We start from the raw sequence: 192969 nt of genomic DNA, 5'->3' as shown, positions 1-192969 counted from the left end.
CTACGAGATCCGCGAGCGCCGCGAGACCGAACCGGCCACGGCGGACTCCAGCTAGTCCCAGCCCTCAGCCTCCGCCCCCGCCCCAGTCCCTCTCCCAGTCCTTCCCCCGCGGGGGAGGTGGCCCGAAGGGTCGGCGGGGTCCGCCAGACGCTAGGTTCAGCCCCCTCCGTCGGCTCCGCCGACAGCTCCCCCGACGGGGGAGCGACTTTGGCGCGTCCCCCTCCGCGCCTTCCGCGTGTTCCGAGGTTCCTCGCCGTCCCGGCCGCCCGCCGTACGCCCCGCCGTTTGACATGCGCCCGCCGAACCCCGACCTATCCGCCCATGATCGACGACCTCTACTCGGCGAAGCTGCTCAGGCTCGCGGCCAACCTGCCGCGGGTGGGCCGGCTCGACGCGCCCGACGCCAGCGTCGAGAAGGTGGCCAAGCTGTGCGGCAGCCGGGTGCTGGTGGACGTGAAGGTCGAGGACGGCGCGGTCGCCGACTTCGCCCAGGAGGTGAAGGCCTGCGCGCTTGGCCAGGCGGCGGCCTCGGTGCTCGGCGCCCATGTGGTCGGCGCCACCCTGCCCGAACTGGAAATGGCCCGCGACCAATTCCGTGCTATGCTGAAAGACGGTGGTTCGCCGCCCGTTGGACGCTTTTCGGATCTTGAGATGCTCGCGCCCGTGAAGGACTACCCGGCCCGTCACGCCTCGACGCTGCTGGCGTTCGAGGCGACCTGCGAGGCCGTCCGCCAGGCGACGGCGCGAACTAGCCCCGCCGGCGCGGCTTGATCCTCTCGTGAGCGGGGCGTAGACCCCGCGCGACGCCAAGTCCTCCATCCCGTAGCCGGCATGACTTTCTACGAGAGGTGCGTCAGGGGCGCGCTGCGCGCCTACAAGCTGACGCTTTCGCCGCTGATCGGGCGGCAGTGCCGGTTCCTTCCGACCTGTTCGGAATACACGGCGCAGGCCCTGATCAGCCACGGCCCCTGGCGCGGCGCCTGGCTGGGCGCGCGCCGGGTCTGCCGCTGTCATCCCTGGGGCCCGGCGGGCTACGACCCGCCGCCGCCCCCGACCCGGAACACGTTGAAGACATGATCGACCTGATTTTCCCCGACGGCTCCCAGCGCCAGTTCGAAGACGGCGTCACGGGGCGGTCCATCGCCGCCGGCATCTCCAAGTCGCTGGAGAAGAAGGCGGTGCTGGTGAAGCTCGACGGCGAGCTGCTCGACCTCGACCGCCCGCTCGAGAAGGGCGGCCGCTTCGAGATCGTCACGCGCGAGAACCCCGAGGCCCTGGAGACGATCCGCCACGACGTCAGCCACATCCTGGCCGAGGCGGTGCAGGAGCTGTTCCCCGGCACCCAGGTGACCATCGGCCCGGCGATCGAGGACGGCTTCTACTACGACTTCGCCCGGGAGGAGCCGTTCAGCCTCGACGATCTCGCCAGGATCGAGCAGCGGATGAAGGAGATCGTCGACCGCGACGAGCCGATCCGCCGCGAGGAGTGGGACCGCGACGAGGCGATCCGGCACTTCCGCGAGATCGGCGAGGAGTACAAGGCCCAGATCATCGAGAGCATCCCGGCGGGCGAGAAGATCACGATCTACAAGCAGGGCCAGTGGAAGGACCTCTGCCGCGGCCCCCACCTGCCGTCCACCAAGGCGGCCGGCAAGGCCTTCAAGCTGACCAAGCTGGCGGGCGCCTACTGGCGCGGCGACCACCGCAACCCGATGCTGCAGCGGATCTACGGCACGGCCTGGGCCACCGAGGCCGAGCTCGAGGCCTACATCACGCGCATCGAGGAGGCCGAGAAGCGCGACCACCGCAAGATCGGCCGGGCCATGGACCTCTTCCACATGCAGGAAGAGGCCAAGGGGATGATCTTCTGGCACCCCAAGGGCTGGACGCTCTACCGGACGGTGGAGTCCTACATGCGCCGGATGCTCGACGCCGACGGCTACGTGGAGGTCAAGGCGCCCCAGATCATGGACCGGGTCCTGTGGGAGAAGTCCGGCCACTGGGAGAAGTTCGGCAAGAACATGTTCACGTGCGAGACGGAGGAAGGCGAGGTCCTGGCCGTCAAGCCGATGAACTGCCCGGGCCACGTGCAGATCTTCAACCACGGCCAGAAGAGCTACCGCGACCTGCCGCTGCGCATGGCCGAGTTCGGCTCCTGCCATCGCTACGAGCCGTCGGGCGCCCTGCACGGCATCTTCCGCGTGCGCGCCTTCACCCAGGACGACGCGCACATCTTCTGCCGCGAGGACCAGATCGAGGAAGAGTCCACGAAGTTCATCCGGCTGCTGGAGCAGGTCTACCGCGACTGCGGCCTCGAGCTGCACGCGGTGAAGCTCGCGCTCCGGCCCGAGCTGCGCTTCGGCACGGACGAGGTCTGGGACGAGGCCGAGGCCAAGCTGGAGCGCGCGGCCAAGGCGGCCGGCATCCCGGAGGTGGAGCTGCTTCCGAACGAGGGCGCCTTCTACGGTCCGAAGCTCGAGTTCCACCTGAAGGACGCCATCGGCCGCACCTGGCAGTGCGGCACGCTGCAGCTCGACTACGTGCTTCCCGAGCGGCTGGACGCCGAGTACGTGGCCGAGGACGGCTCCAAGCAGCGGCCGGTGATGCTCCACCGCGCCATCTGCGGCTCCATGGAGCGGTTCATCGGGGTGATGATCGAGAACTACGCGGGGGCCTTCCCGCTGTGGCTCGCCCCGACCCAGGTGGTGGTGGCGACGATCACCTCCGACGCCGACGACTTCGCGCTGAAGGCCGCCGAGCAGCTCCGCGCGCGCGGCCTGCGGGTCGAGACGGACCTGCGGAACGAGAAGATCAACTACAAGGTTCGGGAGCACAGCCTCGCCAAGGTGCCGGTGATCGCCGTGGTTGGCCGGCGCGAGGCGGAGGAGGGCAAGGTGGCCCTGCGGCGCCTCGGTTCGGACCGTCAGGAGATTCTCGCTCTGGATGAGGCGGCGAACATGCTTGCCTTGCAGGCGAGTCCGCCCGATCTTGGCCGGGGCTTCGGGGGGCAGTCCGCGCCCGGGGAAATCGGGGCGAAGGAGGCTGGATGAACGGCGTCGCCGCACCGATCGTCGCTGTAGAGCCTGCGCCCGTGCCGACCGACCTGCGGCCCGCCCGCAGCGTCGCGGTGGTGATGGTCGTCTACATGACCGGTGAGGCGCTCGAGGAGAGCCTGGCCTGCGTGCTCGCCGACCCCCAGGTCGGCGAGTTCGTCATCGTGGACAACGGCTCCACCGGCGACGAGTCGGCGAGGCTCCGCGCCGTGGCCGCCCGCGACCGGCGCGTGCGCCTCATCTCGGGTCACGGCAACGTCGGCTTCGCCCGCGGCGCCAACCTGGGCGCGCGGGCCGCCAAGGGCGAGGTGCTGGTCTTCCTCAATCCCGACGCCTTTCTGCAGCCGGGCTGCATCGGCGAGCTGGTCCGCGAGATCGAGGGCCGGCCGGTGCCCTGCATTGTCGGCGGCCGGGTCCTGAACGCCGACCGCACCGAGCAGCGCGGCGCGCGGCGCGGCGACATCACGCCGGTCAGCGCGCTGATGTCGCTGTCGAGGCTGGCCCAGCGCGTGCCGGCCTTCCGGCGCTACGAGGTCCACTGGGAGGGCGACGCCGCCCCCGACCAGATCACCCCCGTGCCGACCATCTCCGGCGCCTGCTTCTGCATGCGCCGCGAGGACTTCGACGCCGTCGGCGGCTTCGACGAGAAGTACTTCCTGCACGTGGAGGACGTGGACCTCTGCTGGCGGGTCCGCGAGCAGGGCGGCCTCGTGCTGTTCCACCCCAGGGCCGAGGTGGTCCACCTGGGCCACACCAGCCAGACCAGCCCATTGAAGGTCGAGTTCCACAAGGGCGTCGGCCTCGCCCGCTACTTCCACAAGCGGGCCCAGGGCCTCGGCGAGCGCGCGCTCGCCTTCGCCCTCACCCCCCTGGTCATCGTCGCCGCCCTGGCCCGGCCCCTCATGTGGCGCCTGAAGGGCCGGGCCTAGGCCGCGTCCTCGCGCTTGAACGGGAAGCCGCCGGCGCGGCCGACCGACGAGGCCACCGACTTGCCGAGCAGGTCCGAGACCCAGGCGCCGATGCCGATCAGCCGGTCGAGGTCGTAGCCGGTCTCGAAGCCGGCGCGCTCCAGCATGTAGACCAGGTCCTCGGTGCCGATGTTGCCCGTGGCGTTCGGCGCGAACGGACAGCCGCCCAGCCCGCCGACGCTGGCGTCCAGCACGTCCACGCCCGCCTCGACGCTGGCGAAGGCGTTGGCCAGGCCCGTGTTGCGGGTGTCGTGGAAGTGCATCCGGAGCCTGGCGTTCGGCGCCGCCTTGCGGGCGGCCTCGATCCGGCGCCGCACGGTCCAGGGGTCGGCCACCCCGATGGTGTCGGCGAGCGCGATCTCGGGCACGCGCAGGTCGGCGGCGGCCGAGACGATCTCGACGACCCGGTCCTCGGGCACCTCGCCGTCGAACGGACAACCGAAGGCCACCGAAATGGTCACCGTGACCGGCGGCTCTTCCTTCTTGCGCACCGCCATGATGGCCCTGAGCGTCTCGACCTGCTCGGCCACCGAGGCGCCCTGGTTGCGGATGCCGAAGCCGTCGCTGGCGCAGACCACCACATTGGCCTCGTCGCAGCCGGCCGCCACGCAGCGCTCCCAGCCCTTCTGGTTGAGGACGAGGCCGATGCGGCTCCTGCCCGGCTCGCGGGGCAGGGCGGCCATGATCTCCTCGGCGCCCGCCATCTGCGGCACCCGCCTCGGATTGACGAACGAGACCACCTCCATCCGCCGGGCGCCCGCGGCCTCCAGACGGCGGATCAGCTCCAGCTTCTGGTCGACGTCCAGAATGGTCTTCTCGTTCTGCAGGCCGTCGCGCGGGCCCACTTCCACGATCTCGATGCGGCGGCTCATCGCGGGCTCCTCCCGGCGGACTGGTAGACGCGCAAGGTCATCTCATCGCCGTTGGAATAGTCCAAGCCCCGGATCTCGCGGACCAGCCGGGCCTGCACGCCGTGGCCGGCCAGCGCCCGGCGGAAGGCGGCCTCCTGCCGGGCCTCGACGACGGCCGGCCGCCCCTCGGCGATGGCGACGGCGGCCTCCTCGGCGTCGTCGAGCTCGGTGGGCGTGCCGAGCGCGAACACCAGGCTGGGCTCGGCGTAGCCGGCCACCGCCACCGGCGCCTCGGCGATCCCCTGGCGCGGCAGCAGGCGCGCGGCGGCCAGCGCGTGCTCGGTCCGGTCCGACAGCCACAGCGGGTCGAGCCGCGGCGCAAGCCCGGCCGCCAGGGCGGCGTGGCCGAGCACCCCCAGTCCCGCCGCGGCGACCCAGGCGCCCCTCGGCGCCTGGCGCACCAGCATGTAGCCGCCGACGAGGCCCGCCGCTGCGAGCAGCACGGCCGTCAGGGCTCCGGCGGTGAGGTCCGAGGGATCGCCGTACTCCGACAGCAGATAGACGGCGCCGCCGGCCAGGGCGAGGCCGGCGAACACCGCGAGCGCCGCGCCGGCCCAGCGGACCCGCGCCCCCAGCGGCTCCATCAGCGCGGCCGCCGCCAGCCAGGCCAGCGCGCCGTAGGTCAGCAGCGGATAGTGGACGAGCTTGGTGGGCAGCAGTTCGAAGAACAGGAAGCCGGGTACGAACCAGGCCACCGCGAACTTCACCCCGGGTTCTCGCCGCCGGCGCCAGGCGACCACGGCGGCCGCTGGCAGCAGCAGGGTCATGGGGAAGGTGAGCAGCGGGGCGAGCAGGGTGTGGTAGCCGGGCGGCGCGCCGTGGGTCTCCTGGCCGCCGGCCAGCTTCGGCGCGAGGTCGCCGGCCAGCGCGGTGACCCAGAAGCCGCCGTCGGTGGCGACCGTCACCGCCCCCGCCCAGGGCCCGACGATCAGCAGGACGAGCAGCAGGCCCCAGTACCAGTTGAGCCTTGCGAGCCACGCCGGCCGCCGGTCCAGCAGCACCAGGGCCAGGATGGTCAGGCCGACGATCAGCGGCCCCACCGGGCCCTTGATCAGGGTGGCGAAGGCGACGCCCAGCCAGAACAGCAGGGTCGCGCGCTTGCCGGCCGGCGGCCCATCCCTGGCCTCTGCGTAGAGCCTGGCCAGCGCCGCCAGCGCCAGCACGGTCATGCCGCACAGCATGGCGTCGGTCTTGGCGATGAAGGCCTCGGTGGAGAGCAGGAACGTCGTGCCCAGCATGGCCCCGGCCAGCAGCCCGGCTGGCGAGCCGAAGAACGCCGCCGCGCCCCAGGCGCAGGCCGCCGCCGCCAGCATCGCGCCCAGCAGCGAGGGGATCCGGTAGGCCCAGATCTGCCGCGCCTCGGGACTTGAGAACAGGGACACGCTGGCAGCCTGCATCCAGTGGATGCCCACCGGCTTCTTGAACCGAGGCTGGTCCTGGAAGCGGATGACCACGTAGTCGCCGGTCTCCAGCATCTGGGCGGTGGCCTGGGCGAAACGCGACTCGTCGCGGTCCAGCGGCGGCATGGCGAAGACGCCGGGCAGGCCGGCCAGGAAGGCGATCAGGGCGGCCACGGCCGGCGCGCGCCAGCCGCGGCTCCAGCGCGCCAGTTCACCTTCGAGCGTCATTTGGCCCTGATAGCATGATCCTTACGAAGCGCCCCTTTTCGGCTAAGGGAGGGCCATGGCTCAAGCGCCCCAGATCTCCGTGGTGGTCCCCGTCTTCGACGAGGAGGGCGCGGCGCCGGCCCTGGCCCGCGAGATCGCCGCCGCCTTCGCGGGCCGCGACTACGAGATGATCTTCGTCGACGACGCCAGCCGCGACGGCACCCGGGCGGCGCTGGCGGCGCTGCGGGCCGAGATCCCGCAGTTGCGCGTCCTGGCCCACCGCAAGAACTCGGGCCAGAGCCGCTCGATCCGCACCGGCATCCTGGCGGCCCGTGGCGAGGTGATCGTCACCCTGGACGGCGACGGCCAGAACGATCCGGCAGACGCGCCGAAGCTGGCGGACGCCCTGCTGGCGGGTCCGCCGGAACTCGCCCTGGTCGGCGGCGAGCGGGTGAAGCGCCAGGACAGCCGCGCCAAGAAGGTCGCCTCGAAGGTCGGCAACGGCGTGCGCAAGCGGCTGCTCAAGGACACCGCCAACGACACCGGCTGCGGGCTGAAGGCCTTCCGGCGCGAGGCCTTCCTGCGGCTTCCCTACTTCGACCACATCCACCGCTACCTGCCGGCCCTCATGCTGCGCGAGGGCTACCGGACCGCCTTCCAGCCGGTCCACCACAGGAACCGCGAGACGGGCGTCTCCAAGTACACCAACCTCGGCCGGCTGTGGGTCTCGGTCTCCGACCTGCTGGGCGTGATGTGGCTGCAGTCGCGCTCGCGCAACCCGGGCGGCGTCGACGAGGTCTGATCAGCCGCCGATCAGGACGGTGAAGATCATGGCGACCACGGTCACGTCGATGAAGCGGAAGGCGAGCTGAGCCATGTGACCCCGTGGTCGGAAGTTGCGATCACGGTTAAGCAAGACCCGCGCCAGACGTTCCGGGACCTGCGATGGCTCTCTTCTTCGACGCCGAATGGTTCGACGCCCGGCTCGCCGAGCGAGGGCTCTCGCGGCAGGTGCTGGCCGCCGCCGCCGGGATGAGCGCGGCCGACCTGGCGCTGGCCTTCAAGGACCAGCGGGAGCTTTCTGCCGGGGAGGTGGCGGCCTTCGCCGAGTTGCTGGGCGTCGAGGCCCGCGAGGTGGCGGACCGCGCCGGCGTCTCCACGCCTGCGCCCGGCCACCCCTCGCCCACCGAGGCCCGGCTGGCCGCCCTGGAGCGCCGGGTGGCGGCGCTCGAGGCCGAGATCGCACGGCTGCGGCGGAGCTAGGCGCGGCGACGCCGGAGGCGGCCGGCGGCCGGGGTCAGCACCCCGTGCAGGGCCACGACGCAGAGCATCAGCAGCAGCGGCACCGCCGGCAAGGCGTAGACGTTGTTGGCCGCCGGGAACGACAGGGCGTCGATCAGCGCCAGGATCAGGATGCGCGCCGCCACGGCGCCGGCGAGCGCCACGCAGAGGATCGCGGCCGGCGTGATCCGCCGCCGGATGGCCGCCAGGGCCACCACCACGAGCGCGGCGGCGACGCCCAGGACGGCGAGCGCCCGGAACAGCGGGCTCAGCCGGATGACGAGGTCCAGCCACGCCTGCGAGAAGCGGGTCTTCAGGAGCGGCTGCGCCGGCTGCGGCCCGATGGCGTCGACGAAGAGAGTGGCGCCGCCGAACGCGTGCGGCCCGGGGCCCAGGGCGTTGAGGTCCACCGGATGACTGGTCCCGTCGGCCAGCCGCAGCACGGCCGGGCAGGGTCCGTTCGGGCAGTCCGCGGCAAGCGCGAACCGCTGCTGGCCGAGCGCCGGGTCGGAGAAGTGGGCGACGAGATCGGGGCTCGACGAGCGGAGGGCGCTCTCCAGCCGCACGCCCACGCCGGGCGTGATGTCGAACCACTCGGCGCCGCGGCGGACGAACCAGCCGGACACCTGCCGCGGCGTTCGGCTGGGCGCGTAGCGGGGGCGGTTCAGGAAGTCGTACTGCGCCTCGGCGTCCGGCGCGCCGAAGTCGGAGGGCAGGGGCTGGGTCCACACGCCGTCCGGGAAGAAGATCACCTTGGTGGTGTTCCAGGCCGACCGGGCTACGTCGTCCGCCTGGCTGGGCTGCATCGGCGGGACGAGCGGCACGCGCCAGGCCTTGCAGCGGAGCTGGCCGCGGTCGCAGGCGGTCTCCACCTCCCGCTCGAGCTGGTTGTAGAAGGCGGCCGCCTCGTCGGGGCTGTCGTGGCGGCCGCTCGCCGCGGCGGCCTGGCGGACCGCCCAGAAGAACCAGCCGCCGCCGATGTCGCCGCAGATCCGCCGGTCGATGTCGCAGCCGACGGTCTTCCAGCCTGCGGAGGCCGGCGCGTCCATCCCCCGCAGCGAGGCGAAGGCGGGGCTGACGCGGTAGAGCTGCTCGCGCGCGGCGGCCGGCACCGGCACGCGCTCGCGGCCGTAGGGCGCCCCCACCTCGTGCAGGGCGGATAGCGCGCCCTCGAAGGCGTCGTCCTTGATCTCGTTGATCACGAAGCGGCCGTAGACGGCTGCGTTGACCGCGCCGACGCCGGCCACCAGCGCCACCGCGACGAGGGCCGCCGCCGCGGAGGGGGCGAGGGCGGTCAGCGCCGGGCGCCAGCCCTTGGCCCGCGAAGCGCCCGCGACGAGCGGCAGGAGCGCGATCAGCGCGAGCGTCGGCACGAGCCAGACGCCCTCCTCCCTGGTCAGCCACCACCAGGCGCCGAGGACGCCGGTCAGCGCCACGGCGGCCGGGCGGGGCAGGGCGCGCCCGGTGGCGAGCGCCATCGCGGAGGCGACCAGCGCCAGGCTGAGGGATGCGTAGAAGACGTCGCGGATCACCCGCAGTTGGTCGCCCATGTAGAGCGTCGGGAAGAGCAGCAGGAGCGCCAGCAGGGCGAGCCCCGCGAGCCGGGAGTCCAGCACGCGCGCGACCACGAAGGCGGCGAAGCTGGCGCAGGCGGCGTGGAAAGCGGCCAGCGCAAGCACGAAGGGCAGGCCGGTCAGGTTGGCGATGGCCAGGAAGACCGGAAAGCCCATGCCCTTCACGAGGGTGCTCTGGGTGTAGGGTCCGAGCCAGCGGCCCTCGGCCAGCGACTGGCCGAGGCGGATGAACAGGGCGTCGTCCAGTTCGGCGGTGCTGAAGAACACCACCGGCCGCGCCCCGAAGGCGATCAGGAAGCCCACGACCAGCGCCGCCGCCAGGAGCGGCACGAGGCGGCCGGGGAGCCTGCGCCGGCGGCGCGCCCCCTGCTCCGCCGTGCTCAAGGCCGCAACCCTCCCACTTTCGGGATGGCCAGGGTCCCCAGCAGGAAGGCGGAGAAGAAGGTCTGCAGCGCGACGGCCACGAGAGCGAGCCCGGAGATCACCAGCCGCGGGATGAGCGGATCGGTCAGCGAGCCGAACCCGCGATGCGCCCAGGTTCCGAGCGCCGAGCCGAAGGCGGCGAGGCCGACGATCGCGAGCAGCAGGCTGAACAGCGCCAGCCGGTCCGTGCTGGCGTGGCGGGCGAGCGCGTTGGACCGCGGGCTCGCCGGCAGGAAGCCCGTCATGGCTGCGTAGACCCGCGACAGCACCCCGAAGGTGATCATCTGAACGCCGGCGACGATCATGAAGCAGGCGGCGACGAAGGCGTTGAGGTCCATGGTCACCGCACCCAGGCGGATCGGCCCCGGGAACAGGGCGACGCCGAGCAGGACGCCGAGGCCTGTCATCAGGAAGCCCGGGTAGAAGAACAACCAGCGCGGGCTGTACATCAGCAGGAACTTGAGATGCCGCCACCCGTCGCGCCAGGTCTTCAGGTGCGGCGGGCGGCTGCGGCCGTCCTTCTGCAGTGTGGTGGGCGTCTCCTCGATCCGCAGGCCGGCCAGGGCGGCGCGGACCACCATCTCGCTGGCGAACTCCATGCCCGTGGTCTGCAGGCCGAGGCTGCGGACGGCGCCGGCGTCGAAGGCGCGCAGGCCGCAGTGGAAGTCGCCCACCGGAATGCGGAAGAACAGGCGCCCGATGAAGCTCAGCACCGGATTGCCCAGGTACTTGTGCAGGGGCGGCATGGCGCCCGGGCCGATCCCGCCCTGGAAGCGATTGCCCATGACGAGCTGGGCGCCGGCGCGCAGCCGTTCCAGGTAGCTGTCGAGCCGGCTGAAGTCGTAGCTGTCGTCCGCGTCGCCCATGACGATGTAGCGGCCGCGCGCCGCGGCGATGCCGCCCAGCAGCGCCGCGCCATAGCCCTTCTCGCAGACCGGAGTGACCCGGGCGCCGAGCCGGCGGGCGATGTTCTGGGAGCCGTCCGTGCTGCCGTTGTCGGCGATCAGCACCTCGCCGCGGACACCGGCGCGGGCCAGGAAGCCCTGGGCCTTCTCGATGCAGACCGCCAGGGTTTCGGCCTCGTTGAGGCACGGCATGAGTATGGTGAGCTCGACCTCGTCGCCGAGGGCGTCCGCCGCCTTGCCGTCCATGCGCCTCCGTCCCGGCGCGTTCTCAGCCGAAAGCACGGACCACCACGCCAACCCATGTTTCGAATAAACTGTACCACAGGTTGCGCGCTGCGCCAGCGCGGGCGGTCAGACCTCGGTGCGAGCGATCTTCCCCTTGCGGGCGCGGCGGTCGTAGGAGCCCGACCATTCCGTGCTGACGTAGGTGGTCTTGGCGTGGTCGATCAGCTCGGCCCCGGCCCGCAGGCCCCGCTTCTGGCCGTCCTGGCCCAGCAGTTGGGCCGCGAACACCGCAGCGCCCTCCGGCCGGGCGTCCCGCGGCGGGACAGGGCGCGCCGAGTCTACCGGCACGGGCAGGTTGGCCGAGTAGGCTTCGCGCGTGTCGTCGACGTCCTGGTTGTCGGGCCGCGCGGCGCGGCGGACGAGGGCGGCCCTGCGGATCGGATCAATTCGGGACATCATGCTTACCGAACTGCAAACCATACGCCAGGTTCAACGCTTGGCGAGCTTCTCGATCTGGGCCTGCATCTCTTCCATCCGCTTGCGCAGCTCGGTCAGCGCGTCGTCCTGCGCCGGCGCCTCGGGCTCGGCCTTCGCCGCGGGCGGCGGCGGCTCCTCCGGCTTGGCGTAGGCGAAGGGCGAGAACATCTTCATCGCCCGGTCGAAGAGCTGCATGTTCTGGCGGATCTGCTCTTCGTAGCCGGGCAGCCCCGCGCCCTGGCCCAGCGCCTGGAACTGCTGGCGCATGCGCTCCTGCTGCTGGGCGAAGCTCGCCAGCGAGAGCTCCAGGTAGCTCGGCAGGAAGGCCTGCATGGAGTTGCCGTAGAAGCCGATTAACTGCCGCAGGAACTGGATCGGCAGCAGCGACTGCCCCTGCGCCTCCTCCTCGAAGATGATCTGCGTGAGGACGGTGCGGGTGATGTCCTCGTTGGTCTTGGCGTCGTAGACCACGAAGTCGACGCCCTTCTTCACCATCTCGGCCAGATGCTCGAGCGTGACGTAGCTGGAGGAGGCTGTGTTGTAGAGCCGCCGGTTGGCGTACTTCTTGATGACGACGCGCTCGCCCTGGCCCGCGGCGCCGGTCCCTTCGGTGTCGGCCATCCCTGATCCTTTTCGGGCCCCGCCGGGCGTCGGCGGGGTCCATGTTCTGCACCGCAGTATCGCGGATGCGAGCTTAATGGCAATTGTCGTCGCCGCAGCTTGCACTTGCCCAAGCTTCATACCGGCCTGATATGGAATTCCAGGGCCGCCACTCGCGTATCAGGAGCCGCTTCCATGAGCGACGTCGTCATCGTTTCCGCCGCCCGCACCCCGGTGGGGTCGTTCAACGGGGCGCTCTCCAGCCTGCCGGCCCACGAACTGGGCAAGGTGGCGATCCAGGCCGCCGTCGAGCGGGCCGGCATCGCCGCCGCCGACGTGCAGGAAGTCATCATGGGTCAGGTGCTGCAGGCCGGGGCCGGCCAGGGTCCGGCGCGCCAAGCCTCGATCAACGCGGGCATCCCGGTGGAGGCGCCGGCGTGGAGCCTGAACCAGCTCTGCGGCTCGGGCCTGCGCGCGGTGGCGCTCGCCGCCCAGCAGATCAAGGACGGCTCGGCCGACATCGTCGTCGCCGGCGGCCAGGAGAGCATGAGCCAGTCGCCGCATGCCGCGAACCTGCGCAACGGCCAGAAGATGGGCGACCTGGGCTTCGTCGACACCATGATCAAGGACGGCCTGTGGGACGCCTTCCACGGCTACCACATGGGCCAGACCGCGGAGAACATCGCCGCGCGGTGGCAGATCACCCGTGAGGACCAGGACAAGTTCGCCGTCGCCTCCCAGAACCGCGCCGAGGCCGCCCAGAAGGCCGGCAAGTTCTCCGAGGAGATCGCGCCCGTCACCATCAAGGGCCGCAAGGGCGACACGGTGGTCGACCAGGACGAGTACATCCGCCACGGCGTGACCCTGGACAGCGTCTCGGGCCTGCGCCCGGCCTTCACCAAGGAGGGCTCGGTCACCGCGGCCAACGCTTCGGGCATCAACGACGGCGCTGCCGCCCTGGTGCTGATGAGCGCCGAGGAGGCGCAGAAGCGCGGTCTGAAGCCGCTCGCCCGCATCGCGTCCTGGGCGCACGCCGGCGTCGAGCCCGAGATCATGGGCACCGGCCCGATCCCGGCCAGCCGCAAGGCCCTGGAGAAGGCCGGCTGGAGCGTCGGCGATCTCGATCTCGTCGAGTCCAACGAAGCCTTCGCCGCCCAGTCGATCTGCGTGGTCCGAGACCTCGGCCTCGACCCGGCGAAGGTGAACGTCAACGGCGGCGCCATCGCCATCGGGCACCCGATCGGCGCGTCCGGCGCCCGGATCCTGACCACCCTGCTGCACGAGATGAAGCGCTCCGGCGCGTCCAAGGGCCTGGCGACGCTCTGCGTCGGCGGCGGGATGGGCGTCGCCATGTGCGTTGAGCAAGTCTGAGCGTTCTGACCAGGGAGCGCCGGATCAACCGGCGCCCCACACACATAGGGAGATGCGGATGGCCAGGGTTGCGCTGGTCACGGGCGGGACCCGTGGCATCGGTCGGGCGATCGTCGAGCGGCTGAAGGCCGACGGGATGAAGGTCGCCGCCGGCTACTCCGGCAACGACTCGGCGGCCGAGGCCTGCGCGCGCGAGCTGGGCGTGATGGTGGTGAAGGGCAATGTGGGCGTCTTCGACGACTGCCGACGGGCGGCCGAGGCGGTGGCCGCGGAACTCGGCCCCATCGACGTGCTGGTGAACAACGCCGGCATCACCCGCGACGGGGTCTTCCACCGGATGGACCCCGAGCAGTGGGGCGAGGTCATCCGCGTGAACATGGACTCGCTCTACAACATGACCCGGCAGGTCATCGAAGGGATGCGGGAACGCGAGTGGGGACGGATCATCAACATCTCCTCGATCAATGGCCAGAAGGGGCAGGTGGGGCAGACCAACTACTCCGCCGCCAAGGCCGGCATGATCGGGTTCACCAAGGCGCTGGCGCTGGAGAACGCCAAGAAGGGCATCACGGTGAACTGCATCGCGCCCGGCTACATCGACACCGAGATGGTGCAGGCGGTTCCGCCCAAGGTGCTGGAGGGCATCGTCGCCCAGATCCCGGTGGGGCGGCTGGGCCGCGGCGAGGAGATCGCCGACATGGTGTCGTTCCTGGCCGGCGAGCGGGCGGGCTATGTGACCGGATCCACGCTCACGCTGAACGGCGGCCAGTATATGGCTTGACGGCAGCGGGCGGCGTCCAAAAAGCGCCCTGATCCCGAGGCATCCCACTGGCGATCATGACGGGCGAGCCAACGGCGTTTCGGGGGGCGGTCATCGCGTTGGCGCTCGGCGCCGGCGCGCTCGCCTTCGCGCAGCCGGCCGACGCCGCGGGCCCCAAGTTGAGGGATGGCCTCTTCGGCCGCAGGGCGCCGGACGGGCGCCAGTTCACCGCCCCACCAGTCGCCCGCTACGTCTCCGAGGACGGTGTCGGCTTCACCCTGGACCGCACCCAGCCGCGGCCGCTGCTGAAGTTCGACAACAGCCCCGAGGTGTGGGCGCTGAGCCCGCATCCCGCCCCCCGCGGCGACGTCATCTACAAGAACGACCTTGGCCACCCCGTGGTCCGCGCCACGCGCCTGGGCGGGCTGACGGTGTTCACGCCCGGCCGGCCCGCCGGGTCGGCGGCGGCCCTGATCGGCGGCGGGCCGCCGCTCCGGCTGGCCCAGCTCGGCCCCCAGGCGCTGCTCGAGAAGCTCGCCCAGTCGAGCGCCCGCGCCAGCCGGGCGGCGCGGCGCCTGATCCCATTCGACGCCGAGGCCTCGCCGGCCTCCTCGGCCCTGATCGCCGACGCCGCCGTGGTGACCAGCGAGGCCATGGTCCGGATGACCCGGACCCCGCGCACACGCGCCCTCCTGGACCGCATCCGCCGGGTCCGCCTGGTGGAGGGCCGCCGCGCCGGCGCCGAAATCAGCCAGGGCACGCTGATCGTGATGGTCGCGCCGCAGCAGGGCCTGGCCGGCCGGCCCTCGTCGGAGCGTATCGTCGCCGTCGCGAACACCCCCGGCGACGACTAGGGGGTCAGCCCTTGAACAGGTCCTTGGCCGAGCGCACGGCGGCGAAGGCCTCGTGATCCGGCCGCCCGGCCGCGCCCACCCGCTCGGCCAGCAGCGGCGCGCGCAGGAACGGGTTGGTGGCCTTCTCCAGCCCGATCGTGGTGGGCACGGTGGGCTCGCCGCGCTCGCGCGCCGCGAACACCTGCTCGGCCCGGGCCTTCAGGGCCGGAGCGTCGTCCACCGACAGCGCGAAGCGGGCGTTCGACGCGGTGTACTCGTGGGCGCAGTAGACGGTGGTCTCGTCGGGCAGGGCGGCCAGCCGCTGCAGGCTCGCCCACATCTGGTCCGGCTTGCCCTCGAACAGGCGGCCGCACCCCAGGGCGAAGAGGGTGTCGCCGACGAAGGCCACGGCGTCGTCGGCGTCGTAGTAGGCGAGGTGGCCCAGGGTGTGTCCCCCGGACTCGATCACCTCGAAGCGCGTCTCACCCAGCATCACGTGGTCGCCGCCCCGGACCTCGCGGTCGAGGGGCGAGATGCGGGTGACCTCAGCCGGGCCGACCACCGAGGCGCCGGTGGCCGCCTTGATGTCGGCGTTGCCGCCGGCGTGGTCGGGATGCCAGTGGGTGTTGAGGATCAGCGCCAGCTTCCAGCCCAGGCGGTCCAGCTCGCGCAGGATCGCGCCCGCCTCGGGCGTGTCGATGCAGGCGGCCAGGCCCGAGGCCTCGTCGCGGGCCAGGAAGCCGTAGTTGTCCGAGAGGCACGGGAACTGGTGGACGGTGAGCGGCATCGGACCCTCCTTGGCGGCGCGCGGGCGGGCGCCGATTTAAGGTCGACGGAAACCGCAAGTCGAGCATAGCTCTGCCCCGAATGCGTCGCGACGTCCTCGAACTCCGCCAGTTCTATGCCTCCGCCCTCGGCCAGGCCGCCCGGGCCATGGTCACCCGCAAGGTGCTGGAGGCCTGGGGCGACGCCCACGGGCAGGACGTGCTCGCCCTGGGCTACGCCACCCCGTTCGTCGGCCACCTGCACGGGGCGGCGCGGCGGGTGGTGGCGGCCATGCCCGCCCAGCAGGGAGTCGAGGTCTGGCCGGGGGGTCACAACCGCGCGACCCTGGCGGCGGAGGACGCCCTGCCGTTCCCCAACGCCCTCTTCGACCGGATCCTGCTCGCCCACGCCATCGAGGAGAGCCCCGACCCGGTGGCCATGCTGCGCGAGGTGTGGCGGGTGCTCGCGCCGTCGGGTCGGGTGATCGTCGCCGTCGCCGCCCGCAACGGCCTGTGGGCCGACGCCGAGAAGACGCCATTCGGCCACGGCCGGCCCTACAGCCGCAGCCAGCTTGCCGAGCTGCTCCGCGACGCCGAGCTGGAGCCCTCCGGCTGGACGCGCGCCCTCTACGTGCCGCCGTTCGGCTGGCTGGCCGGCTGGGCGGAGGGCTTCGAGCAGGTGGGGTCGCGGCTCTGGCCGGGGTTCGCCGGCCTCGTCCTCATGGAGGCGGTCAAGCAGACCTTCGCGGTGAAGCCCAGAGGGGTCAGGGCTCGGGTGGCCCGGCCGGTGCTGCTGCCGGCGTCCGGCGTCGCGCCTGCGTCCCGCACCCGTCGCATCGGGCTGGAACGGCCGACGTGAGCTGAGGGTTTGCCTGGGACTGGCAGCAGGGAGCGTCCCATGCGACCCAAGGAACCGCGCAGCTTCGACGGCCCGGGCGATATCGACCTCGAGGATCCCGACGAAGTCCGCTACTGGGCCGAACGGCTGGAGGCGACCCCCGAGGAGATCGCCGAGGCCGTGCAGAAGGTGGGTCCCAACCGCACGGCCGTCGGCCTCTATCTGGGCGCTCAGGCCTGATCAGTCCGCGGCGTCGCCCGCAGTGGGCGCGCCGTTGGCCATCGGCGGGGCGGCGCAGTTCCCGGCCCGGCCCTGCACCACGTAGAACAGCGCGCGGCTCTCGGCGTAGCGGTACCGCTCCGCCATGGCGTTGGTGTCCTCGCCGGTGACCAGGCTCTGCGCCTGAGCCGGCGGCGCCCCGTCCACGGGCCCGGGCGACGGGGCGAGCGCCTGCTGGTTCCAGCGGGCGAGCGCCGGCATGCAGGCGGCCAGCACCGCGCCCGCCACCTGGTCGGCCGGGTCGGAGGACTTGGCAAGCGCGTAGCCCCAGCGGTGGAGGCAGTCGTCCATGGCCGCCGAGGGGCCGGCGGGCGCGGCGGCCGGAGCCGCAGCCGCGCCCTCACCGGCCTGCGCGCCGGCGAACGGGATGCAGAGGCGGCTGTCCGCCCCTGCCGCCCCGCGCCGCTCGTTTTCGCTGCAGGCGGTCAACGCCAGTCCGGCGACGACGAGGGCGGCGGTCAGCTTGGATCCCGCCATGGGCGCCTACCGGCAGACCTGGGTGGGCGCGTACACGAGCTCGCCCCACTGGTTGTAGTAGGCCCGCGTCTCGGTGCGGCAGCGCGGGGCGTAGCTGGCGTAGCGGGCCTGGCGGGCCGGCCCGGCGCGGTAGTAGCCGCGCGAGCTGCTGCGATAGGCGCGGCGGTTGTTGTTGCAGTTGCTCTTGGCCACCTCGCGGCCCAGCAGGGCCCCGACCCCGGCGCCAAGCAGGGTGCCTTCGGTGCGCGAGCCGCGGCCGGCGACGGCGTTGCCGAGCACGCCGCCTGCAACGCCGCCGACGACGGCTCCGGTCGTCTTGCAGCCCGCATAGGCGGGGGTGGCGGCGGGGGCGGCGATCAGGGCCGCGGCGCCCGCGGCGATCAGGATACGGCGCATGTCTCTCTCCTCTGTTGGAGCCTCGCGCCTTGAGGCTCAGCGGGGAGAAACGACTCTGCCGCCCGTTTGGTGCCGCCGCCTACGTCAGCCAGTCGACAATGCCGTGCTTGGCCATCCAGACCAGAGCCATGTGCAGCGCGCGGCGCCGCTCCGCCGGGAAGGCCACGAGCAGGTCGCGGACGGTGGCCGCTTCGCCGGCGACCAGCAGCTCCAGCGCGCGGCGGCACTCCTCGGGTCCCGCACGCCAGCCGGCGAACGCCCGGTCCAGGCGGACGCCCTGCGCCGCCTCCAGGAACCGCGCCGCCTCCGCCGTGGGGAACAGCGCCGCGTCCAGCTCGAGCTGGCCGGTGGCGAAGCCGCGGAAGGCCTGGAAGGGATCGCCCTTCACCGGGTTCATCCGATGGCGGGCCGGCGGGTCCGGCGCGGCCCGGCGGACGGCCGCGAGCTCGCCGATCAGGGCGCGGTAGGCGCCTGCGATCACCGGCCAGTCGAAGCTCGCCCGCACCCGCGCCCGGCCGGCCGCGCCCATCCGGCGGCGCAGCTCGGGGCTTGCGATCAGCTCGGCCAGCGCCCCGGCCGCGCGGCCCACATGGACGGCGGTGTGCTGGGCGACGGAGCCCACGTAGGCCTGGTAGCTGTCGGCCTCCATGGTGTGGCCGAGCACCATGGAATCGCCGATCCCCACGGGCGGTGGGAGCAGGGTGGGGACGAGGAAGCCCTCCACGCCGTCGCGCACGGTGGACCGGTAGCCGTCCCAGTCGCTGGCCACCACCGGCAGCCCGGCCGCCATGGCTTCCAGCGGCGTGATCCCGAAGGTCTCCTGGATGTTGTCCACCAGCGAGAGGAAGACGTCCGCGGCGGCCCACAGCTCGCCCACCAGCGTCCGATCATTGCCGTCGAGGAAGCTGACCGCCACGTCCGGCGCATGGACGGCGGCGGCCTCGGCGAACATCTCGCGGTCCAGATCGGCCGGGAACCAGCCGGCGAGCGCGAACGCCACCTTCACCCCCGATGCGCGGGCGGCCGCCTGCACGGCCTTGAACATCGGCTGCGGGAACGCCTTCTCGAAGTAGGACAGCCGCCCGACCCAGAGGATCAGGACGTCGGCGTCCGCGAGCCCGAGCTCGGCGCGACGACGGGCGCGCACGTCCGGCCGGTCCGCCAGCGCCGCGAATCGATCGGCGTCGATGCCGAGCGGTACGATCGGCAGCGCCGGCAGCGGCGGCGGGGCGCCGCCGGTGCGTTCCGCCAGGTGCTCGCCCCAGCCGGCGAACATCTCGGCCAGCGCGTCGCGAACGCTGGGAGAGGTGCAGACGATGGCGTCCCAGGGATGCACCGGGCCGACCGAGGCCATGGCCATGGTGTGGCGAGTGGCCGGCGGGGCCAGGGTGTGCACCAGGCCGAGCAGGCTGTAGGCCCGGTCGCCCACCGTGCGGCGGCGGAGCCAGGCGAGATCGTAGAGGTTGGGCTGGCCGCGCAGCAGGGCGCCGGCCGCGGCGGCGCGCGACTGGTCTAGGATCGACCGGGCCTCCAGGCGCGTGGCGGCCGCCTGGCCCTCGAGCAGGTCCTCGGCCAGTTGGGCGTCGGCGCCGGGCCGCACGCTCAGCACCGAAAGCGTCTCGAACCCGCCGTGCACGGCGAGCGCCCGATAGAGCTCCAGGTTGGCGACATCCTTGCCGAACGGATTGTTCTTCAGGCCCAGGCGGCCGGGCGGATGGTAGATGGCGAGCCGTTCGGTCATCGACCCCTCCTATGCCGGCCCGCAGGCGCGGCGAGAAGGCTTTTACGCGCCGCCGCGACCCGCTAGGCAGGGCCATCGCCAAAACGGGGGATGCGAGTTGAGCCTGGCGTCGCTGACGCGCACGGACTTCCAGAGCGAGCTGGGTGTGACGCCGCTCTGGCACGCGGCGGGCGCGTTCGAGTCCGCCAAGCCGGTGATCGTCACCGTGACCGGCGCCTTCGCCGGCCCGGACACCATGAGCCGGCTGCCGCAGGTGATGGGCGAGGCCTGCGACTGCTTCCTGATGCACCTGCCGGGCAACCACACCCCGGCCCTGCGCGAAACGGGCGTGCGGCCTTACGCCCGGGCGCTGGAGGCGGTGATCGCCCAGGCCTTCCCGGATCGGCCGGTGATCCTGCTGGGTGTCTCGATCGGCGCGCTGGTGACACTCGCGGTCCGCGCGCCGAACGTGCGCCGGGTCGTCGCGGTGGAGCCGCCGCTGGTGATGAGCAAGCTCTGGCCCATGCGCGGGCCGCTGGCGGAGAAGGTGGCCGCGGCGCCCGACGACCCGAACCTGCGCGCCTTCGCCGACCGGGTGTTCGGGGTGACGCCGGAGGCCGCGCGCGAGGTCACCTACTTCGACCTTTTCGAGGGACTGGAGCCGCCGGTGGACGTGGTCGTCGGCGACCGGCCGCTGATGCCGCCGCGCACCGAGGAGACCTATCCCAGCTTCGTGGACACGGCGGAGCGGGACTGGCTGGGCCGCCAGCCGAACGTGGTGGTCCATGTGGCGCCCGCCGCGGGCCACAACGTGCCCTTCCAGGCGCCGCTGTTCCTGAAGGCGATCCTGGTGGAGGCGGTGGCGCGGCTCGGCCCCGTGCGGCCGCTGTCGGCCAACGACGCGGCCCTGCTCGGCCGAGCGCCCGTGGCGGCCGAGCGGGTGCTCTATGTGGGCGCGGCCCAGGCCGCGTTCGCCGCCGCCTACCGGCGCCGGAACCCGCTGGCCAGGCTGGAGGTGGCCGAGGCGCTCGACGCGGCGCCGGCGGGGCCCTTCGACCTGGTGCTGGCGGAGTCCTTCCGCGCGGCCGACGCCGGCCGGCTCGCCGCCCTCGCCGCCGGCGGCGGGACGGTGCTCGCCTGCGCCGCCCCGGTCGACGCCGCCGCCCTGGCGCGGCCGCCGTTCTCCATGGTGCGGCTAACCCCGCCCGCGCCCGACGCCGAGGCCTTCGACGACCGGCCGGTGGACCTCTGGCCCGTCCTCGGCCCGACGCCGGACCAGGCCTCGCCACAGCTCCTGGCGCTGGCCCGCAAGGCGCCGGCCGCCACGCCGCTCTTCCTGCGGCTCGCCACCTTCGCGCCCAGGCTGATGGACGTGCGCACCCGCCTGCCCGCCGAGGGGCTGCGCACCGATCCGGCCCTGCGCGTGGCGCTCTGCGGGCCGACCTTCCGCGTGGACGACATCGAGCCCGAGGCGCCCAAGGTGCTCGTCCTCCAGCGTCCGGCGCTGGTGGGCGCCGACGACTGGCGCAAGGGCATGGCCGAGACGATCCGGCGCGGCTGGCTGACCGTCATGGAGGCCGACGACCATCCCGAGCTGATCGCCCAGGTCACCGGCCGTCCGGCCGAGCCGGGAAGCTGGGAGCGGTTCGCCTATGTGCATGCCGTGCAGACCTCCACGCCGGCGCTCGCGGAGGCCTTCGGCCGGTACAATCCCGAGGTGAAGATCTTCCCGAACTGCGCGTTCGAGCTGGCGCCGATGCCCGAAGCGCCGGCGCCGCGGCGGGTGTTCTACGGGGCCGTGACCCGCGGGCCCTTCGCGGTCGCGGTTGCGCGCACCCTCGGTCCCGTGGCCGAGGCCTTCCCGGAGGTAGAGTGGGTGGTGATCGGGGACCGTGGCGTCTTCGAGGCCCTTCCGGCCGCCAACAAGCGGTTCCTCGACTACATGTCCTACCCCGACTACCTGGCGCAGATGTCCGCCTGCGCGGTGTCGCTCTCGCCGGTGGACGACAACCCCCTGCAGGACACCAAGAGCGACCTGAAGTTCGTCGAGGCCTCCGCGCGTGGCGTCGTCACCCTGGCCTCGCCGGCCATCTACGCCGCGACCGTGCGGCATCGGGAGACCGGCATGATCGCCCGGCGGTTGGAGGAGTGGGCGCCGCTGCTCACCGAGCTCCTGGCCGACGAGCCGGCGCGGCTGGCGATGGCCCGGCGGGCCTGGCGGTACGTCCGCGCCGAGCGGATGTTCGCCGGCCAGCTTCCGGAGCGCCGCCGCTGGTATCAGGACCTCTGGGCCCGGCGCGAGGCGCTCACCGCCGGCGTGCTGGACCGCCTCCCTGGCCTGCGCGAGGCGCTGGCGCGCTAGCCGGCGCGCACGGCGCGCGCCACCTCCTTCACCGCTTCGAGCGGCATCTCCGGCCACAGCGGCAGCGACAGGACTTCGGACGCCAGGCGTTCGGCGAGCGGGAAATCCCCGGCCCTGAAGCCGAGATGCGCGAAAGCCGGTTGGAGGTGGCAAGGCCTAGGGTAGTGAACGAGCGTCTCGATCCCGCTCGCCGACAAATTTGCCTGCAGCGCATCTCGGTGCTGCGACCTGATCACATAGAGATGATAAACGTGCGTGGCCCAGTTCGCCTCGCGCGGCGCTACGACTGGAAGGTCGCGCAGGTGCTCGGTGTACACGGCGGCACGCTCCCGCCGTCGCGCGTTCGCCTCGGCTAGGTGGCGCAGCCGGACACGGAGGAAGGCCGCCTGAAGCTCGTCCAGCCGCGAATTCACGCCGGAGACCTCGTGAAGGTATTTTTGGCGTGAACCGTAGTTCCGAAGCAGACGAAGTCGGTCAGCGAAAGCTGCATCGGACGTAGTTACGGCGCCGGCATCGCCTAACGCGCCCAAGTTCTTGGTCGGATAGAAGCTGAACGCCGTCGCGTGCGCTAGGGAGCCAACGGGTCGTCCGTGGTATGCGGCTCCGTGGGCTTGCGCCGCATCCTCGAGGACAAAGAGCCCATATCGCTCCGCTACCGCCATTAGCGGCTCGATGTCGACGGGGTGGCCATATAGGGAGACCGGCAGAATCGCCGCCGTGCGATCGTTCACCGCTGCAGCCACCGCTGCAGGGTCGATGGTCAGCGTGAGAGGATCGGGTTCGACCGGCCTCACCCGCGCCCCGACCGCCTCAACGGCCAGCCAAGTAGCGACGAACGTGTGGGATGGAGCGATCACTTCGCTCCCCGGCCCGACGCCGGCGGCTCTGAGGGCGAGAGTGAGTGCGTCCAGGCCGTTGCCAACGCCGATCGCGTGCTCGACGCCGCAAACGGCCGCGAACTCGGCCTCGAAGGCTTCAACTTCCGGCCCCAGAATGACCCAACCGGAGTCGAGCACCCGCTCGAAAGCTTCTCTCAACTCAAGCCGGAGGCTCCTGCCCTCCAGGCCCAGGTCGAAGAACCTCATGCCCGCGCCTGCGTTAGAAACTCATCGAAGTCGCGGATGTAGTCGGCTTCTTCGTAGTGGGTGGACGCAAGCACAAGGCAAACAGACCCGGACGAGAAGTTCTCGATCTCGCGCCACAGCATCGGACCGATGTGCAGCCCTCGGTTGGGGCGGTTCAACGTGACGGTCTGTTCCAGCCGGCCGTCGTGCAGACGAACATCGAAGCTTCCCGAGACGGGGACAAGCAACTGGTGGAGCGCCTTGTGGGCATGGCCAGCGCGGATTGATCCGCTCGGAACGTCATAGAGATAATACACTCGCTCGATCGGGAACGGCACGTGTCGGTTTGACTCTACGAAGCACAGGTTGCCTCGCGGATCGGAAACGACCGGCAGATCGATGAACTTGCTGAGCTCGGCTGACATTAGCACTCCACCAGAGGCGCCCAGTGTCGCCAGTCGGGCTGGTATGAACGACGACAACGCGGCCTGACAAGCGGCGGCCGCTGATCCTTGCGCCCGCTCAGCTGAGCTCCTCGTCGCCGGGTGGCGCGGCCGCCGGATAGCCCCTTCGGAACCGCAGAGGCCACGGATAGGCGGGCTGCCCCGACCCATCCCGCATCTTCACCTCCGAAGCAGGCTTGATGAACCGCGCAGGATTCCCGAGAACCAGGGCTCCGGGCTCGACGTCCCGGGTGACGGACGAATGGGCGCCCACCACAGCGTGCGCGCCTATTTTCACCCCGGGCAGCACCACCGACATGGTCGCTATGACGGCATAGTCGCCGATCTCGCAGCCCTCGCATAGGTCGCTGGGAGGGTTGGGGTCGTTGGTCAGCACCACATAGGGGAAGATCCAGACGTAAGCGCCGATGATGGAGGCTTTCCCGATGTGCACGTTGCTGTGGCTGCGGAAATGCTCGCCGATATGGCAGTCGCCCTGGATGTCGGTCAGCGTACCCAGTTGGCAATCCGCACCGATCTTTGCGCCCTCCCGGATCGTCACGTGGTGCCCCGTCCGGAGTCCCTCTCCGATCCGCGATCCCTCGTAGAGCACGCTGTGCGAGCGGATCAGGGCGCGGCGCTCCAGTACGAGCGCGCGCCCGCCCGAGAGTGGAGTTGGGTGGCCGATCTCGCAGTGGCTGCCGATCGAGCAACCATCGCCGATCTCCACGTTACCATGGATAATGGTGTACGGCCCAACGGTGGTATGGGAGCCGAGGCGTGCGTTCGGATCGACATGCGCTGTGGGGTGGATCACTGGTCGTCGCTTGGCCTTGTTTGCCGCCACGATCCGCCGGCGTTCGGGCGGGCTCGGCGGCGCCGGTGTATGTTGACGAATGTTCGCGCGTCTGCGACGGCGCAGTCAATCAGCCGGGCGAACGCTCCGCACTGGCCGGCGTAAAGGAGCACGGACGTTGGATCTGGAGCAGCTCAGCCCCGAATTGGCGGAGGCAGTCCAGAACGCGGGGTCACCGAAGGACCTGGATTCTATTCTCAAGAAGATCTTGCTGCTCTACAATCCTGTCCTGGCCCCGGGCGCACAGGGCTACAAGCTCTTCACCCCAGACCTGGACAAAGCGATCCCTCACGTCGGCGAGGTGCTTCGGCTGCACGACCGGCCGGGCGCCAAGAGCAACGAGAATGTCTGCATCGTCGCAAGCCAGTTCTTCCAGGTCGGAGGACATACCCGCATCGCAGCCGACATTAGTCGCCTCATCGGGGGCGCCCGCGTCACAATCATCCTGACGGAGACCTACCTCAACACCCCATACGGCGCTCTGTTGCAGGGAAGGATGGACGGCATCGGGCTCGAGCACCGAGCGTTCATCCTGCTAAAAGCCCCAACGATGTCGGAACGCACGATGGAGCTCTACAGCATCCTCTGCGCGATCCAGCCGACGCGGATCTTCCTTCTCAACAATCACCTGGATTCTTGCGCCGTGGCCGCGACCTACCCATTCCGCAGCATCACGGATTTCATCCACCACTGCGACCATGAACCCTGCCTCGGAGCGACCCTGCCGTACGCGACGCACGCCGATCCCACCTACGGTGTTCATCACCATTGCGGGGTCTACGGCGTATCGGCGATCTACTCCTCGATGACGGTCCCGGGCTTGGACATCACCATGCCGCCGCTGCGCGACTCAACCGGGCCACTGCGGCTCGCCACGTGCGGGCACCTCAAGAAGTACCGCTACCCTGGACATTTTCGCTGGGCCGACTGGGCGGTGGCCTGCCTGCAGGGCCATGACGCGGTCATGACTCATATGGGGCCGGTGGACGAGGCCTTCGCCAATGAAATCCGTGGGAGCCTCACCGAAGCCGGGATCGACCCGACGCGCTACAGCTTTGTCGGCCCTGTGGCCAGTCTTCGCGCTGAACTCCTGAGGCGCGGGATCGATGTCTACATTTCGAGCGCTCCCGAGACCGGGGGGAGGGCGAACCTCGAGGCCCTCTCGGCCCGCATTCCCCTTCTGGTGCCGCTGGATCCCAATCTGCCGCCGCTCTACCGCTTCGACCTGCCGCTCTCCGGCTGGCGCTCGGTCGAGCGTCCCGATCAGATGCAGTGCGCGATCGTCGAATGTGCCGGGCTAAGCGTCGGATTGCGCTCCGACACCTATACGGCCGAGCTGAGAAGCGAACTAGGGCGGTTCGAGGCATTCGTGCTGGACGCGGGCTGATGGGTGAGGCGCCGGTGGTCGGTATGGCCGTGACCAGCCTGGAGCGATCGGCCGTTCACAAGTTCCAGGACGCCACCTTGGTAGCGGGCTCCTCTATGGTGTTTTCTTCCGACCTGGCCCGGGGGAGCCTCCTGCATCCTTTCAATCCGACTAGAGAATATCTGCAGGAAGAGGTGATGGGGCGAATCACCCGGAGCGATGGCGGGGCGAGGTTTGTCTTCGCGCAGCCGCCGCGTCGCGTTGCTCGCCTAGAGGGGGATGCGGTGCCCCTCAACCTGATCCACCCGAACAACTACTACCACTTCCTCATTGAGGCCCTGCCATCCATCGTCGCTCTCAACGAGAGCGGACACATAACCCCTGACACCACTCTGGTGACCGGCATCCTCCATCCTAACATGTGGTGGGCGCTGCAGTACTGTCTCGGGCGCGCACGGCCGACGTTCCTCCAGCTCAGGCTGAATCAGAGCGTAATGTGCACCCGTGTCGTAGCGGCGCCGCCCGCGGCTCATGCCGCGGAGCTGACCGACGGGAGCGTTTCCAGCTACGAATATGATTGGCCTGCGATCCGACGCCTTCGGGAAGTTTTGGCGCCCCTGGTTGCCAGACTGGCTGGCGATCAGCGGCGGAAGCTGTTCATTCGCAGGCGCTCGCCTGTCCGGGACCTCGTGAACAGCGAGCAGTTGGAACAACTCGCCACCGCCGCCGGGTACCAAGTGATTGATCCGGGGGGGCTCAGCTTCGTCGATCAAGTCAGGATATTCAGCTCCGCCTCGCGCGTGATCGGTCCGACGGGGGCCTGGGCGGCCAACCTGCTGCTTGTCCCGCAAGACGCCCAGGTCACGGTGCTCTATCCTGAGCCATGCCGGACGGGCACTTCAGCCTGGCGCGGACTGGGCGCGGCAGTCGGCGTCGAGGTCCGCGACCTGTACTGCGAAGTGGCTGTCCGCAATGAGAGGCAGCCGATCCATTCCCACTTCGTCTGCGAACCCGAGCGGCTCGCGGAGGTTCTCTGAGTCCGGTTCAACCCGAGCGGGCTCAGCCCGGGTGCGCCGCCTTTCGGCTTGCCACCAGTTCCTCGGCCCACTTGAGATCAGACAAGAAGTCGTGCGTCAGCAACTGCGTCTCGCCGCCGGCGAGGGCGGTGCGCAACTCCGGAAGCTTCGCGCGACGCCGGGCGAGTTCGGGGAAACCGCGTTCGAAGCTTCGGTAGAGCTGGTCCATGCGCGGCATGGCGGCAAGCGCCTCTTGTGGTGTGACGAGCGCGGCTTCGACCGCGCCACGAAGGAAGAGCTCCCATTCGAGCAGGCCGAAAGAGAACCCGGGAGCCGTCTGGGATGATGTGACCTGAGCGGCGTGCCGCCGGAACGCCGCGTGAAACGCCGGTACGCCCACGCAGCCACCCTCACGCGATGCGTTCAGATAGAAGCAGACATCGATGAGGTGGCGGACCCGCTGGCCAGCGAAGCTGTCTAGGCATCGGGCGCTGGCGAACGCTGAACGGCGAATGAGCAGGTTCGTCGGTTCGCCAAGAGGATTCATCAGGTGCCGCGTGATCCAACGCGCGACGACGCCACGGTCGAATGCCCGAAGCTGATCGCCGGCGAACGCGCGCGGCGAAGCGGTTACCAAGCCGGCGTCGTCTACGATGTGCCGGAAACAGAAGGCGAAGTTCGCGTCCGAAGCCTGGCTGAGCGCCGTCGTGAGTTCGGCGAGGCAGAAGGGGAGGAGGAAGTCGTCATCGTAGACGTACTTCAGCATGTCGCCAGCGGCATTCTCCCACAGATGCACGCTGTTCGGCACTAGGCCTTGGCGCGGCCCTTCAATCAGGCGTATCCGCGGGTCGCGAAAGCCGCCCACGACCGTCTTCACCTCATCACCAGCGCAATCGTCAGAAATCAGGAGCTCGAAATCTCCGAAGCTCTGCGCGAGAACGCTCGCGATCGCCTGTGAGAGGTACGCTGGTTTGAAGGCGGGAATGGCGACCGTGACGGCGGGCACGATAGGCCTCAGGCGGACGGGTGCGTCAGGATGAACCGCTCGGCGCTCTCCCAAAGCACCAGCGCCGGACGCTGCGCAGCGACAGTGTCCCACTGGACATCCTTTGACCACGTGAAGGTGACCTTCTGGAACACGGATGAGAGCGCGGGTGAGAATCCCGCATCGAAGGCGAAGCTGTCCCCAAAGATGAGCGCATGACCTGGGTGAGGGGCACGCGCATTCTCCAGTACGTAGCGGCTCCCGACATGCCGTCGTGTGAGTTCGTACAGGCGATTATCCTCGGTCATCACGCCGGCGGGAACCAGCGTGAGCGCGGGCTCGAGCGGCGCTGGGTCGAAGAAGTGCACCGGCAGATCGTGCGACGTGATTACCCGCTCCACTGAGAAGGCTAGGTCATCCAGTGCCATGCCCGGCAAGGCACGCCTGAGGACCGCCTCCAGAGCGGCTATCGCGCCCGAGGCGGTCCAGTGGGAATTGCGCCGCGAGAAGACCGGCGCAAGAGATTTGCAGTCGAGCAACTCCTGTTCTGGATAAATGAGGCGGTCCTCTGGGGTGATGGTGGCAAGCAACTGCCGTACTGGCCGCGAGGCCCCGTCCGGGCCACCGGTGGGCCAACGCTTCTCCGGGTAGATGACCTGTTTCTCCGGAATGATGAGATTCCAGAGCCGCGTCTCCTGCCTTGCCGCGTTTATCTGGCGCTGCGCCAGGAGCGATCGCCACGACGAGATCCAAGCCTCTGGTGCCGGCCTTTCATGCGAGAACTGTGTCTCCCAGCGATTAGAGCCATCGGCAATGAACAGGTAACCCTCGTGGCCAGCCACCGCGACGCCGCCCGCAGAAAGTACCCCAGGCTTGAGATAAGCCGCAGGCGTATCGCGGCCAGCTTCGGCGTCCAGTCGAAGATCCAGTTCGTGGACGTCCCCACGCCGGAGGCCGCCGCGACGAGTCTGATAGCCTGAAACTTGCAAGCTCGCTTCCGTCATCTCGCCCGGGATGCCAGCCTTTAGCAGCCCTCACCTCGCGCGCGAAAGCAACTGTCCGGTCGGGAACCTCAGGCCACGCTCGCCGCGACCTGGCGCAGGCCGGTGAGCACCTGGGCGCGGTGCGCTTCCGCGTGGGATTCGGGCTGGCGCAGGAGCTTGAGGCCGTCCAGATGCACCTCGATCATCGGCCGGCTGTATCGGCCGCCCGCCTGGAAGCGGCTGATCAGCTCGCAAAGGCTATAGGCGGCCTCGCCAAGCTGGCCCAGGCCGAACACGCCGGCCACGGCGACGATCCGGTTGGCTTCCACGTACATCCGCTGCAGGGCGCGGGGCTCGGGCTCGCGCAGCCCCTCGCCAAGGGCGAGGATCTCGGCCATGGCGCGGTCGATGTCGTCCAGCGTCGGCTGGCGGACCTCTTCCACGCGCTCCTCGGCGGCGGCAATCGCCTGCTCCGCAGACAGGCCGCCCTTCTTGACCACGGTCTTCGCCAGCCGGTTCTCGTACTTGAAAATGTTGGCCGGTTTCACGCCACGGCTCTCCTGGGATTCATCAACATGTCGATCTCGTCCTGGCCGAGATCGGGCCCGATGGGCAGGCCCACCTCCGTGCCCAGGTCGTCGTGCCGGCGACCCTTCTCCCCGGCCGGCGGGCCGAAGGCTTTGTGGCGGCGGTCCGGGCCGACGTAGCCCTCCGCCTCGACGAACTGGCGCTGCTCCTTCGCGAGCCACATCAGCCGGTCGTACATCACGGGCGGGGTGAGCGGCTTGGCCACCACGAAGTTGCCGCCGCAGTCGCGGCCCCGGACGACGTTGCTGGGCGCGGTGTGCCCGCAGATCAGCATGATCGGCGCCAGGCGGTTGGGATTGTCCTCCAGGCGCCGCAGCCGGGTGACGAAGTCGTAGCCGCCGCCGTCGGGCAGGTCGCAGTCGACCACCAGCAGGTCGAAGGCGGCGCTCGCCACCACGCTCTCGGCGTCCTCGACGGTGGTGCACTTGCGGATGCCCTTCACGCCGAAGCCGATGAACATCTGGCCCAGGATATCGAGCTCGGTGCCGCTCGCCTGCAGGAGCAGCACCGTGGCCTTGCCGAGGTTGAGGCGCGGCTCGGCCACGGTTCAGGTCCCGAAGAAGTCCAGCTCGCCCGGGTCCGCGGCGGTGCGCGCGCGGCCGGTCAGGGCGGCGGCGAGGTCGCCAAGGGTGAGCTTGCGGGCCGCCGCGTCGGCGTCGACGCGCCAGTCCGCGGGCAGCGCGCCGGCGACGTTCTCCAGGAAGTCGGCCAGTCCAGCCGTGCGTTGGGTGATCAGGTCGAGCGCCTGCGCGTCGGCCGCGCCCTGCGACAGGGCGCGCGACAGCGCCGCCTGCAGGGCCTCGCAGCGGCCGGAAAGCTCCTCGAGCTCGGCGGCGCAGGCGGTGAGCACCGCCTCGAGCGGCTGGGTGGTGTCGGGCATCAGAACAGCTCCAAGGCCCCGGTCTGGGGCGCCGGCGCGGGCGGGGCGACGGTTTCGGCCTCGAAGGCCGCACGGTCGCCGAGCAGCACCTGCCGGGCGCGGCCGCTGACCGGCCAATACTGGATGCGGCGGCCGGAATCGCCGCGCAGCGAGCCGCCGACGAGCTTCAGCTTCTCGCGCGCCACGAACTCCTCGGCGAACTTGGCGTTGGAGGCGCCGACGTCGGTCAGACCCTTCACCAGTCGGCCGCCGCCGAACAGCTTGACCTCGAGGCGGTCGCGCCGCGCGCCGCGGGCGAGCAGGGCGTTGACCAGGAGCTCCATGGCGTGGACGCCGTAGCGGACGGACTCCGGGTCGCCCTCCTCGGCCTTCGGGCCGCCGGGGAGCAGGAAGTGGTTCATCCCGCCGATCCCCGCCACGGGGTCGCGCATGCAGGCCGAGACGCAACTGCCGAGTATGGTCGTCAGCACGGCGTCGGGATCGTCCGTCACCACGTGCTCGCCCTGGACGACGTGGATTGGCCGCTTCGCCAGGTCGGCGTATCGGGCTCCGCCCACTGCGCTCATGTCAGGGGACCGAAGACCGCCTCGATCTTCCCCTTCAGCGTCGCGACGGTGAAGGGCTTCACCAGGTAGTTGTTGACCCCGAACTGCACGGCGCGCTGCACCAGCTCCTTGTCGGCCCGGCCGGTGAGCATGATGAAGGCGGTGCTGCGGATCGGCTCGTGGCTGCGGATAGCGCGCAGCAGGCCAAGGCCGTCGAGCTTGGGCATGTTGAAGTCGGAGATCACCAGGTTCGGGGACTCGGTGAGCACCGCGCGCAGGCCCGCCTCGCCGTCGCCGGCCTCGGCGAAGTGGCGGAAGCCGAGCTGCTCCAGGCCGTTGCGGACCAGGGAGCGCATGGTTTGCTGATCATCGACGATGACGACCTTGATGGAGGACGCGGCGGGCATCAGGTTCTCTCGCTTGCGGAGGTCGCGGGCGCTTTCAGCATCTCGGCGGCGAGACGGTCGAGCGGCGCCTGGCGCTCGACGGCACCGATGTCGAAGGCGGCCTTGGGCATGCCGTAGACCACCGAGGTGGCCTCGTCCTGGCCGAGCGTGCGGGCGCCGGCCTGGCGCATGGCGAGCAGGCCCTGGGCGCCGTCGCGGCCCATGCCGGTAAGGATCACCCCGACACCCTTGCGTCCGTAGACGCGGGCCATGGAGTTGAAGAGCACGTCCACCGACGGACGGTGGCCGTTCACGCGCTCTCCGGGCTGCACCCGGCAACGGTTGCCTTCGGTGACCTCCAGGTGGTGGTCGCCGCCGGGCGCCAGGTAGATGCGGCCGCTCTCCAGCGGGGCGCCGTCGCGGGCCTCCTCGCATTGCGGCGCGCAGAGCCGGTCCAGGCGTTCGGCGAAGCTCTTGGTGAAGGTGCCCGGCATGTGCTGGGTGATCACCGTCGGCGGGCAGTTCGCCGGGAAGCGGGTCAGGATGGTGATCAGCGCCTCGACGCCGCCCGTGGACGAGCCGATGGCGATCACCCGCCCGTCGGGCGCGTGCTCCAGCCGCTCGGGCGGCTTGGCGGTGGCCGCGGGGGTCGGCGTGGGGCGCACGCGCGCCCGGGCCGCCGCCTTCACCTTGGCCGCGAGGTCGTCGAACGAGTCGGCGCCGCCCGTGGACGGCTTGGCCACGCAGTCGATGGCGCCAAGAGACAGGGCCTCGAGTGTCGCCTCGGCGCCGCGGACGGTGAGGGTGGAGACCATCACCACCGGCATCGGCCGCAGGCGCATGATCTTCTCGAGGAAGTCGAGGCCGTTCATGTTCGGCATCTCGACGTCGAGGGTGATGACGTCGGGGTTCAGCGCCTTGATCGCCTCGCGCGCCTCGAGCGGGTCGCCGGCCTGGCCGACCACCTCGATCTCGGGATCGCGGCGCAGGGTGGCCGCGATCAGGCTGCGCATGGTGGCGCTGTCGTCGACGATGAGGACCCGGATCATCGGGCGCCTCCGCTGAACCGGTAGGTGGTGACCCCGTCGGTGACGAACCGGTGTGCGTCGGGGCCGCAGACCCGCTCGGAGTGTCCGATGTAGAGCGCCGCGTTCGGCGCCATCAGCGGCACGAACCGGCTGAAGATCTTTTCCTGCGTGGATTCCTCGAAGTAGATCAGCACGTTGCGGCAGAAGACCGCCTGGAACTGGCGTTTCATCGGCCAGTCGCCGATCAGGTTCAGCTCGTTGAACACCACCAGCCGGCGCAGCGGCTCCGAGGCCCGCCACTGGTCGCCCTCGCGCTCGAACCAGCGGGCGCGCATCTCGCCCGGCACCGGGGCCATGGCCGAGGCGCCGTAGAGGCCCGCGCGGCCCTCGGCCAGCATCTTGGTGTCGATGTCGCTCGCCAGAATGCGGACGTCGTGGTCCGGCGCGTCAGGCATCAGCGACAGGATGGTCAGGGCGATCGAATAGGCCTCCTGGCCGTTCGACGACCCCGCCGACCAGATCCGCAGCGACCCGCCGCGGCGCACCTGCGGCAGCAGGCCCGGAAGCACCTGCGTCTTCAGGTGCTCGAAGTGGTGCGGCTCCCGGAAGAAGCGCGTGACGTTGGTGGTCAGCGCCACGATCATCTGCTGGCGCTCGTCCAGGCCGTCCTTGCCCGAGACCAGCTCGCAGTAGTCGCGGAAGCTCTCCAGCCCCAGCGTGCGCAGCCGCTTGGCCAGTCGCGAATAGACCAGCGTGGCCTTGGACTGGGGCAGGGCGATGCCCGCCGCGGCGTGCAGCGTCTGGGCGATCAGCCGGAAGTCGTCGGCGGTGAAGGTGAACTCGCCGTCGACGATCTGTTCTTGGCGGCCTTCGCGGAGACTCATCTGTGTGTTGGCCTGGCTCATGCCGCCGCTTCGAGTTCGCTTTCCGGCAGCACCCGGTCGAGCGAGATGAACGACACCATGCGGCCATCGATGGCGAGCAGGCCGCGGACGAAGTTGCGGACCATCTCCGAGGCGACGTCCGGCGTCGGCTGGATCTGGTCGTCGCTGACGGTGAGGATGTCGGAGACCGCGTCCACCAGCAGGCCGACGATCTGCTTCTCCACCTGGGCGACGATGATCACGTGGCGCGCGGTCGGCTCGGCGGCCCCCAGGCCCAGGCGGGCGCCCAGGTCGACGATCGGCAGCACCGCGCCGCGCAGGTTGATGACCCCGCGCACGAAGGGCGGCGCCTGGGGGAGCGCGGTGGCCGGGGTCCAGCCCCGGATCTCGCGCACCGACATGATGTCCACGCAGAACTCCTGGGCGCCGATCCGGAAGGAGATCAGCTCACGGCCCAGGCCGGCGGCGGTGGGAGACTCGCTCATCGGGTTCATCCAACTGCTTGCATGAGGCGCGGCGCCTCGGCCACGCGCGAGGCGGCGACCAGGGCGTCGATGTCGAGGATCAGGGCGACGCGGCCGTCGCCCAGGATGGTCGCCGCGGCGATGCCGGGCACGCGGCGGTAGTTGGCTTCCAGGCTCTTGATGACCACCTGGCGCTGGCCCTGGATGGCGTCCACCAGCAGAACGGCGCGCGCGCCGCCCTCGCCCTCGATGAGCAGGGCGACGCCCTGCTCCGGGTCCAGGGGCTCGGTGCGGTAGCCGAGGGAAAGGCCGACGTCGACCAGCGGCACGTAGGCGCCGCGGATGGAGATCACCCGGGCGCCGCCGCCCAGGGCGTGCACCTCGGAGGACTTCGGCTGCAGGGTCTCGACGATGGCGGTCAGCGGGGCGACCAGGGTCTGCTCGCCGGAGCCCACCACCATGCCGTCCAGCACCGCCAGGGTCAGCGGCAGGCTCATGGTGAAGGTGGAGCCCTGGCCGGGGCGCGAGGCGATGGAGATACGGCCGCCGAGCTCCTGGATGGAGCGCTTGACCACGTCCATGCCAACGCCGCGGCCGGAGATGTCGGACACCTCGCTGGCCGTCGAGAAGCCCGGCATGAAGATCAGGTTGTCGATCTCCTCGTCGGTGAGCTGCGCCTCGGCCGCGATCAGGCCCTTGTCGATGGCGATCTGCTTGACGCGCTCGCGGTTGATGCCCGCGCCGTCGTCCGCCACCTCGATGACGATCCGGCCGGACCGGTGCAGGGCCGACAGGCGCACGAGGCCCTCGGGATCCTTGCCGACCTCCTTACGCTTCTCGGGCTTCTCCAGCCCGTGGTCGATGGCGTTGCGGATCATGTGCGTCAGCGGATCGGCGAGACGTTCGATGACGGTCTTGTCGACCTCGGTGCCTTCGCCCTCGGTGATCAGGCGCACCTGCTTGCCCGTGGCGCTGGCCACTTCGCGAGCCAGGCGCGGCATCCGTTGGAACACGGACTTCACCGGCTGGGCGCGGATGGCCATCACGCTGTCCTGGATCTCGCGCGTGAGCTGCTCCAGCTCGTCGAGGCCCATGGCGACGCTCGAGGCGCGGGCGAGGCCGGCCTCGGTCACCCGCTGGGACAGCATGGCCTGGTTGATGACCAGCTCGCCGACGAGGTCGATGAGGCGGTCCACGCGGTCGAGGTCGACGCGGATGGTGGGCGCCGCCTGAGCCGCAGCCGCCGGCGCGTTGGTCGCCGCCTTGGCGGGGGAGGCCGCCGGGGCGGGCGCGCTCGGAGCGGCCGCAGTCGTGGGCTCAGGCGCCGGGCTAGGGTCCCCGACAGAGGCCTCCTGGGCCTTGGCGATGAGCGAGGCGATGTCGAGATCGGGGTCCCCGGCAGCCGCGGCCGGCGTGGGGTCGGCTTCCGCCGCCGTCTCGGCGCCGGCAGGCCTCACGTCCAGTTCGCAGTCGCCGTCGACCCACTCGAACACTTCGCGGACGGCGCCTTCGGTGGCGTCGCCCGTCACCCGCACGGTCCAGGACAGGTAGGAACCTTCCGGATCGAGGTGCGGCAGCAGCGGAAGGGCGGAGGCGTCCAGTTCGACCTCGACCTCGCCGATGCGCGACAGCTCGCGCAGCAGCAGGACGGTCTCGTTGGCCTTGGCGTAGAGGTCGGCGCGAGGCTTGAAGTGGACGGTCCAGCCGCCGCCGGCGGCGGCCGGCTCGGGCGCGCCGGGGATCGGGACGGCCAGGGGCTGGAAGTCCAGGTCGCCCATGCCGTCGTCGTCGGCGCCGCCCGCATCGGCCTCGCCGCCCGCGAACGCGTTGAGCTCGGCCGCGAGCTCGTCGCAGCGCGCCTGGTCGACGGTTCCGCCGTCGCGGCCGGCCCGGACCAGGTCGGCCAGCACGTCGGCCGCGCGGAGCATGACCTTCAGCAGGTCGGGGGTGGGTGCGAGCTTTTCGCTGCGCACCTGGTCGAGCGTGGTCTCGAAGACGTGGGCGAAGCGCACGAGATCGTCGAGGCCGAACGCGCCCGCGCCGCCCTTCACCGAGTGCACCGCCCGGAACACCGCGTTGACGGTCTCGGAACCGTCGTCGCCGCCTTCCATCGCCAGCAGGCCGGACTCCAGTTCGGCGAGCTGCTCCTCGCACTCCTGGAAGAAGGTGGCCTTGATTTCCGCCATCGGGTCCAAGCGACCGACTCCTCTTAGGCGGCGACGCGGCGGATCGCGTCCACCAGCTTTTCCGGGTTGAAGGGCTTCACGATCCAGCCGGTCGCGCCGGCGTCGCGCGCCCGCTGCTTCTTCTCGGGATCGCTCTCGGTGGTGAGCACCAGGATGGGCACGGTGCGGTGCCGCTGGTCGGCGCGGACGCCCTCGATGAAGCCGTAGCCGTCGAGCCGGGGCATGTTGATGTCGGTGACGATGACGTCCGGCTGGGCGTCGTCCAGGACTTCGAGGCCATGCTGGCCGTCCTCGGCCTGCAGGACGGTGTAGCCCGCCTGCACCAGCGCCATGCGCAGCATGTCGCGCATGGTGCGAGAATCGTCGACCGTAAGGATGGTCAGGCTCATGCCGCAAGCTCCGCGGGTTGGAAGTAGGTCGGGTAGGGCGCGCCGAGCAGCGCGAGGATTTCGACGAAGGAGTCCGAGGGCTCCGTGACGGCGAACTTCGCGCCGTCCTCCGCCCAGGTGTTCCGGGCCGACAGCAGCACCTGGAAGCACTGGGCGCCCATCCGCTCCACCGCGGAGGCGTTGACGGTGACGTCGCGGCCGCGGAGCGCGATCAGCGCCTGGGCCAGCGGGGTCGCCGCCTTAAGGTCGAGGACGGGGGCCAGGTCTAGGCTGGCGGGTTCGGCGTCTTCGGGAGTGCCCATGGCTTAGAATTCTTCCTTGTCCATGTCGGGAGCCGTATCGGCGGCGGGCTGCGCGTCGCCGGACGTCGGGCTGCAGAACAGCGCGCCGCCGAGGGCGGTGACGGCCGCGGCCCGCATTCTTGCGACGACCGGCCCGCGCGGATTCCTCAAGTTGTCGACAAACATCCGATGCAGCCCCTGGTAGGCGATAAACTTCGAGAATTCGCCTACTTGCACTTCTGGCGGGGGTGTCTTGAAAAATGATTACCCGAGAGGCAGTAAAGACGTTCGGCCCCAAAGTGGGTAATGAGACGTTATCGCGCTAATCAATGCGCGTTGCCACTGGATTCTCTAACGAAATCCCGCCCTGAGTTAATGTCGGCGGTAGGTTTGAGTCCTCGGTCGTCAGCAGTGAACACTATTTGGACACATTGTCGCATTGCAGCATAGGCGACGCAGTTTAGCTTGGCGATGCCAAGCATTATTCAGATTACGGATTGTCTGGCTGTATTTCGGAGCCGATAGATGTCCCAAAGCCACCGTGTCTCCTCTGACACCGACGTCCGCGCCGCCCTCGCCCAGGGTCTGCTGCTGGCCGGCCGGCGTTGGCGAGCGCGGCTGAACGAGCGGCTCAAGTCCATCGGCCAGACCGACGCCCGCTGCGCGGCGCTGGCCGAGATCGCCGGCGCCCACGATGGCGTCGTCCAGCGGGAACTCTCCCAGCGCCTCGGGGTCGAGGAGCCCACCGTGGTTCGCCTGATCGACGCCCTGGAAGCCCAGAACTGGGTCGAGCGCCGCGCCCACCACGGCGACCGTCGCGCCAAGGTCGTGCGGATCAAGCCGGGCGCCGCCCCGGTGCTCGAGCAGGCCCAGGGCATCGTCGCCGACCTGCAGGAAGAGCTGTTCGCCGACATGAACCCGGCCGACCTCGACGCCTGCCTGCGCGTGCTGGGCCAGCTCTCGGAGCGGCTCGGCCGCGACTGAGCCCAAGGCTCCGCGCCAACAATTCGCTGGATGAGCCGCCCCGCCCGTCGCATCTGACCTCTGCAAAACGACCCGCAGAGGAGACGAGGGGATGGACCTGCTCACTGTCGAGCGCCGCGGCAAGATCGCCGTGCTGACGATCAACCGGCCGGACGCCATGAATGCGCTGGGCGCGCCCGGCGACGGCGACCAGGTGGCCGCCGCCTGTGCGGAGATCAACGCCGATCCCTCGATCCGCTGCGTGGTGCTGACCGGCGCCGGCCGCGCATTCTCCGCCGGCGGTGACGTGAAGGCGATGCAGGCGCGCACCGGCGCCTTCGCCGGCTCCGGCGTGGAGATCCGCGAGGGCTACCGCAGCAACATCCACCGCGTCGTCCGCGCCATCTACGGCCTCGAGGTCCCCTCGATCGCCGCGGTGAACGGTCCCGCGATCGGCCTAGGCTGCGACGTCGCCTGCATGACCGACATCCGCATCGCCGCGGAGGAGGCGAAGTTCGGGGTGACTTTCCTGAAGCTCGGCCTGATCCCCGGCGACGGGGGCGCCTGGCTGCTGCCGCGGACCATCGGCATGAGCCGCGCCGCCGAGCTCCTGTTCACCGGCGACGTCATCGATGCCCGGACCGCCTGCGACTGGGGCCTGGTCTCCAAGGTCGTGCCGCGCGAATCGCTGATGGACGCGGCGCTCGACCTCGCGAATCGCATCGCCGAGCAGCCGCCGCACGCCCTGCGGCTCGCCAAGACCCTGCTCAAGCAGGGCCAGACCGCCAGCTACGACACCATCATGGAGATGAGCGCCGCGGCCCAGGCGATCAGCCATCTCACCGAGGACCACATGGAAGGCGTCGCCGCCATCCTGGAGAAGCGCAAGCCGCGCTTCGCCGACTAGGCTCGCGCGCCTCCAGGGCTTTTGCTCCGTCCAGATCGCGGGGCCCGGCGAACTCCGCGGGACCGACAGGCTTGGCTGTCGCTAGTTGCGAATGATTCTGAGTATCGTTATCAGGGCGGCATGCTGCGTCACCGCCTCCACCTGATCCGCACCTCCGCCGTCGCCCTGGCCCTAGCCGCCGCCGCCCCCGCTTTCGCCGACATCGCCGACGAGGCGCCCACCGTCACCGAGGTGACCGTGACCGCCCATCGCGACGAGAAGGTCACCGTCTCGGCGACGAAGAGCAACGCGCCGCTCATCGAGACGCCGCAGAGCGTGTCGGTGCTGACCCGCGAGATGCTCGACCTACGCGGCGTCCAGACGCTGAACCAGGCGCTCCGCTACACCGCGGGCGTGACGTCGGAGACCCGGGGCGGGGTGGTCACCCGCTACGACCAGTTCGTCCTGCGCGGGTTCGATCAGATCAACAACTTCCTCGACGGCCTGCAGCAGCCCTATGGCGGCTGGTACGCCTTCGACCAGGTGGACGCCTCGACCGTCGAGCGCATCGACGTGCTGAAGGGCCCGGGCTCGGTGCTCTATGGCGCCACGCCGCCCGGCGGCTTCGTCAACTTCAGCTCCAAGACGCCGCCGCTCGCGCCGCAGGGCGAGCTCGAGGCGCGGCTCGGCACGAACAACCTGCGCGAGATCAACGCCGACCTGGGCGGACCGATCGCCGGCCCAGTTTCCGGCCGGCTGGTGGCGCTCTACCGGGAAGGCGACGGCCAGGCCGTGCTGACGCAATTCGAGCGCACGCTGATCGCGCCTTCGCTGCGCATCGATTTCGACCCGGACACCCAGCTCACCCTGCTCGGCCGCTGGCAGAGCGATCCGAAGTCGGCAAGCTACGGCGGCGTGCCGGCGGTCGGCTCGACCCTGCCCAACCCGCTCGGCAAGGTCCCCACCGACTTCTACGACGGCGATCCCAACTTCGAGCGGTTCGACCGCGAGAGCTGGTCGCTCGGCTACATCTTCGAGAAGCGGTTCGGCGAGACCTTCACCCTGCGCCAGAACGCCCGCTACAACCACGTCGTCGTCGACTACGGCCAGCTCTACGGGACCGCCCTGCTGCCGGACAACCGGACGCTGGCCCGCGCCACCGCCTTCTCGCAGGAGGACCTCGACGCCATCGCCGTGGACACCCAGGGCCACCTGCGGTTCGAGACCGGCTCGCTCAAGCACGAGGCGCTCTTTGGCTTCGACTACCAGAGGACCCGGCTCGACGGCCGGATCGGCTACGGCGCGGCGCCGTCCATCGACCTGTTCGCCCCGGTCTATGGCCAGGCCATCCCCGCGCCCACGCCCTTCTACGACTTCGACATCGAGGCGACTCAGAAGGGCTTCTACCTGCAGGACCAAGTGAAGCTGGGCGGGCTGGTGGCCATCGGGGGCGTCCGCCGCGACCAGTACGAAAAGGACCAGCTCGAGCGGCTGAGCGGCCAGCGCTCGGAGATCGACCAGGAGGCCACCACCGGGCGCGTCGGCGTGCTCTACCACTTCGCCTCGGGCTTCGCCCCCTACGCCTCGTGGTCGACCTCGTTCGAGCCGGTCTCGGGCACGGACGTGGCCGGCCAGCCGTTCGACCCCATGCGCGGGGAGCAGTTCGAGGTCGGCCTCAAGTACGAGGACGTCTCCCGCGGGATTTACGTGGCGGTGTCGGCCTTCGACCTGACGCGGGACAAGGCGCTGACCGCCGACCCGGCCAACCCTGGCTTCTCGATCCAGGGCGGCGAGCTCACCTCGCGCGGCGTCGAGCTGGAAGCCAATGCCCGCGTCCTGCCGGTGCTGGAGGCCCAGCTCGCGCTCACCGTGCTCGACCTCGAGTACACCAAGGACAACGATGGGCTGCTCGGAAAGACCCCGGTGGGCTCCGCCGACCGCACCGCATCGCTCTGGCTCACCTGGCGGCCGGCCCAGGCGGGGCTGGCGGGCCTCACCCTGTCGGGCGGCGTGCGCTACGTGGGCGAGACCTGGGGCGACGCAGCCAACACCTTCAAGGTCGACCCCTACACCCTGTTCGATCTGTCCATCCAGGCGGATCTCGACCGGTTCCACGCGGCGCTCGACGGGTGGCGCGCGGATCTCACCGTCTCCAACCTGTTCGACAACGACCATGTCTCCACCTGCTATTCGGTCGCCTGGTGCTGGTACGGCGCCGAGCGGCAGGTGCAGGTCGGCCTTAAGAGGGCCTGGTGAGCATGACGCCCCTCGCCCTGGGCGGCCTCGCCGCCGCCGTGGGCGCCCTGGGCGGTCTGCTGGTGCTGCGGACCGCCTGGCGGCGCGGGCCGGTGGCCGCGGGACCGGGGCGCTTCACCGTCGCCGCCGGGTGGGCGCTGATTGCGGCCGCCCACGCGGTCCTGGCGCTGGCCAGCCGACCATTGTGGGGCGTTTCGGTGGCCGCCCTCCTCGTCATCAGCCTGGCGCTCGCCCTGGTGCTCGCGCCGGTCTTCCGGACAGGCGCCTTGTCGCCGAGGCCGCCCCGGCTGGAGGCGCGCGAGGCCGCCGGTCTGCCGGCCGGCTTCGGCTCGCGTACGGCCGCCCGCGTGATCGGCGCGCTGGTCGCCGGCCCGGCGCTGGCGGTCGCCGCCGCCATCGCCTGGCGCCTGCTCGGCCCCGGCGGCGACGCGGACAAGCTGATGGGCGCGGCCACCGCCGCCCCGCTCGCCCTCGCCGCCGTGCTCGTCGCCGTCTCGGCGTCGCGCCGTCCCTGGCGCGTGAACGCCGTCGTGCTCGCCGCGACCGTGGCCTGCGCCGCCGCTGGCGCCGCGGCCCGCCTCTCCGGAGCCTGACCCATGCCCGCCGCCCGCGCCGTTTGGCCCAAGCTCAGCCCCGCCTTCGTCAAGGACCAGCTCGCCGGCCACAAGGTGCTCGGCCTGTGGCTCGCCGCGCTGATGTACCTGGTCTGCGTCAGCGGCACGGCGGCGGTCTTCTACCAGGACCTGGAGCGCTGGGAAAAACCGGCGCTGCCGGAGATGTCCGAAGCCTCGCCCGAGGCCGTCGCGCGCGTCGTGGCCGACGGGCGTGCGCGGATGCTGGCCGACCCCCCAAAGAACCCGCTGTTCGAGGATCTGTTCGTAGTCCTGCCGACGCCGCAGCTCCCGCGGCTCACCGCCTCGTATGGCGAGGTGGCGCAGGCCTACGACGCGGCGGGCGCGCCGGCCGGCGACGCGGGCCATCCGATCACCCACTTCCTGGTCGAGCTGCACTACCAGCTCCACATTCCGGGCGGGGTCGGCCTGCTGCTGGTCGGGCTGCTGGGCGTGGGCCTGCTGGCGCTGATCGTCGGCGGCCTCCTGGCCCACCCGCGGATCCTGAAGGACGCCTTCCTGCTGCGGCCGAGCGCCGGGCGGCGCCTGGCGCTCACCGATGTCCACAACCGGCTGGGCGTCTGGGCCGCGCCGTTCCACATCGCCATTGCGCTCACCGGCGCAGTGATCGGGCTGGCCCAGGTGGTCGGCTTCGCCCTCGCCTTGGCCGTCCACGGCGGCGACGTCACCAAGGCCTTCGAGCCGGTGTTCGGAACCGAGGCGGAGACCCGCGCCCTTATGGGCGGGGCCCGTCTGGCCGACGGCGCCGTGCTGCGCGCCCTCTCGGAGATGCAGGCGAAGGCGCCGGAGGCGCGGCCCATGTGGGTGGTCCTGCACAAGGCCGGGAAGCCGGACGAGCACCTGGAGATCACGGCCATCCCGCCGCAGAGCACCGCCTACGGCGAGATCTTCCGGTTCGACGCGCAGGGACGGCTGCACGCGCGCGCAGGGCTCGACGACGGCCCCGCGGGCAAGCAGGCCTATGCCAGCCTCTACCCGCTGCACTTCGGCTCCTTCGGAGGGATCTGGGTGAAGGTCGCCTACGCGGTGCTGGGGCTCGGCCTGTGTGTGATCTGCGCCACGGGCATGGACATCTGGCTCGTGAAGTCCGCGGAGAGGGGGCGGCCGCGTCCGCGCCTGCACCGGATCTGGACGGTGTTCGTGTGGGGGATGCCCGCGGCGCTGCCGCTGGCGGCGTCGGCCTACCTGCTGCTGGGCTGGAGCCCGGTGGCGGTCTTCTGGGCCCTGCTCGCCACGGCGGGCGTCGGCGCGGGGGCGCTTGCGGCCGTGTCCCAGGCGCCGCAGCCGGTCTGGTCGGCCGCGGCGAAGGCGGTGTTCGCGCTCTCGTTGCTGCTGCTGCCGCTGGCCCATCTGGCGGTGTTCCGGAGCGTCGCGCCGGCGGCGCTGGGCCCAAGTCTCGTCATGACCCTGATGGGCCTGGCCCTCGCGGGGAACGTCCTCTGGCCTGCCGTCCGTCGCAACCGCCTGGCCACTGCCTTCGAACGCGCCGGCGGCTGACCGCCAACGCGTCGGCGAACTTCGCGGCAGGGCGTCGTCTCACTGATCTTCTGGAAGAAGATGGCGCGCCCGGAACGATTCGAACGTCCGACCCTCAGATTCGTAGTCTGATGCTCTATCCAGCTGAGCTACGGGCGCGCACTGCCTTACGGCGAGGGCGCGGAACCTAGTCAGGCCCGGCGGAAAGCGCAACCCCCTCCGTCACGCTTTTCGTAAGTCGCGTCGCAGGGCACGATAGGCAGGGAAGAAGCCGGTCTCCACGCCCTCGGAGAGCGCTCCGTAGGCCGACGGATCCAGCACCGCGCCGGCGAGGTAGGGAGCGGCGCGTGGCCGTCCTACGCCGCGGATCCGAGACCCGGCCGCCCGAAGCGCAAGTCGGCGGCCGGCCGCAGCCTCAGGGGATCGGCACGGGCACGCCCAGCGCCCCGCCGAGGCCCTTCATGATCTGGCGGCGGCGGTCGGACTTGGAGGGCGGCGGGGGCGCGTCGGCCCGCCCAGGAGCCCTGTCGTCGTCCTGCGCGCCCATGCCGGGCATCGGCTGGCCGAGCAATCCGCCCGTGGCGGAGCGGTAGCGCACCTTCACGGCCCATTCCCGGTTCCAGGCAACCTTCGGATCGGATGGACGCGGCGGGTAGACGAAGTTGGCCTCCGGCCCGTAGGCGGCGAGCTGGACCATGGCCTGCGGCGCGGCGTCCAGCACCTCCTTCGGCACCGCGCAGCTCGTGGTCTGCGGGCCCATCAGCGCTTTCGACGCCACCAGCCGGGTGAGGTCGCCCGGGGCGATGTAGTCGGGCAGGGCGAAGGTCGCGGCCTGGGTCTCGGAAGAGGTCCACAACACCACGGTGTCCTGGCCGCCCCCCACGGCGCTGGCCAGATAGGCCTGGGCGTTCGGCACGGCGCTCCAGCCGAGCTGGCCATGGCCGGCCGCGGCCCTGGCGTTGGTGGTCAGGGTCAGCGGGCCCAGGAAGTCCTGCGACTGGCTGAGCGCGAAGCGGATCTGCGGGCTGTAGTTGCCGCGCACGGTGTGCTCGCCGACCAGCGAGCCGTCGCCGGGCACCTGGGTGCGGGTTTTCTCATTGGGCCATTCGCCGTAGGTGGCGCTGCGGCCCGGCGAGGGACCCTGCATGGCGGTGAGGTTCAGGCCGCGGCCCAGCGCCTCGAAGCCCGGCGGCATCTTCCCGGGCTGCATCTTGGCGAAGTCGATCACCACCGGCTGGCCGGGGCGGGCGCGCTCGCCGCAGCCCCAGAAGATCAGCATCCTGCCCTTTGGCCGCTCGAAGTCCTGCGGAAGCGACGGGGTGTCCTCCGTCGGCTGCCGGGGCTCCTGCCGTGGCGTCACGAGGGGCAGGCTCTGGCCGGCCCTCAGTCCGGCCGGCGGCAGGTGCTCGGCGGCAGGATCGCCGGTCGGACGGGTGGCCGAGCCGAGCTGCAGGCTGAGCGTCTTCGAGACCGCGCCGCCGCGCATCATCTGCATCATCTGCGCCGGCGAGGGACGGCCGCCGCCGCCCGGCATGCCGAAGCCCGTCTGCGTCTGGGCGCCCACCCAATAGGTGGCCACCGGCCCGGTCACCTTCTGCGCGGGCTGCGCGCCCGCGCTCCCGGCCAGAGTCCCTGCCGCGGCGACGAGCGCCAGCTTCACCCCCGAATTCATCTCACTGCGTCTCCCGAACTTCGTTACGGCTCCGCTTAGCAGCGTGCCCGTCAGCTCGGAAGCTCGCTCCAGCAAACGACATTCGACCCTGGCCAGGGACCCGCCGCATGGACGCCTCGGGCGACGGCGCGGGCGAGACAATCGGCCGCGAGGGAGCCGAGCCGGCCGAGGGTGAAGTTCGCCGGCTCCACGAGCGGCCGGGCGCCAGTCGAGAGCGCGAACACCACGTCGCCGTCGAACGGCGCGTGCACCGGGCGGATGGCGCGGGCGAATCCGTCCTGGGCCATCACCGCCAACCGCTTGGCCTGGGCGGGGGTCAAGGCGGCGTCGGTGGCCACGCAGGCGATGGTGGTGTTGCGCAGCGCCCCGGCGGCCTTGGCGAGCCCCCAGTCCTCGGGGTCGGCGCGGAGCCCCGCAGGCCCGAGGCCGCCGAACTCGTCGCCGATCTCGTAAGGCGTCGCCCAGAAGGTGCGTCCGCCGGGCGCCACCACCGAGCCGAAGCAGTTCACGGCGGCCAGCGCGCCCACCGTATAGCCGTCGCCGCTGACCACCGAGGCCGAGCCGACGCCGCCCTTCAGCCCGCCGGCCATCGCGCCGTAACCCGCGCCGGCGGTCCCGAGCAAAACGTCGTGCGCGGCGGCGGCCACCGCCTGTCGGCCGAGTTCGCGGTGCGGCGGCGCCTCGCCCCAGGCCTTGTCGCCGCCATTGGCCATGTCGAACAGGATGGCGGCGGGCACGACGGGCGAGGGCGGCACGTCCGTGGCGGCCGCGAGCGCATAGCCGCGGCCCCGGGCGCCCAGCCAGGCCACCACGCCGTCGGCGGCCGCCAGGCCGTAGACGGAGCCGCCGGAGAGGACGACGGCGTCCACGGCGTCGACCAGGTTCTCGGGCGCCAGCGCGTCGGTCTCCCGGGTGCCTGGGCCGCCGCCCCGCACGTCCACGGCGCAGACTGCGCGGTCGTCGGGCACGATCACCGTGACCCCGGTGCGGGCGCGCGCGTCGTGCGCCTGGCCGACCCTCAGGCCGGGAACGTCGGTGATCAGGTTGCGGGCGCCGGCGCGGGAAGGCTGCATGACGAAGGGCTCGCACGCCTTGGCGTTTGTTGTCCACGCGCTCGGGCCTTAATGCTGTCCGCGCCAAGACGGAGCCCGCCTGCCAGTGCCGATCCTCAAGCGTTTCACCGCCGTCGCCCTCGCGGGCGTGCTCGCCGCCTGCGGCACGACCGGAGCCCCGCCGGCGGCCCCGCCCGCCGCCAGCCTGCCGACCACCCAGGGAACCGCCGCCCACGCCATGGTGACGGCGGCCAATCCGATGGCCGTGGAGGCGGGGCTGAAGGTGCTGCGCGAGGGCGGCTCGGCGGTCGACGCGGCGGTGGCGGTTCAGGCGGTGCTCGGCCTGGTCGAGCCGCAGAGCTCCGGCCTCGGCGGGGGCGCCTTCCTCACCTACTACGACGCCCGGACGCGCTCGGTGACGGCCTATGACGGCCGCGAAACCGCGCCGGCCGCCGCCACCCCCGACCTGTTCCTCGGGCCTGACGGCAAGCCGCTGAACCGCACCGAGGCGATCCTGTCCGGCCGCTCCACCGGCGTGCCGGGGGCCGTCGCCATGCTGGCCTTGGCGCACGCCGACCATGGGAAGCTGGCGTGGAGCCGGCTGTTCGGCGAGGCCGAGCGGCTGGCCGATGATGGCTTCGTGGTCCCGCGGCGGATGGGCGAGGCGGCGAACGGCCGCTCCCCCCAGGCGCAGACGCCGGACGCCGCGCGCTACTTCACCAAGCCGGACGGGACACGCATCCGGCCGGGCGACACCTTCCGGAACCCCGCCTACGCCGAGACGGTGCGGAAGATCGCGGCCGAGGGGCCGCGCGCCATCCTCGAGGGCTCGATCGCCGAGGCCATCGTCGCGCGCCTGGGCCAGGAGCCGCTGCCCGGCGCGATGACGCTGGCCGACCTGAAGGCCTACCGGCCGCGCAAGGCGCCCGCCGTCTGCCGTCCGTTCCGGGCCTATGTGGTGTGCACGCCTGGCGCGCCCTCGGGAGGTCCGGCGGTGCTGCAGGGGCTGGGGCTGCTCGAGCGCACGGATATCGCCGAGCGCGGCCCGCAGGACCCGCAGGGCTGGTACCTGTTCAGCCAGGCGAGCCGGCTGATGTACGCCGACCGCGACCGCTACATCGGCGACCCCGCCTTCGTGGACGTCCCGGTGGAGGGCCTGCTCGAGCCGGCCTATCTCGACGCCCGGGCGCGCCTGATCGACCCCGCCAAGGCCGGTCCGCCGCCGCCCGCCGGCAGCCCGCGCGGCGCCGGCGTGCGCGCGCCCGACCGCACGAAGGAGGTGGCCGGCACGACTCACTTCGCCGTGGTGGACGCGGCCGGCAATGCGGTCTCCATGACGACGACTGTGGAGAGCATCTTCGGCTCCGGCCGGATGGTGGCCGGCTTCTTCCTGAACAACCAGCTCACCGACTTCTCCTTCCAGCCGGCCAACACGGACGGGACGCCCGCTGCCAATGCGGTGGCCGGCGGCAAGCGGCCGAGGTCGTCCATGGCGCCGGCCGTGGTGCTGGATCGCCAGGGCCGGTTCGTCGCCGCGGTGGGTTCGCCGGGCGGGCCGGCGATCCTCGCCTACAACCTGAAGACCCTGGCCGGGATGCTGGACTGGGAGCTGCCGGTGCAGGAGGCCATCAACCTGCCCAACCTGATCGCCTCGGGCTCGTTCTATGCGGCCGAGGTGGACAAGTTCCCGCAGCCGCTCGTGGAGGGCCTCGCCGCGCGCGGGGTCCAACTCCGGCCGGGCGCCGGGGCGGAGGGCTCGGGCCTGCACGGGATCGAGCGGCTGCCGGACGGCAGGCTGCGCGGCGGCGCCGACCCGCGCCGGGAAGGCGTCGCGCTGGGCTACTAGGCCTGGGTGCGCGCCGCCCGGCTGCGGGCGGGCGCCTTGGGCGGGGCGCCGGGCAGGCGGAGCTCGAAGGTGGAGCCCGCCTCGCCGGTCTCCGCCAGCGAGAGGTCCCCGCCATGGCCCTGGGCGAGCTCGCGGGCGATGGCGAGGCCCAGGCCCGCGCCCTCGGGCCGGGTGGATCCCGCGAACGGCAGGAACAGCCGGTCGCGCGCCTTGGCCGGGATGCCGGGGCCGTTGTCCGAGATCCGCACCAGGCTCACGGCGTCGTGCTGCTCCAGGACCACGCGGATCTGGCCGGGCTCGCCGCGGCCGGCCTGGTGCTCGATGGCCTCGCGCGCATTGCGCAGCAGGTTCACCAGGATGCGGTGAAGCTGGTCGGGGTCGGCGATCACCTGGTCGGCCCGGCCCACCTCGCAGACCAGGCGCACCCCTTCGTCCGACAGCCGGGCTTCCTCGGCGGCCGCCTCGACGGCGGGGGCCAGGCGCATGGGGCGCGCCTCGGGCGCGGCTTCCTGGGTCTTGCCGTAGGTCAGCACGTCGGTGGCGAGCTTCACAGCGCGGTCGAGGGCGCGCTCCAGGCGGGGCAGGGCCTGACTGACCTTGGGATCCTTCAGCGCCGCCAGCCGCTCGGAGGCGATCTGGGCGCTGGTGAGCATGTTGCGCAGGTCGTGGTTGATCTTCGCGACTGCCTCACCCAGCGCGGCGAGGCGCGCCCGCGAGTTCAGCGCCGCGCGCAGGTCCGCCTGCATCCGGTCGAGCTCGGCCTCGGCGCGACCGATCTCGTCGCGGCGGCCGGAGAGCGGCACACGGGCCTCCGGGTCCTCGGGATCGGCCCGGAACCGTTCCATGGCGTAGGTGATGCGCTGCATGGGCCGGACCAGGAACAGGTTCAGCGACAGATAGACCAGCACCCCGGCCAGGGTGGAGACGAAGGCGACGATGATGATCAGCCGCCAGAGGTACCCCCAGAGCTCCTGCTTGAGCTCGGCGTCCGGGGCCACCACCTCCACGAAGTCGGCCTGGATGAACCGGGGCTCGGCGCGCACCCGCACATAGCGGCCTTCCCCGCCGAACAGGGTGTTGAACGGGCCCACCAGCCAAGGGCCTGGACCCTGCTGGCGCAGGTCGATGAGGTAAGGACGCTGTGGCCGACGCTCGCCCTGCAGCACGAGGCGCAGGCCCACGTCTTCGGTGGAGATCGCCACCCATTCCACGCCCGCACCCTGCAGGAGCTGCTCGCGCTGGCGCAGCGTCATGCGCTCGGGCGCGATGTCGGAGATCCTCGAGATCGTCTCGGCCGCCCGCACCCGGTCCAACAGCCAGCTCTCCTGGTACGCGGCGAGGGCCGGCGGCAGGGCCATCATGCCGCCCGCGGCCACGAACAGGATGGTGAGCGTGAGCAGGCGGGCCGAAAGGCCGCCCGGCCAGAAGATGCGGCGCCTGACCGGCCTGGGAAGTTCCTGCGGCGAGGGCGCGTCCGCCATGGACACTCCCGTTAAATCACTGAACAGGGTTGGGCAACGCGTCCCGGGTCCCGGCGGAGTCTCATGCCGGATTGTCTATTTTGCGCCCACGGCGTCGCCGACCGCACGGAAGCCCTCGGCGCGTAGGATCGCGGCGAGCTCGCGCTTGATGCGTCCGACGAGGCCCGGCCCCTCGAAGACGAGGGCCGAATAGAGCTGCACGGCCGAGGCGCCCGCCCGCAGCTTGGCGTAGGCCGCGGCGCCCGAATCGATCCCGCCGGCCCCGATCAGCACGAGCCGGCCGGCGGCGATCGCTGCGAAACGGGCGAGCATTTTCGTGGACAGCGCGGCCAGGGGAGCGCCGGACAGCCCGCCCGTCTCCTGGTGGTGCGCGGAGGCGAGGGCCGGCCGCTCGACGGTGGTGTTGGAGACCACGATCCCGGACAGACCGTGCGCCAGGACGGTCTCCACGATGGCCTCGGCCTCGCCGTCGGCGAGGTCCGGCGCCACCTTCAGGAACATCGGCGCCCGGCCGTCGGCCGGCAGCGCGTCGCGCGCCTCGGCCAGCCGGCCGAGCAGCTCGTCCAGCGCGGCCTTCGTCTGTAGCGCGCGCAGGCCGGGCGTGTTGGGCGAGGAGATGTTGATGGTGAAATAGCTCGCCAGCCCCCAGAGCCTGCGCAGGCAGGCCACGTAGTCGGCGACGCGGTCCTCGGAGTCCTTGTTGGCGCCGATGTTGGCGCCGATCACGCCGGGGCCGCGGCGGGCGAGGCGGGCGGCGAAGGGCTCGAGGCCTTCGTTGTTGAAGCCCATGCGGTTGATCACCGCCCGGTCTTCGGTGAGGCGGAAGAGCCGGGGGCGCGGGTTGCCGGCCTGCGGCTGCGGCGTGACGGTACCGCACTCCACGAAGCCGAAGCCGGCGCGCAGCATGGGCCCGAACACTTCGGCGTTCTTGTCGAAGCCGGGGGCGAGGCCGACCGGGTTCGGCAGCCGCAGGCCCGCAACCTCCGTGGTCAGGATCGGATCGTCGCGGCCGGCGACGGGCCCGAGGCCGGCCTTCAGCGCGCGGATGGCGAGGCCGTGCGCGTCCTCGGGATCGAGGCCGTGCAGGGCGCGGGTGGCGAGGCCGTGCAACAGGCTCATGCGAGGTGCGGCAGGGCCGGGACGTCGTCGGGGCCGAGCGGCGCCTCAAGGACCGCGCGGACCAACCCGGCGTCGAGCGCGGCGTAGAGGTGCGGGAAGAGGTCGCCGCCGCGCGACGGCTCCCAGCGCAGGGCGGAGCCCAGGTCGTCGGCCTCGACCGCGAGCACCACGAGGTCCGCTTGGCCGGCGAAGTGGCGGCGCGCGGTTTCGGGCGCCTGGGCCGCAGTGGAGAAGTGGATGTAGCCGTCCTGCAGGTCGATCGCCGAGCCCTCGAAGCGGCCGCCGCGCTCGGCGGCCGCCCACTCGGCGCGCGGCAGGATCTTGTAGATGCGGCTCACCCGCCGCGCTCCGGATAGAACAGGCCGTCGAACGAAGGCCGGCCGTTGGCGTCGATCAGGAACACCGCCGCCGCTGCGGGCGGGAAGTTGCGGGCGGCGCGGGCGACGAGCGCCGGCGGCGCCTTGCCCTCGGTGAGCAGGTCCACGGCAAGCTCCTGCAGGCCCGGATTGTGACCGACCACCAGCACGGTGCGGCATTCGCGGCCGGCTTTCTCCGCGGCCTGCCGGACGAAGCCGGCGTCCGCCAGGTAGAGCTCGTTCTCGAAGCGGACCTCGGCGCCGGCGAACGCCGGCTCGGCGGCCGCCCAGGTCTCGCGGGTCCGGGCGGCGGAGGAGACGAGCGCCAGGTCGGGCTTCATCCCCAGATCGGCCAGGGTCTCGCCCATGGCGGCCGATTCGCTGACGCCACGCGGCGCCAGCCGGCGATCGAAATCGTCGCCGCTCGCGGAGTCCGGCTCGGCCTTGCCGTGCCGGAAGAGGATCAGACGGTCCATGGAGATTCGAAACCCTTGGCGGTCCTCATAGCGGGCCGCGCCGCCCCTGCGAAGCCATTGACACTGAAAGGGCTTGGCCGTCTTGAAGGCCCATGGACGACACGTCCCCCCTTGCTCCGGCCATCGAGACGGACGGCGGAACCTGGAAGTTCCCCGCCAACCGGCCGCTGCGCCTGGATTCGGGCGCGACGCTGGCTCCGCTGGAGATCGGCTACAACACCTACGGCCGGCTGAACGAGACCAGGACCAACGCGGTGCTCGTCTGCCACGCCCTCACCGGCGACCAGCACGCGGCGTCGCCGCACCCGATCACCGGCAAGCCCGGCTGGTGGGACCGTGTCATCGGGCCGGGCCTGCCGCTCGACACCGACCGCTACTTCGTTATCGCCACCAATGTGGTCGGCGGCTGCATGGGCTCCACGGGCCCGGGCTCCGTCAATCCGGAGACGGGCGCGCCCTACGGCCTGACCTTCCCGATGATCACCATCGCCGACATGGTGCGGGCGCAGGCGATGCTGATCGAGGCCATGGGCATCGAGACCCTGTTCGCGGTGGTGGGCGGCTCAATGGGCGGCATGCAGGTGCTGCAGTGGGCCGCCGATTATCCCGAGAAGCTGTTCAGCGCGGTCTGTATCGCCTCGGCGGCGCGCCACTCGGCCCAGAATATCGCTTTCCACGAGGTGGGGCGCCAAGCGATCATGGCCGACCCGGACTGGCGCGGCGGCGACTACGAGAAGGCCGGGGTCAGCCCGTCAAAGGGGCTGGCGGTGGCCCGCATGGCCGCGCACATCACCTACCTCTCGGAGGCGGCGCTGCAGCGCAAGTTCGGGCGCGAGCTGCGCAAGGACGGCCTCTCCTGGGGTTTCGACGCCGACTTCCAGGTGGAGAGCTACCTGCGGCACCAGGGGGCGAGCTTCGTCGACCGGTTCGACGCCAACTCCTACCTCTACATCACTCGCGCGCTCGACTACTTCGACCTCGCCGCGAACCACGGCGGCGTGCTGGCCCAGGCGTTCCAGAAGGCCCGCGGCGTGCGCTTCATGGTGCTGTCGTTCTCGTCCGACTGGCTCTACTCCACAGCAGAGAGCCGCGACATCGTGCGCGCGCTGAACGCCGCGGGCTGCCGCGCCAGCTTCGTGGAGATCGAGACAGACAAGGGGCACGACGCCTTCTTCCTCGACGAGCCGCAGCTCGACGCGACCCTGCGCGGGTTCATCAGCTCGACGGCCCAGGCGCGAGGGCTCTCGTGACCTCCATTCGCGAGGACTTCCGCGAGATCCTGCGGCTCGTGCGTCCGGGCGCGCGGGTGCTCGACGTCGGCTGCGGCGAGGGCGAGCTTCTGGAGCTTCTCACCCGCGAGAAGCGGGTGGACGGTCAGGGCCTGGAGATCAGTCCCGAGGGGGTGGCCGCCTGCCTGGCCCGCGGCCTCGCCGTGGTGCAGGGCGACGGCGACCGGGACCTCGATCACTTCCCCAGCCGCTCGTTCGACTACGCCATCCTGTCCAAGACCCTGCAGCAGATGCGCGAGCCGCGGCACGTGCTCTCCGAGCTGTTGCGGATCGCCGACCAGGCCATCGTCTCGGTGCCGAACTTCGGCCATTGGCGGATGCGGCTGTCGCTGATGACGCGCGGGCGGATGCCGGAGACCCGGGCCCTGCCGGACCCGTGGTGGTCGACGCCGAACATCCACCTCTGCACCCTGCGCGACTTCACCGACCTCTGCCGCGACCTGGACCTGCGGATCGATTCCTGCGCGTCGCTGGCCAACGGCAAGCCGGCGCGGGCGATTGATCCCGAGAAGCCGATCGAGAACTGGCGCTCGGAGTCGGCGCTGTTCCTGCTGAGCCGCCGGGCCGAGAGCCGGCCCGAGGCGGTGCCAACCGACCTGTTCGGCGAAGTGGCCATGCCGCGAGCCGAGCCCGAGCCGAAGCCGCGCGCGCGGCGGAAGGCGAAGGCCTAGCCGGCGATGGCGGCCGCGTCGCGGTCGCCGGTGCGGATGCGCAGGGCCTGCTCGAGGTCGAGCACGAAGATCTTGCCGTCTCCGATCTTGCCGGTGTTCGCGGAGCGCTGGATCGCCTCGATGACCGCGTCGACGATGTCGGACGGGGCGGCGATCTCCAGCTTCACCTTGGGCAGCAGCTTCACCTCGTACTCCGCGCCCCGGTAGACCTCGGTCTTGCCGCGCTGGCGGCCGTAGCCGCGCACCTCGGTGACCGTGAGGCCGGATGCGCCGGCCTCTGTGACGGCTTCGAGCACCGCGTCGAGGCGGCTCGGCTTGATGACCGCCATGATCATCTTCATGCGCTGGCTCTCCGGTCTTCCCGCAGTTGCGAAGCTAAGGCTTTCGCGGCGCGGCTCCAAGAGGGAGCCGCTGGAACCGCCGCGCATGGCCCCGGGTTGTCAGCCGTCCCCGCAGCCATGGTGGCGCGGGCCGGAGGTGCGGACGTGTCGCCCAGACTGCGCGCGGTGAAGGTGAAGCAGACCGCCAACGGCACCCGGGTGGAGGTCTACACGCTGCCGAGCGGCGCGCGGCTGTACGTCCCGCTGGTGCCGTCGTGGAACTTCCAGGCGGCCCGCTCCGCCCTGGCGCAGGCCGAGGCGCGCCGTTGAACCCGAACGAGCTGGTGGTGGCGCCCGCGGGCGACCGCTGGGGCGTGAGCGCCGGCTGCGAGCTGCTCGCCCTGGCCGGGACCGAGCGCGACGCGCAGCGGCTGGCGGCGGAAGCGGCGAAGATCCTGCGGGCCAGCGGCAGCGACGCGCGCGTGGTGGTGCGTGACGAGCCGCGGAGCTTCGCGCCGCGAGAGGACTAGCTCGCGTCGGCCACGGCGCAATCGCCGCCGAACAGCTCGAGGCCTCGGGGCAGGCGGGCGGGGCGGCGGCCTTCCGCGACGGCGGCCGCCACGGGCACGGTCTCCACGAGGGCGCGGAAGCTGAACGGCTTCGTCAGCACGCCCAGCGCCGCATCGGCCGCCTGCCGGGCCTGGACCACCTGGCCGGTGACGAACACGCAGGGGACGCCCTGGCGCGCCTTCAGCTCGCGGGCCAGGGCCACGCCCTCGTCATGCCCCGCGAGGTTGATGTCGATGAGCGCCAGGTCCGGGCGTGAGGCCGCCACCAGCGCTTCGGCTTCGGCGACGCAGCCGGCCGGCCCCAGGACGTCGTATCCGGCGTCCAGCAGCTCCCACTCGATGGAGGCCGCGATCATTGGTTCGTCTTCGACGACGAGAACAAGCACCCGCCGGCCTCCGCATCACGAACCGTCCCCGGCCCATTGATGGCGCAGGACCCAGGGGCGATCCACAGGCGCGACCAAATCCCGCCTGCGGCAGAATAGCGCAGGTCGCTAGTCGGCGCAAAGGCTACGGCCAAGCTTGGAGGTTTGCGCCCGGCCGGGCCGCAGAAGATCGGGCGTCCGGCGGCTCGCGGGATCAGTAACCGCCGTCGCCCGACCTTGCGGCGCAGGTGTTCTTACTGTGGCGCTTGAGGGGCGCCTCAGGTTTGGATCTTGCGGGCGACTAGCGCAGCGAGTCCGGAACCAAACCGCCATTCTCGGCGAGCTTGTTCATGACCGCCTTGTGCAGCCAGATGTTCATGGCCGCTGAATCTTCCTTGTCCCCAGAGTAACCCAGTTCCTCCGCGAGCGCGCGGCGGTTCTGCAGGCTGGAGTCGATCGACAGCAGCTTCATCAGGTCGACGATGGAGTGACGCCAGTCGAGCTTCTGGGAATTGTCCTGCGCCATCACGTTCAGCACGGCCTCCACGTCGACCGCGGCCATGGGGGTCGGCGCGGTCGGGGCGGGTGCGGCCTGGACCTGCGGTTGCGGGGCGGGCGCAGCCGGGCGCTGGGCGGGCGACGGGGCCTGCTGCTGCGGCGCCTGCGGCGCGTGGGCCTCGCCGCGCTTGAAGATCTTGGACATGATCGAGCCGAAGACGCTCATTTGACGCTCCTTGGGTGATAGGTCGCCAACAACGCACGCGCGGCCGATTGGCGCCGCGCCTTTGCGCCCGCACGGAGGTCTGCTAAGCGGCCCCATGCCCGCCGCCACTCCGCAGAAGCGACCGAAGGAAGGTCGCCGCTCTCCCCGCGCGCCGGCCGCGCTCAGCGAGGCCGAGGTCCTGCGGCGCAAGCTCGAGGGCGCGGAGCGGCAGATCGCGGCCCTGCGCACCGAGATCGCCATCCTGCAGGAAGTCCGCCGTGAGCAGGCCCTGCGGATCGAGGAGATCATGCGCTCCACCTCGTGGCGGCTGACCCGGCCGCTGCGGGCGATCATGCTGCTGCTGCGTGGGCAGATCACCGTGCGCGACGTGCTGGAGCGGCTGGGCCTCAAGGCCCGCTCGCCGCGTCCGCAGCCGGCGGTCTGGGCTCCCGAGCCCGCGCCGCCGCCGGCGGTGGCCCCGCTCTCCGCGGCGCCGCCTCCGAAGCTGAAGCCGCTCGCCTTCCCGCTGGCCGGGAACCTGGCCTGGCTGCCCGAGCTCACGGGCGAGGCGCTGGACCCGATCGACGTGACCGTCTCGGTCATCATCCCCACCTGGAACGCGGGCGCCGAGTTCTACTGGCTGCTGCGCAAGCTGCGCGCTCAGCGTGGCCTGGCCGGGGTCGAGATCGTGGTGGTCGATTCCGGCTCCACCGACGGCACGCCGGAGATGGCCGAGGCGCACGGCTGCACGGTGGTTCGGATCCCGAACAGCGAGTTCTCGCACAGCTATGCGCGCAACCTGGGCGCGGACAACGCCACCGGCGACCTCTACCTGTTCACGGTGCAGGACGCCTATCCGGTCAGCGACAACTGGCTGTACGCGCTGGCGCGCGCCCTGCTGCAGCCGGCGAAGGAGGAGGAGCGCGTCTCGGCGCTCTCGTGCACCGAGTTCCCCCGCCGCGACAGCGAGCTGCTCTACAACGCGGGCGTCGACACCCACTACGCCTTCCTGGGCTGCCGCGACTCCGACCGCGTCGGAGAAATGATCGAGCGGGACCACATGTCGCTCCGCTCGCAGGGCCAACTCAGCGACGTGGCCTGCCTGATCCCGGCCGAGACCTTCCAGTCGTACCGCTACGAGGGCCGCTACGCCGAGGACCTGATCCTGGGCGTCCGGATGATCCGCGAGGGCCATCGGCTGGCCATGGTCTCGTCGGCCAAGATCATCCACTCGCACAACCGCCCGGCTCGCTACCACCTGAAGCGCACCTTCGTGGATGTGCTGTTCCTGACCGACGTCTTCCCGGACTTCGGCCGTCCGATCGTCGAGTCGGTGCGGGGCATCGTCGCCGCGGCCGGCGCGCTGTACGCCCTCTTCGAGACCTGGACGCCGGCCCCCGGCGCCCCGGCCGGCGAGACGCTCGCCGAGTTCGCGCGCCGCGCGCGGCGGCTGTCGGTGGACACGGCCGCGCCGAGTTACGTCGACTTCGGCTTCGAGCCGCTCGGTCCCTGGCTCCGCGCGGCGGTGGCGGCGGATACGGCGACGGCCCGCTGGGACGCCGAGCTGATGCGGAACATGTTCGCCGACCGGATCGAGGGCGTCGCGGTCTTCGCCGGCCGTGTCTACGGCCCGGTGGACGACGCGCTGGCGGCCGAGCTGCGGGCGGCGGTGGAGAAGACCCTGGCCTCCACCCTTGGCGCGCTCCTGGCCTACCTCTATGCCGGCCAGCCCGAGTCCCGCCGCACCGACGAGATGCGGGCCCTCTACGACTTCATGCTCGCGGGCGTCTGATGCGCATCCTCTACATCGTCCACCAGTTCATGCCGGAGTTCGCCGGCGGCACCGAACAGGTGACCCTGAACCTCGCCAAGGCCGCGCAGCGCGACGGCCACTACGCCGAGATCCTGAGCATCGCGGTGGGCCCGCCGCCAGCGAAGGCCGATTACACGGTGGATGGCGTGCCGGTGCACGTGATCGGCCAGGCCGTAGGCGACGCGCTGGTCCAGCTCGGCTACCGTCGTGACGCGCAGCTCGCCCGCCGGGTGGAGGGCTACCTCGACAGCCGGCCGGCGTTCGACGTGGCGCACGTGATGCACGCCTTCCGGCTGGTGGAGGCGGTCGAGGTCGTCGCGCAGCGGCGCATCCCCTACGCGGTGACGCTCACGGACTTCTTCACCCTCTGCCACCGCATCAACCTGGTGCGGGTGGACGGTGAGCTCTGCCCTGGGCCGGAACGCGGCGCGGCCTGCGCCGCCTACTGCGCGATCCCCGAGTCCGACGCCGATGCGTATGCGCTGCGCTATGAGCGCCTCACCGGCCTTCTGAAGCAGGCCTCCGCCGTCGTGGCGGTCTCGGACTACGTGGCCGAGCGCGCGCGCGAGCAGGTGCGGGGCCTCAAGGTGCTGGTGATCGGCAACGGCGTCGACCTGCTGCGGTTCGGGCCGCCGAAGCCGCGGACCGGCGACCGGCCGCTGACGTTCGGCTACCTGGGCACAGTCTCAGAGGCCAAGGGCGCCCGCGTGCTGTCCGAAGCCTTCGCCCGCGCCGCGCCGGCCGGCGCCGTCCTGCGGATGGTGGGGCCCTGCTACGAGCCGGAGCTCGCCGAGCAGATCGCCATGGCCGGCGGTCAGGTGACGCTGGAGGGGGCTGTCGCGCCGGAGCGCGTGCCCGAGACCCTCGCCGGCTTTGACGTCCTGTGCGTGCCGAGCCAGGTGCCGGAGTCGTTCTCGCTCGCCCTGCACGAGGGCTTCGCCGCGGGCCTGCCGGCGCTGGTCTCGGACATCGGCAACGTGGCCGCCGGGGTGGCGCGCCATGGCTGCGGGCAGGTGGTGCCGGCCTCGAGCGTCGGGGCCTGGGCCGAGGCCATCGCCGAGGTGGCCGCGCGGCCTGAACTGCTGGACGCGTGGCGTCAGGCCCTGCCGCTGCCGCTGCGCAGTGAGGAAGAGGCCTTCTTCTACAGCCAGATCTACCGGGGCCTGGCGCGCTTGCGCGCGGCCGCCTAGGCGGCCAGCAGCTCGTCCAGCTTCTTGATGTCGGTGACCGGCGAGGCGACGCCCGCCTCCATCCGCATGACCTTGTTGCAGTAGAGGCGCAGCAGGTCGAGGTCGTGGCTGGCGAGCACCAGGATGCCGGCCCGCTCCACAAGCTTCAGCAGGCGCTTGTGGGCCAGCTTCTGGAAGTCGGCGTCGCCGACCGCGATCCACTCGTCCATGAGCAGCACGTCGGCCTCGACCGAAGTGGCCGCCGCGAAGGCCAGGCGGGCCTGCATGCCGGCCGAGTAGGTCTTCACCGGCATCGCCAGGAAGGGCCCGAGGCCGGTGAAGTCGGCGATCTCGCCCATCTTCTCCTCGATTTCCTTCGAGGACAGGCCGGCGATGCGGCCGCGCAGGCGGATGTTGTCGTAGCCGGTGGCGGAGGGGTCGATGCCGAGGCTGAGGTCGAGCAGGGCGGCGATCCGGCCCTGCACCTCGATCTGGCCCTCGTCGGGCTCATAGGCGCCGGAGAGCGCCCGCAGCAGGGTGGTCTTGCCCGAGCCGTTGTGGCCGATCAGACCCAGCCGATCCCCGGCCTTCAGCTCCAGGTTCAGGTGCTGGATGGCGGTCACTTCGGTGGAGCCGTGGTGCTGCCCGAGGCGCCCGCCGACGGTGATGCCGGCGAGGTGCTTCTTCAGCGACTTGGCGTCCACCCCGTAGACCGGGAAGCGGATGGTCAGGTCGCGGCAGGAGATGGTGACGGGGGGCGCCTTCATAGGTAGTGCACGATCCGGCGGCGGGTCACCGCGAAGACGCTGAAGGTCAGAGCCCAGCCGGCCAGCGCCATCACCGCCAGCACGGTGTAGCTGAGCGGAGCGACGGGGGCGCCGAGCAGCGGGGCCCGGACGGCCTCCAGCATGTGGTAGAAGGGGTTGAGCGTCAGGAAGACGTGCTTGTCGCCGAACTTGTTGGCCTGCCAGAACACCGGCGTCATGAAGAAGGCGAACTGCATCACCGACGCGACGATCTGAGGGATGTCGCGGAAGCGGGCCGAGGCGATCGCCGCCAGCATCCCCATCCACGACACGTTCAGCGCCAGGAAGGCCAGGCCGAGGATGGCGAGCGCCGGATTGGCGTCGCGCCAGGCGCCGAACCAGACCAGCACCGCCACCACGATCACCAGGTGGTGGGCCAGGTTGATCACGTTGCGCAGCACCGTGCGCCACAGGAAGGTGAACATCGGCAGGCTTGTCTGCGACAGCATGCCGGCTGCGTGGACGAAGGTCTCGCAGCCCTCGTTCACCACGCTGTTGATGACGCCGAAGAAGACGATGCCGAGCGCCACATAGGGCATCAGCTCGTCGAGCGGGATGTTCAGCAGGCGCGAGTAGAGGAAGCCGATCCCAAGGACCATCAGGCCCATGGAGAGGGTGATCCAGAACGGGCCGAGGATCGAGCCGCGGTAGCGGGACACGATGTCGTGCCAAGCCAGGGACCAGGCGAGGCCTAGCCGCTCGCCCGACAGCCGAAGGTCCCGGAGCGCCATCTGGAACTCGAACAGCGTCCCGCGCCGTCCGGTCCGCAGCATGTGGGTGGCGGTTTCCATCAACACTCCCGACGAGAGGGCGCGGAGGTATCAGCCGTGGCGCTGCGGCGCAACACGGCGCCGCGCCGCGCCGGCCCGCTTTTGCACGGCGCCGCCTTCCGTGTTAGCCCGCCGGCAAGGGGGCCTGGCGCCGCGTTCGCATGACGTCGTTCGACAATATCGCGCGGGAGGCGCCGCTGTCCCCGGACGAGCGGCGGAACCTCTTGCGGGTGATGCCGCCGAAGCTGGACGGGGCCGGCGTCTGGCTGGTGGTCCCCTGCTATCGTGTGAAGGCGCACATCCTGAAGGTGATCGCCAAGGCCCCTGCCTGGGTCGAAGGCATCGTCTGCGTCGACGACGCCTGCCCCGAGGGCTCCGGCGATTTCGTCGAGGCGAACTGCGCCGACCCGCGGGTGGTGGTGGTCCGGCTGCCGCAGAACCTGGGCGTCGGGGGCGCGACGCTCGCCGGCTACCGCGAAGCCGTCCGCCGCGGCGGACAGGTGCTGGTGAAGGTCGACGGCGACGACCAGATGGACCTGGGCTACGTCGCGCACCTGGTGGCGCCGATCCTGCTCGGCGAGGCGGACTACGCCAAGGGCAACCGCTTCACCTCGATCAGCCACCTGCAGTCCATGCCGTCGGTGCGGGTGTTCGGCAACGCGGTGCTGAGCTTCGCGGCGAAGCTCAGCACGGGGTACTGGAACATCTTCGACCCCACCAACGGCTACACCGCCATCGAGGCGAATGTGGCGAGGATGGTGATGGAGAAGCGGGTGTCGCAGCGCTTCTTCTTCGAGACCGACCTGCTCTACCACCTGGGCACCCTGCGCGCCGTGGTGCGCGACGTGCCCATGCCGGCCCGCTACGCCGACGAAGTGTCGAACCTGCGGATCGGCGCGATCGTCGGGCCGTTCGCCCTGAAGCACGCGAAGAACTTCGTCCAGCGGGTGCTCGGCCAGTACTTCGTCCGCGACTTCCACGCCGCCAGCCTGGAGCTGGTGTTCGGCCTGTTCGGCGTGCTGTTCGGGGTGGGCTACGCGGCCAACTACCTGGCCACCCGCGTCCCCGGCCAGGCGGCCTCGGCCGGCGTCGTCATGGCCGCGGCCCTGCCGATCATCCTCGGCGCCCAGTTCCTCCTGCAGGCCATGAACTTCGACGTGCTGAACGTACCCACGCGGCCTATCCACCCGTACCTGCGGACCATCGCCCGGATGGAGCAGGAAGAGGACGCCTCCCGGTGACGCCCAAGGACATTGCGCTCTGCAGCTTCTTCGCCGTGGCGCTGCCGCTCGGCCAGGGCCTGTTCAAGTGGGGCGCCATCTACAACGAGCGGCTGTCCGGGCCCTTCCTGTGGCGCGTCGTCCAGAACTGGCCGCTGATCGGCGCCTTCTCCTGGTATGCGGTGACCGCGCTCCTGTGGTTCTACGTGCTGACCCGGGTGCCGCTCTCCACCGCCTACGCCTTCTCCCTGACCGGCTCGTGCCTGGTGCCGCTGATCGGCTGGCTGGTCTTCAAGGAGCAGCCGAGTTGGTCCATGGCGGGGGGCTACCTGCTGATGTTCGCCGGCCTCTACCTCATCGTCGCCCGACCCGGAGCCGCCGCGTGACGCCGCCCGCCTCGCGTTTCCAGCCCGCCGACCTGACGCGCCTCGTCCTGCTCGCCGGCTATGTGCTGGTGCTGGCGCTGAACCTGCCCGGGCACCTGTCGGTGGACCCGATCCTGTCGCTTTACGAAGGGCGGCTGCACGAGCGGATCACCTGGGGCCCGCCGTTCCACGCCTGGGTGCTCGGCGCCTTCGACCAGCTCCTGACCGGCACGTCGCTCTATGTGGCGGCCACGGCGCTGCTGCTGTTCGGAGGCTGGATCTGGCTTGTCCGTCAGCAGGGACGGGTGTCCTGGCTGGCGGTCCTGGGCGCCGCGGCGGTGGTCGCGACGCCGAACATCCTGATCTACCAGGGGATCGTCTGGAAGGACGTGTTCTTCGCGAACACCGCGACCCTGGGCTTCATCTGCCTCGTGGCGGCGGCGCGGACGTGGAGCCCGGGCCGGAGGCCGCCACTGATCGCACTCGGCGCCGCGGCCCTGCTGTTCGCCATGGCCAGCCTGGTGCGCCAGAACGGGCTGGTCGCGTGGTTCCCCGCCGCGGCGGCGGTCGCCTGGGCCGCGCGCGAGCGTGGCTGGCGAGCGATGGCCGGGTGGAGCCTGGGCTGGCTCGTGGTGGTCTCGCTCGTCGCCCAGACCCTCTCGGTCAGCGCCACGCCGATCAAGAACCGCGACGACATCTCGATCTCCCGCGGCGTGCGCATCGTCCAGCATCACGACATCGCGGGCTTCCTGGCGCGCGACCCGAACCTGCCGCTGGCCCGCATCGACCGGTCGAACCCGGTCTCTGACGACACCCTGCGGGCGCGCGCGCCGCAGCGCTGGTCGCCGGAGCGGGTCGACTACATCGGCCTCGACCGAACGCTGGCGCGCACTTTCTGGCGCCTTCCCGACGACGCGGTCCGCGCCGAGTGGCTGGGGCTGATCCGCGAGCACCCGCTGGGCTATCTGCAGATCCGCCTGGCCGACTTCGGCTGGGTGTTCGCCACCCCGGTGATCGACCGCTGCCTGCCCGTGCACGTCGGCGTCGCCGGCCCGCCCGGCCCGATGGCCAGGCTGGGGCTCGAGCCACGGCACGACGCCCGCGACATCCAGCTCTACAATTACGTCACCTGGTTCATGGACACGCCGGTCATGTCTCACGTGGCCTATGCGGTCCTGGCGCTCGCGGTGGCGGGGGTCCTGCTGCTGCGCCGTCGGCCGGGCGACATCCCGATCCTGGCCCTGCAGGTGGCGGCGCTCGGCTTCGCGGCGAGCTTCCTGGTGATCTCGATCGCCTGCGACTACCGCTACCTCTACTTCCTCGACGTGGCGGCGCTGACGGGCCTCTTCTACCTGTCGCTCGACCTCGCGGTCTGGCGCCGCGCCCCCAGCGCCTGAACCCGGGCCCGCAGGCGGGCGCCGACCGCCGCGTAGGACAGGGCCCCGGCCACGTGCGTGCGGCCGCGCTCGGCGAGCAATCGGGCGGCGGCGGGGTCGTCCAGCAACTGCTCGATGAGCCTTGAGGCGTGCTCCACGGAGGGCTCGGCCCAGACCTGGCCCTCGCCGTGCGGATAGGCCCCGGGCGGCACGGGCGTGAGGGCGTAGTCGACCAGCAGGGCGGCGCTCGGCGGCATGAAGTCCACATTGCCGGAATAGCCCGTGGCGATGGTGGGCCGGCCGAGCGCCATGGCCTCCGCCGGCCCGCGGCCGAAGCCTTCCGAGCGGTGCAGCGAGACGAACACGTCGCAGGCGGCGATCAGCGCGCGCATCTCCTCGTCGCTGAAGTCGCCGCCGAGCACCTGGGCGCGGTCGCCGAGCGCCGCCACCCGCGCCTCGAAGGCGTCCCGGGCCGCCCGGGTCGGCGGCACGCCGCGAACCTTGATGACGCAGTGGAGATCGGCGTCCGGCCGGCGCGCGAGGAGCCGCTCCACCGCGGCGAGCACGGCCTCGGGGTTCTTGCGCGCTGGATGCGAGGCGAAATCGAAGAAGAACAGCACCGTGAACCGTCCTTCTGGCACCCCGAACCAGAGCCGGCCCAGGGCCGCCGGCGGAGGCGCGGGCTCCACGGCCAGCGGGATGGTGTGGACCGGCCGGTCCACGGCGCCGTCGATCGCGTCGCGCACGAAGGCGGAGGGCGCCCACACCTCGTCGAAGCGGGACACAGCCCGGGCGTAGGCCTCGGGATACCGGGCCAGCTCCCAGGCGGGGTAGATCACGTTGACGGCGGCGTCGAACGCGGCGCGTCCCAGCCGCTCCACCACCCGGTCGGCCTCGTCGCCGTTGACGCAGAAGACATTGAGCGACCCGAGCTCCGTCACCAGCAGGTCCCCGAGGCCGGCCCAGGCCGGGTCCGGCAGGCTGCGGGTCTGGGCGACGTCCACCAGCCGCACCGTGAGGCCGGCGGCCTGCAGCGCCCGGAGCGTCACCCGGAGGTGCTCGCCCATCCCTGCGGGGCTGAAGGGATAGCCGACCACGGTGACGTCGGCCGATCCCGGTCCGGATCCCGGCCGGAGGGGCCGTGCGGCCTCGACGGGGCGGGGCAGGACAGCCTCGATGGGCCGCGCCGGGCCCCGGCGGAAGGCCAGCTCCAGGCCGCTGCGCGCCTCGCCGGCGGCCCCGGGGTTGGCGGCGAACCAGGCGGCCTCGTCGAAGGCCGGCGACGGGGAAAGGCCCTCGTAGGTGCCGACGGTCAGGTAATGCCGCAGCGGATCGGCGCGCGCGGCCTCCCCCGCCTGGGCGAGGTAGTGGACGGGATCGAAGCGCGGGCCAGGGCTGCGCGCCGCCCGCTCGGAGCTCGCCAGGTAGGCGCTCAGCGGATCGTCGGCCGCGCCGGGTCGCTGCGCGTCGCGACCCCAGACCTGCGCCTCGAACAGCGGGTGCGGATCGGCGCCGGCGGCCGCGCCGCGGGTCACGTAGTGGAGCAGGGGAGCGACGCCCGCCTCTGCGGCGCCCGGGGCGTGGCCGAGGTACCAGGCGTTGGCGAACAGCGGGTGCGGGTCGAGCCGCTCGCGCCAGCCCTCCCGCAGGTAGTGGACCAGCGGGTTCTCGCCCGTCCGCGCCACGGCCTCGCACTGTCCGACATAGTGGCGCAGGTCGAACAGCGGGTGCGGGTCTCGGCCGGCCGCGGCCCCTTCGAACAGGAAGTCCTGGAGGGCGCTGAGCCGGCTGCCCGGCCGTCGCGCCCGGCGCGGGTCGAGCAGGGGATGGGGGCTGCGGCCCTCCAGGTCGCCCAGCACGAGGTAATGGGCGAGCGGCGCCCAGCGGCCGCCGGCGAGCCCCGGGGCGCCCTCGAGGTACCAGGCCTGGTCGAACAGCGCCCGGGGCTGGACCGAGGGATCCGGTCCGGCGCGCACATAGTCCAGCAGGCCGGAAGTCTCGCCTCCTGCCGCGCCCAGGGCTGTCTCCAGGTCGGCCCGCCAGACCCCCGACGCGCCGAGCAGCAGGGCCCGTCCCGGGAGCTTCCCGCGGGCGAGGAGCAGGGCGAGCCGCTCGGAGGGGACGCGGGCGGCGCGCGGACCGTTGCGCCGCAGGCTCGCCGCCTGGAACCGCCGCCAACGCTCGTCGGCCAGCCGGCGGCGCTCGTGGGCGGCGGCTCGGCGCAGATCGAGAATGGCGGGGCGGTCTTTCACGGCGCGGCGGCGCCGCTCAGCTCTCGGCGAGCAGGGAATCGAGCCGGTGCGCCAGCTCCGCCCAGCGGCGGCGCATGGCGTCCAGCTCCATCTCCAGACGGACCACGTCGCTGCGCCACGCGGCTTCCATCTCGGCCCGCTCGCGGGCGTGGGTCTTGCGCAGCACGGCCTCCACCGCCCGCTGGTGGCGCAGGTCGGCGCGGGCGACGTCGAAGTCGGAGGTCATCGGCGAGACCAGTGGCCCCACCTGCTCCCGCCAGCGGCCCAGCTCGGCGGCGGCTTCGTCCAGGAGGGCGGTCTCCGGCGCCTGGCGGAGGGCGGCGGTCTCGAACCAGGCGAGCACGCGGGCGGTGAGGTCTCCGGCCCAACCGTGGCCCGCCAAGTCGCCGCGGGCCTGGTTGTGGCGCAGCTCGGGCGACAGGAAGACGTCGATCTCGCGGGCGCTGCGCTCGGTGAGATGGGGCAGCGGCGCGCCGTGGGCGGCCTCGATCTTGGCCACCTCGGTTCGCCAATCGGCGAGCAGGCCGTCGTAGCTCACGAAGGCGCGCGGCAGATCGCGGGTGTAGGCCTCGGCCGCCAGCATGTAGCTGGTCCAGACGAGCAGGGACTTCTCGACCGCGAAGTTGTCGCGCCGGGCGAGGGAGCCCGCCACCGCCAGCGGGTGGCGGACCGGGATCACCGCGCGCACGCCCAGGCCGAGGTCCTCCAGCACGGTGCGCCAGAACGGCATCAGGACGCTGACGCGTGGGTCCTTCAGCAGGGGGAAGCGGGCGTAGCGGTACTCGCTGTCGAACAGCTCGGTGGCGCGGGTCAACCAGGCGCGCTCGTCCTTGCGCGGCAGCGGGCGGTACGGGAAGGCGAAGGTGTCGTCCCAGGCCGAGCCGACCGCCCGCAGGCGCTCGTCATTGAGGATGGCGATCTTCCAGGGCTCGAAGTAGCCCTTGGCGTTGTGCTCGTCGCCCGGCATCACGTGCTCGGGCAACTGCGCGCCTGCGGCGGCCAGCAGTTGGGTCGTCGCCGAGGTGCCGGAGCGGTGCATGCCCAGCACGAGGTAGGCCGTCCGGCGGGCGGCGGTCGGGCGGGCGTTGTCCGGCAGGTCCTGCGTGGTCATCCTCGAATCCGCGGCGGCGCGCCTGGGCTGTAGAGGCCGCCGCCATCCGTCGCAAGCGCGGGGCGGCGGTTGCCCGTGAGGACCTTCTGTTGCACACAAGCCCGCGCCGCCGCGAAGGGAAAATACGCCGCATGGCCGTCATGGCCCAAGAGGATGAGGTCTACCGGGTCGTCTCCACGGCGTTCGACGGCGCCTTCTACCGGGCGGCCTATCCGGACCTCGCATCGCTCGACGCCGACCTCCTGCGGCACTACCTGAACTTCGGCTGGCGTGAGGGCCGCGACCCGGCGCCCTGGTTCTCCACGCGCGCCTACCTGGAGGCGAATCCGGACGTCGCCGAGCGTCTGCAGGAGCCGCTGCACCACTACCTGAGCGTCGGCCGCCGCGAGGGCCGCGAGGCCCCGCCTTCGGTCCACGCCGGCGCCTGGGCGCGGGCCGCCGTGCGGCTGGGCGCGGCGCCCGCCTGGAACGCCGTCGAGCCGCCGGAGCTGCGCGAGCCGGAGCCCATCGTGCTCGACGACGGCCGCGCCGCCGAGGCCCAGCGCATCCATCTCGAGCAGCGCGAGCTGGTCGGGCCGGAATTCGATGCCGACTACTACATGGCCGCCTATCCGGACGTGGCGGCGGCCGGCGGCGACCCGCTCGACCACTTCCTGCTGTTCGGTTGGCGCGAGGGCCGCGATCCGACGCCGCGATTCTCGATCCGCGACTACCAGGACGCCTATCCGGATGTCGCCGAGGCCGGGATCAACCCGTTCGTCCACTACCTCGGCGTCGGCCGTGGGCTCGGCATGGCGCCGCGGCAGGAGCTGGGCTTCCGGTACGACATCCTGCGCGAGCAACGCCCGATGACGGCGCGCGTGGAGCATGCGCTCAACGTCGCCGCGACGGTGAAGGCCCGGCCGGCGTCGGTCCTGGCGAAGGCGCTGGCGAAGTCGCGGAGCGGGCTGGCCGATCTGCACGTGACCTTCAGCCACGACGACTTCACCGCCAACACCGGCGGCGTGCAGCTCTGCCTGCAGCGCGAGAGCGCTCGCATCGCCGACCTCGGCCGCGACCACCTGCACGTGTTCCCACCGGGTCCCTGGCCGGTGGTGCGCCAGGCCGCCGACGAGAGCCTGCTCGGCGTGCTCTGGAACGGCCGCCTGGTGGGCCATTTCCGGCCGGAGGCGATCGTCGAGACCCTGCGCGGGGCGGCCGGGGCGGTCGCGCCGGGGCGGCGCACCTTCGCCATCCACAGCCTGCTCGGCCACACGGCCGACGAGGTGGCGGCGATCCTCGGCGCTGTCGGCTTGAGAGCCGGCTCGTTCTGGCTGCACGACTTCGCCAGCCTCTGCGCGGGCTTTCACCTGCTGCGTAACGACGTGCAGGACTGCGGCGCGCCGGCGCCGGACAGCGCCGCCTGCTCGATCTGCCTCTATCTCCCGTACCGCCGCCGCCACCTCGTGGAGCACGAGCGGCTGTTCAACCGGCTCGACCTGACGGTCGTGGCGCCCGCCCGCGCCACCCTCGAGTTCTGGAAGGCGAGCTGGAACCATCCGGCCCTGGGTGAGCGGGTGCTGCCGCATGCGCGCCTGCTGCCACGCGGGCCGGCGCCGGCGCCGCGTCGCGACCGCCCGTTCCGGCTGGCCTACGTGGGCCACACCGTCGCCCACAAGGGCTGGTCGATCTTCCGCGAGCTGGTGCTGAAGCACGAGGGCGACGATCGCTACGAGTTCCTGCACCTCGGCGCCAAGACGCCGGGCGGCCTGCCGCTCTCGTTCCACGAGGTGCGCGTGACGGACGAGCAGCCCCGGCTGATGCAGCAGACGCTGGAGGCCCTGGAGGTGGACGCAGTGCTGGTCTGGCCGCTGTGCCGCGAGACTTTCTCCTTCACCGCCTACGAGACGGTGGCGGCGGGCTGCGCCATCGTCACCAATCCCGACACCGGCAACGTCCAGGCCTTCGTGCGCGAGGGCGGCCACGGCTGGGTGCTGGACGACGAGGCGGCGCTGGCCGAGGCCCTGGAGAGCGGCCGGATCCTCGACCTGGCCCGCGCGCGCCGCGACGCGCAGCTCTACGACCTCGAGTTCAGCGCGCTCTCGGTGGACCTGATGACGCAGGAGGCCGGCCGGTGAAGGTCCTCTGCTACTCCAGCTTCACCTTCTCCTACCTGAACCGCGCCCGCGTGCTGTTCCGGACCCTGCGCCGCTTCCACCCCGAGTGGGAGCTGGTGGCGCTGATCACCGACGAGCCGCCGCCAGGGTTCGTCTTTCGGGCCCCGGACGAGCCGTTCGACCGGGTGGTCTGGGCCCACGAGCTCGGCATTCCCGACTACCGGAGCTGGCTCTTCAAGCATGACGTGGTCGAGGTGTGCACGGCCGTGAAGGGGCCGTTCATCCACCAGGCCTGCGCCTCCGGGGGCGACGCGGTGATCTATCTCGATCCGGACACCGCGCTGCTGGCCAGCCTCGATCCGCTGGTCGAGCTGCTGGAGAGCCACGACATCGTCCTGACGCCGCACCTGATCGAGCCCAACGACCAGCCGATGGCGATCCTCGACAACGACCTCTCGGCGTCGCGGACGGGGATCTTCAATTTGGGCTTCGTGGCGATCCGCACCACGGGCGAGGGCGCCCGCTTCGCGAAGTGGTGGAACGACCGGCTGCTGTCCTACTGCTACGACGACATTCCCGCGGGCCTGTTCGTGGACCAGCGCTGGTGCGACCATGTGCCGGCGCTCTTCGACAAGGTGAAGGTGCTGCGCGACCCGGGCTACAACGTGGCGAGCTGGAACCTCAGCACCCGCGAGGTCGCGGTGGGCAAGGACGGGGCGATCACCGTCAATGGCCAGCCGCTGCGCTTCTGGCATTTCACCAAGCTCGGCGCCACGGCCGACATCATGACCAAGCGTTACGCCGGCGCGAACTTCCCGGTCTACGAGATCTGGCACTGGTACCGCCGTGAGGTGGCGGCCGGCACGGACCCGGCGATCCCCGAGCGTTACTGGGCCTTCGGCGCCTATCAGGACGGCGCGCCGATCGAAAAGGCGCACCGGGAACTCTACCGCGAGCGGGCGGACCTGCAGGCCGCCTTCCCCGACCCGTTCGTTTCCGGCCCGGCGGGGTACCAGGCCTGGCTGGCGCGTGAGGGTCCCAGCGCCGCTGCTTGACAGGGCCGTGACGGGGTCCGAGACAACGGCATCGAACTAGGGGAGGGGCGGCGGTTTTCCGCGCCCGGAGACTTGGCCGCAGCAGCTCCAGACGAGGACCCCGCCGTCGCCGGCGTGATCGCCAGGGTGGACGCGATCGCCGCCCGCATCGCCGACCTGAAGGCGATCGGCGCGCTGGGCCAGCAGGTGCAGGTCCGCGAGGCGGTCACCCGCAGCGAACTGACCCTCGCCCTCACGGAGGCGCTGAGAGGCCGAGCCGAGGTCGAGGCCCGCCTGCGGCGCCAAGCGCTGGCGCGCCTCCGCGACGGCGCGCCGCCGGAGCTCCGGGGACTGACCCGGCTGGAGCGCGCGGTCGGGCGCCTGCTCACGTGGCGCGGCGCCAGCGGCCGGGCTCGGCTCATCGCCCGCTCGGGTCTGTGGCGAGGGCAGGGCGAGGCCGAACGCCGGCGCATCGCCGACTATGTGCGGGATGGCCGGGACCCTGGGCTCCAGCCGCCCGCGCCGGTGCTGCAGGACTGGTACCTGGAGACCTATGGGGCCGAGACCTCGCTGCCGCCGCTGGTGGATTATCTGACCGGCGGGGCGGCCGCAGGCCGCTCGCCGCACCCGCTGTTCCTTTCGGGCTGGTACGGGGCGCAGCACGCCGGCGAGATCGCGGAGATGCGCGTCACGCCGCTCGAGCACTTCGTCCGCCTGGGGGCGGGGCGGGGCGCCAACCCGCACCCGCTGTTCGACGTCGCCCACTACCTGGCCCAGGAGCCGGAGCTGGCGCCGGGCGAGGACCCTGCGATCCACTACCTGCGCTCTGGGTGGAAGGCCGGGCTGTCGCCGCACCCGCTGTTCGATCCCGCCTGGTATGCGGCGCAATCGCCGGACCTGCCGCCGGGCGCGCCGCTGCTGCACTATCTCACGGACGGTTGGCGGGCGGGCCTGTCGCCCCACCCGCTGTTCGATCCCGCCTGGTACCTGGCGCAGAACCCGGACATCGCCGCCGCGGGCAGCGAGCCGCTGACCCATTACGTGGCGGCCGGCGCTGCGGAGGGCCGCAATCCGAGCCCCTGGTTCGACATCCCGCACTACGCCGCCCAGCGGGGCGCCGACCTCGCGCCCGGCGCCGATCCGCTGCTCGACTACCTGCGTGGCGGCGCCTGGGCGATCAGCGAGGCGCGGCCGGGTTTCCCGACCGCCGCCTACCTGGCCGCGAACCCGGAGCTGGCGCGCACCGGCCTCACGCCGCTGGAGCACTGGGCGCGGCGAGGGCGCTGACGCCCAGGCCGTGGAGCTGGCGCCAGATCTCCGCGTAGTAGTCGGGAACGTAGTGAAAGGGGCTGTAGCCCCACTGGTGGGTCTCGTCTGCGATCCGCTGCGCAGGCGCGGCCACGGTCGAGATCGGCGGCATCACCGCGCGGAACGCCGCCTCGTAACGGGCCAGCAGCGCGTTGTGGACCGACAGCTCGCCCCAGTCCCCGGCGAGGATCTCCACGCCCGGTACCGGCCGCTCCACGCCCTCGGCGTCGCGGCGGACGCCGGCCCAGCGCGCGCTGTGCAGGATCAGCCGCGCGGTCGACAGCGGCGTCGCCCGGACGAGGGCGGCGAACTCGCCCACCGCCTCGAACCACATTTGCTCGCAGGCCGCCGACAGACGCGGGATCCGCCGGGCGCGTTCGAACGCCGGCTGCGACAGGTAGCCGCTGACCTCCAGCTCCCAGCTCCGGGTCACCAGCGCGCCGCGGGCGGCGAGCAGATCGAAACGCTCGTCGATGAAGTCGAAGATCAGATGGGTGGGCCGGAAGGCGACGAGCCTGGCGAGGGCGGTCTTGAGGACGTCGTCCAGCAGGGCTCGATGCTGGTGCTGGCGGAGCGGTTCGGGCGGTGCGGGCGCGGGCTCGAAGCCCTGGACGGGCTCGGAGACGAGGCTCGGGAAGCTGGTGCGGGAGATGTAGAGCAGGTCCTCCAGCCCGTCGCCGCGCACCGGCCAGAGGTCGCGCGTGATGCAACTGCCGATGATCGCCACTCTGGACATCCGTACTCCTGAGGCGTTGCGTCCCATGCCGGCGGCGGGGCCGGCCCCCGCCATTGACATAAGTAGGGGCCGGAAGCATCTGTCGCGCCGCTCCGGGCGTTCCGGGCGAGAAGCGGGTGGTCTAGAGCCCTCCGCATTCACCGCAATTAAGCCACCTTTAGGCTATCTTGGGCGGCAGGACGGACGGCGGCGCGGCGCATGAAGATCTTCACCTTCCTGAGGGACCTCCCGGACAATGTGCTGACCAGCGCATTGAAGGACGGCAAGCATCCGCTGTTCATCGCGGCGATCTTCAGCTTCTTCTCGAACATCCTCTACCTGGCGCTGCCGCTCTACACCTTCCAGATCTATGGGCGGGTGATGACGAGCCACAGCCAGGCGACCCTCTGGGCTCTGACCCTGGTGACGCTGTTCGTGTTCGCCGTCTCCGGCGCGATCGACGATTTCCGGGCGCGCATCCTGATCAACTACGGGGTCGCGCTGGACCAGCGGGTGTCCGGACGCCTGTTCTCGGGCCTGTTCGAGGCCGCTGTGCGCGGCGAGCCGAACGCGCGCTCCCAGGCGCTGCGCGACCTCGACACCTTCCGCCAGACGCTCACGGGCATCGGGGCGGCGGTGTTCTTCGACGTGCCCTGGATCCCCGTCTTCCTCGCCGTGCTGTTCCTGATCGACCCGCTCGTGGGCGCGGTGACCCTGCTGGGCGCCTTCGTGCTGCTGGGCCTCGCCATCTGGCAGCAGAAGGCCACGCACCCGCCGATGAAGGAGGCCACGGATGCGGCCCTGAAGAGCTACGCCTTCACCGAGGCGGCGCTCCGCAACAGCGAGGTCGTCCGGGCCATGGGCATGCTGCCGACCCTCGGCCGCGCCTGGGCGGGCCACCGGGCGGTGACCATCGAGCGCGGCGCGGTCGCGGCCGAGCACTCGAACATGTTCACCGACATCATCAAGTCGGTGCGGATGGCGATCCAGGTCGTGATCATCGCCATCGGCGCCTACCTGATCATGAAGGGCCAGATCCATTCCGGCATGCTGTTCGCCAACATGATCCTGGCGAGCCGCGCGCTGCAGCCGATCGAGAAGATCGTCGGCGCCTGGGAGCCGCTGAACAACATGGTGCGCTCGCACGAGCGGCTGAACGCCATGCTGGCCAAGGCCGAGCCGCCGCAGCTCTCCACCACCCTGCCGCGGCCCACCGGCAAGCTCGGCGTCGAAGGCGTGAACTTCGCCCCGCCCGGCGCGCAGAAGCTGGTGCTCGGCAACATCAACTTCGGCCTCGAGCCCGGCGACGTGCTGGGCGTGATCGGCCCGTCCGGCGCCGGCAAGTCCACGCTGGCCCGCCTGCTCGTGGGGATCTGGAAGCCAATCAACGGCGCGGTGCGCCTCGACGGCGCCGACGTCTTCACCTGGGAGCGCGCCGACTTCGGTCGCCACGTGGGCTATCTGCCGCAGGACACCGAGCTGTTCGCCGGGACGATCCGCAACAACATCGCCCGCTTCCGCGACGACGTGACCGATGAGGAGGTCGTCCGCGCGGCCCAGATGGCCGGCGTGCACGAACTGATCCTGCGGATGCCGAAGGGCTACGACACCGAGGTGGGCGAGGGCGGCGTGATCCTGTCCGCCGGCCAGCGGCAACGCGTGGGCCTGGCCCGCGCCATGCTGGGCGATCCCGCCTTCGTGGTGCTGGACGAGCCGAACGCCAGCCTCGACGCCGAGGGCGAAGAGGCGCTGATGCGCGCCATCGACACCATGAAGGCCAACAAGGCCACGGTGGTGATCATCTCGCACAAGCCGGGCGTGTTCCGCTCGGCCGACAAGATGCTGGTGCTCCGCGACGGTCGCGTGGAGCTGTTCGGGCCCCGTGACCAGGTCATGGCGCGCCTGATGAAGCCCGCCGGCGAGGTCCGGGCGGTGGAGGCGGGTCGATGAAGCTAGATCTCGGGCCGGTCCGATCGACCTATGTGGCCCCCTCCTTCGGGGGCGACGACAAGGGCCCCATGGACCCGGGCCTGCGCCAGCGGATGCGCCGGCCGATGCTGGTGGGCGGCGGCGTCATCGGCGCGCTGGTGATCGGCCTGGGCGCCTGGGCCTCGGTCACCAAGCTCCCGATCGCGGTCAGCGCACCGGCCGAGGTGCGCGTCGAGTCGAACCGTAAGACGCTCCGTCACCGCGAGGGCGGCACGGTCCGCCAGATCCTGGTGCGCGAGGGCCAGTTCGTGCGCGCCGGACAGCCGCTGCTGACCTTCAGCGACGTGGAGCCGCGCGCCGCGGTCGACGTGTTCCAGAACCAGTATGACGCCCTGCTCGCCCAGAACGCCCGCTTCGTCGCCGAGGCGATGGACCGGGCGAGCCTGGCGTTCCCTGCGGAGCTCACCGCCCGCAGCGCCGACCCGCGGGTCGCGACCCTGATCCGCGACCAGGAATTCCTGTTCGCCACCCGCCTGCAGCTCTTCCAGAGCCAGGCCGCGGTGCTGCAGCAGCGCCTGGAGCAGATCGAGACTCAGATCCAGGGTCAGCAGGCGCAGGTGGATTCCGTCGAGGAGCAGAAGCGGCTCACGGAGGAGGAGCTTCGCGGCTATCGCACCCTTCACGAGAAGGGCTATGCGCCCAAGACGCTGATCCTGCGCTACGAGCGCACCCTGGCGGAGTTGAACGGCCGCCGCGGGTCGCTGCTCGCCGACATCGCCCGCCTGCGCCAGCAGATGGGCGAGACGCGGATGCAGCTCGCCAGCATCCGCGAAGAGCGCCAGAGCCAGGCGGCCGAGGGGCTGCGCGACACCCAGACCAAGCTGGCCGACGTGGCCCCACGCCTGACGACGGCGCGCCAGACGCTCGAATCGACCGTCGTCCGCTCGCCGGTGGATGGCTACGTCTTCAACCTCACCCAGTTCACGGTCGGCGGCGTCGCCGGCGGGGGCGAGGTGCTGATGGACGTGGTGCCGGCCAACGCCCCGATGGTGGTCACCGCGATGATCCGGCCCGAGGACGTGGACAACGTCCGTGTCGGGATGGAGGGCATCGTCCGACTCACCGGCGTGAACCAGCGCTGGCAGGATCCGCTGCCCGCCAAGGTGACGGTGGTCTCCGCCGACCGGATCACCAATCCGGAGACCGGGGCGGCCTTCTACCGGGTGGACATGCGAATCGAGCCGAAGGACCTGGCCCATCTGCGGGGGGCGACCCTGCAGCCCGGCATGCCCGCCATGGCCTCGATCGTGACCGGCGAACGCACGGTGATGGGCTTCCTGATTTCGCCGATCACGGACACTCTGAATCAGGCGTTCCGAGAGGAATAGTTGCGCGCGCGCGACACGCTTGGGGGGACGTTTCCGGCGGGCGTTTTGCAGTTGCGCATCTGGCCCTCTTCCGATACGTCTTCCCTCGGGCTCGTTTAACCTTCGCCGCAACTGTGTTGTGGCGCTTGGGGTAATGGACCGCCGGGACTGCTCCATCGGGGATGGGGGTCAGGCGTGCCGGGGGTCCGTGTGACACAGACTGGAGAGATCTATGGCAGTTTACTTCTTTGAGACGATCACTGCGGACCAGGCGGCGAACTACGCGCCGACCGACCGCGTCGTCTTCTCGACCGCGGGCGAATCCGCTCGCACCACCTCGGTGGTCTACAACGCCGCGACCGCCACTCAGGGCGCGACCGTCACCATCACCTCGTCGCTGACGGGCCGTTCGGTGACCTTCGGCACCGGCATCTACGACGAAAGCGATTTCGTGTTCCCGGACGCCTCCACCCTGTGGATCGGCGATGCCGGTGCTGACAACGAAGCTGGCGGCGCGACCAACGACGCGCTCTACGGCGGCGGCGGCAACGACAGCCTCTCGGCTGGCGGCGGCAACGACGTCGTGCAAGGCAACGCCGGCGCTGACACGGTCGACGCCGGCGGCGGTTCGGACACCGTCTACGGTGGCCAGGACGCCGACCGGATCGATCTCGGCACGGGCGCGAACTTCGGTCAGGGCAACATCGGCGGCGACACCGTCACCGCGGCGACCAGCACCTCGGCGAACTTCATCTACGGCGGCCAGGGCGATGACTCGCTCGTCGGCGGCTCGGGCGCCGACTTCCTGAACGGCAACCGCGACAACGACACCATTAGCGGCGGTGACGGCAACGACACCATCCTCGGTGAAGGCGGCAACGACACCCTGATCGACTCGGGTGGCAACAACTCGATCGACGGCGGCGAAGGCAACGACACCTTCACCATCACCAGCACCGGCACCAACACCGCTCTGGGCGGCGACGGCGCCGACACGATCGTGGCCACGGGTTCGGCGGCTGCCGGCACCTCGTCGCACTGGCTGCACGGCAACGCCGGCAACGACACCGTGAGCGCGGCCAACATCGGCAACGACTCGCTGTTCGGCGGCCAAGGCAACGACACCCTGGTGTCCACGCTGGGCGGCAACGACTACCTGAACGGCAACGCCGGCAACGACAACATCTCGAGCGGTGACGGCAACGACACCCTCGTGGGTGAAGACGGCAACGACACGATTGCGGCGGCCAACGGCAACAACAACGTGTCGGGCGGCTCCGGGAACGACATCATCACCTCCGGCACGGGCAACGACATCATCGACGCGGGCGAAGGCGACAACGTCGTCACCTCCGGCGCCGGTAACGACAATGTGACCGCCGGCTCGGGCGATGACACGATCACGGGCGGTGACGGCAACGACACCGTGGCGGCTGGCGCGGGCGACAACTCCGTGGCTGGTGGCGACGGTAACGACAACATCACCACCCTCGGCGGGGCCGACACCATCACCGGCGCGTCCGGCAATGACGTGGTTAACGCGGGCGCTGGCGACGACGACATCCGCACCGCTGACGGCAATGACACCATCAACGCCGAAGACGGCGACGACCTGGTGCTCAGCGGCACCGGCAACGACACCGTCAACGGTGGCGCTGGTGATGACGACATCACCGGCGGCACGGGCACCGACTTCCTGTTCGGCGGCGCGGGCAACGACACGTTCAACTTCGTCACCGCGGACTCGGGTGTGACCCCTGGTCAACTCGACCAGATCCGTGACTGGCAGTCCGGCGACTCGCTGTCCTTCAGCGGTGGTGCCGGCCTGACGGCTGCGACGATCAACACCTACCTGGAGACTTCGGCCGCGAGCTACGAAGCGGCTCAGTCTCTCGCCAACGCTCAGTTGGATGCCGGCCAGATCGACTACGTGGCCGTGCAAGTGGGCGGCGATGTGGTGGTGTTCGTCGATACCGACGACCTTGACGACGACGCTGACGACGCGGTGGTCCTCGTGGGCCGCACGCTCGCCGACATCGACTTCGGCAACATCGTCTAAGCTTCGGCTCAGACGGAAGTTGGAGGGCCGCCCTTCGGGGCGGCCCTTTTCTTTTGTCCATTCTTCCGCAACGGGCGGCCGCCGCGTAGAAGCGCGGCATGTCCAACGCGGCGATCTATCTGCACCCCAACGGGTTCGACACCACGGGCAAGGAACTGCTGGGCCGGCACTCGGCCGGCGAGAGCTTCCTGCGCGGCTTCATTCGCCACGCCGACGTGGACCGCTTCCACTTCTGGAACGTCGCCAGCCGGCCGCACACTGAGCTGCAGGCCCTGGTCGACCGCATCTGCCCGCCCGACAAACCGGTGAACTGGATTGCGCCGAACCGGCGCGCCGCGTTGGCGGAGGCCGGCGTGGTCAACCTTCCGGGGCCCGACCTTGGCCAGGAGGCGTGGCTGCGCCGGGTGGTGGGGCCGCGCACCTACTCGCTCTGCGGGATCACCCACACCACGGCCACGGCCAACGTCATGCGCATGGTGCCCGAGCTGCTGCTGTTCCCGACCGAGGACTACGACGCTCTGATCTGCACCTCGGCGGCGGTCCGCGACGGGGTCGAGACCCAGCTTGCCCTCGTCCGCGACTACATGGCCACCGAGCACGGCCCGCGCCGCCGCCCGGAGCCCCAGCGGGTGACCATCCCGCTCGGCGTGAACACCGAGGACTTTCGGATTACCCCAGAGGACCGCAAGGCCTGGCGCGAGAAGCTCGACATCCCCGAGGACGCGGTGGTCGCGCTCTATGTCGGCCGCTTCAACGTGCGGGCGAAAATGAACCCGGCGCTCATGGCCCTGGCGCTGGAGAAGGCCGCCCAGCGCACCGGACGCGACATCTACTGGGTGAACTCGGGCCACGCGATCAGCGACGAGCTGGAGGCCGCCTACCACGACCAGACCCGGGCCCTCTGCCCGTCGGTCCACTACCGGCACGTGGACGGGCGACTGCCCGACGTGCGGTTCTCGATCTGGTCCGTGGCCGACTTCTTCATCAGCTTCTCGGACAACATCCAGGAGACCTTCGGCCTGACCCCCATCGAGGCCATGGCGGCGGGCCTGCCCTGCGTGGTCACCGACTGGAACGGCTACAAGGACACGGTCCGAAACGGCGAGGACGGATTCCGGATCGCCACCCGCGCGCCGGGCCCGGGTTCCGGCGCGGACCTCGCCTACTGGTTCTCCAGCAATTGGATGAACTACGAGAACTATGTGGGCGCGGCGTCGCAGTTCACGGTCATGGACTACGAGGAGGCGGCCTCGGCCATCTCCATCCTGGTGTTGAACGGCGACTTCCGGCGTCGGCTGGGGGAGCAGGCCAAGGCCCGCGCCCGGCAGGTGTTCGACTGGGCGGCGATCATCCCGCAATACCAGGCGCTCTGGGCCGAGCTGAACGCACGTCGCCAGGCCGCCGCGCCCGAGCGCGGCTCGAGCGTCAATCCTTTCCGCCCCGACCCCTTCACCCTGTTCAACAGCTATCCCACCGAGCACGCGGCGCTGGAGGACATCGTCGCGCTCGCCGATGGCATGACCTGGGAGGCGGCGCGGACCCTGCTGCAAAGCCCGCTGGCCAGCTACAGCGCGTTCAACCGGGTGACCCTGCAGGAGGCGGAACAGATCGTCGCCTGGCTCGCCGAACGCCCCTCGGCGTCCGTGGCCGAGATGGCCGCGGCGGTCGCCGGCCCCGGGCGGCTGTCGTTCGTCCAGCGCGGGATTCTCTGGCTCGCCCGCTACGGGATCGTCACCCTGAAGACCGCGCCCAGGCCGGTCGGCGGCGGGCGCGAAGCCGGGGCCTGAAACGCAACGGCCGGGCGACGGATCTCGCGATCCATCACCCGGCCAAAGCGACACAGCCATGGAGAGCTAGGCTGACGCAGCACCTTAGCCTAAAGCGCTACCGCGCGGAAGCGAATCCCTCGCCAATTTGGGGGTTCGGCCGCGGGGCCGCAGGCCGGCGGCCGGGCCAGGCAAGGGCGACATCGTGGAGCTGAACTTCAAGGACGTCACGCCGACCCAGGGCCTCGCCATCGCGGACGGCTTGCTTCGCGGCGACCTCCCGGGCGCCGCCATGGCCGTGCTGCGCAAGCTCCTGCCGCAGGCCCGTGGCGCCGAGCGGCGCGCGATCCTCAACCGCATGGTGCTGGCGAGGCGGCCGGGCCGGCGGACCCAAACCCAGCTCGAGCTGCTCACCACATTGGAGCGCAGCCATCCTGACGCGTTTGTCGGCGATGGTCTGGCCACCTGGATGAAGTCGACGCCGTTCATGAGCGACGACCGCTTCATGGCCCTGGTCGACAAGCACGCCGACCTGATCCCCATCGCCGGGCTGCACTGGAATCTGCAGACGGTGCTCTGGGCGGTGAACCGGGCGCGGACGCTGGACGGCGACTTCATGGAGCTCGGCGTCTTCCGCGGGCACACGACGCTGTTCGTGGCCGAGTACGTCGGCTTCGCAGACTGGCCACAGCGCTGGTGGCTCTACGACACGTTCGACGGTGTGCCCGATGACCAGCTCGATCCCGGTTGGGCGGCTCGCAACGCGGCGGCCTACAAGGGCAGCTTCACCTACGAGGAGGTGACGGAGCGCTTCCGTCCCTTCCCGAACGTCGTGGTGACCCGCGGCCGGGTGCCCGAGGTGCTGGACGAGGTCTGCCCGGAGCGGATCGCCTTCCTGCACATGGACCTGAACAACTCGGCCGCCGAGATCGCCGCGCTGGACCGGCTCTATGACCAGATCGTGCCCGGCGGGGTGATCGTCTTCGACGACTACGGATGGTCAACAGCCCGCGCGCAGCTCGAGGCCGAGCGGCGCTGGTTCGCGGCGCGCGGCCTTGAGATCCTGCTGTTGCCCACCGGCCAGGGCCGGTTCGTCAAGCCCGGCGGCTAGGCCGTCACAGAGTGGTGTCGGCGGCCCGCTCAGCGGCGACGGCCTCGCCGCGCAGGATCCGAGCGCTGGCCTGGTAGGCGCCGGCCGGCCAGCCCTGGGCGGGCCGGCGTTTGCCGACCATCAGGAAGTACTGTGCCTTGTCGCGGTCCAGCGGCGGCAGGACGTTCGTCGCGAGGACCTCGCCCCTGGGGCTGCGCAGGGTGAGCTCCAGCCGGTCGCCGGCCTCCAGCCCGATCGCGCGGACGTAGGCGGCGAGCACGGGCGCGCCGGCCGCCGGGGCAGCCACGCGCCCGTCGTCGATTTCCTCCTGGGTGACCGCCGAGCCAGCGACTCCCACCTTGAGGATCGCGCCGGCCTTGTAGGCGAGCTGGCGCGCCGCCTCGGGCGTCCACAGGGGCGCCTGCGGCGTGCAGGTCCCGAGCGGCATGGCGCCGGGGGCGAAGGGGTCCAGCATGCGGCCGTTGTGGCGCACGCCGATGTGCAGGTGCGGGAACTCCGTGTTCCCGGAATAGCCGACCTGGGCGATCGGGTCGCCGCTCGCCACCGGCTGGCCCACCGCGACGCGGACGCTGCCGCGCTTCAGGTGGCAGTACTGGGTCTCCCAGCCGTTCCCGTGATCGATGACGACGCCGTTGCCGCATTCCTGGCCGGCGGTCTTGACGCCGTTGTCTTCGACGCCATCGCGCAGACGCGCCACCCGCCCAGGCGCCGCGGCCAGGACGTCGACGCCGCGGGCCTCGGCGGCGCGGTCCGCCACACGGATGTCGATCCCGTCGTGCCCGTCGTAGCCGCGACGCCCGCAGCGGTAGTCCTGCACGCCCGGGCCGTCGTCGCGGTCGTAGTAGTTCTGAACCTCGCAGTCCGCGCCGATCCGGCAAGCGAGCGGGAAGGCGAGGCGAGGACCGTCCGGCGGCGGAAGGTCGGCGGCGGCGGCCACGGCGGCAGAGGCCGGGCCCGCGGGCGGCTGCGGCGCGGCCTGGGCGGCCTGGCGCTGGTCGGCCGACCCGCAGCCGGCGAGCAGGGCGAGGAGGGCGAGCGTCGATCTGCGCATGGGCGCGAGCCTCCGATCGAAATGTGGCTAGTCGAAGCCGATGCCGGTGAGGTCGCGCAGCCGCGCCATGTCCCGTTCGTAGAGCCGGCGCAGCAGAGCGACGTCGTCCCGCGTCAGGCGCGACGGGTAGTCCATCTCCCGGCCCACGTGCACCTCGCGCGCGGCCGGCGCCGGGCCGGGCGGCGCGCCGACGAAGGCTCGGACCTGGGCGAGCGCCGGCCCGGGATCTCCCCGCAGGTCCTCCGCCTTGAGGATCAGCGCCTGATCCCGCGGGAAGAGCTCGAACAGCCGCTCCACCTGCTCTCCGTAGAAGCCGCGCTCCACGTAGGAGAACTCGCGATGGTGACCCCACGGCTCGGCGTCGAGCAGGCGACGGCGGCCCTCGCGGATGCACCAGGCGAAGGGCTCCGTCTCCGCGCCCCGGGCGTACTCCATGCGCCAGTGCGACCACGCCCGCTGGACGGGGTCGCGCAGCAGCAGGATCAGCTTCATGGCCGGGTTGTAGGCGCGGATGCGCTCCAGGCTGTTTGGCCAGTAGACGTAGATCGGGGTCGCCTCGCCGCGCGGACGGCCGTCCGGCGGCGCCTCCCAGTTGGCGTGGTAGGCGGCGTAGTCGGGCCGGGACCAGTCCTGGCCCTCGTCGTCGAAGAAGTGGACCTCCTTGACCCGCGGCAGGGCCACGCCCGGCTCGTCGCGCAGATAGTCGAAAAGCGCGGTCGTGCCGCCCTTCTGCACGCCGGCGATGATGAAATCGACCTGGGGTTCGCCGCCCATGGCGCCGTCATTCACCCGCCGGGCGGCCCCGGGCAAGCCCCGGCGTCGCAGGGGCCTTCGCGCAGGCGGGACGACGCGGTAAGACGGCTCTCGAATCCGGGGGCGCGGCCCTGCACGGGCGTAAGGTCGAGATGAAGACAGTTATCCTGGCGGGCGGCCTCGGCACACGTATTTCCGAGGAAAGCCACCTCAAGCCGAAGCCGATGATCGAGATCGGTGGCCGGCCGATCCTCTGGCACATCATGAAGCTGTACTCGCACTACGGCTTCAACGACTTCGTCATCTGCCTCGGCTACAAGGGCTACGTGGTGAAGGAGTACTTCGCCAACTACGTCCTCCACAACGCCGACCTGACGGTGGATCTGGCGGCGGGCTCACTGGAGTACCACGCCCGCAACCACGAGCCCTGGCGCGTCACGCTCGTCGACACCGGCGAGGAGACCATGACCGGCGGACGGCTGAAGCGGGTGGCCAGGTACCTCGATCCCGACGAGCCGTTCTTCATGACCTACGGCGACGGCGTGGCCGACCTCGACCTGCGCCAGGTGGCCGACTTCCACCGCAGCCACGGCCGTGACGCCACCGTCACCGCGGTCGTGCCCCCCGGCCGCTACGGCGCCCTCGACATCGTCGACGGCCAGGTGCAGCGCTTCGTGGAGAAGCCGCCCGGCGATAACGGCCTGATCAACGGCGGCTTCTTCGTTCTGAACCCGCGGGTGATCGACCGTGTCGCGGACGACGCCACCATCTGGGAGCAGGAGCCGCTCACCGGGCTCGCGGCCGACGGCCAGTTGATGGCCTTCCGTCACACCGGCTTCTGGGCGCCGATGGACACGCTTCGCGACAAGAACATCCTCGAAGGGCTGTGGGCCTCCGGCGAGGCGCCGTGGCGCAGGTAGATCCCGGCTTCTGGGCCGGCAAGCGCGTCCTGCTCACCGGCCATACGGGCTTCAAGGGCGCCTGGGCCGCGCTGTGGCTGGCGCGGATGGGCGCACGGGTCACCGGGCTGGCGCTCGAACCCGACCAGGAGCCCAGCCTCTTCGACCTGGCCGGCGTGGACGGGGCGATCGACTCCCGCATCGCCGACCTGCGCGACCTCACCGTCGTCGAGGCGACGCTGGCGGGCGAAGCCTTCGACCTCGTGCTGCACATGGCCGCCCAGCCGATCGTGCGCACCGCCATCGCCGACCCGGTCGCCACCTTCGCGGCCAACGTCATGGGAACGGCGCACCTGCTGCAGGTCCTGCGCGCGCAGCCGGCGTTGCAGGCGGTGCTGGTGATCACCTCAGACAAGGTCTACGCGAACAGCGAGGCCGGCCGCGCCTTCCAGGAGGGCGACGCGCTCGGCGGCAAGGATCCTTACTCCGCGTCCAAGGCGGCGGCCGAGATCGTCGCCGCCAGCTTCGCCCGCAGCTATTTCGACAAGGCGGGCGTGCCGGTGGCGACCGCCCGCGGCGGCAACGTGATCGGCGGCGGCGACTTCTCCCGCGACCGGCTGGTGGCCGACATCGTCCGCGCCGCGCGCGGGCAGGAGCAGGTGGTGCTGCGCCACCCGGAGGCGACGCGGCCCTGGCAGCACGTGCTGGACTGCGTGGCGGGCTACCTCGTCCACGCCCAGGCGCTGGCCAGCCGGTCCGACGCGCCGCGCGCCCTGAATTTCGGTCCGCGCGCGGGCGGCCCGGAGGTCACGGTGGGCGAGCTCGCCACCCTCGGGGTCGAGGCGCTGGGCGCCCGGCCCTGGCGGCACGAGCCGGACCCGAACTCGCTGGAGGCGAAGTCGCTGGCCATCGACGCAACTTTGGCGAAGCAGGTTTTGGGCTTCGAGAGCCGCCTGGACGCGCCCGAGGCCGTGCGTCTCACCATGGAATGGTACCGACGCCAGGCGAACGGCGAGGCGGCGCGTGCGCTTTGCCTCGAGCAGATCGAAGGGTACGAAGCCCGCGCATGACGACCCCGCCCTGCCGCTTCTGCGGCGCTCCGCTGACCCACACCTTCCTCGACCTCGGCCGGCAGCCGGTGGCCAACGCCTACCTGACCCGTACAGAGCTGGAGGCCGGCGCTGAGCAGGCCTGGCCGCTCCACGCCCGGGTGTGCGACCGCTGCTTCCTGGTGCAGGTGGACGACGCCGTGCCGCCGGAGGCGATCTTCGACGCCGAGTACGCCTATTTTTCCTCCTTCTCGGCGAGCTGGGTGGCGCATGCCAAGCGCTACGCGGAGGCCATGGCCGAGCGGCTGGACCTGGGGCCTGAGTCCCTGGTGGTGGAGGTGGCCAGCAACGACGGCTATCTGCTGCAGCACTTCGTGGCGATGGACATCCCCGTGCTGGGCGTGGAGCCGACCGCCAACACCGCCGAGGCCGCGCGCGCCAAGGGGGTGCGCACCGAGGTCACCTTCTTCAACGCCGACACGGCCCCCGCGCTCGCCGCCCGCTACGGGCGGGCGGACCTGATGGCGGCCAACAACGTGCTGGCGCACGTGCCGCGGATCGGCGACTTCGCGGCCGGCTTCCGGCACATGCTGAAGGACGAGGGCGTCCTCACCTTCGAGTTCCCGCACCTGCTGAACTTGATCGAGCAGGTGCAGTTCGACACCATCTACCACGAGCATTACTCCTACCTGTCGCTGCTGACGGTGGAGCAGGTGCTGAGGGCCAACGGCCTTCGCCCCTTCGACGTGGAGCTGCTTCCGACCCACGGCGGCTCCCTGCGCCTTTTCGTCTGCCACCTGGGCGCGGGTCACGAGGAGACCGACGCCCTGCGCGCGTTGCGCGAACGCGAGGCCGCGGCCGGGCTCGGCCGCATCGAGACCTACGGCGGCTTCACGCCCAGGGTCGAGGCGGTGCGCGACAGCTTCCGGGCCTTCCTTTCCCAGGCCAAAGCGGAGGGGAAGCGCATCGCGGCCTACGGCGCGGCCGCCAAGGGCAACACCTTCCTGAACTACTGCGCCGCCACCTCGACCGACGTCGTGGCCGCCTTCGACGCCAACCCGGCGAAGCAGGGCCGCTATCTGCCCGGCAGCCACGTCCCGATCTACGGGCCCGACGCCGTGCGCGAGGTGCGGCCCGACTACGTCCTGATCCTGCCCTGGAACCTGAAGGACGAGATCATGGGCCAGCTCGGCTACATCCGCGAATGGGGCGGCCGGTTCGTCACCGCCTCGCCGGAGACGCGGGTCCTGGATTGATGCGGTTCGTCGAGACCGAGATCCCCGGCGTGGTGGTGGTGGAGCCCGAGCCGCGCAGCGACGAGCGGGGCGCCTTCGCGCGCCTGCACTGCCCCGAGGAGTTCGCCGCCGCCGGCCATCCCTTTACGCCGGCGCAGACCAGCCTGTCGCGGAACCCGGCGGCGGGGACGCTCCGGGGCCTGCACTACCAGCCCACGCCGCACGCCGAGACCAAGCTGGTGCGTGCGGTGCGCGGCCGGATCTTCGACGTGGCGGTGGATCTTAGGCCCGACAGCCCGACCCACCGGCGGTGGACGGCCACGGAGCTCTCCGCCGAGAACGCCCGCGCGCTGCTGATCCCGGAAGGCGTGGCGCACGGCTTCCTGACCCTCGAGCCGGACACCGACGTGCTCTATCAGATCAGCCCCGCCTACCGGGCCGGCCACGAGGCCGGCGTGCGCTGGGACGACCCGGCCTTCGCCATCCGCTGGCCTTCCGCGCCGGCCCTCATCTCGCCCCGCGACGCCGGGTACCCGGATTACCGGGACTAAAGCTCACGGGCGCGATCTGCTAGGAAGCGCCCGAACCAAGGACAGGTACGCTTCATGGCTCAGGAAAAGGCGCTCGAGGCGCTCTCGCGCATCGCGGAGAAGGACGACTGGCGCCAGGCGTTCATTCGCCAGATGATCGCTTTCGAGGGCCAGGTCCAGGCGCCCGGCGTCGACGTGCGCGAAGAGCTGACGGGGCCGCTGGTGGACGCCCTGTTCGACGACGACCAGGTGGTCCGGAAGACCCTCTCCAACGGGGTCACCTTCGAGTTCCTCTACCGCTCCAAGATCGCCCGCGACTTCGTGATGTCGGTTCCCGAGGCGCCGGACCATGCCTGGGAGCCGATGACCAGCCGCATCCTCGTCGACCTGGCGAAGCGCGCCCGGCAGGTGGTTATCGGCGGCGCCTACTTCGGCGACCACGCGGTGCTGATCGCCAAGGAGGTCGCCGGCCGCGGCGGCGTGGTGCACGCCTTCGAGCCGAACAGCCAGCAGCGCGCCATGCTGGTCCGCAACGCCGAGCTGAACGGCCTGACCAACATCACGCCCCGTCCCGAGGGCCTGTGGCACGACAGCTCCACCAACCTGAAGCTGGTGGGCTACGACAGCTTCGCCAGCGCTGAGGCGGCGGAGGAGGGCGCGGACGACAGCTTCCGGACCGTGACCATCGCCGACTACCTGCAGGCGGCCGGCGTGGACCGCCTGGACCTGATCGTGCTCGACATCGAAGGCGCCGAGCTGGGCGCGCTGAAGGGCGCCGAGCCGTTCCTCGCTAAGCCCGCGGGGGAGGCGCCCGACATCCTGTTCGAAGTGCACCGCCACTACGTGGACTGGACCAACGGGCTGCTCGAGACCGACATCGCCCGCCTGCTCACCGGCCACGGCTACACGCTCTTCGCGCTGCGCGACTTCAACTCGAACTACGATCTGTCTGGAAAGCCGGTGGAGCTGATCCCCGCCGAGTCGGTCCACCTCGAGGGCCCGCCGCACGGGTTCAACATGGTGGCGGTGAAGGACCCGAGCGTGTTCGACGGGCCGGGCTACCGGATCGTCCGCGACGTCAGCCCCAAGTACCTGCGCCACAAGGATCCCGCCCTGCACCATCCCGTCGGTGGGCTCTGAGGCTTGGCCGGGCGGGCGACCATCGTCGGCGCGGCGGGTTTCGTCGGCCAGCGGCTGCACGCCCGCCTCGTCGCGGGGGGCTGGGACGTCTGGGCGCCCGCCAAGGGAGATCCGGCGCTGCTGGCGCGCGACCTCGGCGTCGCCTTCTACTGCGCCGGCCTGACCGCCGACTACGACAGCCGGCCGTTCGACACGGTGTCGGCGCACGCCAGCCTGGTGAGCGAGATCGCGCGCGCCGGCCGGTTCGAGCGGCTGATCTATCTCTCCTCCACCCGGCTCTACGACGGACAGACCAAGCTGGAGGTCGGCGAGGACGAGCCGCTGGTGTTCGACCCGGCCGACCCGCGGCGGATCTACGACCTCTCTAAGGCGCTGGGCGAGAACATCACCATCTGCCGCACCGGGGGGCGGGGCGCGGTGGCGCGTCTGGCGAACGTCTATGACTGGAGCGAGGGCGCGCCGGGCTTCCTGTCCGAGTGGCTGGTCCGGGCGCGCGCCGAGCGGCCGCTGCGGCTGGAGTCCAGCCCGCACATCCGCCGCGACTACGTCCACCTGGACGACGTGGTCGCGGCCCTGCTGGCCATGGCCGAAGGGCCGCCGGCGGGCATCGTCAACCTGGCGAGCGGCGAACTCGCCGCCAACGCCGACATCGCCGAGGTCTTCCGGTCCCAGGGCTGGGAAGTGGCGTTCACCGGCGACGCCAATCCGCCGCCGCCGCCGAACGCGCGCATCGATCGGCTCCGGGCGCTTGGCGTCTCGCCGCGCCGGGTCGAGGATGTGGTGCGCGGCTACCTGGAGGGGCTGAAGGCGTGAAGCTGCTCGACCACACCCGCGAGAGCCTGCTGGACTACACCGTGCGCCAGTGCGCCCACGTCGTTCCCGACGGCCAGGAGGCGGCCTTCCGGACCATCGCCGACGCCCATCTGGACGAGGCGCTGGAGCGGCTGCACCGCTGCATCAACGGCTGTGCGCCGTGGCGGCCGGATCAGTTCAACGTGCTGCAGTCGTCGCAGCACTGCATCTACCTGTACTTGCTCAGCAACACGATCTGGAAGCGGTCGGGCGAGACGGCCGCGCCGACGCGGCTGTTCCTGATGAACAAGGCCTTCAACGGCATCGACCTGTTCTACGAGATCGCCATGCCGGAGGTGTTCTACATCGGCCACAGTGTCGGCATCGTGCTCGCCAAGGCCACCTACGGGAACTACCTGGTGCTCTACCAGAACTCGACCGTGGGCCGGCACAAGGACCAGATCCCGGTCATCGGCGACCGGGTCATCCTCTATCCGAACACCGCCGTCATCGGCCGCTCGGTGGTCGAAAGCGACTGCGTCGTCAGCCAGGGGACGAGCGTGATCAACCGGCGCACGCCGGCCGGCCAGATGGTGTTTCGCGCGGCCGACGGCGGGCTGGCCTTCAGCCCGCGGCCGGACGACCTGCTGCAGGAGTATTTCCGGCTCTAGGCCTTCGCCTTGGGCCGCGCTTCGGCTTCCACCGTCCTGGCCACCATGTCGTAGAAGTCGCGGGCCCACACGTCGGTGCGGCCGAGCGGGCTCTGGCGGATGGTCTCGCGCAGGCCCTGCCGCAACGCGCGGCGCCGCTCACGGTCCTGGACCAGCTTCAGGGCGAGCTGGCCGTATTCCTCCAGCGAGGTGGCGCAGAGATCGCCCAGGCCGGCGTTCGACAGGATCGAATAGCTGAGCCGTTCGTAGAAGGCCTCGCCGCGCAGGCTGATCAGCGGCACGCCCATCCACAGCGACTCGGTGGTCGTGGTGCCGCCGGTCAGCGGGAACGGGTCCAGCGTGATGTCGATCTCGTTGTAGAAAGGCATGTGCCGCCCACGGACGGTGTGGAAGATCACCCGATCCTCCGAAACGCCCTCGGCCGCGAACTCGGCCAGGACGTTCTTGCGGAAGGATTCGGTGCCGCCCTCCGGCCGCACGAAGGCGAAGCGGGCGTTCGGCACGCTTGCCGTCACCTTCGCCCAGGTCCGCAGGACCTCGCGGCTGTACTTGTGCGGGTTGTTGGCCGTACCGAAGGTGATGAAGCCGTTGCGGTCCTCCGGCAGGCCCTCCGCCACCGGGTGCTGGTCGGAGAAGACCGCGCGGCCGAGGGCCAGCCAGGTGTGGGGCATGACCAGAGGCTGCTCGATCAACAGGTCCGGCTGCTCGGGCTTCGAGTAGGGGTCGCAGACGAAGTAGTCGATCGTCGACAGGCCCGCCGAGTGCGGGTAGCCGAGCCAGCTCGCCTGGAGCGGCGCGAGCCGCCAGGCCATCACCTCCAGCCGGTTCATGTAGGTGGAGCCGCCGAGCTCCATCAGCATGTCGAGGTTGTCGTCGGCGATCGCCTGGGCGGCGTCGGGCGGCGAGATGTCCGGCCACCAGCGGTAGGCGGTGACCTGCTGCGAGATGTACCGCTGCAGCGGGTCTTCCTGGCCCATGTAGTAGGAGTAGATGAAAACCTCGAACCGCTCCCGGTCCACGTGGTCGAACAGCGGCAGCGCGAAGTAGCCGACGGGATGCTGGCGCAGGTCCGAAGACATGAAGCCCAGCCGGATCTTGCCGCCCGCGGGCCGGGGCGCGGGGCGCTTCACCGGCGCGCGCTTGGCCATGGCCTCGGCGCCGCGGCCCCAGATGCGGTGCTGCTCCAGCAGCTCCAATCGGTCACCGTGGCTCTTCACCCGGGCGAGCTGCTTCAGGAGCGCGGTGTGGCGGCCGGTCTCGGCCCAGGCGCGGCCCATGCTGCGGAAGTCGCCCAGCCGCTCCAGTTCGTCGAAGGCGCAGACCCGGACGAGCACCTCGCTGGCGATCTTCAGGTGGGCGGCGCTGAAGGAGTCGCGCTGATTCAGCGCGTCACGGACCAGCCGGTAGGACTCTTCGATGTTGGCGCCCTCGTCGCCGGTGCGGGTCCGCTCCAGGCTCTCGACCAGGGCCATGCGGTTGTCGAGGTCGTCGGGCGCGAGCTCGAGCGCACGCCGCAGGTGCACGTTGCCGCGCTCGCGGTCCAGGTCGCTCAGCACGGCGCCGAGTTGGGCGTGCAGCCAGGCTGCGGTCTCGAACCGCGGCAGGAGGCCCTGCAGGTAGGCCTCGGCCCGGCGCAGGTCGCCGGAGCGGCGGATCAGGAGCGACTTGGCCTCCATCAGCCGCGGGTGGTCCGGATTGGCCGCGAGCCCGCGATCGACGGCCTCCTGCGCTTCCGCCGGGCGCAGCATCTCGTCCAGGCAGCCGCTCAGGTCGAGCCAGGCGTCGATCGACGCCTTGTCGAGCGTGGTGGACTGCCGGAAGCGGACCAGCGCGGCGTCGCGCTTGCCCTGGCCCAGCAGAGCGCGGCCGTAGAGCCGCTGGACCTCGGCGTCGCGCGGGGTCAGGCGAGACAGCTTGGCGAAGGTCGCCTCGGCGCCGGCGAAGTCGCCCATGTCGATCTGCACGTTGCCGCGGTTGCTGAGCGGCGCGAGGTGCTTCGGCTGCAGCTTGGCGGCCTGGTCGAGGGACCTCAGAGCCTCGGGGTAGCGCTTCATCTGGCGCAGCATGACGCCGCGCACGTTCCACATATCGAAGTCTCGGGGATAGCGGGCGAGCGCCTTTACGGCCCAGGCCTCACCTTCCTCATAGCGGCGCTCGCGATAGAGCTGCACGAGCAGGACCCGGTAGACCTGGGCGGCTCGGACGGGGTCTTCCTCGATGGCGGCGACAAGGTGCTCGATCGCCTCGGCGCGGCGGCCCGCCTTCAAGGCGGCCTCGGCCGCACCCAACCTGTCGCTCATGCCGCGAACCTCCGGACGCCCCGCGGGCGGAAACGGCTGGAGGCTTAAGCCGCGGCGTTCCGCCTGGCTAGGGGCGGGGCGCCGCAGCCCTCACGACTTGCGGCTGAAGCGCCACTTCAGGGTGAGGATGGTGGCCGAGAGCACGAGGCAGACAGCGTTGGCGCCCATCACCGGCCAGCTACGGATCAGGACGCCGTAGATCGTCCAGAGCACGAAGCCGGTGACGGTCAGCAGGAACATGCGGAGCGAGATCGAGGACGCGTCCCGCTCGCGCCAGATCTTCACGATCTGGGGCGTGAAGCTTGCCATGGAGCAGAGCGCAGCGCCCGTGCCGACGATGTCTGCGAGACGGTCCAAGGTGTCAGGCCGTCAGCGCGTAGTCGGCGCCCCAGCGGCGGCGGTATTCGGGAGACAGGTGCAGGCCGACGGGCGGCGGCCCGGGGGCGCGTCCCTCCCGCAGGCAGATCTCCAGGTACGACAGCGCCATCTTCACCCCGTGCTCGGAATAGGGCTTGCCCACGACCCCGCAGGCGCCGGCGAAGTCCTCCGGCAGGCGCAGGACGTTGGCGGTCATGAACAGCACGACGGCGCCGCAGTCGCTCGCGATGTGGCGGGCCGCCTCGACGCCTGTGGGGCCGTCCTGCAGGTGCACATCGACCAGGGCAAGGTCGGGCGTCAGCTTGCCGGCAAGCTCCACCGCCTCGTCCGAGCTCATGGCCAGGCCGACATCGCGGCAGCCGACTTCGCGGACGATGAACTGGAGCTCGACCGCCAGCAGCACCTCGTCCTCGACGATCAGCACGTTCAGGGGGCGTTCGTCGGTCATGGGCCTCACGCGGCGGTCGGGAGCGTAACGACCGCGCGCAGCCCGGGTTGCGCGTCCTCGAGCGAGAGAGTGGCCTTGAGCTGCTGGCAGAGGAGCTGGACGATCGTCAGGCCGAAGCCGTTTCGCTCGGCCGGCGGGGGGAGGCCGACGCCACGGTCGGAGACGACGAGGTCGAAGGCCCCGGACCGCGGGTGGACGGCGATCTCGATCGCGCCCGGCCGTCCCTCCGGATAGGCGTGGCGCAGGGCGTTGGAGATCAGCTCGTTGGCGACCAGGGCGAGCGGGGCCGCCTGGCTAGCCGGCACCGCCACCGGCTGCAGGTCCAGTCGGAGCTGGAGGTCGTCGCGCCGGGCCGAGGCGGCGAGGTCGCCCGCCAGGTCGCGCAGGAAGTCGGCCACGTCGAACCGCTGCACGTCGCCGCCCTGGAAAAGTCGCCGGTGGACCGTGGCGATGGCGCCTACCCGCTCCAGCATGCTGCGCAGGGCCTTCCGCGTGGCCTCCTCGGGCGTGCGGCGGGTCTGCAGCAGCAGGAGGGAGGAGATGAGCTGCAGATTGTTCTTCACCCGGTGGTCGACCTCGTGGAGCAGGCTGGTCTTCTGCGCCAGCGCCTCCTCGAGCTCACCGGCCCGGACGTGGATGTCGCTCTTCAGGTTCTCCCGCTCGGCGTCCTGGGCGGCCCGCCGCTCGGTGACGTCGAACTGCGAGCCGAAGTGGTAGACGATCTCGCCGGCGTCGTTGCGCACCGGGCTCACGAAGAGCTGGTTCCAGAACAGCCGCCCGGCCTTGGTGTAGTTGGCCAGCTCCACCGTGACCTCGCGACCCGCGGTGATCGCCGCGCTCAACTCGGCCACGGCCTCCGGCGCCGTCTCGGGACCCTGCAGGAAGCGGCAGTTGCGGCCGATCACGTCCTCCCGTGGGTAACCGGTCAGCGCCACGAAGGCGTCGTTGGCGAAGATGATCGGATAGTCCGGCTGGCGCGCATCGGTGATCACGATGGGCATGCGGGTGCCGCGGATCGCCGCGGCGAAAGGGTCGTCGGTGGCGCGATCCGCCGCAAGGGCGTCGCCGGCGCGCTGCGCTTCGTTCATGCCGTCCCTGGGAAGTCCGTTGATGGGAACGGCCACGGTCAAGGTTTGTTCCCGTCGCCCGGAACCGGCGGCTGTCATTCCGGTGACACACGCGCGGCGATGCTGAAGAATCCTCCGGGGGATTCGCCTTGCCGCTTCTGTCGTCCATAGGTCCGATGTCGCTCCGTGCGCCGCGCGCCGGTCGTGGGCCGACCTTCGCCGCCGCCGCCGCGGGGCTGGCCGTGGTCGCGGTGCTGGCCGCCGCCGATCGTATCGACGCGGCCGAGGCGATCCTGGCGGCCGCCTTCGTCGCCTTTGTCACGGTGATCGCGCTGATGACCGCGCAGCGGGCGGTGGAGCGGCACGAGGCCTTCCTCTCGGTGACCGCCGAGCGCGCCAACGAGCCGCCGCCCTATCCGACCCTCATCAACGCCCTGCCAGACCCGGTGCTGGTGATCTCCGCCACCGAGCCGGACGACCTCACCAGCCGGCGCTACATCTTCGCCAACTCCGCCGCCCGCGACCTGCTGCGGATCGAACTCGGCGAGGGCCTGCTGGTCAGCGCCATCCGCGACCCGCACGTGCTGCACGCCGTCGACGAGGCCCTGTTCCACGGCCAGGACGCCGAGGCGGTCTATGAGACCCCCGGGGTGCAGGAGCGGATCCTCCGCGCCTATGCCCGGCCCCTCGGCCTGGCGCTGGATGGGCGTCGCCTCGCGATCCTGGTGTTCCGCGACGAGACCGAGTTCCACCGCGTCGAGCGGACGCGCGTCGATTTCCTGGCGAACGCCAGCCACGAGCTTCGCACGCCGCTCGCCTCCCTGTCCGGCTTCATCGAGACGCTGCGCGGGCACGCCAAGGAAGACCCCGGCGCGCGGGAACGGTTCCTGGGCATCATGCAGACCCAGGCCGAGCGGATGCGGCGGCTGATCGACGACCTCCTGTCGCTGTCGCGCATCGAGCTCAACGAGCACATCGCGCCGTCCGAACGAGTGGACCTCGCCGCCGCCGTCATGGACGTCGTCGACGCCGTGGCCCCGTTGGCGCACGAGCGCGGCGTCACCCTGGACACCAAGCTCCCGCTGCGGGGGGCCCTGGTCATCGGCGACCGCGACCAGCTCGTGCAGGTGGTCCAGAACCTCGTCGACAATGCGCTGAAGTACTCGGCGGACGGCGGCGTGGTGCGGATCGCCGTGGAGGCCGGCCTCAGCGCCGAGGGGGCCGCGGCCCCGCGCCAGCCTGAGGGCGCCCGGCTGGCGCTGCTCACCCCCGACCTGCCGCAAGGACCCTATGCGGCGCTCACCGTCCGGGACGAAGGCCCGGGAATCGCCCGCGAGAAGCTGCCGCGGCTGACGGAGCGGTTCTATCGGGTGGAGGGGCAGAAGAGCGGCGAGCGCTCGGGTACCGGCCTCGGGCTCGCGATCGTCAAGCACATCGCCAACCGCCACCGCGGCGGCCTCGCCGTGGAGAGCGGAGAGGGGCGCGGGACCACCTTCACCGCCTATTTCCCGCAGGCTCCGGCCGCGGCGAAGGCGGCTCCGCCGGCCGCTGTCGCCAAACTGTCATGAGATTGTAGCATAGCGACGGCGTTCCTCGGGCAGGTTGGCTTCCCGAGGGAGGCTTGAGACGCGCATGATCATCTGGGCCGCGCTGGGCGCGCTCCTTCTCTTCTCCGCGGCGACCTATGTCCTCGGGCGCCGGCGCCTGGCGGGAACCGCCGGTGGCCGGACGCATTCGCGGCCGGGCTATCATGGGGCGTACGTGGCGCTCTGGAGCGCCGTGCCGGCGCTTCTGCTGCTCGTGCTCTACGTGGCTTTCGCCGGGCGGGCGGAGCAGGCCCTGCTGCGCGCCGAGCCGCCGCCGGCCGTGGCCGCCATGGACGCCCAGCAGCAGCAGGTCTTCTTCGACGACGCCCGCGCGCTGGCCAAGGGCGCGCCCCGCAGCGAGACCCCCTACGATCAAGCCGCCCTGCAGGCGCTGGACGCCAAGGCCCAGCAGGCTCAGGGGCTGGAGCAGGGAATGCGGCTGGGCGCGCTGGCGCTCGCGATCGTCCTGGCCGGCGGGGGCTTTGCGTTCGCCTGGCGCCGCCTCGCGCCCGACTTCCGCGCGCGCAACCGGGTGGAAGGGTGGATCGGCGGGCTGCTGCTGATCTGCTCCGTGGTGGCGGTGCTGACCACCGTCGGCATCGTGCTGTCGCTCGCCTACGAGAGCCTGCGGTTTTTCCAGGCGGTCTCGCCGCTCGACTTCCTGTTCGGGACCCAGTGGGACCCGCAGATCGCCATCCGCGCCGACCAGGTCGCCGCCAAGGGCGCGTTCGGCGCCGTGCCGCTGTTCGTGGGCACCTTCCTGATCATGCTGATCGCCATGGCGGTGGCGGCGCCGGTGGGCCTGTTCTCGGCCATCTACCTGTCGGAGTACGCCAGCGGCTGGACTCGCGCCGTGGTGAAACCGCTGCTGGAGGTCCTGGCGGGCGTGCCGACCGTGGTCTACGGCTTCTTCGCCGCCCTGACCGTCGGCCCGCTGTTCCGCGGCTTCTTCAACGGCATTGGCGAAGCGCTCATCGGCGGGCCGTTCAACGAGCTCGGGCTCTACCTCGCGCAGGTGCAGAACCAGATGGCGCTGGTGGCCGGGGCGGTCATGGGCATCATGCTCATTCCCTTCGTCTCCTCGCTGTCCGACGACATCCTCAATGCCGTGCCCCAGTCGCTGCGCGACGGGAGCCTGGCCATGGGCGCGACCAAGTCCGAAACGGTGAAGCGGGTGGTGCTGCCGGCCGCGCTCCCGGGGATCGCCGGGGCCCTGCTGCTGGGGGTCTCCCGCGCCGTGGGCGAGACCATGATCGTGACCATGGCCGCCGGCCTGCAGGCGCGGACCACGCTGAACCCGCTCGACACGGTCACGACCGTGACCGTCCAGATCGTCACCCTGCTCACCGGCGACCAGGAGTTCGACAGCCCGAAGACGCTGTCGGCCTTCGGCCTCGGCCTGACGCTCTTCGTGGTCACCCTGATCCTGAACGTCGTCGCCCTGCGGATCGTCCAGAAGTACCGGGAACAGTATGACTGACGCGGCCCACTCCAAGTCCGCCACCGCGCCCGTCGACCGGCGCGCCGCCATGGCCGAGCGCCTGAAGCGCCGCCGGGCCCAGGAGACGCGGTTCCGCTGGTACGGCCGCGCGGTCATCATCGTGGCCCTGTCGTTCCTCGCCATCCTGCTCGGCCGGATCGCGCTGCAGGGCTACACCACCTTCGTGGACTACCGGATCACCGTGCCGGTGTACGTCGACCCCGCGCGGGTGGACGCCGCCGACATCGTCGGCGCCAACTACGACCAACTCGTCGCCGAGGCGGTCCTCGCCAAGCTGGGCGAGCAGGACGACGAGTTCGGGCGCACCTCCGGCAAGCTGAAGCAGCTCATGTCGAGCGACCTCGGCTTCCAGATCCTCGACCAGGTCCGGGCCGACCCCTCCCTGATCGGCAAGACGGTGACCGTCACCGGCCCGCTGGGCGCCGACGCCGGCCTCTACTTCAAGGGCGAGATCGCGCGCGAAACGCCCGAGGCCGACCGTAAGCTCGACAACCGGCAGCTCGCCTGGCTCGACCGGCTGGACCAGCAGGGCCTGGTCTCCTCGGGCTTCAACGTCAGCTTCCTCACGAAGTCGGACTCCACCGAGCCGGAGCAGGCGGGCGTGCTGGGGGCCGTGGTCGGCTCGTTCATGATGCTGATCGTGACCGCGGCGCTCGCCGTGCCGATCGGCATGCTGGCGGCTGTCTACCTCGAGGAGTTCGCACCGAAGAACCGCTGGACCGACCTCATCGAGGTGAACATCAACAACCTCGCGGCGGTGCCCTCGATCGTCTACGGCCTGCTCGGCCTTGCGGTGTTCATCAACTGGCTGGCGGTGCCCAGGTCGTCGCCGCTGGTGGGCGGTCTGGTGCTGGCGTTGATGAGCCTGCCCACGGTGATCATCGCCACCCGCGCCGCGCTCAAGGCCGTCCCGCCCTCGATCCGCGAGGCGGCCCTGGCGGTGGGCGCGTCGAAGACCCAGACGGTCTTCCACCACGTCCTGCCGCTCGCCATGCCAGGCGTCATGACCGGGGCGATCCTCAGCCTGGCGCACGCGCTCGGCGAGACCGCACCGCTGCTGATGATCGGCATGGTCTCCTTCGTGCCGGGCGTGCCGGGCGGCTTCACCGAGTCGGCCACCGTGCTGCCGGTGCAGGTCTTCATCTGGGAGAACGCGTCCGAGCGCGCGTTCCACGAACGGACGGCAGCGGCGATTATCGTCCTGCTCGTCTTCATGATCCTCATGAACCTCGCGGCCATCCTCCTGCGCCGCAAGTTCGAACGCCGCTGGTGAGCGCCATGAACGTCAATCCGCACATCTCCCTCGACGTGCAGTCCGCCGCCTCGCCGCCTCGGGCGGTCAAGGTCCGGGCGCGCAACGTCGACGTCTTCTACGGCGACAAGCAGGCGCTGTTCGACGTCTCCCTCGACGTCCCCGAGCGCTCGGTGACCGCGCTCATCGGCCCGTCGGGCTGCGGCAAGTCCACCTTCCTGCGCTGCATCAACCGGATGAACGACACCATCGTCGGCGCCCGCGTGGAGGGCACGATCGAGCTCGACGGCGAGGACGTGAACGACCGGGGCCTCGACCCCGTCCTGCTGCGCGCCCGGGTGGGCATGGTGTTCCAGAAGCCGAACCCCTTCCCGAAGAGCATCTACGAGAACGTGGCCTACGGGCCGCGCATCCACGGCCTCGCCACCTCCAAGTCCGAGCTGGACGGCATCGTCGAGACCTCGCTGAAGCGCGCGGGCTTGTGGAAGGAGGTCTCGGACCGCCTGCACCAGTCCGGCTCCGGCCTCTCCGGCGGCCAGCAGCAGCGACTCGTGATCGCCCGCGCCATCGCCGTGAAGCCGGAGGTGATCCTGATGGACGAGCCGTCCTCGGCCCTCGATCCCATCGCCAGCGCCCGGATCGAGGAGCTGATGGACGAACTCCGCGAGGAGTACACCATCGTCATCGTCACCCACTCGATGGCCCAGGCCGCGCGGGTCTCCCAGAAGACCGCCTTCTTCCACCTGGGCAAGCTGATCGAGGCAGGTCCGACCGACGAGATCTTCACCAACCCGCGGGACAGCCGCACCCAGGACTACATCACCGGCCGGTTCGGCTAGGGGCGCACGCCATGAACGAGCATATCGTCAAATCCTTCGAGGACGAGTTGAACACCCTGACGGCCGAGTGCGCCCGCATGGGCGGCCTCGCCGAGGCGCAGGTGGCCGACGCCATCCAGGCGGTGGTGAAGCGCGACCAGAGCCTGGCCTCCAGCCTGGTCGAGCGCGACGAGCAACTCGACGTCCTGCAGCAGGACATCGAACGCAAGGCGATCCGCCTGATCGCGCTTCGCCAGCCCATGGCCAACGACCTGCGCCGCACGGTGGCGGCCATGAAGATCGCCGGCGAGCTGGAGCGCACCGGCGACCTAGCCAAGAACATCGCCAAGCGGACGCTGGTGATCGTCGAGTCAGAGCCCATGCAGCCGCTCACCCGCTCTCTGGAGCGGCTGGGGAAGCTGGTGCTGACCCGGCTGAAGACCGTGCTGGACGCCTACACCCGGTCCGACGTGGAGCGCGCGCTCGCCGTCTGGTCCCAGGACGACGAGGTGGACGAGCACTACAACAGCCTCTTCCGGGAGCTGCTCACTTACATGATGGGCGACCCCCGGACGATCACCGCCTGCGCGCACATGCTCTTCGTGGCGAAGAACCTCGAGCGCATCGGGGACCACGCCACCAACGTCGCCGAGATGGTCCACTACGAGATCACCGGGGAGGAGATGATCCAGGCGCGGCCGAAGACCGACGCCTTCACCGCCTGACGGAGAGACCCGCCTTGCAGCCGCACATTCTGGTGGTCGAGGACGAGGACAGCCTCGCCACCCTCCTGCAGTACAATCTTGAGAAGGAAGGCTACGACGTGGCCCTGGCCGGCGACGGCGAGGAGGCCCTGCTGCTCGTGGACGAGCGCCTGCCCGACCTGATCGTCCTCGACTGGATGCTGCCGAAGGTGTCCGGCATCGAGGTCTGCCGCCGCATCCGCCAGAGGCCGGAAGCCCGCAATGTGCCGATCATCATGCTGACGGCCCGCGGAGAGGAGACCGACCGGATCCGCGGCCTCGACACCGGCGCCGACGACTATGTGGTGAAGCCCTTCTCGATGACCGAGCTGGCAGCCCGCATCCGCGCCGTGCTGCGCCGCCTGCGGCCGGGCCTGGCCGAGGATCGCGTCCGCTGCGGCGACATCGTCATCGACCGGGTGGCCCACCGCGTGAAGCGCAACGGCAGCGAGGTGCACCTCGGCCCCACCGAGTTCCGCCTGCTGGACTATTTCATGCAGCACCCCGGTCGGGTGTTCTCGCGCGAGCAACTGCTCGACGCGGTCTGGGGCTCGGACGTCTATGTGGAAGCCCGGACGGTGGACGTGCACATCGGGCGGCTGAGAAAGGCGCTGAACGCGTCCGAGGGCGGCGATCCGATCCGCACGGTGCGCTCGGCGGGCTACGCGCTGGACGTTGACGCCTGAGCCGCGCCGTCAGCCGCCGTCGGAAGCGGCGGTGAAGACTGCGAGCTGATCGTCGAAGGCGCGCCTGTAGGCCGGGCGGGCCTCCGCACGGGCGACGTAGGCCGCCAGATTGGGATGGGCGTCCAGCAGAGGCGACCCCGCGACGCGGCGGAGCACGGTGACCATCAGCAGGTCGCCGGCGCTGAACGCCCCGTCCAGCCATTCGGACTCTCCCAGACGTCGCGCGAGGTCGCCCAGGCGCAGGCGGATCGCATCCTCTAGCTTCGCCAGGCGCGCGGCGTACCAGGGCTCGTCCCGCTCCAGGATTGTGGCCAGGGCGCGCTCGAAGATCGGCGGCTCGACAGTGTTCAGCGCCGCGAACATCCAGGCGATGGACCGGGCCCTGGCGTCAGGATCCTGCGGGAGCAGCCCGGCGTGTCGCTCGGCGATGTGGAGGACGATGGCGCCCGACTCGAACAGCGCGAGCGCACCCGCCTCGTAGGTCGGGACCTGGCCGAAGGGGTGGATCGCCCTGTGACCCGGCTCCTTCATCTCGGCGAAGGATAGCAGCCGCACCTCATAGGGCTGACCGACCTCCTCCAGCGCCCACCTGACCCGCAAGTCGCGAGCGAGCCCGCGGCCTCGGTCGGGCGAACGCTCGAAGGCGGTGATTGTCGGAACGTGGCTCGGCATCGTCTTGCTCCGGTGGCGTTCACCCCAAGGACGGGCGGGACCGCCGCGGGACGACAATAGCGCCTGCGTTCGCCGTCGCCCCGGCCTCGGCGCAGCCCCATCCTTGACCGCCGGGCCGCGGCGCGCGAAAGCCCCGGTTCATGAAGATCCTCCTCGTCGGCTCGGGCGGGCGCGAACATGCCCTCGCCTGGAAGATCGCGCAGTCGCCGCTGGTGACGCGGCTGGTGGCCTCCCCGGGAAACCCCGGCATGGCCGGTCTCTGCGAACTGGCCGAGTGGAAGCCCACGGAGGTGGCGCGGCTCGTCCAGCTCGCCCGGGAGATGGCGGCCGACCTGGTGGTGATCGGGCCTGAGATGGCGGTCGCCGCGGGCCTGGCCGACGCGCTGGAGGAAGCCGGCATCCCCTGCTTCGGCCCGACGGCGGCGGCGGGGCGGCTGGAGTCGTCGAAGGCGTTCACCAAGGCATTCGCCGAGCGGCACCACCTGCCGACCTCCCGCTACAGGATCTGCGAGGACCGTGAGACGGCCTATGCCGCGCTGGCCGACTTCAGCCCCCCTTATGTGGTCAAGGCCGACGGGCTGGCGGCCGGCAAGGGCGTGGTGATCGCGCAGGACGAGCCGGCGGCGCGCGCGGCCATAGACGACGCCTTCTCGGGCGGCTTCGGCGACGCCGGCCAGGTGATCGTGCTGGAGGAATTCATCGAGGGCGAGATCGGCTCGCTGTTTGCGCTCAGCGACGGCAAGACCTCGAAGCTGTTCGGCTGGGCCCAGGACCACAAGCGCGCCTTCGACGGCGAGCAGGGGCCGAATACCGGCGGCATGGGCACCTATTCGCCGGCGCCGGTCTTCACCTACGACCTGGTGGAGCAGGTGGATGAGCGCCTGGTGAAGCGCGCCTTCCACGCCATCGCCCAGGAGGGGGCGCCCTACCGCGGCGTGCTGTTCGTCGAGCTGATGGCCACCCGCGACGGGCCAAAGCTTGTGGAGTTCAACGCCCGCTTCGGCGACCCCGAATGCCAGGTGCTGATGATGCGGCTGGAGAGCGACATCGTCCCCTACCTGATGGCCTGCGCCACGGGGCGGCTGCACGAGATGCCCGACCCGGTCTGGCGCGATGACTGGGCGGTCTGCGTGGTGATGGCCGCGCGCGGCTACCCCGGCAAGCCCGAGACCGGGAGCGTCATCCGCGGCGCCGACCAGGACTTCGGCCCCCACGTCCACGTGTTCCACGCCGGCACCACCAAGGGGGAAGACGGCGCGCTGCGCGCCGCGGGCGGGCGGGTGCTGAACGTCTGCGCCACCGGCCGCGACCTGGTGGAGGCGCGGGAGCGCGCCTATGGCGCCGTGGCCGCCATCGAGTGGCCGGAAGGCTTCCATCGCACCGACATCGGCTGGCGCGCTCTGGCCCGCTGACGCTTTCGCTGTTGGCCGCCGCTGCGTAAGGTGGTTTCAAACAAGCGTACGAGTGCAGGGGAGGACGCCATGGCCGTGACCACCGACATCGCCGCCGAACAGGAGCGCGAGAAGGCCAACACGGGCACCAAGGAGGTGGCCGAGTCCCACCGCTTCGACGAGGCTGCGCTCGACCGCTGGATGCGCGCCAATGTCGAGGGCTACGAGGGGCCGCTGGAGGTCCGCCAGTTCAAGGGCGGGCAGTCCAACCCGACGTATCAGCTCATCACGCCCGGCAAGAAGTACGTCCTGCGGCGCAAGCCGCCGGGCAAGCTGCTGCCCTCGGCGCACGCGGTTGACCGCGAGTTCCGGGTGATCAGCGCGCTGCACCCGACCGGCTTCCCTGTGGCCAAGCCCTACGGCCTGTGCACGGACGAGGGCGTCATCGGCACTTGGTTCTACGTCATGGACATGGTCGAGGGGCGGATCCTCTGGGACCAGACCCTGCCGGCCTACGAGCCCGCCGAGCGCAGCGCCATCTGGCGGGCGAAGATCAAGACCCTCGCCGACCTGCACAATACGGACTACGTGAAGGTGGGCCTGGAAGACTACGGCAAGCCCGGGAACTACATGGGGCGGCAGGTCGACCGCTGGACCAAGCAGTACAAGGCCTCCGAGACCCAGCACATCCCCGAGATGGAGCGGCTGATCGAGTGGCTCCCGCGTACCCTGCCGCCGCAGGAGCGCACCTCCATCGTCCACGGCGACTACCGCCTGGACAACATGATCTTCCACCCCACCGAGCCGCGGGTGATCGCGGTCCTTGACTGGGAGCTCTCGACGCTCGGCGAGCCCCTGGCCGACTTCACCTACTTCCTGATGAACTGGGTGAACGGGACGGTGTCCCAGCTTCCGGACCTGAAGGCGCACGGCATCCCGACGCTGGACGAGGCGGTGGCCTACTACTGCGAGCTGACCGGTCGCCCGGGCCTGCCCGACCTCGACTGGTACTTCGCCTACAACATGTTCCGGCTGGCCGGCATCATTCAGGGCATCCTCGGCCGGGTGCGCGACGGCACCGCCAACCACCCGGACGCCGTCAACATGGGCCCGCGGGTCATCGCACTGGCCGAGGCGAGCTGGCGCTTCGCCCAACGGGCGGGGGCGACGGCCTAGAGACCAGCCTTCGCCAGCAACGCGTCCAGCGCCGCCGGATCGTCGAAGGCGGCGCGGACGGGCCACGGCGTCACCCGCGCGCGCCATTCCGGCGGCAGGCGGACCCAGTCCTTCTCGGTGGTGACCAGACCCGCGCCGAACTGCGCGGCGCGGTCGGCGAGCCGCCGGAGGGCGGCCTCGTCGTAGGCGAAGTGGTCCGGGAAAGGGGCGAAGTCGGCGAGCCGGCAGCCGGCGGCGACCAGCGCCCGCTCCACCTTCCACGGCTTGCCGACCCCGGCGAAGCCCACCTGGGGGCCTGCCGGCGGCGCATCCACCGGCGTCAGGTGCGCGCAGAGCACCGGTCGCGCCCGCAGGGCACTCAGCAGGTCGGGCTCGGCGGCCGGCAGGTCGCCCGGCAGCAGGACCACGGAGGCGTCGGCCCGGCCGAGCCCGCTCGCCAGGGGCTCGCGCATCGGCCCGGCCGGAAACACGCGGCCGTCCCCGAACGGCCACTCCTCGTCCCGCGTCTCGCCGTCCACCACGATCAGCGACAGGGCCTTCCGGACCGAGGGGTTCTGGTGGCCGTCGTCCATGACCACCGCCTCGGCGCCGGCGTCAGCGGCGGCCCGGGCGCCAACGGCCCGGTCGCGCGAAACCCAGACCGGGAACTCCCGCGCCAACATCAGCGGCTCGTCGCCCACGTCGGCGGACGTATGATGCGCCGGATCGACCCGCACCGGCCCCGCGAGCCGGCCGCCGTAACCGCGCGACAGCAGATGGACGGCCTTGCCGCGGGCCGCCAGGCGCCGGGCGATCTCGCGCACCACCGGGGTCTTGCCGGTCCCGCCCATGGTGACGTTCCCCACGCAGATCACCGGCACGCCCGGGTCGACAGGCTCGGCCGTCGCGATGCGCCGGGCGGTGACGGCGCTCCAGAGCCACGAAGCGGGCGTCAGCAGACCGCGCGTCATCGGCATGGACCGCCGGTCGCGCCGGTACCACCAGCGGGGTGTCTCGAGCTTCACGGGAGCAGCGGTTCCAGCAAGGCCAGCGCCGCGTCAAGCGCCTCGCCCTGGCGCGCGGCGTAGGCCTGCGCCGCCCCGCCGATCCGCCGGGCGATCCGCGGGTTGGCGAGGAGGCCGGCGACATGGCGGCTGAGCTCCGCGGCGTCACGGGCCTCGATCGCCGCCGCTTCGGAAAACATCTCCCGGTAGGTGTCGGCGGCGTTGAAGACCTCCGGCCCGGTGACGATCGGCCTGCCGTGGCGGGCGGGCTCCAGCGGGTTGTGGCCGCCGACGCCGGGCGCAAAGCCGCCGCCCATCACCACCACGTCGGCCAGTTCGAAGAACAGGCCGAGCTCGCCCAGCGTGTCGGCCACATAGGCGCCTGCGGCGGCGCCGATTGGCTCCCCCGCGGCGCGGCGGGCGACAGTCCAGCCGGAGGCGGCGAGGTCGGCCGCGACAGCCGCGCCCCGCTCGGGATGCCGGGGGGCGACGACGAGCAGGGACGAGGGGCCGGCGTCGCGGACGGCGTCGGCGATCAGATGCTCCTCGCCCGGGTGGGTGCTGGCGGCCAGCACGACGGGGCGGCCGCCGGCGGCGCCGCGGAGCGCGGCCAGCTCCTCCGGATCGAAGGGCAGGGGCGCGCCCACCATCTTGAGGTTCAGCCGCGACCCTACCCGTGCGCCGAGGGTCGCCAGCCGTCGGCCGGTGGCCTCGTCCTGCGGCAGCACCAGGTCGAAGGCCGAGAGCAGCGCGCGGGCCGTGGCCGGCGCCCGGCCCCAGCCGCGGGCGCTGGCATCGGTCATCCGGGCGGACACCAGGGCCAGCCGCACGCCGCGCGTCCGTGCGCCGGCGATCAGGTTCGGCCACAGCTCGCTCTCCACCAGCACCCCCACATCGGGCCGCCAATGGTCGAGGAAGCGCCGCACGGCGCCCGGCGCGTCGACCGGCGCGAACTGGTGGATCACGCCTTCAGGCAGGCGATGCGCAAGCAGGCGCGCCGAGGTCACCGTGCCGGACGTCACCAGGATGGCGACGTCCGGCCGACGCGCCTGCAGCGCCCGGATCAGCGGCAGCAGCGACAGGGACTCGCCGACGCTGACGCCGTGGAGCCAGACCAGCGGGCCGGCGGGCCGCGCCAGGGCGATGCGTCCGAGACGCTCGGTCAGCCGTTCGGCGTCCTCCTTGCCCCGCCGGGCGCGTGCGCGCAGGGCCGGTCCGGCGAGCGGCTCGGCGAGCGCCGTGGCGATCCGGTAGAGCCCGAGCGGCAGGGTGGCGGGCAGGCGGCTCACACCACCTCGGCCGGCGCCAGCCGGCAGGCGTGGGCGGTGTCCGCCTCGACCTGCAGGGTCGCGTGCCCGATGTTGAACCGGCCGTGCAGGCCCTCGCAGGCCTGGTGCAGGAAGGCGTCCGGTTCCGGATTGCCGGGCCGGATCAGGTGGGCGGTGAGCGCCGTCTCGGTGGTGCTCATGGCCCAGATGTGCAGGTCGTGGACCGACTCGACCCCGGGCAGGGCCGCCAGCCAGGCGCGCACCGCCTCCACGTCGACGCTGCGCGGCGCGGCGTCGAGGGCGAGGTCCATGGAGTCCCGTAGCAGGCCCCAGGTGCCGATAATGATGACCGCGGCGATCAGCAGGCCGAGCGCCGGGTCAACCCAGAGGAGGCCGGTGACGGCGATCACAGCCGCGCCGATCACCACCGCCAGCGAAACCGCGGCGTCGGCGGCCATGTGCAGGAAAGCCCCGCGGACGTTGAGGTCCGAATGGCTGCCGCGGAAGAACAGCAGGGCGGTGGCGGTGTTGATCACCACCCCCAGGGCGGCGACGGCCATGACCAGGCCGGTCTCGATGAAGGCCGGCTCGCGCAGCCGGTGAATCGCCTCGGACACGATCGCCCCGACGGCGACCAGCAGCAGCACGGCGTTGGCCAGGGAGGCGAGAATGGTCGCCTTGCGCAAGCCGTAGGTCCGCCGGCCGGCCGGCGCACGCCGCGCCAGCACCGAGGCGCCCCAGGCCAGCACCAGCGACAGCACGTCGGAGAGGTTGTGGCCGGCGTCCGCCAGCAGGGCCATGGAACCCGCCCAGATGCCTGCGCCCGCTTCGGCCAGCACGAAGGCGGTGTTGAGGATCACCCCGATGGCGAACGCCCGGCCCATGTCGGCCGGGGCGTGGTGATGGTGGTGGTGGCCGATGCCATGGCTGTGGCCATGCCCGTGGCCCTGCCCGGACTCGTGGGCATGGTCGTGATCGTGCCCGTCGTGGTCGTGGGGGTGATGCGCGTGGGCGTGGGCCATGCGCCTATGTCTCACCGGCGGCGCCCGCGATCAATGCGGCCGGCCGACCAGGGCCTCGGCGCGGCGCGTGGCGGCCGACAGGCGGGCGGACCAGTCGGCGATCAGGCCCTGGATGGCGGCGTCGTCGGCGTCGGCCGGGACGTGGAGCGGGCCCTCCCAGACGACGGCGCCGCGGCCGAACGGGGCGGCGAACATCACCTGGTCCCAGGTATTGCGGAGCTGCCAGGCCGGGTTGGCGGCGATACCCATGAGGAAGACGGGCTGGCCTGAGCGCCGCGCGATCTGCAGCGCGCCCTGCGCGATCACCTCGTTCGGTCCGCGCGGGCCGTCCGGGGTGACCACCAGCGCGCCGCCATCGGAGACCCAGGCCACCGCCTCGCGAATCGCCGCCACCGCCTGCCGGGCCTTGGCGCTGTCGCCCTTCTTGGCCGACGAGACCCGGATCGCCGGGAAGCCGGACATGGCCAGCGCCTGGGCGATGAACTCCCCGTCCGCGGAGGGCGACACGAACGCCCGCGTGCGCTTGCGCCACCACTGCGGCGCGGTGGCGAGGCAGAGCGGGATCCGGCCGTGCCAGAAGAGCGCGATGGCGCCGCTGTCGCCCGCCAACACCGGCTCCACGCAGGCGACGTTCTCGTGCGTCCAGCGCACGGTGCGCAGCACGACTCGCAGGTAGGTCCCCAGCACCCAGCCCAAGAAGGCCTGGACGCTGTCGTTGCGGAGCAGCTTCTTCAAGCGGCGGTCTCCGCCTCCAGGTCCTGGGTCTTGGCCAGGCGTGCGTAGAGGCCGCGCTTCTTGACGAGGCTGGCGTGGTCGCCGGTCTCGATGATGCGGCCACGGTCGATGACGTAGATGCGGTCCGCGCCGCGCACGGTGGACAGCCGGTGGGCGATCAGCAGGGTCGTGCGGCCGGCCATCAGCCGCCTCAGCGCCGCCTGCACCTGGGCCTCGCTCTCGGTGTCGAGCGCGCTGGTCGCCTCGTCCAGCAGCAGGATCGGGGCGTCCTTCAGGAAGGCGCGGGCGATGGCGATCCGCTGCCGCTGCCCGCCCGACAGGCGGGCGCCGGCCTCGCCGACGGTGGTGTCGTAGCCCTTCGGCAGGGCGGTGATGAATTCGTGGGCCGCCGCCGCCTCGGCCGCGTGCTGAATGGCCTCGAACGGTGCGTCGGGACGGGCGTAGGCGATGTTGGCCAGGATGGTGTCGTCGAACAGGAACGGCTCCTGGGTGACGAGCGCGATCTGCGCCCGCAGCGAGGCGATCGTCACCTCGCGAATGTCCTGGCCGTCCACCAATACCCGGCCTTCGGTCGGGTCGTAGAAGCGCGGGATGAGGTTCAAGATGGTGCTCTTGCCGCCGCCCGACGGCCCCACCAGCGCGATCGTCTCGCCGCGCCGGGCCTCCAGGCTGACGTCTGACAGCGCGGGCGGGCCGTCGCCGCCGTAGGAGAAGCCCACCCGGTCGAATTGGATGAAGCCCGCGCCGCAGGCGAGCGGCCTGGCCCCGGCGTGCTCACGCACCTCCGGCTCCACGTCGAGGGCGGCGAACAGCCGCCGGGCCGCGGACATGCCCTCGGCCATCACCGTCTGCAGGTTGGCGAGCTGGCGTAGCGACTGTGACGCGAGGCCGAGCGCGCCGATGAAGGCCACGAAGGCCCCCACCGTCATGCTGCCCTGCTGCGAACGCCAGCCGGCATAGGCGATGACGGCGGCGGTGATGAGCGTCATCACCAGTTCCGTGGCCGGCGCCGCCCGGGCCCGGGCGTTGGCGCCCTTCACCAGGTGGTTCTGGCGCCGGCGCACCACCTCGGCGACGCGGTCTTCCTCGTAGCCCTCGCGGTTTTCGATCTTCACGACCCGGATGCCGTCGAGGCTCTCCATGATCGCCGTCGACAGCGCCGACGTCTCCGCCATGGCGCCCTTCGCGGCCTTGGTTGTGCGCTTGGAGAAGCGCCGCATGATCCAGCCGGAGAGCGGCAGCGCGAGGATCAGGATCAGCGACAGGGCCGTGTCGTTGGAGACCATCACCGTGATCGCGCCGATAACGGTGAGCAGGTGCTGGGTGTAGTTGATCACGCCGGCGGTGGCGGCCTCGCGGATCAGGCCGGCGTCGTAGAGCACGGAAGAGACGTAGGCGCCGGAGTGCTGACTGCGCAGCCGGGCGAGGTCGGCGCGAACCAGCTTGCCGAACAACTGCACCTGGATGTCGCCCACGACGCCGTTGCCGATGCGGTTGACCAGCGAAGCCTGAACCACCTGCGCCACCGCCCGGCCGAGCGCGAGCAGAGCGATGGTGATCGGCAGGGCCACGAGTTGGCCGGGCTTGTGATTGACCATCAGGTCGTTCACCGCCGGCTCCAGGATGCGGATCAGCTCGGCCGAGATGATCGCCACGCAGATCGCCGCCACCAGGGCGGTCAGCCAGCCCTTCCAGCGCGGCGCCATGTAGGCGCGCGCCACCCGACCGACGACGGCGCGGGTGGAAAGCTCCTCTCGAGGGCGCTCGCTCATGGGCGAGGCGTCGGCCGATGCGGAACCGAAGTCAAGCCGCCGCGGCCTTCGGCCCGCTTCCGTGCGCGGCGGGAAGCGCCTAGATGAGCAGCATGACCGTCGAGCCCGTCCACAACCCCTTCGACCTGTCGAGCCCGGCGGGACGGGCGCGGGCCTACCTGGACTACCTCTGGAAGGACCACGCCTACCTCCGGCTCGGCTTCCAGAACGCCCACTGGATCTCCGAGGAGCTGGTGCGCACCAACCAGCCCTGGCCGCATCAGCTCGCCGCCTGGAAGCTGCGCGGCATCAAGACGGTCATCAACCTGCGAGGGGGGTTCGACGCCAGCTTCCACGCGCTCGAGAAGGACGCCTGCGAGCGCCTCGACCTCACGATGGTCGACTTCACCATCACCTCGCGCGAAGTGCCAAGCGTCCAGCGGGTCCTCGGCGCCAAGCGGCTGTTCGAGACCATCGAGTATCCCGCGCTCATGCACTGCAAGTCGGGCGCCGACCGGGCCGGCATCATGAGCGTGCTCTACATGCACTTCCGCAAGGGCAAGACCATCCGCGAGGCCATGGACCAGCTCCACCTGCGCTACCTGCACGTGAGGCAGGGCAAGACGGGCGTGCTGGACTACACCTTCGAGCGCTACCTCGACGAGGGCGAGCCGGTCGGCATGAGCTTCCTCGAATGGGTGCAGAGCCCGATGTACGACCCGGCGGGGATGAAGGCGAAGTTCCGCGCGGGCATGATCGGCAGCGTGCTCACCGAGAAGCTGCTGCGGCGTGAGTGAGCCCGCCGAGAGAGTCTGGCGCCCGACAGACGTCGGGATATCCTCCGTGCGAGCATAAGCCATGGACGACGCATCGGGCTCCACCGCGGCCGCCGAGGACTTCTACACCCTGCTTTGCGTGCGCGCGGACGGCGTGGCCTCGTTCGTGGACGTGTTCCCGTCGGCGGACGTGGCGCGCGTGCGCCAGCGGGCTGCGGCGCTCCTGGCGGAGCACCGCAGCTCTCAGAGGGTCGAGGTCTGGCGGGACGGGGCCCTGGTCGAGGAACTCGACCGCTCGGCCTAGTGCGTGTCGCCGGCGTCGGGGTCGAGGAGCCGGTGCGCGTGGATGATGAAGTAGCGCATCAGGGCGTTGTCGACGGTTTCCTGGGCCTTGGCGCGCCAGGCGCGGACCGCATCTTCGTAGCTCGGGAAGGCGCCGACCAGGTCGACCTTGGTGAGGTCGCGGAATTCGGGCTTGCCTTCGAGAGACTTCATTTCGCCGCCGATGACGAGGTGCAGCAGCTGCTTGTCGGACATGTTTGACCTTGCTTGAGGGGGAGCTTGATCAGCTTGCCGTGCCGATATGCCGGACGCGCTCCAGGATCAATGGGGCGAGCCCCGGCGCGGCGCAGATCAGGCTCCTCTGGACCGGCGAGGGGCCGTTGTAGCGGAACGTCCGGCCGGCGTGGTCGCCCACGTAGCAGCCGGCCTCCGTGGCGATGAGGTCGGCCGCCGCCACATCCCAGTCGTGCTTAGGGATCGGTGCGACGGCGACGTCGAACTCGCCCGCCGCCACCAGGCACATCCGATAGGCGGTGGAGTTGCGCTGCTCGATGCGCATCTCGGGCCACGGGATCGGCCAGCTCGGGTGGGCGAACACCCGCGGGTCGCCGGTCATGGCGCAGCCTTCCACCACGCAGGCCGCGCTGGGGCCGATCGGCGCGCCGTTGCAGGTGGCCCCCTGGCCCGCCTGGGCGGCGTAGGTCTCGCCGACCTCCGGCGCGAACACCACGCCCGCCACCGGGCGCTGGTCCTCGACCACGGCGATGGACACCGACCACCACGGGCGGTCGTTGAGGAAGGCGCGGGTGCCGTCGATGGGGTCGACCACGAACAGCCGCCGGCGGCCGAGCCGGGCCGGATCGTCCGCCGTCTCCTCGGAGAGCCAGCCGTAGTCGGGTCGGGCGGCCCCCAGCCGCTCGCGCAGCAGGGCGTCGGCCGCGAGGTCGGCGTTGGTCACCGGCGAGTTCCCGGCCTTGTACTCGACCTCCAGCCCACGGGCCCGGAGGTCGTGGGCCAGGCGTCCGGCCTCGCGAGCCGCGTCGAGGATCAGGGCGAGATCGTCGGCGACGCTCATCGGCCGGCGATGGCGAGTCCGTCCACCAGCAGGGAGGGGGCGTTGGAGGCGCCGCGGATCTCCAGGTCCGAGCCGGGGACGAGGCGCCCATAGATGTCGATCAGGTTGCCCGCGACGGTGATCTCGCTGACCGGATAGGCCAGCTCGCCGTCCTCGAACCAGAATCCGGAGCAACCCACCGACCAGTCGCCGGTGTTGCCGTTCAGCGACGGGCCGAACATGGCGGTGATCAGCAGGCCCCGGCCGGCGTCGCGGATCAGCGCGGCCTGGTCCCTGTCGCCCGGCAGGAGGGTCAGGTTCGACGGGCCAACGCCCGGCGGGCCGGCCAGCCCGCGCGAAGCGTGGCCGGTGGTCTCCAGGCCGAGCTGGCGGGCCGAGGCGGAGTTGAGCAGCCAGGTGGTGAGCACGCCGTCGTCGATGATGGCGTGGCGGCGGTTCTCCACGCCCTCGTCGTCGAAGGGCGAGGAGCCGAGGCCGCGCGGCCGGTGGGGGTCGTCGACGACGGAGACACCCTTGGCGAACACCGGCTGGCCGAGCTTGTCCTTCAGGAACGAGGTGCCGCGGGCGATGGACGGCCCCGAGATCGCCCCGATCAGCGGTCCGAGCAGCGAGGCGGCGAGCCGGTTCTCGAAGATCACCGGAGCGGTGGTGGAGGCGATCTTGCGCGCGCCCAGCCGCGCGGCGGCCCGGCGGCCGGCTTCTGCGCCGATGAGCTCGGGCGACGGCAGGTCCGACTGCCAGCGCACCGAGCGTCCCTCGTAGCCGTTCTCCATGCCAGTCTCGTCGCCGGCGATGGCCGAAGCGCCGGTGGAGAAACCCGAGGCGCGGTGGACGCCGGCGAAGCCGCCACTGGTCACCATGGTCCACTGCGATGCCGACCAGGCGGCCGACGCGCCGTCAGAGTTGGTTACCTTCGGCACGGCGCGGGCGGCGGCCTCGGCCAGCCGGGCGCGCTCCTCCAGCGCCTCGGGCGTGGGCTCGCTGGGGTCGAAGATGTCCAGGTCCGGCAGCGGGCCGCGGGCGAGGCGGCGGGAATCCGCCAGGCCAGCGTAAGGATCCTCCGGGGCCAGGCGCGCCATGGCCACGGCCCGCTCCACAAGCTTGGCGCGGGCCTCAGGGCTGATGTCGGAGCCGGAGACGGTGGCCTGCCGACGGCCCACGAAGACCCGCAGGCCGAGGTCCCGGGCCTCCTCGCGCTCGACCTCTTCCAGGTCGCCGAGGCGCACGCTGATAGAAAGGGCCCGGCGCTCCGCGCCCACGGCCTCGGCCGCGTCGGCGCCCGCCTTCAAGGCGGCGTCGACCACATCTCGCAGCAGGTTTTCATCCATCCCGGGCATATGGCGGAGCGCGCCGGCCCCGGCAAGGCTAGGGGATAGCGTAGAACAGCAGCGCCACCGCGCCAGCGAGGTAGGCGAGCCAGGTGAGGACCACGCCCAGGCTCCGCGGCAGCGAAGCGTCGCCGCTGCGCGACAGCCCCACGGCGTGGGCGACGCGCCCGGCGAAGAGGGTCAGGCCCACGACGTGCACCACCATCGGCGGGGCGCCTGCGAAGGCGAGGACGGCGATGCCGATGAGGCCGGCCGGGACGTATTCGGTGGCGTTGCCGAAGGCGCGGATGGCGTGGTTCAGCGCCGGCACGCCCCCGTCGCCCAGGGCCACATGGTGCAGCCGCCGCTGGCGCACCACCAGCACAGACAGCACCAGCAGGAGAAGCAGGTGCAGGCCGGCCCACAGGGCGGCGGCGTGCGCCGAAGCGGTCATGTCCATGCGGTTCTCCCCATCCCCGGCGGCAGTAGCCGCCGGTTCGCCAGCCGGCGCAAGCTCACTCCACCGGCCGCCCGTCGCCGGGCAGGCCGAGCCTGGCCCACTTCTCCGTGACCGCCTCGATCACCTGCCGCTCCATGAACAGCTTCTCGCCCCACTCGCGTTTGGTCTCGGGGGGCCACTTGTTGGTGGCGTCGAGGCCGATCTTCGAGCCGAGACCGCTCTCCGGCGAGGCGAAGTCGAGGTAGTCGATGGGGGTGTTCTCCACCACCGTGATGTCCCGGGCGGGGTCCATGCGGGTGGAGATCGCCCACATGACGTCCTTCCAGTCGCGGGCGTCGATGTCGTCGTCAACGACGATCACCCACTTGGTGTACATGAACTGCCGAAGGTAGCTCCAGACGCCGAGCATCACCCGCTTGGCGTGGCCCGGGTAGGCCTTCTTCATCGACACCACGGCGATGCGGTAGCTGCAGCCTTCCGGCGGCAACCAGAAGTCGACGATCTCGGGGAACTGCTGGCGGATCAGCGGGATGAACACCTCGTTGAGCGCCTCGCCCAGGACACTGGGCTCGTCCGGCGGTCGCCCGGTGAAGGTCGTCAGATAGATCGGGTCGCGCCGCATGGTGATGGCGCTGACTTCGAAGACCGGGAAGCTCTCCACCGAGTTGTAGTACCCGGTGTGGTCGCCGTAGGGTCCCTCGTCGGCGTACTGGTCGAGGTGGACGTAGCCCTCGAGGACGATCTCGGCCTGGGCCGGGACCATCAGCGGCACGGTCTTCGCCGGGACGAGGTCGAGCTTGGCGCCGCGCATCAGGCCGGCAAACTGGTACTCGGAGAGCGTGTCCGGCACCGGCGTGACGGCGGCCAGGATCGTACCGGGATCGGCGCCGATGACGGCGCAGGCGGGCAGGGCGTCCGGCCGGCCCGCGGCCTTCCAACGGCGGTGATGCTGCGCCCCGCCACGGTGCGCGAGCCAGCGCATGACGGTGCGGTTCTTCCCCAGCACCTGCATGCGGTAGATGCCGAGGTTGTAGTCGTCCTCGCGCGCGTCGGAGGGCCCCTTGGTGACCACCAGTGGCCAGGTGATCAGCGGCGCGGGCTCGCCCGGCCAGCAGGTCTGAATCGGCAGCTTGGTTAGGTCGACGTCGTCGCCCTTCAGCACGACCTCCTGCACCGGCGCCTTCTTCACGACGTTGGGCCGCATGCCCATGACCGTCCTGGCCAGGGGCAGCATGTCGAAAGCATCCTTCAACCCTCGCGGCGGCTCCGGCTGGCGCAGGAAGGCCAGCAACTCGCCAACCTCGCGCAGCTCGCCGGCGGTGGTGCGCTCCTTGCCCTCGAGGGTCACCCCCATGGCCACGCGCTTCACCGTGCCGAACAGGTTCACGAGCGCCGGCATCGAGGAGCGCTCGCCGTCGGCGCGGATCACGTTCTCGAACAGCACGGCCGGCCCGCCGGTGGCGAGCAGGCGGCGCTGGATCTCGGTCATCTCGAGGACGGAGGACACCGGCTCGGCCACGCGGACCAGTTCGCCGGCGGCTTCCAGTTTGCCCAGGAACTCGCGCAGCGATCGGTAAGCCATGGGCGGGGTTTACCCGCCGAGCTCGGGCCGGTCTAGGATGGCCCCATGACGACCCGGATAGACCTCGACGACCTGCCGCCGAAGGTGGCGGCTCAGCTCACCGGCGCGGCCGAGGGCGAGGCGGTGCTGCTGGTGCAGGGCGGGGTGGTGGTCGCCCGGCTGCTGGCCGGACCGCCGGAAGCCGCAGCCCCCGAGGCGGCGCCGGCCTCTCCGGAGGACCACGCTGCGGAGGTGTTCGAGCAGTTCCGCGCCGCGATTGAGGACGAGTTCTAGGCCGCCACCAGGTTCACGCGGGTCCCGCAGAGCGCCACCTCGCCGCCGGGCCCCAGCAGCCCGCGCGCCTGGGCCGCCGCGCGGACGACGGCGGGATCCCGGACGGCGACGTCGAACGCGCCCAGCCCCTCCCCTCGGCCGTCGCCTGGGGCGACGAACCGTAGCTCGCCGGCGTCCAGCGGGATCCTCCAGCCGCCGCCGGCCCGCTGGGCCTCGCGGGCCAGCACCTCGCCCCACCGCCGGGCCATCCGCTCGGGATCGAACCCCTGCAGCTCCGCCGCGACCACGCCCATCGAGACATCGGTGCGGACGTGGTCGCGCCAGACCGGGCCGCCCCAGCGCCACTCCCCGCGGGTCGGCATGGAGTCCACCGAGAGGATCGCCCCGCCGATGTCCTTGGGATGCACGTGGCTCATCACCACGCCGTCGAAGTCGGCCTGCTCGATCACCCGGGCGCCGGCGCGGGCGACCTGGGCGCGGGCGTCCAGCCCGTCGTCCACCTGCAGGATGACCATATAGCCGCCGTCGCCGCCGCGCTTCTCCAGCAGCCGGCCGGCGGTTGTTCCCGACTGCCTCGGCGAGACGACCTCCAGGAACGTGTCCCCCACGGGGAAGACCGCGTTCCGCAGCCCGAACTTGCCGACGCCTGGATCGTCGTAGGCGTAGTCGACGCCCAGCACGGCGCGGATCTCGTCCGCCGCCCGGTCGAGGTCGGCGGCCACCAGCGCCACCTGCCGCAGCCGCATCACGCCCCGGCCTCCGCGTGGTCGTACGCCCGGACCAGCTTCTTGGGCGCGATCCTGCGCCAGCGTCGCGCCAGGAAGTTGCGCAGCGAGCCGGGGTGCAGGCTCTCCAGCCGCGCCAGCACGCAGGGGTAGTCGCGATAGTGCGGTGTGAGGTGGAAGGTGGCCGGCTCGGCCTCCATCAGCATCTCCCGCTCGTCGAACGAGACGTCCATGAGCACGAGGCTCGAATCCTCGGCCCGGAGGCGGGTGAAGAACTTGCCGTTCACCTTGAAGGCGGGCTGGCCGTAGCTCTGGCCCTTCTCCGCGCCGGGAAAGGCGAGCACGATGGCCTCCATCTCGGCCTCGGTCATGGCGTCCTCCCGTGCTTTGGGGCGAGGTTAGCAGACCGTCGGCGGGGTGCGGCAGCCGGTCTTACGTATTTGTACGCAATTGGCGGTTGCGAGAGGTCGGCGCACATCAGGGGCGAGAAACGAGATCGCCCATGTACCGCCTCCGCGTCATCCACGAAGGGACCTCGCGTCCCACCGAAACGATCAGCGTCGAGGCGGCCGCCGAGGTGCTGTCGGCGATCCCGGCGTTGCTGGCCCGCCACCGCGACTGCCTGCGGATCGAGGTGCTGATGGGCGACACGCGCCTGTTCGCGGTGGATTGCGACGGCGCGCGGCTGGACGGCTAGTACGCGAGGGCGACGCCGTCCTTGCGCATCTCGGTGGCGGCGGCGTAGCGGCCGGGCCAGCGCTCGACGGCCTGGTAGCCGCCGAAACCGCCGTCAGGCTCGCCCAGCTTCCAGCCGATGGCTGCAAGCTGGCGCTTCGCGGCGGCCGGCACGCCGGTCTCCAGCCTGAGCAGGCCCTTCACGTCCATCTGCTCGCCGGTGGGCTCCATGCCGCCCTCGTGGTGCCAGCGCGGTGCGTCGCCGGCTTCCTGCACGGCGAGGCCATGGTCCACCATGTTGGAGATGATCTGCGCCTGGCCCTGAGGCTGCATGTCGCCGCCCATGACGCCGAACGCCAGCCACGGCTCGGTCCCACGTGTGGCGAAGCCCGGGATGATCGTCTGGAAGGGCCGCTTGCCAGGGGCGTAGACGTTCGGGTGCCCGTCGGTCAGCGCGAAGAGCTCGCCGCGGTCCTGGAACATGAAGCCGAGGCCGTCGGGCGAGAGGCCCGAGCCCATGCCGCGATAGTTGGACTGGATGATCGACACCATCATGCCGTCCGCGTCGGCGGTGGTGAAGTAGGTGGTGTCCCCGCGGCTCGGCGCCTGGCCCGGGAAGATCGGGTCGAGGATGCGGTCGGGCCGGATAAGCTTCGCCCGCTGGGCGGCGTAGTCCTTGGAGAGCAGCCAGTCGAGCGGCGCCTGGTAGAAGGCGGGATCCGCGTAGTGGCGGGCGCGGTCCTCGAAGGCCAGGCGCTTGGCCTCGACGGCGTGGTGGATCGAGGCCGCCGACTGGAAGCCCATCTTCTTCACGTCGAAGGTCTCGAGGATGTTCAGAAGTTGCAGGGTGGCGATGCCCTGGCTGTTGGGCGGCAGGCCCCAGACATCGACCCCGCGGTAGTTCACGCTCCGCGGCTCCACCCACTCCGAGCGGTGGGCGGCGAGGTCGGCGCGGGTCATCCATCCCCCGATGCGGCGGAAGTAGCGCTCGATCCGCTCAGCGATCTCGCCTTCGTAGAAGGCGCGGCCGCCGCCGCGGGCGATCTGGCGGTAGGTCGAGGCGAGGCCGGGGTTGCGGAAGATCTCGCCCTCGCGCGGCGCGCGGCCATCGGCCGCCCACACCGCCTTGAAGTTCTCCACCTCCTCGATGCCCGCGCCTACGCGGGTGAAGTTCCGGAAGCTGCGCTCCAGGTAATAGGCGACGTTCTGGGTGACCGGCAGGCCATCCTCGGCGTGCGCGATGGCTGGCGCGAACAGTGTCGCCCAGGGGAGCTTCCCGTAGCGCTGGTGCAGGGTCCACCAGGCGTCCACGGCGCCCGGGACGCTGACCGAGACGGCCCCGTAGCTCGGGATCAGGCCGTTCTTCGCCCGCGACCTGACCGTCTCCAGGCTGAGCCCGCGCGGGCTGCGGCCGGAGCCGTTGAGGCCCACCACCTTATTCTGGCGCGGGTCCCACAGCATGACGAAGCAGTCGCCGCCGATGCCGCAGGCGATGGGCTCGGCGAAGCCAAGGATGGCGTTGGCCGCGATCGCCGCGTCGATGGCCGAGCCGCCGGCCCGCAGCATGTCGAGCGCGGCCAGCGTCGCCAGGGGATGCGCCGTGGCCGCCGCGCCGTTCCGCCCCCAGGCGGCCGAGCGGCTGGCGAACGTCGCCCCGTCGATCCGGTCGCCCGGCCCCACGTCCGGCCGGTTGCGGTTGGCATTCTCGGATCGGCTGTCCGCCAGCGCCGGAGCGGCCAGGGCGGCGGCGGGAAGGGCGGCGAGGAAGGTGCGGCGGCGCATGCGGACTCCCGAGGCTGGCGCCGCAGGTTTAGAGCGGCCGGCCGTGCGCAGGGAAGGGGCTCCCTCTCCCGCGCCGCCGCGAGGGAGAGGGAATGGCCGGTCAGCGGCGCTCGCCGTGCGCCGCCAGGATCATCGCCGAGCAGGCGGTGACCCGCTTGCCCATCTCGATGTGCAGGAATTCGTTCGGACCGTGGGCGTTCGAGCGTGGGCCCAGCACGCCGGTGATCAGGAACTGGGCCTCGGGGAACCTCTCCCCCAGCATGCCCATGAACGGGATGGTGCCGCCTTCGCCCATCATCACGGCCGGCCGGCCGAAGATCTCTTGCGAGGCTTGTTGCACGGCCGTGTCGAGCCAGGGCGCCAGCGTCGGCGCGTTCCAGCCGGGGCTGGACTGCTGACCTTCCCAGGTGACCTCCGCCCCTTGCGGCGGCTCTGCGGTGAGCGCGGCGGCCAGCGCCTGCTGGGCCCGGGACGGGTCGGCGGTGGGCGGCAGGCGGACGGAGAGCTTCAGGGTGGTGGCGGGGCGCAGCACGTTGCCGGCCTGCTCGGGCTCGGGCAGGCCGCCCGCGCCGACGACGGCGAGCTGCGGCCGCCAGGTGCGGTTGAGGACGAGCTCCGCGCCGTCCGACAGCGCGGGCTTCGTGCCGCCGGCGAACGGGAACTTGCGCCAGACCTCCTCGCCCAGCACCTCGGCGGCGGCCTGCGCCTGCTGGCGCCGCTCCGGCGGGATCTGGACGTTGAGTTCGGGCAGGCGCACCTCGCCAGTGGCCTCGTCCTCCAGCCGCTCCACCAGCGCGCGCGCCAGGCGGAAGCTGTCGGGCACGATGCCGGACGCGTCGCCGGAGTGAACCCCCTCGTTGAGCACCTGCACGGTGAGCAGGCCGCCGGCCAAACCCCGCAGCGAGGTGGTCAGCCAGAGCTGGTCGTAGTTGCCGCAGCCGCTGTCCAGGCAGATCACCAGAGACGGCCTTCCGATCCGGTCGGCCAGGTGTTCGACGTAATGGGGCAGGTCGTAGCTGCCGCTCTCCTCGCAGGCCTCGATCATCACCACGGCGCGGCCACGGCGGACGCCCTGGCGTTGAAGGGCGAGCAGGGCGGTGACGCTGGCGTAGATGGCGTAGCCATCGTCCGCGCCGCCGCGGCCATAGAGCTTCCCGTCGCGCAGCACCGGGGTCCAGGGGCCCAGGCCCTCGGTCCAGCCGGTCATCTCGGGCTGCTTGTCGAGGTGGCCGTAGAGCAGGACGGTGTCGTCGGTGTCGCCGGGCGCCTCGATCAGGATCATCGGCGTTCGGCCTTCCAGGCGGACGACCTCGAGGGTCGCGCCCGGCAGCTCGGCGAGCTTGCCCTGCGCCCACCGGACCATGTGGTCGACGGCGCGGTCGATGTGGCCGCTGGCCTGCCAGTCCGGGTCGAAGTGCGGCGACTTCGCCGGGATGGCCACGTACTCCATGAGCTCCGGGACGATCTCGTCGTCCCAGGTCTGCCCGACGAACTGGTTGAGAAGGGAGATGTCCACGCGACGCCTTTCTGTTCAGGCGCCCCTTAGACCCAGGCCGCTTGCAGCGGAAGGCCCTTGCCGCCGCCCCCGCGTCAGGACACGGGCTGGAGCGCCAGAGCCTTCAACGCCTCGGAGATCGGGATGAACAGGTTCAGGCCCGAGGGGATGTCGCCGCGCTGGTAGCTCGAGACGGTGACGGCGACGACCGCGCCGTTCTCGTCCAGCAGCGGTCCGCCGCTGTTGCCGCCGTTGATGACGACGTCGCTCTGGATGAACGGCTGGCCTTCGTAGGTGCGGCTGGCCGAGACGATGCCGCGGGTGACCGTCCCCTGGAACTTCTCGTCCAGCGGCGTGCCGATGGCGAAGACAGTATCGCCGACGCCAGGCTGGCCGGTCCGCAGGGCAAGCGGCTTGCGGCCGGTGGCGTCCACCTTGATCAGGGCCACATCGCGGCGGCGGTCGACGCGCACCACCTCGCCTAGGCTCTCGGAGCGGTCGGCCCAGCGCACCTTCACATACTTGGCGCCGCCGACCACGTGCTGGTTGGTGAGCAGATAGCCGTCCTGCGAGACCAGGAAGCCCGAGCCATGGCCGTCGCCGGTCAGGATCGCCGCGACCGACTCACTGGCGCTGGCGATGGTGCGCTTGCCCGGCGCGGCCGGCCGGAGCGCGATGGGCGTCAGGGCGGCGGGCGCCGCTGCGGATGCCGAGGGGCCGGGTCCCGCGCCCGTGACCACGCGGCGGAACTCCTCCGAGGCGAGGAGCAGACGGGTGTTCTCCCCGAACGCGTCGAGGATGGCCGGCACGACGCTGTCGTTTAGCCGCTCCTTGGAATTGAAGCCGCCCGACGTGGTGATCCGCGCCACCACCTTCCGCTCAAGGTTGGAGTAGATCTCCCAGTGCGCGGTCATCAGCACGGTCGCCGGGACACCGGTCGGGTTGAGCGGGTGTGGGCAGTCAATGCAGAATCGGCCCTGGATATCGTCGACCAGGACCGCGACCTTGAAGTCTGCGGCGCCGTCGGCATCGTCGAAGAGGCTCTGGGATCCTCCGCCTGCAAAGCCTGCCGTCGCCAGTTCGCGGTCGAAAACACGCGCGAACGAGGCCGTCTGGCCGTCGAGGCGGCCGCCCTGCCAGGTAAGCATCGTATCCCCTTCCGGGGGGATCCGGATCGTGGGGATGGTTCTGGAGTTATAGGCGAGCGCCCAGGCCTCACCGTCCTTGGGGTGGATTACGATCCTCGCGAACTCGACCGGGCGCACCTGGATCCCGGCCGGCAGCGGCTGGACCACCCTCGGCGCGGCGGCCTGCAACCGGCGCAGCGTTCGGTAGTCCGCGCCTTGCGCCCCGCTCGCCACCAAGGCGACCGCCAGTCCCGTCACGATGGCAAGCTTCATGGTTCTTCCCCCCAGGTGTTCCGCCCAGCCTAGGCGCGACACGTCTAACGTGTGCTTAAGTCAGCCCTCGCTCCAGACCGCCAGCTCGTTGCCGCTCGGGTCGCGGAAGTGGAAGCGGCGGCCGCCCGGGAAGCTGAAGATCGGCCGCACGATCGCGCCGCCGGCGGCGCGCACACTGGCCTCCATGGCCTCGAGGTCGTGGGCGTAGAGCACCACCAGCGGCTTGCCAGGCTGGTTTGCGGCGTCGGCGTCGAAGCCGCCGTCGAGCCCCTCGCTCATGGCCGCGTAAGAGGGGCCGTAGTCGGTGAACGCCCAGCCGAAGGCCTGTTCGTAGAAGCGTTTCAGCGGGATCAGGTCGCCCGCCGGAAGCTCCACATAGTCGATCTTGCCGTCTTCACGCATGTCTCTCTCCGTCTTGCGGCGGAGCTTAGGCGAGAGACCTCGCCCGTCAAGAACGAAAAGTGAACTCAGGTGTCCGGAACGGTGACCTGGCCGCCGCCGTAGCTGTCCACCGCCTGCAGCACCGCGCCGACCAGTTCGCGCTCCTGCTCGCTGAGCTCCGGCCGCCAGATGTCGAAGATCAGCACCACCCGGAGCTGGTCCGGATTGCGATTCCAGGCCTCGTGCTCGATGGAGTCGTCGAAGACGCAGGCCTGGCCCTCGACCCAGGGCCGCGTCTCGGCCCCGACCCGCATCCCGCAGCCGTCCGGGACGATCAGCGGCAGGTGGCAGATGTAGCGGGCGTTCATGAAGCCGTGGTGCGGCGGGATGTGCGCGCCCGGCCGGAGCAGGGAGAACAGCACGGACGGGGTACGGGCCGGGATCCGGCAGAGCGGGGCGCCTTCCAGCGCGGCCATGGTGGCCGGGCAGCGGGCGGCGTTCTGCGGCACGGGCGCGCCGGCCTCCCACAGGTAGAAGGCGCTCCAGCCCGGGTTCCCCAGCATGCCGTGGCCATCGAAGAACGGCCGGTCGGCGTCGGCCTTCACGTAAGGGGCGAAGGCGCCGTCCTCCTCGAGCACCTGCAGCAGCTCGGTGCGGATGGCCGGCGTCGCGGCCTCCACCTTGTCGAGGAACGGGAAGGCGGCGCGCTCGGCCCACCAGATGTTCGGCAGCTCGGGGAAGTAGAAGCCCTTGGGCTGCTGCAGGTAGAGCGGCGTCTTGCCGAGCAGCATGTCGACGGCGATCCGCAGGCGCCGGCCCTCGGGCGAGTTCAGCCCCTTGGGGCCGAGCTCGTCTTCCAGATGGGCGGCGTAGGCGCGGGCGTAGTGCTCGCGCATCTCCACCGCGCGGCCGACCTCCGCCTGCAGGGCGGGCTCCACCTGGCGGGCCGCCTGCGCCACCTTGATGACCGCGTCGTAGAAGGCGGCGGCCGCGCGGGCGTCCCCGGCCCGGGCATAGTTGTCGGCGCTCATGGACAACGCGCGCAGGTCGCGGGGATCGAGCTGCAGCGCCGCCTGCAGCGCCTCGCGCTCGCGGGCGTCCTCGCCGAGCTGGCGTTCGGCCATGGCGATGCCCAGGAAGACGGCGGCGTTCGGCTGGCCGTGGGCGACGATCCGCCGGAACTGGACCGCGGCCTCCGCGGGCCGGCCCTGGCGGAGCGCCGCGGCGCCGTCGCGCCAGGCGGCCTGCAGGTCGGCGGGTGTGGGGACGGCGCTCTCGCTCATGATCGGAAGAGGCCTTGCGCCGGGGCGGTGGGTCAAGCTCAGGGCAGGGCCCAGACGGCAGTCTTCTTGACCTCCATGTCCTCCAATTCGCGGGTCGTGGGCACCTGGTACTCCGCGAGCTTCACCAGGCCCTCCCGCGGGAAGTAGCTGCGGCCCGGGTCGCCGATCAGGACCGTGGCCCCGCGCGCCCGGGCCGCGCCGAGCCAGCGCATGACGCGCTCGGCGAGCGGCTTCTCGTAGCAGATGTCGCCGGCCAGGATGACCTCGGCCCAGGCCGGCGGCGGGGCGTCCAGCAGGTCCTCGCCGGTAAACTCCGCGCCGACGCCATTGGCCTGGGCGTTCAGGGCGAGCGCCTCGCCGCAGAAGACGTCGATGTCGGCGGCCAGCACGCGCGCGGCGCCCGCCTTCAGCGCGGCGATGGCGACGATGCCGGAGCCGGAGGCGAAGTCGACCACGTTCTTACCGGCGACCAGGTCCGGGCTGTCGAGCACATGGCGGGCCAACGCCTGGCCGCCCGCCCAAGCGAAGGCCCAGAAGGGCGGCGGCAGGCCGATCTCGGCGAGCGCCTCCTCGGTCAGCCGCCAGATGGGGGTGATCTCGTCGGCCAGGCGCAGGACGAGTTCGGGCGTGTGCGGCGGCGCCTGGAGCCGTGTGTTCTCCAGGATGAAGCCGCGGCGGGCCTCGGGCGTGGGGGCGATCATCACCGGGTGCAACGCCCGGGGCTCCGAAAGGCCCAAGCTCACGCCGCGCGGCGCTCCGGCCGGCTCGCCGCCATGGCCAGCACCGCGGCGTAGCCGGGGGCCGTCAGCATCCGATCGAGTGTCCCGCTCCGGCGCAGCAGACGGTGCACCTTCGGCAGATTGTAGCAGGGCACATGCATGAACATGTGGTGCTCGCAGTGGTAGTTGACCCAGTAGGGCGCCAGGAATGCCCGCTCGATCAGGTTCGCCCGCGTGGTTCGGGCGTGGCGCAGCGGGTCGGGCTCGTCCTTGGCCACGCAGGCGTGCTCGGCGATGTTTCGCAGGCGGGTGACCATGGGCAGCCAAGTGGCCTGCGGCAGCAGCCACAGCACCGGCCACACCCACCAGAGGCCGACCGGCGCGGTCACGGCGATCGTCACCACCATGCCGGTGAAGAACCGCCGGCGGCGGACCACCGCCTCCTTCAGAATCGGCCACAGCGGCTCGCCGGGCTTGCGGTCGCGGATCTGGGCCACGAGGCCGGCCCACTTCTGCTTGTAGTAGGTCTGGCCCGTCAGATCGCGCAGGATCTTCCGGCGCAGCGAGGTGCGAGTGATCGGGAACGGCGCCGAGAGGACAAGGTCCGGGTCCTCCGCCTGCTGAGCGAACTTATGATGTCCGAGGTGGTAGGGACGGTAGGGGCGCAGGTCGCCCGTGGTGAGGTGGTCGCCCACCCAGTCGTTGACCTTCAGGTCCGGGTGCAGAGCGGCGTGGGCCGCGTCGTGCATCAGGATGGCGAGGCCGAGCTGGCGGGCGCCAATGATCGCCACGGCCAGCGGGATGGTCAGCGGCCAGGCGACGGCCATTCCCATGGCCAGGCCGATCACGGTCCAGGCGTGCGCCACAAGCGCCAGCCCCTTCCACGATGAGCGGCGGGCCAGCGGCGCCCATTCCTCGGGGGTGAAGAAGGTCTTCGGATCGACGCGGGCGGCGGCGGGCATGGCGGCATTGTACGACGGCGTGGGATCGGCGAACAGTCGTTCGGATGCCGGATCCCTAGCCTGGCAAGTATCTGAGCGGGCTCGCAAATCGCCGCGCTGCGTTCGTCGAAACTTAAGGTTCGCGCGGTGAAGCTCCAATCACGGCCAGGTGGGGGAGGGCATGACGGCGGGGGAAGCAGCGGACGACGCGCGGGGGACTGCCGCCTTCGTGTCTGACGGGCTGGAACGCCGCGTCGTGGCGGCCTGCCTCTGGGCGACGGCCGCGGTCCTGACGCTCATCTTCGCCATCTACCAGCTCAGCAACTGGTCCAGCGACCGGGTCGGCCTGGCCAGGGCCTCCGGCCAGTTCGCCGCCGCGATCGCCGCCGACGCCCGCGCCGCGGCCGAGGGCGACGCCGCCGCGGCGGTGGAGGTGGGCGCCGCGTTGCACGCCCGCCCCGAGGTGGTGGCGATCAGCTATTTCCATGCGGACGGCCGGCGGTTCAACGTCGGCGCCGTCGATCCCGACTCTCCCGCGCTGCGGGCCCGTCACGCGCTGGAGCCCTCCCAGGCGTTCCGCGACCCCGGCGTCGTCGTCCACGAGCCTCACTTCGTCGGCGGCGAGTGGGTGGGCGAGGTGGTGATGCTGGTGGACGACCACGGAATCATCATGGTGCGGGTGCGCAACGTGGCGATCGCCGTGTGCCTGTCGGCGCTGGGGCTGGCCGGCGCCGCGTTCATGACCCAGCGCCTGGCGCGCCGGGCGCTGGCGCCGCTGCGCGAGCTCAACGAGGCCATGGAGGCCGCCGCCGCGTCCCGCGACTTCAGCGCCCGGGCTCCCATCGTGCGGCGCGACGAGGTGGGCCAGCTCACCCGCAACTTCAACCGCCTGATGGCGGCGCTCGAGACGTACGACGCCAGCCTGAACGGCGCGCTCGCCGAGGCGACCCAGGCGCGCGACACGGCCGAGCAGGCCAACGCGCTCAAGTCTCAGTTCCTGGCCAACATGAGTCACGAGCTGCGCACGCCTTTGAACGGCGTGCTGGGCATGACCCAGGTGCTGCTGATGGATGATCTGTCGCCCGTCCAGCGGGAGCGGGTCGAGACGATCGACAGCTCCGGCCGCGCCCTGCTGTCGGTCCTCACAGACATCCTCGACCTCTCTGCCATCGAGGGCGGCCGGATGGCCCTGGCGCACGAGGCGTTCGACCTGGAGACCCTGGTCTGCGACGCCGTGGCCGCGGCCCGCGCCCTGCAGATGTCCGACCGGCTGACTCTGTCGGCGAACGTAGACGCGCAGGCCCGCGGCGGCTGGATGGGGGATGCGGGGCGGCTGCGCCAGATGCTGTTCCACCTCACGGCCAATGCCCTGAAGTTCACCGAGAGCGGGGCCGTGCACGTGAACGCCGGCCGCGGCCTCAACGGGGAGCTGACCCTGGCGGTGGCCGACACCGGTCCCGGCATCTCCGCCGACCGGCTGCCGGGGCTGTTCGAGAGCTTCGTCCAGGGGGACGGCGGCGCCACCCGGCGTGTGGGGGGCGCGGGCCTAGGCCTGACCATCTGCCGCGAGCTCGCCACGCTGATGGGCGGCCGCATCGAGGTGTCGAGCACGCCCGGACGGGGCAGCGTCTTTACCCTGACGCTGCCGCTCAAGCGGGCGCGCGCCCGGCTCAAGGAGGCCGTCGCTCCGAAGCCCGCTTCTGACGCGGCCCGGCCGCTGCGGGTGCTGGTCGCCGAGGACAACCAGACCAACCAGCTCGTCGTCCGCAGCGTGCTCTCGGCCATGGGGGCGGAGCCCAGCGTGGTGGACGACGGCCGCTGCGCCGTGGAGGCCTGGGAGACCGGCGTCTTCGACCTCGTGCTGATGGACATCCAGATGCCTGTGATGGACGGCGTGGCCGCCACCCGGGAGATCCGCCGCCAGGAGCGCAAGCGCCGCCTGCCGCGCACCCCTATCCTGGCGCTCACCGCCAACGTCCTGCCGCACCAGCAGATGGAATACCGCACCGCCGGAATCGACGGCGTGCTGGCCAAGCCGATCCAGCTTCCCGAGCTGCAGGCGGCGCTGGAGGGCGCCCGCGGCCGGCGCGCGGCCTAGGCCCCGAAGCTGCCCGCGACGATCGCGGCGAACAGGATCAGCCCGGCCCAGGCGTTCGACTTGAAGAGCCGCAGCGCCAGCACCGGCCGGTCGAGCCGCACCTTGCGCGCCTGGTCGAGGAGCCGGATGGCGTAGAGCAGGGTGAGCACCTGGAAGCCCCAGCCCAGGCGGGCGACCCAGCCGGCCGCGAAGGCCAGCGCCAGGGCCACGAGGTAGAAACCGGCGACGCCGCGGGCCACGTGCGGGCCCAGCCGCCGAGCGGACGACTTCACCCCGGCCAGCGCGTCGTCCTCCAGGTCCTGCACGGCGTAGATCGTGTCGTAGCCAAGGGTCCAGAAGATCCCGGACGCGTAGAGCAGCAGGGCCGGCGCCCCGACATGGCCGGTTGCCGCGGCGTAGCCCAGAAGCGCGCCCCAGTTGAAGGTGAGGCCGAGCCAGGCCTGTGGCCACCAGGTGATCCGCTTCATGAACGGGTAGGCGGCCACGAGCGCCAGAGAGCCCACGCCGAGGGCGATCGCCACCGGCGGGAAGGTCAGCAGGATGGCGAGCGAGACGAGGCAGCAGCCGATCACGAAGCCCCAGGCCTGCTTCACGCTGATCTGCCCGGACGGAATCGGCCGGCCGGCCGTGCGGGCCACCTGGGCGTCGAAGTCGCGGTCGACGATGTCGTTGTAGGCGCAGCCGGCGGCGCGCATCAGCGCGGCGCCCAGGAAGAACAGGACGAGCAGCTTCCAGTCCGGCCGCAGCCCCTGCTGGGCGGCGGCGAGCGCCACGCCCTGCCATCCGGGCAGCATGAGCAGCCAGATCCCCGCCGGCCGGTCGAACCGGCCGAGCTTCAGCCAAGGTCTGAGCGCCGCCGGCGCATGCCGATCCACCCAGTTCTTCGGCGCGGCGTCGGGCAGGGGCGCGGTCTGGACCATGCGCGGGGCCTTAGCAGACCTTCGCCTGTGGCCGAAATGCCGCGCGGCGACCGGCGTTCTGCGGACCGCCTTGACCAGTTCATTAACCGCGCCTAGCTTCCCCCGCCTCTGAGGGCTCAAACGAGGAGGGACGATGACGACCTATCCGTTCGCACCGACCTTCCGCGTAAAACCCGCCGGGCCGCCGCCGCACCTCTAACTCGCCCGGACAGCTTCGTCCGCAGCGCGCCTGCGCGAAGCGATCCCGCATGCCCGCGGCCCACCCGCCTGGCGTCCCCGCGAGCCATCCCCATTTCCCGCCTCCGCGCGCCGCGCGCGCTCCCGATGGAGCGCCCGTCGCGCCCACACCCGGTTTCTCCCGATGTCCGACGCTTACGACGACGAGGACGAAGACGCCCCCCGCGCCAGAGTCCTCACCAACCGCGAGATGCTCGCCTTCCTGTGGCGACACTGGATGAGCGCACCCGGGCGGTTCGCGCTGATCATGGCGGTGTTCTTGATCTCGACCTTCTGCGACCTGGCGATCCCCTGGGCCGCCGGCGCCCTGGTGGACGCCGTGTCCGCGCCGGAGCGCAACGTCGGCCAGGCCTGGCAGGCGTGGGCCGGCCTCACCGGCCTTTACGTGGCGTTCTACATGCTGCGCACGGGGGCCTTCCGGATCACCAATCCGTTCTACACCCAGATCATGTCGCAGATCGTGCGCCAGGGCTTCGCCCGGGTGCAGGCGTTCTCAGCCGACTGGCACGCCTCGAACTTCGCCGGGGCCACGGTGCGCAAGGTCAGCCGCGCCATGTGGGGCTACGACAGCGCCTCGGACGCCCTGATGCTGATGCTGGTCCCCACCCTCGTGGTGCTGGGCGGCCTCGCCATCTCCATGGGCCTGCGCTGGCCGGTCGCCGGCCTGTTCGTGGCGGTGATCGTGGCGGTCTTCGCAGTCTACAACGTGGTCACCGCCGTGCGGTACACCCAGCCGGCCAACCGCTACTCCAACATGCTGGACTCCAGGATCGGAGCCTCGCTGGCCGACGCCATCGGCGCCAATGCGGTGGTCAAGTCGTTCGGCGGCGAGCCCCGCGAGGAGGCCCGGCTGGCCGAGGTGGTCGACCAATGGCGCGCGGCCACGACCCGCACCTGGAACCGCTTCAACCTGGTGGGGCTCGGCCAAAACGCGCTCCTTATCCTGCTGCAGGGCGGCCTGACCGGCTTCCTGCTGCACGCCTGGTCGCAGGGCCGCGCCAGCCCGGGCGACGTGGCCTTCGCCATCACCTCCTTCATGCTGATGGCCGGCTACATGCGGAACTTCAGCGAGATCACCCGCATGCTGCAGAAGGGCCTGGACGACATGTTGGACGTGGCGGTGTTCATGCAGACCCCGCCTCAGGTGATCGACCGCCCGGGCGCCCCGGCCTTCCATGGCGAGCTCGGCGAGATCGTTTTCGACCGTGTGACGTTCGGCTACGCCAACCAGGGCGGCGCGCTCTACCAGGACTTCTCGCTCGAAATCGCACCCGGGCAGCGGGTGGCGCTGGTCGGACCTACGGGCGCCGGCAAGTCGACGTTCGTGAAGCTGATTCAGCGTCTCTATGACCTGCAGGGCGGCCGGATCCTGGTCGACGGCCAGGACATCGCCCATGTCAGCCAGGGCTCGCTTCGGCGGTCCATCGCCGTGGTGCCGCAGGACCCCGCCCTGTTCCACCGGACGATCGCCGAGAACATCGCCTACGCCCGGCCCGACGCCACGCCCGGCGAGATCGAGCTGGCGGCGCGGCGCGCGCGCGCCCACGACTTCATCGCCCGCCTGCCCAGGGGCTACGACACCCTCGTGGGCGAGCGCGGCGTGAAGCTGTCGGGCGGCGAGCGCCAGCGGGTGGCCATCGCCCGCGCCTTCCTGGCCGACGCCCCGATCCTGGTGCTGGACGAGGCCACGTCCTCCCTGGACGTGGAGACCGAGCGTCAGGTGCAGGCCGCCATCGAGGAGCTGATGGTGGGCCGCACCACCATCGTGATCGCACACCGGCTGTCGACCATCCGCGGCGCGGACCGGATCCTGGTCTTCGAGAACGGCCGCATCGTCGAGGAGGGCCGCCATGCGGACCTCGTGCAGCGCGGCGGCGCCTACGCGCGCCTGCACGCCGTGACGGAGGGTGTGGCCTAGGTCAGAGCGCCGCGGCCAGGGCCGGGGCGAGATCGCCCCTGGGCTGGACCTGGACGCGTTCGAGGCCGAGCCAGGCGGCCATCAGCTTCAGCTCGGCCCCGAGACGGGCGGGCGTATCGGGCGTGGCCCAGGGCTCAGCGTGGGCGGCCTGGACCAGCAGGGCGGAGGCCTTGCGGTCGGCCTTCAGGTCCACCCGGGCGGTGAGGGCGTCGCCCTCCAGGAACGGCAGGACATAGTAGCCGTGCTGGCGCTTCTCGGCCGGGGTGTAGATCTCGATCCGGAAGCGGACGCCGAACATCCGCTCGGTGCGCTCGCGGAACCAGATCAGGTTGTCGAACGGCGAGAGCAGGGCGTGCGCCTCGACCCGCCGGGGTTTGCGCGCCGCCGGATCGAGGTAGGCGGGCTCCCGCCAGCCCTTCACCCTCACCGGGACGAGGTGGCCGGCCTCGACGAGTTCGGCGACCCGAGCCTTTGCGTCGGCGACCGGCAGCCGGAAGTAGTCGCGCAGGTCCCGCTCGGTGGCGAGGCCCATGGCGCGGGCGGCGGTCTTCAGGAGCTGGCGCTGGGCCTCGTCGCGCGGCGGGGTGGGGAGGTCGAGGATCTTCCGCGGGATCACCTTTTCCGGCAGGCCATAGACCCGCTCGAACGTCCCGCGCCGGGTGGCGGTGGTGAGCTCGCCCGCCCAGAACAGGCCCTCCACCGCCCGCTTCGCCTCGCTCCAGCCCCACCAGCCGCCTTCGCCCTTGTGGCCCATCTCCAGCTCCGACGCGGAGATCGGACCGCGGTCGCGGATCTCGTCCAGCACCCGGTCCACGAAGTCGCGCCGCTCGCGCAGGAAGCGGGCGATCCCCTTCCAGACGCCGACCCCGTCGCGCGCGTCCTGCATGCGCCAGCGCAGCAGCGGCTGGGCGGCGAGCGGCAACAGCGAGGCCTCGTGCGCCCAGTATTCGAACAGCGGCCGCGTCTTCGCCCAGGCCAGCTCCTCCAGCAGCGGCCGCGGGTAGGCGCCGAGCCGCGAGAAGGCCGGCAGGTAGTGGGTGCGCGAGACCACGTTGACGGAGTCGATCTGCACCACCCCGAGCCGCTCGATGGTCTTCAGGAGCTCGCGCTTGCCGGGTGCGGCGGGGCGCGCGGCGGCGAAACCCTGGGCGGCGAGCGCGATGCGGCGAGCCTGGACGGCGGAGAGGGTGTCGGGTTTCACGTGCGCTCCGCCAGTCGTGGGTCCATGGCCAGATTCTGGCGGCAAGCTTAGCCTTCGAACAAAGGTGGAACAACGCCGCCAGCGGAGCGACGGCCTACCGCTCGAGGCGCCCGTCCGTGAGGGCGGCGGGCTCGAATTTGAACAGCACCTCCGGATCGGGGTCCCGGACCCCGCGGGCGATGTCCGGCGGCGCCAGCACCTTCAGCAGGTGGCGCATGATGTTCAGCCGGGCGCGCTTCTTCTTGTCGGTGTGGACGATGGTCCACGGGGCCTCGGGGCAGTGGGTTCGGGTCAGCATCTCGTCGCGGGCGGCGGTGTAGGCGTCCCACTTCTCCTGGGCCACGGCGTCCAGCGGGCTGACCTTCAGCGCCTTGAGCGGATCGGTGGTGCGGGCGGCCAGGCGCTTGGCCTGCTCCCCGCGCGAGATGTCCAGCCACAGCTTGACGATCTGCACCCCGCCGTCGGTGAGCATCCGCTCGAACGGGATCACGTCGCGCAGGAAGACCTCCTGGTCCTCGGGGCTGGCGAAACCCATCACGCGCTCGACGCCGGCCCGGTTGTACCAGGACCGGTTGAGGATCACGAGCTCGCCTGCCGCCGGCAGGTGGGGCGTGTAGCGCTGGAAGTACCACTGGGTCCGCTCGCGCTCGGTGGGCTTGGGCAGCGCCACCACGCGGGTGTTGCGGATCGACAGGTGCTCCACGATCCGCTTGATCGCGCCGTCCTTCCCCGCCGCGTCACGGCCCTCGAAGATCACCAGGTCCTTCTCGCCCGCTTCGATGGCGTACTGCTGGAACTTCACGAGCGCGATCTGCAGCTCGCGCTCCTCGGTCTCGTAGGCGTCGTCGTCGTAAGGCATGGGGCGTGAACGCTTTCGGCTCCATCCGGCTCAACGCAACATGGCAGGGGATGACGAGCGGAAGAAGGGAAGGGTAGAGACCGGCCCCATGATCCGCCTGCACGTGCCTCACGACCTCGCCGCCGGCGTCGAGATCGCCCTGGACGAGGGACAGAGCCGCTACCTCGCCGCCGTGATGCGGGCCAAGGCCGGCGACGAGCTGCGGGTCTTCAACGGCCGCGACGGCGAGTGGCGGGCGATCGTCGGGCAGGTGGGCAAGCGCGCGGTGGTGCTGCAGCTCATCGATCCCGCCCGGCCCCAGGCGACGGGGCCGGACCTCGACCTCGTGATCGCGCTGGTGAAGCGCGGGCCGCTGGAGACCATCGTCGAGAAAGCCGCCGAGTTGGGCGCCCGGCGCGTGCGGCCGGTGATCACCGAGAGGACCAACGCCGACCACACCCGGGTCGACCGGCTGCGGGCCATCGCCACGGAGGCCGCCGAGCAGACTGGCCGGCTTGACGTGCCCGAGGTGCTGGAGCCGGTGAAGCTGGAGAGGGTGATCGAAGGCTGGAACCCTGGACGGCGCCTGCTCTTCTGCGATGAGGCGGGCGACGCGCGGCCGGTCCTGGAGACGGTCACCGAGGGCGGGCCCTGGGCGATCCTGATCGGCCCGGAAGGCGGCTTCTCGCCGCGCGAACGCGAGATGCTGCGCGCCCTGTCCTTCGCGACGCCGGCCACCCTCGGACCGCGGATCCTGCGGGCCGACACGGCGGCCATCTCGGCGCTGACGCTTTGGCAGGCGGCGGTCGGCGACTGGCGCTCTTGGCCGCAAGGTCAGTCGCCGGCGTAGACGCTCTCCTCCGGCGCATCCGTGGGGCTCTCGAAGTCGAGCCGGTATCCGTCGGGGTCGCGCAATGAGACGACCCACAGGCCGTTGCCGACCACTGGCCGCTCGACCGGCAGGCCCGCGGCGGCCGCCTCCCGCCAGACCGTCAGCGCGTCGCCGCACATGATGCAGACCGTGACGCCTGTCCCTGGCGAGGCCGGGGGCGGCCGGGCCACTGCGGCGTCGGTGAACTGCTGGAGCATCACCGCGACGGCGTCGCGCTGCACCCAGCACCAGCGGGGCTCGCCGTCCACCGGCCACCAGTTCCGCATCTCGAACCCGAGATCGTCCACATAGAAGCGTAGCGAGGCCTTGAGGTCGGCCACCTGGAAGAAGGGAACCGCCTGGCTGAGGGCGGCGCGGGAAGCCGGGGACGCGTACGCCTGGGACATCGGACTGTCTCCTTCGAAACGCGCGCGCAGTTGACGCCTCGGCCGCCGCCTCTTCAAGGCCCTTGAGCGGCGCGGCAATTGCACCCATGTGACCTGACGACGTAAAGAGGCCGGCCGCGCGCCCTGCGCGTGCGCACGCCGGATGGGGGGAGGAAATCGAGATGGCTGGTGTCGCCTGCGACGACCGTCCCCTCGTGTTCGAGGACCTGGTCCGCTGGTTCGAGAAGGGCGCCAAGCCCGCGAGCGAGTGGCGCGTCGGCGCCGAGCACGAGAAGTTCGTGTTCCAGCTTGGGACACATGCCCCCGTTCCCTACGAGCCGAACGGGATCAAGGCGCTGCTCGACGGCCTGACCCGCTACGGCTGGGCCCCCGTTTACGAGGGTGAGAACGTCATCGCGCTGGAGCGCGGCATGGCCAACGTCAGCCTCGAGCCGGGCGGCCAGTTCGAGCTTTCCGGCGCGCCGCTCGAGACCATCCACGAGATCTGCGAGGAGACCGGCGGCCATCTGCAGGAGGTCAAGGTCGTCGCCGACGAGCTGGGGCTGGGCTTCCTCGGCCTGGGGTTCACGCCGCTGTGGACCCGCGAGCAGGTCCCGGTGATGCCCAAGGGCCGCTACAAGATCATGCGGGAATACATGCCCAAGGTCGGCAAGCTGGGCCTCGACATGATGTTCCGCACCTGCACGGTGCAGGCGAACCTCGACTTCGGCTCCGAGGCCGACATGGTGGCGAAGTTCCGCACCAGTCTGGCCCTGCAGCCCATCGCCACCGCGCTGTTCGCCAACTCGCCGTTCAAGGAAGGGCGGCCGACGGGCTTGCTGTCCACCCGGGCGAACGTTTGGACCGACACCGACGCCGATCGCACGGGCATGCTGGATTTCGTGTTCCGCGACGGCTTCGGCTTCGAGACCTACGCCAACTACGCGCTCGACGTGCCCATGTACTTCGTCAAGCGCGACGGCCGCTATGTGGACGTGGCCGGCCGCTCGTTCCGCGACTTCATGGAGGGCAAGCTCGCCGAACTGCCGGGCGAGAGGCCGACCCTGAAGGACTGGGCCGACCACACCACCACCATCTTCCCCGAGGTGCGTCTGAAGCAGTACCTCGAGATGCGCGGCGCGGACTCCGGCCCGTGGAGCCGGCTCTGCGCCCTTCCGGCGCTGTGGATGGGCGTCCTCTACGACTCGGCCTCGCTCGCCGCCGCCTGGGACCTTTGCAAGGACTGGGCGATCGAGGATCACGAACGGCTGCGCGCCGACGTGGCGCGCCTCGGCCTGAAGGCCGAGGTGGCCGGGCGGTCGGTGCAGGACATCGCCAAGGACATGCTGGCCATCGCCCGCGAGGGGCTGAAGCGCCGCAACCGCCTGTCCGGCGGCCTGGTCGACGAGAGCGGCTACCTCGGCGAGCTGTTCGACATCGCCGAGAGCGGCGTCACCCCGGCCGAGCGCCTGCTGGAGCTCTACAACGGGCCCTGGGCGGGGGACGCCGGGAAGGTGTTCGAGGCCTTCGCCTACTAGACGATCCAGCCGGCCGGCAGGGCCGAGAGCTGCACATTGGCCAGCACGAGCTCGCCGCCGCCGTCGAGGTCGATCACGGTGTCGGCGCCCGCTTGATGGGCCGTGTAGCGCTGGCCAGAGGACAGCTGCACGCGGTCGCCCTCGGCGGCGTTGAAGTCGGCGACGATATCGCGCCCGCCGCGGACCAGGGCCACGAAGACGTCTGCGCCCGCGCCGCCAGTGAGGGTGTCGTTCCCGAGATCCCCCAGCAGCAGGTCGTCGCCCTCGCCGCCGGAGAGCACGTCGTCGCCCTTGCCGCCCTGGAGGATGTCGCCGCCCTCGTCGCCGGAGATGGTGTCGGCGCCTTCGTTGCCATGCAGGAAGTCGTCGCCGGTCCCGCCGAAGACGCGGTCGTCGCCGTCGTCGCCGAACAGCCGGTCGTCACCGCTCGCGCTGCCCACCGTGTCGTTCCCGCCGCCGCCGTGCAGCTCGTCGTCGTCCTCGCCCAGCACCATGTTCTGGGCGGCCCCGTCGGCGAACACGGTCTGTTTCCCGAGGCCGCCGATCAGGTTCACCTGGCCGGTGACGAGCGCGTAGTTGATGTTCTGGAGGGCCACCTGCGTGCCCGGCAGCGATCCGGTGGCGTCGAGGAAGAAGGCGCTTAGCTGGTTGAGCGGGCCCTGGATCACCACGGGCGCGAGGCTGGAGGCGAGGGGGCTCATGCCGAGCTGAAGGGCGAAGGCGTTGAAGCTCTGCTGGGCGGCGTTCGTGATGCTGTCGGCGATGGCCTCCAGCATCTGGTTTGACGCCGAGATCTGCATGGCGGCGTCGAAGGCCTGCTGGGCGAGGAAGTTCAGCATCTGGACCTGGCTCAACGCGCCCGACAAGGACGACAGCGTGCCGCCGATGCCGCTCGGCAAGAGCACCTGGCCGCCGCCCGCGGGAATCTCCAAGGGCCGGCCGCTGTCGCCGCTGCGGCCGACCGGTATCTCCAGCGTCTCCTCCGTGCCCGATCCGGTCTGGCGCACCACCTTGCCGACAGGCACCCCGTCGACGACGGTCTCCGTCACGGGCTCGGAAGGGGGCGCAAATCCTGTCTCCGCGAAGATGCGGCCGCCGAGGCCGCTGTTGCCGGCGGCGTCGGTGAAGAGGCCGTCGTCCAGCCTGATGCTGGCGCTCTCGAAGGGACGGAAGGTGCGCACGTCGACGGTGAAGACGCGCGGGTCAGCCGTCGCGGAGAAGTCCCGTAGTGAGGCGGTCAGGGCCGACACGCTGAGGTCCCCCACCGTGAACCCCACGGGCGCCTCGCTGAAGGTGATGGTGAGGCGGGACAACGCGTAGCCCGCGTAGTCCTGCGTGAACGACACCGTCGGGGCTTGAGTATCGATCGTCAGGACCAGCGCTTCAGAGGGTGCGCTCGTGTCGCCGCCCACCGTGGCGGTGGCCGTCAGCCGGTGCTCCCCGTCGGCCAGCGTGGGCAGGGTGACGCTGAAGGTCCCGTCGGAGCCTGCCGTCACCTGGGCGATCTGGGTGGCCCCGTCGAAGATCCGCACGGCCGCATTCGGATCGGCGAAGCCGTTGAAGGTGGGGGTGGCGTCGTTGGTGATGCCGTCCTCGACCTCGCCGCTGTCGGACGCGTTGGACAGGTTGAGCACCGGCTCGGTGATGGTCGTCATGGCGTCGCCCCTGAAACCGCGACGCACTCACCGCCGCCGCCGTACATTCCGTCAGCGCACCAACTTGCAGGGTGACGGAGGTCACAGCGACCATGGCTAAAGCTCCGCCGGCGGACAAGCCGCTGGCGGAGCGCGGGGAGTCAATTCTTCAGCGGCGCCTCAGCGCAAGCCGCCCTGCTCGTCGCCCGGCGTCTCGACGTTCGGCTCCCAGTGGTCCTTCTGCGAGACGCCGGAGCCGGAGTCGGTGTGCTGGATGATCTCATCCACCTCGGACCGGTCCATCATCTCGTCGCGCGCCGCGCTGCGGTCGTGGTGGTGCGGGTTCACGGCGGCGTCGTCCACCGGATAGACCTCCACCTGATCGGTGTAGAAGGCGATGCGCCCGGCGATCTGGCCCACCGTGTCGGCAGGGTCCTCGTAGGACCAGGCCACGTTCTCGGCGATCTCGCTGTTGCGGCGGATGGTGTAGTAGGTCGCGTCGCCCTTGTAGGGGCAGTGGGTCACCCGGTCCGTACGCGCCATGTACTCCATGGCCACGGAGTCCCGCGGGAAATAGACCACCGCCGGATAGTCCGCCTCGCGCAGGACCAGGGCGTCGTCGCTGTCGGCGATCACGGCGTCGTTGAACATGGCCCGCCAGCGGGTCCTGCCGGGCTCGACGGTGATCGGGTGATCGGGGCCGGGGGTCATCATGCGCGGAGTCCTCCTTCGATGCCTGAACGCCTGAGGCGCGGGCATGGGTCCCCGCCGGGCGGGCCGAGGCAAGGCCTTGCTTGTGCTCGGAAAGGCCGCGTGATTTTCTCCGCGCAAATTGGCGCAGCCGGGGCGAAACCGCTCACGGCCCTGGAAGCCATAGGGAAACACCGGACGCCCATATGAACCTGATCGTTCTGCTCGGCATCGCCATCACCCTCATCACGGGCTTGCCCGTGCTGATGCAGATGATGCGAAACCACCCCCGGGGCCTGATGGTCCTGTTCTTCGCCGAGATGTGGGAGCGCTTCTCCTACTACGGCATGCGCTCCATTCTGATCTTCTACCTCACCCAGCACCTGCTGTTCGACGACGCCACCGCCAACGCGCAGTACGGCTCGTACACCTCGCTCGTGTACCTGCTGCCGCTGCTGGGCGGCATCCTGGCCGACCGCTACCTGGGCACCCGCAAGGCCGTGGCCTTCGGCGCCCTGCTGCTGGTGGCGGGCCACCTGACCATGGCCGTGGAGGGCGCGCCCGCGCGGCAGACCCTGACGTACGCGGGGCAAAGCTACGAGGTGACGTCGGAAGGACGCATGGAAGACCGGCAGGTGCGCCTGATGGTCGGCGGCCAGCCCTACGAGTTCGGTCCCGCCGCGGCGGGCGGCCTCGAGGTGAAGGGGCTTCCGGCCGGCGGGCCGCTGCCGACCGTCCTGCCCGAGGGCTCCTACACGCTCGAGAACGCGGTCGACCCGATGGGCAAGAACGCCTTCTACCTGGCCGTCAGCCTGATCATCATGGGGGTGGGCTTCCTCAAGCCCAACATCTCGGCGATTGTCGGCCAGCTTTACCCGCAGGGGGACCCGCGCCGGGACTCCGGCTTCACGCTCTACTACTACGGCATCAACCTCGGAGCGTTCTGGGCCTCGGTGCTCTGCGGCCTGCTCGGCACGACCTACGGCTGGTGGGCGGGCTTCGGCCTGGCCGGCGTCGGCATGCTGGCGGGCTTCGTGGTCTTCGTGCTGGGCAAGAAGCACCTGCAGGGCAAGGGCGAGCCGCCGAACCCGGAGCTTCTGAAGAAGCCGGTCGCCGGTCCGGTGAACCGCGAGTGGCTGATCTACGGCCTGGCGATCCTGGGCGTGCTGCCGGTGTGGCTGCTGGTGCAGCGCAACGCCGTCGTCGGCGTGGCGCTCGGCATCTCGACGGTGCTGTCGTTCCTGGCCATCGCCTACATCATCGCCGTGGTCTGCAAGACCTGGGTCGAGCGCCAGCGGATGATGCTGGCCGTGGTGCTGATCCTGGGGGCGGTGGTGTTCTTCACCCTGTTCGAACAGGCCGGCACCTCGCTCAACCTGTTCGCCGCCCGCAACGTGAACTTGGTGGGCGTCACCGCCGCCCAGACCCAGTCCTTCAACGCCGGCTACATCCTCATCTTCGCGCCGATCTTCGCGGCCATGTGGGCATGGCTCGCGGCGCGCGGCCGTGACCCGAACCCGACGCTGAAGTTCGGCCTGGGGCTGATCCAGGTGGGGCTGGGCTTCATGATCGTCGTCTGGGGCGCGTCCTTCGCCGACGAGCAGTACCGCCTGCCGATGATCTTCCTGGCGCTGCTCTACCTGTTCCACACCACGGGCGAGCTGTTCCTGTCGCCGGTCGGCCTGTCGGAGATCACCAAGCTGTCCCTGGCGAAGGTGGTCTCGTTCATGATGGCCGTGTGGTTCCTGTCCTCCTCGGTCGCCCAGTACGTGGGCGGCTGGATCGCGGGCCTTGCCGGCACCCACACCGTCGGCGGCCAGGTCACCGATCCGGCGGCCGCCCTGCAGTCCTCGCTGAGCGTCTTCAACATGCTCGGCCTGTGGGGCATGGGCATCGGCGTCGGCTTCATCGTGCTCAGCTTCTTCATCAAGGGCTGGTCCCACGGCGCCAACGACCCGCAGGGCCATGTGCAGCCGGAGCCGATTGCGCCCACCCTCGACGGCGAGCGCCAGTCGGTGAGCCCCGCGGCGGTGCGGGGCGAAAGCCGGAGCTGAGGCCCGGACGACCCAACCTGAAGAGAGGCGAAGGCCGCGGAGCGATCCGCGGCCTTCTTCTTTGGGCGCCCGGTCGGCGGGGTCAGCCGCCGAAAGTCTTGCGGACCCGGACGTAGAGGCTGCGGCCTGGCGTCAGGTCGCGGTCGTCGGTGTACAGCAGTTGGCCGGTGCGCCGCTCCGGCCCGAAGGCCTGGGTGTTGAAGCGGATGCCGCGCTCGGCCAGGTTCATGAACTCCACGCGCATGACGACGTCCGAGCGCAGCCGCTTGTCGATCCAGGCGGTGATGTAGGCGTTGTGCAGTTTCACGTCCGTGATCGAGTTGTAACGGTATGTGGTCTGCGACCAGCCGCTGAACACCGCCGCGCCGACGCTCGCGCCCCACTGCGGCAGGTCCTGGGTGTAGCGCGCCTCCCACTCCAGCGGCCGAAGCCGGGAGATCGGCCGTTCGGTCAAGGTGGTCGGGTCGACCACCTCGGACCAGCGCCGGTTCAGCTCGCCCTGCAGCACGCCGCCGCGCCAGCCGAACGGTTCCGAGGGGACCGTCGCGGTCACGATCAGCTCGTCCTTGGATCCGTCCCCGATGTTGGTGGGCCGGTCGAAGACGCCGCCGTCGTCGGTGAACACCGGCCCGCGGTCGATGACGTCCTTCAGCTCCGAGCGGCGGTAGGTCACGGTGACCGCCCCGCTCTTCCAGAACCGCTGCTCCAGCGTCACCTCGCCCACCCAGGCCTGTTCGGGATCGAGGTCGGGGTTGCCGACGCTGACGCCGGTGCCTTCCTCGAAGTCCGCGCCGGCCACGAAGTCGTCGAAGTCGAGCTGGCCGACCACGCGCTCCACACGGGCGCGGAGCTGGGCGCCGGGCAGGGGCTGCCAGGCGACGGCCAGCCGAGGCTTGAGGAAGCTCAGGCTCTTCTCCAGCACCACGTCGCCCTCGGACGAGATGTCGGACGCCTCGAAGCGCACGCCGCCGTCCAGCGTCCACTGCGGCGTGGGGCGCCAGACGAGCTTGGCGAAGGCCTCGCCGCGCAGCTCCTCCACCTGCACGTCGGCAGCCGGCAGGACCTCGGCGGCGCCGTTGAGGAAGAACTCCGAATGGCTGTCCAGACGGTTCAGCGCCGCCTCGCCGCCGCCCTCGAAGGACAGGGTGGCCGAGCGCTGGTGCTTCAGCACGGCGCGCCCGATGGTCTCGTCGTAGGTGCGCTCATACCGGAAGTCCTCGGACCGTCCTGGCGAGAGCGCCAGGTCGAAGCCGTGGAAGTCGGAGTCGGTGCGCAGCGCCACGACCTCGAGCTTGGTCTTCGGGCCGAAGTCGCGGTCGAAGCGGGCGCCCAGCTCGGTCTCGAACTCGTCGTAGGGCGAGGTGATGTTGTCGAGCCGGCCTGCGGGGGTGGCGAAGCGGATGGTGTTCTCGGTCTTCCAGCTATCCCAGAAGGCGCGGCCATTCAGGGTCACCCTGCCGCCCAGCAGCGGCTGGCTGTAGCCGGCGGTGATGGTCTGCTGCAGCCCGTCGCTTTCGGACTGGTAGTCGGCTCGGCGCAGCAGGCTGCCGTCCGGCGCAAGTCGGACGTAGGGGCCGAACTGGCCGCCGTCGTCGTTCCCGTAGCCGTAGCGGATGGTGGTCTCCCAGCTCCGGGTCCCGTCGCCGCCGGACAGCTCCAGCCGCATGCCGTGCATGTTGCGGCCGTCCCACAGGTGGTTGTTGGCCACCGCGAACAGGCCGCGGAAGCTGGCGCCTTGCTTGCGGACCACGTTGGCCAGCACCGACTTGCCCTGCATGTCGATACCGGGCGCCCCGCCGCGGATGATGTCGATGCGCTCGACTGCGCTCAGCGGCACGCGGCGCAGGATCTCTTCCAGATTGTCGCTCTTGCTGGCCGGGCGCTGGCCATCGATCAGCACATTGCCCGCCGCGCCCTCGAAACCGCGCACGTCGCTGCCGGTGTCGAGGGTGAAGCCTGGCACGCGCGCCAGCAGTTCGGCGGCGTTGGAGGCTTGCTGGCCGGCGAAGAAGCTCAGCGGATAGCTGATCACCCCCTGCTGCGGTTGGGCCACGGCCTCAGGCGTGGCGGCCGCGGCGGCCTGGGCCAGCAGATGGACGGCGAGCATTGACTTGTTCCTCCCAGCACTGGCCGCAAATGACCTGTGACCGGGGGGTGGACGCCAATTAAATGCCCGTAAGCTGGATTAAATCGGCGAAAGGTTTGCGCGGAAACGGGGTCAGCCGCCGAGGGTCTTGCGCACGCGCACGTAGAAGATTCTCCCGACCTGGATGTCGCGATCGTCGACGTACTCCAGCGCGCCCGTGCTGCGGGCGCCGGTGTAGCGGTAGCGGGTCTCCCGGAACCCCCGCTCGGTCAGGTTCTGGATCTCGGCGCGGACAGTGATGTCGGCGCGGGGCTTCCAGTCCACGAACGGCGTCACGAAGGTCTTCAGCTTGAGAACCTTCACCTCGTTGAACCGGTAGTAGGTCTCGCGCCAGGCGCCGAAGGCGTCGACGCCCCAGGTCACCCGCCACTGCGGCACGTCGTGGGTGAAATGCGCCTCCCATTCCACCGGACGCGAGCCGGAGACGCGGCGCTTGCGGCCGGTGGTCGGGTCGGTGACCTCGCTGCGCTCCCAGTTCACGAAGCCGCGGAGCTGGCCCCGCCGCACGCCCAGGCGGTCGAGGGGCAGGGTGAGGTCGATCCCTAGTTCCTGCTCCTGGCCCGAGCCGATATTGGCGGGGGCGTCGAAGGCGACGCCGGTCGCGCCGAACACCGGCGCCCGGTCTATCACGTCGGTGAGCTCCTCGTGGCTGAGGGTCAGCACCACGGCGCCCGAGCCCCAGAAGCGTCGCTCTAGGGCGAGCTCGGTCTCCCACGACTGCTCGGGGTCGAGGTCGGGATTGCCGGCCTGGACCTCGCCGCCGGTGTTGAACTCGGTCTCCGCGACGAAATCGTCGAAGTCGAGCTGGTCGACCTTCCGCTCCACACGGAAGCGCACCTGGGTCACGGCGTCCGGCGCCCAGGAGGCGGAGAAGCGCGGCTTCGTGAAGTAGAGGGTCTTCTCCAACTCCACGTCGCCCTCGGAGGAGATGCGCGAGGCCTCCTGTCGCAGGCCCGCCTCGAGGGTGAGGCTGGCGCGCGGCCGCCAGGTCGCCTTGCCGAACAGCTCCCCCCGGGTCTCCTCCACGCGCACGCTGCCGGCGGGCAGCGGCTGGGCCTGGCCGTTCAGGAAGTACTCGGTCTCGCTCTCCAGCCAGTTGAAGGCGCCCTCGGCGCCGGCCTCGAACGAGAGGGCGTCCGAGCGGCGGTGCTTCAGGACCGTGCGTCCGATGCTCTCGCCGGTCTTGCGGTCCAGGGCGAAGAGCACGGTCTCGCCGGGCTCGCGGAAGGTCTCGCCGAAGTGCTTGTCCTCGTTCCGCTGCAGGAGGACGGTCTCCAGGGACGTGTTGGCTCCCAGGCTACGGGTGTCGCGGGCCCCCAGCTCCACTTCCTTCGCGTCCTCCCCCCACTGGTCGAATTCGGTGGCGAGCGCGGGGAAGGTGATGCGGTTCTGTTCGTCGTAGTTGAACTCCTCGGCGAACAGGCGGGCGTTGAGCCTCAGACGGCCGCCCAGGAACGGGGTCTCGTAGGCGCCGGTGACGATCGCCTGGACCGCCACCCCGCCCTCCGCCTCCACGTCGGAGCGGATCAGCGGCCGGCCGGCGGGGTCGAGGCGAACGCGCGGGCCATCGCCCGTGCCGTCGTCCACGCCCTGAGCCAGCAGCACCCCGGCCTCCCAGGCGCGGCCGTTCGACCCGCCGGAGCCCTCCAGGCGGAAGGCCGACAGGGTCCGGCCGTCGTCTGCGACCGTGCGCGTGGACGCGGCGATCAAGCCCCGGAAGCCGCCGCCCGCCTTGCGGACGACATTCACCAGCACCGTCTTGCCCTGCATGTCGATGCCGGGGGCGCTGCCGCGGATCAGGTCGATGCGCTCCACCTGCCCGGCGGGGATGCGGTTCAGGATCTCGCCCAGCGGATCGCTTTTGGCGGCAGGCCGCTGCCCGTCGATCAGCACGTTGCCGGCCGCGCCCTCGAAGCCGCGGACGCTGTCGCCGGCGTCGAAGGTGAAGCCGGGGACCCGCTCCACCATCTCCAGCGCGCTGGTTGGACGGAAGCTCTCGAAGAAGGATGGCGGATAGCTGATCACGCCCTGCTGCGGCTGCGCCGCCGCCTCGGGAACGACGGCCGCGGCGGCCTGCGCAAGCGCGTGGATGAGCAGCATGAATTCCTCCCAGGCGGACCGACTACGGTCGCCCGGGAAGCCTCGCCAGTTAAATGGCTGTAACCTCCGGTAGCAGCGGTCGCCGAAACCAGGGTCTAGAGGCTGGTGCCGCCCACCGTCAGGCCGGTCAGCTTCAGCGACGGCTGGCCGACGCCCACCGGCACGCTCTGGCCGGACTTGCCGCAGACACCGATGCCGGGGTCGAACGCGAAGTCGTCACCGATCATGGTCACGCGGGTGAGCGCCGAGGGGCCGTCGCCGATCAGCGTCGCGCCCTTCACCGGCGTGGTCACCTTGCCGTCCTCGATCAGGTAGGCCTCGGTGCACTGGAAGACGAACTTGCCGTTGGTGATGTCCACTTGGCCGCCGCCGAAGTTGGCGCAGTAGAGGCCGCGCTTGGTCGAGGCGATCATCTCCTCGCGCGAGCTGTCGCCGCCCAGCATGCCGGTGTTGGTCATCCGGGGCATGGGCATGTGGGCGTAGGACTGCCGACGCCCGTTGCCGGTGGGCTGCAGGCCCATCAGGCGCGCGCTCATCCGGTCGTGCATGTAGCCCACGAGGATGCCGTCCTCGATCAGGATGGTGCGCTCGGTCGGCGTGCCCTCGTCGTCCACGGTCAGCGAGCCGCGGCGGCCGAGGATCGAGCCGTCGTCGAAGACGGTGACGCCCGGCGCGGCCACCCGCTCCCCCACCTTGCCCGAGAAGGCCGAAGTGCCCTTGCGGTTGAAGTCGCCCTCGAGGCCGTGACCCACCGCCTCGTGTAGCAGGACGCCGTTCCAGCCGGGGCCGAGCACCACGTCCATCTCGCCGGCCGGGCAGGGGACCGCCTCAAGGTTCACGAGCGCCTGGCGCAGCGCCTCGTCCACAGCGCCCTGCCACTTGTCGGCGCTGATCCAGGCCTCGAAGCCGGCCCGGCCGCCCTGGCCGGTGTAGCCGTTCTCGCGCCGGCCATCCTTCTCGACGGTGATCTGCACGTTGATCCGCGACAGCGGGCGCACGTCGCGGATCAGTCGGCCGTCGGCGCGCAGGATCTCCACCGTGCGCTGCTCGCCGGCCATGGAGGCCATCACCTGCACCACGCGCGGGTCGCGGGCGCGGGCCCAGGCGTCGATCTCCTGCAGCAGGGCGACCTTGTCGGAGAAGCCGGGAGAGGCGAGCGGATTGTCGTCCCCATAGAGCCGGGCGTTGGTCGGCCGCGGGCCTTCGGCGGCGACACCGGCGTAGCCGCGCTTCGCCAGGCTCGCGGAATCCGCGGCGCGGCGGATGGCCGCTTCGCTGACCTCGCTGGCGTGGGCGTAGCCGGCGGTCTCGCCCGCCACCACCCGCAAGCCGAAGCCCTCGGCGGAGTCGTAGGCCGCCGACTTCAGGCGCCCGTCGTCGAACAGGAAGGACTCGCTCTCGCTGCGCTCGACGAACAGCTCCCCGTCGTCGGCGCCGGCGAGCGCTTCGCCGAGGATCTCGCGGGCGCGGTTCGGATCGACGCCGGCGGCGTCCAGGAGCGAAGGGGCGGGGGCGTGCGCGTTCATGCCCGCAAGATAGGAAGGCCGACCGCGCCCGTCACGGCGCCAATACGCGCGCCGGCCGGAAAAGCCGCCCTGCACCTTTGATTCAGCCTGGTCCGCTAGGCTTCGCGGCATGTTCACCGCGAGGGACCGGCACTTCGACATCGACGCCGTGGCGGTCCGCGCGTGGCGCGACCGCGACCCGGTGGCCGCGGCCTTCTAGACGGCCTGTCGGCGCTGTTCCCGCAGGGCGAACGGTTCTTCATCGAGAGCGTGCGCGCGCACCGGCGCCTGGCCGAGGGCGTGCTCGCGCGCGACGTCGCCCAGCTCATCGCCCAGGAGGCGGTGCACACGCGCGAGCACGTGGCGTTCAATGCGCAGGCTGCGGCGGCCGGGCGCGACATGGGGCCGCTCGAGGCGCGCACCGGTTGCGAGATCGCGGCCGTGCGCCGGAAGGGCGACCTCCGCAAGCTGGGCGCCACCGTCGCCCTGGAGCATTTCACCGCGCTGCTGGCGCACGAGCTGGTGGCCGAACCCGCCCATCTGCGCGATGCGCCGACCGAGACCCGTGGGCTGTGGCTGTGGCGCGCGGCGGAAGAGATCGAGCACAAGGCGGTGGCCACACCACCAGGGCAGGCGCCGCGTAAAGCGCGGCCAGCAGCGCCCCCCACCCGACCAGCGCCCGCATCCCGCGGCGTACGGCCTGGGGTGTCTGCTCGCGGCGCAGGGCGGCGCGCCGCCACAGCCGCACGCCGGCTTCGCCGGCCAGGAGCAGCAGGCCCCAGGCGGCGATCCGCGCCGGCGACAGCAGGCCTAGCGTGTGAAGGGCGAAGCAGATCACCGCGAAGCCCAGTGCGCGGAGCACGACGTGGTCGCGCACCGCCCGCTGGTAGAACAACTCGACCGCGATCTGCTCGAACAAGGGCCGCCCCGGCCGTGTGACACTCGCGGGGACGTCAAAAGGTTGTTGATTTCAAAGTGGTTAGGCGCGGACAGCTCGTTCGCCCGCCCCCCGCGCCGCCGTCGTTATCCTATGTGCGCCGCAGCGGGTCGTGGCCCCAGTTCATCAGGCTCCACCGCCAGCGGGTGTCGGTGACGTCGCCCCAGGGTCGCTGGGCGAGGTGTCGGCGGCAGTAGCCGATGACCTTCTTCATGTGGGCGTAGTCGGCGTCGGTGAGGGCCGCCACCGGCTTGCCGCGGATCGCCAGGATACGCCGCGCCGACTGGCGGCCGACGGATTCGGTCTCGCCGCGCCGGACCATGCCCACCTTCTTCGACTCCGGCGTCTCCAGCCAGGCGCGCAGCTCACCGGGCGTCAGGTTCACCAGTCGGTCGAACTCGACGCGGATCTCCCGTTCCGCCTCCGGGCTCAGATGCATGCGAATCTCCCCGCGAACGTCATTCGCCCGAAGCGGCTGATCGGTCGGGTTTTTGACCGCCCCGACGGCCGCGCCGCCGCATCCTCCCCATGGGAGGCGGCAAGCGCCTTGGCAAGCCAAAGCGATGCGCGTATGCACGCGCCCGAAGGGCCGGGCAGCGTGCGCCAGCATGCCTGCGCGCGCCCTTCTGACAGTCGGCGGGGGCGATCGTCAGTTTCGCGAGACGCGGCCGGCCAACCAGACCGAGGGGACATGAAGTCGAGGTTTCAGGGTATGCGAGCGCTGACGGCGGGCGCCGTCGCGGGCGCGATGTCGGCGTTCTGGGGCGTCTCCGCCCTGGCCGAGGACTTGATGGGTCAGCCCACGCCAGGCGCGATCGACCTGCAGCCGGGCGTCACCCCGCTGCGGCACGACGCGATCTTCTTCCACAACGCGATCCTGCTGCCGATCATCACGGCGATCACGCTATTCGTGCTCGGCCTGCTGGTGTGGGTCATCGTCAAGTACAACAAGCGCTCGAACCCGGTGCCGGCCCGCTGGAGCCACAACACCGCGATCGAGGTGATCTGGACGCTCGTGCCCGTCCTGATCCTCGTGTTCATCGCGATCTTCTCGTTCAAGCTCCTCTTCGCCTACCACGACATGCCGAAGCCCGACCTGACGGTTAAGGCGACCGGCTACCAGTGGTACTGGGGCTACGAGTACCCGGACCAGGAGATCTCCGAGTTCGTCTCGAACGTCCTCCCGGAGGAAGAGGCCAAGGCCAAGGGCGTCCCCTTCCGCCTGGCCGCCACCGAGCCGATGGTCGTGCCGGTCAACAAGACGGTCCGCGTGCTGGTCACCGGCGCCGACGTGATCCACGCTTTCGCCGTTCCCTCCTTCGGCACCATCATCGACGCCATCCCGGGTCGGGTGAACGAGACCTGGTTCAAGGCCGAGAAGGTCGGCACCTACTACGGCAACTGCCGTGAGCTGTGCGGCGTCGACCACGCCTTCATGCCCATCGAGGTGCGGGTCGTGACGGACGCCGAGTTCGCCGCCTGGGTGGCCGCGAAGAGCGGCAAGGCCCCGGCGCCGACCCCGACCACGCTGGACAACGCCGCCGACGCGGCGGGCGCCGCCAACACGGAGGCCGCGCCCGCGGCCGCCGCGGCCGGCCAGTCCGCCTCCGCCACGGTCAATCCGTCCGCCGCCGCGCCGGCCACGCCGCAGCCTGCCGCGCCCGCGACGACCACCGCTCAGCCCGCGCCCAAGGCGCCGGCCGCGAAATAAGCCAGGAATAGCGTTCAGATGGCCACATCAGCCGCTCACGGACACCACGAAGCCCACGACCACAAGCCGGGCTTCTTCACGCGGTGGTTCCTCTCCACCAACCACAAGGACATCGGCACCCTCTACCTGCTGTTCGCCATCATGGCGGGCCTGGTGGGTGGCGCGCTGTCCGGCCTGATCCGCTGGGAACTCGCCGAGCCGGGCATTCAGGTCTTCCGCGAAGGGAGCTGGCTCGCCGCGACCGGCCTCGTGGAGCCGTCGAAGCACGGCTACAACGTGGTGGTCACCGCCCACGCCCTGATCATGATCTTCTTCATGGTCATGCCGGCGCTGATCGGCGGGTTCGGCAACTGGTTCGTCCCGCTGATGATCGGGGCGCCGGACATGGCCTTCCCGCGGATGAACAACATCTCGTTCTGGCTGCTCGTCGCCGCCTGGGTGCTGCTCTGCACCTCGATGTTCGTCGACGGCGGCCCGGGCCGCGGCTTCGGCGGCGGCTGGACGGCCTATCCGCCGCTGTCCACCTCGGGACACGCGGGCCCGTCCATGGACCTCGCGATCCTGTCGCTCCACCTGGCGGGCGCGAGCTCGATCCTGGGCGCCATCAACTTCATCACCACCATCTTCAACATGCGCGCGCCGGGCATGACCCTGCACCGGATGCCGCTGTTCGTGTGGTCGGTGCTGGTCACCGTCTTCCTGCTGCTGCTCTCGCTGCCCGTGCTGGCCGGCGCGATCACCATGCTGCTGACGGACCGGAACTTTAACACCCACTTCTTCGACGCGGCCGGCGGCGGCGACCCGATCATGTACCAGCACCTGTTCTGGTTCTTCGGTCACCCCGAGGTGTACATCCTGATCCTGCCGGGCTTCGGCATCATCAGCCACATCGTGTCCACGTTCTCGCGCAAGCCGGTGTTCGGCTACCTGGCCATGGCCTACGCGATGGTGGCCATCGGCTTCATCGGCTTCGTCGTGTGGGCGCACCACATGTACACCGTGGGCATGAGCATCAACCTGCGCGCCTACTTCGTGGCGGCCACGATGGTCATCGCCGTGCCGACCGGGGTGAAGGTGTTCAGCTGGATCGCGACGATGTGGGGCGGGTCGATCGACTTCAAGACGCCCATGCTCTGGGCGATCGGCTTCATCTTCCTGTTCACCGTCGGCGGCGTGACCGGCGTGGTGCTCGCCAACGCCGGCATCGACTACAGCCTGCACGACACCTACTACGTGGTGGCCCACTTCCACTACGTGCTGTCGCTGGGCGCCGTGTTCGCGATCTTCGCCGGCTTCTACTACTGGTTCGAGAAGATCTTCGGCGTGAAGTACCGCGAGTGGCTGGGCGCCACCCACTTCTGGATCACCTTCGTCGGCGTGAACCTGATCTTCTTCCCGCAGCACTTCCTGGGCCTCCAGGGCATGCCGCGCCGGTACGTCGACTATCCGGAAGCCTTCACCTACTGGAACCAGGTCTCGTCGCTGGGCTACGCCATCACCGCCATCGGCGTGGGCGTGTTCCTGGTGATGCTGGTGGAAGCCCTGATCTTCCGCCGCAAGGCCGAAGCCAACCCGTGGGGCGAAGGCGCGACGACGCTGGAGTGGACCCTGTCCTCGCCGCCGCCGTTCCACCAGTTCAACGAACTGCCGGTGATCAAGCCGGACGCCCACCACTAGGCGTCGGGCTCCTCCGGGACCATCTAGAGGGGCGCGCTCCGCAGGGGGCGCGCCCCTCGAACATTCCGAGTATTCTGCATGGCCATGGCCACGGCCCATCCCACCGCACGCGCGCCCGCCCGCTGGCAGGACTTCCTGCAGCTCCTGAAGCCGCGCGTCATGAGCCTGGTGGTGTTCACCGCGCTCACCGGCCTCGTCGCCGCCGAGCGACCGGTGAACCCAATCCTGGGCGCGGTGGCGATCCTGTGCATCGCGGTAGGCGCCGGCGCGTCCGGCGCGCTCAACATGTGGTACGACGCCGACATCGACGCCAAGATGCGCCGGACGCGCGGGCGGCCGGTGCCAGCCGGCCGGGTGCAGGGCGCCGACGCCCTGACGCTCGGGATCGTGCTGTCGCTGTTCTCCGTGATGCTGATGGGCATGGCGCTGAACTGGCTGGCGGCCGGCCTGCTCGCCTTCACCATCGTCTTCTACGCCGTCATCTACACCATGTGGCTGAAGCGCTGGACGGCCCAGAACATCGTCATCGGCGGGCTCGCGGGGGCGCTGCCGCCGGTGATCGGCTGGGCGGCGGCCACCGGGACCGCGCCGCTGAACGCCTGGCTGCTGTGCGCCATCATCTTCATGTGGACCCCGCCGCACTTCTGGGCGCTCAGCCTCTACACCTCCGAGGACTACCAGAAGGCCGGCGTGCCGATGATGCCGGTGGTGGCCGGCGCGGCTTCCACGCGCCGCCAGATCTGGCTCTACAGCCTGCTGTTCACGCCGATCGCCGTGGCTCCGGCCTTCACCGGCCTGGGCGGCGTGGCCTACCTGGCGGTGTCGGGGCTGGGGGCCCTCGTCTTCCTGCTGCTCGCCTGGCGCCTCTACCGCAGCCATGCCGGCGAGGCAGGCGGCCAGCGCAACGACGACGGACTGTATGACGTCCGCGCCGGCGCCCGGGATGCGCGCAACCTGTTCGCCTTCTCGATCCTGTACCTGACGCTTCTCTTCGCCACCCTACTTGTGGAACACCTGGCGGGCCTTCCCGCCCTGGAGGTCTTCTAGATGAGCGATCCCGCCCGCGAGACCGAGGCCGAGACCAAGGCCCGGCGCGGCCGCAACGTCGCGCTGGCGCTGGGCCTCGTGCTCTTCGTCATTCTGATCTTCGTGGTCACCATCGTGCGGCTCGGCGCCAATGTCACCGAACGCCCCTTCTAAGCCCCCGGCCAGCCCTGAGCAGAAGCGCAACGCCCGCGTCGCGCTGATCTGCGCCGCCGCCTTCTTCGGCATGATCGGCGCGGCTTACGCCTCGGTGCCGCTCTACCGGGCCTTCTGCCAGCTCACCGGGTTCGACGGCACGACCAAGCGCGCCGAGGCCGCGCCGGGCACGGTGCTACAGAAGGAGCTGACGATCCGCTTCGACGCCAACGTGCGCGACCTGCCGTGGACCTTCACGGCCGAGCAGAAGGCGCAGCAGGCGAAGATCGGCGAGACCAAGCTCGCGCTGTTCCGGGTGACCAACAACGGCTCGGAGGCCATCACGGGGCGGGCGGTGTTCAACGTCGTGCCGGAACAGGCGGGCCCCTACTTCCAGAAGCTCGACTGCTTCTGCTTCTCGGACCAGACCATCGGCCCGGGCCAGACGGTCGACATGCCGGTCTTGTACTTCGTCGACCCGAAGTACGCCTCGGATTTCGAGACGAAGGGCAAGCAGGAGGTGACGCTCTCGTACACCTTCTTCCCGTCCGTGGAGGCCCCGCCGGCCCCGCAGACCGCCCAGGCGCACAAGCCGGCGAACGCTGGTTAGCCTTTCCCCCTTGGCGAGGGGTGCGACGCAAGGCTATAGCGTCCGCGAATTGAATGCCCGCGCCGCGAGTCCGGCGCGGGTCGACTTTGCGAGGGGTACTGGACGGCGATGGCCCAAGGCGTGAAGCACGACTACCACCTGGTCAATCCGAGCCCGTGGCCGCTCCTCGGTTCGCTGTTCGCCACCATCATGGCGATCGGCGGCGTGACCTGGATGAAGGGCCTGTTCGGCCTCGACAAGGGCACCTGGTACATCTTCGCCATCGGCTTGGCCGGCGTGCTCTACACCATGTTCGGCTGGTGGCGTGACGTGGTGAAGGAAGCGAACGCCGGCGACCATACGCCTGTCGTCGGCATCGGCCTGCGCTACGGCATGATCCTGTTCATCGCCTCCGAGGTGATGTTCTTCGTCGCCTGGTTCTGGATCTTCTTCGAGATGGCCCTGTTCAACGGCCATCGCACCCTGTCCTCCATCGAGGAGGTGCGTCTCGCCTGGGAAACCTGGCCGCCGCACGGTGTCGAGACGGTCGCTCCCTGGGGTCTGCCGCTGCTCAACACCCTGATCCTGCTGCTCTCCGGCACCACTGTCACCTGGGCCCACCACGCGCTGCAGACCGGCGACCGCCGCGGCGCGAAGATCGGCCTGGCGCTGACGATCCTGCTGGGTGTCCTGTTCACCTCGGTGCAGGCGTACGAGTACCACCACATCATCGACCACAAGTACTTCTTCAACGAGGAAGCCGGGAACGCCGGCCTCTACGGCTCGGCCTTCTTCATGGCGACCGGCTTCCACGGCTTCCACGTGCTGATCGGGACGATCTTCCTGGCCGTCTGCCTGATCCGCCTGATGAACGGCGCCTTCACGCCCAAGCAGCACTTCGGCTTCGAGGCGGCCGCCTGGTACTGGCACTTCGTGGACGTGGTCTGGCTCTTCCTGTTCGCCTTCATCTACGTGATCTTCTCCGGCGGCGGGCACTGATCCATGGCGGCCCGCAACCCGCTCCTGGCGGGGGCGGCGGGCCGCTGCCCGAACTGCGGCGAGGGCCACCTGTTCGAGGGATTCCTCAGGGTGGCGCCCCGCTGCGAAGCCTGCGGCTTCGACCTGGCCCGCGCCGATTCCGGTGACGGGCCAGCCGTCTTTGTGATCCTGATCGCGGGCCTGCTCGTCGCCTTCGGCGCGCTGTTCACGGAGGTCGCCTTCGCCCCCCCGGTGTGGGTGCACCTGATCGTCTGGCTGCCGGCCACCCTCGTCGTGGTGCTCCTGCTGCTCCGCCCGATGAAGGGGGTGATGCTGGCCGCCCAGTTCATGAACAAGGCCTCCGAAGCCCGCCATGACTGAGCAGTGGGACCCGGAGGTCCCGATGGGGGACCGCAGCGGGCGCCCTAAGGGTTTCCCGGTCGCCCTCACCGTCCTCACGGCGATCGCCTTTCTGATCTTGGTGAGCCTGGGGACGTGGCAGCTCCAGCGGCTTGCCTGGAAGCGGGACCTGATCGCCCGGATCGAGAGGCTGCAGGGCATGGCGCCGCAGCCGGCGGCCCCGGTGCTCGATGCGCTGAACGAGGGCGCCGACGTGGACTTCACGCGCGTGACGCTCACCTGCCCGGGGCTGGCGACCGCCCCCTTCGTGGAGCTGTATGCCCTGAAGGACGGCCAGGCCGGCTCGCGCCTGATCTCCGCCTGCCCCGTGGCGGCGCTGCGCTACCGCACGGTGCTGGTGGACCGCGGCTTCGTGGCCGACACCGTCTCGGCGCGGCCGCCGGTCTCGCCCGCGGCCGGCGCGGCGGTGCAGGTGGTGGGCGTGCTGCGCGCGCCCGAGCGCGCCACCTTCGTGACCCCGCCGAACCGGCCCGGCCGGTTCTTCTCGCGCGACGTGGAGGCCATGGCCGCGGCGCTGAAGGCCGACCGCACCGCTCCGATCTTCCTGATGGCGGAGACCTCGTCCAATCCAGACTGGCGGGGGCTCCAGCCCGCCCCAGTGCCGGCGAACATCCCCAATCGGCACCTGGAGTACGCGGGCACCTGGTTCGGCCTTGCGGGGGCCCTGGCCGCCGTCTATGCCGCCATGCTCCTGAGACGGCGGAAAGCCTGATGCGCTACATCTCGACCCGCGGGCAAGCGCCGGCGGTGGGTTTCGTCGACGCGGTTCTGGCCGGGCTCGCCCCCGACGGCGGGCTCTATGTGCCGGAGACCTGGCCCACCTTCACGCCCGAAGAGATCGCCGGCTTCGCCGGCCGGCCCTACGCCGAGGTGGCCGCCGCGGTGATCGGAGCCTTCGCGGGCGACGAGATCGAGCCCGCCGAGCTCCTGGAGATGTGCCGGGAGGCCTACGCCACCTTCAACCACCCGGCCGTGGTCCCCCTGGTGCAGATTGCGCCGCACGCCTTCCTTGCCGAGCTGTTCCACGGCCCCAGCCTGGCGTTCAAGGACGTGGCCATGCAGATCCTGGCCCGGCTCTACGACCACATCCTGGGCCGGCAGCAGCGGCTGCAGACCATCGTCTGCGCCACATCGGGCGACACCGGCGGTGCGGCGGTCGAGGCGTTCCGCGGACGCAAGAACGTCAAGGTGGTGGCCCTCTTCCCCGAGGGCCGGATCAGCGAGGTCCAGCGCCGGTTCATGACCGCGGCGACCGAGGCCAACGTCGCCTGTGTGGCCGTGCAAGGCACGTTCGACGATTGCCAAGCCATTGTGAAGCAGACGTTCCAGGACAAGGTCCTTCGCCAGGCGGTGGACCTGTCCGGCGTGAACTCGATCAACTTCGCCCGCATCGCGGCCCAGGCGGTCTACTACTTCACCAGCGCCGTGGCGCTGGGCGCCCCGCACCGGCCGGTGAGCTTCTGCGTGCCCTCGGGCAACTTCGGCGACGCCTTCGCCGGCTATGTGGCCAGTCGCATGGGCCTGCCGGTGGCGAAGATCGTAGTCGCCACCAACTCCAACGACATCCTGGCCCGCACCTTCCAGGAAGGCCGCTACACCCGCAGCGTGGTCCAGCCGACCATCTCGCCGGCCATGGACATCCAGTCCGCCTCCAACTTCGAGCGCCTCTACTTCGAGGGCGTGGAGCGCGAGCCGGTGGAGACCGCCCGGGCCTTCGAGGCCTTCGCCACCGCCGGACTCATCGACATCCCGCCGACGGCGTTCGCGGCCATGAAGGCGATGTTCCGCGGCATTGCGGTGGGCGAGGACGAGACCCGCCGCACCATCGTGGCGACGCTCAACGAGACCGGCGAACTGATCGACCCGCACACGGCCGTGGGTGTCGCGGCCCTGAAGCGCAGCCCGGACGTCGAGGGCCCCATCGTGGTGCTCTCCACCGCTCACGCCGCGAAGTTCCCCGAAGATGTGGCGAAGGCCTGCGGCGTCACCCCGGAGCTGCCGCGCGGCGCGGCGGACCTTGCGGGCCGGCCCGAGCGTTACGACCGTCTCCCTGCCGAGACGGAGACGATCAAGGCCTATGTCCGCGCGTTCGCCGAAGCGTAAGAAGGCCACCGCCGCGGCCGAGACGCCGCGCGTGCACACGCTCGCCAACGGCGTGCGGGTGGTGTGCGACCCGATCCCCGGGCTCCAGACCGTGGCGCTGTCGGTGGTCGCCGGGCGCGGCGCGCGGTTCGAGGACGCCGAGCGTTCGGGCTGGTCGCACCTCCTGGAACACATGGTCTTCAAGGGCGCCGGCGGCCGCTCGGCCCGCGAGATCGTCGAGGTGATCGAGGCCGAGGGCGGCAACATCAACGCCGCCACCGGCTACGAACGCACCAGCTTCCAGGTGCGCGCCCTCAAGCACGGGCTCGACCTCGGATCGCGGGTCATCTCCGACCTGGTGCTCCGCCCGCACATGGACGAGGGCGACCTGAAGCGCGAGAAGCAGGTGGTGGCCCAGGAAATCGCCGAGGCGGCCGACGCCCCGGACGACCTGGTGTTCGAGCTGGCTCAGGAGGCGGCCTTCGCCGACCAGCCGCTCGGCCGGCCGATCCTCGGCACCACCGGGTCGATCGGCCGCGCGACGCCGGACGCGCTCAGCGCCTGGCGCTCGGCGCTCTACGGCCCCGAAACCATGGTGATCAGCGCCGCGGGCGCCGTCGACGAAGACGAACTCCTGAAGCTCGCGGAGCGCGACTTCGGCCAGGCGGAAGGCCCCTCGCTGCCGCCGCCCGAGCCCGCCAGCTTCTCCGGCGGCGAGCGGCCCGTGGCCAAGAAGCTGGAGCAGGCCAACATCGTCCTGCTGCTGCCGGCGGTCGGGGTGCTCGACCCGGACTACTTCGCGCTGCGCCTGCTGGCCGAGATCCTGGGGGGCGGGATGGCTTCGCGCCTCTTCCAGGAAGCCCGCGAGAAGCGGGGGCTGGCCTACGCCATCGACGCCTACTCGGAGACCTACGCCGACGCGGGCGTGCTGGGGGTCTTCGCCGGCTGCGCGGCGGGCGACGCCGAGGAACTGGCCCGGGTCACCGCCGGCGAGATCATCGAACTCCTCAAGCCGGTGCCGGAGGCCGAGCTCGCGCGCGCCAAGGCCCAGCTCAAGGGCTCCATGTTCATGGGCCGCGAAGGAGCGCTCGCCCGCGCCGAGCAGGCCGCCGGCCAGGTGCTGCTGTTCGGCCGCACCCTGCACCCGGACATCGTCGCGCGGGAGGTGGACGCAGTCACCGCCGAGGACATCGCCCGTCTGGTGGAGTGGATCCTGCGCTCCCGCAAGTCGGCGGTCGCCGTCCTGGGACCGCGCCAGGCGCTGCGCGCGGCGCCGGTCTTCGAGGCCTCGCTGTTCGGCATCGGGGCGATCGCCTTCAGCCCGACCTATTGACGCGGCGGCGAATTGCGCGACGCTGCTCCGATGGCGCTGCTGGACTGGATCACGCCGGAGAGCGGCCTGCGGGTCGAAGGCGACGGCGTGGTGCTTCGGCCGCCGCGGGCCGCCGACTATCCGGAATGGCGCGAGCTGCGCGCCGTTTCCCGCAGCTTCCTGCAGCCGTGGGAGCCCACCTGGCCGGCCGACGACCTGTCCCGCGCCGCCTTCCGCCGCCGGCTGACCGCCTACCAGCGCGACCGGGACCTGGGCGCGGCCTATCCCTTCTTCGTCTTCCGCGCCTCGGACGGGGCGCTGAGCGGGGGGATCACCCTGTCCAACGTCCGCCGAGGCGTCGCCCAGATGGGTTCGGTGGGCTACTGGTGCGGCAAGCCGTTCACCCGCCAGGGCCTGACGCTGGCGGCGGTGCGTGCGCTCACCGGCTTCGCTTTCCGCACGCTCGCCCTGCACCGGCTGGAGGCCGCCTGCATTCCGGAGAACGGACCCTCGCGCACCCTGCTCGCCAAGGCGGGCTTCGCGGAGGAGGGCTACGCCAAGGCTTATCTGAAAATTAACGGCGTTTGGCGAGACCATGTCCTGTTCGGGCTGACGACGCCGCTCAGCGTGGCCGACGGCCCGGACGAAGGAGTGTCGGTCTGACCGGCGCGTATCTGTCAGGCGACGAAATCCATGCCAGCCGGCCAATGGACGTGGGACGCGACCGCGACGCTCGAGGCGCTCGGCGCGGCTGACGTGGCGCTGTGGCTGTGGGAGCCGGACGCCGACCGCCTGCGGCTGACCGGCGCCACCCGCGCCCTGGGCCTCGGCCCCCTCGCCCCTGACTGCTCGTCGGCCGCCCTGCGCGCGCTCGCCCTGCCGCAGGACCGCGCCATGGCCGAGGACCTGCTGCGGCTGGCGGAACCCGGGACCGAGATCGCCGTGCGCCTGCGGATGCGGGGCGGCGGCGTCTGCGTCTGGCGCGGGGTCTGGCTGGAGGAGGGGCGCCGGGCCGCTGGCGTCGTGGCGCCCGAGACCAAGTTCGCCGCCGCCGAGCAGGACGCGCTCACTGGGCTGCTGGATCGGCGCAGCTTCATCATCCGGGCCCGCGAACGGCTGCAGGTTCCCGGCGATCACGAGCTGGTGGTGGCCGACCTCGACCGCCTGCGCCGGCTGAACGAGGCCCTGGGCCACGAGCGCGCGGACCTGGTGCTGGCGGCGCTCGGATCGAGGCTGGCCGCCGCCTTTCCGCCCGGCGCGCTGCTCGCTCGCATCGGCGAGGACGAGTTCGCGGCGTTGGCGCCCAAGTCCGCTTCGCCCGGCCCCGCGGCGCTCCGCCGGGCGCTGGAGCAGCCCCTGAGGGTGGCCGGCTTCGACATCCATCCGACCCTTTCCATCGGCGCCGTGGAGGCCCAGGGCGGCCAGGCCGCGCCGGAGGCCGCCGAGTTGCTGCGCCGGGCCGAGCTGGCGGTGGAGGCGGCCAAGAGCAACGGCCGCGGCCACGCCGCCGCCTATGGCCGGGGACTGGAGACCGACGGCCTCTCCCGGCTGGCGCTGGAAAGCGACCTGAAGGGGGCGCTCGCCCGGGGGGAGATGACGCCCTACTACCAGCCGATCGTCCGGCTCTCGACCGGCGCGCTGTCGGGCTTCGAGGCGCTGGTGCGCTGGCGGCACCCCCGGCGCGGGCTCCTGATGCCCGAGCAGTTCCTGTCGCTGCTGGACGAGATGGGCATGATGGGCGAGCTCGGCGCGCAGATGATGCGCGACGCCGCGCGCCAGCTCGCCGCCTGGCGCCTGCGCCACGCCGCCGCCGGCGAGCTCACCGTCGCCATCAACCTGTCCACGGGCGAGATCGACCGGTCCGGCCTGGTGGCGGACGTCGCCGCCATCCGCGAGGAGACGGGCCTGCCGCCCGGCGCGCTGAAGCTAGAGGTCACCGAGAGCGACGTCATGCGCAATCCGGAGCGCGCCACGGTGGTGCTGCGCGAGCTTCGCCAGGCGGGCGCAGGCCTCGCGCTCGACGACTTCGGCACCGGCTTCTCGTCGCTCAGCTACCTGACCCGCCTGCCGTTCGACACGCTGAAGATCGACCGCTACTTCGTGCGCACCATGGCCACCAACGACGGCTCGGCGAAGATCGTCTCCTCGGTGGTGAAGCTCGGCCGGGACCTGGCGCTGGAGGTGGTGGCCGAGGGCGTGGAGAACGCCGGCATGGCCCGGCAGCTCGAGGCGTTGGGCTGCGACTATGGCCAGGGCTTCGGCTACGCGCCGGCCCTCTCTCCGGAGGAGGCCGAGGTCTACCTCAACGAAAGCTACGTGGACGGCGCGGCGCCGGTCATGGCCCGGGGGACCCGCGGCTAGGCCCTACCGGCGACCGCGCTCAGGCGCTCGGGATCGACGCCCAGCTTACCCAACGCCTGCGCCCACTTGTGGTCGTGGTGGCCGCCGAAGATGAGCTGCTCGTCGGGCTCGCAGGTCAGCCAGACGTTCTCCTTGATCTCGTCCTCGAGCTGGCCCGCGCCCCAGCCGGCGTAGCCGAGGGCCAGGGCCGAGCGACGCGGCCGGCCGCTGGCCTGGGCCATCGCCTCCAACGCGTCGCGGGTCGGGGTGAGCGCCAGGCCGCCGCCCACCTCCAGGCTATGCTCGGCTATGTAGTCGTCGGTGTGCAGAACGAAGCCGCGCTCGCGCTCCACCGGGCCGCCCATCAGCACGAGGTCCGGCGGCGCCTTGATCTGCGACTGAATGTCGAGCCTCGCCAGCAGGTCGGGCACCGTCAGCCCCTCCACCGGGCGGTTCACCGCCAGCCCCATGGCGTGGCGGGCGTCGTGCGCGCACACGAGGATCAGTGATCGCTCGAACCTGGGGTCGGAAATCCCCGGCATCGCGATCAGCAGTTGGCCTGCGAAGAACCCGTCGTCCATCGGGGGTGAGCTTCGGGCGGGATCGAAGCGCTTTCAAGGCGCCTTCGCACATGGTTGGCTTGCGCCGGGCGGAGTTGACGCTATCTCCGCCACAGCTCGACAATTCCAGGAGACGCCCCATGATCATCAAAGTCGGCGACCGGCTGCCGGACGTGAAGCTCACCCAGGCCACCGCCGAGGGGCCGCGACCGGTCTCCGTGCAGGACGTCTTCGGCGGCAAGAAGGTGGCGCTGTTCGCCGTCCCGGGCGCGTTCACGCCCACCTGCTCGGCCAAGCACCTGCCGGGCTTCAAGCAGCTTTCCAGCGACATCAAGGGCAAGGGCGTCGACACCATCGCCTGCGTGTCGGTGAACGACGCCTTCGTCATGCGCGCGTGGGCCGAGGACCAGGCCGTGGGCGAGGACATCCTCATGCTGGCCGACGGCGGCGGCGAGTTCACCCGCGCCATCGGCCTGGACTTCGATGCGTCCAAGTTCGGCATGGGCGTGCGCTCGCAGCGCTACTCGATGATCGTCGAGGACGGCGTTGTGAAGGAGCTGAACGTCGAGGAGCCAGGCGAATTCAAGGTGTCGGCCGCCGACTACCTGCTGGCCCAGCTCTAGGCTTCGACGGCCGCGCTTGCGGCGTGGCCGTCCACCCCATCTAGCGCCCTTGCATCATGGAAGAAGGGCAGGGCGCGTGTTCAGCTCCTGGCGCCGGCGCGCGACCGCTGGCCTGTCGATCGTCGTGGCGGCCGCCGGCGTCGTGGCCTCAGCTATGCCGGCCGAGGCGGCCCGCCGGCCGCGCACCGACAGCCTCGAATATCGCAAGAGCTGGGGCCTGGAGGCCATCGGCGCCCAGGCCGCCTACCGGGCGGGCCTGTCCGGCCGCGGCGTGACGCTGGCCTTGATCGACTGCGGCGTGGAGGCGGCGCAGCGCGAAGTGCGCCGCAACGTGAAGACTTCCCGCGACGTGGTCGCCGGCCGCGCCACCCCGGCAGTCGAGAAACATGGCGCCTACGTGGCCGGGCCGCTGGTGTCGGCGCTGAACGGCGGCGGCATGGTGGGCGTGGCCTACAACGCCAACGTGGTCTCGATCCGCGCCGACTTCGATGGCGGCCTGGCTGGCGAATGCGCCTTCCGCCCGACAGACCTGGCCGCAGCCCTCGACGAGGCGGTGGCGCAGAAGGCCCGCATCGTCGTCATGCCCCTGCAGGGCCGCAAGCCGCTGGGCGCGGCCTTCGAGGCGGCGCTGGAGCGCACGGTGAAGAGCGGCGCCGTCCTTGTCATCGCCGCCGGCAATCGGAAGGGCGAGGAGCCCACCTGGCCCGCCCGATACGCCGCCGACCCGCGCTTTGCAGGCTCCATCGTGGTGGCTGGCGCCTCGAGCTACTACGGCGAGCTGACGCCCTGGTCCAACAGGGCCGGCGCGGCCAAGTGGCGCTACGTGGCCGCGCCCGGGGAGTGGGTGCTCACCGACTGCACGCGCAAGTGCAAGCTGGTCTCCGGCACCTCGTTCTCCACCGCCTATGTGGCCGGCGCCCTGGCCCTGATGATGGAGGGGCATCCAGAGCTCACCGGCCCGCAGGTGGCCGAGCGTGTGCTGTCCGCCGCCCGCGACCTGGGCGAACCGGGCGCGGACGCGGTCTATGGCCGAGGCGTCCTCGACCTCGGCCGCGCCTTCGCCGCCGCCGACTGAGGGAACGGCCGGCTCAGGAACCTCGACCCGGCCTCGCCGAACCGCCAGGGGACCTCCGCGGCCTTGGTGATGCCGATCCGCGGCCCGGCGACGAGGCCGCTGTCCTCGCCGCCGGGCCGTAGCTCGAAGGGGGGAGCGTCGAGCGGCAGGCCGTCGTGCTCGCGAGTGATCGCCAGCGCCTGGCAGAGCTTGCCCGGCCCTGAGCACAGTGCGCGTGCCTCGGCCAGGCGGCGCCGCTCGCGCATCGTGTCCAGCCCGTGCGTCGGCTCGATCGCGCGGATCAGCACCGCGCTGCCCGGGCTCTCGCCGCAGACGAAGTTCAGGCACCAGTGGATGCCGTAGGAGCGGTAGACGTAGGCCCGTCCGACCGGGCCGAACATCACTGCGTTGCGCGCGGTGAGGCCGGTGAAGCTGTGCGAGGCCGGATCCTCATGGTGGTAGGCCTCGGTCTCGACGATCCGCCCACCGACGCCCCCCACCAGCAGCTCCCAGCCGATGAGCGCCTGCGCCGCGTCCGCCGGATGCAGCCGCCACACCTCGTCTTGACGGGTCCGCCCATGAAGCGCCGGAATGTCGCGAGAAGAAGAAACCATCAGGGAGGATGTGGCATGCCGTACGTTCAGGGCCAAACCATCCACGACGCCGACAGCCACATCATGGAGCTGCCGGGGACGATCCACCGCTATCTTGATCCGAAGGTCCGCGACGCCTTCGTCGAGAAGACCGGCCGCAAGGACGTGCTGCCCGAGTGGTTCGCCAACGCCGCCGCCCGTCAGGAGGATCCGGAGTTCCGGGCGGGGGCGGAGGCCAACATCCTGCTGCGCAAGAACTACGAGGCCCTGGGCGCCTTCCGGGCGGAGGACAGGCCCAAGACGCTGGACTACCTGGGCTTCGCGAGCCAGCTCGTCTTCACCACCGCCAGCCTCTCCAACTTCGGGCTCGAGGAGATGGGAGAGGTGGACCTCGCCATCGAGGCGGCCCGCGCGCACAACCGCATGATGACCGACTTCTGCGCCGTCGACCGGCGGCTGCTCGCCACCGGCTACGTGCCCCTGACGGATCGGGCCCGCGCGCCGCAGATCGCCCGCGAAGCCATCGAGCTCGGCGCCAAGGCCCTCGTCGTGGCCTCGCGACCGCCGCCCGGCTTCTCGCCGAGCCATGTGGAGCTGGACCCGCTGTGGGCGGTGATCGAGGAGGCCGGCCTGCCTGTGCTGTTCCACGTCGGCGGCGAGGAGAAGATGCGCCGCGACTATCTGGAGAACGGCCTGCCCCACGTGAAGGATTTCCACGGCGGGGACGAGAACTTCACCTCCCTGACCTTCATGGCCATCCCGCTGAGCGTCTGGCAGACGCTCTCGGCCCTGGTGATCGACGGGGTGTTCGACCGCTTCCCGAAGCTGAAGTGGGGGGCCATCGAGCTGGGCGCGTCCTGGCTTCCCAGCCTGATGCGGTTCCTGGACTCCGGCGTGGCCGCCTTCGGCCGCGAGGAGCGACTGCAGAAGCTGTCGGCGCGGCCCTCAGAGATCCTGCGCCGCCAACTCCGCGTCACGCCCTATCCGCACGAGGACGTCCGCTGGATCATCGAGAACGCCGGCGAGGAGATGGTGCTGTTCTCGTCCGACTACCCGCACATCGAGGGCGGCCGGAACCCGCTGAAGCGGTTCAACGAGAGCCTGGAGGGCGTGGGCGACCGCGCCCGACGGGCCTTCTACCGCGACAACTTCATCGATCTGATGGGACGCGGCCTGGATCCTGCGCTGCACGACCTGCCGAACCTCGCCGCCGCCTGATGAGCTTCGTCATCGACCACGTCTGGATCCCGGCCCCGGGGGCGGCGGCCGGCCTCGAGCGGCTGTCCGAGGCGACGGGCCTGCCGGTGCTGGACGGCTGGTCGCCGGACGGGGAGGTGAAGGCGCACGGCCTGCGCTTCGCGGGGGGCGCCTTCCTGGACGTCCATGATTTTGCCTGGCGGCACGGGCCGAGTGTCCTGCTGCGCGGCTCCCTGCAGGAGGCGGAAGCGCTCGCGGCCGAGCATGGCTGGATCGCCATGCCGGGCCGGCGGGAGCATGCGCCGGTCGAGCACCGGCCGATCTGGTCGATCCTGGCCTTTCCACCGCGCCAGGGCGTGATCTCGAAGCTGGCCGTGATCGCCTACGAGGCGGATCCCTCGGAGGCGGCCGCCGAATACCAGGTTCCGCTCTATGCCGCGCCCCCGCCGGACGACGGCCCGAAGCTCGGACGTGTGTGGCTGGGCGGCGAAGGCGTCGAGGCGCTCAGCCTCTTTGGCTGCTCCGAGTTGGTGGCGGGGGATGGTGACGGCGTGCACCGTATCGAGATCCTCGGCGTGGAAGCGCCGTCGGTGCAGCTCGGCCCGGTGGAAGTGGTCTTCCGGCCCTAGACGGCGACGGACTCGGCCGCCTCGCCCGATCCGGCGGACAGCGCCCGCACGACAACTTCGAACAGCTCCTCGACCTGGATCGGCTTGGAGGCGTGGTCGGTGAAGCCCAGGTCGATGTAGCGCTGGCGCCCGCCGGACGTGACGTCGGCGGTCAGCGCGATCACCGGCGCCTGGCGGTTCGGGCCGTCCCGGCCGCGCAGCGCCTGCACCGCCTCGATGCCGGTCATTCCGGGCATCTGGATGTCCATCAGCACCAGGTCGAAGACCTGTTGGCCGAGCAGGTCGAGGGCCTCTCGGCCGCTGGCGGCGCGCACCACCTCGTGGCCGAAGCTGCCCAGCAACTGGCCGATCACCTGCAGATTGACGGGGTTGTCGTCCACCGCCAGCACCATCAGCGCGCCGGCCGGCGCGTCGGCCTCCGCCTCCGGCTCCACGGCGCGCGGTCGGGTCGCGATCTCCACCGGCAGCTCCACGTGGAATACCGACCCCTCCCCGGGCGTGCTCTCGGCCGAGATGCGGCCGCCCATCAGCTCGGTGAGCTGGCGGGCGATGGCGAGCCCGAGACCCGTGCCGCCGGAGCGGGCGTCGGTCTCGTCGAGCTGGGTGAAGCGGTGGAAGAGGCGAGCCAGCTTCTCGGGCCGGATGCCCGGGCCGGTGTCGCGAACCGAGATGCGCAGCCACACCGCGCCCTGGCCGTAGGGCTCGGCGGCCACCAGCACGTCTACGGCGCCCTGTTCGGTGAACTTCAGCGCATTGCCCATCAGGTTGAACAGCACCTGGCGCAGGCGCAGCGCGTCGACCAGCACGAACTCGGGCAGGCCTTCCTGCACCTGCAGACCCAATCGAACGCCCTTCTCCTGGGCGCGGCCGCCCCAGAAGCCCACGAGCCGGTCGAGGAAGAGCTGCAGGTCCTCGGCCCCGCGCACGATCTCCATGTGGCCGGCGTCGATCTTCGAGATGTCGAGGATGTCGTTGAGGATTCCCATCAGGTACTTGCCGCTGTCGATCAAGGTGTCGATGCGCTGGGCCTGGCGGGGATCGGTCTCGTCGCGCTTGAGGAGCTGGGCCATGCCGAGCACGCCGTTCATCGGCGTTCGGATCTCGTGGGACATGGTGGCCAGGAAGGCCGAGGCGGCGCTCTGCGCCCGGCGGGCCTCGTCGCGGGCCTCCGCCAGGTCGTTCATCATGGCGACGTTGGTGTCGAAGGCCGCACGCCAGGTCTGGATGGCCCGCGAGGTGCCCGCAGAGATCAGCGCCATGACGACGGTCAGGCTGACCAGGCTGGCGACCACCGCCGCGGCGATCGGCGGCGGCAGCAGGATGATCGGCAGCACCGCCGCCGCGAGCAGCGCCGGCGACAGGAAGCCCCAGAAGATCAGCCGCGACATGGCGCTGGCCGAGAGCGCGATGGCCCCCATGCCGCAGAGCTGCAGACCGAAGAACAGCAGCTCGCCCGCACCGCCGCCGCTGGCGGCGATGAACGGGGGAGTCATGTAGACGGCGATGCGCACCGCGCTGAGGACCGCGAGCTGTCGGAACCCGCGGCTCTCGGGGGTGCTCTCCGCCTGCCGTGCCCAGCGCCGAAGCATCGCCTGCAGCGCGGTGTCGAAGGCGCAGGCGCTGACCAACATACCCAGCGCGAGCATCGGATGGCCGAGGGCCCACAGGGTCGCGGCGGCCACCGCATTGAAGGCGTAGTGGGCCCAAACAGGCAGGACGAGCCCCGCCAGCGTGAGCTGATATCCGTTCGGACCCTCGGTCCGGCCGTCGCCGCTTCCCGGCGGCAGATTGATCGCGCGATGCATCCGGCCCCTCGAAGGGCGGACCCTTACGGCGGAAAGGTAAAGCTTAGGAGAACAACGGTCCGGAAAACGTCGTCATCCGGCGAGCGCTTCGGCCCCTATCGCCTCCAGGTCGCCGGCCCCCTCGCAGACGCTCTCGGCGAGGCCCGGCGCGCCCGCCAGCACCTGGGCGGCGTAGAAGCGCGCCAGCGCCGCCTTCGACTGCAGCCACGGATCGGACGCGCCGACGCCCGCCATGGCCTGCCGGCCCAGGAACCAGCCGCCGATGACGTCGCCCGCCAGCTTCAGATAGGGCGTGGACGCCGCCTGGGCGTCGGTCCCGCCGTTGGCCAGCACCCAGTCGGTGGCGCGCTCGAGGGCGGCGACGCCCGCCGCCAGGCGGCGGCCGACCGCGTTCAGCTCCGGCGTCTCGGTGAGCGACTGTGCGGTGAGCAGCATCTCGGCGCACAGCTCGCGCATCACGGCCCCCGCGGCCATGGGGACCTTCCGGCCGATCAGGTCCAGCGCCTGCACGCCGTTGGTGCCTTCGTAGATCGGCGCGATGCGCGCGTCCCGATAGTGCTGCGCCGCGCCGGTCTCCTCGATGAACCCCATCCCGCCATGCACCTGCACGCCCAGCGAGGCGACTTCCACGCCGACGTCCGTCGACCAGGCCTTGGCGATGGGGGTCAGGAGTTCCTGCCGCGCCCTGGCGGCGGCCCGCTCCGCCTCGCTGTCGGCCAGGCGGGCGAGGTCGGCGAGCACGCCCGTCATCAGGCAAATGCCGCGGGCGGCCTCGATCTTGGCCTTGGACAGGGTCAGCATCCGCCGCACGTCCGGGTGGCCGAAGATGGCGCCGTCGGCGGCCCAGGCGGCGCGGCCCTGCCGGCGCTCCTGGGCGAAGGCCAGGGCTTGCTGGAAGGCCCGCTCGGCGATCGCCACGCCCTGCACGCCCACCTGCAACCGGGCGGCGTTCATCATCACGAACATGTGGGCGAGGCCCTGGTTCGGCTCCCCCACCAGCTCGGCCTTGGCGCCTTCGTAGAGCATGACGCAGGTGGGCGAGCCGTGGATGCCCAGCTTGTGCTCGATGGAGGCCGGGCGGAAATCGTTGCGGGCGCCGAGATTGCCCTCGTCGTCCAGCAGGTGCTTCGAGGTCAGGAACAGGCTAATGCCCTTCACGCCGGGCGGCGCGTCGGGCAGGCGGGCCAGCACCAGGTGGCAAATGTTGTCGGTGGCGTCGTGGTCGCCCCAGGTGATGAAGATCTTCTGGCCGAAGAGGCGGTAGCCGCCTTCGACGTCCGGCTCGGCTCGGGCGGTCAGGGCCGCGAGGTCGGTGCCGGCCTGCGGCTCCGTCAGCACCATCGCCCCTGTCCACTCGCCCGAGACCAGCTTCGGCAGCACGATCCGCTTCTGCTTCTCCGTCCCGTGCAGAGTCAGCGCCTCGACCGCAGCCTGGGTGAGCATGGGGCAGAGGCCAAAGGCCATGTTGGCGGCGTGCACCATCTCGAACACCGCCAGCTCCATCGCCTTGGGCAGCCCCTGGCCGCCGAACTCCGGATCGGCGGCCAGCGAGTTCCAGCCCTGTTCGGCGAACTGGCGGTAGGCCTCGCCGAACCCCGGCGCGGCGCGGACCACGCCATTCTCGAACTTCGCGCCTTCCACGTCGCCGCGGCGGTTCAGCGGCGCCAGCACGTCGGTGGTGAACCCGCCCGCCGCCTCCAGGACCGCGGCGATCGTGTCGGCGTCGAGCTCGGGGAAGGCGCGCTTCACCAGGGCGTCGTGGCCGACGGTGGAGAGCGCGAGGGCGAGGTCGCGGACGGGGGCGCGGAAGGTCATGGCGTGGGCTCCGTAGTGCCGCCGCTGTTTAGGCCAAGGAGCCGGCGGGTCAAAGGTGGGCCGTAGGAACCCGACACGCCTTCGGGGCTTAGCGGCGACAGAGGACGGCGGCGACGGGCCGCCGGCCAAAGAGGGATTGCGCCATGTCCGAAGACCTTCGTCCGCTCGCCGTCGTCACCGGCGCCTCCTCCGGCATCGGCTACGAGCTGGCCAAGCACGCCGTCGAGCACCACGGCTTCGACCTGATCATCGCCGCCGACCGGCCCGAGATCGTCGAGGCGGCCCAGGCCCTGCGCGGCATGGGCGCCAAGGTCGACCACATCCAAGTGGACCTCTCCACCCGAGAAGGAGTCGACAAGCTGGTCGAGCTGGTGGGCGGCCGTCCCGTCGACGCGCTGCTCGCCAACGCGGGCCACGGCCTCGGCCACGCCTTCCTCGAACAACCGGTCGAGGACTGGATGCACGTCATCGACACCAACATCACCGGCACCATCTATCTCGTGCAGAAGCTCGCCCCCGCGATGGTCGAGCGCGGCCAGGGCCGGATCCTGTTCACCGGCTCCATCGCGGGCTTCATGCCGGGCACGTTCCAGGCGGTCTACAACGGCACCAAGGCCTTCATCGACAGCTTCTCCTTCGCGCTCCGCAACGAGCTGAAGGACACCGGCGTCACCGTGACCTGCCTGATGCCGGGGCCGACCGACACCGACTTCTTCGAGCGCGCCAACATGGAAGACACCAAGGTCGGCACGGACAAGAAGGACGATCCGGCTATGGTCGCCAAGGTCGGCTTCCACGCCATGATGCGCGGCGAGGGCGACGTCGTGGCCGGCCTCAAGAACAAGGTCCAGGCCACCATGGCGGCGGTGACGCCGCAGACGGGCCTTGCGGAGATGCACCGCGGCATGGCCGAACCGGGCTCCGGCCAGAAGTAGCTCTGCGGTTGACCTCCGGGGGCGGTTGCGGGTGTCCTAAGGCTCCCGACCGACCCCGGAGCACCTGATGAGCGACCCTGCGAAGGCGCCGCGCGCGGCGGGCAGCGCCCGCTATTCCATCGTAGCCATCGTCCTACACTGGCTGATCGCCGCCCTGATCGTGCTGCAGGTGATCCTGGCCGGCCGGATGGACGGCCCGCCGGGCGTCGAGCGTTTCGAGGTCACCCAGCTCCACAAGTCGGTGGGCATCACCGTCCTGCTGCTCAGCCTGGCCAGGCTCGCCTGGCGCCTGATGAACCCGCCGGCGCCTCTGCCCGACACCATGGCCCGCTGGGAGAAGGCGTTGGCGAGCGTCACCCACGTCCTGCTCTACGTGATCATGATCGGCCTGCCGCTCACCGGCTGGATCATGGTCTCGTCCAGCACCTACGGACGCCCGACCATCCTCTACGGCCTGGTGAACTGGCCGCACGTGCCGGGCCTGCCGGGCCTTGCGCCCGTGGCGAAGGCGGTCTGGCACGACGTCGCCGAGTTCGGACACGAGGCCCTGGCCAAGGCGGCCTATGTCCTGATCGTCCTGCACGTGGCCGGCGCGCTCAAGCACCAGCTCTTCAGCCGCGACGAGCCGGTGCTCGCCCGCATGGCGCCGGGAGCCAGGGCCGGCCGCTGGCTGGAGCCGCGCATACTCGTGATCCTCGCCGCCTTCGCGGCGGTGGTGGCCTTTGGCCGCGTGCTGGACCCACCGGACCCCGGTATGCCGGCGCCGCCCGCCAAGGCCCAGCCCGCCTCCGAGCCTCCCGAGGCCAAGGGACCTGCCGGCTGACAACGGATCGGGCGGGGTGTAACGACCCACGCGTGTCCGGGGACGCCGCACATCAGGGATCGGGGCTGGACGACGCCGTGGCCGCGCTGAAGGCCGGCCGGCTCGTGCTGATGCCCACCGAGACCGTCTACGGCCTTGCCGCGGACGCGGCCGACGCGCGGGCCGTGGCCAAGGTCTACGAGGCCAAGGGGCGGCCGAGCTTCAATCCGCTGATCGCCCACGTGCCGGACCTCGCCGCCGCCCGCCGGATCGCCCGCTTCGACGACCGGGCGGTCTCGCTGGCCGACCGCTTCTGGCCGGGCCCGCTGACGCTGGTCCTGCCGGCGCTCGGCGACACGGTCTGCGATCTCGCCCGCGCCGGACTGGACACCGTGGCGGTTCGCGTGCCGGGCCATCCGATCGCCCGCGCGCTGCTGGAAGCCTTCGGCGGGCCGGTGGTGGCGCCGTCCGCCAACCGCTCGGGTCGGCCGAGCCCGACCACCTTCGCCGACGCGATCGAGGAGACCGGCTCGGCGGCGGCGGCGGCGCTGGACGGAGGGCCCTGCGAGGTCGGCCTCGAGTCCACGGTCGTCGCCCTGCTCGACGAGCCGCGGCTGCTGCGGCCCGGGGCGGTGACGCGCGAGCAGCTCGAGGCGGTGGTCGGCCCACTGTCGGAGGCCGAGGCCGACGCCAAGCGCTCGCCCGGCCGACTCGCCCGGCATTACGCGCCCAACTCCCCCGTTCGCCTGGACGCCCCCTCGCCGCGGGCCGGAGAGGCCTGGCTGTCGTTCGGACCTGGGGGCCGCGGCCGCTGGAACCTGAGCCCCACGGGCGACCTCGCGGAGGCGGCGGCAAACCTCTTCGCCTACCTGCGCGCCGCCGACCGCACCGAGCCCCTGGCCATCGCCGTCGCGCCGATCCCTGAAGAGGGCCTGGGCGAGGCCATCAACGATCGCCTCCGCCGCGCCGCCGGCTTCGTGGGGTGATCCACTTCGTGCGGCGATGCGGAGGCCCTATACTCCGCCCATGACCGCCTCCGTGCCCGCCGACGTCCTCTCGCGCCTGAAGGCGGTGCTGGGGGACGGCGGCTGGAGCACAGATCCGGAGCGGATCGCGCCGAAGCTGGTCGAGTGGCGCGATCGGTGGGTGGGGACGACGCCCTTCCTGGCCCTGCCGCGCACCACCGACGACGTCGCCGCCGTAGTCGGCGTCTGCTTCGAGGCGGGCGTGCCGATCACGCCCCAGGGCGGCAACACCGGCCTCGTCGGCGGCCAAATCCCGCAGGGGGAGATCCTGCTCTCCACCGAGCGGCTGAACCGCGTCCGCGATCTCGATCCGTTCGACGACGTCCTGGTGGCGGAGGCGGGGGTGACGCTCGCCGCGGTGCACGAGGCGGCGGCCGGCGCGAACCGGCGCTTCCCGCTGGGCCTGGCCTCCGAGGGCTCGGCGACGGTGGGCGGCTTCGTGTCCACCAATGCCGGCGGCACCCAGGTGCTGCGCTACGGCATGGCCCGCAGCCTGATGCTGGGACTCGAGGCCGTGCTCCCCAACGGCGAGGTCTGGAACGGCCTGAAGCGGCTGCGCAAGGACAACACCGGCTATGACCTGAAGCAGCTCCTGATCGGGGCCGAAGGGACGCTCGGGGTGGTCACCGCCGCGGCGCTGAAGCTGCATCCGGTCATGGCCAGCCGCGCGGTCGCGATGATGGGGGTGGACAGCCCGGAGGCGGCTCTCCGCCTGCTCGCCCGCGCTCGGGAGGAGACGGGCGGCGCGGTGGAGGCGTTCGAGCTGATGGCCCGCATCGGCATCGACTTCGCGCTCCGCAACATCGTCGGCACGCGCGACCCGCTGGCGGCGCCGCATCCCTGGTACGTGCTGGCCGAGTTCGCCTCGGGGGAGCCCGGCTCCGCGGAGGCCGCCATGGAGCGGTTCCTGACCGCCGGCGTCGAGGCCGGCCTGATCCGGGACGCCGTGGTCGCCCAGTCCGACGGCCAGGCGAAGGCGCTGTGGGCGATCCGCGAAAACCAGTCGCCCGCCCAGAAGCCCGAGGGAGCGACCTGGAAGCACGACGTGGCGGTGCCCGTGAGCCAGGTGGCGGCTTTCCTCGCCGAGGCGACCGCCGCCATGCAGGCGCTGGCGCCCGGCGCGCGCATCGCCGCCTTCGGCCACGTGGGCGACGGCAACATCCACTACGACGTCCTGAGGCCGGACGGCGGCTCCGACGCTGAGCACGCCGCCAAGCGCGACGAGGGCAGCCGTATCGTCCATGACATCGTGGCCCGGTTCGGCGGCTCGATCAGCGCCGAGCACGGTCTGGGCGCGATGAAGACCGCCGAGGCGCTCCGCTACAAGAGTCCGGTGGAGGTCGCCGCCATGCGGGCCATCCGCCAGGCGCTGGACCCCAAGCGCATCATGAACCCGCGGGTCCTGTTCTGATCGCGAGATCCCCACTCTGGCGCGGGAGGAAGTGGGGGCTTGGCCTGCACCGCGGAGCCCCCTAAGAGGCGCGGCGATGCTGATCGTCCTCTCCCCGGCCAAGTCGCTCGATTTCAGCGCCGGCCCGGACTTCGCGCCGCTCACCGCCCCCCAGCTCACCGACCAGACCACCGAGCTCGCCAAGGCTACCAAGAAGCTGCGGGTCCAGGACCTGAAGAGGCTGATGTCCCTGTCGGACGGCCTGGCCAAGCTGAACCGCGAGCGGTTCCAGGCCTTCGATCCGGCCTCGGAGGAGGGGCTGCAAGCCGCCTTCGCCTTCAACGGCGACGTCTACACGGGGCTGCAGGCGCGGACCCTCGATCGGAAAGCGCTCGCCTGGGCCCAGGACCATGTCCGTATCCTGTCGGGCCTCTACGGCGTGCTCCGGCCGATGGACGCCATTCAGCCCTATCGGCTGGAGATGGGGACGCGGCTGAAGACAAAGCGCGGCGCCAGCCTCTACGACTTCTGGGGCGATCGGATCTCGCAGGCGCTGAACACCGACGCCATGGGCCACAAGGACAAGACCCTCGTGAACTGCGCCAGCGGCGAGTACTTCGCCGCCGTGGATCGGGCGGCGCTGAGCCTGCCGGTGCTGAACTGCCGGTTCCTGGAGGAGAAGGACGGCGAGGCGCGGATCATCTCCTTCTACGCCAAGCGGGCGCGCGGGATGCTCGCCCGCTACGCAATCGACAACCGGATCGCCAAGCGCGACGACCTGAAGGCGTTCGACATGGCCGGCTACCGCTTCGTCCCCCATCTTTCGACGGACGACGAGTTCACCTTCGCCCGGCCCCAGCCGCTGCCGGCCGCCGCATCCAAGGACGCCTGACATGCCGCAACCGTACAACCTCGACGGCCACGCCGCGGTGGTCACCGGCTCCACGAGCGGCATCGGCCAGGCCATGGCCGTCGCGCTCGCCCGCCAGGGCGTGAACGTGATCCTCAACGGCTTCGGCGATCCGGCGCAGATCGAGGCCGACCGCCGGCGGATCGAGGCCGAGACCGGCGTGAAGGTGGTCTATCACGGCGCGGACATGACCAAGCCGGGCGAGATCGAGGACCTGGTGGACACCGCCCGACGCGAGTTCGGCCGCCTCGACGTCCTGGTGAACAACGCCGGCATCCAGCACGTCGCCCCCGTGGACGAGTTCCCGGTGGAGAAGTGGGACGCCATCATCGCCATCAACCTGTCGTCGGCCTTCCACGCCACCCGCGCGGCCCTGCCGCTGATGAAGGCGGCCGGCCGCGGCCGGATCGTGAACCTGGCTTCGGCGCACGGCCTCGTCGCCTCGCCGTTCAAGTCGGCCTATGTGGCGGCGAAGCATGGGGTGGTGGGCTTCACCAAGTCGGTGGCCCTGGAGACCGCCCGCCAGGGGATCACCGTCAACGCCATCTGCCCGGGCTATGTGAAGACGCCCCTGGTGGAGGCCCAGATCGCCGACCAGGCCAAGGCCCGCGGCATCGCGGTCGATCGGGTGGTGGAGGACGTGATCCTCGCCGCCCAGCCCAACAAGAGCTTCATCGAATACGACCAGCTCGCCGGCCTGCTGCTCTACCTGGTCTCCGACATGGGCGCGGGGACGACGGGGGCGGCGTACACCGTCGACGGCGGCTGGACCGCGGCCTGAGGCCTTGACCTCCGCTCCGTAAGCACGGCCCTTTCCACTCCAACGACTGTTTGAATCGAGGAGAGGAAGCCATGGCGTTCAAGCCGTTCGACCTGACGGGTAAGGTGGCGCTGGTCACCGGCGGCAATGGGGGCATCGGTCTCGGCATGGCGGAGGGCCTGGCCGCGGCCGGCGCCAAGGTCGCCATCTGGGGCCAGAACCCGGAGAAGAACGCCAAGGCGGAAGAGGCGCTGAAGGCGCACGGCGTCGAGGTCCTCGTGCAGAAGGTCGATGTGGCCGACGAGGCGGCGGTGGTCGCCGGTGTGGCCGAGGTGCTGAAGACCTTCGGCCGGCTCGACTTCTGCGCCGCCAACGCCGGCATCGGCGGCGGCGCGCCGTTCGAGGAGATGACCACCGAGAAGTGGCGGCGCGTCACCACTGTGAACCTTGACGCGGTGTTCTGGACCTTCCGTGAGGCGGCCCGGCACATGGTGGAGCGGGCCAAGGCCGGCGATCCCGGCGGCTCCCTGGTGGTGACGTCGTCCACCTCGGCGATCCACGGCGCGCCGCGCAATCAGGCCTACGCCTCCACCAAGGGCGCGGTGCTGTCGATGGTCCGAGGGCTGGCGGTGGAATACGCGCGGTACGGCATCCGGGCGAACTCGATCCTGCCGGGCTGGATCGCCACCGACATGACGGCCGGCCTGCAGGCCTGGGACACGTTCAATGAGAAGGCGATCGGGCGGGTGCCCATGCGCCGCTGGGGCGAGGGCGACGACTTCTCCGGCATCGCCGTCTACCTCGCGTCCGACGCGTCGAAGTTCCACACCGGCGACAGCTTCGTCATCGACGGCGGCTACACGATCTTCTGAGCCTGCCCTCGGGTCACGGTTTCCAACGATAACCTAGGGCGCCATCTTTCCGGCAACGAGACAACGGGAGGATGGCCATGGCCCTGCACACGAAGCTCTGCGACCTGTTGGCCGTGCAGCATCCGGTGATGCTGGCCGGCATGGGCGGGGTGTCCTATGCCGAGCTGGTCGCCGCGGTGTCGAACGCCGGCGGCTACGGCGTGCTCGGCATGGCCGGCCGCGGGCCGGATTTCATCCGCGAGCAGATGCGCCAGGTCCGAAAGCTCACCGACAAGCCGTTCGGCGTGGACCTGCTGGCCGCAAGCCCTGAGAGCCTGACGGCTTCGGTCGACGTGATCATCGAGCAGGGCGCCTCGTCCTTCGTCGCCGGCCTGGGCGTGCCCATGCCGATCATGGAGAAGCTGAAGGCCGCCGGGCTGAAGGTGATGGTGGTCTGCGGAGCCGTGAAGCATGCGGTGAAGGCCGAGCAGGCCGGCTGCGACGCGGTGATCTGCCAGGGCGGCGAGGGCGGCGGCCACACCGGCCTCGTGGGCACCATGCCGCTCGTGGCCCAGGCGGTGGAGGCGGTGAAGGTCCCGGTCGTGGCTGCCGGCGGCATCTACGACGGGCGCGGGCTTGCGGCCGCGCTCAGCCTGGGCGCCGTCGGGGTCTGGATGGGCACCCGCTTCATCGCCTCGAAGGAGGCGCACGCCGGCGAACTATACCGGCAGACCATCGTCGAGGCCTCCGACGAGGACACCGTCCGCACGCGCTGCTACTCCGGCAAGCCCATGCGAGTGAAGAAGAACCCCTACGTCGAGGATTGGGAGAGCCGCCCGAGCGACATCCAGCCCTTCCCGATGCAGGCCATCCACTCCCATCAGGCGGGCGTCATGGGCGGCATCGGCGGCCAGACCGAGGGGCTGGACGCGGACAGGTCCTGCTTCGCCATGGGCCAGTCGGCGGGCGGGGTTCACGAGGTCCTGCCGGCCGGCGACATCGTCCGGCGGATCATCGCCGAGGCGGAGGCTTCGCTCGACCGGGTGGCCGCGCTCCGGCGCGCGCCGCTGCCAGCCTAGGGCGCAACGGCCAGATAGCCCGGCGGGTCCTTCAGGAAGGCTCCGAACTCGCCCAGGCAGCCCTGCCAGGCCTGGATCTGAACGAGCATGTCCTGGCGCGTGTCGCCGGGGAACAACAGGGTCGAGTAGAGCACGTGCGGCTTGCCGCCCCGGTCCTGGGTGATCCTGCAGGTGAGCGAGCTCTGGTTGAAGCCGTTGATCTGGGCGAGGGTCGGGCTGCTGCGCTCGGCGGTCGCCTCGAACTGGATGGCGCGGCAAGCCCGGCCCTGGGCGTTGCAGCCGGCGAACTGGGCGGTGAAGCCGCCGGCCGGAGAGGTCACCTTCAGCAACACGGCGTCGGTCTCGCGCCGCGCGGTCTCGGCCTTCGCATCCAGAGCGGCGAGGAGGGCGGTCAGGCTCGCCGGATCCTGGGCGTTGAACGGTCCTGTCGGAGCCGGCGCCGCCTTGGCGCCGGGCGGTTTGGCCGCCGGAGCCTTTGGCTGGGCGGCCTTGGGCTGAGCCGCCTTCGGCGCCTGAGCCGCGGCGGGGGCGGAGAAGGTGAGGGCGGCGAGGGCCGCCAGGGCGAGGATCCGCTGCATCATGCTGCGCTACCAGACCTCCGAGTTGGGCGCGAGCGTGGCGGCGTGTCCCCTGGGCGCCGGCGGGGCGATGCGTTAGCTTCGGCCGAACGCTGCACCCTGGAGTTGACTGTCGATGCGTGCTCTCGCCCTGGCCCTCGGTCTGGCCGTCCTGTCCGCCCCGGCGCTCGCCCAGGCCCCGGCCGCGGCGCCTGCGCCGGCCGACAAGCCCGAGATCACCGCCCGAGAGCGGATGGAGGCGGACAAGCTTCGCCCCGGCCGCGGCCAGCTCGAGAGCTACGTCACCGAGCGGAAGGGTTCGGGCGTCGGCGGCGACGACAAGCGCAAGTGGGAGACCACCCGCGACAAGATCGACCAGGCGCTGCAGCAGGGCGACTGCGACGGCGCCCGCAAGCTGGCCACCAATGAGGGCCTGCACGACCTGGCCGCTCAGATCCGCCGGGCCTGCCGCAAGAGCTGAGGTCCCCCGTCCACCAGAGGAGGTTCGTTTCGATGCGTGTGCTTGTTGCTCTCGTCGGCCTGGGTCTCCTGACGGTCCCGGGCCTCGCCGGCGCCCAGCAACCGGCCGCCGTGCCGGACCGCGACCCGGCGGGCTGCCGCGTGGAGTCTTCGGTCGGGTGTCCTTCGCTGCGCGCGGGCCCCAATCCGCAGATGCAGTTCGCCGCCGTCGAGCGTCGCCGGGACTGGGAGGCGCTGAAGGCCAGGGTCGACCCGGCGCTCGCCGCCGGCCGCTGCGACGAGGCCCGGGCCATTCTCGTGGCCGAGGGCCGGCACGCCCTCGCCGACAAGGTGGAGAAGGCCTGCAAGCCGCGAACCTGAGCCCGCGGCTGCAACTCTCGATTTCGGTACCGTGCAGCTCTGACCGCCGGTAGTCTTTCCCGGGTTGTCCGGGAGGGATCTCATGGAACTGGCTGTCGCGCTCGTCTTCCTGGCGCTGGCCGTGATCGTGGCGCTCAGCGCCATCAAGATCGTGCCGCAGGGGCGCGAGTTCACTGTCGAGCGGTTCGGCCGCTACACGCGCACCCTGAAGCCGGGGATCAGCTTCCTCACGCCCTTCGTCGAGACGGTCGGGCGCAAGGTCAACATGATGGAGCAGGTCCTGGATGTGCCCCGCCAGGAGGTGATCACCAAGGACAATGCGGTGGTCCAGGTGGACGGCATCGTCTTCATCCAGGTGATGGACGCCGCCGCGGCGGCCTACCGCGTCGACAACCTCAACTACGCCATCGCCCAACTCGCCATGACCAACCTGCGCACGGTGGTCGGGTCCATGGAGCTGGACGAGGTGCTGTCGCAGCGGGACCAGATCAACTCGCGCCTGCTGGCGGTCATCGACGAGGCGACCAGCCCCTGGGGCGTGAAGGCCGCGCGCATCGAGATCAAGGACCTGCAGCCGCCGCCCGACATCACCAACGCCATGGCCCGGCAGATGAAGGCCGAGCGTGAGCGGCGCGCGGTGATCACCGAAGCCGACGGCGAGAAGTCCGCCGCCATCGCCCGCGCCGAGGGCGCCAAGCAGGCCGCCATCCTCGAAGCCGAGGGTCGCCGGGAGGCCGCCTTCCGGGACGCCGAGGCCCGCGAGCGCGAGGCCGAGGCCGAGGCCAAGGCGACCGAGATGGTCTCGAGCGCCATCGCCCGCGGCGACGTGAACGCCATCAACTACTTCGTCGCGCAGAAGTACGTGGAGGCCTTCGCCCGCCTGGCTGAGAGCCCGCAGCAGAAGACGGTCATCGTCCCGGCGGAGATGAGCGCCCTGGTGGGTTCCATCGGCGGCATCGGCGAGCTGGTGAAGGCGGTGCAGGCCGACGATCCGCCACCGCCCGCGCCGCCGGCTCCGCGCGCCCGTTCGCCGCGCGCGCCCGCCGTGCCGCCCACGGGAGGCTGAGCCATGCCGCTGATCGAACTCTATGACGCCCATCCGTTCTGGGCCTGGGCCGCGCTCGGGGCGGCGATCCTGGCGGTGGAGATCCTGACCGGGAGCGGCTGGCTGCTGTGGGCCGCCGCGTCCGCGGGGGTGGTCGGCCTCGTCACCCTGGCGGGGATCTCGCTGCCGGCCGCCCTGCTGCTCTACGCCGGCCTCACCATCGTCTCGACGCTCGCCGCCCGGCGCTATCTCCCGCGCTCGGTCATCGGCGAGGGGCAGGACATCAACGACAATATCGGCCGCTTGGTGGGCCGTCGCGGAGAGGCGGTGGCCGCGTTCGAGAACGGCTCCGGCCGGGTGTTCATCGACGGCAAGGAGTGGGCGGCCGAGCTGGACGCCGGCGGGCGGCTGCGGGCCGGCGCGCGGGTCGAGGTGGTCGGTGTGAACGGGGCGCGCCTGACGGTCCGGGAAGCCTGAGCGGGCCGTAACGCGGGTCTGCGGCCAGCGGTCGCGACGGCGCCGGCGGGAGCCGTAAACCGTTGGAAGAACGTCACACTTCGGCCCGTATCCCGGGTCATCTTGACCCTAGGGATTATGCGGCGCTTATGTGCCCGCCGAACGGAAACACCAGGAGAGATTTCGTAAGATGAGGTCGAGAGCAATCGGGCTGGTCGCGGCCCTGGCCGCCGCCGTGCTCGTTCCGGCGGCCGCCCTGTCGCAAGGCAAGAAGGGCGGCGGCGAGATCACCGAGGCCCAGCGCAAGCAGGGCATGGCCGAAGCCCCGGCCGTCGTCCAGACGCTCGGCCTGGCCTGCAACGTCACCGACGCACGGTTCGTCGGCAAGCAGGAAGACAAGAAGGCGAAGACCTCCAGCAGCTACTACGAAGTCGCCTGCCAGCAGGGCATGGGCTTCATCCTGCAGTCGTCGACGGCCGGCGCGCCGGTGGCCTTCACCTGCATCGAGGCGAACACCCCGCCCGAGGGTGCGAAGGAAGCCTCCCTGCCGTGCAAGCTGCCGGCCAACAGCGACCCCAAGGCGGCGCTGACGCCCATGCTGCAGAAGGCCGGCGTGGCCTGCACGCCCGAGCGCGTGCGCGGCATCGGCCAGGGCAAGACCCAGACCTACCTCGAGGTCGCCTGCCAGGGCGGCGACGGCTATGTCGTGCTGGCCTCTGCGCCCTTCGACCCGGCCAAGCCGGTCGAGGCGCAAAACTGCCTCGCCTATGACGACGTCCAGGGCAACGTGAAGTGCGTCCTGACCGACAAGGCGTCGCGCCTGGCGGTCGTGGACAAGTTCGCCGCCACCACCCAGTGCGCGGTGAAGGATCGCCGCTACGTGGGCATGTCCAAGGACGGCGCCAGCTTCTTCGAAGCCTCCTGCCAGGACGGCAAGGGCTACATGTACAAGATCGTCAACGGCCAGGTCGCCCAGAACTGGGACTGCGCCAAGGCTCAGGGCGTGCTCGGCGGCTGCGAGCTGACCGACGCCCGCCAGGCCCAGAGCGAGCAGGCCGGCCTCTACACCCGCCTGGCCAAGGCCGCGGGCAGCAACTGCGACGTCGACCGCTACGCCCTGTTCCCGATGCAGGGCCAGCAGGAAGTCGTCGAGCTGGTCTGCAAGGACGGCTCGGGCGGCGTCGGCATCTTCCCGGCCAGCGGCAAGGGTCAGTACCTCGACTGCGGCCGTGCGCTCGTCGCCGGCTACAAGTGCGGCCTGAACACCAAGATCGACTACAGCTCGCTCACCGCCGACCTGAAGAAGAACAACGTGCAGTCCTGCGTCGTCTCCAACTCGCGCCTGATGGCCAAGACGCAGAAGGGCACCACCCTCGTGGAAGTCGCCTGCTCCGACGGCCTCAAGGGCTATGTGCTCGAGTACAACACCACGCCTGCGGTGACCGCCATCGGCGCCACCGGCTGCGCCTTCGCCGGCGGCTGCAAGCTGCCCGGCAACACCTAAGCTCAGGTCCAACCTGAACGGACGAGGCCCGCGGGATCACCCCGCGGGCCTTTTTCTTTGCTCCGATGAAGCGTGATGCGCTGACTAGATCGCCGCCTCGATGAAGGTCGGGCCCTTCTGGGTCATGGCCGCGGCGAATGCTGCGTCAAAGGCCTCGGCGGTCTCGCAGCGGACCGCGGACAGGCCGAAACCCCTGGCCATCGACACCCAGTCGATCTTCGGGTCGCCCAGGTCCAGCAGCTTGGCGGCCGAAGGACCGGCCTTGCCGGCGCCCGTGCGGGTCATCTCGACGTTGAGGATCCGGTAGGTGTGGTTGGCGAACACCACGACGGTAATGTCGAGGTTCTCCCGCACCATGGTCCACAGCGCCTGCACCGTGTACATGGCCGCGCCGTCGCCGTTCAGCGAGATGACCTTGCGGTCGGGCGCCGCCACAGCCGCGCCCACGGCCAGCGGCAGGCCGATGCCGATGGCGCCGCCGGTCAGAGCCAGCACCTCGTGCGGCCGCGCCGTGGCCGTTCCGGTCGCGACGCCGGTCCCGGAGGTCACCGCGTCGTCGCAGACGATGGCGTTCTCCGGCATGTGCCGTGCGATCGAGGCGCCGGCGAAGTAGGCGTTGAGCGCGCCGGTCGGCGCCTCGGGCAGGGCAAGCGGCTGGCTCGGTCCGGAGGCCGGCGCGCCGAGCGCATCGGCCAGGGCGGCGAGACCCGCCACGGGGTCCTCCGACCGCTCGGCGAGCGTCAGAGTCCCGCACCCCTCTGGCACCAGTACGCTGGGGCGATCCGGGTACGCGAAGAAGGCGACGGGCATGGCCGTGCCGACGAAGACCATCAGGTCCACGCCCTCCAGCTCGGCGAGCGCCATCTCGCCGAAGTACTGCATCTTCTTGGGCAGGAAGACGCCGGCGCCGCGCGCCTGCCGGGGCACGAAGGTGTCGGAGTAGACCGTGACGCCGGCGGCCTCGAGCCGCGCCGCCACCGCCAACGCGTCCGCGCGGCAGGCCTGGCCCCCCAGCAGGACCACCGGCTTCTTCGCGGCTTTGATCGCCTTGGCCGCGGCGTCCACCGCCTGGCTGGACGGGGCCGGCCGAGTTGGCTTCTGGGCGATCACCGGCTCGGTGCTGGCCGGCAGCCAAGCGGAGTCCGCCGGCAGGATCAGGCTGACCGGCCCGCCCGGGGGGCCGTAGCTCGCGGCGACGGCTTCCGCGGCCAGGCCGGCCACCGCGTCGGCGCTGTCGGCCGACCGAACCCACAGGGAGTTCGGCTTCACCAGGGTCGCGATGTCGGAGTTCAGTGGGGCGTCGTACTGGCGATGGTAGGTGGCGTGGTCCCCGACCACGTTGACGATCGGCGTGTAGGCGCGGCGCGCGTTGTGCAGGTTGGCCACGCCGTTGCCGTAGCCGGGGCCGAGGTGCAGCAGCGTGCACGCCGGCTTGTCGGCGATCCGGCCATAGCCGTCGGCGGCGCCGGTCGCGACGCCCTCGAACAGGCACAGCACCGGCCGCATCTCGGGCTTGCCGTCCAGGGCGGCCACGAACTGCATCTCGCTGGTGCCCGGATTGGCGAAGCAGGCGGTGACCTCGTTGGCCACGAGGGTCGAGATCAAGGCATCGGCGCCGTTCATGCAAACACCATCACGTCTGGGGAAGGGGGATCGGCGAACAGCCGCGCGACGGCCTCGGCGTGCTTCGCCCGGGCCAGGCTCTGGGCGATGTAGCCCTTGTCGGTGATCTCGCCGGAATGCGGATCCGGCGGCTCGGCGAGCACCAGGGCGCGGCCCACGCGCCCGGACGAGCCCTGGCCCTTGGCGTTGAACCGCTCGACGCCGGCACGCACCGCCGCCTCGACATCCGCCCGAGGCAGGTTGGGGTTCGGGTAGAAGAGCAGGCCGACGCCGTCCCGGCCCTCGCCGCAGACCACCGCGTCCGTCACCGCGCCGCCGATGGCGCCGACGCAGGACAGCCGCAGGTCGCCCACGCTGACGAAGGCGCCGGACGCCAGCTTGAAGTTCTCCGACAGCCGGCCGTCGTAAATCATGCCCTCCCGCGGATCCGCCGGATCCACCAGCCGGGCGGCGTCGCCGATGATGTAGAAGCCCTCGTCGTCGAAGATGGCCCCGTTCAGATCGGGCCGGCCGAGGTAGCCCTCGGTGATCTGCGGCCCCTTCACGCGGAATTCCAGCTTGCCGGCGTTGGGCACGAGCCGCACCGAGGTGCCGGGGATCGGCAGGCCGATCATTCCCATGCGGGCGTTGGTCCAGTGGACGTTGCAGGCCGTGGGCCCGGTTTCGGTGGCGCCGTAGCCGGAGCCGAAGCTGACCCGCTCGCCGACCGTCCGCCGAGCGACGGCCTGGATGCGGTCGGCGGTCGCCTGCGCCAGCGCCGCGCCGCCGTACTGCAGCAGCCGCACGCGGGAGAAGAAGGTCCGCGCCAGCGCCTCGTCCCTCTCCAGCGCCTCGGCCAGCAACATCCAGCCGGCCGGCACCATGTTCTGGTAGGTGGGCGCCACCTCGTGGAGGTTTCGCAGGGTCTCGCCGAACCGGGCGGCGGTGGGCTGTCCGCGGTCGATGTAGAGCGTCCCGCCCCGGTGCAGGCCCATGTGCAGGATGGCGTTGGCGCCCAGGCTGTGGCTCCACGGCGCGGAGTGCAGCATCACCGGCGGCTCCGGATCGTCGAAGCAGGCCTCGATCTGCGCCGCGTTCAGCGAGATCGCCCGATGGGTGCAGATCACGGCCTTGGGATGCCCCGTGGAGCCGGAGGTCAGCAGGTACTTGGCGTGGTCGCCCGGCCGCGCGGTGAACGCCGCCGACTTTCCCTCGTACAGCCGCTCCAGCGGGATGTCGCCCGGCCGCGGATTGCGCCCCGCGATCACCGGCAGCCCGGCCAGGCAGGGGTTCTCCAGCCCATCGGCGAACAGGGTCGCGTCCTCGGTGTAGACGGCTGCGGGCTTCAGGATCTCCACGGCGTGGGCGAGCCTGGCGGGGTTCGCCCCTTTCAGCCCGTACTGCGGCGAGACCGGCGCGACCGGCATCCCCTGGCTCATGGCCGCGTACTTGATCAGCGCATGATCGATGGCGTTGCCCGACAGGATGAGCAGCGGGCGCTCGCCGACGACCCCCAGCCCGCACAGCCCGCCGGCGAGGGCGGCGACCCGCTGGCGCGCCTCGGCGAAGGTCAGCGTCCGCCACCCCTCGCCCGACCGTTCGGCGAGCCACACCCGGTCTGGCGCGGCCGCCGCCCAGTGGTCCAGCGCCTCCACCGTGGTCAGGAAGCGCTCGGAATAGGGCGTGGGATTGGTGAGCACCATCTCGCCGCCGGGACGGGCGTCCACCTCCAGCCGGCGCGGGGCGTAGCGCGGGTCGCGGAAGGGCGCGGTGTCGGTCCGGAGCTCGGCGTCCATAGCCCGCCCTTATTCCAAGCGCCGGAGGGGAAGGAAAGGCGAAAGCCTCAGGCGAGCGCCCGCAGCCGCCGCTCCAAGAACAGCCGTTCGGCCGGCGCAGGCCCGAGGGTGAGCGCTGTCCGCAGGGCCGCGGCGGCGTCGGCCCGCCGGCCGGCCGCGGCGCAGAGGCCCGCGCGCGCCGCATGCCAGGGCAGCCAGCCGCCCAGCCGTGAGCTGTCGATGGCGTCCAGGGCGGCGAGGCCCTGCTCCGGACCGAACGCCTCGCCCACCGCGACGGCCCGGTTCACCGCCGTCACCGGCGTCGGCCGGAGCGCCACCAGCACGTCGTAGAGCCGCACGATGTCGGCCCAGGGTGTGACGCCGGTCTCAAGGCGGGAGAGGTGGGCGCCGTGTATCGCGGCGAGCACTTGGCGTGGACCGCTGCGGCCGAGGTCGGCGGCGCGGTCCATCAGCCGCGCGCCGTCCGAGATGAGGGCGCGGGTCCACAGGGTCGTGTCCTGCTGGTGCGGCGGGACCATGGCTCCGCGGTCGTCCAGCCGGGCCGGTCGGCGGGCCTCGGCGAACCGCGCCAGGGCGGCGAGCGCCAGCACCTCGGGATCCTCGGGGATCAGCTCGGCGAGGATGCCGGAGAGCCGCAGGACCTCGGCCGGGAAAGGGGCCGCCTCGCCGGACAGGGCGGCGTCCTCATAGGCCTGGGCGTAGGCGATCTCCAGCGTCGTCAGTACGGCTTCAATCCGCTCGTGCCAGGCGCCGGGACCAGGGACCTCGAAGGGCACGCCGCTCCGGGCGATCTTCGCCTTCGCCCGGGTGATCCGCTGCAGCATGGCGGGCTCGCCCACCAGGAAGGCGCGCGCCAGCCGCTCCGTGGACAGCCCGCAGACCACCTTCAGCGTCAAAGCGGCGCGGGCGTCGGCGCCGATGGCCGGGTGGCAGCAGACGAAGATCAGCCGCAGCCGCTCGTCTGGGAGCGGTTCCTGGGCGGCCATCAGCGCCTCCTCGGGCGTGGGCGGCGGCTCGGGGCTGTCGGGGCGGACGCGCGCCCGCACCTCCGCGCGCCGTCTGGCGTCGATCGCGCGACGCAGCGACGCCCGCCACAGCCAGGCGGCGGGGTCGCGCGGCGCCTGCTGCGGCCAGGCGGCCAGGGCCGAGGCGCTGGCGTCGGCGAACGCGTCTTCGGCGAGGTCCAGGTCGCGCAACCGGGCGGCAAGGGCGGCCACCACCCGCGGGCGGGCCGCCGCGATCGCCCGGGCCGCCTCGCGGGTGATCATCCGTAGTCCGCGTGCGGCCGGACCTCCACCTTGCCGCCGGGCGCGACGGGGATCTTGCGCGCCCAATGCAGCGCCTGGTCGAGATCCTCCAGCTCCATCTCGTAATAGCCGCCCAGCTGCTCCCTGGTTTCGGCGAAGGGGCCGTCGTGCAGGGTCTGCCGGCCGTCCGCGGCGGTCATCACGGTGGTGGCGGTCGCCGTCGGCTGCAGCGGGGCGCCGCCGAAGCTGACGCCCGCCGCCGTCAGCTCTCGCCGAGCTGCATATGCCGCCGGACGATCTCGGTGATCGCCTTCTCGCCGTCGGGACCTTCGTAGGCGCCTTCCGGCTCGTAGATCAGCATCATGTACTTCATCGCGGGCTCCCCCTCCGGGGTGATGATGGCGCGACCCCGGGCCTGGCGTCACGGAGGAGACGCGCTGGCAAACGAGGATTCGACAGGGCTCTTCGCTTTTTCATATGGCTGTGCGCGAACAGGGGGAGTTCCCGAATGCGTACCGTTGTCCTCGCCGCGCTGGCGGTGCTCGCGCCCGCCGCCGCTGCCGCTCAGGCTCCGGCCGCGCCGGACGCCCACACCCGGGCGCTCGCCGCTGGCTACAAGGCGGCCTTCCTTTGCAGCGGGCTCTTCAACGCCGGCATGAGCGAGGCGCAGGTCGCCGCCGACGACTTGGAGGGCATCTATCCGCAGTACCAGGAACTGGTCCGCGAGCTGCCGGCCGAGGTCGACCGCGACCGCAAGCAGGTGAGCGTGCGGTTCGACAAGCACCTGCCCCCGCGGGTGGCCGCCTGGCGGCCGAACCTCGGCTGCGCGCAGCTTCCCGTCGGGGCCCCGGCCGAGGCCGCCGCCCGCCTGCCGCGCTTCGATGCCGCCGCACCGAGGTCCGACGCCCGCAAGTGGCCCGACGGCGACGCCCACCCGCGCATCGCCACGCCCCGGGGGCTCGCCCAGGTGGCGGAGAAGGCGTTCGACGGTGCGACCTACGGCGAGGGCTCGAAGACCACGGCCGTACTGGTGGTGAAGGACGGCCGTATCATCGCCGAGCGCTACCGCGCCGACTTCGACATGCACACGCCCCAGCGCACCTGGTCGGCCGCCAAGAGCCTGACGGCCTCCGTGGTTGGTCGCGCCGTCCAGCAGGGGCTGGTGAAGGTGGACGCCCCGGCCAACATCCCGGAGTGGAAGGCGCCCGGCGATCCGCGCGCGCAGATCACGCTGACTCAACTGATGAACATGGGCAGCGGCCTCTGGACCGACGGTCCAGGCAACCGCACCGACGAGGTCTATGTTGGCGGCGGCCTGGTGACCGAGTGGGCGACGCGGATGCCGATCGAGGTGCGGCCTGGGACCCGGTTCCGCTACGCCAACAACGACACTCTGCTGGCCATGCGCAGCGTGCGCGCCAGCCTCGGCGATGGCGAGCGGGCGCTGGCCTATCCCTTCCAGGAGCTGCTCTGGAAGATCGGCATGACCCACACCACGCCGGAGACGGACTGGCAGGGGAACTTCATCCTCTCCAGCCAGGTGTGGACCACGGCCCGCGACCTCGCGCGGCTGGGCCTGCTCTACCAGAACGACGGGGTGTGGAACGGCGAGCGCCTGCTGCCCGAGGGCTGGGCCCGCTTCGTGGCTACGCCGGCGCCGGCCCAGCCGCCCAGCGGCCCCGGCTACGGCGCGTTCTTCTGGCTCTACGGCGCCGCCCAGGCGCTGCCGGAGGGGACCTACGGCATGAACGGCAACCGCGGGCAGTACGTGATGATCGTGCCCTCGGAGAAGCTGGTCATCGTCCGCCGCGGCTTCGACCCGGCCGGCAAGCGCTTCGACGAGGCAAGGTTCGCCAGGGACGTGGTCGCCGCCCTGCGCTGAGCCGTCAGGCCGAGGCCAGCGTCTCCTGAAAGCGCACCGGCTGGCCGAGGCTCGGGCCGACGATCTCGTCGTCGCGCATGACTACCTGGCCCCGGATGATTGTCGCCATGGGCCAGCCCTTGGCCTCGAAGCCGTCGAACGGCGTCCAGCCCACGCGCGTGGCCATGTCCTGGTGGCGCAGCGTGCGGCGCGCCTTGAGGTCCACGATGGTCAGGTCGGCGTCGTAGCCGACCGCCAGGCGGCCCTTGTCGGCGAGGTTGAAGATGCGGTTGGCGCCGTGGCTGGTCAGGTCCACCAGCCGCTCCAGCGACAGCCGCCCCTCGGCCACGTGGGTCAGCATCACCGGCAGCAGGGTCTGCACTCCGGGCATGCCGGACGGCGAGGCCGGGTACGGGCGCGCCTTCTCCTCGGAGGTGTGCGGCGCGTGGTCCGAGCCCAGCACGTCGGCGACGCCGTTGGCGATGCCGGCCCACAGCCCGGCCCGGTGGTGGGCGTCGCGGATCGGCGGGTTCATCTGGGCGTAGCCCTTCAGCCGCTCGTAGGCTTCAGGCCCCGCCAGGGTGAGGTGCTGCGGGGTGACCTCGACGGAGGCGATATCCTTGTGCGCCGCGAGGTAGGCGATCTCGTCGGCGGTGGTGACGTGCAGGATGTGGATGCGCTTGCCGAGGCTCCGGGCGATGCGGATCAGCCGCTCGGTGGACTGAATCGCGGATTGGGCGTCGCGCACCTCCGGGTGGCTCGTCCAGTCGCCCTGGCGGGCCAGCGGCCGGCGGTCGGCCAGGCGGTATTCGTCCTCTGAGTGGAAGGCCGCCCGGCGGTTGATGTGGCGCAGCACCTGCTCAACGCCCTCGTCGTCCTGCACCAGCAGGGTGCCGGTGGACGCGCCCATGAAGACCTTGATCCCGCAGCAGCCGGGGAGCCGCTCCATCTCGCCCAGCCACTGGGCGTTCTCGTGCGTCCCGCCCACGTAGAAGGCGTGGTCGCAGTGCATGCGGTCCTTGGCCCGGGCCAGCTTGTCCGCGAGCTGCTCGGGGTCGGTGGTGGTGGGCTCGGTGTTCGGCATCTCGAACACCGCGACGACGCCGCCCAGCACAGCGGCGCGGGACCCGGTCTCCAGGTCCTCCTTCCACTCCAGCCCCGGCTCGCGGAAGTGGACCTGGGTGTCGATGACGCCGGGCATCACAATGAGGCCAGTGGCGTCGTAGGTCTCGCCGGCCGAGGCCTGGGACAGGTCGCCGACCGCGACGATCTTGCCGCCGCGGACGCCCACGTCGGCGGGCCCGCGTCCGGCATGGTTCACCACCTCGCCGCCACGGACGATCAGGTCGTAGGTCTCAGCCATGTTTGCTCTCGCGGCGGGCGGGTTCGGTGGCGGCCAACAGGGCCTCGGCGGCCTTTGCCACGGCGTCCACGCTGAGGTCCATCATGTGGCAGACCTGCTGCGAGAGCGCCGGGTCGGCATTCTTCACCTGCTCGAAGCTGCGCGGGCCGCGGACGACGCGCGTGTGCTCGCCCCAGGGCGCATAGAGCCGCTCGTCGGACGGCCCGAACAAGGCGAGCGTCGGCACGCCCGCGGCCGCGGCCAGGTGTGTGGTGCCGCTGTCGTTGCCGATGTAGAGGCGCGCGCGCTTGAGCGCGGCGAAGGAGCCCAGCAGGTCGGTCCGGCCGGTCAGGTCGATGAGCTGCTTCCTCATGACCACGTCCTTGAGCTGCAGCGCGACCTTGGCGTCCTCGGCGCCGCCGAGGATCATCAGCCGGCCGCCGCGCATGGGGCCGCCGGGGCCCAGCAGGCGCATGGCGACCTGGCTGAACCGCTCCACCGGCCAGGTCTTGCCGACCCAGTTGGCGGCAGGCGCGATGGCCAGGATCGGGCCGTAGCCCTGGGTCAGCTCGGCGGCCAGGGCCTCGGTCTCGGGCGAGGTGTAGATGTAGGGCGCGGCGGGCTCGTCCTCGATCCGCAGGGTGCGGGCCGCCTCCATGACCTTGTGGACCGGCTCGCCCGTGGTCTTGCGGAAGATCGCCCGGCGTCGGGTGTTCAGGAACCGCGACAGGCCCGACCCACGCAGGTCGACCACCAGCCCCCACTTGCGCTTGCGGACCCTGCGCCAGAGGTCGAACCAGTGCGAGCCGTCCTTGGCCTTCTCGAAGACGATGAGCTGGTCGAGCGCCGGCACGTCGGCGAAAAGCGGGGCCGCGGCGGGGCCGGCGACGATGGTGAAGCGCGCGTGCGGGATCTCGTCCGCGAGCCGCTTGACGAGGCCCGACGAGAGCACCGCGTCGCCGATCCGCGTCGCGGTGATGAACAGAATCGGGAAGGACCCGCGCGACATCGGACCTGTATAGGCCCGACCCCGCTGGCGCTCCACCGCGGCTGCGCCCAAATTGCGGTCATGAGCGTCTATTGTTCTCTTCCGAGCCGCGCCCTGATCGCCGTCTCCGGCCCCGACTGGCGGAGCTTCCTGCAGGGACTGATCACCCAGGAGGTGGAAACGCTGGCGCCGGGCGAGGCGCGGTTCGGAGCCTTGCTGACCCCGCAGGGGCGCTTGCTGTGGGACATGTTCGTGGTCGGCCGGGAGGACGGCTGCTGGCTCGACGTGGCCGCCGAGCACCGCGAGGCCATCCTCCAGCGGCTGTCGATGTACCGGCTGCGGGCGAAGGTGGAGCTGGCGGCCGACGGCGCGCCGGTCTCGGCGGTCTTCCCGGCCATCGAGGGCTGGGTCGAGGATCCGCGTCTCCAGCTCCTCGGCGCCCGCGGCTACGGCCTGCCGGCGCCGGCCGGCCTCCCTGTCGAGCGCGAGGAGGTCTACGAAGCACACCGGCTGTCGCTCGGTGTGCCAGGACCCGCCGACTGGGGCAGCGACAAGACCTACCCCATCGAGGCGAACTTCGACCTGCTGAACGGCATCGACTTCAAGAAGGGCTGCTTCGTCGGGCAGGAGACGACGTCGCGGATGAAGCGCCGGGGCCAGGTGAAGAGCCGTATGCTGACGATCGTCTTCGACGGGCCTCCGCCGCCGCCCGGCACGGAGGTGCTGGCGGGCGAGCTGCGCGCCGGCGAGGTGCTGTCCGGGGTCGAGGGGCGCGCCATGGCCCTCCTCCGGCTCGACCGGGCGCTCGGCGCGGCGCTGACGGCGGAGGGGCGCCTGGCCCGCGCCGAGGTCCCGGCCTGGATGGCCGGGGCGGTGGGCGAGGCCGCGGCCTAGCTTCGCGTCCCTGGGGATAAGCCGGCCGGAAACCGCGGATGCGGCCGAAACGCCCCTTGAGGTTCCGGCCCGCGTCGGCTGAAGGTGCGGCCGATGACGGCTCCCCTGCAGAGATGCGGCTGGCGCGGCATGGCCGGCGACCCGCTCTACGAGCGCTACCACGACACCGAGTGGGGCGTGCCGGAGTACGACGCCCGCGCCCTGTGGGAGAAGCTGGTGCTGGACGGCTTCCAGGCTGGCCTTGCCTGGATCACCATCCTGCGGAAGCGGGACGCCTTCCGCGCCGCGTTCGACGGCTTCGATCCCGAGAAGGTCGCCCGCTACGGCGAGGCCGACCGGGCGCGGCTGATGGCGGACCCGGGCATCGTCCGCTCCAACGCCAAGATCGACGCGGCCATCGCCAGCGCCCGCACCTACCTCGACATGCGCGAGAAGGGCGAGGACTTCTCCGCGTTCTGCTGGGGCTTCGTGGACGGCGAGCCGCTGCAGAACACCTGGAGCGAGGTGGGCCAGGTGCCGGCCCAGACGCCGCTGGCGGTGGAGGTGTCCAAGGCGCTCAAGACCCGCGGTTTCAAGTTCGTCGGCCCGGTGATCGTCTACGCCTGGATGCAGGCGACGGGGATCGTCAACGATCACCTCACCTGCTGTTTCCGCCACGACCAAGTGAAGGCGCACGCCCATGGCTAAGGGCCCGACCATGCTGCTCGAGAAGGCGTTCGTGGACGCCGTCGTCTGCGGCGTCGACGAGGCGGGCAGGGGACCCTGGGCCGGGCCGGTGTGCGCGGGCGCGGTGATCCTCGACCCCAATCCGCGGAAGCACCCGAAGGGCCTCGACGACTCCAAGAAGCTGAACGCCAAGACCCGCGAGAGCCTGGAGATCGAGATCAAGGCCAAGGCGGTGGCCTGGGGCGTGGGTTTCGCCACGGTCGAGGAGATCGCCAGCCTCAACATCCTGCACGCCACGGGACTGGCCATGTGCCGGGCGATCGAGGCCCTGGCCGTGCAGCCGACGCACGCGCTGGTGGACGGCAACTACCGCTTCAAGCTGCCGTGCGAGGTGAAGACGGTGGTGGGCGGGGACGGCAAGTCCAAGTCGATCGCCGCGGCCTCGATCCTCGCCAAGACCGCCCGCGACCGCCTGATGGCCGAGATGGACCAGGTCTATCCGGGCTACGGCTTCGCCAGCCACAAGGGCTACCGCGCGCCCATCCACGCCCAGGCCCTGCTGGAGCTCGGCCCGTCGCCCATCCACCGGATGGCCTGGGGCCCGGTGAAACTCGCCCTCATGGGCAAGGACCCGCTGATGGCCTTCGAGGACGCCCTGCAGGACGAGCTGCCGTTCGAGGCGGCGGAGTAGGCGCTAGGCGCTAGGGGCGGGCGAAGGCCTCGCGGATCGTCTGCGCCACGTGGGCCACGGCGACGTCGCCGTCGCTGCGGCGGTGCCAGGCCAGGTGCAGGGGAAACCCCGCAACGGGCAGCGGCGGGTCGAAGACGGCCAGTTCGCGGCGGCGCTCGGGCGGGATGCTGCGGGCCGGCAGCATGGCGATCAGGTTGCTCCCGGCCACCAGCGGCACGGCCAAGCCGAAGCTCGGCACGACCATGGCCACCCGGCGTGAGCGGCCGAGCGTCACCAGGGCTTCGTCCAAGGGGCCGGTGGTCTCGCCGCGACCGGAGACCAGGACGTGCGGCCAGCGCAGCCAGGCGTCGAGGTCGAAGCTCTGCGCCGCCGGATGACCGGCCCGCATGGCGACCACGTAGCGCTCCTCCAGCAGCACCTCGCGCCGGAAGTCGCGCTCGATGGCGGGGAAGACGGAGATGGCGAGGTCGGCGTCGCCGCGGCCCAGCGCATCGAGCGCCTCGGGAGCGCCTCGCCAAGGCTGGATGACGAGGTCCAGGCCCGGCGCGGTGTCGGCGAGCCGGCGGTGCAGCCCCAGCGCCACCAGGTCGGCCGGGGCGTCGGCCATCACGACCCGCACCGTCCGGCGCAGGGTGGCGAGGTCGACGGGCTCCGGCGCGAGCAGGGCCTCCAGATCGGCGATCGCGGCCCGCAGGCGGGGCCGCAGCGCCTCCGCGAACGGGGTCGGCCGCATGCCCCCGGCGGCCCGCTCCAGCAGCCGGTCCCCGAACAGCGCCCGAGCGCGCTCCAGCGCGTTGGAGGCGGCGGACTGGGAGAGTCCCAGCCGGACAGCCGCGCGGCTGACGTGCGCCTCGTCCAACAGGACGTCGAGGATGGCCAGCAGGTTCAGGTCGGCGGCGCGAACATTCATCGGATCAATAATACGATAGATGATCTGCGCGTTGGAATGATGATCTTCCGGTGGGCACGATCTCCTCATCCAAGGAGACCCCGATGACCCGCACCCTGATCCTCGCTTTCCACCCCAACCTTGCCGGCGCCCGGACGCATGGCGCCCTCGCCGCGGCGGCCGCGCGCCTCCCGGGCGTCGAGATCGTCGACGAGGCGGCGCTCTATCCGGACGGGCGCATCGACGTGGACGCCGAGGTGGCGCGGCTGCTGGCCGCCGACCGGGTCGTGCTGCAGTTCCCCGTGCAGTGGTACTCGACGCCGCCGCTGCTGAAGGCCTGGCAGGACGCGGTGCTCACCCGAATGATGTACCTGGCCTACGACATGGAAGGGGCCCGGCTCGCCGGAAAGCCGCTGCTGGTGGCCGCGACCGCGGGCAATATGCCGGAGGCCTACACGCCACAGGGGCAGAACCGCTTTCCGCTGGAGGAGCTGCTCCGGCCGCTCGAGGCCACGGCGCACCGCTGCGGGCTCGTCTGGGAGCGGCCCTTCCTGCTCTATCGCGCGGGACGCCTCAACGACGCCGAGCTGGCGCAGGCGGCCGAGGATTACCGCCGCGGCCTCGGCGCCTGGATCGCCGCCGCATCGGTCAGGTCCCGGGCGGCGTAGGCTGCAGATGGTGAGCCGATTAACTTTCCGTTGACCATAAACGGCAACGGGGCCTTCACCATGAAGGGGCGAGGATTCAGACTCCTCTGTTCCGTAAGGGTGACCCATGGGCGTGCCGGCCGAGACCATCATCCTGGGCGACTGCCTCGAGGAGCTGAAGAAGCTCCCCGACCGCTCCGTCGACCTGGTCTTCGCCGACCCGCCCTATAACCTGCAGCTCGGGGGCGACCTGCTCCGGCCCGACAACTCGAAGGTCGACGCGGTCGATGACGACTGGGACCGGTTCGAGAGCTTCGAGGCCTACGACGCCTTCACCAAGGCCTGGCTGAAGGAGTGCCGGCGCATCCTGAAGGACGACGGGGCGCTGTGGGTCATCGGCAGCTACCACAACATCTTCAGGGTCGGCGCGACGCTGCAGGACCTCGGCTTCTGGATCCTGAACGACATCGTCTGGCGCAAGGCCAACCCGATGCCGAACTTCAAGGGCACGCGGTTCACCAACGCCCACGAGACCCTGATCTGGGCGGCCAAGGGCCGGGGCGCGCGGCGCTACACCTTCAACTACGACGCCATGAAGATGGCCAACGACGAGCTGCAGATGCGCTCGGACTGGACGCTGCCGCTGTGCACCGGCGAGGAGCGGCTGAAGGACGAGACCGGCGCCAAGGCCCACCCGACCCAGAAGCCCGAGGCCCTGCTGCACCGGGTGATCCTGGCCTCCACCAGGCCCGGCGACGTGATCCTCGATCCGTTCTTCGGCACCGGCACGACGGGCGCGGCGGCCAAGCGGCTGGGACGCAAGTTCATCGGCATCGAGCGCGAGGAGGGCTACGCCCGCCTCGCCAAGGATCGGATCGCGAAGGTCATCCCGGCCTCGCCGGACGAGGTGGTGGTCACCGGCTCCAAGAAGTCCGAGCCCCGGATCCCGTTCGGCCAGATCGTCGAGGCCGGGCTGCTCCGGCCCGGCGACGTGCTCTACTGCCCGAAGGGCCGCAACGCGGCGCGGGTCCGCGCCGACGGCAGCCTGGCGGTGGGCGAGATGACCGGCTCGATCCACAAGGTGGGGGCGATGGTGCAGTCCGCGCCCGCCTGCAACGGCTGGACCTACTGGCACTTCAAGTCCGACGCGGGGCTGGCGCCCATCGACGTGCTGCGCGCAAAGGTGCGGAGCCAACTGCCGGTCTGAGCGGCATGCCAGTTCTTCTAACTGGACCGTCGGCGATTCCCTCCCCAAGCTGAAGCCCAAGGCGGGGAGGGAATAGCCGTGTGCGGACGAAGATCGTGAACCCGCGCATCTTCGTCCTGACGATGGTGACCTTCGCCTTCGGCTCGAGCGCCTTCATCTTCGCGGGCCTCCTCGAGGTGATGGCCGCCGATCTCGGCGTCACCACGGCGGTGGCCGGACAACTGCAAACGGCCTTCGTGCTGACCTCGGCGCTCCTGGGGCCCTTCGTGGCCTGGGCGCTGGGCCGGGCCGACCGCAAGGTCACCATCGTGCTGGGGCTGAGCCTCGGCCTCGCCCTGCACCTGGCCTGCGCGTTCACGCCCAACTTCAGCGCCCTCTTCGTCCTGCGGGCGCTCGCCGGGCTCGCAGGCGCGATCAGCGGCCCCTCGGCGAGCGTCGCGGCGGCGCAGCTCGCACCGCCCGAGCGGCGCGGCTCGGCCATCGCCATGGTCTCGGGCGGCATGACACTGGCCTTCGTGCTGGGCATCCCCATGGGCAGCGTGGTGGGGTCGGTGTTCGGCTGGCGAGCCACCTTCCTGTTCGCCGCCCTGCTGTCGGGCGTGGCCCTGGCCGGCGTGCTGCTGTTCATGCCGAAGGTCCCGGCCCCGCCAAAGCGGACCGGCGGCAGACTGCAGATCCCCGCCCTCTGGCCGCTCTACGCCACCACCTTCCTGACCTTCGCAGCCAACATGACGCTGAACCTCTACATCGCGCCGATCGTGCGGGTGGGGGCGGGCGTGACCGGCGCGGGCGTCGGCGCCTTCCAGGCGATGATCGGAGTGGGGTCCATCGCCGGCCTGTGGCTGGGCGGCCGCGCGGCCGACCGGGACGCGGGCAAGGCCTGGATGATCCAGGGTTTCCTGATCGAGGCCGCGGCCATGAGCACCCACTTCGCGGCCACCCACCACGCCGCGCCGCCCGGCCTCCCGAGCCAGCTCCTGGTGGCCTTCGCCATCTTCCTGGCGGCGACGGCGCTCTTCTCCATCACGCCGGTGATCCAGAACCGGCTGATCCGCATGACCGAAGGCGCTCCGGTGGCCCTGGCGCTGAACGGGTCGGTCATCGCCATGGGCCAGGCGCTGGGCTCGGCGCTGGGCGGGGCGGCGCTGGCCGGCTTCGGCGTGCCGGCGATCCCGGCCGCGGCGCTCGGCATGTCGCTCACCGGGCTCCTGATCCTGGTGATGGTTTTCCCGAAGGCTAGAGCAGGTTCGTGAGGCCCGCGCGGGCGGCCTTCAGGAAGACGCTCGGCAGGGCGTCGAGGTCGCGGCGGGGGCTCCAGATCACGTCCTCGGCGTCGTGCGCCTCGGCGCGCAGGAGCTGCAGGGTGAGCGTGAAGTGGGTGAAGCCGTGCTCCACCTCGCCGACGCCCCGCCAGGGCGCCTCGGCCGGCGCGGCGGCGAGCGCCTCGGCCTCGCTCCAGCGCTCGGCCCTCCAGTCGGAGGTCGGCAGCGCCAGCATCCCGCCGAGCAGGCCCTTCGGCGGGCGGCGGACCAGGGCCACCTCGTCGCCGCGGGTGAGCACATAGGCCACACCGAAGCGGTGCGGCCGCTCGGCCCTGGCCGTCTTGCGCGGGAAGGTCTCGGGGGCGCCCGTGGCCAGGGCCGCACAGTGGCCGGAGACCGGGCAGCGGTCGCAGAGCGGGGCCTTAGGCCGGCAGATGGTGGCGCCCAGGTCCATCAGCGCCTGGGCCCAGTCGCCCGGGCGATCGTCGCGCACGAGCGCGGCGGCCAAGCGTTTCAGCTCGGGCTTCGCCTCGGGCAGGGGCTGCTCGACGGCGAAGAGCCGGCTCATCACCCGCTCCACGTTGCCGTCGACCACGTTGGTCGGCCGGTCGAAGGCGATCGCGCCCACCGCGGCGGCGGTGTAGGGGCCGAGACCGGGCAGGGCGCGCAGGCCCTCCTCCGTGTCGGGGAAGACGCCGCCGTGGTGGCGGGCGACGGCGCGGGCGCAGGCCAGCAGGTTCCGGGCGCGGGCGTAGTAGCCGAGGCCCGCCCAGGCGGCCATGACCTCCTCGTCCGGGGCGTCGGCCAAGTCGGTGACGGCCGGCCAGCGAGCGGTGAACTTCAGGAAGTAGGGCGTGGCGTGCGGCACCGTGGTCTGCTGCAGCATCACCTCCGACAGCCACACGCGGTAGGGATCGGGCCGTACGCCCGCGGCGTGCGCCTTCGGGCCCACCCGCCAGGGCAGGTCGCGGGCGGCCTCGTCGTACCAGTCGAGCAGGGGGCGGCGGATCGTCTCTGCGGTCACCTTTCCCCCTTAGCGTCCCCGGCCCCCTGCCGCTATTGTGGCGCCATGTCCCGCCGCCTGCCGTCTTCGCAAGAGGCGCTCCGCATCCTGGCGGAGAAGCGCACCCGCCCGCAGCGCCGGCCGCCTCCGCCGGCGGGCCGAGGCCTGGCCAAGCTCCTGCGCGACCTCGACCAGAAGTTCGGCCAGGGACCGGCCGCCCTGCAGGCCCGCTGGCGCGAGGTGGTGGGCGCCGAGATCGCCAAGCGAACCGAACCCGTGAAGCTGGTGAAGGGGCGGAACGGCGGGCCCTCGTCGCTGGAGATCCGGGTGGCCGGGCCTTCGGCCGCCATCATCCAGCACCAGGCCCACGAGATCCTGGCGCGGGTGAACCTGTTCCTCGGGCCGGACGCGGTCCAGAAGCTGCGGATCGTCCAGGGCCCGCTGCGGCACGCGCCGGAGCCGCCGCCGCCGCGCCGTCGTCCGCAGCCGCTGGACGCGGCCCAGGAGGCGGAGCTGGTCCAGGGCCTGGCCGACGCCCCCGAGGGCAAGCTCCGGGAGGCCCTGTTGGCGCTCGGCCGGGGCGTGCTGCGCCAGCAGCGCTGAGTTGACTCAAAAACGCCGCCGTCCCATCGGCTGAGTGGGCAGTTCGCCGCAGTGCGGGGAATCGCGCTTTAATCTTTCATTCACGCTTTCAGAGGGCGTTCGAACATGCTGAGCCGTCGTCTCCTCCTCGCCGCCGCGGCCGTCGCCGGCCTCGCGCTGGCGGGCTGCAACCAGGGCGGGGGCGCCGCGGGCCCGGCCGAGGGCGACATGACCATGGGCAATCCGAACGCGCCCGTGAAGTTCGTGGAATACGCCTCGGTGAGCTGCAGCCACTGCGCGGCCTTCAACAACGAGGTCTTCCCGCAGTTCAAGGCGAAGTACATCGACACGGGCAAGGTGCACTACACCCTGAAGGAGTTCCTGACCCCGCCCGAACAGGTGGCCACCGCCGGCTTCCTGCTCGCCCGCTGCGCCGGCAAGGACAAGTACTTCAGCGTCGTGGACGCGATCTTCCATAACCAGACCGAGATGTTCCAGACAGGCGACGTCCGCGGCGTCCTGCTGCGCATCGCCCAGTCGTCCGGCATGACCGAGCAGCAGTTCGACGCCTGCCTGCGCGACGAGGAGGCGATCAAGGGGGTGAACGCCCGGCACGAGCGCGCCGTGCAGCAGGACCGGATCACCGGCACGCCCACGTTCGTCATCAACGGCAAGCAGGTCGCCTCTGGCGAGGTCAGCATGGCCCAGCTCGAAGCGGCCGTGGCCGAGGCGAGCAAGTGACCACCGGCCCGACCCGCCGCGCCGGGCTCGCCGGCGCCCTGGCCCTCGCGCTCTGCGCCGGGCCGGCCGCGGCGGCGCCCGGCGTCGCCGCGCCGGGTGACATGAGCCTCGGCGATCCCAAGGCGAAGGTCAGCGTGGTG

Annotated in this window: 190 protein-coding genes and 1 tRNA gene; 100 read left to right on the top strand and 91 right to left on the bottom strand. The window is 71.1% G+C overall.

Going from position 1 to position 192969, the window contains the following annotated elements; all coding sequences use genetic code 11:
- The first annotated feature begins 321 nt into the window (after window positions 1–321).
- The 4 genes from ACE3Q8_RS08875 to ACE3Q8_RS08860 are packed head-to-tail and all read left to right on the top strand — an operon-like array spanning window position 322 to window position 3982.
- Window positions 322–771, top strand: coding sequence for an iron-sulfur cluster assembly scaffold protein (locus tag ACE3Q8_RS08875; RefSeq protein WP_374469908.1), 450 nt, complete (start codon window positions 322–324; stop codon window positions 769–771).
- Between the two features lie 60 nt (window positions 772–831).
- Window positions 832–1077 carry a membrane protein insertion efficiency factor YidD gene (yidD, locus tag ACE3Q8_RS08870; RefSeq protein WP_374469907.1) on the top strand — a complete coding sequence of 82 codons (246 nt, stop codon included), beginning with the start codon at window positions 832–834 and terminating at the stop codon, window positions 1075–1077.
- Entirely contained in the window at window positions 1074–3050 is a 1977-nt protein-coding gene (gene thrS, locus ACE3Q8_RS08865) for a threonine--tRNA ligase (RefSeq protein WP_374469906.1), read from the top strand. The genes yidD and thrS overlap by 4 nt, the downstream gene beginning before the upstream one ends.
- Complete coding sequence (locus tag ACE3Q8_RS08860; protein WP_374469905.1) at window positions 3047–3982, top strand: glycosyltransferase family 2 protein; 936 nt, start codon at window positions 3047–3049, stop codon at window positions 3980–3982. The genes thrS and ACE3Q8_RS08860 overlap by 4 nt, the downstream gene beginning before the upstream one ends.
- On the opposite strand, the gene ACE3Q8_RS08855 is transcribed toward ACE3Q8_RS08860, so the two are convergent.
- Together ACE3Q8_RS08855 and ACE3Q8_RS08850 are read right to left on the bottom strand one after the other, a co-directional pair.
- Window positions 3979–4893: a hydroxymethylglutaryl-CoA lyase gene (locus ACE3Q8_RS08855; RefSeq protein WP_374469904.1), complete on the bottom strand. Its 915-nt coding sequence runs from the start codon at window positions 4891–4893 to the stop codon at window positions 3979–3981. The two genes, ACE3Q8_RS08860 and ACE3Q8_RS08855, sit on opposite strands and share 4 nt — an antisense overlap.
- Window positions 4890–6560 (bottom strand): ArnT family glycosyltransferase, encoded by a 1671-nt coding sequence (locus tag ACE3Q8_RS08850; RefSeq protein WP_374469903.1) that lies wholly within the window; start codon window positions 6558–6560, stop codon window positions 4890–4892. Before ACE3Q8_RS08850 ends, ACE3Q8_RS08855 begins: the two co-directional genes overlap by 4 nt.
- A gap of 55 nt (window positions 6561–6615) precedes the next feature.
- On the opposite strand from ACE3Q8_RS08850, the gene ACE3Q8_RS08845 reads away from it, so the two are divergent.
- Together ACE3Q8_RS08845 and ACE3Q8_RS08840 are read left to right on the top strand one after the other, a co-directional pair.
- Window positions 6616–7341: a glycosyltransferase family 2 protein gene (locus tag ACE3Q8_RS08845; protein WP_374469902.1), complete on the top strand. Its 726-nt coding sequence runs from the start codon at window positions 6616–6618 to the stop codon at window positions 7339–7341.
- Window positions 7342–7484: 143 nt separating this feature from the next.
- Window positions 7485–7802, top strand: coding sequence for a helix-turn-helix domain-containing protein (locus tag ACE3Q8_RS08840; RefSeq protein WP_374469901.1), 318 nt, complete (start codon window positions 7485–7487; stop codon window positions 7800–7802).
- On the opposite strand, the gene ACE3Q8_RS08835 is transcribed toward ACE3Q8_RS08840, so the two are convergent.
- The 4 genes from ACE3Q8_RS08835 to phaR all read right to left on the bottom strand — a co-directional run bounded on the left by ACE3Q8_RS08835 (window position 7799) and on the right by phaR (window position 12045).
- Window positions 7799–9778, bottom strand: a complete 1980-nt coding sequence (locus tag ACE3Q8_RS08835) for a hypothetical protein (RefSeq protein WP_374469900.1) — start codon at window positions 9776–9778, stop codon at window positions 7799–7801. The two genes, ACE3Q8_RS08840 and ACE3Q8_RS08835, sit on opposite strands and share 4 nt — an antisense overlap.
- Window positions 9775–10968, bottom strand: coding sequence for a glycosyltransferase family 2 protein (locus ACE3Q8_RS08830; RefSeq protein ID WP_374469899.1), 1194 nt, complete (start codon window positions 10966–10968; stop codon window positions 9775–9777). The genes ACE3Q8_RS08835 and ACE3Q8_RS08830 overlap by 4 nt, the downstream gene beginning before the upstream one ends.
- Before the next feature lie 105 nt (window positions 10969–11073).
- A complete protein-coding gene (locus ACE3Q8_RS08825) occupies window positions 11074–11406 on the bottom strand; it encodes a hypothetical protein (RefSeq protein WP_374469898.1) in 333 nt (110 codons plus the stop codon).
- 30 nt (window positions 11407–11436) lie between these two features.
- Window positions 11437–12045, bottom strand: coding sequence for a polyhydroxyalkanoate synthesis repressor PhaR (phaR, locus tag ACE3Q8_RS08820; RefSeq protein ID WP_374469897.1), 609 nt, complete (start codon window positions 12043–12045; stop codon window positions 11437–11439).
- Between the two features lie 174 nt (window positions 12046–12219).
- Here phaR and ACE3Q8_RS08815 point away from each other — a divergent pair, with 174 nt between their 5' ends.
- The 3 genes from ACE3Q8_RS08815 to ACE3Q8_RS08805 are packed head-to-tail and all read left to right on the top strand — an operon-like array spanning window position 12220 to window position 15009.
- On the top strand, window positions 12220–13395 hold the full coding sequence (locus tag ACE3Q8_RS08815; protein WP_374469896.1) for an acetyl-CoA C-acetyltransferase: 1176 nt from the start codon (window positions 12220–12222) through the stop codon (window positions 13393–13395).
- Between the two features lie 58 nt (window positions 13396–13453).
- Window positions 13454–14176: an acetoacetyl-CoA reductase gene (phbB, locus tag ACE3Q8_RS08810; RefSeq protein WP_374469895.1), complete on the top strand. Its 723-nt coding sequence runs from the start codon at window positions 13454–13456 to the stop codon at window positions 14174–14176.
- A gap of 56 nt (window positions 14177–14232) precedes the next feature.
- On the top strand, window positions 14233–15009 hold the full coding sequence (locus tag ACE3Q8_RS08805) for a DUF4908 domain-containing protein (RefSeq protein WP_374469894.1): 777 nt from the start codon (window positions 14233–14235) through the stop codon (window positions 15007–15009).
- Between the two features lie 4 nt (window positions 15010–15013).
- On the opposite strand, the gene gloB is transcribed toward ACE3Q8_RS08805, so the two are convergent.
- Entirely contained in the window at window positions 15014–15775 is a 762-nt protein-coding gene (gloB, locus tag ACE3Q8_RS08800; RefSeq protein ID WP_374469893.1) for a hydroxyacylglutathione hydrolase, read from the bottom strand.
- Between the two features lie 80 nt (window positions 15776–15855).
- On the opposite strand from gloB, the gene ACE3Q8_RS08795 reads away from it, so the two are divergent.
- Entirely contained in the window at window positions 15856–16611 is a 756-nt protein-coding gene (locus tag ACE3Q8_RS08795) for a class I SAM-dependent methyltransferase (RefSeq protein ID WP_374469892.1), read from the top strand.
- 39 nt (window positions 16612–16650) lie between these two features.
- Window positions 16651–16830 (top strand): DUF3606 domain-containing protein, encoded by a 180-nt coding sequence (locus ACE3Q8_RS08790; RefSeq protein WP_374469891.1) that lies wholly within the window; start codon window positions 16651–16653, stop codon window positions 16828–16830.
- Here the strand turns inward: ACE3Q8_RS08790 and ACE3Q8_RS08785 are convergent, their stop codons facing one another.
- From ACE3Q8_RS08785 to ACE3Q8_RS08775, 3 genes are all read right to left on the bottom strand, one after another.
- Window positions 16831–17346 carry a hypothetical protein gene (locus ACE3Q8_RS08785; RefSeq protein WP_374469890.1) on the bottom strand — a complete coding sequence of 172 codons (516 nt, stop codon included), beginning with the start codon at window positions 17344–17346 and terminating at the stop codon, window positions 16831–16833.
- 6 nt (window positions 17347–17352) lie between these two features.
- Window positions 17353–17742, bottom strand: a complete 390-nt coding sequence (locus tag ACE3Q8_RS08780; protein WP_374469889.1) for a glycine zipper 2TM domain-containing protein — start codon at window positions 17740–17742, stop codon at window positions 17353–17355.
- 79 nt (window positions 17743–17821) lie between these two features.
- Entirely contained in the window at window positions 17822–19483 is a 1662-nt protein-coding gene (locus ACE3Q8_RS08775; RefSeq protein WP_374469888.1) for a glycosyltransferase family 4 protein, read from the bottom strand.
- Window positions 19484–19580: 97 nt separating this feature from the next.
- On the opposite strand from ACE3Q8_RS08775, the gene ACE3Q8_RS08770 reads away from it, so the two are divergent.
- Window positions 19581–21824 carry an alpha/beta fold hydrolase gene (locus ACE3Q8_RS08770; protein WP_374469887.1) on the top strand — a complete coding sequence of 748 codons (2244 nt, stop codon included), beginning with the start codon at window positions 19581–19583 and terminating at the stop codon, window positions 21822–21824.
- Here ACE3Q8_RS08770 and ACE3Q8_RS08765 read toward each other — a convergent pair.
- From ACE3Q8_RS08765 to ACE3Q8_RS08755, 3 genes are all read right to left on the bottom strand, one after another.
- Window positions 21821–22909: a DegT/DnrJ/EryC1/StrS family aminotransferase gene (locus ACE3Q8_RS08765; RefSeq protein ID WP_374469886.1), complete on the bottom strand. Its 1089-nt coding sequence runs from the start codon at window positions 22907–22909 to the stop codon at window positions 21821–21823. The genes ACE3Q8_RS08770 and ACE3Q8_RS08765 overlap by 4 nt on opposite strands.
- Window positions 22906–23313 (bottom strand): FdtA/QdtA family cupin domain-containing protein, encoded by a 408-nt coding sequence (locus ACE3Q8_RS08760; protein ID WP_374469885.1) that lies wholly within the window; start codon window positions 23311–23313, stop codon window positions 22906–22908. The genes ACE3Q8_RS08765 and ACE3Q8_RS08760 overlap by 4 nt, the downstream gene beginning before the upstream one ends.
- Before the next feature lie 97 nt (window positions 23314–23410).
- Window positions 23411–24148 carry a hypothetical protein gene (locus ACE3Q8_RS08755; protein ID WP_374469884.1) on the bottom strand — a complete coding sequence of 246 codons (738 nt, stop codon included), beginning with the start codon at window positions 24146–24148 and terminating at the stop codon, window positions 23411–23413.
- A 157-nt stretch (window positions 24149–24305) separates the two neighbouring features.
- On the opposite strand from ACE3Q8_RS08755, the gene ACE3Q8_RS08750 reads away from it, so the two are divergent.
- On the top strand, window positions 24306–25574 hold the full coding sequence (locus tag ACE3Q8_RS08750) for a hypothetical protein (protein ID WP_374469883.1): 1269 nt from the start codon (window positions 24306–24308) through the stop codon (window positions 25572–25574).
- On the top strand, window positions 25574–26590 hold the full coding sequence (locus ACE3Q8_RS08745; protein WP_374469882.1) for a DUF563 domain-containing protein: 1017 nt from the start codon (window positions 25574–25576) through the stop codon (window positions 26588–26590). The genes ACE3Q8_RS08750 and ACE3Q8_RS08745 overlap by 1 nt, the downstream gene beginning before the upstream one ends.
- 22 nt (window positions 26591–26612) lie before the next feature.
- Here the strand turns inward: ACE3Q8_RS08745 and ACE3Q8_RS08740 are convergent, their stop codons facing one another.
- The 14 genes from ACE3Q8_RS08740 to ACE3Q8_RS08675 form a co-directional block, all read right to left on the bottom strand.
- The gene (locus tag ACE3Q8_RS08740) at window positions 26613–27575 is read right to left on the bottom strand and encodes a glycosyltransferase family 2 protein (protein ID WP_374469881.1); all 963 of its coding nucleotides are present in this window, start codon (window positions 27573–27575) and stop codon (window positions 26613–26615) included.
- A gap of 8 nt (window positions 27576–27583) precedes the next feature.
- Window positions 27584–28558 carry a hypothetical protein gene (locus ACE3Q8_RS08735; protein ID WP_374469880.1) on the bottom strand — a complete coding sequence of 325 codons (975 nt, stop codon included), beginning with the start codon at window positions 28556–28558 and terminating at the stop codon, window positions 27584–27586.
- Between the two features lie 68 nt (window positions 28559–28626).
- Window positions 28627–29085: a hypothetical protein gene (locus ACE3Q8_RS08730; protein ID WP_374469879.1), complete on the bottom strand. Its 459-nt coding sequence runs from the start codon at window positions 29083–29085 to the stop codon at window positions 28627–28629.
- A complete protein-coding gene (locus tag ACE3Q8_RS08725; protein WP_374469878.1) occupies window positions 29082–29669 on the bottom strand; it encodes a response regulator in 588 nt (195 codons plus the stop codon). Before ACE3Q8_RS08725 ends, ACE3Q8_RS08730 begins: the two co-directional genes overlap by 4 nt.
- A gap of 3 nt (window positions 29670–29672) precedes the next feature.
- On the bottom strand, window positions 29673–30005 hold the full coding sequence (locus ACE3Q8_RS08720; protein ID WP_374469877.1) for a hypothetical protein: 333 nt from the start codon (window positions 30003–30005) through the stop codon (window positions 29673–29675).
- Window positions 30005–30571, bottom strand: coding sequence for a chemotaxis protein CheD (locus ACE3Q8_RS08715; protein ID WP_374469876.1), 567 nt, complete (start codon window positions 30569–30571; stop codon window positions 30005–30007). Before ACE3Q8_RS08715 ends, ACE3Q8_RS08720 begins: the two co-directional genes overlap by 1 nt.
- Window positions 30568–30957, bottom strand: a complete 390-nt coding sequence (locus ACE3Q8_RS08710; RefSeq protein WP_374469875.1) for a response regulator — start codon at window positions 30955–30957, stop codon at window positions 30568–30570. Before ACE3Q8_RS08710 ends, ACE3Q8_RS08715 begins: the two co-directional genes overlap by 4 nt.
- Complete coding sequence (locus tag ACE3Q8_RS08705; RefSeq protein WP_374469874.1) at window positions 30957–31985, bottom strand: chemotaxis response regulator protein-glutamate methylesterase; 1029 nt, start codon at window positions 31983–31985, stop codon at window positions 30957–30959. The genes ACE3Q8_RS08710 and ACE3Q8_RS08705 overlap by 1 nt, the downstream gene beginning before the upstream one ends.
- Complete coding sequence (locus ACE3Q8_RS08700; RefSeq protein ID WP_374469873.1) at window positions 31982–32869, bottom strand: protein-glutamate O-methyltransferase CheR; 888 nt, start codon at window positions 32867–32869, stop codon at window positions 31982–31984. The genes ACE3Q8_RS08705 and ACE3Q8_RS08700 overlap by 4 nt, the downstream gene beginning before the upstream one ends.
- Window positions 32866–33333, bottom strand: coding sequence for a chemotaxis protein CheW (locus tag ACE3Q8_RS08695; RefSeq protein WP_374469872.1), 468 nt, complete (start codon window positions 33331–33333; stop codon window positions 32866–32868). Before ACE3Q8_RS08695 ends, ACE3Q8_RS08700 begins: the two co-directional genes overlap by 4 nt.
- 5 nt (window positions 33334–33338) lie before the next feature.
- Complete coding sequence (locus ACE3Q8_RS08690) at window positions 33339–35507, bottom strand: chemotaxis protein CheA (protein ID WP_374469871.1); 2169 nt, start codon at window positions 35505–35507, stop codon at window positions 33339–33341.
- A 14-nt stretch (window positions 35508–35521) separates the two neighbouring features.
- Window positions 35522–35887 carry a response regulator gene (locus ACE3Q8_RS08685; RefSeq protein WP_374469870.1) on the bottom strand — a complete coding sequence of 122 codons (366 nt, stop codon included), beginning with the start codon at window positions 35885–35887 and terminating at the stop codon, window positions 35522–35524.
- Window positions 35884–36189 (bottom strand): STAS domain-containing protein, encoded by a 306-nt coding sequence (locus tag ACE3Q8_RS08680; RefSeq protein ID WP_374469869.1) that lies wholly within the window; start codon window positions 36187–36189, stop codon window positions 35884–35886. The genes ACE3Q8_RS08685 and ACE3Q8_RS08680 overlap by 4 nt, the downstream gene beginning before the upstream one ends.
- 3 nt (window positions 36190–36192) lie before the next feature.
- A complete protein-coding gene (locus tag ACE3Q8_RS08675) occupies window positions 36193–36354 on the bottom strand; it encodes a hypothetical protein (RefSeq protein ID WP_374469868.1) in 162 nt (53 codons plus the stop codon).
- 339 nt (window positions 36355–36693) lie between these two features.
- On the opposite strand from ACE3Q8_RS08675, the gene ACE3Q8_RS08670 reads away from it, so the two are divergent.
- The 5 genes from ACE3Q8_RS08670 to ACE3Q8_RS08650 all read left to right on the top strand — a co-directional run bounded on the left by ACE3Q8_RS08670 (window position 36694) and on the right by ACE3Q8_RS08650 (window position 42402).
- On the top strand, window positions 36694–37152 hold the full coding sequence (locus tag ACE3Q8_RS08670; protein WP_374469867.1) for a MarR family winged helix-turn-helix transcriptional regulator: 459 nt from the start codon (window positions 36694–36696) through the stop codon (window positions 37150–37152).
- Between the two features lie 91 nt (window positions 37153–37243).
- Window positions 37244–38038, top strand: coding sequence for a crotonase/enoyl-CoA hydratase family protein (locus ACE3Q8_RS08665; RefSeq protein ID WP_374469866.1), 795 nt, complete (start codon window positions 37244–37246; stop codon window positions 38036–38038).
- A gap of 120 nt (window positions 38039–38158) precedes the next feature.
- Window positions 38159–40273 carry a TonB-dependent siderophore receptor gene (locus ACE3Q8_RS08660; protein WP_374469865.1) on the top strand — a complete coding sequence of 705 codons (2115 nt, stop codon included), beginning with the start codon at window positions 38159–38161 and terminating at the stop codon, window positions 40271–40273.
- Complete coding sequence (locus tag ACE3Q8_RS08655; RefSeq protein WP_374469864.1) at window positions 40270–40866, top strand: hypothetical protein; 597 nt, start codon at window positions 40270–40272, stop codon at window positions 40864–40866. The genes ACE3Q8_RS08660 and ACE3Q8_RS08655 overlap by 4 nt, the downstream gene beginning before the upstream one ends.
- A 3-nt stretch (window positions 40867–40869) precedes the next feature.
- Entirely contained in the window at window positions 40870–42402 is a 1533-nt protein-coding gene (locus ACE3Q8_RS08650) for a PepSY-associated TM helix domain-containing protein (protein WP_374469863.1), read from the top strand.
- Window positions 42403–42463: 61 nt separating this feature from the next.
- Here the strand turns inward: ACE3Q8_RS08650 and ACE3Q8_RS08645 are convergent.
- The 3 genes from ACE3Q8_RS08645 to ACE3Q8_RS08635 form a co-directional block, all read right to left on the bottom strand.
- Window positions 42464–42540: transfer RNA gene (locus tag ACE3Q8_RS08645), tRNA-Arg, on the bottom strand.
- A gap of 256 nt (window positions 42541–42796) precedes the next feature.
- Window positions 42797–44053, bottom strand: a complete 1257-nt coding sequence (locus tag ACE3Q8_RS08640) for a hypothetical protein (protein ID WP_374469862.1) — start codon at window positions 44051–44053, stop codon at window positions 42797–42799.
- A gap of 50 nt (window positions 44054–44103) precedes the next feature.
- A complete protein-coding gene (locus tag ACE3Q8_RS08635; RefSeq protein ID WP_374469861.1) occupies window positions 44104–45126 on the bottom strand; it encodes a P1 family peptidase in 1023 nt (340 codons plus the stop codon).
- An 85-nt stretch (window positions 45127–45211) separates the two neighbouring features.
- Between ACE3Q8_RS08635 and ACE3Q8_RS08630 the strand changes: the two genes are divergently transcribed.
- Window positions 45212–46951 (top strand): gamma-glutamyltransferase family protein, encoded by a 1740-nt coding sequence (locus ACE3Q8_RS08630; protein ID WP_374469860.1) that lies wholly within the window; start codon window positions 45212–45214, stop codon window positions 46949–46951.
- On the opposite strand, the gene ACE3Q8_RS08625 is transcribed toward ACE3Q8_RS08630, so the two are convergent.
- The 4 genes from ACE3Q8_RS08625 to ACE3Q8_RS08610 all read right to left on the bottom strand — a co-directional run bounded on the left by ACE3Q8_RS08625 (window position 46948) and on the right by ACE3Q8_RS08610 (window position 50383).
- Window positions 46948–48432 carry a sensor histidine kinase gene (locus ACE3Q8_RS08625; protein WP_374469859.1) on the bottom strand — a complete coding sequence of 495 codons (1485 nt, stop codon included), beginning with the start codon at window positions 48430–48432 and terminating at the stop codon, window positions 46948–46950. The two genes, ACE3Q8_RS08630 and ACE3Q8_RS08625, sit on opposite strands and share 4 nt — an antisense overlap.
- Before the next feature lie 75 nt (window positions 48433–48507).
- Window positions 48508–49551: a quinone-dependent dihydroorotate dehydrogenase gene (locus ACE3Q8_RS08620; protein ID WP_374469858.1), complete on the bottom strand. Its 1044-nt coding sequence runs from the start codon at window positions 49549–49551 to the stop codon at window positions 48508–48510.
- A complete protein-coding gene (locus tag ACE3Q8_RS08615) occupies window positions 49548–49889 on the bottom strand; it encodes a DUF952 domain-containing protein (RefSeq protein ID WP_374469857.1) in 342 nt (113 codons plus the stop codon). Before ACE3Q8_RS08615 ends, ACE3Q8_RS08620 begins: the two co-directional genes overlap by 4 nt.
- Entirely contained in the window at window positions 49886–50383 is a 498-nt protein-coding gene (locus ACE3Q8_RS08610; RefSeq protein WP_374469856.1) for a histidine phosphatase family protein, read from the bottom strand. Before ACE3Q8_RS08610 ends, ACE3Q8_RS08615 begins: the two co-directional genes overlap by 4 nt.
- Window positions 50384–50475: 92 nt before the next feature.
- On the opposite strand from ACE3Q8_RS08610, the gene ACE3Q8_RS08605 reads away from it, so the two are divergent.
- Together ACE3Q8_RS08605 and metW are read left to right on the top strand one after the other, a co-directional pair.
- Window positions 50476–51633 (top strand): homoserine O-acetyltransferase, encoded by a 1158-nt coding sequence (locus ACE3Q8_RS08605; protein WP_374469855.1) that lies wholly within the window; start codon window positions 50476–50478, stop codon window positions 51631–51633.
- Entirely contained in the window at window positions 51630–52343 is a 714-nt protein-coding gene (gene metW / locus ACE3Q8_RS08600) for a methionine biosynthesis protein MetW (RefSeq protein ID WP_374469854.1), read from the top strand. Before ACE3Q8_RS08605 ends, metW begins: the two co-directional genes overlap by 4 nt.
- Here the strand turns inward: metW and ACE3Q8_RS08595 are convergent.
- The gene (locus ACE3Q8_RS08595) at window positions 52340–52684 is read right to left on the bottom strand and encodes a P-II family nitrogen regulator (protein ID WP_374469853.1); all 345 of its coding nucleotides are present in this window, start codon (window positions 52682–52684) and stop codon (window positions 52340–52342) included. The genes metW and ACE3Q8_RS08595 overlap by 4 nt on opposite strands.
- Window positions 52685–52828: 144 nt before the next feature.
- Between ACE3Q8_RS08595 and ACE3Q8_RS08590 the strand changes: the two genes are divergently transcribed.
- Together ACE3Q8_RS08590 and ACE3Q8_RS08585 are read left to right on the top strand one after the other, a co-directional pair.
- Window positions 52829–52993, top strand: a complete 165-nt coding sequence (locus ACE3Q8_RS08590; RefSeq protein WP_374469852.1) for a hypothetical protein — start codon at window positions 52829–52831, stop codon at window positions 52991–52993.
- Complete coding sequence (locus tag ACE3Q8_RS08585) at window positions 52990–53193, top strand: hypothetical protein (RefSeq protein WP_374469851.1); 204 nt, start codon at window positions 52990–52992, stop codon at window positions 53191–53193. The genes ACE3Q8_RS08590 and ACE3Q8_RS08585 overlap by 4 nt, the downstream gene beginning before the upstream one ends.
- On the opposite strand, the gene ACE3Q8_RS08580 is transcribed toward ACE3Q8_RS08585, so the two are convergent.
- Window positions 53190–53618, bottom strand: a complete 429-nt coding sequence (locus tag ACE3Q8_RS08580; RefSeq protein WP_374469850.1) for a response regulator — start codon at window positions 53616–53618, stop codon at window positions 53190–53192. The genes ACE3Q8_RS08585 and ACE3Q8_RS08580 overlap by 4 nt on opposite strands.
- Before the next feature lie 280 nt (window positions 53619–53898).
- Window positions 53899–54321, bottom strand: coding sequence for a DUF3597 domain-containing protein (locus ACE3Q8_RS08575; RefSeq protein ID WP_374469849.1), 423 nt, complete (start codon window positions 54319–54321; stop codon window positions 53899–53901).
- Between the two features lie 94 nt (window positions 54322–54415).
- On the opposite strand from ACE3Q8_RS08575, the gene ACE3Q8_RS08570 reads away from it, so the two are divergent.
- Both ACE3Q8_RS08570 and ACE3Q8_RS08565 read left to right on the top strand, forming a co-directional pair.
- Window positions 54416–56092, top strand: coding sequence for a glycosyltransferase family 2 protein (locus ACE3Q8_RS08570; RefSeq protein WP_374469848.1), 1677 nt, complete (start codon window positions 54416–54418; stop codon window positions 56090–56092).
- Complete coding sequence (locus tag ACE3Q8_RS08565) at window positions 56092–57303, top strand: glycosyltransferase (protein ID WP_374469847.1); 1212 nt, start codon at window positions 56092–56094, stop codon at window positions 57301–57303. The genes ACE3Q8_RS08570 and ACE3Q8_RS08565 overlap by 1 nt, the downstream gene beginning before the upstream one ends.
- Here ACE3Q8_RS08565 and ACE3Q8_RS08560 read toward each other — a convergent pair.
- Window positions 57300–58049: an ABC transporter ATP-binding protein gene (locus tag ACE3Q8_RS08560; protein ID WP_374469846.1), complete on the bottom strand. Its 750-nt coding sequence runs from the start codon at window positions 58047–58049 to the stop codon at window positions 57300–57302. The two genes, ACE3Q8_RS08565 and ACE3Q8_RS08560, sit on opposite strands and share 4 nt — an antisense overlap.
- Window positions 58046–58879, bottom strand: a complete 834-nt coding sequence (locus tag ACE3Q8_RS08555; RefSeq protein ID WP_374469845.1) for an ABC transporter permease — start codon at window positions 58877–58879, stop codon at window positions 58046–58048. Before ACE3Q8_RS08555 ends, ACE3Q8_RS08560 begins: the two co-directional genes overlap by 4 nt.
- A gap of 140 nt (window positions 58880–59019) precedes the next feature.
- On the opposite strand from ACE3Q8_RS08555, the gene ACE3Q8_RS08550 reads away from it, so the two are divergent.
- Genes ACE3Q8_RS08550 through ACE3Q8_RS08540 form a run of 3 tightly spaced genes read left to right on the top strand, consistent with a single transcriptional unit; the run spans window position 59020 to window position 61840 of the window.
- Window positions 59020–60099 (top strand): glycosyltransferase family 2 protein, encoded by a 1080-nt coding sequence (locus ACE3Q8_RS08550; protein ID WP_374469844.1) that lies wholly within the window; start codon window positions 59020–59022, stop codon window positions 60097–60099.
- Entirely contained in the window at window positions 60096–60464 is a 369-nt protein-coding gene (locus ACE3Q8_RS08545; RefSeq protein WP_374469843.1) for an EamA family transporter, read from the top strand. The genes ACE3Q8_RS08550 and ACE3Q8_RS08545 overlap by 4 nt, the downstream gene beginning before the upstream one ends.
- A complete protein-coding gene (locus ACE3Q8_RS08540; protein WP_374469842.1) occupies window positions 60461–61840 on the top strand; it encodes a hypothetical protein in 1380 nt (459 codons plus the stop codon). Before ACE3Q8_RS08545 ends, ACE3Q8_RS08540 begins: the two co-directional genes overlap by 4 nt.
- Here the strand turns inward: ACE3Q8_RS08540 and ACE3Q8_RS08535 are convergent.
- A complete protein-coding gene (locus tag ACE3Q8_RS08535) occupies window positions 61792–64071 on the bottom strand; it encodes a glycosyltransferase family 4 protein (RefSeq protein ID WP_374469841.1) in 2280 nt (759 codons plus the stop codon). The genes ACE3Q8_RS08540 and ACE3Q8_RS08535 overlap by 49 nt on opposite strands.
- Window positions 64072–64087: 16 nt before the next feature.
- Complete coding sequence (locus tag ACE3Q8_RS08530) at window positions 64088–65182, bottom strand: sulfotransferase family protein (protein WP_374469840.1); 1095 nt, start codon at window positions 65180–65182, stop codon at window positions 64088–64090.
- A 140-nt stretch (window positions 65183–65322) separates the two neighbouring features.
- Here ACE3Q8_RS08530 and ACE3Q8_RS08525 point away from each other — a divergent pair, with 140 nt between their 5' ends.
- From ACE3Q8_RS08525 to ACE3Q8_RS08515, 3 genes are all read left to right on the top strand, one after another.
- The gene (locus ACE3Q8_RS08525; RefSeq protein ID WP_374469839.1) at window positions 65323–67299 is read left to right on the top strand and encodes a glycosyltransferase; all 1977 of its coding nucleotides are present in this window, start codon (window positions 65323–65325) and stop codon (window positions 67297–67299) included.
- Window positions 67296–68333 carry a hypothetical protein gene (locus ACE3Q8_RS08520; protein ID WP_374469838.1) on the top strand — a complete coding sequence of 346 codons (1038 nt, stop codon included), beginning with the start codon at window positions 67296–67298 and terminating at the stop codon, window positions 68331–68333. The genes ACE3Q8_RS08525 and ACE3Q8_RS08520 overlap by 4 nt, the downstream gene beginning before the upstream one ends.
- Window positions 68334–68405: 72 nt before the next feature.
- Window positions 68406–69599: a hypothetical protein gene (locus ACE3Q8_RS08515; RefSeq protein WP_374469837.1), complete on the top strand. Its 1194-nt coding sequence runs from the start codon at window positions 68406–68408 to the stop codon at window positions 69597–69599.
- Here ACE3Q8_RS08515 and ACE3Q8_RS08510 read toward each other — a convergent pair.
- Window positions 69562–70356 carry a DUF6270 domain-containing protein gene (locus ACE3Q8_RS08510; protein ID WP_374469836.1) on the bottom strand — a complete coding sequence of 265 codons (795 nt, stop codon included), beginning with the start codon at window positions 70354–70356 and terminating at the stop codon, window positions 69562–69564. The two genes, ACE3Q8_RS08515 and ACE3Q8_RS08510, sit on opposite strands and share 38 nt — an antisense overlap.
- Before the next feature lie 198 nt (window positions 70357–70554).
- Here ACE3Q8_RS08510 and ACE3Q8_RS08505 point away from each other — a divergent pair, with 198 nt between their 5' ends.
- From ACE3Q8_RS08505 to ACE3Q8_RS08485, 5 genes are all read left to right on the top strand, one after another.
- Window positions 70555–72285, top strand: coding sequence for a type I secretion system permease/ATPase (locus ACE3Q8_RS08505; RefSeq protein WP_374469835.1), 1731 nt, complete (start codon window positions 70555–70557; stop codon window positions 72283–72285).
- The gene (locus ACE3Q8_RS08500; RefSeq protein WP_374469834.1) at window positions 72282–73652 is read left to right on the top strand and encodes an HlyD family type I secretion periplasmic adaptor subunit; all 1371 of its coding nucleotides are present in this window, start codon (window positions 72282–72284) and stop codon (window positions 73650–73652) included. Before ACE3Q8_RS08505 ends, ACE3Q8_RS08500 begins: the two co-directional genes overlap by 4 nt.
- A gap of 211 nt (window positions 73653–73863) precedes the next feature.
- A complete protein-coding gene (locus ACE3Q8_RS08495) occupies window positions 73864–75690 on the top strand; it encodes a calcium-binding protein (protein ID WP_374469833.1) in 1827 nt (608 codons plus the stop codon).
- A 98-nt stretch (window positions 75691–75788) separates the two neighbouring features.
- Window positions 75789–77477, top strand: a complete 1689-nt coding sequence (locus ACE3Q8_RS08490) for a glycosyltransferase family 4 protein (RefSeq protein ID WP_374469832.1) — start codon at window positions 75789–75791, stop codon at window positions 77475–77477.
- 184 nt (window positions 77478–77661) lie between these two features.
- Window positions 77662–78567, top strand: a complete 906-nt coding sequence (locus tag ACE3Q8_RS08485; RefSeq protein ID WP_374469831.1) for a TylF/MycF/NovP-related O-methyltransferase — start codon at window positions 77662–77664, stop codon at window positions 78565–78567.
- Window positions 78568–78571: 4 nt separating this feature from the next.
- Here ACE3Q8_RS08485 and ACE3Q8_RS08480 read toward each other — a convergent pair whose 3' ends face one another.
- The gene (locus tag ACE3Q8_RS08480; RefSeq protein WP_374469830.1) at window positions 78572–79618 is read right to left on the bottom strand and encodes a M23 family metallopeptidase; all 1047 of its coding nucleotides are present in this window, start codon (window positions 79616–79618) and stop codon (window positions 78572–78574) included.
- A gap of 27 nt (window positions 79619–79645) precedes the next feature.
- On the bottom strand, window positions 79646–80392 hold the full coding sequence (locus ACE3Q8_RS08475) for a sulfotransferase domain-containing protein (protein ID WP_374469829.1): 747 nt from the start codon (window positions 80390–80392) through the stop codon (window positions 79646–79648).
- 131 nt (window positions 80393–80523) lie between these two features.
- Here ACE3Q8_RS08475 and rfbF point away from each other — a divergent pair, with 131 nt between their 5' ends.
- From rfbF to ACE3Q8_RS08440, 7 genes are read left to right on the top strand one after another with little or no spacing between them, the layout of a single operon-like run.
- On the top strand, window positions 80524–81291 hold the full coding sequence (gene rfbF, locus ACE3Q8_RS08470; RefSeq protein ID WP_374469828.1) for a glucose-1-phosphate cytidylyltransferase: 768 nt from the start codon (window positions 80524–80526) through the stop codon (window positions 81289–81291).
- A complete protein-coding gene (rfbG, locus tag ACE3Q8_RS08465) occupies window positions 81279–82340 on the top strand; it encodes a CDP-glucose 4,6-dehydratase (RefSeq protein ID WP_374469827.1) in 1062 nt (353 codons plus the stop codon). The genes rfbF and rfbG overlap by 13 nt, the downstream gene beginning before the upstream one ends.
- Complete coding sequence (locus ACE3Q8_RS08460; RefSeq protein ID WP_374469826.1) at window positions 82337–83575, top strand: methyltransferase domain-containing protein; 1239 nt, start codon at window positions 82337–82339, stop codon at window positions 83573–83575. Before rfbG ends, ACE3Q8_RS08460 begins: the two co-directional genes overlap by 4 nt.
- Window positions 83575–84105, top strand: coding sequence for a dTDP-4-dehydrorhamnose 3,5-epimerase (rfbC, locus tag ACE3Q8_RS08455; RefSeq protein ID WP_374469825.1), 531 nt, complete (start codon window positions 83575–83577; stop codon window positions 84103–84105). Before ACE3Q8_RS08460 ends, rfbC begins: the two co-directional genes overlap by 1 nt.
- A 54-nt stretch (window positions 84106–84159) precedes the next feature.
- Complete coding sequence (locus ACE3Q8_RS08450; RefSeq protein WP_374469824.1) at window positions 84160–85224, top strand: FkbM family methyltransferase; 1065 nt, start codon at window positions 84160–84162, stop codon at window positions 85222–85224.
- 3 nt (window positions 85225–85227) lie between these two features.
- Entirely contained in the window at window positions 85228–86037 is an 810-nt protein-coding gene (locus ACE3Q8_RS08445) for an NAD-dependent epimerase/dehydratase family protein (protein WP_374469823.1), read from the top strand.
- Entirely contained in the window at window positions 86034–86687 is a 654-nt protein-coding gene (locus ACE3Q8_RS08440) for a hypothetical protein (protein WP_374469822.1), read from the top strand. Before ACE3Q8_RS08445 ends, ACE3Q8_RS08440 begins: the two co-directional genes overlap by 4 nt.
- On the opposite strand, the gene ACE3Q8_RS08435 is transcribed toward ACE3Q8_RS08440, so the two are convergent.
- The 4 genes from ACE3Q8_RS08435 to ACE3Q8_RS08420 all read right to left on the bottom strand — a co-directional run bounded on the left by ACE3Q8_RS08435 (window position 86684) and on the right by ACE3Q8_RS08420 (window position 90901).
- The gene (locus ACE3Q8_RS08435) at window positions 86684–88987 is read right to left on the bottom strand and encodes a tetratricopeptide repeat protein (RefSeq protein ID WP_374469821.1); all 2304 of its coding nucleotides are present in this window, start codon (window positions 88985–88987) and stop codon (window positions 86684–86686) included. The two genes, ACE3Q8_RS08440 and ACE3Q8_RS08435, sit on opposite strands and share 4 nt — an antisense overlap.
- A gap of 90 nt (window positions 88988–89077) precedes the next feature.
- Window positions 89078–89344: a SemiSWEET family sugar transporter gene (locus ACE3Q8_RS08430; RefSeq protein ID WP_374469820.1), complete on the bottom strand. Its 267-nt coding sequence runs from the start codon at window positions 89342–89344 to the stop codon at window positions 89078–89080.
- 4 nt (window positions 89345–89348) lie between these two features.
- Complete coding sequence (locus ACE3Q8_RS08425) at window positions 89349–89813, bottom strand: response regulator (protein ID WP_374469819.1); 465 nt, start codon at window positions 89811–89813, stop codon at window positions 89349–89351.
- A 5-nt stretch (window positions 89814–89818) separates the two neighbouring features.
- Window positions 89819–90901 carry a histidine kinase dimerization/phosphoacceptor domain -containing protein gene (locus ACE3Q8_RS08420; RefSeq protein WP_374469818.1) on the bottom strand — a complete coding sequence of 361 codons (1083 nt, stop codon included), beginning with the start codon at window positions 90899–90901 and terminating at the stop codon, window positions 89819–89821.
- 155 nt (window positions 90902–91056) lie between these two features.
- Between ACE3Q8_RS08420 and ACE3Q8_RS08415 the strand changes: the two genes are divergently transcribed.
- The 6 genes from ACE3Q8_RS08415 to phoB all read left to right on the top strand — a co-directional run bounded on the left by ACE3Q8_RS08415 (window position 91057) and on the right by phoB (window position 97466).
- Window positions 91057–92448: an ATP-binding protein gene (locus tag ACE3Q8_RS08415; protein WP_374469817.1), complete on the top strand. Its 1392-nt coding sequence runs from the start codon at window positions 91057–91059 to the stop codon at window positions 92446–92448.
- A gap of 64 nt (window positions 92449–92512) precedes the next feature.
- Window positions 92513–93946, top strand: a complete 1434-nt coding sequence (gene pstC, locus ACE3Q8_RS08410; protein WP_374469816.1) for a phosphate ABC transporter permease subunit PstC — start codon at window positions 92513–92515, stop codon at window positions 93944–93946.
- The gene (gene pstA, locus ACE3Q8_RS08405; protein ID WP_374469815.1) at window positions 93939–95240 is read left to right on the top strand and encodes a phosphate ABC transporter permease PstA; all 1302 of its coding nucleotides are present in this window, start codon (window positions 93939–93941) and stop codon (window positions 95238–95240) included. The genes pstC and pstA overlap by 8 nt, the downstream gene beginning before the upstream one ends.
- 5 nt (window positions 95241–95245) lie before the next feature.
- Window positions 95246–96058: a phosphate ABC transporter ATP-binding protein PstB gene (gene pstB, locus ACE3Q8_RS08400; RefSeq protein ID WP_374469814.1), complete on the top strand. Its 813-nt coding sequence runs from the start codon at window positions 95246–95248 to the stop codon at window positions 96056–96058.
- An 11-nt stretch (window positions 96059–96069) separates the two neighbouring features.
- A complete protein-coding gene (gene phoU / locus ACE3Q8_RS08395; RefSeq protein WP_374469813.1) occupies window positions 96070–96762 on the top strand; it encodes a phosphate signaling complex protein PhoU in 693 nt (230 codons plus the stop codon).
- A 14-nt stretch (window positions 96763–96776) separates the two neighbouring features.
- Window positions 96777–97466, top strand: a complete 690-nt coding sequence (gene phoB / locus ACE3Q8_RS08390; RefSeq protein ID WP_374469812.1) for a phosphate regulon transcriptional regulator PhoB — start codon at window positions 96777–96779, stop codon at window positions 97464–97466.
- Window positions 97467–97475: 9 nt separating this feature from the next.
- Here the strand turns inward: phoB and ACE3Q8_RS08385 are convergent, their stop codons facing one another.
- Window positions 97476–98138, bottom strand: a complete 663-nt coding sequence (locus tag ACE3Q8_RS08385; RefSeq protein ID WP_374469811.1) for a glutathione S-transferase family protein — start codon at window positions 98136–98138, stop codon at window positions 97476–97478.
- A 140-nt stretch (window positions 98139–98278) separates the two neighbouring features.
- Between ACE3Q8_RS08385 and purD the strand changes: the two genes are divergently transcribed.
- Together purD and ACE3Q8_RS08375 are read left to right on the top strand one after the other, a co-directional pair.
- Entirely contained in the window at window positions 98279–99550 is a 1272-nt protein-coding gene (gene purD, locus ACE3Q8_RS08380) for a phosphoribosylamine--glycine ligase (RefSeq protein ID WP_374469810.1), read from the top strand.
- A gap of 69 nt (window positions 99551–99619) precedes the next feature.
- Complete coding sequence (locus ACE3Q8_RS08375) at window positions 99620–100705, top strand: phosphotransferase family protein (protein WP_374469809.1); 1086 nt, start codon at window positions 99620–99622, stop codon at window positions 100703–100705.
- Here the strand turns inward: ACE3Q8_RS08375 and lpxK are convergent.
- From lpxK to ACE3Q8_RS08350, 5 genes are read right to left on the bottom strand one after another with little or no spacing between them, the layout of a single operon-like run.
- Window positions 100702–101709, bottom strand: coding sequence for a tetraacyldisaccharide 4'-kinase (gene lpxK / locus ACE3Q8_RS08370; protein WP_374469808.1), 1008 nt, complete (start codon window positions 101707–101709; stop codon window positions 100702–100704). The genes ACE3Q8_RS08375 and lpxK overlap by 4 nt on opposite strands.
- Window positions 101706–102977: a 3-deoxy-D-manno-octulosonic acid transferase gene (locus ACE3Q8_RS08365; protein ID WP_374469807.1), complete on the bottom strand. Its 1272-nt coding sequence runs from the start codon at window positions 102975–102977 to the stop codon at window positions 101706–101708. The genes lpxK and ACE3Q8_RS08365 overlap by 4 nt, the downstream gene beginning before the upstream one ends.
- Window positions 102974–103978: a cation diffusion facilitator family transporter gene (locus tag ACE3Q8_RS08360; RefSeq protein WP_374469806.1), complete on the bottom strand. Its 1005-nt coding sequence runs from the start codon at window positions 103976–103978 to the stop codon at window positions 102974–102976. The genes ACE3Q8_RS08365 and ACE3Q8_RS08360 overlap by 4 nt, the downstream gene beginning before the upstream one ends.
- Before the next feature lie 30 nt (window positions 103979–104008).
- Entirely contained in the window at window positions 104009–104713 is a 705-nt protein-coding gene (locus ACE3Q8_RS08355; protein ID WP_374469805.1) for a lysophospholipid acyltransferase family protein, read from the bottom strand.
- Window positions 104710–106485 carry an ABC transporter ATP-binding protein gene (locus tag ACE3Q8_RS08350; protein WP_374469804.1) on the bottom strand — a complete coding sequence of 592 codons (1776 nt, stop codon included), beginning with the start codon at window positions 106483–106485 and terminating at the stop codon, window positions 104710–104712. Before ACE3Q8_RS08350 ends, ACE3Q8_RS08355 begins: the two co-directional genes overlap by 4 nt.
- An 83-nt stretch (window positions 106486–106568) precedes the next feature.
- Between ACE3Q8_RS08350 and ACE3Q8_RS08345 the strand changes: the two genes are divergently transcribed.
- Both ACE3Q8_RS08345 and ACE3Q8_RS08340 read left to right on the top strand, forming a co-directional pair.
- On the top strand, window positions 106569–107261 hold the full coding sequence (locus ACE3Q8_RS08345; protein WP_374469803.1) for a protein tyrosine phosphatase: 693 nt from the start codon (window positions 106569–106571) through the stop codon (window positions 107259–107261).
- Window positions 107262–107322: 61 nt separating this feature from the next.
- Window positions 107323–107544, top strand: a complete 222-nt coding sequence (locus ACE3Q8_RS08340; RefSeq protein WP_374469802.1) for a hypothetical protein — start codon at window positions 107323–107325, stop codon at window positions 107542–107544.
- Here the strand turns inward: ACE3Q8_RS08340 and ACE3Q8_RS08335 are convergent.
- From ACE3Q8_RS08335 to ACE3Q8_RS08315, 5 genes are read right to left on the bottom strand one after another with little or no spacing between them, the layout of a single operon-like run.
- Complete coding sequence (locus ACE3Q8_RS08335) at window positions 107541–107777, bottom strand: DUF4170 domain-containing protein (protein WP_374469801.1); 237 nt, start codon at window positions 107775–107777, stop codon at window positions 107541–107543. The genes ACE3Q8_RS08340 and ACE3Q8_RS08335 overlap by 4 nt on opposite strands.
- Before the next feature lie 28 nt (window positions 107778–107805).
- Window positions 107806–108597, bottom strand: a complete 792-nt coding sequence (locus ACE3Q8_RS08330) for a 3'(2'),5'-bisphosphate nucleotidase CysQ (RefSeq protein ID WP_374469800.1) — start codon at window positions 108595–108597, stop codon at window positions 107806–107808.
- Window positions 108594–109925, bottom strand: a complete 1332-nt coding sequence (locus ACE3Q8_RS08325) for a TldD/PmbA family protein (RefSeq protein WP_374469799.1) — start codon at window positions 109923–109925, stop codon at window positions 108594–108596. Before ACE3Q8_RS08325 ends, ACE3Q8_RS08330 begins: the two co-directional genes overlap by 4 nt.
- 37 nt (window positions 109926–109962) lie before the next feature.
- On the bottom strand, window positions 109963–110364 hold the full coding sequence (locus tag ACE3Q8_RS08320; protein WP_374469798.1) for an MAPEG family protein: 402 nt from the start codon (window positions 110362–110364) through the stop codon (window positions 109963–109965).
- Window positions 110365–110419: 55 nt separating this feature from the next.
- The gene (locus tag ACE3Q8_RS08315) at window positions 110420–111946 is read right to left on the bottom strand and encodes a UbiD family decarboxylase (protein ID WP_374469797.1); all 1527 of its coding nucleotides are present in this window, start codon (window positions 111944–111946) and stop codon (window positions 110420–110422) included.
- A 45-nt stretch (window positions 111947–111991) separates the two neighbouring features.
- On the opposite strand from ACE3Q8_RS08315, the gene ACE3Q8_RS08310 reads away from it, so the two are divergent.
- Window positions 111992–112219, top strand: coding sequence for a hypothetical protein (locus tag ACE3Q8_RS08310; RefSeq protein WP_374469796.1), 228 nt, complete (start codon window positions 111992–111994; stop codon window positions 112217–112219).
- Here ACE3Q8_RS08310 and ACE3Q8_RS08305 read toward each other — a convergent pair.
- On the bottom strand, window positions 112216–112965 hold the full coding sequence (locus ACE3Q8_RS08305; RefSeq protein ID WP_374469795.1) for a VOC family protein: 750 nt from the start codon (window positions 112963–112965) through the stop codon (window positions 112216–112218). The two genes, ACE3Q8_RS08310 and ACE3Q8_RS08305, sit on opposite strands and share 4 nt — an antisense overlap.
- Window positions 112965–113315: an MmcQ/YjbR family DNA-binding protein gene (locus ACE3Q8_RS08300; RefSeq protein WP_374469794.1), complete on the bottom strand. Its 351-nt coding sequence runs from the start codon at window positions 113313–113315 to the stop codon at window positions 112965–112967. Before ACE3Q8_RS08300 ends, ACE3Q8_RS08305 begins: the two co-directional genes overlap by 1 nt.
- Window positions 113316–113446: 131 nt before the next feature.
- On the opposite strand from ACE3Q8_RS08300, the gene ACE3Q8_RS08295 reads away from it, so the two are divergent.
- Complete coding sequence (locus ACE3Q8_RS08295; RefSeq protein ID WP_374469793.1) at window positions 113447–113641, top strand: hypothetical protein; 195 nt, start codon at window positions 113447–113449, stop codon at window positions 113639–113641.
- On the opposite strand, the gene ACE3Q8_RS08290 is transcribed toward ACE3Q8_RS08295, so the two are convergent.
- From ACE3Q8_RS08290 to ACE3Q8_RS08260, 7 genes are all read right to left on the bottom strand, one after another.
- Complete coding sequence (locus ACE3Q8_RS08290; RefSeq protein ID WP_374469792.1) at window positions 113638–115401, bottom strand: gamma-glutamyltransferase family protein; 1764 nt, start codon at window positions 115399–115401, stop codon at window positions 113638–113640. The two genes, ACE3Q8_RS08295 and ACE3Q8_RS08290, sit on opposite strands and share 4 nt — an antisense overlap.
- Window positions 115402–115501: 100 nt before the next feature.
- On the bottom strand, window positions 115502–116917 hold the full coding sequence (locus ACE3Q8_RS08285; RefSeq protein ID WP_374469791.1) for a M20 family metallopeptidase: 1416 nt from the start codon (window positions 116915–116917) through the stop codon (window positions 115502–115504).
- 74 nt (window positions 116918–116991) lie between these two features.
- Window positions 116992–118296: a S1C family serine protease gene (locus ACE3Q8_RS08280; RefSeq protein WP_374469790.1), complete on the bottom strand. Its 1305-nt coding sequence runs from the start codon at window positions 118294–118296 to the stop codon at window positions 116992–116994.
- 60 nt (window positions 118297–118356) lie between these two features.
- Window positions 118357–118698, bottom strand: a complete 342-nt coding sequence (locus ACE3Q8_RS08275; RefSeq protein ID WP_374469789.1) for a VOC family protein — start codon at window positions 118696–118698, stop codon at window positions 118357–118359.
- Between the two features lie 65 nt (window positions 118699–118763).
- Window positions 118764–119960: an aspartyl/asparaginyl beta-hydroxylase domain-containing protein gene (locus ACE3Q8_RS08270; RefSeq protein ID WP_374469788.1), complete on the bottom strand. Its 1197-nt coding sequence runs from the start codon at window positions 119958–119960 to the stop codon at window positions 118764–118766.
- A gap of 38 nt (window positions 119961–119998) precedes the next feature.
- Window positions 119999–120661, bottom strand: coding sequence for a methyltransferase (locus tag ACE3Q8_RS08265; protein ID WP_374469911.1), 663 nt, complete (start codon window positions 120659–120661; stop codon window positions 119999–120001).
- 38 nt (window positions 120662–120699) lie between these two features.
- On the bottom strand, window positions 120700–121641 hold the full coding sequence (locus ACE3Q8_RS08260) for a fatty acid desaturase family protein (RefSeq protein WP_374469787.1): 942 nt from the start codon (window positions 121639–121641) through the stop codon (window positions 120700–120702).
- A gap of 208 nt (window positions 121642–121849) precedes the next feature.
- Between ACE3Q8_RS08260 and ACE3Q8_RS08255 the strand changes: the two genes are divergently transcribed.
- Complete coding sequence (locus ACE3Q8_RS08255; RefSeq protein ID WP_374469786.1) at window positions 121850–123718, top strand: ATP-binding protein; 1869 nt, start codon at window positions 121850–121852, stop codon at window positions 123716–123718.
- Here the strand turns inward: ACE3Q8_RS08255 and ubiA are convergent.
- Window positions 123715–124638 carry a 4-hydroxybenzoate octaprenyltransferase gene (gene ubiA, locus ACE3Q8_RS08250; RefSeq protein WP_374469785.1) on the bottom strand — a complete coding sequence of 308 codons (924 nt, stop codon included), beginning with the start codon at window positions 124636–124638 and terminating at the stop codon, window positions 123715–123717. The genes ACE3Q8_RS08255 and ubiA overlap by 4 nt on opposite strands.
- A 361-nt stretch (window positions 124639–124999) precedes the next feature.
- Between ubiA and ACE3Q8_RS08245 the strand changes: the two genes are divergently transcribed.
- Entirely contained in the window at window positions 125000–126793 is a 1794-nt protein-coding gene (locus ACE3Q8_RS08245; RefSeq protein WP_374469784.1) for an ABC transporter ATP-binding protein, read from the top strand.
- 1 nt (window position 126794) lies between these two features.
- Here ACE3Q8_RS08245 and ACE3Q8_RS08240 read toward each other — a convergent pair whose 3' ends face one another.
- Both ACE3Q8_RS08240 and ppk2 read right to left on the bottom strand, forming a co-directional pair.
- Window positions 126795–127994 carry a winged helix-turn-helix domain-containing protein gene (locus tag ACE3Q8_RS08240; protein WP_374469783.1) on the bottom strand — a complete coding sequence of 400 codons (1200 nt, stop codon included), beginning with the start codon at window positions 127992–127994 and terminating at the stop codon, window positions 126795–126797.
- A gap of 94 nt (window positions 127995–128088) precedes the next feature.
- The gene (gene ppk2 / locus ACE3Q8_RS08235) at window positions 128089–128853 is read right to left on the bottom strand and encodes a polyphosphate kinase 2 (RefSeq protein WP_374469782.1); all 765 of its coding nucleotides are present in this window, start codon (window positions 128851–128853) and stop codon (window positions 128089–128091) included.
- 88 nt (window positions 128854–128941) lie between these two features.
- Here ppk2 and ACE3Q8_RS08230 point away from each other — a divergent pair, with 88 nt between their 5' ends.
- The gene (locus ACE3Q8_RS08230) at window positions 128942–129682 is read left to right on the top strand and encodes a 16S rRNA (uracil(1498)-N(3))-methyltransferase (RefSeq protein WP_374469781.1); all 741 of its coding nucleotides are present in this window, start codon (window positions 128942–128944) and stop codon (window positions 129680–129682) included.
- Here ACE3Q8_RS08230 and ACE3Q8_RS08225 read toward each other — a convergent pair.
- Window positions 129667–130110 carry a VOC family protein gene (locus ACE3Q8_RS08225; RefSeq protein WP_374469780.1) on the bottom strand — a complete coding sequence of 148 codons (444 nt, stop codon included), beginning with the start codon at window positions 130108–130110 and terminating at the stop codon, window positions 129667–129669. The genes ACE3Q8_RS08230 and ACE3Q8_RS08225 overlap by 16 nt on opposite strands.
- 161 nt (window positions 130111–130271) lie before the next feature.
- On the opposite strand from ACE3Q8_RS08225, the gene ACE3Q8_RS08220 reads away from it, so the two are divergent.
- Window positions 130272–131627, top strand: a complete 1356-nt coding sequence (locus tag ACE3Q8_RS08220) for a glutamate--cysteine ligase (protein ID WP_374469779.1) — start codon at window positions 130272–130274, stop codon at window positions 131625–131627.
- On the opposite strand, the gene ACE3Q8_RS08215 is transcribed toward ACE3Q8_RS08220, so the two are convergent.
- Both ACE3Q8_RS08215 and ACE3Q8_RS08210 read right to left on the bottom strand, forming a co-directional pair.
- Window positions 131624–133282, bottom strand: a complete 1659-nt coding sequence (locus ACE3Q8_RS08215; RefSeq protein WP_374469778.1) for an Ig-like domain-containing protein — start codon at window positions 133280–133282, stop codon at window positions 131624–131626. The genes ACE3Q8_RS08220 and ACE3Q8_RS08215 overlap by 4 nt on opposite strands.
- Window positions 133283–133441: 159 nt before the next feature.
- Window positions 133442–133975: a DUF427 domain-containing protein gene (locus ACE3Q8_RS08210; RefSeq protein WP_374469777.1), complete on the bottom strand. Its 534-nt coding sequence runs from the start codon at window positions 133973–133975 to the stop codon at window positions 133442–133444.
- Between the two features lie 182 nt (window positions 133976–134157).
- Between ACE3Q8_RS08210 and ACE3Q8_RS08205 the strand changes: the two genes are divergently transcribed.
- Window positions 134158–136005: a peptide MFS transporter gene (locus ACE3Q8_RS08205; protein WP_374469776.1), complete on the top strand. Its 1848-nt coding sequence runs from the start codon at window positions 134158–134160 to the stop codon at window positions 136003–136005.
- An 82-nt stretch (window positions 136006–136087) separates the two neighbouring features.
- On the opposite strand, the gene ACE3Q8_RS08200 is transcribed toward ACE3Q8_RS08205, so the two are convergent.
- The 3 genes from ACE3Q8_RS08200 to tldD form a co-directional block, all read right to left on the bottom strand.
- Entirely contained in the window at window positions 136088–138112 is a 2025-nt protein-coding gene (locus ACE3Q8_RS08200; RefSeq protein WP_374469775.1) for a TonB-dependent receptor plug domain-containing protein, read from the bottom strand.
- Between the two features lie 111 nt (window positions 138113–138223).
- Window positions 138224–140251 carry a TonB-dependent receptor plug domain-containing protein gene (locus ACE3Q8_RS08195; protein ID WP_374469774.1) on the bottom strand — a complete coding sequence of 676 codons (2028 nt, stop codon included), beginning with the start codon at window positions 140249–140251 and terminating at the stop codon, window positions 138224–138226.
- Window positions 140252–140346: 95 nt separating this feature from the next.
- Complete coding sequence (tldD, locus tag ACE3Q8_RS08190) at window positions 140347–141777, bottom strand: metalloprotease TldD (RefSeq protein WP_374469773.1); 1431 nt, start codon at window positions 141775–141777, stop codon at window positions 140347–140349.
- A 162-nt stretch (window positions 141778–141939) separates the two neighbouring features.
- On the opposite strand from tldD, the gene ACE3Q8_RS08185 reads away from it, so the two are divergent.
- Window positions 141940–142695, top strand: a complete 756-nt coding sequence (locus tag ACE3Q8_RS08185; protein ID WP_374469772.1) for a metal-dependent hydrolase — start codon at window positions 141940–141942, stop codon at window positions 142693–142695.
- Window positions 142696–142784: 89 nt separating this feature from the next.
- Here the strand turns inward: ACE3Q8_RS08185 and ACE3Q8_RS08180 are convergent, their stop codons facing one another.
- Entirely contained in the window at window positions 142785–143132 is a 348-nt protein-coding gene (locus ACE3Q8_RS08180; RefSeq protein WP_374469771.1) for a DUF3140 domain-containing protein, read from the bottom strand.
- Between the two features lie 252 nt (window positions 143133–143384).
- On the opposite strand from ACE3Q8_RS08180, the gene coxB reads away from it, so the two are divergent.
- The 12 genes from coxB to ACE3Q8_RS08120 all read left to right on the top strand — a co-directional run bounded on the left by coxB (window position 143385) and on the right by ACE3Q8_RS08120 (window position 155002).
- Complete coding sequence (gene coxB, locus ACE3Q8_RS08175; protein ID WP_374469770.1) at window positions 143385–144404, top strand: cytochrome c oxidase subunit II; 1020 nt, start codon at window positions 143385–143387, stop codon at window positions 144402–144404.
- An 18-nt stretch (window positions 144405–144422) separates the two neighbouring features.
- Window positions 144423–146081 carry a cytochrome c oxidase subunit I gene (gene ctaD, locus ACE3Q8_RS08170; RefSeq protein WP_374469769.1) on the top strand — a complete coding sequence of 553 codons (1659 nt, stop codon included), beginning with the start codon at window positions 144423–144425 and terminating at the stop codon, window positions 146079–146081.
- A gap of 78 nt (window positions 146082–146159) precedes the next feature.
- Window positions 146160–147128, top strand: coding sequence for a heme o synthase (gene cyoE, locus ACE3Q8_RS08165; RefSeq protein WP_374469768.1), 969 nt, complete (start codon window positions 146160–146162; stop codon window positions 147126–147128).
- Complete coding sequence (locus ACE3Q8_RS08160) at window positions 147129–147281, top strand: hypothetical protein (protein WP_374469767.1); 153 nt, start codon at window positions 147129–147131, stop codon at window positions 147279–147281.
- On the top strand, window positions 147259–147870 hold the full coding sequence (locus ACE3Q8_RS08155) for a cytochrome c oxidase assembly protein (RefSeq protein ID WP_374469766.1): 612 nt from the start codon (window positions 147259–147261) through the stop codon (window positions 147868–147870). The genes ACE3Q8_RS08160 and ACE3Q8_RS08155 overlap by 23 nt, the downstream gene beginning before the upstream one ends.
- Window positions 147871–147978: 108 nt before the next feature.
- Window positions 147979–148848 (top strand): cytochrome c oxidase subunit 3, encoded by an 870-nt coding sequence (locus ACE3Q8_RS08150; RefSeq protein ID WP_374469765.1) that lies wholly within the window; start codon window positions 147979–147981, stop codon window positions 148846–148848.
- Window positions 148849–148851: 3 nt separating this feature from the next.
- On the top strand, window positions 148852–149208 hold the full coding sequence (locus ACE3Q8_RS08145) for a DUF983 domain-containing protein (RefSeq protein WP_374469764.1): 357 nt from the start codon (window positions 148852–148854) through the stop codon (window positions 149206–149208).
- Window positions 149201–149959: an SURF1 family protein gene (locus ACE3Q8_RS08140; RefSeq protein ID WP_374469763.1), complete on the top strand. Its 759-nt coding sequence runs from the start codon at window positions 149201–149203 to the stop codon at window positions 149957–149959. The genes ACE3Q8_RS08145 and ACE3Q8_RS08140 overlap by 8 nt, the downstream gene beginning before the upstream one ends.
- Window positions 149959–151350, top strand: coding sequence for a threonine synthase (gene thrC / locus ACE3Q8_RS08135; protein WP_374469762.1), 1392 nt, complete (start codon window positions 149959–149961; stop codon window positions 151348–151350). Before ACE3Q8_RS08140 ends, thrC begins: the two co-directional genes overlap by 1 nt.
- A complete protein-coding gene (locus ACE3Q8_RS08130; RefSeq protein WP_374469761.1) occupies window positions 151325–152662 on the top strand; it encodes a M16 family metallopeptidase in 1338 nt (445 codons plus the stop codon). The genes thrC and ACE3Q8_RS08130 overlap by 26 nt, the downstream gene beginning before the upstream one ends.
- A gap of 30 nt (window positions 152663–152692) precedes the next feature.
- Window positions 152693–153304 (top strand): GNAT family N-acetyltransferase, encoded by a 612-nt coding sequence (locus ACE3Q8_RS08125; protein ID WP_374469910.1) that lies wholly within the window; start codon window positions 152693–152695, stop codon window positions 153302–153304.
- A 30-nt stretch (window positions 153305–153334) separates the two neighbouring features.
- Window positions 153335–155002, top strand: coding sequence for a putative bifunctional diguanylate cyclase/phosphodiesterase (locus ACE3Q8_RS08120; protein WP_374469760.1), 1668 nt, complete (start codon window positions 153335–153337; stop codon window positions 155000–155002).
- On the opposite strand, the gene ACE3Q8_RS08115 is transcribed toward ACE3Q8_RS08120, so the two are convergent.
- A complete protein-coding gene (locus tag ACE3Q8_RS08115) occupies window positions 154999–155562 on the bottom strand; it encodes a YqgE/AlgH family protein (protein ID WP_374469759.1) in 564 nt (187 codons plus the stop codon). The genes ACE3Q8_RS08120 and ACE3Q8_RS08115 overlap by 4 nt on opposite strands.
- A 119-nt stretch (window positions 155563–155681) precedes the next feature.
- Here ACE3Q8_RS08115 and ACE3Q8_RS08110 point away from each other — a divergent pair, with 119 nt between their 5' ends.
- Together ACE3Q8_RS08110 and ACE3Q8_RS08105 are read left to right on the top strand one after the other, a co-directional pair.
- On the top strand, window positions 155682–156164 hold the full coding sequence (locus ACE3Q8_RS08110) for a peroxiredoxin (protein WP_374469758.1): 483 nt from the start codon (window positions 155682–155684) through the stop codon (window positions 156162–156164).
- Window positions 156165–156240: 76 nt separating this feature from the next.
- A complete protein-coding gene (locus tag ACE3Q8_RS08105; protein ID WP_374469757.1) occupies window positions 156241–157239 on the top strand; it encodes a S8 family peptidase in 999 nt (332 codons plus the stop codon).
- On the opposite strand, the gene ACE3Q8_RS08100 is transcribed toward ACE3Q8_RS08105, so the two are convergent.
- Complete coding sequence (locus ACE3Q8_RS08100) at window positions 157188–157775, bottom strand: DNA-3-methyladenine glycosylase (protein ID WP_374469756.1); 588 nt, start codon at window positions 157773–157775, stop codon at window positions 157188–157190. The two genes, ACE3Q8_RS08105 and ACE3Q8_RS08100, sit on opposite strands and share 52 nt — an antisense overlap.
- Window positions 157776–157847: 72 nt before the next feature.
- On the opposite strand from ACE3Q8_RS08100, the gene ACE3Q8_RS08095 reads away from it, so the two are divergent.
- On the top strand, window positions 157848–159029 hold the full coding sequence (locus tag ACE3Q8_RS08095; RefSeq protein ID WP_374469755.1) for an amidohydrolase family protein: 1182 nt from the start codon (window positions 157848–157850) through the stop codon (window positions 159027–159029).
- On the top strand, window positions 159029–159637 hold the full coding sequence (locus ACE3Q8_RS08090) for a hypothetical protein (RefSeq protein ID WP_374469754.1): 609 nt from the start codon (window positions 159029–159031) through the stop codon (window positions 159635–159637). Before ACE3Q8_RS08095 ends, ACE3Q8_RS08090 begins: the two co-directional genes overlap by 1 nt.
- Here the strand turns inward: ACE3Q8_RS08090 and ACE3Q8_RS08085 are convergent.
- Together ACE3Q8_RS08085 and ACE3Q8_RS08080 are read right to left on the bottom strand one after the other, a co-directional pair.
- The gene (locus ACE3Q8_RS08085) at window positions 159634–161442 is read right to left on the bottom strand and encodes an ATP-binding protein (protein ID WP_374469753.1); all 1809 of its coding nucleotides are present in this window, start codon (window positions 161440–161442) and stop codon (window positions 159634–159636) included. The two genes, ACE3Q8_RS08090 and ACE3Q8_RS08085, sit on opposite strands and share 4 nt — an antisense overlap.
- 72 nt (window positions 161443–161514) lie before the next feature.
- A complete protein-coding gene (locus ACE3Q8_RS08080; RefSeq protein ID WP_374469752.1) occupies window positions 161515–163257 on the bottom strand; it encodes an acyl-CoA dehydrogenase in 1743 nt (580 codons plus the stop codon).
- A gap of 143 nt (window positions 163258–163400) precedes the next feature.
- Here ACE3Q8_RS08080 and ACE3Q8_RS08075 point away from each other — a divergent pair, with 143 nt between their 5' ends.
- The 8 genes from ACE3Q8_RS08075 (at window position 163401) to ACE3Q8_RS08040 (ending at window position 171009) form a co-directional block, all read left to right on the top strand.
- A complete protein-coding gene (locus tag ACE3Q8_RS08075) occupies window positions 163401–164192 on the top strand; it encodes an SDR family NAD(P)-dependent oxidoreductase (protein WP_374469751.1) in 792 nt (263 codons plus the stop codon).
- Between the two features lie 67 nt (window positions 164193–164259).
- Complete coding sequence (locus tag ACE3Q8_RS08070) at window positions 164260–165015, top strand: cytochrome b (RefSeq protein WP_374469750.1); 756 nt, start codon at window positions 164260–164262, stop codon at window positions 165013–165015.
- 32 nt (window positions 165016–165047) lie between these two features.
- Window positions 165048–165980 carry an L-threonylcarbamoyladenylate synthase gene (locus ACE3Q8_RS08065; RefSeq protein WP_374469749.1) on the top strand — a complete coding sequence of 311 codons (933 nt, stop codon included), beginning with the start codon at window positions 165048–165050 and terminating at the stop codon, window positions 165978–165980.
- A 40-nt stretch (window positions 165981–166020) separates the two neighbouring features.
- Entirely contained in the window at window positions 166021–167430 is a 1410-nt protein-coding gene (locus ACE3Q8_RS08060; protein WP_374469748.1) for an FAD-binding oxidoreductase, read from the top strand.
- A gap of 76 nt (window positions 167431–167506) precedes the next feature.
- On the top strand, window positions 167507–168301 hold the full coding sequence (gene yaaA / locus ACE3Q8_RS08055; RefSeq protein ID WP_374469747.1) for a peroxide stress protein YaaA: 795 nt from the start codon (window positions 167507–167509) through the stop codon (window positions 168299–168301).
- Window position 168302: 1 nt separating this feature from the next.
- On the top strand, window positions 168303–169100 hold the full coding sequence (locus ACE3Q8_RS08050) for a 3-hydroxybutyrate dehydrogenase (RefSeq protein WP_374469746.1): 798 nt from the start codon (window positions 168303–168305) through the stop codon (window positions 169098–169100).
- 71 nt (window positions 169101–169171) lie between these two features.
- Window positions 169172–169951, top strand: coding sequence for an SDR family NAD(P)-dependent oxidoreductase (locus ACE3Q8_RS08045; protein ID WP_374469745.1), 780 nt, complete (start codon window positions 169172–169174; stop codon window positions 169949–169951).
- A 77-nt stretch (window positions 169952–170028) separates the two neighbouring features.
- Window positions 170029–171009, top strand: a complete 981-nt coding sequence (locus ACE3Q8_RS08040) for an NAD(P)H-dependent flavin oxidoreductase (protein WP_374469744.1) — start codon at window positions 170029–170031, stop codon at window positions 171007–171009.
- On the opposite strand, the gene ACE3Q8_RS08035 is transcribed toward ACE3Q8_RS08040, so the two are convergent.
- The gene (locus ACE3Q8_RS08035; protein WP_374469743.1) at window positions 171006–171590 is read right to left on the bottom strand and encodes a YbjN domain-containing protein; all 585 of its coding nucleotides are present in this window, start codon (window positions 171588–171590) and stop codon (window positions 171006–171008) included. The two genes, ACE3Q8_RS08040 and ACE3Q8_RS08035, sit on opposite strands and share 4 nt — an antisense overlap.
- 112 nt (window positions 171591–171702) lie before the next feature.
- Between ACE3Q8_RS08035 and ACE3Q8_RS08030 the strand changes: the two genes are divergently transcribed.
- The 5 genes from ACE3Q8_RS08030 (at window position 171703) to ACE3Q8_RS08010 (ending at window position 175411) form a co-directional block, all read left to right on the top strand.
- Window positions 171703–172047, top strand: a complete 345-nt coding sequence (locus tag ACE3Q8_RS08030) for a hypothetical protein (protein ID WP_374469742.1) — start codon at window positions 171703–171705, stop codon at window positions 172045–172047.
- Between the two features lie 32 nt (window positions 172048–172079).
- Window positions 172080–172406, top strand: coding sequence for a hypothetical protein (locus ACE3Q8_RS08025; protein WP_374469741.1), 327 nt, complete (start codon window positions 172080–172082; stop codon window positions 172404–172406).
- Between the two features lie 82 nt (window positions 172407–172488).
- On the top strand, window positions 172489–173472 hold the full coding sequence (locus ACE3Q8_RS08020) for an SPFH domain-containing protein (protein WP_374469740.1): 984 nt from the start codon (window positions 172489–172491) through the stop codon (window positions 173470–173472).
- Window positions 173473–173475: 3 nt separating this feature from the next.
- Complete coding sequence (locus tag ACE3Q8_RS08015; RefSeq protein ID WP_374469739.1) at window positions 173476–173928, top strand: NfeD family protein; 453 nt, start codon at window positions 173476–173478, stop codon at window positions 173926–173928.
- 169 nt (window positions 173929–174097) lie between these two features.
- Window positions 174098–175411, top strand: a complete 1314-nt coding sequence (locus ACE3Q8_RS08010) for a hypothetical protein (protein ID WP_374469738.1) — start codon at window positions 174098–174100, stop codon at window positions 175409–175411.
- An 84-nt stretch (window positions 175412–175495) separates the two neighbouring features.
- On the opposite strand, the gene ACE3Q8_RS08005 is transcribed toward ACE3Q8_RS08010, so the two are convergent.
- From ACE3Q8_RS08005 to ACE3Q8_RS07990, 4 genes are read right to left on the bottom strand one after another with little or no spacing between them, the layout of a single operon-like run.
- Window positions 175496–177034 carry an acetolactate synthase large subunit gene (locus ACE3Q8_RS08005; protein ID WP_374469737.1) on the bottom strand — a complete coding sequence of 513 codons (1539 nt, stop codon included), beginning with the start codon at window positions 177032–177034 and terminating at the stop codon, window positions 175496–175498.
- Complete coding sequence (locus tag ACE3Q8_RS08000; RefSeq protein WP_374469736.1) at window positions 177031–178809, bottom strand: feruloyl-CoA synthase; 1779 nt, start codon at window positions 178807–178809, stop codon at window positions 177031–177033. The genes ACE3Q8_RS08005 and ACE3Q8_RS08000 overlap by 4 nt, the downstream gene beginning before the upstream one ends.
- A 47-nt stretch (window positions 178810–178856) precedes the next feature.
- Complete coding sequence (locus tag ACE3Q8_RS07995) at window positions 178857–180077, bottom strand: RNA polymerase sigma factor (protein ID WP_374469735.1); 1221 nt, start codon at window positions 180075–180077, stop codon at window positions 178857–178859.
- Window positions 180074–180322, bottom strand: a complete 249-nt coding sequence (locus tag ACE3Q8_RS07990; protein WP_374469909.1) for a YciI family protein — start codon at window positions 180320–180322, stop codon at window positions 180074–180076. Before ACE3Q8_RS07990 ends, ACE3Q8_RS07995 begins: the two co-directional genes overlap by 4 nt.
- 242 nt (window positions 180323–180564) lie before the next feature.
- On the opposite strand from ACE3Q8_RS07990, the gene ACE3Q8_RS07985 reads away from it, so the two are divergent.
- Complete coding sequence (locus ACE3Q8_RS07985; protein ID WP_374469734.1) at window positions 180565–181938, top strand: serine hydrolase domain-containing protein; 1374 nt, start codon at window positions 180565–180567, stop codon at window positions 181936–181938.
- A 4-nt stretch (window positions 181939–181942) separates the two neighbouring features.
- On the opposite strand, the gene ACE3Q8_RS07980 is transcribed toward ACE3Q8_RS07985, so the two are convergent.
- On the bottom strand, window positions 181943–183280 hold the full coding sequence (locus tag ACE3Q8_RS07980) for a dihydroorotase (RefSeq protein ID WP_374469733.1): 1338 nt from the start codon (window positions 183278–183280) through the stop codon (window positions 181943–181945).
- Window positions 183273–184268, bottom strand: coding sequence for a glycosyltransferase family 9 protein (locus ACE3Q8_RS07975; RefSeq protein ID WP_374469732.1), 996 nt, complete (start codon window positions 184266–184268; stop codon window positions 183273–183275). Before ACE3Q8_RS07975 ends, ACE3Q8_RS07980 begins: the two co-directional genes overlap by 8 nt.
- Before the next feature lie 60 nt (window positions 184269–184328).
- On the opposite strand from ACE3Q8_RS07975, the gene ACE3Q8_RS07970 reads away from it, so the two are divergent.
- The 3 genes from ACE3Q8_RS07970 (at window position 184329) to ACE3Q8_RS07960 (ending at window position 186498) form a co-directional block, all read left to right on the top strand.
- Window positions 184329–185141, top strand: coding sequence for a folate-binding protein YgfZ (locus ACE3Q8_RS07970; protein ID WP_374469731.1), 813 nt, complete (start codon window positions 184329–184331; stop codon window positions 185139–185141).
- 93 nt (window positions 185142–185234) lie between these two features.
- The gene (locus ACE3Q8_RS07965; RefSeq protein ID WP_374469730.1) at window positions 185235–185828 is read left to right on the top strand and encodes a DNA-3-methyladenine glycosylase I; all 594 of its coding nucleotides are present in this window, start codon (window positions 185235–185237) and stop codon (window positions 185826–185828) included.
- Window positions 185821–186498 carry a ribonuclease HII gene (locus tag ACE3Q8_RS07960; protein ID WP_374469729.1) on the top strand — a complete coding sequence of 226 codons (678 nt, stop codon included), beginning with the start codon at window positions 185821–185823 and terminating at the stop codon, window positions 186496–186498. The genes ACE3Q8_RS07965 and ACE3Q8_RS07960 overlap by 8 nt, the downstream gene beginning before the upstream one ends.
- 10 nt (window positions 186499–186508) lie before the next feature.
- On the opposite strand, the gene ACE3Q8_RS07955 is transcribed toward ACE3Q8_RS07960, so the two are convergent.
- Entirely contained in the window at window positions 186509–187408 is a 900-nt protein-coding gene (locus ACE3Q8_RS07955; protein WP_374469728.1) for a LysR family transcriptional regulator, read from the bottom strand.
- Between the two features lie 83 nt (window positions 187409–187491).
- Between ACE3Q8_RS07955 and ACE3Q8_RS07950 the strand changes: the two genes are divergently transcribed.
- From ACE3Q8_RS07950 to ACE3Q8_RS07940, 3 genes are all read left to right on the top strand, one after another.
- On the top strand, window positions 187492–188055 hold the full coding sequence (locus ACE3Q8_RS07950) for an NAD(P)H-dependent oxidoreductase (protein WP_374469727.1): 564 nt from the start codon (window positions 187492–187494) through the stop codon (window positions 188053–188055).
- Window positions 188056–188161: 106 nt separating this feature from the next.
- Entirely contained in the window at window positions 188162–189241 is a 1080-nt protein-coding gene (locus tag ACE3Q8_RS07945; RefSeq protein ID WP_374469726.1) for a site-specific DNA-methyltransferase, read from the top strand.
- A gap of 80 nt (window positions 189242–189321) precedes the next feature.
- The gene (locus tag ACE3Q8_RS07940; RefSeq protein WP_374469725.1) at window positions 189322–190494 is read left to right on the top strand and encodes an MFS transporter; all 1173 of its coding nucleotides are present in this window, start codon (window positions 189322–189324) and stop codon (window positions 190492–190494) included.
- Here ACE3Q8_RS07940 and mutY read toward each other — a convergent pair.
- Window positions 190478–191527: an A/G-specific adenine glycosylase gene (gene mutY / locus ACE3Q8_RS07935; RefSeq protein ID WP_374469724.1), complete on the bottom strand. Its 1050-nt coding sequence runs from the start codon at window positions 191525–191527 to the stop codon at window positions 190478–190480. The genes ACE3Q8_RS07940 and mutY overlap by 17 nt on opposite strands.
- Before the next feature lie 45 nt (window positions 191528–191572).
- On the opposite strand from mutY, the gene ACE3Q8_RS07930 reads away from it, so the two are divergent.
- Both ACE3Q8_RS07930 and ACE3Q8_RS07925 read left to right on the top strand, forming a co-directional pair.
- Complete coding sequence (locus ACE3Q8_RS07930) at window positions 191573–192109, top strand: DUF721 domain-containing protein (RefSeq protein WP_374469723.1); 537 nt, start codon at window positions 191573–191575, stop codon at window positions 192107–192109.
- 105 nt (window positions 192110–192214) lie between these two features.
- Entirely contained in the window at window positions 192215–192829 is a 615-nt protein-coding gene (locus tag ACE3Q8_RS07925) for a DsbA family protein (protein WP_374469722.1), read from the top strand.
- The last annotated feature ends 140 nt before the right edge of the window (window positions 192830–192969 follow it).

Source organism: Phenylobacterium sp., assembly GCF_041913825.1.
GTDB lineage: Bacteria > Pseudomonadota > Alphaproteobacteria > Caulobacterales > Caulobacteraceae > Phenylobacterium.
Note: the sequence above shows the minus strand (reverse complement) of the source record. Positions and strands in the feature narration are given on the sequence as shown.

Bases quoted from the DNA above. Each gene is read 5' to 3' on its own strand.
- ACE3Q8_RS08660 (WP_374469865.1), top strand. From the start codon at position 38,159: ATGCTGCGTCACCGCCTCCACCTGATCCGCACCTCCGCCGTCGCCCTG.
- pstB (WP_374469814.1), top strand. From the start codon at position 95,246: ATGAACGTCAATCCGCACATCTCCCTCGACGTGCAGTCCGCCGCCTCG.
- ACE3Q8_RS08610 (WP_374469856.1), bottom strand. From the start codon at position 50,383: ATGGACCGTCTGATCCTCTTCCGGCACGGCAAGGCCGAGCCGGACTCC.
- ACE3Q8_RS08075 (WP_374469751.1), top strand. From the start codon at position 163,401: ATGTCCGAAGACCTTCGTCCGCTCGCCGTCGTCACCGGCGCCTCCTCC.
- ACE3Q8_RS08675 (WP_374469868.1), bottom strand. From the start codon at position 36,354: ATGTTTGTCGACAACTTGAGGAATCCGCGCGGGCCGGTCGTCGCAAGA.
- coxB (WP_374469770.1), top strand. From the start codon at position 143,385: ATGAAGTCGAGGTTTCAGGGTATGCGAGCGCTGACGGCGGGCGCCGTC.
- ACE3Q8_RS08320 (WP_374469798.1), bottom strand. From the start codon at position 110,364: ATGGACATGACCGCTTCGGCGCACGCCGCCGCCCTGTGGGCCGGCCTG.
- phaR (WP_374469897.1), bottom strand. From the start codon at position 12,045: ATGGCCGACACCGAAGGGACCGGCGCCGCGGGCCAGGGCGAGCGCGTC.
- ACE3Q8_RS08785 (WP_374469890.1), bottom strand. From the start codon at position 17,346: ATGGCGGGATCCAAGCTGACCGCCGCCCTCGTCGTCGCCGGACTGGCG.
- ACE3Q8_RS08245 (WP_374469784.1), top strand. From the start codon at position 125,000: ATGTCCGACGCTTACGACGACGAGGACGAAGACGCCCCCCGCGCCAGA.
- ACE3Q8_RS08680 (WP_374469869.1), bottom strand. From the start codon at position 36,189: ATGGGCACTCCCGAAGACGCCGAACCCGCCAGCCTAGACCTGGCCCCC.
- ACE3Q8_RS07950 (WP_374469727.1), top strand. From the start codon at position 187,492: ATGACCCGCACCCTGATCCTCGCTTTCCACCCCAACCTTGCCGGCGCC.
- ACE3Q8_RS08230 (WP_374469781.1), top strand. From the start codon at position 128,942: ATGATCCGCCTGCACGTGCCTCACGACCTCGCCGCCGGCGTCGAGATC.
- ACE3Q8_RS08475 (WP_374469829.1), bottom strand. From the start codon at position 80,392: ATGGGCGGCGAACCCCAGGTCGATTTCATCATCGCCGGCGTGCAGAAG.
- ACE3Q8_RS08570 (WP_374469848.1), top strand. From the start codon at position 54,416: ATGCCCGCCGCCACTCCGCAGAAGCGACCGAAGGAAGGTCGCCGCTCT.
- ACE3Q8_RS08060 (WP_374469748.1), top strand. From the start codon at position 166,021: ATGACCGCCTCCGTGCCCGCCGACGTCCTCTCGCGCCTGAAGGCGGTG.
- ACE3Q8_RS07960 (WP_374469729.1), top strand. From the start codon at position 185,821: ATGGCTAAGGGCCCGACCATGCTGCTCGAGAAGGCGTTCGTGGACGCC.
- ACE3Q8_RS08480 (WP_374469830.1), bottom strand. From the start codon at position 79,618: ATGCGCAGATCGACGCTCGCCCTCCTCGCCCTGCTCGCCGGCTGCGGG.
- ACE3Q8_RS08875 (WP_374469908.1), top strand. From the start codon at position 322: ATGATCGACGACCTCTACTCGGCGAAGCTGCTCAGGCTCGCGGCCAAC.
- ACE3Q8_RS08425 (WP_374469819.1), bottom strand. From the start codon at position 89,813: ATGACCGACGAACGCCCCCTGAACGTGCTGATCGTCGAGGACGAGGTG.
- ACE3Q8_RS07945 (WP_374469726.1), top strand. From the start codon at position 188,162: ATGGGCGTGCCGGCCGAGACCATCATCCTGGGCGACTGCCTCGAGGAG.
- ACE3Q8_RS08040 (WP_374469744.1), top strand. From the start codon at position 170,029: ATGGCCCTGCACACGAAGCTCTGCGACCTGTTGGCCGTGCAGCATCCG.
- gloB (WP_374469893.1), bottom strand. From the start codon at position 15,775: ATGCCGCTCACCGTCCACCAGTTCCCGTGCCTCTCGGACAACTACGGC.
- ACE3Q8_RS08620 (WP_374469858.1), bottom strand. From the start codon at position 49,551: ATGAGCCTGTTGCACGGCCTCGCCACCCGCGCCCTGCACGGCCTCGAT.
- ACE3Q8_RS08225 (WP_374469780.1), bottom strand. From the start codon at position 130,110: ATGTCCCAGGCGTACGCGTCCCCGGCTTCCCGCGCCGCCCTCAGCCAG.
- ACE3Q8_RS07930 (WP_374469723.1), top strand. From the start codon at position 191,573: ATGTCCCGCCGCCTGCCGTCTTCGCAAGAGGCGCTCCGCATCCTGGCG.
- ACE3Q8_RS08375 (WP_374469809.1), top strand. From the start codon at position 99,620: ATGGCCGTGACCACCGACATCGCCGCCGAACAGGAGCGCGAGAAGGCC.
- ACE3Q8_RS08145 (WP_374469764.1), top strand. From the start codon at position 148,852: ATGGCGGCCCGCAACCCGCTCCTGGCGGGGGCGGCGGGCCGCTGCCCG.
- ACE3Q8_RS08790 (WP_374469891.1), top strand. From the start codon at position 16,651: ATGCGACCCAAGGAACCGCGCAGCTTCGACGGCCCGGGCGATATCGAC.
- ACE3Q8_RS08550 (WP_374469844.1), top strand. From the start codon at position 59,020: ATGACGTCGTTCGACAATATCGCGCGGGAGGCGCCGCTGTCCCCGGAC.
- ACE3Q8_RS08025 (WP_374469741.1), top strand. From the start codon at position 172,080: ATGCGTGTGCTTGTTGCTCTCGTCGGCCTGGGTCTCCTGACGGTCCCG.
- ACE3Q8_RS08295 (WP_374469793.1), top strand. From the start codon at position 113,447: ATGTACCGCCTCCGCGTCATCCACGAAGGGACCTCGCGTCCCACCGAA.
- yaaA (WP_374469747.1), top strand. From the start codon at position 167,507: ATGCTGATCGTCCTCTCCCCGGCCAAGTCGCTCGATTTCAGCGCCGGC.
- ACE3Q8_RS08300 (WP_374469794.1), bottom strand. From the start codon at position 113,315: ATGACCGAGGCCGAGATGGAGGCCATCGTGCTCGCCTTTCCCGGCGCG.
- ACE3Q8_RS08700 (WP_374469873.1), bottom strand. From the start codon at position 32,869: ATGAGCCAGGCCAACACACAGATGAGTCTCCGCGAAGGCCGCCAAGAA.
- ACE3Q8_RS08010 (WP_374469738.1), top strand. From the start codon at position 174,098: ATGAGGTCGAGAGCAATCGGGCTGGTCGCGGCCCTGGCCGCCGCCGTG.
- ACE3Q8_RS08530 (WP_374469840.1), bottom strand. From the start codon at position 65,182: ATGACCACGCAGGACCTGCCGGACAACGCCCGCCCGACCGCCGCCCGC.
- ACE3Q8_RS07975 (WP_374469732.1), bottom strand. From the start codon at position 184,268: ATGTCGCGCGGGTCCTTCCCGATTCTGTTCATCACCGCGACGCGGATC.
- ACE3Q8_RS08125 (WP_374469910.1), top strand. From the start codon at position 152,693: ATGGCGCTGCTGGACTGGATCACGCCGGAGAGCGGCCTGCGGGTCGAA.
- ACE3Q8_RS08650 (WP_374469863.1), top strand. From the start codon at position 40,870: ATGCCCGCCGCCCGCGCCGTTTGGCCCAAGCTCAGCCCCGCCTTCGTC.
- ACE3Q8_RS08335 (WP_374469801.1), bottom strand. From the start codon at position 107,777: ATGTCCGACAAGCAGCTGCTGCACCTCGTCATCGGCGGCGAAATGAAG.
- ACE3Q8_RS08015 (WP_374469739.1), top strand. From the start codon at position 173,476: ATGCCGCTGATCGAACTCTATGACGCCCATCCGTTCTGGGCCTGGGCC.
- ACE3Q8_RS08095 (WP_374469755.1), top strand. From the start codon at position 157,848: ATGCCGTACGTTCAGGGCCAAACCATCCACGACGCCGACAGCCACATC.
- pstC (WP_374469816.1), top strand. From the start codon at position 92,513: ATGATCATCTGGGCCGCGCTGGGCGCGCTCCTTCTCTTCTCCGCGGCG.
- ACE3Q8_RS08415 (WP_374469817.1), top strand. From the start codon at position 91,057: ATGTCGCTCCGTGCGCCGCGCGCCGGTCGTGGGCCGACCTTCGCCGCC.
- ACE3Q8_RS08035 (WP_374469743.1), bottom strand. From the start codon at position 171,590: ATGATGCAGCGGATCCTCGCCCTGGCGGCCCTCGCCGCCCTCACCTTC.
- ACE3Q8_RS08775 (WP_374469888.1), bottom strand. From the start codon at position 19,483: ATGACCGAACGGCTCGCCATCTACCATCCGCCCGGCCGCCTGGGCCTG.
- ACE3Q8_RS08555 (WP_374469845.1), bottom strand. From the start codon at position 58,879: ATGGAAACCGCCACCCACATGCTGCGGACCGGACGGCGCGGGACGCTG.
- ACE3Q8_RS08695 (WP_374469872.1), bottom strand. From the start codon at position 33,333: ATGAGCGAGTCTCCCACCGCCGCCGGCCTGGGCCGTGAGCTGATCTCC.
- ACE3Q8_RS08605 (WP_374469855.1), top strand. From the start codon at position 50,476: ATGGACGACACGTCCCCCCTTGCTCCGGCCATCGAGACGGACGGCGGA.
- ACE3Q8_RS07985 (WP_374469734.1), top strand. From the start codon at position 180,565: ATGCGTACCGTTGTCCTCGCCGCGCTGGCGGTGCTCGCGCCCGCCGCC.
- ACE3Q8_RS08150 (WP_374469765.1), top strand. From the start codon at position 147,979: ATGGCCCAAGGCGTGAAGCACGACTACCACCTGGTCAATCCGAGCCCG.
- ACE3Q8_RS08195 (WP_374469774.1), bottom strand. From the start codon at position 140,251: ATGCTGCTCATCCACGCGCTTGCGCAGGCCGCCGCGGCCGTCGTTCCC.
- ACE3Q8_RS08305 (WP_374469795.1), bottom strand. From the start codon at position 112,965: ATGCGGCTGCGGCAGGTGGCGCTGGTGGCCGCCGACCTCGACCGGGCG.
- ACE3Q8_RS08215 (WP_374469778.1), bottom strand. From the start codon at position 133,282: ATGACGACCATCACCGAGCCGGTGCTCAACCTGTCCAACGCGTCCGAC.
- ACE3Q8_RS08130 (WP_374469761.1), top strand. From the start codon at position 151,325: ATGTCCGCGCGTTCGCCGAAGCGTAAGAAGGCCACCGCCGCGGCCGAG.
- ACE3Q8_RS08825 (WP_374469898.1), bottom strand. From the start codon at position 11,406: ATGATGTCCCGAATTGATCCGATCCGCAGGGCCGCCCTCGTCCGCCGC.
- ACE3Q8_RS08635 (WP_374469861.1), bottom strand. From the start codon at position 45,126: ATGCAGCCTTCCCGCGCCGGCGCCCGCAACCTGATCACCGACGTTCCC.
- ACE3Q8_RS08670 (WP_374469867.1), top strand. From the start codon at position 36,694: ATGTCCCAAAGCCACCGTGTCTCCTCTGACACCGACGTCCGCGCCGCC.
- ACE3Q8_RS08845 (WP_374469902.1), top strand. From the start codon at position 6,616: ATGGCTCAAGCGCCCCAGATCTCCGTGGTGGTCCCCGTCTTCGACGAG.
- ACE3Q8_RS08345 (WP_374469803.1), top strand. From the start codon at position 106,569: ATGAGCAGCATGACCGTCGAGCCCGTCCACAACCCCTTCGACCTGTCG.
- ACE3Q8_RS08830 (WP_374469899.1), bottom strand. From the start codon at position 10,968: ATGGACGGCAAGGCGGCGGACGCCCTCGGCGACGAGGTCGAGCTCACC.
- ACE3Q8_RS08765 (WP_374469886.1), bottom strand. From the start codon at position 22,909: ATGAGGTTCTTCGACCTGGGCCTGGAGGGCAGGAGCCTCCGGCTTGAG.
- ACE3Q8_RS08850 (WP_374469903.1), bottom strand. From the start codon at position 6,560: ATGACGCTCGAAGGTGAACTGGCGCGCTGGAGCCGCGGCTGGCGCGCG.
- ACE3Q8_RS08625 (WP_374469859.1), bottom strand. From the start codon at position 48,432: ATGGCGGACGCGCCCTCGCCGCAGGAACTTCCCAGGCCGGTCAGGCGC.
- ACE3Q8_RS08840 (WP_374469901.1), top strand. From the start codon at position 7,485: ATGGCTCTCTTCTTCGACGCCGAATGGTTCGACGCCCGGCTCGCCGAG.
- tldD (WP_374469773.1), bottom strand. From the start codon at position 141,777: ATGAACGCGCACGCCCCCGCCCCTTCGCTCCTGGACGCCGCCGGCGTC.
- ACE3Q8_RS08420 (WP_374469818.1), bottom strand. From the start codon at position 90,901: ATGAACGAAGCGCAGCGCGCCGGCGACGCCCTTGCGGCGGATCGCGCC.
- ACE3Q8_RS08795 (WP_374469892.1), top strand. From the start codon at position 15,856: ATGCGTCGCGACGTCCTCGAACTCCGCCAGTTCTATGCCTCCGCCCTC.
- purD (WP_374469810.1), top strand. From the start codon at position 98,279: ATGAAGATCCTCCTCGTCGGCTCGGGCGGGCGCGAACATGCCCTCGCC.
- ACE3Q8_RS08155 (WP_374469766.1), top strand. From the start codon at position 147,259: ATGTCACCGAACGCCCCTTCTAAGCCCCCGGCCAGCCCTGAGCAGAAG.
- ACE3Q8_RS07995 (WP_374469735.1), bottom strand. From the start codon at position 180,077: ATGATCACCCGCGAGGCGGCCCGGGCGATCGCGGCGGCCCGCCCGCGG.
- ACE3Q8_RS08070 (WP_374469750.1), top strand. From the start codon at position 164,260: ATGAGCGACCCTGCGAAGGCGCCGCGCGCGGCGGGCAGCGCCCGCTAT.
- ACE3Q8_RS08260 (WP_374469787.1), bottom strand. From the start codon at position 121,641: ATGCCCGCCGCCGCCCGCGTCGATCCGAAGACCTTCTTCACCCCCGAG.
- ACE3Q8_RS08310 (WP_374469796.1), top strand. From the start codon at position 111,992: ATGACGACCCGGATAGACCTCGACGACCTGCCGCCGAAGGTGGCGGCT.
- ACE3Q8_RS08735 (WP_374469880.1), bottom strand. From the start codon at position 28,558: ATGACGGAAGCGAGCTTGCAAGTTTCAGGCTATCAGACTCGTCGCGGC.
- ACE3Q8_RS08745 (WP_374469882.1), top strand. From the start codon at position 25,574: ATGGGTGAGGCGCCGGTGGTCGGTATGGCCGTGACCAGCCTGGAGCGA.
- ACE3Q8_RS08385 (WP_374469811.1), bottom strand. From the start codon at position 98,138: ATGCCGAGCCACGTTCCGACAATCACCGCCTTCGAGCGTTCGCCCGAC.
- ACE3Q8_RS08090 (WP_374469754.1), top strand. From the start codon at position 159,029: ATGAGCTTCGTCATCGACCACGTCTGGATCCCGGCCCCGGGGGCGGCG.
- ACE3Q8_RS07965 (WP_374469730.1), top strand. From the start codon at position 185,235: ATGACGGCTCCCCTGCAGAGATGCGGCTGGCGCGGCATGGCCGGCGAC.
- ACE3Q8_RS08115 (WP_374469759.1), bottom strand. From the start codon at position 155,562: ATGGACGACGGGTTCTTCGCAGGCCAACTGCTGATCGCGATGCCGGGG.
- ACE3Q8_RS08360 (WP_374469806.1), bottom strand. From the start codon at position 103,978: ATGGCCCACGCCCACGCGCATCACCCCCACGACCACGACGGGCACGAT.
- ACE3Q8_RS08495 (WP_374469833.1), top strand. From the start codon at position 73,864: ATGGCAGTTTACTTCTTTGAGACGATCACTGCGGACCAGGCGGCGAAC.
- rfbF (WP_374469828.1), top strand. From the start codon at position 80,524: ATGAAGACAGTTATCCTGGCGGGCGGCCTCGGCACACGTATTTCCGAG.
- ACE3Q8_RS08005 (WP_374469737.1), bottom strand. From the start codon at position 177,034: ATGAACGGCGCCGATGCCTTGATCTCGACCCTCGTGGCCAACGAGGTC.
- ACE3Q8_RS08715 (WP_374469876.1), bottom strand. From the start codon at position 30,571: ATGAGCGCAGTGGGCGGAGCCCGATACGCCGACCTGGCGAAGCGGCCA.
- ACE3Q8_RS08180 (WP_374469771.1), bottom strand. From the start codon at position 143,132: ATGCATCTGAGCCCGGAGGCGGAACGGGAGATCCGCGTCGAGTTCGAC.
- ACE3Q8_RS08325 (WP_374469799.1), bottom strand. From the start codon at position 109,925: ATGGATGAAAACCTGCTGCGAGATGTGGTCGACGCCGCCTTGAAGGCG.
- ACE3Q8_RS08805 (WP_374469894.1), top strand. From the start codon at position 14,233: ATGACGGGCGAGCCAACGGCGTTTCGGGGGGCGGTCATCGCGTTGGCG.
- cyoE (WP_374469768.1), top strand. From the start codon at position 146,160: ATGGCCATGGCCACGGCCCATCCCACCGCACGCGCGCCCGCCCGCTGG.
- ACE3Q8_RS08860 (WP_374469905.1), top strand. From the start codon at position 3,047: ATGAACGGCGTCGCCGCACCGATCGTCGCTGTAGAGCCTGCGCCCGTG.
- ACE3Q8_RS08560 (WP_374469846.1), bottom strand. From the start codon at position 58,049: ATGAAGGCGCCCCCCGTCACCATCTCCTGCCGCGACCTGACCATCCGC.
- ACE3Q8_RS08685 (WP_374469870.1), bottom strand. From the start codon at position 35,887: ATGAGCCTGACCATCCTTACGGTCGACGATTCTCGCACCATGCGCGAC.
- ACE3Q8_RS08265 (WP_374469911.1), bottom strand. From the start codon at position 120,661: ATGATCGCCCCCACGCCCGAGGCCCGCCGCGGCTTCATCCTGGAGAAC.
- ACE3Q8_RS08200 (WP_374469775.1), bottom strand. From the start codon at position 138,112: ATGCTCGCCGTCCATCTGCTGGCCCAGGCCGCCGCGGCCGCCACGCCT.
- ACE3Q8_RS08270 (WP_374469788.1), bottom strand. From the start codon at position 119,960: ATGAGCGAGAGCGCCGTCCCCACACCCGCCGACCTGCAGGCCGCCTGG.
- thrS (WP_374469906.1), top strand. From the start codon at position 1,074: ATGATCGACCTGATTTTCCCCGACGGCTCCCAGCGCCAGTTCGAAGAC.
- ACE3Q8_RS08815 (WP_374469896.1), top strand. From the start codon at position 12,220: ATGAGCGACGTCGTCATCGTTTCCGCCGCCCGCACCCCGGTGGGGTCG.
- ACE3Q8_RS08855 (WP_374469904.1), bottom strand. From the start codon at position 4,893: ATGAGCCGCCGCATCGAGATCGTGGAAGTGGGCCCGCGCGACGGCCTG.
- yidD (WP_374469907.1), top strand. From the start codon at position 832: ATGACTTTCTACGAGAGGTGCGTCAGGGGCGCGCTGCGCGCCTACAAG.
- ACE3Q8_RS08290 (WP_374469792.1), bottom strand. From the start codon at position 115,401: ATGCGCCGCCGCACCTTCCTCGCCGCCCTTCCCGCCGCCGCCCTGGCC.
- ACE3Q8_RS08505 (WP_374469835.1), top strand. From the start codon at position 70,555: ATGAAGATCTTCACCTTCCTGAGGGACCTCCCGGACAATGTGCTGACC.
- ACE3Q8_RS08140 (WP_374469763.1), top strand. From the start codon at position 149,201: ATGACTGAGCAGTGGGACCCGGAGGTCCCGATGGGGGACCGCAGCGGG.
- ACE3Q8_RS07955 (WP_374469728.1), bottom strand. From the start codon at position 187,408: ATGAATGTTCGCGCCGCCGACCTGAACCTGCTGGCCATCCTCGACGTC.
- ACE3Q8_RS08045 (WP_374469745.1), top strand. From the start codon at position 169,172: ATGGCGTTCAAGCCGTTCGACCTGACGGGTAAGGTGGCGCTGGTCACC.
- ACE3Q8_RS08460 (WP_374469826.1), top strand. From the start codon at position 82,337: ATGACGACCCCGCCCTGCCGCTTCTGCGGCGCTCCGCTGACCCACACC.
- ACE3Q8_RS08705 (WP_374469874.1), bottom strand. From the start codon at position 31,985: ATGATCCGGGTCCTCATCGTCGACGACAGCGCCACCATGCGCAGCCTG.
- ACE3Q8_RS08760 (WP_374469885.1), bottom strand. From the start codon at position 23,313: ATGTCAGCCGAGCTCAGCAAGTTCATCGATCTGCCGGTCGTTTCCGAT.
- rfbC (WP_374469825.1), top strand. From the start codon at position 83,575: ATGCGGTTCGTCGAGACCGAGATCCCCGGCGTGGTGGTGGTGGAGCCC.
- ACE3Q8_RS08315 (WP_374469797.1), bottom strand. From the start codon at position 111,946: ATGGCTTACCGATCGCTGCGCGAGTTCCTGGGCAAACTGGAAGCCGCC.
- phoU (WP_374469813.1), top strand. From the start codon at position 96,070: ATGAACGAGCATATCGTCAAATCCTTCGAGGACGAGTTGAACACCCTG.
- ACE3Q8_RS08720 (WP_374469877.1), bottom strand. From the start codon at position 30,005: ATGCCCGACACCACCCAGCCGCTCGAGGCGGTGCTCACCGCCTGCGCC.
- ACE3Q8_RS07980 (WP_374469733.1), bottom strand. From the start codon at position 183,280: ATGGCTGAGACCTACGACCTGATCGTCCGTGGCGGCGAGGTGGTGAAC.
- ACE3Q8_RS08030 (WP_374469742.1), top strand. From the start codon at position 171,703: ATGCGTGCTCTCGCCCTGGCCCTCGGTCTGGCCGTCCTGTCCGCCCCG.
- ACE3Q8_RS08780 (WP_374469889.1), bottom strand. From the start codon at position 17,742: ATGCGCCGTATCCTGATCGCCGCGGGCGCCGCGGCCCTGATCGCCGCC.
- ACE3Q8_RS08575 (WP_374469849.1), bottom strand. From the start codon at position 54,321: ATGAGCGTCTTCGGCTCGATCATGTCCAAGATCTTCAAGCGCGGCGAG.
- ACE3Q8_RS08110 (WP_374469758.1), top strand. From the start codon at position 155,682: ATGATCATCAAAGTCGGCGACCGGCTGCCGGACGTGAAGCTCACCCAG.
- ACE3Q8_RS08665 (WP_374469866.1), top strand. From the start codon at position 37,244: ATGGACCTGCTCACTGTCGAGCGCCGCGGCAAGATCGCCGTGCTGACG.
- ACE3Q8_RS08340 (WP_374469802.1), top strand. From the start codon at position 107,323: ATGGACGACGCATCGGGCTCCACCGCGGCCGCCGAGGACTTCTACACC.
- ACE3Q8_RS07970 (WP_374469731.1), top strand. From the start codon at position 184,329: ATGAGCGTCTATTGTTCTCTTCCGAGCCGCGCCCTGATCGCCGTCTCC.
- ubiA (WP_374469785.1), bottom strand. From the start codon at position 124,638: ATGGTCCAGACCGCGCCCCTGCCCGACGCCGCGCCGAAGAACTGGGTG.
- pstA (WP_374469815.1), top strand. From the start codon at position 93,939: ATGACTGACGCGGCCCACTCCAAGTCCGCCACCGCGCCCGTCGACCGG.
- phbB (WP_374469895.1), top strand. From the start codon at position 13,454: ATGGCCAGGGTTGCGCTGGTCACGGGCGGGACCCGTGGCATCGGTCGG.
- ACE3Q8_RS08080 (WP_374469752.1), bottom strand. From the start codon at position 163,257: ATGACCTTCCGCGCCCCCGTCCGCGACCTCGCCCTCGCGCTCTCCACC.
- ctaD (WP_374469769.1), top strand. From the start codon at position 144,423: ATGGCCACATCAGCCGCTCACGGACACCACGAAGCCCACGACCACAAG.
- ACE3Q8_RS08710 (WP_374469875.1), bottom strand. From the start codon at position 30,957: ATGCCCGCCGCGTCCTCCATCAAGGTCGTCATCGTCGATGATCAGCAA.
- ACE3Q8_RS08330 (WP_374469800.1), bottom strand. From the start codon at position 108,597: ATGAGCGTCGCCGACGATCTCGCCCTGATCCTCGACGCGGCTCGCGAG.
- ACE3Q8_RS08220 (WP_374469779.1), top strand. From the start codon at position 130,272: ATGGCTGGTGTCGCCTGCGACGACCGTCCCCTCGTGTTCGAGGACCTG.
- ACE3Q8_RS08510 (WP_374469836.1), bottom strand. From the start codon at position 70,356: ATGTCCAGAGTGGCGATCATCGGCAGTTGCATCACGCGCGACCTCTGG.
- ACE3Q8_RS07925 (WP_374469722.1), top strand. From the start codon at position 192,215: ATGCTGAGCCGTCGTCTCCTCCTCGCCGCCGCGGCCGTCGCCGGCCTC.
- thrC (WP_374469762.1), top strand. From the start codon at position 149,959: ATGCGCTACATCTCGACCCGCGGGCAAGCGCCGGCGGTGGGTTTCGTC.
- ACE3Q8_RS08205 (WP_374469776.1), top strand. From the start codon at position 134,158: ATGAACCTGATCGTTCTGCTCGGCATCGCCATCACCCTCATCACGGGC.
- ACE3Q8_RS08050 (WP_374469746.1), top strand. From the start codon at position 168,303: ATGCCGCAACCGTACAACCTCGACGGCCACGCCGCGGTGGTCACCGGC.
- ACE3Q8_RS08525 (WP_374469839.1), top strand. From the start codon at position 65,323: ATGGCCCAAGAGGATGAGGTCTACCGGGTCGTCTCCACGGCGTTCGAC.
- ACE3Q8_RS08595 (WP_374469853.1), bottom strand. From the start codon at position 52,684: ATGAAGATGATCATGGCGGTCATCAAGCCGAGCCGCCTCGACGCGGTG.
- ACE3Q8_RS08490 (WP_374469832.1), top strand. From the start codon at position 75,789: ATGTCCAACGCGGCGATCTATCTGCACCCCAACGGGTTCGACACCACG.
- ACE3Q8_RS08160 (WP_374469767.1), top strand. From the start codon at position 147,129: ATGAGCGATCCCGCCCGCGAGACCGAGGCCGAGACCAAGGCCCGGCGC.
- ACE3Q8_RS08020 (WP_374469740.1), top strand. From the start codon at position 172,489: ATGGAACTGGCTGTCGCGCTCGTCTTCCTGGCGCTGGCCGTGATCGTG.
- ACE3Q8_RS08500 (WP_374469834.1), top strand. From the start codon at position 72,282: ATGAAGCTAGATCTCGGGCCGGTCCGATCGACCTATGTGGCCCCCTCC.
- ACE3Q8_RS08640 (WP_374469862.1), bottom strand. From the start codon at position 44,053: ATGAATTCGGGGGTGAAGCTGGCGCTCGTCGCCGCGGCAGGGACTCTG.
- ACE3Q8_RS08280 (WP_374469790.1), bottom strand. From the start codon at position 118,296: ATGAAGCTTGCCATCGTGACGGGACTGGCGGTCGCCTTGGTGGCGAGC.
- ACE3Q8_RS08435 (WP_374469821.1), bottom strand. From the start codon at position 88,987: ATGAGCGACAGGTTGGGTGCGGCCGAGGCCGCCTTGAAGGCGGGCCGC.
- ACE3Q8_RS08275 (WP_374469789.1), bottom strand. From the start codon at position 118,698: ATGCGTGAAGACGGCAAGATCGACTATGTGGAGCTTCCGGCGGGCGAC.
- ACE3Q8_RS08085 (WP_374469753.1), bottom strand. From the start codon at position 161,442: ATGCATCGCGCGATCAATCTGCCGCCGGGAAGCGGCGACGGCCGGACC.
- ppk2 (WP_374469782.1), bottom strand. From the start codon at position 128,853: ATGCCTTACGACGACGACGCCTACGAGACCGAGGAGCGCGAGCTGCAG.
- ACE3Q8_RS08210 (WP_374469777.1), bottom strand. From the start codon at position 133,975: ATGATGACCCCCGGCCCCGATCACCCGATCACCGTCGAGCCCGGCAGG.
- ACE3Q8_RS08450 (WP_374469824.1), top strand. From the start codon at position 84,160: ATGGCTCAGGAAAAGGCGCTCGAGGCGCTCTCGCGCATCGCGGAGAAG.
- ACE3Q8_RS08350 (WP_374469804.1), bottom strand. From the start codon at position 106,485: ATGAGCGAGCGCCCTCGAGAGGAGCTTTCCACCCGCGCCGTCGTCGGT.
- ACE3Q8_RS08000 (WP_374469736.1), bottom strand. From the start codon at position 178,809: ATGGACGCCGAGCTCCGGACCGACACCGCGCCCTTCCGCGACCCGCGC.
- ACE3Q8_RS08565 (WP_374469847.1), top strand. From the start codon at position 56,092: ATGCGCATCCTCTACATCGTCCACCAGTTCATGCCGGAGTTCGCCGGC.
- ACE3Q8_RS08120 (WP_374469760.1), top strand. From the start codon at position 153,335: ATGCCAGCCGGCCAATGGACGTGGGACGCGACCGCGACGCTCGAGGCG.